Here is a 230,686-nt window from a genome sequence, read left to right as displayed (position 1 = left end):
ACCTATAATTCGAAATGGCTCTTTTTCTTCAATTCGATAGTTCATTTCATTTCCTCCTTGAATAGATAATTGGAAGGTCATTGGTGAATAAGCCTTCAAAGAATGGCTACTATTTCGGGCCTCTGAAGGTGTTATACCGTGCAAGTTTTGAAATGCACGAGTGAATGAATCTGGCGAGTTGTATCCATATTTTATAGCGATATCAATGACTTTTACATTGTTGTTTTTTAGTTCAAAGGCAGCGAGGGTAAGACGTCTACAGCGAATATATTCTGATAGTGATATGCCAGCTAAAAAAGAAAACATTCTCTTGAAATGATATTCGGAGCAGTAAGCTATTTTTGCGACTTCTTTAAAATTAATTTCATGTGTAAGGTTGTTTTCGATATACTGCATTGCAGCATTCATATTTTTAAGTGAATCCATATTATGACCTCCTCTGTACATAGAATAGCAGGAACGAAATAGCTCCATCCGACATTTCGTGCACAACTTTGTAGGTGCATTTTTTACCTTACAAAATTGTAATGTTCCTGTAAGGAGAATGAATGGATGGTATGATATCCCAATGTTATAGTAACAAAGTACTTTAATTCATTACGTTAACTTTTTGATTTCTTTACTTATGTGCCTTACATAACTGTCATGTTTGTGTAAGAAACATCGATAGTGGCAAGAGTAGAGAGTGTATATAGTTGAAAATAGAGAATAGAAGAAATGAGGGATGTCGAGATGAAAACAGTATTAGAAGCAAAAAATATTGAAAAAGTATATGACACGGGTGGTAATAAATTTGCAGCGTTAAAAGGTATTAACTTACAAGTAAAAGAAGGTGAGTTCGTTGGAATTATGGGACCTTCTGGTTCTGGTAAGACAACTTTACTAAATGTTCTTTCTACAATTGATAATGCGACGAACGGTGAAATTTTAATTGATGGAAAAGATATTGTGAAAATGAATGATGATAAGTTAGCGTTATTCCGCCGCGATCATTTAGGTTTCATTTTCCAAGATTATAACTTATTAGATACGTTAACAGTGAAAGAGAATATCGCTTTACCACTTGCGTTATCAAAGGTGAAAGCGAGTGAGATTGATCGCCGCGTTCTTGAAATCTCAAAGAAATTCGGTATTGATCATATTTTAAGTCAGTTCCCATATCAAGTATCTGGTGGGCAGAAGCAGCGCTGTGCAGCATCGCGTGCAATTGTTACGAATCCAAGTATGATTTTCGGAGACGAGCCAACTGGAGCACTTGATTCTAAATCTGCAACAGATTTACTTGAAAGTATGAAGTCGTTAAATGAATATGATAACTCAACAATTTTAATGGTAACGCACGATGCATTTGCAGCAAGTTATTGTAAACGAGTTATTTTCATTAAAGATGGTGAACTATATAAAGAATTGCACCGTGGTGAATCAACGCGTAAACAGTTCTTCCAAAAAGTCGTTGACGTAATGTCTTCTATTTCTGGAGGTATGGCTGATGACCTTATCTAGCATTGCCCTCCGCAACATACAGCGGAACTTTAAAGACTACTTTGTATATTTCGCATCTATGATTTTTAGTATTGTTATTTATTTTACATTTAAAGCACTGCAATATAATTCACAAATGGAAAAAGCAGCAGAAGCTTCAAAAAAAATTAGCGGAGCGTTCCAAGTTTCCAGTGTGATGCTTATCATTTTCGTAGCAGTGTTCATTATATATTCGAACGGATTCTTTACACGTAAACGTAAAAAAGAAGTTGGCTTATATTCGTTATTAGGTATTCGTAAAAGACAAATTGGTAAAATGCTCTTTTATGAAAATATGTTAATGGGATTAATGTCATTAGTAATCGGGATTGCGATCGGTAGTGTCCTTTCGAAATTATTCCTTGAGTTATTAGTAAATATGATGGGATTAAATTTAAACGTTCATTTCGAAGTACCGATGGCTGCCATTATTGATACAGCAATTATTTTCTTTGTGATTATTTTATATACATCACTTCAAGGATATCGTTTAATTTATCGCTTTAAGTTAATTGAACTTTTCCGTGCAGAACGTGAAGGAGAAGCAATGCCAAAAGGATCTGTCATCATGGCATTAATTTCAGTTTTCTTAATCGGTTCAGGTTATTTTTTAGCGCTAATGTACATGAAAGCAGTTATGTATGCAGACTTTATGGTCGTTGCATTATATATTTTATTAGCGACAGTAGCAGGGACTTATTTACTGTTCATGTTCTTCACAGTATTTGTATTGAAACGTGCAAGAAATAATAAGTCAGCATTTTATAATGGTATGAATATGGTAACGACATCGCAGTTACTATATCGTATTAAAGGAAATGCGAAATCATTAGCGACAATCGCTATTTTAAGTGCAGTTACATTAACAGCGGTTGGTACGTCAGTTACGATGTATTACAACACATTTACGCAATCAAAAGTTGCTGCGCCGTATAGTTATTCCTATGAGAAAAAAGATGCAGCATTAGATAAAAAAGTAAATGAAATACTTGCTGGAGAGAAGAATAATCACCCAGTCACATATGAATCAGAAGTTGAAATGATTCCTGTGAAAGGAACATTTAAAGGTGAAAGAGCTGATCAAGTTCTGAACACACACTATAATGTTACGAATCAGTACCAGCTTATTTCTCAATCAAGCTTTAATAAACATGTGAAACATTTAGATGTAGAACCTGTAAATTTAAGTGCGAATGAAGCTTTCGTATATGATAGCTTATATATTGAGAAACTTGATTTTGGTCCTCTTTATACAGGAAATACAGCTGTATTCCCTGTTGGAAATGAGTCAAAAGAATTAAAAATTAAAGGTGTAAATAATAGAAGCCTTACAAATTTAAATGAACTATTTGTAATCGTTCCTGATAAAACATATGAGCAAGTGAAACAAGTAAACGAAACGCGTACTGTAAAAAATATTGATGTAAAAGGTGAGCGAAATAGTAAAGAGTTAACAGCAAAATTAGCAAGCATTATGCCAGCTGGAGAATCAGAAGTTTTAAAACCATTTAACGATTTCTATACAGGATTCCAAATGGGGCTTGAAACGACAGGCTTAATGATGTTTATTGGGTTATTCTTAGGATTAGTATTCCTATTAGCAACAGGCTCAATTATTTACTTTAAACAATTAACAGAAGCAAGTGCTGACCGTGATCGTTACATTGTCCTTCATAAAGTTGGTGTAACGAAGCAAGAAATGAAGAAAGCTATCGCAAAACAAGTGAGCTTTATCTTCGCTATTCCGTTAGTAATCGGTATTTTACACAGCTTATTTGCACTAAAAGGTTTATCAAATATATTACCATTTGAAATTATGATTCCGCTTCTCATTAGTATTGGAGTATACGGTGTCATCTATATTGGATATTACTTCTTAACGGTTCGTTCTTATTATAAGATCGTGAGTGCGAAGTAATAAGGGGCAGCTATTGCTACACGCGATAGCTGTTTTTTTATTCTTCATAAAATCTTAAGAAACTTCCTCAATTTTTATTAAGAAACGATAGTTATACTTAGACACAAGTTAAAAACTATCGAACGAATGAGGAGAGGTTTACATGCAGCTCATTACATTTTTACATGAATTTATAAAGCATCCAAAACATACTGGTGCAATTGCGCCAAGTTCAAAAATATTAGCAAAGAAAATGGTCGATGTAATTGATTTTAATAAAGCGAAATGTATTGTAGAGTTAGGGCCTGGCACAGGGGTTTTTACGAAAGAGATTATGAAGAGAAAAAAGAAGGAAACAATATTTCTTCTTATTGAAATTAATGAAGTATTTTTCAAAGAATTAAAAAGAAAGTTTAAAGATGAGCAGAATGTCATTGTTGTACACGGTTCAGCTGAAAATATAAAGAAGTATATGGAGGAGCTCAATATAGAATGCATTGATTACGTTTTATCAGGGTTGCCTTTCACTTCTTTACCAGAAGAAGTTTCAAAGCGCATTTTAAATAATGCGATGGAAGCGATACATGAGAATGGTGAATTCATTACATTTCAATATTCACTTGTGAAAAAAGGGTTTATACAGCACTTCTTTCCAGAAATTACGCTAGAGAAAGTGTGGCTCAATTTCCCACCAGCGTACATCTTTAGCTGTAAAAAAGAGCTAAGGAGAGCATATGCATAATGGAATTACATGAATTATTATCTTATATTGAACAATACGGTTATTGGGCATTATTTTTCTGTTTATGGTTAGGTATTATCGGTATGCCAATTCCAGACGAAATGATCGTAATGAGTGGTGGCTTTGTATCTTCACTAGGGATATTAAGTGTCATTCCTGCATTTTTATTAACATATTTAGGTGTTGTATCTGGGCTTTCTTTAGGTTATATATTAGGGAAAATATTTGGTACGAAAGTACTTGATAAGCTAATGAAAAAGAAAAAGGCGAAATATCTTTTGAAATCTCAACAAATGGTAGAGAAGTATGGTCATTATGCGTTAGTCACAAGTTACTTCATACCAGTTGTAAGACATATCGTACCGTATTTAGTTGGAATGAATAACATGTCATTTAAGACGTATGCTTTGTATTCTTATACGACAGGATTTGTTTGGACACTCGTTTACTTTGTGCTCGGTGCTTTATTTGGAAAACATATTGAAAGTATTGTAGCGATCGCGATAGAATATGGCGTGTATTTTGGCGTGATTGTTTTTATAGTTACAGGTATTCTTTATTTATATAGACAAAAAAGAATCACGCTGATGAGTAAATAGAAGTAAAGAAAGTTTCTTCCAGTATGAAGGACAAGATAGGATTATAAGTATAAAATTATCTTTATTTAATGGTAAAATATAGGTAAGTAGTTAAGGAAGGAAGAGCGTTGTGCTACTCATTTTTAGCCTTATCTTAATTGGAATTATGTGCAGTATGAAAATAGTATCCTTACACATGATAGAACGACAAAAGGTAGAGGAACGATATGTATATTGTCCAAAATGTGATACGAAAATTAGAAGAGGAAATTCAGCTCCTTTTTGTTCGAAATGTAATTTAATATTTTAAAAATAAAAAGTCCGAAATCACTTTATATAGTTTCGGACTTTTTATTTTTAAGTAAACATTAATCCACCTAGTTCTCTTTCGTTTGTTTATTAGCTAAAATGGATTATGAATAACAATAGTATGTAAACGAAAATAAATATAGATGTACATATGGAGTGCTATATTTGGAGATTTTAATCATAGTAGGATGCCTATTAATAGGAATTATTTTGATTAGTATAAGTAATTATCGATTTATAAAAGAATTAAAAGAAAAAAATTCAAAGAAAGAGAAATGGAAAGTAGTAGCTGGAAATTTGATAGAGTTATTTAGTGATCCATTGCATGGAGTGCCGTTCTATTTTTTAACTGGGGGTCTCTTTTTTGTAATCGGACTGTTGTTATTTCTTTCTATGGGAATGGGTTGGCTTGAAATTGATTAAGGCGTATTAATAAAGATGTTTGATCATGTTAGTGAAGTGGCTTGGAAGTTAAACCATAAAGTGCTGCTGATGAACGATAAAGGAAAAACTGTATGGATGTTAACCTTTTTAGAGAAAGATATCCCATTATTATGAAGTCTTTCGTAGAGATGGATCGAGAAGTTTTGAGGGTTTTATTACCTGATGAAAGAGGGATTCTTCCTACGAGGCCAGAGTGTGATGAATGTTATAAGACTCAATTGGATGATATTGAGGAGAGTTGATAAAAAAAGAGCTTGAAACTATTCAAGCTCTTTTTTTATGACTATTTATGTCCTAAAATATGCTCAATCTCATGCAAACTTAATTTACTTGCCTTAGCAATCGTTTCAAGTGGTATACCAAGATCATACATATTTTTAATCATTTGAATTTTCCCCTGTTGAACTCCTTCTTTTCGACCTTGTTCAATGCCTTGTTCAATGCCCTGTTCAATGCCTTTTTCAAGCCCTTTTTTAATTCCTTGTTCCATTCCTCTTTTTATTCCTTCTGTCTCTGCATGGGCGAATTTTGCTGCTTCATCCATTAAAACTTTCTCCCTTGCGTCATAGGCTTGCCGGAAAGAAGAATCTTGACTCATACGTTCCCATTTATTTATCGCTTTTTGTAAAATAGGATCTTGGTTCATAGCAATATCCTCCAATAGTTTAGTTAAGTGCTCATCCTCATTTGCTGAAAGCAATAAAAGCCAACGAACAAATGGATCTTTCCACGGATTTACTTTTTCTTCATGCCATTGTTCAGTTAACTTTGGAATTTCTATAATGTGGATTTCAATGTCGTCACTCAGGAGTTTTTGTTGTTGTGTATTCCATAATATGCTTGTTGTATGGAAGGCTGGGTGTTCCGAAAACATTACGAAGTTTAGTAAGTTTATGGTGATGGTTTTGTGAAGTGCACTGTAGGGCATCCCTTTTTGTAGTTGAGATGTGTATAGTCTTCCCCAATAATATAAACTGCGTTTAACCATATCGTGATTATTATTGAGTTGTATTTCTACATTGACTTTTGTTCCTGTGTCTAATGTTGCTGAAATGTCTAAAATAGATAACTTATCCTCTTCATATTCCCTGTGTAAATGTGGATCTTCTAGTTGTAGAGAAGCAATGGGCGACTCTAAAGACTCTTGTAACATAGCATTTAAAAATGCAATTAGAATATCTTCGCTACCATTCGTACCAAACAATTGTTTAAATGCAAAATCAATGCGTAAATTAACTAATTGTTGGTTGAACAAAGTTTGTCCTCTCCCTTATATGAAGGTACTTCTTTCCTTCATTGTACATAAAAAGAACTAGAGTATGCAAACAAGCCATTCTTCTATTTTTTAGTAGTTTTATTAGAATGTCACAGGTAAGTATGGTTATGTTATACTCTAGTGAAATTAAAAAAATATTTTTGTTTATATCGGGGTGAAGATGATACATATGCAAAAAGATATTTTAAAACTATTAGATAAAAAGCAAAGTAACTATGAATTTCCTGCCTTTGATAATGAATATATGGATATTTCACAAGTGAAATTCTCTCTTTTCTTTAAAGATGCTAAGGATTGGCTAATGGTGTTTCAAATTGTGGGTGTAGGTTCATTAGGTGTATGTAATGATATTCAAGTATATGGCGATAGAATTACTCATTCAATGGGTGATGATTGCATTTTACAATTAAATAATGGCGATTATGAGTTGTTTGATGATGAAGGTGAATTTATACCGAATATTTATAACGGCAGTTTAAAAATTCGCGAGCATCATTTTGAATATGAATTTACAGAAGAAGATTATATAAATAATGGAATAGAAGTACAAACGACAGAGCATTATCCAACATACTTCATGCGTATGCTTGCTACTAATGAGGAAGCTCAAAAATTATTGTGGTGGGATAAAGGAGAAATTTTAGAAGAGTTCGGTTTAGAAGGCGACTGGGAAGTAGCGTATGAAACGGAAGAATGGAAACATGTTGAAGACGAAAAAGTAAGTGAAAATGAATTCTTCCAATCAGTAGCCTCTGCAATAGAGAAGAAAGATCCAAGTGTTATTGTGAATGAAAATGCTAATACGCATTGGAGAAATTGGGTAGAGTTTGATTGTGACTGAAAAGGATAGGAGAAAGAATAACAAATGAAAAGAAGAAGAAAATCCGGAGAAAAAGTACAAATGCATCGTTTTGCACTACCTCTATGCTACGGAAGTGAAGCGCCATATTATTATTACGAGGTAGCGCCCTATGAAAGAGAGGGACGCTTCCATTTAACATCGGATCTTTGTGTAATGGATGATGAACATTATTTTATTAGAGGATGTTTAGAGATTCCTATCATTGACTACCACGAAAATTTCATATGGACTGTTTGGGTATCACTTAGTAAAGAAAGTTATGATGAAGTATTAGAAAAGTGGGATGAGATAGGCCGAGAAAATAGTGATCCTTATTTTGGTTGGTTATCTGTAGAAATACCATTTTATCCAGAAACATTAAATTTAAAAACAAATGTACATATAAGAGAAGTTGGAACGGCACCGTATGTTGAATTAGAGCCAACCGAGCATCCTTTAGCAATCGAACAAAGAAATGGAATTACTTTAGAGAGAGTTAAAGAAATACAAGAAATGATTCAACGACATAGCTAGATTAGAAGAGAAAAAAACGAGTGCTAGCACTCGTTTTTTTCTTTACACAACCGCAGGATTATAAATCATCGTAAAGTGTCCTGTTAATAATTCAATGTGACAAGGTGTATGAAGCGAACTTTCTCCATCTGTATCTACTTCTTTTTCTTCTTTCGTTTCAATATGAATGGATTTCGCTTTTACGTGGAAGATGTCATTTTCATTTGAATCCTCGAATAGTTTCTTTCCGATGTAATCTTTAAATGCTTGAATACCTGTTGATTTGACTACGAAAATATCAAGTGTTCCGTCATCACATTTAACGTTCGGAATAAAGGATGGAATACCACCAAGATATTCACCATTTCCAACCATGACAAGGACAGCTTCGTCTTCATATACTTGTCCGTCATAAGTAATTTTTACTGGGAATGTTTCAGCATTTTTTACAGTTCGAATTGTGCTTAAATAGTAACCGATTTTACCAAGCTTTGCTTTTTCTTCTGCATCGATATTGTTTGATACTTCAGATACGAGACCAATGCCCCAGAAGTTTAAGAAATGTTGTCCATTTGCTTTTGCAACGTCAACTGGTTTTATATGTTCTTTTGTAATAAGTTTTGCCGCTTCTGCAATGTTTTGCGGAACACCAAGTGTGCGAGAGAAGTCGTTGCAAGTTCCGCCTGGAATGATTGCAAGTGTAGGTCTATTTTCGAGAGGTGCTAAGCCATTTGTGCATTCAAATACTGTTCCATCACCACCAAAGACGATAATTAAATCTACTTTACTAGCAAACTCTTGGCAATATTTTGTTGCATCACCTTGTTTTTTCGTATGAAGGATATGTAGATCAGGAAAAGCTGCGGCAAGAGGTGGTACGATTTTCGTTAAATTTGTATGTAAGTCACCTTGACCAGCTTTCGGATTTACGATAAGGAGTACTTTTTCAAATTTTGTCTTTGTCATTTTTCATCTCTCCCTGTAGTTTGTAATGGCAAGAAAGGAGCTGTTCCCATGTATTTTAGAACAGCTTCTCCCTATTAATTGGATGCTAACATTGTCAGTTATTGTCGGTAAGTCGATATATTTAAAAAATCGCCGATATACATTTTATGTACTATCAATTTTTTAAGTTATACGATTATTCCGTTACAACTGAAGCGATAAATGGTAAGTTACGATATTTCTCAGCACAGTCGATACCGTAGCCAACGATGAATTCGTCTGGAATTTGGAAGCCAACATACTCAGCTGTTAAGTCTACTTTACGGCGTTCTGGCTTATCAAGTAATGTACAGAACTTGAGTGCCTTTGGTTTATGCATAAAGAAGTGGTCTTTTAGGAAATGAAGTGTTAAACCAGAATCGATAATATCTTCTACAACAATTACGTTTTTCCCAGTAATGTTTACGTCGATATCTTTTAGTAGTTTCACTTTTCCTGTTGTTTCTGTTTGATTTCCGTAGCTAGATGCAGAAATAAAGTCAATTGTTACATCATTTTTGATGTGACGAATTAAATCAGCAGCAAATACGAATGAACCTTTTAATACTGCGATAACTACGATTTCTTCTCCTTCAAAGTCACGTTCGATTTGAAGTGCTAATTCTTTAACTTTTGCTTGTAATTGTTCTTCAGAAATTAAAGTGTCTTTTATTTCAATATTCATTGTAATCCTCCTACAGTGTAAAACTTGCGAACATTTCGACTGTAAAGGATAGAATAGAAAAAGTCAAAGGAGATAGTAATTTTTTACAAAGATAACGACAAAATCATCTGATGATATGATATACTAAGTATATTAAGAAAACGCTTCCATAAAGGGTGAATATGATGAAGAAGAAACAGTACACAAGTGTAACATTTATAAAAGCATTACTTTTAACAATTGTTCTTGGCCTGTTGGCTTACGTAATTGATGTACCTGCGATTCGTATTTCATTAATTGGAATGACTTTAGTGTTAGGAGCAATTTCGCACGGTATGATGTCGCAGCTAAAAGAAGCTGGACTTGATGATATGAGAGATCATATAGATAAAAAGTAAGAAACCTTCATTATATAGAGTGAAGGTTTTTTTTGTTTCTTACAAAAATGTAAGGTAGTTGTAAGGCAAATCGATAGTTGCATAATAGTATTTTGGATAAACTATGGGTGTAAGGTAAAAGGCAAGCATATTTTAGGTAAATTAAGTTTTAGGCACTCTATATGTGAAAAAGGAGTAGGAGGGCATGGAGAAACGTTGGACGACCTTTTCTTTTTTAGCGACTAGTAACACCGTAATGCTAGATGGAAAAATGGATTTTTTGCACTTGTTTGATCGTGAAGATGATCATTCTTCTTCTAAATTTACAATGAAATGGAATAAATGGAGCGAAAGTTGTAGGTTTGAAGAAGAGGCCCCTAACGAAGAGCAAAAGATTATTTTAACAAACCCTATTAAAGCGTGGGTTGTTCAACGTCGTAAGTGTAACGTCAAAAATCACTTCAAGAAAACTGAGCCGAGACAATTAGTTATCGCTCCGGCCCGTTCTACTTCCAAATCACGCGAAAGTAACATGTAAATATTGAGACACACACCCGAAAAAACATCGTACATATTGCGATGTTTTTTCTTTTTCTACAATGAAATCTTTAAATGAAATATATTTCATCTGCATCTTATATTTATATCGCTTGCTTATTCTAGTAATACATCCGATGCGAGTTGATGTGAATAAAATATAAGGAGAGAATGAAAATGAAAAAGAGACTATTACCAATTTGTGCAATGGCACTTTTAACAGTAGGATATTCTTCAGTAGCGAGTGCGGATACTGGAACAGTAACAAAGGAAGAAGAAGCGCAAGTGCAACAAGATAAAGCTAAAAAAGAAGAAGCAATTAAGGAACAGCAAAAAAATGAAGTAGAGAAAAAACAAGCGGCCCAAGTACAAGAAAAAAATGATATGGCTAAAAAAGAGGAAGCAATAAAAGCTGAGAAAAAGAGTGAAGAAGAGAAAAAGAGAATAGCGCAAGAACAGTTAAAAAATGATATGGCAAAAAAAGAAGCAGCGATAAAAGTCGAACAAAAGAATGAAGTAGCTAAAAAAGAAGTAGTAAAGCCAGTTGTACAAGGTGAAAAATTACCAAATACAGCATCAAATAATGTAGCAATGATGGGATTAAGTACATGTCTTGTAGCGATAGGTACATTATTTGGTTTGAATCGTCGTAATAAGGTTAAAGCGTAAATAAAATATTTTCCTATAAAGAATGGGATAATTTCATATATTAAAAATGGTAGGTTACTCCTACCATTTTTGGCATGGAGGAATGAAGAATGAAGTTACTCAATTATATCGGTATCATATTGATGGCTATAGGGCTATTCATGGGATCCTATTACGCTGTGGAATGGTATAAAGGAAAAAGCTCTGCCGGGCAATTAACGGCAGAAGAAATAAAGAGCCTTCAAAATATACAAGATACTCAACTTTCTCATGAAACACCTGTAACTTCTCAAGTGCCTTCTTCTCAAACAGAACATAAAGAAGGAGAAAAGGTAGCGATGTTAAACATACCGAAAATAAAGAAGAAGTTTTCTATATATTGGGGAGCGGATGATACGACTTTGAAAAAAGGAGTTGGTATGTTTGTTAGTGATTTAACGACAACCCCATCTGGAGGAGGACATACTGTACTGAGTGGACATCGAGATACTGTATTTGCAGATTTAGGAGAGTTGAAAGAAAAGGATACCCTTGTTTTAGAGTATGATAATAAAACGTACACATATGAAATTCAAAAGACATGGATTACTCATGCGGATGATCGTACTGTTATTATAAAAAAAGAAGAACCGATATTAACACTGACAACTTGTTACCCATTTAATTATATAGGGGATGCACCAGATAGATATATTATCGAGGCGAAGTTAACTGGAAGTTATTCGAAGTGAAATTATAGTTTCTGAAAGCGGGAGGGGGATATAAGTTATGTCAAAAAACATTTTAATTGTTGAAGATGAAGACATATTACGTGAAATATTAAAAGATTATTTTTTAAGTGAGCAATATGTAGTGTTTGAAGCGAGGGACGGGAAAGAGGCTTTAGTTGTATTTGAAGAAGAAGAGGTTGATTTAGTTATTTTAGATATTATGTTGCCAGAACTCGATGGATGGTCTGTTTGCCGAAGAATTCGAAAGACGTCCGAGGTGCCTATTATTATGCTGACGGCGCGCGTAGATGAAGACGATACGTTACTTGGTTTTGAACTTGGGGCAAATGATTATGTGACGAAGCCGTATAGTCCGCCAATTTTATTAGCAAGAGCGAAAAGGTTGTTAGAAAGCAGAAAAGTGACAAAGCAACTTTTAGAGAATGAAGATGATACATTATCAATCCACGATATTCACGTTCATTTTCCGTCGCGCACTGTTACGGTAAATCGAACTGATATTAATTTAACACATACAGAATTTGAAATATTAGCGTATTTCATGAAAAATCAAGGAATCGTTTTAACGCGAGAACAACTCATTTCAAGAATTTGGGGATATGAATTTGCTGGCGATGATCGAACGGTTAATAGTCATATTCGTAATTTAAGAAATAAATTAGGAGAGAAAGCAAAGTACATTACAACTGTAGTACGAACTGGTTATAAATTTGAGGGGAATATATGAGAAAAGGAATTGTACTAAAATTATTTACTCTTACAACAGCATTATGTATGTTGATTTTAGCGACGATATTTATTGGACAAACGATATTTTTTAAACAATATTATGCGAATCGAAAAGTGGAAGATATTAAAGTAAATTTAAATTCCTTTGAGAAGAATTATTTAAACTACACAGGAAACGTAGAAGGAATTCAGAAACTTGAGCAAGACTTTTTAAGAGAAAATAATACGTGGATTACGACATTAGATAAGAACGGGAATTTAAAACACGCAGATGATTTTTATTTTGAAGTAACGATAGATCGTAGGCAACAAAAGAGCTTTGGACAACAAATATTCAAAATTCCCTTAGGTAATCTCGTCAATATAGAGGAAATTGATAATAAATTATCAGAGCAGTTTTTAGGACAAGAAATTTATTTTTCTGGAGTGAGAAAAGAAGATAGTTTTATTCCATTCTCTTTTTCTTTATCTAAGCAGAATTTAAGCGGATCTAATAAACCGTTAGAAAAAGCATTTCAGGAGAAAATAAAATTAGATGAGGAGAAAAAGAGAGCGGCTGGGGAGCAACTTGCTAAGGAAAAGAAACCAGCTGTTCAGGAAGAAGCTGCTCAGGAATTAGGCGTTTACATAGGAGGACGTGTTACAAAAGTACAGTTACCAGATGTAAACGGTCCTGTGAATCCAATTTATAAAAATAGCATATTTTTAGATAATATTAAGGGTTTTCAAACCGATTTATTATTAAAAGAAAGCAATAAAATACGATATACAACACAAACAATGGATTATGAAAAGAATGATATAAAATATAAATTATTAATTAAACCAATAAAAGAAAAAGACGGATCAGTAACATATATTTATGCTATGGCTTCTTTACAGCCTGTAGATGAAGCTGTACAAATGGTGCAAGATTATTACATATACATCATTGCATTTGTAGTCGTTCTTATTTTTTTAGCTTCGTTTTATTATTCAAAACAAATTGCCAAACCGTTATTAAAAATAAATGATACGACGAAGAAAATAGCACAATTAGATTTTACAGAAAAAATACCGATTACTTCAAAAGATGAAATTGGTGATTTATCGAAAAATATTAATATACTTTCTAACAAATTAAATTCTCATATCGGACAGCTTGAACACGATATTGAAAAGGAAAGAAAGTTAGAAAATACACGGAAAGAATTCATTTCTGGTGTTTCACATGAATTAAAAACACCGCTAAGTATTATGAAAAGCTGTATTTTTATTTTAAAAGACGGGGTAGCTGAGCATAAAAAGGATTATTATTTTCAGGCGATGGAGAGAGAAGTAGACAAAATGGATACGTTAATTTTGGATATGCTTGAGTTAGCTAAATTTGAATCTGGTACGTATAAAATGAAAAAGGATTCGTTTTATATTGATACAGTAATTGAAGACATATGTGAACATCTATCTGTGGAAATAGAGAAAAAAGAGCTTCGTGTTCATAAAAATATATGTTCATTTGAAGTGATTGCAAATCAAGGTCGGATTGAACAAGTCATCGTGAATTTCATTACGAATGCCATACGTTATACACCAAATAAAGAAGATATTATTATTTCTACAATAGATGAGAAGGATCGTATAAAAGTGTGCATTGAAAATAAAGGTACTCACATTGAAGAAGAACAATTAGATAAAATTTGGGATCGTTTTTATCGAGTGGATACAGCTCGTCAGCGTTCACAAGGTGGGACGGGGCTTGGGCTTGCCATTTCAAAGAATATTTTAGAACTACATGATACTGAATATGGGGCAGGAAATACAGAAAATGGTGTGTTATTTTATTTCTATTTACCGAAAAAAGCGTAGAAAATATGATCTACGTTTTTTTAAATTATTTTCATATTATCTTTACCTAATCTTTATTTTTAATTAGTATAATTTGTTTAGAATATGAGGTTATGTAAGGAGTCGATGAACCGTGCATAGCAATTGGCTAAGTATAATGGTATTTATTTTCTTTTGCGCATTTATTGTATTTTTAATTAATATTACGATATGAAAAAAGAGCGCTCATTAAGCGCCCTTTTTTTGTGTATTCATTTGATAAGCACTGATGCTTTTGAATAAGCGTGGTGAAGTGATAAATAAAAATATAAGTAAAACGGTACATAGAATATAGGAACCAATCATTGTACTACCGTTAAATATTAAAGAATATAGGAAAGCCGATTGGCCTTTTGGTGCATATTGTCCCCAGAAAATGATACCAGCGATAAAGTGACAGAAGTAACGAGCTAGACTACCGATAAAAGTAGCGACGATAATGTATCCAATTACTTTCTTTCCTTGGTTTGGTTTTGATGAAGGTTTGTCTTTACGGCTACCTAAATTTGATTGTTCTTCGCTATTTTCATTTGACGCTAAAAGCGCCTTTTGAATTGGACGATAGAATAAACCAGCAAATCCAATGAATGCGAAAGCAACAAAGTATTCAATTAATACTTGAATTGGTGTGACGATAATGGCATCGCCTACGACAATTTGTAATAATCCCCAAATTAAGCCTCCTAAGAAAGCCATTTTGAAGCCCCAGCGGTATGCGATAATAAAAATAGGAATCATAGCAAATGAAATGGAACCGCCTGTTGCTGATATTTTTATTGAAAGTGGTAAAATGTCGATGACCAAGGCGAAGGCTGCAAGAATAGCAGATTCGATCATCGCTTGTAAATTGGTGTTACGCATGTTGTCTCCCCCTAAATCCAAGTTGTACAAAAAAGAATAGATATCATAGGAGGATACGAAATACGTAAATAAAAATGAGGTATGTATTTCGGACGTTTGCACAATCCCTGCGTTAGCATTAACTAACAGGTTCGAAGGGTCGGAACGAAGTGTTCCCTCTCAGCGGCATGGCTCCCCCAGTGATAACGAGATTCTTTATTTGCTATTGTTTATTGTAAGCGAAATGGATGAGAATGGCAAACAAATGCTGTATGACAATAATTGAAATAGAATTGTAGCGAAATGTTAATAAATATGAAGCAAAAGGGTATAGTACAAGAGAAATTGGGTGTGGTATAATTTTTTTGAAAATAATTATCATTCTCTTCTGAGGGGGAAGGTTATGAGCTTAGTAGATATTAAAATTGGAGAGAAAGTGTTAGTAAAAAGTATTCAGTCTTTAGATCAGCTATTAAAGCGTAGGCTAGCTGCTTTCGGTCTTGCGGAAGGAAGCGAACTTCGCTTGAAACAGAAAGCGATGTTCAAAGGTCCTTGTACATTGGAGTGTCGTGGACAGTTAATTAGTATTCGTCATTGTGACGCGAAAATGATAAAGGTGGAATTAGCGTGAATAAGGTAGCTTTGCTAGGGAATCCGAATACAGGGAAGACATCATTATTTAATGCACTTACTGGTTCTTATGAATACGTAGGAAACTGGAGCGGTGTAACAGTAGAAAAAAAGGTTGGTAAATTAAAAGATAGACAAGGAACATTAATTGATTTACCAGGTGTGTATGATTTAAATCCAGTTTCACGTGATGAAGGTGTTGTAACAAACTTTCTATTAACAGAAGAATTTAATCATATGTTAAATATCGTAGATTCTTCGCAGTTTGAGAGAAATATGCATTTAACGTTGCAATTACTTGAATTTGGTAAGCCGGTCTCAATTGGTTTAAATATGGTTGATGTGGCGAAGCAAAGAGGAATTGTCATTGATGTAAAACGATTATCAGAACTATTAGGTGTAACAGTCGTTCCTGTCGTTGCAAGAAGTGGAAAAGGTTGTGAAGAACTACTTGCGACTCTTAAAGAAAATGACAAAAAGGAGAAAAAGCCATTCCTTATTTCATATGGTGTACAAATGGATGAAGGAATTGGAGAAGTAATTGCTCTTTTAGAGACAGCGAATTATGAGCATCCGAGATGGTTAGCACTTCAATTTTTAAGCAATAACGAAGTAGTAGAAAAAGAAGTGAAAGCATTACCAATTTATATGGAACTCATAGCCATTCGATCTCGCTTAGAAGGAAAACTTGATTGTACGTTAGAAGAGCACATTTACAAAACTCGTGAAGCGTATATTGAAAAGTTAAAAACAAATGTTATGAAGCATGAGAAGGAAGGGAAAATTCCTTTTTCAGAAAAAATTGATAGATTAATTACACATAAAATTTTAGGACTTCCAATCTTTTTAGCAGTTATGTTTTTTATTTTTCAGGTTACGTTTACGTGGATTGGTACACCTTTATCGGATATGTTAGATGAGTTTTTTGGTGGTCAGCTTACGGATTGGGTGACGGCTGGACTTACAAGTATTGGAGCTTCTCATTTTATTCAAGCACTCGTTACAGAAGGTATTATTGCCGGTGTTGGTGCTGTATTAGTATTCGTACCACAAATCTTTGCACTATTCTTTTTCATTTCATTATTAGAAGACTCAGGATATATGGCGCGAATTGCAGTTGTTATGGATAGAATTATGGAGTTCTTTGGCTTAAACGGTAAAGCTTTTATTCCGATGATTATTGGTTTTGGATGTAACGTTCCAGGTATTATGGCAGCGAGAACCATTGAACAGGAGAAAGAACGTTTACTTACCATTTTAGTAACACCGTTTATGTCTTGTTCAGCACGATTACCTGTATATGCATTATTTGCGGGCGTATTTTTCCCTAATAGTCAGGCGACTGTTGTATTTTCTTTATATGTCGCAGGTATTGTTCTGGCATTACTCGTTACAAAAATTATGTCTCTTACGATTTTGAAAGCAGAAAAATCTATTTTCGTAATTGAACTACCGCCTTATCGTGTGCCACAAGCGAAAACGTTATGGCTGAGCACGTGGGAGAAAGGAAAGGGATTTGTTCGTAAAGCTGGTACATTCATCTTTGGTGGTTCGGTTGTTATTTGGTTATTAAACTATGCAGGTCCATCAGGATTTGGCGTTGATATGGGAGATAGCTACTTAGCGATGATTGGTGGATTTATCGCACCATTATTTGCACCGCTCGGCTTTGGAACGTGGCAAGCTGCGGCATCCCTTTTAACAGGATTTTTAGCGAAAGAAGTTGTCGTTTCTACAATGGCAATTATTTATGCGGTTAAAGAAGATGTGCTTGGAAATGTAATGGGAGCACATTATACAGCATTATCAGCTTATTCATTTATGTTCTTTATTTTATTATATGTTCCGTGTTTAGCGACCGTAGCTGTTATTAAACGTGAAACAGGATCAGCGAAATGGACGATTTTTTCAGTCGTTTATCCACTCGTAGTTGCTTATGTATTAACGCTCATTATATACCAAGTTGGATCCTTACTCGGATTCTAGAAGGAGATGTATTGTGATGATGGTCAATATTATAATTGGAGCTATCATTTTTGGTTATGCAGCATATACGTTAGTTAATTTTGTAAAGAGAAGTAAAAAAGGAAAATGCGCGGCATGTTCTTTAAATAAGTCATGTCAGTCGCAAACTTGTAGCCCGGATATGGAGCAAATTGCTCATAATAAATAGAAAAAAGCTTTGCGAATTTCGCAAAGCTTTTTTGTTTTACTTTTTAATTTTTACAAGTTGAGAAGCTTCTACGCCTTTGTAACCAGGGAATTCTTTACTCGGGTCTTTATCAAATTTTAATACACCTACAGATTTTTCATCACCTTTTACATTGCTGTAAGTTGCGTCATCAACAATCGCATACATATCTGTATATGCACGGCCACTTCCGATAATTGTGTTGCCTTCATATTTTAATTTCGCTCCATCAAGTGTAGCATTTTCTACTTTCTCTTTTGCGAATAATACACCTTGTTCTGTTGTTACAGCTGGTAATTTATCAAGTGGTTTCGTGTTGTCTTTTTCATCAACTTTGCTAAGTAACTCTTTTTTCACTAGTTCTTCACCAGTTTTCTTATCCATTACAAGAACTTTTTTACCATCTAATGTTGTCATTTTCATTTTATAGAAGTCTTTTTCTTTCACTTCTTTTTTGTTTTTATCTGTAATTTGTTGAACTTGTTCTTCTGAGCCGTACAGTACAAAACCGTTCGCTTTCTCTCCTAATAAAGAACAACCTGATAATGCTCCAAATGAAATTGCTGCTGCTAATCCGATTCCTACTAATTTTTTCATGATGATTTCTCCTTTTATATGTTTTATAGTAAATACAATTTTTGTATTAGTGCTTACATGTGAAGAAGCTTGTTTGTTGCTTCTGGTATTAGTGTATAAGAAATATCGGAATGCAACTATCGAGTTAGCTTACAGTAACATTACACTTATGTAATTTAGTGAAATTGCACAAAAGTAAGTTAATTTCAAAGAGGGATAATGAGAATATATTAGAAATGCAATATTGTATATAGAATGTCATATTATAATGGATGTATTTTGGAAATAACATGTAAGGACATATTAGTTTTGTTATAATAAACACATAGGCTGTAAAAATGAATATTCTTTACTGTAAAGGGAGATTTTTCAGTTTTCCAAGTAGTGAATTTGAAATATGAGGTATATCATAGGAGGAATTTAGATGTCTGTATTTAAACGATTAAGAGATTTAACAATGTCGAATGTGTACTCGTTAATTGAAAAAGCGGAAGATCCAGTTAAGATGACGGATCAATATTTACGCGATATGCAAGCCGATGTACAAGAGGCTGAGAAAAGTGTAGCAGCTCAAATCGCACTTGAGAAGAAATTCAAAATATTATTTGAAGAGCAAGAAGCACTTGTGAAAAAACGTGAAGAGCAAGCTCATATGGCTGTTCAAGCTAATAACTTAGATCTTGCGCGTCGTGCATTAGAAGAAAAACAAAATGCAGAGCAAAAAATGAATGAGTATAAAACAAGCTATGAGCAAAATAAAGCTGCTGCTGATAACCTGCGCCTTAAGCTAGAAGAAATGCGCAAGCAATTAAATGAGCTGAAAAATAAACGTGAAACACTTGTAGCACGTGTAAATGCAGCGAAAGCACAGAAGAATATTAATCAGGCGATGTCTGGATTTGATTCAAATTCAGCAAAGGCTGGTTTAAGCCGTATGGAGGAGAAAGCTCTTCAATTAGAGGCTGAAGCGGAAGCAAGCGGTGAAGTTTATAAGAAAGAAAAGTCATTAGATGATGAATTCGCAAGCTTAAACAAAAATTCTGCTGTTGACGATGAATTAGCTCGTATTATGAAGCAGTATGAGAAATAATATAGAATAGAGACAAATGAACCGACATGTCTAAACAAATTCATGTCGGTTTTCTATTATATTTTTGAGGAGGTTTTGCAATGACATGGATGAATGTAGTTGCCATGCTTGTATGGACTGGAGCGAGTGCAGTACTTTTATTTGCAATTATGTGGGTTGATTCGATTTTTACAAAATACAATGATTTAAAAGAAATCAAAAATGGAAATACAGCTGTAACAACTCGTTTTATTATGAAATTATTTGCACAAGGGTACATTTTATCTCAATCGATAACGAAAGCAAATGATTTATGGCAAGCACTTCTTGCATCAGCAGTTTCTTTCGTTATTTTATTAGTGGTAGAAATGTTTATCGAATTCGTATTAAAGAAAATGTCTGGTCTTGATTTAGAAGAAGGTACGAAAGAAGGTAGCGTTGCACATGCGATGTTAGCCGGATCATTACATATTGTTGGTGCACTTATTTTAGGTGCTTGTTTATAAAGAGAAAAGGAGGGGTAGATTATGAGTTTATTTAAACGAATTAAAAATATAATGAAAAGCCCAGAGCCACCGAAGCCGGAAAAGAGTCTTTTAACGTTAGCTCCTGGTGATATGATTGAAGTTTCATTAGTCATGTACGAATTAACTGGGAAAACGAGTATGCATTCTCGCAAGGAAATTGTTTTAACACTGCAAGACGGGAAAGACATTCGTTATTTAAAAATTGAAGATCGTGAAAATACGTATTACAAATTATATACACCAATTGATGGTCGCTTAGATTCAATTGAGGAAATTCCGACGACAATTGAAATGGATGATACAGAGTACCATATGGAAGAACAATATAACGGACGTGTTGTTGTGATGGGGAAAACACCATTCTCAGCTTCAGAGGAACAGTACGTCTGGGAATTCCAATCAGATAATCGAAAATTATTGCGTATTGAATGGCAAAATGGTCGTACAATGATGTATGAGGGAGAAGCAATCATTCCTGCTGATGTACAAATTATAAGAGCAACGTAAGGGGGCGTAATCATGTCAAACCGATTGTTTACCATGATTAAATCGTTTGTGATCCCTATACTTGCTATCGTTACATTACTTGTTGTTGCTGGTTATGCCTTATCAGGTTGTCAAGGCGGGCAGACAAAGTCGATTCAAGACCGTTATCCGCTTGAGTCTGTCGCAAAGGAAGGTAAACAAGAATCTTACGTGTATAGGGCCGCCAATCGGTCAGTTCCTGAAGTCGCGAAGGAACTTATAGCCGAAAGGAAACCGAAACAAGCATCTAAAGAAGACGAAAATCAAATGTTTCTCGTTTATTCGGATAAAATGTATAACCTTCAAAAGGATAAAGAGAAACCATCTGATACGTTAATTGAAGTAAGTAATGAAGAATTTGTCCGTCAAAACTACCAACCGTCCTTCTTGCAAGGATATATTATGGGTAGCATATTAAACGATATATTCGGTTCACGAAAATCATCATATGGTGATTATCGAGGATATAATGACAGACAAAATCATAAACCAGTTATTCCAGAGAGACCACCTACGAAAGAAGAAAAGAAAACCCCACCTCCAATTACGAAGGAAGGGAAAGGGTCTATCATTAAGCGAGGCGATAATGTAGATTCGAAACCATCAGTAGGTGATAAGGGAAGTATTACTGAAAAAGGAAGTAATACGACGCCCCCACCCTCTACTGGAAGTAAGGGTAAAATTACAAAAACACCAGGTGGTTCAAGTGGATCAGATGTGAAGCCGAAATCATCTATTAAAACGCCGCCAAGAAATACATCTCCTCCGAAAACGAGGGTCGGTGGTTCAGGGAAAATTACGAAGAGAAGATAGTAGAGAGACCGAAAAGTGTAAGTTGCTTTTTGGTCTTTTTGTGGAAATTAATTCCTTATAACTGGTACAATTGAAGTATAAGGAGGGGATAGTATGACTACGTATAAAAGATTTAGTGTAATTATGTTCCTTGTATTATTCCTCAGCTTGTTTATTAGCACGACAATGAAATTTCATTTTGTAGTAGGTATTCTATGGATACTGTGTACATGCACTTTATTGTTGTATATCCCGCTGCGTTTTCAACATGAAGTGACGGCTTTTCAAAAGTATGTAGCGTGGATTAAACGTGGGAGTCAGTGGGGCGAGTAAAAATATATATACTTACTGAAAAAAACTGACAACGATAGCAACTTAATAATAAAAAGAGGGTGTGCCAAATTGTTGGCACACCCTCTTTTTCATAACGATTAATGAATATCACGTTTCTTGAAATTACCGCCTTTTACTTCTGCTACATCATAAACGGTAATAAAGGCATTAGGATCGATTTCATTAATAAGTTCTTTCATTTTACTTTCTTCTAAACGGTTAATTACGCAAGAAATTTCTTTGAATTTCTCTCTTGAATAACCACCGTATACTTCGTTATATGTTGCACTTCTGCCTAAACGATCGCGAATGGTTTCTACCATCAATTCAGGCTCTTTTGTGATGATTTTAAATGCTTTCGAACCACTTAAACCAACTTCAACGATATGAATCACTTTCGAAGCGATAAAGTAAGCAATTGCCGAAAGGATAGCTCCTTGAAGACCGAATACCGTTGATACGAAAATAAATACGAACATGTTTAAGAATAAAATAAGGTCACTCGTTCCAAATGGTAACTTACGAGAAAGCAATACAGCAAGCATATCGATTCCATCTAATGCCCCACCGTTACGTAATGCTAGTCCCATACCAAAACCGATGATAATACCACCAACAACTGTAACTAATAATGTATCGCCTTCAATAATAGCTGGTATTCCGTGCATGACAACGGTACCTATTGCTAATGAAGCAATTCCAATAATAGAATAAATCGCAAAGCTTTTACCGATTTGCTTATATCCTAACCAAACGAAAGGAATGTTAATAACTGCGATTAGAGCTCCTAATGGCAATCCAAATAATCTTGAACTAACGATACTTAAACCAGTTACACCACCGTCTGATACGTTATTTGGAATTAATACTGCTTCTAATCCGTACGCTGTGATAAATGCCCCAATAATAATCATCAAAGCTTTCGAAGCAATTTTTAGCTTATTGGGCTTGTTTTTGATAATTTTCTCCATGTAATTTCCTCGTTTCAAACTAGTTTCTTGTTTGTTACATAATTCACACCTAAATTTTATTTTAACATTTAATTTGAAAAATTTCTCCTTTAATGGATGTATGCAGGGAATATTATGACCATATTATTATTTAAAATACAACAGTAGAAGATTAGAGAGTGGTCATAATTTTAATATGAAAAAGTAGAATGAATAGTATGGATATATACATTTGGGGCACTAACCTTAGGGAGGGGATTCTGTGGGATACTGTACGAAATGTGGAAATGAAACGAAAGAAGGCAATAAATTTTGCGGACAGTGCGGGGAGAGTCTTAGCTATAAAACGGTAGAGGGAAGTTTTCCAAATAGCAGTTCTAATAGTAGTATAGAAGTTTTTTCTTTAGTTGGTTTCATCACTGGATTAATATCTTGGTTTATAAACTTATGGGGGCTTATTGGTAGTGTAGCTATCGTATTTTCTATATTGGGTTTAAACAAAAAAGTGACAGGTACGAGTAAAACATTTGCTATTGTTGGATTGGTTTCTGGAATAATTAATGTGTTGTATGCTGTTATGTTACTTATTTAAATCTAATGAACTGAAAGATATAAAAAAGGCCCCCCTTGTATAAAGCATTCAGGGGACCTTTTATTTAATAGCTATTAAGAAACAATAAAACTAAGGGCTGTTAGGAATAAAGCGAAACCTAAAATAGTTCCACATATTTTCATATGGCGCTTACGTCCCATTACGACAATCGCAACATATTCACGGATCATTGCATTAGGCCAGTAATAAAATGCAGTTTTTGATCCAATACCTTGGCTGTTAAGACCAGCTTGTCTTGCATATATACCAGCACGGAAAAGGTGGAAATTATTCGTTGTAAAAATACTTTTATATTTACCTTCTGGTTTTAAAGAATCCATAATTTCTTTAGAGAACAGCATATTTTGATATGTGTTTACAGAGCGATTTTCTTGCACTGTATGTTCAATCGGAATGCCTTTTTCAACAGCGTAATTTTGCATTGCTTCTGCCTCAGGAAGTCCTTCATCTGGACCTTGACCGCCAGAGAAAATAATTGTTGGTGGTGTATTCACAGCAGCTTGTTTCCAATAAAAGTCGATAGCTTTATTAATTCGGCTTGCAAGTAATGGTGGTACTTTATCATTAATTAAGCCGCTACCAAGAACGATAATGAAATCTTGATTACGTCTTGGTCTGTTGAATTGGTATAAAAAATATGCGCTTAAGAAGTTAGATAAGTGTATAAAGAAATAGAAGCTTATAAGAGAAATAGCTGCAAAAATAGGCTCTAAATGCGATGAGACCAAACTTGCTGGGTTTATGATAGGGAGTAACATAAAGAATAACATCCCTAAAGCAGCAAGGAGTGTTAAACAGTTAGTGAACCGTCTTCCTTCTCGCTTCATTAAAATTCTAGCATTAAGAAATAGCCCAAACATTAAAGCAACAATACCGAAAGGAAGCATAATAAGAAGTGCTAAAATAGGTAAAATTATAATATAGCGTAGGACATCACTACTTGAATTTACAGATATAATCACACAAAAAAGAAGGAAAAAACAGACAAAGGAATTAAATAAAAAGCCGTTTATTATTTTTCGCGGATCTTGTAAATAGGAAATAAGAAAAATAATAAATAGTATAAGAGGAATAATTCCGAAATACATCATAAATATAGTACACCTCAATTTGTATAAGAATTTGACATACCTTTTATATTACATGATTTTATAAGTAAAAATGAAAGAAAAAATGATTTTGAATTTTCTCAATAAAATATATAGATACGTATGTTACAATATATTCAAAGCGATATATTAAAAGTAAAATGGTTGAAAAGGCACTCAGTAGAGTGCTTTTTCTTTTTGTATGCAATTGTGCATATTATATTTTTTTTCAAATGAAGAGGATTACAATATAAGTTGTAGACAGACTTTATAAAGCAGAATTTCATACAAACATTTCCCTCTACTTTTTGTATCTAACAATCGTATAACAATAAATAATTCTGTTTTATAGTGTCTGTTTTTGAAAGGTGGCTTCTTTGAAGGCACCTTTTTTTTATTAGTATAGATAGTTTTCACTGTTAGCATAGTGTAAACTATCTATACTAAACATTAGCAATCTTCCGTATAAATATTATCAATTTACTATATATTCCAGTGGTGTTAACCTACATATGAAAGGCTTTCTTTTTCAAAATATTACCCCTAATAAAATTTTGAAGAAGTCAACTGTCTCCAAACTTGTCTTTATGCTTAAAGAAAAAGCACTCAATTTGAGTGCTTTTTCTTATTGAAACATGCTATTTTTCTAGGCGATTTTCATAAAATAAAAGTAAAGAAATGAAAGTGGGTGACAAAATGCCGGCAGTTGTGGAAGGTGTTATTATTGAAAACTGCAATGGAACAATTAATGTAGGTGACAAATATAACGTACAGCCGATTGAAAAGACGAAGGCTTATAATGGATCGGGATCTTCAAATACAGGAATGAAAGTACAAACGTTTAGCGGGATTAGTACAGCTGATGTATGGGATAATGATGCGAATGATCAGGGGATACAGTTTACTTTATAGTACAGTATGTAAAATTGCATAAAATGATGAAGTTGCCCTATGATACAATCTAGCTGTGAGCTGTTAATGATTCTTCTATAGTGTAGTTGTTAGATTAGAAATATAACATCTTATCGAAAATCATACGTACAAAAAAAGACACTTCAAACGAAGTGTCTTTTTTATTTTAGTGATATCCTTTAGCAGAGTCTTTATGAATTTTATTTTTAAAGATACTGTAGCTCCAAAGCTGATATCCAATAACAATTGGTACCATGACCATTGCAACGAAGAACATAATTTTTAAGTTTAATTGACTACCGGCTGCGTTGTATAACGTTGTACTGTATGCATCGTTAATACGAGATGGTAACATTCTTGGGAACATACCTGCAAAGCCAGTTGTCATAAACATTGCGATTGTTAGGCAAACGAATGTGAAGGCAAGGCCAATTTTATGTTTGTACACCATAATAAGTGCGAGTACACTCATTAGCATTGCAAGTACTGGAAGAATGAATAGTACCGGATATTCCGTAAAGTTTTGGAATAAGTTTGTCCGATTAGCAGTTGCTACATAGAAGATAGCTAAAATAATAGCTGCTGCCATTGAAAATGGTCTTGCGATTTTATAAGCACGGTCGGATACTTCACCAGTCGTTTTAATCATGACCCAAAGGGCACCGGATACGACAAATATAGCAGTGAAGAACAACCCTCCTAAAATACCGTAATGGTTTAGTAAGCTAAGTAAATTTCCTTCATAGCCATTTTTTCCGATTTGTAGTCCGTAATAAAGATTAGCGAACGTAACACCGAATAGGAAAGCAATTAAAAAACTGCCAATTGCAAATGCCCATTTACAAGTTTTTTGCCAAATCGGTGAATCATCTTTATGCATGAATTCCAGTCCAGCGGCACGAGCAAACAGTGCAAGTAATACTAAGAATAACGGTGTATATAGATAACTAAACATATTTGCATATGTGACTGGGAAGGCAGCAAATGTTGCGCCACCAGCTGTAATTAACCATACTTCATTACCGCCCCAGAATGGGCCAATTGCTTCTTGTAATTGATTTCGTTCTTGTCGATCTTTCGTAACGAAAGGAAAGATCATTCCGTTACCAAGTGCATACCCGTCAAGAATGAAGTAAACTGTCCAAATCACGCCCCATAAACCAAACCAGATGATTGCAAGCATATCATGAGACATGGGCCACACCTCCCTCAGTAGCAGGTTCTTCTAATGCTGCAGGTCCTTTTTTCGCGAACTTCAGCATTAAGTATACGTCTGCGATTAAAAGTAAAGTGTAGAACAAAATTAAACTAATTAATGAGAACCAAATTTGCGGGACAGATATAGGTGATACAGATTCTGCTGTACGCATTAGTTTATATACTGTCCAAGGTTGGCGACCTACTTCAGCGACAATCCATCCTGCGTTAATCGCGATATAAGGAAGTAAGACAGACCATATTGTAATTTTTAAATAACGTTTTGAGTTTTCTAGTTTTCCTTTTCGGTTTAAATAGAAGCCATACCAAGTTAATGCCATAAAGAACATACCAAGTGCAACCATTAAGCGGAAGCTATAATACACGAGGTTAACATTTGGACGTTCATCTTTCGGAATATCTTTTAAACCAACAATTTCGCCATCAAATGAGTTTGTATAGAAGAAGCTTCCGAGTTTTGGAATCGTAAGGAATTCAAAGTTTTTCTCATTTTTCACATCAGGAATTTGAACAATTGAGAAGCCTTGTCCTTTTCCAGTTTCCCAAACTGCTTCCATCGCAGCTCCTTTTGCTGGTTGATATTTAGCTGCTGATACACCAGATTGATGTCCCATAAACGGTGTAATTGTTGCGGCGAATAAGCCTAACATTAAACCAAACTTAAATGATTTTTTGAAGAATTCCACTTCATTTTTACGTAATAAGTGATAGGCACTAATTGCCATAACGAAGAAAGCACCTACGATATAACAACCAATGACAGTATGGAAGAACATATTCCAAGCATATGGATTTGTAACGAGTGCCCAGAAATCATTTAATTCAGCGCGGCCATTACGTACTACGTAGCCAACAGGGTTTTGCATAAATCCGTTTGCTGTAATAATCCAAAGTGCGGAAATGTTTGTTCCAAGTGCAACCATCCACATACAGAAGGCACGGAACTTTGGTGAAATTTTGTCTTTACCGAATAACCATATTCCCATGAAAGTAGATTCTAAGAAGAAGGCAACGAGTGCTTCGATTGCGAGAGGTGATCCGAAAATATCTCCCATATATTTGGAGTACTCAGACCAGTTCGTTCCAAATTGGAATTCCATCGTAATCCCAGTTATAATCCCCATTACGAAGTTAATTGTAAATAATTTACCCCAGAAATTTGCCATTTTACGGTATGTTGGATTCAATGTGCGGGCGTATTGAGTTTCCATACATGCTACTAAAATGACAAGTCCGATTGTCAAAGGTACAAATAAAAAGTGATAAAAAATAGTAATTGCAAATTGAAAACGACTCAGTAACAGAACGTCGGACATAATAAATATTCACTCCTTTTTTACATTATCTACAATCAGTTTATAGTGAAAAAACGTTTAAAGTATGTGAGACTTGTTACAAAGCTGTGTGTATATTTTGAAAGAATTATGTCGATTATCTGAAAATATCTTATTTTTACTATAAAGCGATATCCTTTTTGAGTTTTTCATATTTTGGTACACTATATAAGTAATGTAAATGAGAGAAAAGAGGGTTTTTTACTATGAAGTCATTAGAAGAGATTTTACAATACAATGAAAAATTTGTTGAAGAGAAAAGATACGAAGAGTATGAAACGGGAAAATTCCCGAATAAAAAAATGGTAATTATCTCTTGTATGGATACTCGTCTTGTTGAATTATTACCAAAAGCAATGAATATGCGTAACGGTGATGTGAAAATTATTAAAGTAGCAGGAGCTGTTATCTCACATCCATTCGGAAGTATTATGCGTAGTATTTTAGTTGCTGTATATGAACTTGGTGCTGATGAAGTTTGTGTAGTTGGTCACCACGATTGCGGTATGGCAAAAATTCAAGCAAGCAGTACAATTGAGAAGATGAAAGAGCGGGGTATAACAAATGAGAAATTAGATACACTCCGTTATTCTGGAATCGATTTAGAAAGATTCCTACAAGGGTTCTCTAGTGTAGAAGAAAGTGTAGAACATAGCGTATCGATACTTCGCAACCATCCATTACTTCCAGAAGAAGTACCTGTTCACGGTCTTGTTATAGATCCTGATACAGGAAAATTAGATTTAGTTGTGAATGGTTACGACAATTAAGAATTTACTTTGTCATCCTTTTTATCTGGGACAGGATCAAATCCTCCCGGGTGGAAAGGGTGACATTTTAATATACGCTTACAAGTAAGCCAAAAGCCTTTGAGGGCACCATGTTTTTGAAACGCCTCTAATCCGTAATGAGAACAAGTCGGATAAAAGCGGCAAGTTGGTGGTGTCATCGGAGAAATGAACTTTTGATAAAAGCGTATAATCCCAATAAAAATCTGTTTCATAATGATCTCCTTTTCAGCATAGTCTTAAAGTATTATAGCACGACTGTACATAATACTTTACTAATGTGCATTTCCGTTATATCATATTGGATATGACGGAATTAAATTAAAAGCGGGAGAGATGTTGTATGCCATCAGTAGAAAGCTTTGAATTAGATCATACGATTGTAAAGGCACCTTATGTAAGACATTGCGGAGTTCACAATGTAGGTAGTGACGGTATTGTAAATAAATTCGATATTCGTTTTTGCCAACCGAATAAACAAGCAATGAAACCAGATGTTATTCATACGTTAGAACATTTATTAGCATTTAATTTACGTAAATATATTGATCGTTATCCGCATTTTGATATTATCGATATTTCACCGATGGGCTGCCAAACAGGATATTATCTTGTAGTAAGCGGAACACCGACAGTACGAGAAATCATTGATTTATTAGAACTAACATTAAAAGATGCGGTTCAAATTACAGAAATTCCAGCTGCAAATGAAACACAATGTGGTCAAGCGAAGCTTCACGACTTAGAAGGAGCACAACGCTTAATGAACTTCTGGTTAAGCCAAGATAAAGATGAACTTGAGAAAGTGTTTGGATAAAATAAAAAACTGCCTGTGAAAGGGCAGTTTTTTATTTTATTAAGAGCGAACATGTTCTTTTTTTATGAAAGTATACTAGACACTCCAACATATAAAACAAAGGCAGAACAGAGAAAATAAACAAATGCTTTCGTTTTTTGCTGCTTCTTTATTTCATCGATTCCAAAAAGGATACACATAATACTTAAAAGGATAAACACGTAAGGTAAAAGAATAGTGAAGTTTGCAAAGAAGCTAAATAGGGCGAGAGAAAGAGCGATAGTGGCGATTATAATTTGAATGTTTTTTAACATGGAATCCCCCTTAAGTAGAAAGAAATAGTTACTGAGAGAAAATAATTATAAATGCTAAATTGGTCAAAATTTCATTCTACATATAACGAAAGTAGTTTGATATTAAAAAGAAGAATATGAGACTGGAAACGAAAAAATACGGGATACTCATTGATTTTCGTCCGGATTTCAATTCATTAATTCCTAGAAGAATAAAGAAACAACTGAGAATAAATTGTACGTATGGGAGAAGTGAAAAATTATCGGTAACATGGATATAAGTGCTTAGAATGAGTAAGAGAAGCATGAGAAATGCTAAAAAACTCCGTAATATAGTTAGAGTTAGCATTGTATAGCCTCCTTTAGACCATTTATCGGAATATTTCTGTGAAACCAATAAATAAAGCAGCGGCTCCTGCTAGTAGAGCGAGCACACTACCTCCTGTTTGCCTTTTTAATATTTCCTCTAAACTTATGGTGAGGGCCATAACTCCTAAAGAGATAAACATATACGGCATTATTTCTCTATTACTAGTAAAAAATCCATAGATTGCTATAGATAAAGCAATAAGTGATAAAGTAATCCGTACTCCTTTTAGCATGCATGTACCTCCTTTTATTTGATATAGCTAATGATGAGAACAATCCAAATGAAAGCACCGGCAATAATACAAATAAATCCAGTTGCTGCCTCCTTTTTCTTTATTTGTTCAAATGCGATGAGAAACATTAAAGCCCCTAATAGAAATTGTGAAAGAGGTAAAAAATTATTTTGACCTGTATATAATCCAATTGCCGACATAACGATCACAGTGAGTGCTACTATGATGCGAAGTATACGAAGCATATTAGGAATTCTCCTTATTCTTTTTTGTATAAGGATTGTCTTCTAGTTTATCGACGGAATGTTTATAAGCATAGCCTTTATTAATTGTCATGATGGAGAGTACGAGGATGATTAGGACGATGATAATACCGATAATTAATATTTTGAACATAAAATCCCTCCTTTTCTTTATTTTACATAATTTTGTAATTAATGAAAACAATAGAAAATAAAAGGATGAAAGAAGGGTGTTACATGGAGACGAAAAAAACATATTATATATCAATAGGAAATGGTCAAATTTCACAAGTGAAGACGGCGGATACGTATAATTTTGAGATTTCCGCAAATGATGAGGAAATTACGGAATTAAGAGAGCACTTTGATCAAGCATATGTAGAAGATTTAGGGTCATTTGTACGCTCCCACGTTCCATTTGTTGAGTATCATCACGATTCAAATAATGAACGATATGATGAACAACTACAAAAAGCATATAAAATGATTTACGATTTAGGAAATCATGAGACGAAAGAATTAGTCGCACAAATGGGAATAATCAATGGATTGTAATTGGATAATATTATGCAGAAAAGCGAGAATATGCTACAATTTGTGGTAGGAAAAACTTGTAACCATCAATAGGGGAGTAATGGCATGTACAAATTTAAAGATTATTACCACAACACTGTACAATTATCGTTTGAACGTTATCCATTTTCTCCTGAGCCAAAGCATGTTTGGGTTGTATGCCGGTACGGGGATCAATGGTTATTAACACATCATTTACGTCGCGGTCTTGAATTTCCAGGTGGTAAAGTAGAAATAGGGGAAACACCGGAAGAAGCGGCAGTTCGAGAGGTTCATGAAGAAACCGGCGGCATAGTTTCTGATTTAACTTACTTAGGACAATACAAAGTATCTGGAAAAGACAAAATAATCATTAAAAACATTTATTTTGCAACAATTAGTGCGGTAGAAGAACATACGCATTACGAAGAAACGAAAGGGTCTGTTTTATTAAAAGACATTCCTGACAACATTAAAACGAATAGAAAATTTAGCTTTATAATGCGCGATGACGTATTAGCGCGTACGATGAAACATATAGAAGAAATCGGCTGTTTTACGAAGTAAAGTGGCCGGTTTCTTTTTTTTGTATGTAAGAATAAATGTAAATATATCTTCACATTATTTTAGGTATATTATACAATTTTGTAAAGATATATTTACATTTTAGGAGGGGGAAGATGGATAAAAGAAAAGAAACGACTGTTACTGTTTCGATGGTTAAATTAAACTTTTCTTTATTTTTTATAATAATTGCTTTGTCGTTTGGAATTGGTTATTTGCATATATTTCTTTCAGGTGGGGTTCAAGTTGAAGTTACATTATTAACGATGTTTCTTTTTATTATCGCAATGATTGTTCTCGTTTGTATTCATGAAGCGATACATTTAATTGGCTTTCGCTATATCGGAGGTGTTCCGTGGAGTGAACTAAAATGGGGCGTTAATTGGAAATTAGGTGTTGCATATGCTCATTCTAAACAGGCGGTTACAGTAAAGCAAATGAAGAAAGTGTTAATGCTTCCGTTTTTACCAACTGGAATTTTGCCAATTGTATTGGGATTAGCTATGAATCTGGAGCCACTCTCATTTTTAGGAATTCTACTAACAGCAGGTTGTATCGGTGACATTGCCGTATATCAAAAAGTTTCAAAGTTTCCAGATGATGCGCTAGTAAAAGATCATCCGAGTAAACCGCAGTTTACAGTGTATGAATAATAAGAGGAGGCGTTTGTGAAAAACGCCTCCTCTTATTATTGTTACTTTTGGTTGGTGAATTGATATATTGTGAAAATCGCTGATATAATTTATTTGTTATTATTGTGTTGATACCTCCACCTCTAAAAACGAAAGCACCCCCAACAAATCATCTACGATACGTGAATGCTTAAAATCACCCCAAAACGAATCTTTTTTCCAAACACCAAGAATCCCTACTTGTTCAGAACCAAGCACATCGTTTTCTGGATGATCTCCAACATAAAGACATTCTTCTGCCTTAACATCTAGTCTTTGCAAAGCACGTTCGAAAATTTCAGGGTGAGGTTTTTTAATTCCTTCAGCTTCTGAAACGAGAATGGTGTTTGTATACGTATGTATATGTAGTGCTCGAAGGTTGCTCATCTGAAATTCAGTAAAACCATTTGTGATAATACCAATTTTAATGTTTCGCTGTTTTAACTGTTGAAGTAGTTCATGCGTGTTTTTGAAAGGAATACAATGATGTTGGAAGTTTGTAATATAGTCGTGTAGCAGTTGCTCTTGCGTTAAAGTAGTAATGTTGTATTCGGAAAGGAGAGTAGCATATACTTTATCCTTCCACGTATAGCCATTATTATCGAGTTCAAGAAATCGAGAACAATACTCCGATTTTTCTATGCCCATCAAATGTGAGGCAAAGCGATTATATTGCTCACAAATAAATCGTTCTAAAGATTGGCGCCGATCTAATAGTGTTCCATCTAAGTCGAATAAGATTGCACGAATCATGGGAAACCCCCTTGCAGTTTTTATAATTAATTATCGCATATTCGTAAAAAAATGATTATGATATTTTGTAGAATGGAATAATGGGGGATTGTATGAAGAAACTGTATGGCAAGTTAGTGTGTTGTATTATAGCAAGCAGTTTAGTTGCAGGATGCGATAGTGCTATCGAGGTTACGAAAGAAAAAGAAATTTGTAAAACAGAAGAAGAGTGCACGCAAATAGGAGATAAAACATTACAAAAAGTATATAAAAAGATAGAGGGACTTTCAGAACTTGAAAAAGTAGAGGATTATGACATAGGAGAGTATGAAAGTATGAATATGAAAGAGGCGGAACAGAAAAAAGAAGAGGATGACAATTATTTCTTTTTAGCTTCTTATTATATCGATGGTGATGGAATTGTAGATCCTTATTTTGAGAAATTGGATCGTAAGAGGTTGAATAAAGCTTTTGCAGATGACGAAGTAGCAAAAGATGATTTGTTAAGCCAACGGCAAGATAGAGAGTATCATGAAACTTTATGGGACATGTATCGCACTCTCATTCCAGTGAAATATCGTGAGAATATAACAGGGTTTGATCTAATAACGGATGGTTATGATGGCGTTGTTGCTCATGTCATGCCAAGTATGGATGACCCGAGAGATTGGTTGCTTAGTTTAGACGTGCTCGATTCTGGGGTGAATATAGATGAAGTGATGAAAACATTAATTCATGAAACGGCTCACGTATTAACGATTGGGCATAAACAAGTACCAGTGGATAGGAAATATTTAGAGGCGTTTGATGAAGAGAAAGACATTTCATCATATCGAAATAAATGTAAAACGGTGTTCTTGAAAAATGGATGTGCGAGAAAAACTTCGTATATTAACCAATTTTATAATGAATTTTGGAAACCAATTGAGCAAGAGTGGACAGAAAAGAAAGTAGAAGAAAGTGAAGAGGCACAAATTAAATTTTATAAAGAAAAGCATGATGAGTTTGTATCGTTGTATGGAACAACAAATGTAACGGAAGATATCGCAGATACATTTACAGCGTTCATTTTACAAGATTCAAAAAAAATGAAAGAAGGAACAGAGTTAAAATATAAGAAAATTGCTTTCTTCTATCAGTTCCCTGAGCTTGTAAAAATGAGAGCGGAAGTGCTGTCAGGATTATATGATGTTTCGAAAACGATAGAACAACAAAGTGGAGACTAATGTGAGTTATGCGTTCGATATAGTTTCGTTAAAGTAAAGCGTGAAGAATTTTTAATTCTTTGCGTTTTTTTATGTTGATAAAATTGAAAATTCTGTATTTTTATTTAAAAGAAGAAGGAACTGGCGGTATAAAATAGAATTAGTATAAAAATGTCACAATTTAGACACAATTATAATGCGCGTGTTGTAGGGACTATAAGTTTACTCTCGAGGAGGTAATGAAACGTATGAAAACGATTCTTGCTGTTGCTGGTCTCATTTGGGTAATGTCTCACGGTTTTCCGATTTTTGAAGGGGAGCAAATTCGTAGTGCTTTGAATGAAAAGTTTAATGATTATCATGTGATAGATCGAAAAGATAATGTCGTTACAGTACGTGTGAAAGACTGTTTCCATACAGTTACGGTTGCGGATGGAAACATTACAAATGAAACGAAAATGTGTGATAAAAGGTAAAAGAAAGAAGCTGACTATAGCGCACTGTTTTGAGTCAGCTTCTTTTTCTTTTTCCAATTAGAATTTTTTCAAATGCCTCAACAAATACATACATAAGAGTTGCAAGAACACATGTGAGTAGTACGCTAAGTAAGACGAGTGTGAAGTTAAAGACTTGGAATCCGTAGCTAATCAAGTAGCCAAGTCCTTGTTTGGAAACGAGAAGTTCTCCGAAAATAACACCGACCCAGGATAAACCAACGTTTACTTTTAACGTTGAGATAATTGCTGGAAAGGATGCAGGGAGAACGACTTGCTTATAACATTGCCATTTATTTGCACCAAATGTGTCCATCACTTTTATATAGTTAGAATCGACTTCTTGAAATGCACTGTAAATAACGAGAATGGTAATGATGATGGAAATGATTACTCCCATTGCGATAGAAGATGAAATGTTTGGACCGAAAATAACGATGATGATTGGACCGAGTGCAACTTTTGGCATTGCATTTAGGACGACGAGATAAGGATCAAGTACGCGGGCTAGAAGTGGCATCCACCAAAGGAACGTGGCAATAATAGCACCAAGTACTGTTCCGAGAATGAAGCCTACTCCTGTTTCCAGTAATGTCGTCCATATGTGGACCCAAAGTGAACCGTCGATCCATTTCGTTAAGAAGAGATCCCAAATACTCGAAGGAGAGCTAAAGAGTAAAGGATCAATCCATTCTTTTTTGCTAGCTATTTCCCATAGTGCAAAGAAAAGAATAAGTAATAAAAGTTGTAGCGAGCGAGCAATCCAAGCGCGTCTGCGTTCGTTCTTTCGAAATTGTTCATGTAGTTGTTTTATATTATCCAAGTCGTTCCAGCTCCTTCCATATATCTTGAAAGAGGGCTGGGAAATCGTAGTGATGGCGTGCTTCTAACGGTGATAAAGAACGGATACTTTCCGGGACGATAAAGGTTTTTGCGATTTTTCCGGGATTCGCTTGCAGTAAATAAATACGATCACTCATCGCAATCGCTTCTTCAATATCGTGAGTAACAAGTAGTGATGTTTTCTTATATTTATTTAGTAAGTTGAAAACGAGTTCTTCTAGTTTTAACTTCGTTTGATAATCGAGTGCGGAGAATGGTTCATCTAGTAATAAAATTTTCGGATCAGTCGCTAATGTTCGAACGAGAGCGGCACGTTGACGCATACCGCCGGATAGTTCACGAGGATATTGTTCTTCTACACCATGCAGACCGACTTGTTTTAAAAGATTTAAAGTATGTTCTTTCATCTGCTCATCATAAATCTTTCGAATATGAAGTCCAAGCATAATATTTTCTTCAATCGTTTTCCAAGGGAATAAGTAATCTTGTTGCAACATATATCCCATAGATGATGTTTTCGTTGTAATCGGTTCACCATCTAAAAAGACGATACCGTCAATTGGATCAAGTAGTCCAGCAATGATTGAGAGGAGCGTTGTTTTACCACAACCACTTGGACCGAGTATAGAAATAAATTCGCCTTCTTCCACTTGTAAGCTCATATCTTCGAGAATAAGTTTGGCATTCTCTTTTGCAAAAAAACAGTGAGAAACGTTACGTATTTGCAAAAAACTCATACACTTCGCCTCTATTTCTTAATAACGCTTTCGGCAATTTTTGTATTGACGAGCGCTTCATGTGGGACTTCTTTTTGTAATTCACCAGCGTCTTTCATAATAGTTTGGAGCTGTTTCCATTCTTCTGCATCTAATAGTGGATTTGTCGCATAAGAATGTTGCTTTTTATACCGTTCAATTACTTTTACTGTAATGTCTTTTGAAGTGTCTTTAAATAGCGGGGAAACAGTATCAGCAATCTCTTCTGGACTATGTGTATCAACCCATTGCTGTGCTTTATAGAGAGCACGTGTGAACTTTTCAGCTGCAGCTTTATCTTTCTTTAAGAAACTTTCTTTTGCCATGAACGTTGTATAAGGAACAGTACCAGATTCATTTCCGAATGAAGCGACGATATAACCTTTACCTTCTTTCTCAAGTATACTTGCAGTCGGTTCAAAGAGCTGTACAAACTCTCCAGTACCAGATGCGAAGGCATTTGCAATATTAGCAAACTCGATATTTTGAATTAAGTTTGTATCTTTATGAGGGTCAATGCCATTTTTCTTTAAAACGTATTCTCCAACCATTTGCGGCATGCCGCCTTTACGCTGTCCTAAAAATGTAACACCTTTTACGTCATTCCAATTAAAAGAGTCTAGTTTTTTACGTGAAACTAAAAATGTCCCATCTGTTTGTGTAAGCTGTGCAAAATTAATGACAGGGTCTTTCGCTCCTTGTTGATGAACGTAAATAGACGTTTCAGAACCGACGAGAGCAATATCAATTCCGCCAGATAATAGGGCGGTCATCGTTTTATCGCCACCAGCTGTTGTTTGTAGGTCAATATTTAGTCCTTCATCTTTAAAAAATCCTTTTTCAATCCCAACATATAATGGGGCATAGAAGAGAGAATGGGTAACTTCGCCGACGCGAATGTTTTGAGTTTGTTCTTTCGTACCTTCTTTTTTACTACTACAAGCAGCAAAAGTAAAAACAGCTAGTAACATGATGCAAAAAATCGCGATTAATTTTTTCACTATATAACACCTCCTAGAAGTCACTCTACAAGCATGATATGTAGGTAATTGCCCATATGTGAGTGTAGATAGCAGGAATTTTTTGGGTGATAAAGAAGTACAAATATAAGGGGTGATAAAATGGAGTACGAATACGATGATAGCGTACATTTACATCTTGATTATTTCGGGACAGAATGTGATATGGAATCGATTGCTTATAAGAGGAAGAATGAAGACGTATGGGATGTGTATTTTAATTTTGGAGTATACGGTATTCAGAAAGACGATGTAGAGTTAGGAAGATTTATGGACGGATATGCTGGTCATTACGTTTTTTCTGTACATGCTCGCGATCTTAGCTGGGAATTTGGAAGTGCCCAGTTTGAAGAGTGGGTTTTGAAAAATCGGATAGTAGAAAAAACGCTACAAAAATAGGAGGAATTTTGTGATTGGATTTCTCATCTTATTATTTATTTTTGTGGCCGGATTTTTAATCATGCAAATGCTTATTTACCGATTTGCAAAGAAAAACATCCATAAATATACAAAAATAAAATGGTTTCATATGTGGCTACATATGAATATGAAAAAAGGTCCGAGATTAGATTTTTTTGATTTTGTAATTATAGTACTCGTATGTATCGTATGGAAAATATGGCTGCTTCCTTTTATATAATACACATGCTAATCATTTTCTCTTTTCGTTATAGTAATAGTTGTAAAAAACTTGCATTTATACGTAAAACAGTGAGTGGTGTTGTGAAAGATATTTTGACAAATACAGACACACATACATACGGAATTAAAGTGTGATTACAGAATGGACAAATTGGCCGTGTGTAAAGTGTGGGGGAATAAGAAAGAGGTCGTCCAACGGTGGACGACCTCTTTCTTATTATGCTTGATTAGTGCGGAAGAATGGAAGCTTCTGCACAATGTGAATTAATCCGTATGCAAGAATTAAGCACATAAGAGGATTAATGAAAAATCCATAGCGATTAATTGCTAAGAATAAGTTTGAGAAGATAATGTAAATAATTGAACTTGCTACTAGCATCATAACGCGTTTATGTTTAAATGAATTTAGCATGAAGCAGAAGCTGCTCAAGAATGTACCGATGATAAACACTCTATGACATAGTTGCATAAAGTTGTGAATACGATATTGGTCTACAGCAGGAGCTGTTTTGAATAATTCAATTGTTTTACCGACAGTGAACCAAGAGAACCAATAAGTGAAGTCCGTCTTAAATCCGTTCTTAATTAATTCTTTTGCGTATGCACCTTTGTCATCTAAGCCTTTAGCTCTCATTTCATTTACTATATTTTCATATCCAATTTTATTAAATGGATCTGCACCGGCAATTAGTGGATCTGCACCTTGGGTTGAGAATAAAATAAATTGGTTGAGTGCTAAGTAGTTACGAACAACCCATGCGCCAATAATAAAGAAAGGTCCGATAAACCATAACAATCCGATTCGAATGGATTCTTTAAATCCATATGTAAATAACACAACAAGAACAGGAATGAGCATCATTGGAGCTGGATTTGGACGGAACATAAGTAAAATTGAAACGACAATTCCAAACCATATATGGAATTTCACTTTATTGTATTTCCATGCGAGAACAAATACATATACACATAACGCCAATAAGAATATGGATGGAACTTCTGTTAGCAATGTACGGAAGTATGTATAGTTACTTGGATAAATAGCATATAAAATACTTGCAACAATTCCATAAATGTTTTTTTCGAACAATTCTTTTCCTATTAAGAATACTAATAGCACTGTGCAAAGGTTCATGATCATGTTAATAACAGTTGCTACGTAATAGTAAGGAATTGATGTAATATCAGAAATAATCATAGCGCCAGCTAATAGTAATGGCTGACCTGGTGTAATATATGCATTTTTCCCTGGAACTTCACTAGGTTCTAAATACACATAACCAAATACACCATGTTTTAATAGTTGTTCAGCTGTTAACGAATAGTTAAAGGCATCATTTGCACCATATGTTACTTTGACTAACTCTCCATCTAATCCTGGCTGTTTTACTAAACAAAAAACGTGCAACAGGAAAGAAAGCGCCAAAATTGCATATACCGCTTTAGGCAAACTCTTAAACTTAGTAAGCAAAAATGAGCAACTCCTTTTTTATTAATTCTTTCGTATTTTTATGTGAAATCTTTAATAGTATTAAGGATTTCCAAAACATAGTTATTATATCATAAAGTGGAATGCTGAAATTAAGTTTTTCAAGAATGAGTAATTTGTATGCCATAATTTAACGGTTGATTAAGGGAATATTAAGACAAAACATTTATGATAGAAGCAAGTATGCAGACGAAATATGTAATATATGTTATTTTAATAGAAATAGTTCTTTCGATGCGGGGGAAATTAAGACATAGAAACGAGGGAATGAATTGAAGTATGGTTCTACACTTTTTCATCTTCCAAAAAGAAATATATTAATTTCTAGCATTATAAGTAGTATGGTGACTTTATTTGTAATAACTATGCTGTTTATGATTTTAAAGGTTTTTAATTTAGACATGATGAAAGATCATTTAAATCAAAAGTTTGTTTTAAGTGTTATGATGATTTTCATATGGGGCATAACGTTTTATATTACGCATTTCAATAAAAAAGAGATGTCTATACTTAGAGCATCCCTGCGAGTGCATTTTATATTACTTTTACTAGCTCATACAGTGGCGTTATTTTATATTGTCATGCAAGTTAATATGATTTTCATAGAGGCAATGAATTGGATTTACTTTTATAATATGCAGTTTATATTAAGTTTTGTAGTAATTTATGCAATATATATTCTTGTATATAATTTAATAGGTAAGGTTTTTCTAAGTATGGTTTTAACGAGCTGTACGTTAGTCATTTTAGGTATTGTGAATTATTTAAAGCTTATTTTCAGAGGCGATCCGCTATATCCTTCTGATTTCACACAAATTACGCATATGCAATCTGTTATACCGATGGTGATGGACTATTTTAGTTGGAGTTATATTTTTATCATTATCGTAAGTATCGTAGCTTGTATTGTAGCAGGGATATATATGAGAAGGTATATTCAAAATGTAAAGATTCATCTAGGAATAAGAGCCTTATTAGTAGTAGGATCTATTTTTGTTCTATATGCGTATGGTAATTTTGCGAATACATTTATGAATAAAGTATTTCAAAAATCAGGTGTAGATTTTGTTTTGTGGAATCAAAATGAGAACTATGCTTCAAATGGTTTTGTACTTGGGTTTATTAGCAATTTAGATACAACAGTTATGGAAAAACCAAAAAATTATTCTAAAGAAAATATGCTTCAAATAGCAAACGATATAAAAAAACAATATAGTGGAAATATAGGGAGCCAAAAGAAAAAAGAGAAACCGAATATTATTTTTGTAATGAGTGAATCGTTTTGGGATCCGACGAAAGTAACTAACCTTTCTTTTAGTGAAGATCCTGTACCAAATTTACATCATTATATAGAAAACTTTCCTGGTGGACAAACTATTTCTCCTACATTTGGGGGAAATACGGCGAACGTTGAATTTGAGGCATTAACAAGTTATTCAATGAGTTTGTTAAAGCCAGGTTCTATACCATATCAGCAGGTTATTACAAATAAGAAAGAAATTCCATCAATCCCTACGGCGTTGAAAAAAGAAGGTTATTATACAAGTGCAATTCATTCATTTGGTCGCACATTCTTTAAACGTGACGATGTATATAAGGTGTTAGGATTTGATAAGTTTAATGCAGAGGACACGATGGAAAATGTGGATATTGATGGAGATTATATTAGTGATTTAGCGATGAGTAAAGAGATAATTGCTGAGTTAGAGGAACAAAAACAGCCAACATTTATTCATGCAGTTACGATGCAAAATCATTTTCCATTTACAGAAGGCCGATTTGGTGAAAACCTAATAGAAATTAGCGGTCTAGAAAATGAAGAATCAAAGGGAGAATTAGAGACGTATACAGAAGGATTAAGACGTTCAGATGAGGCCTTTCAATATTTAATAGAGCAACTAGATAATTTAGATAGACCTACATTATTAGTATTCTTTGGAGATCATCTTCCATCATTAGGAACAAATAAATCTTTTTATAAAGAAAATGGGTATATAACGAATGAAAAAACACCGAGCGAACGTTTAGCGATGGCGCAAACTCCGTTATTAATGTATGCAAACTTTGATATGCCAAATGATAATTTAGGTTTAGTAAGCCCAATTCATTTTTCTAATCTTATTTTTGATTATGCAGGATTAAATAAATCCTTATTTTATCAATTTTTATCGGAACTTTACAAGGAAATACCAGTGCTTAGAGATGAATTAAAAGTTGATAAAAATGGAGAAGTAATCAATGATTTAACAAAGAAACAAAAAGAAATGTTAGAGCAATATAAAATGCTTCAATATGATTTACTCGTTGGAAATCAATATAGTAAAGATATCCTCTTTAAATAAAAGAAACAAAAAGAACTTGTATAACGATACAAGTTCTTTTTTCATAGTATTTAACGGGGTAACCAGACAAGCTGGGTTTAGGGAGTATTACTTGTACATTTAGTATATATGAAAATATAATCGTTTTATTTGTGTATTTGTGAGAAATGTGTGAATTTTATGTTTTATAAAAAACGATTATGTTAACGTTCATTCTTATATTGCAGTTGTTATGTTTGTAAAAATTTTATCAGTTCTTTATTTAATTCATCCGCTTGATCGATTGGTGAACCATGACCACTATTTGTAAGAGCATGTAACTGAGAATTTTTAATTCGTTGTTGCGTAAGCTCAGCACTTTTGTAAGGAATTAGTTGGTCGTGAACGCCGTGGAAGATTTTTGTTGGGACGTTAATTTTATTTAAATCTTTCGTTACATCTTCATTTGCAGCTGCTTGTAAAATTTTGATAAGGGCATAAGAAGCGGACTGCATACCGAGATAAGAAAACCATTCAAGGGTTGCAGCTCCTAAGTTTCTATTGAAAAAGGATAAAGATACATCATTTAAAAATTTTGGTAAATTAGCATACATTTGATTAATGAGAGCATCTGCTTGTTCTTTCGGTACACCGTAAGGGGACTCTTGATTTTTAACGAAAGAGGGAGAGACAGCGTCAATTAATGCGAGCTTAGAAATGCGGCGCCCATTATAGCGAGACATATATCGAATAGAAAGAGCACCACCAACTGAGAAACCGACTAACGTAGCGTTCTCTACTTGGAGTGCTTCTAGAACAATTGCGATATCATCGGCTAATCGATCATACGTGTAACCAGTCCATGGCTTATCAGATTGTCCATTCCCTCGTATATCCATGGCGATACAGCGAAAGCCATGCTCTGGTAAAACATTGAGTTGATATTGATACATTTGATGATTTAAAGGCCATCCGTGAACGAAGAAAACAGTCTTACTACCTGGACCAGGATTAACGTCTTGCACAAAAATATGCACATCTTTCTCGACAGTAATAAACATAAATTTCCCCCTGTTCTATCAATAGGCTCCATTCTAAAAGCTTTGTTTTACTTTTTAGGCCGTCTATATAAAACATCCTCCATAATATACGTATTAATGATCATAGATTTTATGCTCTGTATATAGTCTAAATATATTGCGTTTTTGGTACGATTTTCCTCAAATGTTCGATTTATCTTTGTTTGTCTATGAAAATCATTTATTATAATAAATGGTATTCTTCGAGATATTATTTTGAAGGGGTGTTGAAGTGAAAGAAAGTTTTCTATCATATAAAGAAGAAGAAAAGAATGCAAAAATCCTTTTATGGGTGTTATATGTCATTGTTATTGTATATCAAATTTTCTATGCAATCGTATTAGAAGAGAAATCAATAATGGATAAGGGATACAACATAATATGGCAAGTTATTTGCGGAGTAGCAATACTGTGCGTGAATATATATTTAATGAAAAAAGAGAAGGCAAACCTTGTTAAATATGCATGGATATTTGCATACATAGCGATAGAAATCGCTAATATATTTGCATATGTTTTTTATAATAAAGCGGCGTTTGATGCGACAAATATAATAGAAATTATTCTCATTTTCTTTGTACCTATATTTTTAAATAAAAAATTCTATGTGTTTTTACTTTCCTCTATTGTAGGAAAATATTTAATTTATTTATTTGTATTAGAGGAAGTAAAAGCATTTATGTTCCTTATTATGTGTACGCTTATGTTAATAGCTGCATATATCATTTTAAATCGATTTTTACAATATCTTTCAGCCGTAAAGGAAAGTATTGCGATTGCTAGCGAATCACAGAAATTAGCAGTAATCGGAAAAATGGCAGCGACGGTTGGACATGAAATTAAAAATCCACTCGCTTCATTAAAAGGATTTACGCAATTACAACGAGAGAAGCATGAAGAGGATCCTATTTATAAACGTATGATTTTTGAAATAGAAAATATGAATAATATGATAAGTGAGTTAATGGAAGTTGCTACATGCAAACCTTCTATTTATAAGAAACATGATGTAGGAAAAATTGTATTACAAGTAATAACAAGTCTTCGCGAAAAAATGAATGAATTAAACGTACAGTTTATTTCTAATGTGGAAGAAAAAACAATAGAAGTTGAATGTGATGAACGAAAAATAAGAGGAGTCTTTTTATATACGATAAAAAATGCTTTAGAGGCAATGGAACAAGGTGGCATATTACATTTGCAATTAGAGAATAAAGGGAAAGAATATGTAATAATCAGCGTAATCGATAATGGTTATGGTATTAAGCAAGAAAACTTAACCCGTGTTACAGAGGCCTTTTATACAACGAAACAAGATAAAATTGGTCTGGGACTTACGGTAGCGAATCGAATTGTCGCCGAGCACCTTGGTGAGCTGCATATTTCAAGTGAAAGAGATACTGGAACGAGAATAGACATCATTCTCCCAAGGGAGTGTGGAAATACTGAAATCCAAGTGGAAGAAAAGCTAGGAGTTACCATATGAATAAAGGCTATATATTTAAAAATGAAGAAATAAAGGCGTTGAAAGTATTTTTAAGTTTATTTTTTATTATATTTTTTGTGTATGATCTTGCCTATGAATTTATCGTACCTTTAATCGCGGGAGAGCAAGAAGGCGTAGGAAAGTTTGAAGATGGTTTAGGTTTATGGCTTTACTTTTTGACGGTAGTATTGTTTTGCATTGGAATATACTTTATGAAATGGAAGAATGTTTTTGTGGTAAAGTATATTATTCTAATTGGCTATAATGTATTAGATTGTATCCATAACATTATGATTTATTATGGTAGCGATGCGGAATTTGACGGTGGAAATATAGTAGAAGTATTTTTTATTTTGTTCGCACCAATCTTTGTGAACAAAAGATATTTCTGGTTAGTTCCAGCGATACTTGTCGGGAAGTACGCTCTTACAGGAATCATTATTCAATCTTCTCTCGTTTTAATCCCAATGGCATTATATAGTGTATTTACTATCATATGTTGGATTATATTTTTGAGGGTTCAGTCTTACGTTCGTACGCTTGAGATGATGGACAAAGAAATAAAACAGACAGAAAAACTAGCAGCTGTTGGAAAAATGGCGACGGTTATTGGTTATAAGATTAGAAGACCTTTAGCAAACTTAAAAAAACTTGTGAATAAACAAGCAGACAAGCATCCAGAGGATAAAATTTATAGTGATATTATGAAACAAGAAGTAGATCGGATTCATATAATTGCTACAGAACTTAGTGGATTTGAGAAATCTAAATCACTAGAATCAGAAACTCATAACATACAAGAAATTATCTCTTATGTTATTCGAGTTATGGAAAAGCCTGCTTTAAAACAAGGAGTCTACATACAAGGTATTTACAGTAAAGACTTACCATCAATTACATGTGATGAAAAACGATTAAAACAGGTCTTTTTTAATTTAATTAAAAATGCAATTGAAGCAATGTCAGTTGGCGGAACAATTACGATTAAAGTTACTGTAAAAGATGGAATCATCATTCAAGTGAAAGATGAGGGATGCGGCATTCCGAAAGATAAAATTCCAAAGTTAAATGAAGCCTTTTATACAACGAAAGAAACAGGAACTGGTCTAGGTTTAGTAGTTACAGAAAAAATTATTAAAGACCACAACGGTAAAATGAATTTTGAAAGTGAAGTTGGGGTTGGAACGACGGTTGAGGTTATGTTACCACTGCATTAAATAGAAAAAACATCACTTCCAAATAAGTGATGTTTTTCTATTTTATCTTGCTATTTGTGGATAGTAAAAATTTCATTTTATCGATAAAGAAATGTATGATGTATTTCTAAGATCAAAATGTTTTTTTTAGTTTTTATTATGGATTTTTCGGTGTAAAATTTAGACTATAAAAATTAATTGTTTTTTTCTAAAAAAACTATTTTCTTTTTTGGGTTTTAATGGTATATTCAAAACACGATAAATAAATACTTATTTTTGGCACACTATTCGAAAGGATAGGTCGCAAAGCTAAGAGTCTAAAGTAATGAAAATTACTATGATAGTCTGGTTGCAGTTTGGATTTTCACACATAGTTGTATGTATGAAAATCGAAGAGGCAACCGGATTTTTTATTGTCTCAAAAAGAAAAAATAAATGGGCACACTATTCGAAAGGATAGGTCGCAAAGCTAAGAGTCTAAGGTAATGAAAATTACTATGATAGTCTGGTTGCAGTTTGGATTTTTACACATAGTTGTATGTATGAAAATCGAAGAGGCAACCGGATTTTTTATTGTCTCAAAAAGAAAAAATAAATGGGCACACTGTTCGAAAGGATAGGTCGCAAAGCTAAGAGTCTAAGGTAATGAAAATTACTATGATAGTCTGGTTGCAGTTTGGATTTTCACACATGTTGTGATGTATGAAAATCGAAAAGGCAACCAGGCTTTTTATTTTCTAGGAATACACATTATGATTGTAAATTTAGCTGAATAATAAATTTAATGTTCGAAATATTCTGTTCATAAGAAGTGAGGGAGGGAAGTACATTGCAAAATCAAATAGGTAAATTTGGGCGTATACTTCTCGCTGGAGGAATATTATTTACGCAAGTTGGTGTGCTAGATTACTCTGCAACGAAAGTTTATGCGGTTACAAACGACGAGCAAGGACGTTTTATCGTTCATATGGATAAACAAGAAATAAAAGTTGATGAAAATATAGTATTAAAGATTACAAATACAAATAAACAAGATGCTAATATCGAGCTGAAATTATCTAATGAACAGCTGTTCAATGAAGCAGAAACGAAAAAAATGAACGAAAACAATAAAGCGATTCAAAACATTTCAGTAACAGAAGATCACATTGTAAAAATTGAAAAGAATGAACAAAGTAATTTTATCGGTGACGTATATGTAGTCATTCAAATGAAAAAAGCTGGAGAGTACAAATTTGAACCGATAGTGAAGTTTGAAGGGAATGAAAAGAAAATTGAATCTCCTTCTCTACATGTTGTAGAGAAAAAAGAGGCTTTAAATGTAGCCATTTCTGATGAAAATCCAAAGGCTTCAGAGGAAGTTATGAAAAAAGAAATAAGTGAAAAAGTGAAAGTATCGGAAGAAAATAAAAAACAAGAAATAAATTCTACTAATGCTGAAGTTCCAAAAGAAACGAAGACTTTAGCGAAAGAAAAGGTTAATGAAGAACTCGTACCAAAGGAAAATGAATTAAAAGAGAGCAATAGGATAAACGAAAATAATCAGGAATTACCTGCTATTCAAGCTGAGAAGGTATTAAAGAGCCAATCTCTACTAACTGCTAGTCCTGTTACAAGTATTCTTAAATATCCAAATGTAAAGGTAATAAATAATAGAACAGGTGAAGGGCCTTCTATCTCGGGTAAATATGCTTTTAGATTTGTTTGGAGCCCACAAGTAACATATGAGGTAAAGGGTAGTAGCAATGACAGAACTGGTCAAAGTCAATATACATTTAGAAATTCAAATAGAGAACAGTACGTATTAGTAAAAAAAGCTGGTGAATATCAAGGGAAATGGATTGATGTCCGTATTAATATTCACTCTATGACAGCTTCATCTGTAGATGTTAAAACACCAATAACTAAAGGTGATGCAAAAAACTTTTTACAATTATATGGGAACGGAAGGTCAGGACAAACTTATAATGCTTCCTTTGAATTTTATGAACACGGAACAAGTAAAAAAGTACCATTAACGGCAATGTGGAATTTCAAAAGGATAAATAGTTATAAAAATGTAAAGTTACGTAATGATGGTAGTCATTTAACGAATTTATACGTGTATGATACGAGTTCAATTAGGTATCAAGACAAAGGGAATAATAAAATCGAGTTTTCTGGAACAGCAGGTCCAGTAGCTACTCCAGAAGCAGATATGACAATTACATTTGATAATTTAACAGAATTACCGCTAGAAGTTAGATTAAATGCTTCAGGTGTTAATGTATCATACGACCAATTAGCGATTGCACAAATTGAAATTCCAGCTCCAAGTGTAATAGGAGATATTGTGGAAGATAATTCCCGTCAACTTTCTTATAAGGTATATCAAAATATGCCTGCTCAATCGAAAGAGATTCACTATGCGAAATCTTTTGTATTAGAAAGTGAAGTGAATAAGGATTTTACTGTGAATGATGTTTCCATTCAAGATGTGGAGAGTGGAGATGATGTAAGTAGCTTCTTTGATATTAGCAGGACAAACAATAAAATCACTGCGGTTGCGAAAGTAAATGCGCTAAAAACAGAAGAATTCAACGGGAAAATTTATGAAATGACAATTACAGGTTCTCCTGTAAAAGGTGCTAATGTAATGAAATATTACAAAGATGGTTATCTTGAAATACCGGTGTCAGCTAAAAATTATTTAGATGGCGATAAGAATGGACAAGATAGTAATCGAGATGGAATCGCAAAAATAAGGTATAAAGGTATTCCAACTGGGAAACCAGTCCCACAAAAAGTAGTGCAAGGAACAGATTTAACAAAAATGGATATTTCTAAATTTGTGACAGATTTATCTGTAGATACGAATTTGGATGTAGATAAACCAATATCAGTAGTGAAGTTAATCAATATTCCAGATACCAAAACAATAGGGAATCATACTGTAACGGTTGTAATTGAAACGAAGCAAGGTGTACAAGCGGAGATTCAAGTGCCGGTTACTGTCGTTGATGGGACTTTAAAGTTAGTAGACGTACCAAAAGAAATTACATTTGGAGATTTAACAATTCCATCGAAAACAACGACATACGCACCGAAGACGATTTCAAATCCTTTAAAGGTAACCGATGATCGTGTTAAAAAGCAAAAATGGAGTGTATATGTAAAGGAAATCACACCATTAACTTCAGCGCAAAATGACACATTGACAGGAGCATTGATTTACAAACGAAATGGAAAGGATACACCTTTAAGTACTTCTAGTATAGAAGCATTCTCGTATATTTCTAAAAACGACGAGGAGGTTTCACTAAATTGGAAGGAAAACGAAGGAATTCATTTACAAGTAAAACCAGGGCCGAATGTCAAAGCAAATACTAAATATGCTGGACAGCTAGAATGGACATTAACCGATGCTCCTCTCTAAAAATATATGAAATATATAAATTTTAGAAAGGAGAGAGTAATGAAAAAAATAGTTGGTATTATCGTTTCCACAGTTATATGTGTGCCGTGTCTTATGGCAAATGTAGTAACGGCTACAAGTACGAATTCAAAAGCGGGTATTACATTTTCGAATAGCTATACACCAAATACATCAACTGATCCGACAAAGATAAATACAAAAAAAGAGACAGTTGATAAAAATAAAAATGGAGATAAATATTTACCGAAAACAGGAGGCCAGACACGGGACTTCAAACAATATATAGGATTGTTTTCGATTGTTTTATCTCTATATGTATTCAAAAGAATTAGGGGAAAGCAAGTGTATTCAAAATAAAAAATAGATGAAAACAGAGAAAAGGGGAAGGTACATATGAAACTAGCAAAATTAGCATTAATTGGTGCAGTATCATTAACATCAGTTGCAGCAGTAGGAACTTCAGCATTTGCGGAAGAGAAAGCAAATATGAAATCAAAAACCGATGTAACGTTTATTGAAGATACAAGCACAACAGATCCAAACAATCCAGAAAATCCAAATGAAAAAGTTACACCAGAGAACCCTGGTGACCATGAAAAAGGAACAAAAGGTCCATTAAGTATTAACTACGTTTCTAACTTACACTTCGGCGAGCAAGTTATCTCTGGTAATGATCAAACATACTTTGCAAAATTGGATAAAGTGAAACAAGGGAGCAAAACAGTTGAAGTACCTAACTTCGTATCTGTAACAGATAACCGTGGTACAAATGCAGGATGGAAATTGAAAGTAAAGCAAAATGCACAATTTAAAAGTGGTAATAGTGAGTTAACAAATGCAGCTTTAAGCTTAAGTAACCCAGCTGTAAATTCTGTAACTGATGCACAATATGCACCTACAACATTTAAAAATAAAGTAACGCTAGCTCCAGGTGGAGATGCGGTGGAAATTACTACTGCCGCAAAGAATAAAGGTATGGGTGATTGGACGACTGCATTCGGTAAAGGAACAGAACAAGGTAAACAGAGTGTGAGCTTATTCGTACCAGGTACGACAGCGAAAGAAAAAGGTGCGAAATATTCAGCTGAGTTAACTTGGACTTTAGAAGATACACCAAACTAAGCTTATACAAGATTGAAAATTAAGAATGACTGAATTTTAAAAATGATCATAAAGGGGTATAAAACTATGAAACTAGCAAAAATAGCATTAATTGGAGCGGTAACATTATCATCAGTATCAGTAGGAACGTCTGCATTTGCAGCTGAGAAAGATGGCGGGAAATTAGACTCAAAAGCATTCATTAAATTCGAGAAAAATACAGATAAAATTGATGTTGTTAATCCAGAGAATCCAGATGAAACTGTAGATCCAGTTGATCCAGATAAAAAAGGTACAGATGGTCCACTAAGTATTGATTATGTATCTAACTTCAACTTTAAAACACAAAAAGCATCAGGGAATAACGAAATCTACTTTGCAGAATTAGATAAAGTAAAGAAAAAAGTAGACGGTTCTGTAATTGACGTGCCGAACTACGTTCAAGTAACAGATAATCGTGGTACAAATGCTGGATGGCATTTAACAGTAAAACAAAATGGTCAATTCAAAACTGCAGATGATAAAGCGTTGGATGGTGCGGCATTAACATTAAAAAATTCAGCTTTGAAATCAAATGCAGGTAGCGACGCACCAACAGCAGAACAATCTATCACATTAAATCCAAGTGGTGCAGCATCTGATTTAATCGATGCAAAAGAAAACCAAGGTATAGGTACATGGGTAAATACGTTTGGTAAAGATGCAACAGAAGCGAAACAAAGCGTAGAGTTATCTGTACCAGGTAAAACGAAAAAAGAACAAACACAATACACAACTTCACTAACTTGGGAACTAACAGACGCTCCTATGTAAGTAAGAGGAATTTTAAGATAAAAGAGGAAAATGAGAAGAGATAAGGGAATGGCTTTAACCTTGTCTCTTTCTTGTCTATAAAATGGATATGAAGGGGATTACATAAGAGATGGTAAAAAAACTATTTACTAGCTTACTATTAATTACATTCTTCATGGTAAACGCTTTTTCAGTATATGCAGCTGAAATGAAATTCGCTGTGACAGCAGTTATACCAGAAAATCAAATTGATAAAAATCAAACGTATTTTGATTTGAAAATGCAACCTGGACAAAAGCAAACAATTCAAGTCCAAATGAAAAATGATACGAATAAAGAAGTTGTGGTAGAATCGTTTGCTAATACAGCAATTACGAATAGCAATGGTATTACAGATTATAGTACAGTAGAACCAAAAACGGATTCTACTTTGAAATATCCGTTTTCTAAAATTGCTAAAATGCCAAAAGAAACGAAAGTCCCAGCTAACAGCATAGTGACAGTTGATATAAACCTAGAAATGCCAAGTGAGTCGTTTGATGGTGTTATTTTAGGTGGTTTATACTTTAAAGAAAAAGAAGATGAGAATGCAAAGAAAAAAGATGAAGGTGTGCAAATTGAAAATAAATATGCATACGCAATTGGTGTTGTTTTAAAAGAGACGGATGCTGAAGTAAAACCAGACATGAAATTAAACGAAGTAAAGCCAACACAAATTAACGGGCGTAACGTTGTTACTGCAAATTTACAAAACGTAAAGCCAGCAATGTTAAAAAATTTAAGTGTTGATGCAAAAGTATATAAAGAAAAAGGTAGAGACGTTTTATTTGAAGCGAAAAAAGAAAATTTAAGAATGGCGCCAAACTCAAACTTTGATTATGCTATTAGCTGGGAAAACAAAGCATTTGATCCAGGAACGTACCGAGTAGAAGTGAAAGCCACTGATGGCGATCAAAAATGGGAATGGACGAAGAAATTTACAATTGAAGGAAAGACAGCTGATAAGTTAAATGATACAGCGGTAGAAGCGAAAAAAGACTACACATTATATTACATTATCGGCGGAGTACTACTGTTAATTATATTATTAGTTCTTGTATTCTTCTTAGGTAGACGTTCTAAAAAAGAGGACGATAACGAAAAATAATATATTGATAGTGTAAAAAGAAATTAATGGATGTTTTACTACGAAAAATATATAATGGCTTTGTCTGTTATTTGTTGTAGTTCATTTATATTTCTATTTGTTGACCCGAATCTCGGGTCTTTTTTTATGAAATGAATTGCTATATGTTAGTAATTAGAAAAATAGAATATACAGCACTTGCAGTAATTCCAGGGGTAATATAAAGGGATATAGCATCTCCTCTTGCAACTGGGTTTCCAGTTGTAATGCTAGTCCAAGTTACATTAGCGGGACCTACTGCCGGAGAAGGATTAAATACTTGAATTTGTCCTGCTCCGCTATCCGTTGGTTTAATGGAAAATACCATAGTTCCGGTAATTTTGTCAGTAGTAGTTAAGGTAATAGTAGATAGGATGTAGCTAGAAGAAGGGGTTGTGAGATTTGTTGGGACATTTCTGCAAATATTAATCGTATAAATAGCAGCAGGTAAATTATTTATATTTATAGACGCAGAAAAGCCGACAATACTACCGGCTCCAGCAGTGACATATGGAATAACATTGGAGTCAATTCCAGGAGAACCCGCTATACGTTGAAAACCAGCATTTGTTCCTTGAAAAACAATACTTTTTGCTGAAGCACTATCGGCAGATCCCGTAGGCCCAGTGTTCCCCGTAGGTCCGGTGTTCCCCGTAGGTCCGGTGTTCCCCGTAGGTCCGGTGTTCCCTGTAGGCCCAGTAATGCCGGTAGGCCCAGTGTTCCCCGTAGGCCCAGTAATGCCAGTAGGTCCGGTGTTCCCCGTAGGGCCAGTGATGCCGGAAGGTCCGGTACTACCGGTAGGTCCACTTTCTACTAATACGATATAATCTGGAGATATATTAGGAAACCCTTGAGGTGCATCTTTTTTTACAACATAGCCGCTGCCCGTATAAGTGACAACTTGTCCTTTTTTATAGTTGGGAGCCGCTGCTAGACTGAAGGTGGTAGTACTTTGGAAACCCGCTCCGGAAGGTCCAGCATTCCCCGTAGGTCCGGTGTTCCCCGTGGGTCCGGTGTTCCCCGTGGGTCCGGTGTTCCCCGTGGGCCCAGTGTTTCCGTTAGAACCGCTGTTGCGCCTGCCGTCGCAACTAAAATAATTACGTGGGTACATATATGTTCTCCTTTCTATATTTTCAAAATCTAGTTTTTAAAATAGAACTACTATATATATATTATGAATTCTATAATTTTGTGTGGCAGATCGTATTTTGTGTCTAGATTTCAAAAGATAGCGGGAGGAGAATTAAGTAGTGTTAGAGCCACCATTTCTCCTGCGGAAGCAAAATAACATCCACATCAAAATTCTCTTTAAACCAATCATACATCAATGTCTCTTTTACTAAATATTCAGAGGCAGAGTGTGACACGCCAATTAGAGACATATTCGTTTCTTTTACATAATCCATAATGAGCGAGTATTTATGTCGGCCGTAATCATTGTCGATATGGCAATGGATTTCTCCTGTAATATATGCTTCAGCACCTTTTTCTTCTGCTTCCTTCATTAAAGATACAACATCGCCACATCCAGCGATAATTGCGATTTTTTTGATGGAATCATGTCGTTTACCTTCGAAGTCTGTGTAAGGAATCTGGAAGAGTTGTTTTAGATGTTTTTGGAGTGCTTCTGTTGATGTTTCATCTATTTCACAAATAAGGCCAACTGGTTCTTGTTCTGGACCTCCATATGCAAAGTTGTCCACTACAGTAGCATTTAATGCTTTTGCAATTGAAATACTCGTTCCATGTGTTTGATGAAAATCCATTGGTACGTGACATGTATATATAGAAAGTTGTTTTTCCTTTATTCCTTGCAAATATTTTTCAGGAATTGGTATGAAACCGCGGCCTGATCTTCCAATTGGATCACCGCACTCCATTACAAGGGGATGGTGCATAAAGAGTAAATCACCGGGTGTGGATTGTGAAATGAATGTTTCAAGAACGTCATCTGTAGGGAATACAGCTAAAAATACTTTGTTTACATTTTCAGATCCGTGCATCATAAGGCCGTTAAATAAATCTACAAAATTTGCTTCGAAAAATTGTTGCCAAGGAAATTTGATAGGATCATATACGGCTGGGATAAATCGACTAAAGGCGCTATCTTTTCCGTATTTTTCAATTTGAAATAAGTGATCGAGTGATTGCTCTATTTTTTTTAAGGCTGGCATGTTTGATAATCCTCCTTAAGATGATTCTTGCTTTATGAGTTGTTTGTATTCTTCGTAGCAAAATAAGAAGCGGATAGGAAACAAATAAAACCTAGAATTCAGCCAATAGAAGGAGAATAGGGAAGTACATGCTGTAATAGCATTCCGCTAGAAATGAAGAAACTACTAAATAGACCTAATAACATAGGATATCGTTGTAGTTTGAACACAGATAGTAAACATCCTTTCTCCTGCATGAACTACTCATAAAAGCTCGATTGCTGAAACTTTATCACATACATTGTATATTAGTCTTAATTTTCTGTATATAACTTTTAAGAAAAATGGTGATACAATATATGAATGATAAGAGAAGAGAGGATGAAGATTAACATATGTACGTTACTGTAACAGAAGCAGCATATAAAAAGATTATGGATACGATTCCAAGCGAAGCGAAATATATGAAGTTATTTTATGATAATGAGGGTTGCGGTTGTGTCATGAGCGGAATCATCGATTTAGTAGCTGTAGCAGAAAAAGATGAGCGCGATGTGGATATTGAATCAAGCACAATGAATTTTATCGCTGATCGTACAAAGCTTGTATTTATGGACGATAAGTTAACGGTTGATTGGCATGAAGGTGGAGGAACTTTTCAGTTGAAGAGCCCAAGCCAGTTTTATAATCCAAATATGAAATTACACGTTCGAGTATAGTAAAGGAAATGTGAGTCCAAAATGTATTTTGGACTCACATTTTTTTATTTTATAAGTCGCTATTATTGTCGATATATTGAAAAAATCGCCGATATAAATGGAGTTGCGCTGATATATTTGGGGAATCGCCGGTATAAATGGAGTTGCGCCGATATATTCAGAAAATCGCCGATATAATTTCATTTACCAAAACGTCCCAATAGTAAAAAGATTTTTTCACATAATGAAATGTACATGTGATTGAATTTTCTGTATAATCTTCTTTGCGGAGGGGATACGCATGAGAAGATGGGGAATTGAGTTATTAATTTTAAGTGTTGTTATTATTTGGGGGATTAACTATACGATTGCAAAGTATGGATTTTTAGAATTTACAGCAATTGAATTTACTGCACTTCGTATGATGGCGGCGGCACCGCTCCTGTTACTTCTTACCTTTTTTATTGAAAAGTCGGTTTATATGGAGCGAAAGGATATACCTAGACTAATCATCGTTAGCGTTGTAGGTATTGTACTGTATCAAACGTTATTTATGGAAACTGTCAAATATACATCCGCTACAAATGCCTCTTTACTCATTTCTATTTCACCTATTTTTACAACTGTATTTGCGATTTTTCTGAAACAAGAAAATTTTTCTTCTCGAAAGTTAATCGGTTCTATGATTGCTTTTGTTGGTGCAGCATTAGTTTTAGTAGCAGGACATTCACTTACTAGTTCTTTTTATGGCAATGGAATTGGACTTATTACATCCATATGCTGGGGGCTTTATCCTGTTTTAGCAGGACCATTAATTAAAAAATATTCAGCATTACGTGTTACAGCATGGTCTGCATTAGTGGGTGCGATTCCGCTATTATTGTTAAGTGGTCCGTATGTGTTTGTCAGGCCATTTCACATTACTCACGGAATGACACTATTTGCTTTACTATATTCTATTTTCTTTGTCACAGTATTTGGTCTAGTAATGTGGTATGTTGGTGTTCAAAAAATTGGGGCGTCACATACGATGGTATATATGTATATAACGCCGCTTGTAGCTGTTTTATTTGCAGCTGTCTGGGCAAATGAATATGTATCGTTTCAACAAATCATCGGTGGAATTATCATTTTTGTCGGTCTATGGTTTGTGAAATCGGAGAAAGTAAAAGTTCATTCTATTGCAGGGGAACCTATATCAAAATAGGAAAACAGATCACCTATGATCTGCTTTCCTATTTTTTTATTTTTGGTAAGAAGATGAGAAATAAGATAGCAGTAATAAGTGGAATTAAGTTTAAAAATGGAATACGGAAGAGTGTAATAAGAATAATACCTGGAAGAAGAACACCGAGGACAGCGTAAAAAATGCTATGGTTTTTCGTGTACCAATACAATGAAAGTCCGATAAGTGCAGGGATAATGAGGTGAATGAGAGCCATTAAAAAATAAATCATTAGACGCCCCCTTTATTTGTGTGCTTATTACATCATATCCGTATGTTCATAGATTGATATCATTTTTTTCATAAATGGACGAAAAAAGTTTGAAAAACCGTCACAAAATATGAGAATATAATGTTTGAAATCTTGTATAATATTATTTTCTAAAAACATTTAAACAACATAAACATACTGTTTATGTTGTTTTTAATTTGAGTGAAATGGATGTAAGGAATATGAATTTGAAAGAAATTTTTTGTTGGATAGATAAGAACGAATGAAGAGAGGTACAGCATGATTAGTATGTCACTAAGATCATTTAAAATCCAATCGTATTATATACTAGGTATTTTGTTACTAGGTTGGATGTTAACACCGTTTTCAGCACACTTTTTAGGCGCTGGAATTGGGCTTATTGTAAGTATGTATTGCGTTTGGCTTCTAGGGAGAAGAATTGAGAAGCTTGGAGATAGTATTGTAAAGAAGACGAAAGCACCGACACTCGGTATGTTTAACCGTTTTGCAGCTGCCATTTTGGGTGCTATTATTATGTACGAAATTGAGCACCACATGGTTATGTGGGCATTTGCAGTAGGGATTATGGGTGGTTATTTCTTAATCGTTGTGAATTTAGGATACTATAGCATGAAAGATGAGAAAGAACTAACAAAGAGCTAAAAGAGATAAAAAGATAAAAGACTTCTTTTTAGATGGAATAGATGATCCAGCCACGAATAGAAGCGGTCAGGGCCTTTTTTAACCCCATACGATGTGAAACCCGAGAGATGTAGCGAGTAGGGATATAATGTATATATTCGAAGCTGTAATTTTATAATCTAGATCACAGATGAAGAGATTAGCATTTCACTTTATATAAGATATAGAAAGAAGCTTACGTTTTCACGTAAGCTTCTTTTTTATGTAAGTGTGTGTAACCGTTAAGCCGCATTGGGTTTTGTCGGTGAGTACGCGAAACTTTACGGTTACACGACACTTATTCATATGAGTAAAGGGTTATTCCAACAGAAAGTTTTAATTTAAGCGATTGGACCGCCTAAGTTAATGATATCTTCAGAAACGCTTTCGAACTTTTTGAAGTTCTCTTTGAATTCATTTGCAAGCTCGATTGCTTTTGCTTTGTAAGCAGCTTTATCAGCCCAAGTTTGTTCAGGCATTAACACTTCGTCAGGTACACCTGGTACGTGAAGTGGAACTTCAAGACCGAAGATGTCATGTTTAGCTGTTTCAGTTTTTGCAAGTTCGCCGCTTAATGCTGCTTGAATCATTGCACGAGTATAACCTAAGTTCATACGTTTACCAACTCCGTACTCGCCGCCGGTCCAGCCAGTGTTTACTAGGAATACTTTCGCATCGTGTTTCTCGATTTTTTCACCAAGCATTTCAGCGTAGCGAGATGCATCAAGTGGTAAGAATGGTGAACCGAAGCAAGTTGAGAATGTAGCTTGCGGAGATGTAACGCCGCGCTCTGTTCCTGCTAGTTTACTAGTGTAACCACTTAAGAAATGATACATAGCTTGCTCTTTTGATAACTTACTGATTGGAGGCAATACGCCAGATGCATCAGCAGTTAAGAAAATAATTGTATTTGGGTGTCCAGCAACACTTGGCAGTACGATATTGTCGATCGCATGCATAGGGTATGCAGCACGAGTATTTTCTGTTAAAGTAGTATCGTTGTAGTCGGCGATACGCGTTTGGTCATTAATGATAACGTTTTCTAAAACAGATCCAAATTTGATTGCATCGAAAATTTGTGGTTCTTTCTCGTGAGAAAGGTTTACACATTTTGCATAGCAACCGCCTTCAATATTGAATACACCGTTATCAGACCAACCGTGCTCATCATCACCGATTAATTTACGGTTTGGATCAGCGGATAAAGTTGTTTTACCTGTTCCAGATAAACCGAAGAATAGTGCTACGTCGCCTTCTTCACCTACGTTTGCAGAGCAATGCATAGAAAGGATATCTTGTTCAGGTAATAAGAAGTTCATAATAGAGAAGATTGATTTTTTCATTTCTCCAGCGTATTCTGTACCACCAATTAGTACGATACGTTTTTCGAATGAAACCATAATGAATGCTTCAGAGTTTGTACCGTCAACAGCTGGATCAGCTTTGAAATTCGGTGCAGAAACAATTGTGAACTCTGATTCATGAGTTGTTAATTCTTCTTCAGTTGGACGAATGAATAATTGATGTACAAATAAATTGTGCCATGCATATTCGTTAATAACTTGAATTGGTAGGCGGTAATTGCGGTCAGCGCCTGCAAATCCTTTGAAGACGAATAACTCTTCTTTTTCTTTTAAGTATTCTAAAACTTTAGTATATAATTTATTAAAATGTTCTTCAGAAATCGGTTGGTTCACAGCTCCCCAAGCAATTTTGTCAGCAACCGATGCTTCTTTCACAATAAATTTATCTTTAGGAGAACGTCCTGTATATTTTCCAGTTGAAGCAGAAACGGCACCAGTCGAAGTTAATTTCGCTTCATTTCGCATTAATACTTTTTCCACTAATTGCGGAACACTTAGTTGAATCTGTGCATTGCTTCCGTTCAATAATTCGTGTAAACCAATTTGGACATTCACAGTACTCATATTTATATACCATCCTTTTCATTTAATGAAATATTTCTCGTAATCCCCAACAAGAGTATAACACAATTATATAAATAATGTATACTATTTATTTCTTTTTGTTTGTGTGAATGCATTATTTCCCTATTAATATTTCATTTCAGGCGTATTGAGAAAAACTTTCAGGAAAATGTGAATATTAATTGACAAATGAATATCATTTCTTTAGTATAGGTTGGGACGGATACTCTCTTATCCCGAGCTGGCGGAGGGACAGGCCCGATGAAGCCCAGCAACCTCACTTGTATTGATAAATGCAGGTGAATAGGTGCTAAAACCTGTGCGAGGCTACAGGTCTCGAACGATAAGAGCGAAGGGCAAAAAGCAGTATGCAAGTAGCAAATTAAACCTTTCCTCTATGTAAAGTAGGAAAGGTTTTTCTGTATGCTTGTGTGGGAGAATAAATGTATGTCGCAGTTTGTGGCAAATTAAGGATGAGTTCCGTACAATATATACAATTACTGTAGGGAGGTTTACCACATGACAAAAAAACGTCATCTGTTCACATCTGAGTCTGTAACTGAAGGACATCCAGATAAAATTTGTGACCAAATTTCTGATTCAATTTTAGATGCGATCTTATCAAAAGACGCAAATGCACGTGTAGCTTGTGAAACAACTGTAACAACTGGTTTAGTATTGGTAGCGGGGGAAATTACGACTTCTACTTACGTAGATATTCCAAAAATCGTTCGTGAAACAATTCAAGGCATTGGTTACACACGCGCAAAATACGGATTCGATGCAGAAACTTGTGCTGTTTTAACATCTATCGATGAGCAGTCTGCTGACATCGCTATGGGTGTTGACCAAGCGCTAGAAGCACGCGAAGGTCAAATGACTGACGCTGAGATTGAGGCAATTGGTGCAGGAGACCAAGGTTTAATGTTTGGTTTCGCATGTAATGAAACACAAGAGTTAATGCCACTTCCAATCTCGCTTGCTCACAAATTAGCTCGCCGTTTAACTGAAGTACGTAAAGATGATACATTATCATACTTACGTCCAGATGGAAAAACGCAAGTTACAGTTGAGTATGATGAAAATGGTAAACCAGTACGTGTTGATACTATCGTAATTTCTACACAACATCACCCAGATGTTACATGGGAAGAAATCGATCGCGACTTAAAAGAGCACGTAATTAAAGCTGTAGTACCAGCAGAATTAATGGATGGAGAAACGAAATTCTTCATTAATCCAACTGGCCGCTTCGTAATTGGTGGACCACAAGGTGATGCTGGTTTAACAGGACGTAAAATCATCGTTGATACTTACGGTGGATACGCTCGCCATGGCGGCGGTGCATTCTCTGGTAAAGATGCAACAAAAGTTGACCGTTCTGCAGCATATGCAGCTCGTTATGTTGCGAAAAACATCGTAGCAGCTGGTCTTGCTGACAAAGCAGAAGTACAACTTGCATACGCAATCGGTGTAGCACAACCAGTATCAATTTCAGTTGATACATTCGGCACAGGTAAAGTATCTGAAGACATACTAGTAGAACTAGTTCGTAACAACTTCGATCTTCGCCCAGCTGGTATTATTAAAATGCTAGACTTACGTCGCCCAATTTACAAACAAACAGCAGCTTACGGCCACTTCGGACGTACTGATGTAGATCTTTCATGGGAACGTACAGACAAAGCTGCAGCTTTAAAAGAGCAAGCTGGTCTATAATATATGAAAAAAAGCTTTGCGCGGTGAGCGCAAAGCTTTTTTTATTTCGTTTTACTTACAATTTGAATGCATGATTTGCAATATACTTCGCCTTCTAGCTCAATATACTTTTTCGTATTAGTCATGCCTTTTCATACGTTTGTATTTCCTTTTTACATGATTTACAAAGGATGGGTTTCTTCTGGAACATACGTGATCAACCTTTCATTTGACGTACTTTACCTGCGCAAAAGGCACTACTTAGTAAAAATAGTGTCGCGAATATAATGCTTACTAATGTAGCGTATGGAATTGCACCTTTTAAGGAAAAGCCGACAGTGATGGAAGCGATGAATAAGAGGATGAATGTTGTTGTTAATTTTTTATAAAGTTCCATACTATGTAGACCTCCAATTTATTTTTTAGTACAAGTTTTAAAATTGAATTCTATTATGTAGAAAATATAAAGAGTAACTAAAGATGTGTAGTCTAGGAGTATAAGAAAGTGCACTTTCCTTTTTGTGGGTTAGTATACTTATATTGTATCATGGCGCATGATTGGCTTCATACATAATTGTGTAAAGATATGTATGATAAAATGAAGAAAAGTCTTTAAGAAAGGAAAGATAAAAAATGAGTGTAACTGAACATAAAAAACAAGCTCCAAAAGAAGTGCGTTGCAAGATTGTTACGATTTCCGATACACGTACGGAAGAAACGGATAAGAGCGGACAACTATTACATGAATTGTTAAAAGAAGCGGGCCATACAGTAACCTCTTATGAAATTGTAAAAGATGATAAAGAAAGTATTCAGCAAGCAGTGTTAGCTGGTTATCATAAGGAAGATGTAGATGTTGTATTAACAAATGGCGGTACTGGTATTACGAAGCGTGATGTAACAATTGAAGCAGTGTCAGCTCTATTAGATAAAGAGATTGTCGGGTTTGGTGAGCTGTTCCGCATGATTAGTTATTTAGAAGATATCGGAAGCAGCGCAATGTTAAGTAGAGCAATTGGCGGTACAATTGGACGCAAAGTAGTTTTCTCGATGCCAGGGTCGAGCGGAGCGGTTCGTCTTGCGATGAATAAATTAATTTTACCGGAATTAGGCCATATTACATTTGAGCTGCATCGCCAATGAGTAAGTGGGCTGGAATTGTATTAGCGGGCGGTATGTCGAGTAGATTCGGTGAGCCAAAAGCTTTAGCGAGCTGGAAAAATAGTACTTTTATTGAGCATATTTTGAAAGAGATGACAAGTGCGCTCCAAGAAGTTGTAGTCATCAGTCACTCTGATATAAAAGAGCGAGTAGAGCAATTCGTACAAGTTCCTGTTATAGAAGATATTCCGCACTATAAAGGAAATGGGCCGCTTGCCGGCATTGTATCAGGAATGGAATACATAGAAGCAGATTGGTACGCTATTATGCCTTGCGATGCGCCAAATGTTTCGCATGAATGGTTTACCATTTTACTGGAGCAAACGAGCAATGAATATGATGCGGTTGTACCTATTATTAATGGAAGAAAACAGCCGCTACTTGCAGCGTATCATAACCGAGTGAAAGAAAAGATTTATGCTTTGCTTCAAGATGAAAAAAGAAGTATGGGGCAGCTTTTATCACAATGTAATGTGAAGTATGTTTCTGGAGAAGATGTACAAGCGAATACAGATTGGTTTATAAATGTAAATACAAAAGAAGAATATGTGCAGGCTCAAAAAGACCTTTCAAATGAATGAAAGGTTTTTTGATATACAGAATTGGGGAACAATTGCTGTATAAAGGTATGCGAGTAAGTTGATTTTAAGGGGAATTCTTAAAATCATTATACAGCAAAAACACTGTATAACCATATATTAATTTTTTATGGGTTTTTATTACAAGTCTGTTTAGTTATGTTTATTTTTGCTATAATAAATATGGAAATAAATGATATTTCACCTTATGTATCATTCATTCAACTAAAATTTACAAGTGTGTAATAAACTCCCTTCGTTTTTTGAAAGGAGTTTTTCTGTTCAAGCAAGTAACTCTGATGCGGTATGCTGAAGGACTTCTTCATACTGGTTAAGTAAGCCGCGAAAGATCTCATCCCAGCTATTTGATTTTGCAAAAGATGAAGCTGCTATTCCCATCTGCTCAAGTTTTTCTTTATTTTGCAATAAAGAATAAATGGATGATAGAAATGCATCCTCATTTTTAGGGGGACAAAGAATTCCCGTTTTTCCATCTGTAATAATATTTTTAACCCCGCCACTATTTGCACCAATGACAGGTGTGCCACATGCGAGTGATTCAAGTACGACATTTCCGAATGTTTCAGTAGCTGATGGAAATACCATTATGTTAGAACAAGCATATGCTTCAGCTAAATCTGCACTTTGTAAATAGCCAGTAAAAGTGACATTTGTTTGCGGAACAGCTTCACGCAAATTTGTTGCTAGAGGTCCGTCTCCTGCGATGAGCCAATGAATGTCGTTTCGAGTATGCGATGTTTTAACGATAAGGTTTTGCAACGTATCAATATCTTTTTCAGGAGCAATTCGTCCTACATAGGAAAGAACGTACTTCGCTGTAATATTATATTTTTTTCGGAATAGGTCTGTATTGTAAGCTGGATGAAAGAGTGTGCAATCTACACCACGTCCCCAAATGGAGAGGGCCTGAAAGCCTTTATTTTTTAATTGATGTAATGTTTCAGAGGAGGGAACAAAATTTTTTTGCATATGACTATGAAACCATTTTAAATAGTTCCAAAGCATATTGGAGAGAAATTCAATTTTGTAATAGCGTAAATACGCATCGAAATCAGTATGATAAGAACCGACAACTGGGATGTTTAACTTTTTGGCGTAATACAGTCCACAAAGTCCCATGTTGAAAGGTGTGGCAATGTGAATAATGTCAGGTTTAAAGGAATGAAGTTCCCGTTTAATACGCGGAGTAGGAAAAGAAAAGCGACATTCTGGATATAATATTGTTAACGGGATACTTCTCATCTTGTTCACATTAGCTACGAAATTATCTTCAGCTGTATGCTGAGGGGCGAAAACAGAATAGGCGATCTGTTCTTTCTGAAAGTAACTTGTTAATCGTTCTAACGTTTTCGCAACCCCGTTAACTTGTGGCGTAAAAGTATCGGTAAAAATGGCGACTCTCATCATATCACTCCTTTATGTGAAAAGTGGGATGAATTGATAAAAAGAGATGATGCCAGAGCAAGTGCCAAGGCACATGCCGACGAACACATCTGACGGATAGTGAAGTCCTAAATAAATACGTGAAATACCGACGCATAATGCTAACGGTAATAGGAAAGCAAGTAAGCTTGGATTATAGCAAATAAATGGAATGAAGACAGAGAAAACGGCTGTTGTATGACCAGACGGGAAAGAGTGGTCTTTTAATGGATGGACTGGATATTTCGCATCCTGAATTGTTAAATAAGGACGTTTTCGTGGATACCACCTTTTTAATATTTGTACAGGAATATGGCTAATTGCTAAAGAAATAGCAGTAGCGATTGCTGCTTGGTGTAAAGTCCCTTTTGCAAAAATTAAAAAGAAAATTGTAAGTGCAATGGAGAAAGTAGCACCACCGATATGGGTAATATTGCTGAAAAAGATATTTAATGTTTTTTGATCAAAGTAGCGATTAATTCCTTTAAAAATGTAACATTCTATTTTATATAATCCACTGACCTTCATGAAAATTCTCCTCCCTCGTTTACATATATATGGAGATATTAGCTTTTATTTTAATAAGATTTTGTTGAGGGAGTAATAATGTTTTGTAAAGAAAAAGTTAGTTTTTATATAAAAAAGCTGCCAGTATTATGGCAGCAGTAAAATCATTTTTGTAGTGATTTATAATATTGACCTTTTTCAACATACTGCGTACGAATACGCTCCATATCTTTACGGTCTTCTTCTGTTAATTCACGAATGACTTTCGCGGGACGACCGAAAGCTAACGTGTTTGGTGGAATTTTCTTTCCTTGTGAAACGAGGCTTCCAGCGCCGATAAAAGCTCCTTCACCAATTTCAGCACCATCTAATATAATGGATCCCATTCCAATTAAAGCATCCTTTTTAATATGGCAGCTATGTAAAATAACTTGATGCCCAACTGTAACATCATCTTCTAAAATAAGAGGATATTGAGGGCTTTGGTGGAGTGTACATTGGTCTTGTACATTTACTCGGTCTCCAATTATTGTTGGTGACACATCACCACGGATGACTGTATTAAACCAAATACTTGATTCCTCGCCAACGGAAACGTCGCCTGTAATCGTAACATAGTCAGCGATAAAAGCACTACTCGCAATTTTCGGATTTTTTTCTTTGTAAGGATATATCATGTAAAGTCTTCCTTTCCTAGAGACTAGTTTTAGTGTATCAAATTATGAGAAAGAGTGAAATGGAGGAGGTCCGTATGTGGAATTATGAAGCAGAGGAAGCAAAAGCTGTCATTGTTATCGTGCACGGCGCAATGGAATATCACGGACGTTACGAAGCCGTTGCGGAAATGTGGAATCACATCGGCTACCACGTCGTGATGGGGGATCTTCCATCACATGGAACAACTTCAAGAAATAGAGGACATATTGATTCATTTGATGAATACATAGAGGAAGTTAAATTATGGGTGAAAGAAGCAAGAAAGTATAGGTTACCTATTTTTCTATTCGGTCATAGTATGGGTGGTCTTATCGTCATTCGTATGATGCAAGAAACGAAGAGAGAAGATGTAGAGGGTATTATTTTGAGTTCGCCTTGTTTAGGGGTAGTGACTGGACCCTCTGCTCCGCTTCAATTTGCTTCAAAAATATTAAATGTTGTGGCTCCAAAATTGCAATTTGCAACGAATCTTACGGTGGAAATGTCAACAAGGAATCATGAAGTGAGAGATGCAATGGAGAATGATTCATTGTTCTTGCGCAAAGTATCAGTACGTTGGTATAGTGAATTGATTAAGTCTATCGAAATTGCTCATAAAAAAATAGACGATTTTCCAGACGTTCCGCTCTTGCTAATGCAAGCATGTGAGGATAAACTTGTAGATAAAACACGTGTCCGCATGTGGTTTGATAATGTTAAAATAGGTGATAAGGCATATAAAGAATGGCCGAATTGTTATCACGAGTTATTAAATGAGTATGAGCGTGATGAAATTTTGAATTATATTCAGTCATTTACTGAAATACATGTCAATAATATAGTAAAAACAAACAAATAAATCATTATTTGTACATTTAATAGAGGAGATGAAGGAAGAAGTGAACGTACCGAGTAATCCCATAACGCTCATGGCGAAAGTATACCGTGATGTGTTTCCGGTTGTACACCATGAGCTAGCGATGTGGAAAGAGCGTGCCTACCATATTCCGAATGATGAGCTTCATAGTCAGGCAATCGCAAGTATTGAGCATAAAACGTTTCATTGTGAGGGTGGTGGCATTTTATCGCTGCTAGCAAATGAACACCGAGAGGAATGTATTCGTTTTATCGTAGCGTATCAAACAATCAGTGACTATTTAGATAATTTATGTGATCGCAGTACATCACTTGATCCAAATGATTTTGCCGCGCTACATGAATCAATGTTAATGGCACTATCACCTGAAGTGGAAGGTGGCGGTAATTATTATCGTTACCGTGATGATCAAGATGATGGTGGTTATTTAGATGAACTTGTTGAAACGTGCCAAGATGTTTTAAAGAAAACGAAGCACTATGACAAAATCGCTCCTGTTCTCCATGAACTTGCTTGTTATTATTGTGATTTACAAATTCATAAACACGTGAAGTTAGAAGAGAGAGAACCGCGCCTGAAAACATGGTTTGAAGCACATAAAGAAAACTTACCTGAGATGAGCTGGTTTGAATTTTCAGCATGTGCCGGTTCTACGCTTGGAATTTTCTGCCTTGTAGCATATGCATTTCATGATGAATTACATGATGAAGATATTGCGAAAATTAGACAAGGATACTTTCCTTACGTACAAGGACTTCATATCTTACTTGATTATTTCATCGATCAAGAAGAAGACCGCATAGGCGGAGATTTGAATTTCTGTAGTTATTATGAAAACGAGCAAGCTATATTAGATCGTATGAAACACTTTGTAGAAGAAGCAGAGAAGAGCATTGGTGATTTGCCTCATGCGAAGTTTCATCGTCTTATAAGCCGAGGATTACTTGGTATTTATTTATCAGATCAAAAAGTATCAGCACAAAAGAATATGCACAAAATGGCACGGCGCATTGTAAAGTACGGAGGCCTCACTTCAAGATTCTTCTATTGGAACGGGAAGATGTACCGAAAGAAAATGGCGCAGTGATGAAGAAAACCACTCATGTAGAGTGGTTTTCTTTTTATTATGATCGTATTTTTGAAAATACATATATGAGAAGTTCAATCGCAAAAATAACTAAAACAGATAGTCCGAATAAAGGCATGACAGCGCCTAATATAACCATCATGATAAAGAAAACGAGTACGCTTTTCTTATCTCTTTGCTTTGGAGGTGCTGCTAATTTTCCTTTTGGCTTTCTTGCTAACCACATTTTTACTCCGTAATAAATAAGAAGTAATAGAGATAATGTCGTTAGTAAGCATAATATTTTATTTGGCCATCCGAATAAATGTCCTTCGTGAAGTGGGATACCGTAAGTGAACCATTGTGCAAGTAATCCATAATCACGATAGTCCGTTTTTGAAATGAGTTCCCCGCTATATTGATCAAAGTAAGCTGTTATCTCTTCACTTGGTGCAACATGCATCCCTGTAATACCAGAACCGCTCGATTTCGAAACAGTGAATACACCTTTCGGATCAGCTGGTAGTGAAATAACATATGGCTTCTTTATTTCAATTCCTTTTTGTAATTCATCGACAGAAATTGCTTTCGGTTCATTTGAATTCGATTCAGGAGGAGCTTCTTTTCTTGTTGCCCACGGCAATTCTTTTACCTTTGATTCAGGCGGTGCCATGTACAATTTTGGATATCCGAGTGATTCATTAGAAGATGCAATTTTATAAATTTGGTTCCCCATAAATCCTGACCATGGCAATCCAGATGCGATTAGCAGAAAGAGAGGAATTGTAAATATAATACCGATAATAGAATGACGTCTTTTTGCCTTTTCTCGCTTATTGGATGATGGTGTGTTTTTGAATTGGCGTATACTCATGTACAATCCGGTTACAATTAAAAAGATTGTCCAGCATGCTGCAAGTTCTACAGTATAGTTGACGACAGTGCCACCAACTAAAAGAGAACTATGTAATTCCCTCATTATATTGGCAAACGTTTCACTTGCGTTTTGATCCCCAACAATTTGATTATTACTATCTAAATACACATATTTTTGTTGCCCAGTATACTCATTTGCAATCGTAAGTCTCGTATTATAATCCCCATTAAACTCACTAATTTTCGCCACGCTATAATGTGGATATTTTTTCTCTGTTAAGGAAATAGAATCAGCCATCGAAATAGATTCTGTTTGAGCGCTCTTTCCAAAATATAAATCTTTATAGATGAAATCTTCAACTTCCTCCCGAAATAAATACCCAATTCCGCTCAGTGACAAAGTAATAAGAAGCGGCGTAATAAAAAGTCCAGCATAAAAATGCCAACGCCAAAAAATGTAATGAAGCGAACGATTTTGTTTCATACTTTCAGTTCCCCTAACCTTCCCTATATGAATAACTACTTATTTAATATAGCGAGATTAAGTGTGATTACTTTGAAAGAATTGTGAAGAAAGTTAAAAGTTTTTAGGGTTTTCAACGTTTATAAATGTTTCTTCTTATTTGATAAATACATTTCAACAACCGCTTCAGCAAGATATTGAGAGGAATCAACAAAATCCTCATTCGCCACCACATTCAAATCGGTACACGCGATAATTGCAGTATCTACTTCATCTCTCAGTTGTAAAACGAGCGCATTCCACAATTCGCGAGCTTCTTCAATCTCTCCAGATTTAATGCAAGTAATAATTTGATTAATGCTTTCCTGCCATTTTTCATGATGAATGTATTTTATATTACGCTTTGCAATCCCATCTTGGTAAATCCTAGCTTGAACAGTTGCTTCTGTTGCGAGAAGAGCGACTCTTTTTGTATTTTCAGGAATTGCTTGTAACGTTTCATCGACTATATTTAAAATCGGGATAGAAAGCGAACGCTGTAATTCTTCAAAATAAAGATGCGCCGTATTACACGGCATAGCAATAAAGCTTGCGCCAGTACTTTCAAGTTTTTGTGCTCCGTCAATAATTGCTTTTTTCATCGCTTCGTGATCAATAGGGCGATCCATGTAAAATGGTGTTGGGCACGAGTAAATCATCATATGAGGAAAGTCCATATCATACTTTGCTCCGTATATTGTTTGGCACCTTGCTACAACTGTATCGACGAATGGTCCAGTTGATTTTGGACCCATTCCTGCTAGTATTCCGATCATTGTTTAGTCCCCTTTAATATGTAATTAAAAACGTTTTTTGCGAACGATAAAAAGAAATAAAGTAAGTAATAAAAATGAATATACGATAGCCCAAGCTGTGAGCCATAGCGTGTGAGTAAGTATATTAAATTTATATTGGCCAAGCATTAGAAAGCTTTCGATAGGTGGTAAAAACCATAGTAACTCTTTTTTAAACCGGATGGAGGCAATCGTTATAAGTAATATAAATGTCAGGCTAAGCCAAGCTGTGCTTGCTTTTGGAATAATATTTCTAGTAAATAAAGTTGCAATTGAAATTCCTAGTATAGAGAAAGACATGTGAGCGAGAAATCCGACTAAAAATAAAGAAACAGTCATTTTTTCATTAAACATTTGCAAAATAATTGGATAGATTACTGATATAAAAGATAATACAGTACAAATGAGAAGAGCTGTAATATATTTACCAACGTATAATGCGGAAATATTATTTGTGTGAGAAATAGTAATTTGTTCTTGTACAGGGTCTTCAGTATGAAAAATTGTGACCGTAATCCAGGCAGATAATAAATAAAGCGCGAGAGCTGTTTCTAAATATGTCGGTACAATAGGAGTCGGTTTATATGTATATACAAAAAGCAAGCTCACAAAGTACATCGCAATAGGAGGGACATACTTATACGATTTTGTATAGTCGAGAAAATGGTAACGAATAAGCGCAAACATAATAAACCTTCTTTCGATTTAAAAGTTAGGTTGTAGCAGTGTGATAGATGCTTTTTTATGTAATAAAAACTGAAGTATTTCGTTTGTATATTCTTTTTCGATTTGTAATTGAATAAGATTTTGATTTGCATTGTGTGCAACGTGTATAAAACCGGATTGCTTTTGTAGTTCTATTGCTGAAAATGTGTCGTGAACGATTGCCTCAATATAGACCTGTTCTGCTACTTTTTGTGCAGAGGTATTTTCTGCAATTGTATGATTTGCTAACGTCACAATTCTATCGGCGAAGTTTTCTAATAGTTGTTTTTCGTGACATGTGAAGAGTATAGATATACCTTGTTGTTTTAATGAGAGTAAAATATGTTCTAATTCTTGCTGAGAGTTAGGATCGAGCCCAGAAAGCGGTTCATCTAAAATTAATAAATGGACGTCTGTAAGTAATGCTTGCATAATACTAGTTTTTTGTTTCATACCTTTTGAAAAGTTTCGTACAACAGAATGTCTTGCATGCTGTAAATGAAAAGATTCAAGAAGCATCGGGATTTTATCTTTTAAATATTTGGTTGATAAACCGTGAATGTGGCCGAGATGATATAAATAATCCTCTAATGTAAAACGAATCCCTTCAGGAAAATGTTCAGGTACATAGCCAATTTGTATATATTCTTTTCTTTGAAGTGCCCCTGCCGTAGGTGAAACAAATCCTGCAATTATTTTGAGTAGAGTACTTTTTCCCGTCCCGTTTCCGCCAACAATGGCGAGTGCTTCTCCTTCTGGAAGGGATAAATCAATATTGTCTAGTATAAGTGATTTGCCGTACTTCTTTTGAATTCCCCGTAGTTCTACTAGCAAAGTTCTATCCTTCTTTCTTTAAATAGTCTATATATCCATTATATAGGAGAATAAAAAAAGACGTGCAGTGAATGCACGTCTTTTTTTGTTATGTTTTGTCGAACAATCGATATATCCCGAGTTACGATAGATATAATTGAAAAATCGTTGATATATTATCGCTTCTCAATCGCCACAATAAATGGCGGGTTATTTTGTTGATTAATGAAGCCGTATTGCAGTACGTGTGCTTGTTTTTGGTCTAGTTCTTCGGCAAATTTAAGTACAGCGTCGCGTTCTACTTGTCCTTCTGGATGTCCGTGGTAAATGACAAGGACGATGATACCTTCAGGCGCCATTACTTCTAATAATTGCTCGATCGCCGAGATTGTTGAGTTCGGTTTTGTGACGATATGTTTGTCTCCGCCAGGAAGGTAACCTAAGTTGAAAATTGCACCTGTTATTTTTCCTTGTGCGTCTTCCGGTAATACGGATAGAAGTGTATCGTGACTATCGTGAACTAAAACAGTACGTTCGAAAAGTTTTTTTTCTTTTAGACGAGTTGTTGAGCTTTCAATCGCCTCTTTTTGAATATCAAATCCAAATACTTTTCCGTTATCTCCAACGATTTCAGCTAGGAAGCAAGTGTCATGGCCGTTTCCTAAAGTTGCATCTACAGCGTAATCGCCTTCTTTTACTGCCGTTTGCAGAAGCGAGCGAGCAAACGGTAATACACGTTCTAATTTCATTTTTGTTTCTCCTCATTTGCATATTTTCCTTGCCAGCTTCCGCGGCGTACAAATTCTGCATCGATGGAATTTAATACTTCCCATTTATTTAAGCTCCACATTGGACCGATCATTAAATCAGGCGGACCGTCACCTGTGATGCGGTGCACAATTACGTCTTCTGGAATAATTTCAAGTTGGTCAACAACGAGGCTTACGTAATCCTCAAGAGAAAGGAATTCGAGTTGTCCTTTTTCATATTGCTTCACCATTGGCGTTCCTTTTAATAAATGAAGTAAGTGGATTTTAATTCCTTGTACGTCAAGCTTCGCTACTTCACGTGCTGTTTCCATCATCATGTCGTAATCTTCAAGTGGAAGGCCGTTAATAATATGAGAACAAACTCGAATGCCGTGCTTACGTAATTTATTTACACCTTCCACATAAGACGGATAATCGTGAGCGCGATTAATAAGATTTGCAGTACGTTCATGAACAGTCTGTAGTCCGAGTTCAACCCAAAGGTAAGTGCGTTTATTTAAGTCCGCTAAATATTCAACAACATCGTCCGGTAAACAATCTGGACGAGTCGCAATAGAAAGACCGACAACGTCTTTTTCTGCTAGAAGCGGTTCGAATTTTTCTTTTAACACTTCAAGTGGTGCATGTGTATTTGTGTACGCCTGGAAATAAGCGATACATTTTCCGTCTTTCCACTTTGAGCGCATTTTTTCTTTCATTTCATGATATTGCGTTATAACATCATCGCGGCGATCGCCAGCGAAGTCACCAGATCCAGCAGCACTGCAAAATGTACAACCGCCATAAGCAACTGTACCGTCACGGTTCGGGCAATCGAAGCCAGCATCTAATGAAACTTTAAAGATTTTTTCACCAAATTCATTTCGTAAATGATAATTCCATGTATGATAACGTTTATTGTCGTTTGTATATGGAAAAGGGTTTTGAACCTTCATTACTTTCCCTCCTAAGCCGAGTCAAAATAACACAAAATCCATTATAACATACTCATAAGGTTCATAAGGAAGGGACACACTAAAGGGGAATTGAAGCAAGGAGGGACAATTATGGCAGAGCGTCAATCACTTGAATCGTATATTACACAAGCGGAACAAGCGGTGGAATATGCGAAAGAACAATTAGATCAAGGTATGAGACAAGAGCATTATAATACGATGGAGTATTCGGATGCGCAGTTGCAATTAGAACAAGCATATAACGATTTACAAACGATGCAACAACATGCGAATGATGAGCAACGTGAGCAATTAAATAGAGCACGTATGGCAATTCGCCAATTGCAACATCAAATGATTATTACACCGCACTAATAAGGAGTGAATGTAATGGCGAAACGTTCAGATCAAAATAACCCAGAGCAAAAAACACAAAATGGACATAACGCTGAGTTTTCGAATGAACTTGATCCGATTGTTCAAGTAAAACAGCGTAATAGTAAAAAAGGACAACCTCAAAAGTCGAAACAATCAGAGTAGACCAGGTCGCAATATGACCTGGTTTTATTTTGCTATATGACAATAATGTAAGATTTATGTAAGGTTTGTCGATAGTTGCGAGCAGCTTTCTCCAGTAGAGTAAGGAAGGATTAAGTTTTATACAAGGAGTTGCTTTATGGGGAACAATATTACAAACAAGCGAATTGATGAGTTAGATTACATTCGTGGCTTTGCACTACTGGGAATTATTTTAGTAAATATTCTCGCATTACTTAACATTAAAATTCCAGATCCTAATACAGTGGATGCTAGCTATCAAAGATTTTTATACTTATTTGTAGAAGGTCGTTTCTTCTCAATCTTCTCATTCTTATTTGGAGTGGGATTCTATATCTTTATTTCAAGAGCGATTGCGAAAGGGAAAAATGGCTATGTTTTATTTTTACGTCGCTTAGTAGCATTATTTATTTTTGGTTTAATTCATCAAATGTTTCAGCCTGGAGAAGCACTAGCGTTATACGCAATTTGTGGGTTAATCGTTTTACCGTTTTATAAAGCGAAAAAAGAAGTGAATGTAGTAATTGGTCTTATTCTTACGGTAGCTTTTAGTATTATGGCAGCTAAGGAATTATTACCATTAGGGTTAATTTTATTAGGTCTTGCTGCGGGGCAGTATAAAGTATTTGAAAATCTTTCAGCAAAAATTAAACAAGTCGCTATTTTTACAGGAATTATGTTTGTTTTAAGTGTTGTCGCGTTATGGTATCAATATGGACACGTTCCTGCCGAACCATTTGTAAATATGATGCTCATGAATGAGGATGGAACAGTGGACGCTGCAGGTCAATTCTTAAAAATTGGCATTACAGTTGGACCAATTATTTCAGCTTTCTATGTAGGAGCATTAATTTTATTACTTCAGTTAAAACCAGTTCAAACATTATTAGCACCATTGAAATACTACGGTCGTATGGCTTTAACAAATTATATCGGACAAACTGCAATGATTTTAATCGCAGGAAGTGTATTTAACTTTGCAGGAAATTTAACTTATATGCAGACGTTATATGTATGTATTGCAATTTACGCAATTCAAATTGTATGTAGCGTAATTTGGATGAAAATCTTTAAAATGGGTCCATTAGAATGGATTTGGCGTGTTATTACGTACTGGACGGTAACACCTTTAAAGAAATAAAGAGAGAAGTGGGCTGTTCCTTTTGTGGAGCAGCCCATTTTTTATTTTCAGCTTTTGTAGTTGCGCCGATATATTTGAAAAATCGCCGATATAATTTCATTTACCGATTCAATATGTCACTAATATTTAAAGTAGTAAAAGCCAAACTTACAAGCACACCTTTTTTATATTACAAAAGTGTAAGGTAAATGTAATGTTAACAAATAGCAGTTCACTTCTAAAAAGCGCAAAATAGGTAATGGAAAAACAAGCGTAGGAGGATATATATGACGAAACCAGTTGTAGACGTGAAAAACGTTCAAAAAGTGTACGGTAAAAAAGGTGAGAACCAATCACACGCGTTAAAGGGTGTTTCATTCTCAATTCAAGAGGGTGAGTTTGTTGGAATTATGGGACCATCTGGTTCTGGTAAAACGACATTATTAAATGTAATTTCAACGTTAGATAAGGCAACGGGCGGCGTTGTTGAAATTGCGGGAACGGATATTACGAAAATGAAGCAAGGTGAGCTTTCAGATTTCCGTTCGCAAAAATTAGGATTTATCTTCCAAGATTTTAACTTATTAGAGAACTTATCTATTTATGAAAACATTGCACTTCCACTTTCTCTTCAAGGTGTCGCATCACGTAATATTGGACCGAAAGTAGAAAAAGTAGCGGATATGTTAGGGATTACAGAAATACTTCAAAAGTATCCATCTGAAGTATCTGGTGGACAGAAACAACGTTCAGCAGCAGCGCGTGCACTTGTGCATGAGCCGGCAATTATTTTAGGGGACGAGCCAACAGGAGCGCTTGATTCTAAAAATGCAACGAGTTTACTTGATGCGATGACAAACTTAAATAAAGATCAAGGCGTATCGATTATGATGGTTACGCATGATCCATATAGTGCAAGTTACTGTCAGCGTATTTTATTCATTCAAGATGGTGAGCTATATAAAGAAATTCATCGCGGTGGTATGCGTGAAGAGTTCTACAAAGAAATTTTAGATGTACTTGCAGATTTAGGTACACAAAAGGCGTAAGAAAGGAGGTTCCAGTATGTTATTTAAACTTTCCATGTCGGGGCTGAAAAGTAAGCTGAAAGATTATATCGTCTTACTTGTTGGTCTTGTCATGTCGATTTCAATTTTTTACATGTTCCAAACGTTAGCACTGAATAAAGCGTTTTTAGAATCTAATTCAGTGATTAAATCTATTGGATTCGTATTCCAAGCAGGATCATTTTTATTAGCAATTATAACGTTCTTCTACATTTTATATGCAAACTCTTTCTTATTATCTCTTCGTCAAAAAGAGTTCGGTATGTATATGATGTTAGGTGCGAAAAAACATAAAGTTACATTACTTATGTTTATTGAAACAATCGTATTAGGTGCTGCGTCTCTTGCAATCGGGATTGCAGTTGGAGTAGGACTTGCAGAAGGTATTGGACAGTTATTAATGAAACAGCTTGAATTTGCTGGTGAAGGGTATAAAGCATTTTATCTACCATCTATGACTGTTACTTGCATCTTCTTCTTTGCACTATTTGTATTATCAGCAATTATGAACAGTATTAAATTGTCACGTATTTCTGTATTGCAACTAGTACATGCAGATGCACAAACAGAGCGTGTTGCAGTAAAAGGTAAAAAGACAGTTGTAGTGGCATTCCTTGCTGTGATTTTATTAGGTATAGGTTATGCATCTATGATCTATATGGAAAAACTAAAAGAGATGGGAATCCTTATTGCATTAATTACAACGACAGCTGGTACTTACATGCTATTTGGCTCACTTCTTCCAGTCATTATTAAAAAGTTAAAAAGTAATAAAAAGCGTAGTGAAAAAGGACTTAATGCTTTTACATTTGCACAATTAAACTTCCGAATTAATAGTTTAACGAAAGTACTTGCAACAGTGGCAATGTTAGTTGCACTTGGAGCTGGTGCAATTTCAGGTGGCATGGCATTTAAAAATAACGTTATCAAAATGGTAGATGGTTTAGTAATATATGATTCAGTAGTTCATAATCCAACAGCTGAAGAAAAGAAAATTTTAGATGGTATTACATTTAAAGAGAAAAGCGAATATCGTTATAAAGTTGATGATAAATACGTTTACTATTTAAAAGAAGATTTAGAGAAAAATCGTCCTTTAGTAAAAGATATGGCAAAGATGAAGTCGATGAAGGATTTAGTAAATACTAAGAAGGCTTCACAGGAATTACCAGTAGGCGCAGTTTCTAGAGAAATGAATGAAAAAGATGCGAACGCTAAAGAACTTTCAGTGGAATGGATAGATGCTTTTAGTACAATCCATCCATATTATTTATACAATGATCATGCAATTAAAATTGTAGATCAAAAAATGTATGATGGGATGAATGGTAAAGAAGGTATAGCATTTATCGGAAAAACAGATGATTTTTTAACATATAAAAAAGAATGGAAAAAACTTGATGAGTTGCAGCTAGATAAATATAAAAATGTAAAAGCTGAACAAATGGATAGTAAATATCAAGCTTATAGTGGGTTCTATGGCATTGCGAGTGGAACAGTATTTATGGGATTCTTCCTTGGAATTGCGTTCTTAGCAATGATGGCAAGCTGCCTTATGTTTAAAATTCTTTCTGGTGCATCAAAAGATATTACGCGTTATCAAATGCTTCGTAAAATCGGTGTGCGCCGTGAGTTACTAACGAAATCGATTTATAAAGAGTTATTCTTAGTATTCTTATTCCCAGCAATTGTGGGTATCGCTCACGTATTAGTTGGTATGAATATTTTCGGATTTATTTTAATCGATCCGTACTTCCGTATTTGGGTACCAATTGTAATTTTCGTAGTTATTTATGCGATTTATTACTTCATTACCGTTCAATTGTATAAAGGAATTGTTCTTCCGAAAGAAGACTAATAATAAAAACCGAGCAAAAACGCTCGGTTTTTATTATTTTCAGAAAAAAACACTTTAATGTTACTGAAATGTATAATATAATGTAAGTAAGTAACGTAATATAAAAGTAGAAGTAGCTGTATAAGGAAAGGAGGAATCCAATCTGTAGAAAGAAGCTGAACTTTTATCCCCACATTTTTTTACCGCAACGTATTTATACAATCGTAAGTTTCCACATTGAAAGTTTTCAGAACCACCTGAGTATATTGTGAAAATAATGGATAACACATGGAAATCTCATAGCATGATAAGGTAAAATGGACAACATAATGAGAAAATTACCGTTCATAAGATGAGGAGAATACATGTATGGAAGTTGTAGAGGCATTAAAAGATATAAGCCAAATTGAGGCTATGAAAAAATATTTAAAAGAGCACTCCCAGCGAGATTATCTTTTATTTGTTATTGGAATTAACACAGGATTAAAAATTACAGAACTACTTAGCATGAAATTTGAAGATGTATTAAATGAAGACGGGACTGTTAAAGAGTTTTATGCTCTTCCTGTGAAAGATGAAAAATTTAAACAAGATATTTATTTAAATACAAAAGTAAAAGAAGCGCTTTTAGATTACGTACAATCTATTGGCGTTAAAAGAGAAAATTACGTATTTCAATCTAATAAAACGCCAAATTCAATTACGCGCCAACAAGCGTATCGTGTAATTCATAATGCTGCAGAAGCAGTTGGAGTTGTTGGTAAAATCGGAACGAATTCAATGCGAAAAACGTTCGGATTTCATGCGTACAAAAGAGGGATAGCGATTGCGCTATTGCAAAAACATTTTCATCACGCGACTCCATCAGAGACACTAAAGTATTTAGGTATCTCAAAGGATGAGACCTTTAAAACGGAGATTGATGTCGATTTATAAAAGCCGTAACTAAAAAATTAGGAGGCGGAAAATATGAATATTAGAGAGAGTGAACTGCCGGGTATTGGATGTAAGTTTGAAGTGATTACAAAAGGTAATGAAAAGATGGTTATCGTTATTCATGATGATGGCCGAAGAGAAATGTACCATTTTGATGCTGATCATGAAGAGAGTATTTCAAGTGTCTCTCTTCGTGATTCTGAAGCGAGACAAATTGCAGCTATATTGGGCGGAATGGTATATAGGCCACAAGCTTTAGATACGATTGAAATGGCTTTTGAGGGATTATCAATTGAGTGGTTTAAGGTGGAAAATAATGCACCAGTTGTACAAAAAACAATTGGTAGTTTACATGTTCGAAACACATATAACGTAACGATTATTGCCATTTTGAAAAAGAATATGAAGAAGTTCTTTAATCCAGGCCCAGATTCTATCATTGAAGCTGGCGATATGCTCGTATTATCAGGCGAAAGACATGAAGTAAAAAGAATTATTAATGAGTTGCTTTCAGTAGGAGGGGATTCATAATCGATGGATACTTTAATCTTTGAAGTTGGAACTGCGTTAGTATTAGTCGCTTTTGCAGCTATTCTCGCTGCAAAGTTAAAGTTCTCGATTATTCCGTTTCTCATTATACTCGGTATGCTAGTGGGACCACATGCCCCAGATTTAGGGCTTATCGATTTAAGATTTATTGAAAGTGGAGAAGTTATTTCCTTCCTCGGCCGTGTTGGCGTTATATTCCTCTTATTCTATTTAGGCTTAGAATTCTCAATTAAAAAATTAATTAAATCAGGAAAATCAATTGCTTTTGGGGGAACTGTTCATATATCGCTTAATTTTATATTAGGTTTACTTTACGGATATATAATGGGTTTCCCCTTATTAGAAACATTAATTATTGCTGGGATCATAACAATTTCATCGAGTGCAATTGTTGCGAAAGTAATTGTTGATTTAAGAAGATCTGGTAATAAAGAGACGGAGCTAATTTTAGGAATCATTATGTTTGATGATATCTTTTTAGCGGTATATTTATCAGTCGTTTCAGGATTAGTACTCGGAGGGGCAACGTCATTTGTAGGTGCTCTTACATCTATTTTAATCGCAGTAGGGTATATGCTACTATTCTTTGTAGTTGCTAGAAAAGCTACACGATTCTTAAATAAAATGTTAGATATTTCGTCCAATGAAATTTTTATTATCGTAATATTCGCTATTTTATTCTTTGTAGCAGGATTTTCAGAAACGATTCATGTTGCAGAGGCAATTGGAGCATTATTACTAGGACTCGTTTTTTCTGAAACAGAGCATAGTGATCGAATTGAACAGCTTGTCGTTCCGTTTCGTGATTTCTTTGGAGCTATATTCTTTTTCAGCTTCGGTTTAAGTATAGACCCATTTTCACTTGGCGGAGCAGTGTGGTTGGCATTAGGAGCAGTTTTCATTACTCTTATCGGTAATTTTACTGCTGGAATGGTTGCGGGGCGTAAAGCTGGGTTATCGCATAAGGCTTCTACGAATATCGGTTTAACACTTGTATCACGCGGAGAATTTTCCATTATCGTCGCGAATATTGGAATTGCGGGCGGCTTAATGGCAACGATTAAACCATTCTCAGCTTTGTATGTTTTAATATTAGCATCGTTAGGACCTTTGTTAACAAAAGAATCTGGGAGAATATATTCCTTACTAGATAAAATATTTAAATGGAGCGCTAAAGAAAGTGCGAAGCGAGAAAAAGAAGTTGGATAGTACAAATAAGGGTAGACTGCATGAAAATTTCATGCAGTCTACCCTTTTATATATTGTTACTGTTGTCGTTTTTTGTCGGTAAGTCGATATATTTTAATAATCGCTGATATAATCCAAGAAGTAATCAATATAATTTCATTTACCGCAAAACCATTATCTGAATTTCATCAACTATTAATCAGTTGCCTTCCTATTTAAAAACGACTACAATTTTACTGTTATATATATGAACGAAAAAAATAGAATAGGAGGGGAAACTATGCCAAGGAAAGTATGGCTATTAGTAGCTGGGATGATTATTAATGTCACGGGTGCTTCTTTTTTATGGCCTTTTAATACAATTTATTTGCATGATCACCTAGGCAAATCTTTATCTGTGGCCGGAATTGTATTAATGATCAACTCGCTTACTGGTGTAATCGGAAACTTGCTCGGCGGTGTTTTATTTGATAAATGGGGCGGTTATAAATCAATTTTAGTAGGGATTGTCATTACACTTGTATCGATTTTAGGTCTTGTGTTCTTCCACGGTTGGCCGTTATATGTTGTGTGGCTAGCGTTAATCGGCTTCGGTTCTGGGATGGTCTTCCCATCGATGTACGCGATGGTTGGTACGGTTTGGCCAGAGGGCGGAAGACGAGCGTTTAATGCGATGTACGTTGGACAAAACGTTGGTATTGCGATTGGAACAGCGTGCGGTGGTTTAGTTGCTTCATATCGTTTTGATTATATTTTCTTAGCGAACTTTATTTTATACTTTGTTTTCTTCTTAATTGCTTTTATTGGATTCCGTGGTATGGAAGACAAGAAAGAGCCAGGAGTGCAAAAAGAAGTCGAGACGAAAAAAGGTTGGTCACTTACACCTGGATTCAAAGCACTTCTTATCGTATGTGTAGCATATGCTTTATGCTGGGTTACATACGTACAGTGGCAAGGAGCGATTGCAACACATATGCAAGAATTGAATATTAGCCTTCGCCACTATAGTTTATTATGGACGATAAACGGAGCGATGATCGTTTGTGCGCAGCCGTTAGTTAGTATGTTAATTCGCTGGATGAAGCGTTCTTTAAAGCAACAAATTATGATTGGAATTTTCATTTTTGCGGCGTCATTCATTGTGTTAAGTCAAGCGCAGCAATTTACGATGTTCCTCATTGCGATGGTAACATTAACAATTGGTGAGTTATTTGTATGGCCTGCGGTTCCAACGATTGCAAATATACTTGCACCAAAAGATAAATTAGGGTTTTATCAAGGGGTCGTAAATAGTGCGGCGACTGTAGGGAAAATGTTCGGGCCGGTCGTTGGCGGAGCAATTGTGGATTTATACAATATGGAAGTATTGTTTATAGCAATCATGGTAATGCTTGTAGTAGCGCTTATAGCAACGAGTATTTATGATAAACGAGTAAAAGTAGAAGAAACAGTTGAAGAAAAAATTGCAGTTTAGTTTGACGGAACATGTTCACATGTTTTAGAATATATTTAAATAAAACAACCTTTAGAACAAGGGAGATAGCTCGGCTGTCTTAAGATAAATTCGTTAGTTATTAAGAGTAACGATTAACCGAGAAGTCCTCGCTTTAAGTAAGCTCTTAAGAGATACTAGGTGAAGGATAGTTCACTTAACTTATATGTGTAATAACAGTGAGAAGGAGTAGTAGTAATAGAAGCTGGTTTAGAGAGTTGACGGTCGGTGCAAGTCAATCCACGTTTCGTTATGAACTCGCCTTTGAGTTGCAGTTGTGAAACTAATAGTAGCAATTGCCGTTAATCCACGTTACGGATCTAAGCGAATGTATATTTTTACATTAATTTAGGGTGGTACCGCGGGAATCTATAACCTCTCGTCCCTTTCTAGGGATGAGAGGTTTTTTGTATTTTGGGCGGTGAAAATAAATAGAATTTCAAGGAGGGTATCTCATGAGCTTTAATCATCAAGATATTGAGAAGAAGTGGCAAGGGTACTGGGAAGAGAATAAAACATTCCGTACGCCAGATGAGACAGAAAAACCAAAATTTTATGCACTAGATATGTTCCCATATCCATCAGGTGCAGGCCTACACGTAGGACATCCAGAAGGTTATACAGCGACAGATATTTTATCTCGTATGAAGCGTATGCAAGGGTATAACGTTCTTCATCCAATGGGATGGGATGCATTTGGTCTTCCAGCAGAGCAATATGCACTTGATACTGGAAACAGCCCAGCTGAATTTACAGAGCATAATATTAATACGTTCCGTAACCAAATTAAATCATTAGGTTTCTCTTATGATTGGGACCGTGAAGTAAATACAACAGATCCAAACTACTATAAGTGGACACAATGGATCTTCTTAAAACTATTTGAAAAAGGCTTAGCTTACGTTGATGAAGTACCTGTAAACTGGTGTCCAGCACTTGGTACAGTACTTGCAAACGAAGAAATCATTGACGGTAAGAGTGAGCGTGGTGGACATCCAGTTGAGCGTCGTCCGATGAGACAGTGGATGTTAAAAATTACAGCTTACGGAGATCGTCTATTAGAAGATCTAGATGAGCTTGATTGGCCTGAAAGTTTAAAAGATATGCAACGTAACTGGATCGGTCGTTCTGAAGGTGCAGAAGTACACTTCAACATCGACGGTACAGATGAGAAGTTCACAGTTTTCACAACGCGTCCTGATACACTATTTGGTGCAACATATTGTGTACTTGCTCCGGAACATGCACTTGTTGCAGAAATTACAACAGCAGAACAAAAAGAAGCGGTAGAAGCTTACATTAACGCTGTAAAAATGAAGAGTGACCTAGAGCGTACAGAACTTGCGAAAGAAAAAACTGGTGTATTCACTGGTGCTTACGCAGTTAACCCAGTAAACGGTGAGAAATTACCAATCTGGATTGCTGACTATGTTCTTGCAACTTACGGAACAGGTGCTGTAATGGCAGTTCCAGCTCACGATGAGCGTGATTATGAATTCGCATCAGTATTTAATCTTCCAATGAAGGAAGTTGTAAAAGGCGGAGATATTACGAAAGAAGTGTACACAGGTGATGGTGCACACGTAAACTCAGCATTCCTTGATGGATTAAATAAAGAAGAAGCAATCGCAAAAATGATTGAATGGCTTGAAGTAACGAGCGCAGGAAATCAAAAAGTAACGTACCGTCTACGTGACTGGTTATTCAGCCGTCAACGTTACTGGGGTGAGCCAATTCCAGTAATTCACTGGGAAGATGGTACAATGACAGCTGTGAAAGAAGAGGAATTACCATTAGTTCTTCCGAAAACAGAAAACATCCGTCCTTCAGGTACAGGTGAATCACCACTTGCTAACATTGACGAGTGGGTAAATGTTGTTGATCCTGAGACTGGTAAAAAAGGTCGTCGTGAAACAAATACAATGCCGCAATGGGCTGGTAGCTGTTGGTATTACCTACGTTACATCGATCCAAACAATAGCGAAGCACTTGTAGATCCTGAAAAAGTAAAACAATGGCTTCCAGTTGATATTTATATCGGTGGTGCAGAGCACGCTGTACTTCACTTACTATATGCTCGTTTCTGGCATAAAGTATTATACGATATCGGTGTAGTTCCAACGAAAGAACCGTTCCAACAATTATTCAACCAAGGTATGATTCTAGGTGAAAACAACGAGAAAATGAGTAAATCAAAAGGTAACGTTGTAAACCCTGATGATATCGTAGCAAGCCACGGTGCAGATACACTTCGTCTATACGAAATGTTCATGGGACCATTAGATGCTTCAATTGCTTGGTCTGAAAATGGTCTTGACGGAGCTCGTCGTTTCCTAGACCGCGTATGGCGTCTATTCGTTCAAGATAACGGTGAATTAAGTGAGAAAATTACTGACGCACCAAATAAAGAGCTTGAAAAAGCTTACCATCAAACAGTGAAGAAAGTAACAGAAGACTATGCAGAGCTTCGCTTCAACACAGCGATTTCTCAAATGATGGTATTCATCAACGATGCATACAAAGCTGAAACACTTCCAAGAGAATATGTAGAAGGTTTCGTAAAAATGATTGCACCAGTTGCACCTCATATCGGGGAAGAGCTATGGAGCAAACTTGGATACAATGAAACAATCACATATGCAAGCTGGCCAACATTTGATGAGTCTAAACTTGTAGAAGATGAAGTTGAAATCGTTGTTCAAGTTATGGGTAAAGTTCGCGCAAAACTAACAATGAGTAAAGACGCATCAAAAGAAGAAATGGAACAACTTGCACTTGAAGCAATTCAAGACCAAATTGAAGGGAAAACAGTTCGTAAAGTAATTGTTGTTCCTGGAAAACTTGTTAACGTTGTTGCAAACTAATGTATTCTAAATAAAAGCTCAGAGTATTTATACTCTGAGCTTTTTTGTGTAAAAAATAATCTTTGGATCACTTTTATATAAGTTTTTAATTTATAAAGAAGTTTACTTTAAAGGCGTTTTGCATCTTTTCCTTTAATTTGTTTGTTGAGGAATTCTTATAAAGACAAACACCTATTCTTCACTAGGAAATATGATAAAAAAGGTAGGTAAAATTGAGCAGAAGAGGTGAAAGGAATGAAAGGGATGGACAATAATGCACCACATGGTTTCTTCGGGGGTGGATCGGATAGTTATGAACAAATGATGTTAATGGGAGGAGGACAACAAGGATACGGTGGAATTCCGAGCTGGATGGGTGGAGCAGCAGGAGGATTTCCAACATCGGTAGCTGGCATGCAAACTGGAATGCCTACATTAATGGGAGGATTTTCGACATCAGGGGCTGGAATGCCTACAGTAACAGGAGGATTTCCAACATCAGTAGCTGGCGTACAGACAGGAATTCCAGTAGGGGGACCAACTACATTTCCTTCTTTCGTTGGAGGAGTGCAGACAGGATTCCCTGTACCGGGAGTAGGTGTAGTGGCAGGAGGAGTAGGTGGTTATCCACAGGGTGTTCACGATCATCATGTACATCACCATCACCAAGGCCACCACGGTCATCATGTACATCACCACCACCAAGGCCATCATGGTCATCATCACCATCAAGGCCAACATGGCCACCACGGTCATCATCACCATCAAGGTCACCAAGGCCATCATGGTCATCATCACCATCAAGGTCACCAAGGCCATCATGGTCATCACCAACAACAAGTACATCATCAAGGTCACCACCACATTCATCCGCAAGCTGTTCTTTATCAAACTCACCAAGGCCAACATGGTCACCATGGACATCACCACCAAGGCCAACATCATGGACACCAAGGTCACCACCATCACCAAGGTCATCAAGGCCAACACGGTCATCATGGGCACCAAGGCCAACATCATGGACACCAAGGTCAACAGCACCAACATCATCAACAATATCAGCAATATCAACAACAGCAACAATCTTCTCCTTGGACAGGTGGAATTGGGGCAGGAGCAGCAGGGGCAGCGGCAGGAGCAGCTAGTATTAGTGGAGCAGCAGGACACGCAGGGCACGTGGGTCATTAATGATTGGCAGAAAAAAAGCCATAATAAAAAACTGCTAGGAAATCCTAGCAGTTTTTTTCAGCTTCTTGACGCTGACGTTCAATTTCAGCACGAAGTTGTGGTTCCGGTGCTTGCCAGCCTTCTGGCTTTAGAATCTTACCGTCGCCTTCACGGAATCGAGGCTTCCCATCAGGGAATAGTTTTGCCATGTTGGCGTTGTTTACAATTTCGAATCCTTTATCTGGACGTACGCCCATTTCTGCAAACGTTCCGAATGCAAAGTAAATAAGGTCAATCAGTGCATCGTATTGATCTTCAACAGTCGTTGCCTCTAGAAATTCTTCTAGTTCTTCCTGCATAAAACTTGCACGGATTTTTGCACGCTCTTCTGTTAATTTTGTTGGAGTATTTGTCACAGGATGTCCGAATACTTCATGCATTTTCGCAACAAGTTCGTATCCTTTATCTAAACCTTTTTCGTTTGTCATGTTGTTTCATCCTTTCTTACGTTATGCCGAAGTTTATTGTAACATAAGGTGATTATGAAATGAAAAGAACATCTTATCGAAATAAGATGTTCGCTCGTTATTCTTCTTTTTTTATTAAAATGGATAGAATAAGATCGATGCCAAAAATACCGACGAGTAACATTGGTATAACGACAAGCAAGTAACGTGTGAAGGAAACATTTTTTAAGTATGTATGAGCAAATAAAAAGACGCCGAGAAATAAAATACCATTTAAAATAGGCTTTACTAATTTTTTAGACATAAGCTCCCCCATAAATATCTTCTCTCTCTATTTGATAATAAAAAACTCCTCTCTCCGTTGTATCATGCTGGAGAGAGGAGTTCAATCATTTCTCATTCAATTACACCAGAATTTGTAATGTCTACGGTGTATTTTATAGTAACGGGAACATCTTTGTACATTTTTTTCCACTCTTCTAATTTGAATGGGCGATAATGTTGCTTATATTTAGCTCCTAGCCCGAGAGGGTCGACATCTAAAGATTTAAACTGCTTAATTAATTTCTTACCTTGTGTCTCCAATTGTTTTTGAACAACCTTCTCAATCTTTTTTGTGTTCTTAGCATTCTCTAAGTTAATCTGTTTCGATACTTCTTGAATACGAGCCTCAAGTTTAACATGAATGGAAAAGAAAGGCTTACCATTTTTTATTTTTATATCGTATGTTGGAACAGAACGAATATTATTAATCATTACGTACCCAGGATCTGCTTTAAATTCATGTGAATCTAACTTATGTTTTTCTAAAAGTCCTTTGAATATAAACATATCTTTTTCCGCGATTTTACCAACGTATTTATCCTTTTTAAAAAGACCAATTCCCGTGATTTTTATTTTATCACCATGTTTCTTTAAAATTGGAATATAGTAGTCTTGCCCTTCTTGATAATAACGGAATGCTCCTACATGCAGATTATCTGTTGGTAAAGGACCGGTCTCCATATTATGTTCTAGCATTTTTTTTATATAAATTGCAACGTTGGATGAAGTCGTGTACTTTCCTTTTAAAAGCTCAGTACCATTACCTTCAAGTAAAGCAACATATAAGGCATTTCCGATGTTTACATCACGAATTAATGTATCGAAGGAAGCAACCATTCCTTTCTTAGCAATTCGGGTGGTAAATAGAGCAACCCGCATTTGCCCGCTAGCAAATGGTTGAGAAGACTCTAAAGATGTGTCGGCTTTTACTTGTTTTACCGCATTTGCTGTTCCTTCAAAAACTTGAACTTTGTTCCCTTTTTGCTGAATAGGACAAACAAATGTTACCTTTATTTTATTATCTTTTGCTACATCGAAGACAGTTCCTTGGATAAGGTGTACGTCATCGATAATATTTTTTTGTAAACATCCAGTTAGACTAAAGAGTGTTATACAAGAGATAAGTATTAATTTATTTTTGATTTTTTCCATTTTCTTTTCACCCACACAATAATAAATAGAATTGGGATGTATACATAAATGAGCCAAAAGCTTCCTTTTGATGCATTACTAATAAAATTATTAATATCGTGTCTGTTTGTTAAAAGTTGTGAAACAATGAGAGTGATAAACATAAAAGCGATTAAAACACCTCTTTGTTTTACACGGAATATTTCGTGCGTTGCTCTCGCTGCTGCCCATAAAGGTAGAATAAAACTTGTAATAATAACGAGGGCATAAGCTGAAATTGCGATATATTCTAGCCTTTCTATGAATGGTAATTGAATAACTTGGGTCATAGAAAGTTGGGCCCATATCGTTTTTAATAATTGTTTTTCACTAAAAAACGAAAAGGCTAGAAGGGTGCTAAATAAATATAGAAGGTTTGAAAATAGTGCCCCATATTGAGCAAATTTATGAGATTGTTTAGGGTTTTTCACAAATGGATAAACCATAAGGTAAATCTCAAAACCAGTCATACTGTAGATTGACAGTTGAGCGGATTTTAAAATATCTGAAAAAGAATGTGTGAAGATGGGTAATAAATTCTCCCAATGTGAGTATTTCAAAACGAATAAGCTTAGAAATAAATACCCTAGTGTACCACCGACAGAGATGACGCAAATGCCTGTAATGACACGAAAACCAGAAGAAATGATGTAATAGCTAACTAGGCACAAAAATAGTGTTAACATAAAGGTGGAGGCAGTTGGGAACATCCATACTTGAATAATTTCAACATATGTTCGAATAACCGAAATACTGACGATTAAAAAATAAGTTGCAAAGATGATATTAAAGACGTTCCCTATCCACTTTCCAAAGGTTTGTCGTTGTAAATCAATTAAATTCCCGTTTGTTTCTTTTAATAAAAAATACATCATCCATATAAGAATTTGGATACAGAGTCCTGTGATTAGAACGCCCATCCAGCCGTCATATCCAGCGGCCTTTGCGGTGATTCGAGCAAATCCGAGAACGCCAGCTCCAAACTGTGCACCGTGAATTAAGAAGAAAACAAAGACAGGAGATATTTGATATTTTTCTTGAACTTTACTCATCGAATGCACCTCATTTCTTAATCATCAAAGTCTGATCTATGTTTTGTTGAAATTCCTTTCGCTGCTTTTTTTACATGTTGTGGCCTTGCTTGTACATCTCTTGTATCGATCATTGTTAATGGGAAACGAATCCAAGAATCTTTAACTGATTGTTGCCTTGTCGGGTAAAATAAAGCGTATGGCTTACGTAAGGAAGTAAGTCTAAATAGATGAGTAAATAAAAAGATAAATCCAAGAGAAATACCGAAAAGTCCACCTATTTCTGCAAATATGAGAAACGGGAAGCGTAATAATCGAACAGCGTTACCCATTTTATAAATAGGTGTAATAAAGGAAGCGAGTGCTGATAGTGCAACGATAATTAATAAAATGTTACTCGTTAACCCAGCTTGTACAGATGCTTGCCCGATTACGATACCGCCTACAATACCGAGCGTTTGACCAACTTTCATCGGTAACCTCGCGCCAGCCTCTCTTAATAAATCGATTGCGAGTTCTAAAAAGAGTGCTTCAATTAAAGGTGGGAATGGTACTTGCGCCCTTGATAAAATCAAAGTTTCAAGTAAATCACTTGGAATAAGTTCATAATGATAATTTAAAACTGCAACGTATAACGGTGTAGCACAGATTGAAAATAGAACAGCTATAAGGCGTAAAATGCGTGAAAATGTAGCGTATAACCAAGAGACGTTATAGTCTTCTGGTGAAATGAAAAAATCGAAATAGGATACAGGTGTTAGTAAAACACTTGGAGAACCATCCACAAAAATAGCGATTTTCCCATCAATTAGTGCTTTTGTGACTCTATCAGTACGTTCTGTATTGATATAGAGAGGGAAAATCGATTTTTCACCCATCAATTCTTGTATATAAGCACTATCATTAATTTGATCATATTCAAGAGCGCGTAATGATTCCTCGAGAAAATCTACATTATCTTTTTCAGCGAGGTTGTCTAAATACATCATGACAACTTTTGTTTTGGAAAACTCGCCGATAATCATTTCTTTTGTTTGTAAATCTAAAACAGGAAGACGTTTTCGAACTAAATTAATGTTTGTATCAATATCCTCTACGAAACCTTCTTGCGGACCAATAACAGTTGATTCGTTTAAAGGAGGGGTTGGTGCACGATAATTATCAATTGCAATGTTTGCAAGCATACATTTTTGATCTTGCTGATTCAATTGAATGATCGCATGCCCCTTTAAAACCATATCCTCAATTTTTTGTAAGTCGTTCGTAATTGTAATGCCGCTCATCGGAATATGTTCTTTTAGTTGTTCTAGAGAAGCGCAAGGTTTCTCTAAAAGAGTGGGCATTAAATATTTCTGTAATTTCTCTCCATCAAGTGAAGGGCGATAGTAAGAAATCCAATAAGGCATCGTTTCATCGTCAGATGTATGGTAATTAATAAAATCACTAGACTTTTTGAGTTTCTCTATTAAATCTTGTAGAGAATGAATACGGTCTTTCTCTGGTTTTGTAAAGTCATAAATACTATTACCTCCAGAGCTTTGTTGCTTATTTTGAGAAGGGTCATCTTGCTTAGTGCTTTGTTGTTTACCTTGAGACGAATCACCTTGTTTAGCACTTTGTTGCTTATCCTGAGAGGAATCCTCTTGTTTAGCGTTTTGTTGCTTATCCTGAGAGGAATCCTCTTGTTTAGCGTTTTGCTGCTTATCCTGAGAGGAATCCTCTTGTTTAGCGCTTTGTTGCTTATCCTGAGAGGAATCCTCTTGTTTAGCACTTTGTTGTTTATCTTGAGAGGAATCCTCTTGTTTAGAGTTTTGTTGCTTATCCTGAGAAGTTTCATCTTGTTTAGCGTTTTGTTGTTTATCTTGAGAGGAATCCTCTTGTTTAGTACTTTGGTGCTTACCTTGAGAGGAATCCTCTTGCTTAGCACTTTGTTGTTTCTCTTGAGACGAGTCCTCTTGTTTAGAGCTTTGTTGCTTATCCTGAGAGGAATCTTGTTTCTCGTTATTTTTATCTTTATTATGTTTCATACTTCTAGTCTGTTCTTTGTTATCATCCTCTTGATTGTTAGAATGCTGCTCCCAGTTATCTGTTTCGTTTGCTTCTGGTGTATTTGATTTTTTTTTCTTACGTAACCAATTCCAAATCATATGTACGCCCTCTTTAATCTTGTAATATAGTGCTATTTTGTGGCTAATTTTGTATATTATTCATTTATTTATGAAAAGAAGAAGGAGATTAGTTTGCATAGAAAAAAATCTTTAGTAAGCAGTTCATACTATAACGGGGAGAGGGAGAGTCTGTGCAAATTGTAAAAAAGGAGAAGTTTGTGTTAAAAGAGTTTACGTTTGAAAATGGCAGGGAAATTCCTGTTCAAATGGGATACGAGACATATGGTACGTTGAATAGAGAAAGGTCAAATGTAATTTTGGTTTGTCATTATTTTAGTGCAACAAGTCATGCGGCAGGAAAATATACAGTGCATGATGAGGAGTCTGGTTGGTGGGATGGGCTCATTGGACCTGGGAAAGCAATTGATACAAATAAGTATTTTGTTATATGTACGGATAATCTTTGTAATGTGCAGGCGAGGAATCCATATGTGATTACAACAGGACCGAAATCGATTAATCCAGAAACTGGAGAAGAATATGCTATGGATTTTCCTGTTTTTACATTTCTTGATGTAGCTCGTATGCAATATGAGTTAATAAAAGGTATGGGAATTTCAAGGTTACACGCTGTAATCGGACCGTCGGCGGGGGGAATGATTGCACAACAATGGGCGGTTCACTATCCACATATGGTAGAGCGGATGATTGGCGTTATTACGAACCCACAAAATCCAATTATTACGTCTGTAAACGTAGCACAAAATGCGATTGAGGCAATTCAACTGGATCCAAGTTGGAAAGATGGAAAATACGGAGAAGAGCAGCCGATAAAAGGGCTTCATTTAGCAAATAGAATGATGTTTATGAACGCGTTTGATGAGCATTTTTATGAAATGGCATTTCCTCGTAATAGTATAGAGATAGAACCTTATGAAAATTTTTCTACACTAACATCATTTGAAAAAGAAATAAATAAAGCGACATATAGAAGTATGGAGTTAGTAGATGCAAATTCATGGATGTATACTGCAAAGGCAGTTTTATTGCATGATATTGCACATGGGTTTTCTTCACTAGAAGAATCTCTTTCTAACATAGAAGCGAATGTGCTTATGATTCCGTGTAAACAAGATTTGCTTCAGCCGTCTCGTTATAATTATAAAATGGTAGATATTTTGCAAAAACAAGGAAAATATGCGGAAGTGTATGAGATTGAAAGTATAAATGGGCATATGGCAGGAGCATTTGATATTCATTTATTTGAAAAAAAGGTTTATGAATTTTTGAATCGGAAAGTATCTAGTTTTGTGTAAAAGACAAATGATGGGGAAAAGGTGCAATGTTTGTAGTAGGCACCTTTTTTTACATAATTTGTAGACGGAAAATATATGTAGCGATTGCTATACCGAAAAACGCTATGCTAAGCAATAGAAATAAGAATGACATTTCTTGTGGGGAGTTTATTTTTCTATTATTTTTCATACTAAGAGCAATAATTGCAGCGAGTAAGAACACAATGCCCATAATGAAAAGAAAAAGCGTCATTTTAATCGACTCCTTTCATAAAACAAGTATATTGAGGATACAATGTGCTAGTTATGTTTGTAAAGAATAAATTTTTAGAGAAAATTGAGAAATAGTTTTTCGATTCTTTGCGTTCTTTCTTTTGCGTGCTAAAATTGGTAGAGAATGTTTGTGAAAAAGAAACTAAAGGTTTTATTGTATATAAGGAGGAACTACATATGACAGAAGTTAATACAATTACTACAGAAGAGGTACAAGAGCGTTTAGAAAATGGAGAAACGTTATTCCTAGTAGACGTAAGAGAAGATGAAGAAGTAGCGGCAGGAAAGATTCCAGAAGCTGTACATATTAAAATGGGCGATATCCCACATAAAGTAGATTTCTTTAATAAAGAGAATGAATATATCTTTATTTGTCGTTCGGGAATGCGCAGTGAAAATGTATGTCATTATTTAAATGAGCAAGGGTTTAAAACAGTGAACATGGTTGGCGGTATGCTTCAATATGAAGGTGAAACGAAATAGTTTATAGTTAAAAACTTGAAACGAGTCTGTTTCAAGTTTTTTTCTTTTGCATACAGTATAAAAAAGGAGGAGGGGGAAATGGGAATTAATTTGCGTAAAGTGAAAATTATTAATAATACAGGCGCTGTTAATGTCGGTGACTGTTATGATATCTCGCCTTTAGCTGTGGCAAAAGTATATGCAGGTGCTGGAGGATCGAGTGCGGCTATTTTTTTAAATGGAAAAAGGCAGCCAGAAGCGGTGATTAGAACATCGGTATTTCTTCCGCCTTTGGCAACAAGTACACGTACGTTAGGTTCATAAAGGAAAGGTAGAGTGTAATTATGCCTGCGCATATAAAAGAATTTGTTATTGTTAATAATACTGGAAATATATTTACCGGTGATAATTTGAGTGATACTTCATTTACTGCTTCGAAATCATATAGTGGTTCGATGGGATGTACTTGGATTGATGTTGTTACAGTAATAGGGACGGAGACAAAGCTTTGTTTACAACCAGGAGACTCTGTCACAACAACATATACGAGAGGTACTCCTGCTGGTACTGTAACAGGAGCAAATATGGGGCAAAGTGTAAATGCATCGGGTATAGCGCAAGCTGTCCCTAATACAGATAATATGGATTCAATTGCAGGACTCCCTTAAGAAATTAAGGGAGTTTTTATTATTTAAAATAAAAATAGTCTTGGAAATTATTTTTGTAAATAGATTAAGAAGAGGTTTATTTATTATGAAAAAGAAGGTTTGTAGGTGGTGAAAGTGTGAAGAAACGTGATAATAATGGGAAGCAAAATTCGTTAAGCTCTAATTTTAGAATTCCACCCGAACTTATTGGGCCTACTTTCCCTCCTGTTCCAACTGGATTTACAGGTATAGGGATTACTGGTCCAACCGGTCCACAAGGCCCAACTGGTCCTCAAGGACCGAGAGGATTCCAAGGTCCGATGGGGGAGATGGGCCCAACAGGACCTCAAGGTGTGCAAGGGATACAAGGACCAGTTGGGCCAATAGGTGCAACTGGTCCAGAAGGACAGCAGGGAGCACAAGGATTGAGAGGACCACAAGGAGAAACTGGAGCGACAGGACCTCAAGGTGTGCAAGGGTTTCAAGGTCCGATTGGTCCAACGGGAGCGACTGGGGCACAAGGTATACAAGGGATACAGGGATTACAGGGGCCAATTGGAGCGACAGGACCTGAGGGACCTCAAGGAATTCAAGGTGTCCAAGGGTTACCGGGTGCAACTGGTCCACAAGGAATACAAGGAGCACAAGGGATACAAGGAGCACAAGGACCGAGTGGAAATACAGGTGCAACCGGAGCAACGGGTCAGGGGCTAACAGGTCCGACTGGAATAACAGGCCCAACAGGGATAACTGGACCATCTGGAGGACCTCCTGGTCCAACGGGGCCAACTGGTGCGACAGGACCGGGTGGCGGACCGAGTGGAAGTACAGGTGCGACTGGAGCAACGGGTGATACTGGGGCTACAGGAAGTACAGGGGTAACAGGAGCAACGGGAAGTACAGGTCCGACTGGAAGTACAGGAGCACAGGGCTTGCAAGGAATCCAAGGAATTCAAGGGCCAATTGGACCAACAGGTCCAGAAGGTCCACAGGGTATTCAAGGTATTCCTGGTCCGACGGGAGTAACTGGTGAACAAGGAATCCAAGGAGTTCAGGGTATTCAAGGGGTAACGGGAGCAACAGGGGATCAAGGTCCACAAGGTATACAGGGGGCTATAGGGCCTCAAGGGGTCACAGGAGCAACAGGAGATCAAGGTCCACAAGGAATACAAGGAGTACCAGGGCCATCAGGAGCAACGGGACCACAGGGAGTTCAAGGGATACAAGGTCCGATGGGTGATATAGGACCAACAGGTCCAGAAGGCCCAGAGGGACTTCAGGGCCCGCAAGGAATACAAGGAGTGCCAGGACCAGTTGGAGCAACGGGTCCTGAGGGACCACAGGGGATACAAGGCATTCAAGGACCGGTAGGAGCAACGGGTCCAGAAGGTCCACAAGGAATTCAGGGAATTCAAGGTGTGCAAGGGATAACGGGAGCAACAGGAGCACAAGGAGCAACTGGAATTCAAGGGATACAAGGGGAAATAGGAGCAACAGGTCCAGAGGGTCCCCAAGGAGTGCAAGGTGCTCAAGGGGGGATTGGCCCAACAGGTCCGATGGGTCCCCAAGGAGTGCAAGGAATCCAAGGAATTCAAGGAGCGACGGGTGCACAAGGAGTGCAAGGTGCTCAAGGAATACAAGGAATTCAAGGTCCGACGGGTGCAACAGGAGATACGGGAGCAACTGGGGCGACAGGGGAAGGCACTACAGGCCCAACAGGAGTAACTGGTCCGACAGGGGTAACAGGACCATCTGGAGGACCAGCAGGACCGACCGGCCCAACGGGGCCATCAGGTCCGGCGGGAGTGACTGGTCCATCGGGGGGACCACCTGGCCCGACAGGAGCAACTGGGGCGACAGGAGTAACAGGGGATACCGGGGCGACAGGCTCAACTGGAGTGACAGGAGCGACAGGAGAAACGGGAGCAACCGGAGTGACAGGGTTACAAGGTCCCCAAGGAATCCAAGGTGTGCAAGGAGATATTGGTCCAACTGGTCCGCAAGGGATACAAGGTCCGCAAGGGATACAAGGAGTAACTGGTGCGACAGGAGATCAAGGCCCACAGGGAATCCAAGGCCCGCAAGGCGACATAGGTCCAACTGGTCCCCAAGGAATTCAAGGGTTACAAGGTCCCCAAGGGATTCAAGGAGCAACCGGAGCCACTGGAGCACAAGGTCCACAGGGAATTCAAGGTATTCAAGGAATTCAAGGTCCGACAGGCCCACAAGGCCCAACTGGAATCCAAGGGGTACAAGGAGAGATAGGTCCAACCGGTCCACAAGGTGTGCAAGGATTGCAAGGCCCACAAGGTCCGACAGGGGACACAGGGGCAACGGGAGCACAAGGTCCCCAAGGAGTTCAAGGGATACAAGGCCCAACGGGAGCAACCGGAGCAACCGGATCGACAGGTCCACAAGGAATTCAAGGCCCGCAAGGAATCCAAGGTCCAGCGGGGGCAACTGGAGCAACGGGTTCACAAGGTCCAACTGGAGATACAGGTCCAACCGGCTCACAAGGAATCCAAGGTCCAACTGGTCCAACCGGAGCTGGAGCAACCGGAGCCACAGGAGCGACCGGGGTGACCGGAGTCAGTACAACTGCAACGTATGCGTTTGCGAATAATACATCAGGAAGTGTTATTTCTGTTTTGTTAGGTGGCACGAATATTCCGTTACCAAACAATCAAAATATTGGACCAGGAATAACCGTTAGTGGTGGAAATACTGTATTTACAGTTGCGAATGCAGGAAACTATTATATAGCCTATACAATTAATTTAACGGCAGGATTACTTGTAAGTTCTCGTATAACTGTAAATGGCAGTCCGCTTGCGGGAACGATAAACTCCCCGGCAGTGGCTACTGGTTCATTTAGTGCAACAATAATTGCTAACTTGCCTGCTGGAGCTGCAGTCAGCTTACAATTATTCGGATTAGTTGCATTGGCTACATTATCTACGGCAACGCCAGGGGCTACTCTAACTATTATTAGATTAAGTTAATAAGCAGAAAACCTTGAAACTTTTATGTTTCAAGGTTTTTTTATCCTTGTATCTGGAAGTAAACCTCGTTAACCAGAGGGAGTGGATACCCTCTAATTATTTAAAGTTTCACTTTATTCCCTTGAGGAAAAACATCGCAGTTCGAAAATATATTATAATAGAATGAAAAGAAAGAAATTTGGCAGAAAGGGAGGGTGGCGATGCAGGAGATGGTTAAAGATTTTTTTGGACGCCCACTTCAAGATTTACGTATATCTGTCATTGATCGTTGCAATTTTAGATGTACATACTGTATGCCGGCGGAAATATTTGGGCCAGATTATGCTTTTTTGAAAGATGAGTTTTTACTAACTTTTGATGAAATTGAGCGTTTGGCAAAATTATTTATTAACATCGGTGTAAGAAAAATTAGAATTACTGGCGGTGAGCCACTACTTCGTAAAGATTTAGCAAAACTTATTGCACGTCTTGTGAAAATTGATGGGCTAATAGATATAGGGTTAACGACAAATGCTATTCATTTAACGAAACAAGCGAAGGCATTAAAAGAAGCTGGATTACATAGAGTGAATGTTAGTTTAGATGCGATAGATGATGACATATTTAAGAATATTAATGGTCGAAATATTAATACGAAACCGGTAATTAAGGGAATTATAGCAGCTAAAGAGGCGGGACTGGAAGTAAAGGTAAATATGGTTGTGAAAAAAGGGATGAACGATCATCAAGTACTTCCGATGGCTGCGTATTTTAAAGAGCAAGGAATCACGCTTCGGTTTATTGAGTTTATGGATGTTGGTAGTACAAATGAGTGGAATTTTGATCAAGTCGTTACAAAACGAGAATTAATTGAGATGATTCATAAGGTGTATCCGCTTGAGCCGGCTGAAGCGCATTACTTTGGTGAAGTTGCGAAGCGATATCGGTATGTTGGAACAAATGTTGAAGTTGGTTTTATTACATCTGTCTCTGAGTCATTTTGTGCCTCTTGTACGAGGGCGAGAATTTCGGCAGATGGAAAGTTTTATACGTGCTTATTTGCGACAGAGGGTTTGGATGTAAGAGAACTTCTTAGAGGAAATCTTTCGGATGAGGAGTTATTAAGTGTTATACAAGATGTATGGATGAATAGAAAAGATAGGTATTCGGATGAACGAACAGAAGAAAGTGCAAAAAATCGTCCGAAAATCGAAATGTCTTATATAGGAGGATAAGAAAGGGGGCTATCGCATGCAGGAGCGATATTCAAGACAAATATTATTTTCTGGTGTTGGAGAAGAAGGACAGAGAAAAATAAGAGAGAAGCATGTGCTTATTATTGGTGCTGGTGCTCTCGGTGCGGCAAATGCAGAAGCGATTGTTAGAGCAGGGGTTGGAAAAGTAACGATTGCTGATCGAGATTATGTAGAATGGAGTAATTTACAAAGACAACAACTATATACGGAAGAAGATGCAAAGCAGTATAAACCGAAGGCGATAGCGGCTGCAGAACATTTACAAGCAATTAATTCTGAGGTGGAAATAAATCCTGTTGTGACAGATGTAACGGTGCAAGAAATGGAAGAATTAGTGAATGATGTAGATTTAATATTAGATGCGACAGATAATTTTGAAACGCGTCTTCTCATTAATGATATTTCACAAAAGTATAATATTCCGTGGATATATGGTGGGTGCGTCGGGAGTTACGGAGTAACGTATACAATTTTACCAGGGAAAACACCGTGTTTTCGCTGTTTAATGGAGCATCCGGCGAGCGGAGCAACATGTGACACAGCTGGTATTATACAACCGGCAGTACAATTAGTAGTTGCGCATCAAACTACGGAAGCGCTGAAAATATTAGTAGAAGACTACGGAGCGCTTCGTGAAACGATGTTATCGTTTGATCTTTGGAATAATCAACAGATGGCATTTAAAGTGAATAGGCAGAAAAAAGATACCTGTTTATCTTGCGGAAGGTTACGTACATATCCGAGTTTAACATTTGAAGCACAAACAAAAACAGAAGTGTTATGTGGGCGAAATACAGTACAAATTCGTCCAGGTGTGCGGAAGAATTTTAATTTGGAAGAAATTAAAAAGCGCTTACAAAGAAGTGTAGAGATAAAGGCGACACCTTATTTATTATCATTTCCGGTAGAAGAATATCGTTTTGTCTTATTTACAGATGGCAGGGCGTTTATTCATGGGACGAATGATATGAATGTAGCGAAAAGTTTGTATGCAAGATATATAGGTTGAACCTAAAGGAAATCCTTTAGGTTCAACGGAGAGAGGATTATGAATTTCTCGTATAATCTCCACTTTTTCCACCTGTTTTTTCAAGTAAGTACGTCTCACCGATAATCATACCTTTATCGACAGCTTTACACATATCATACACAGTAAGAGCGGTAGCGGAAGCAGCTGTTAAAGCTTCCATTTCAACACCGGTGCTACCTTCTGTTTTAACTTTTACTTCAATGAGTAAACGATATTGTCCTTCTGATTGTTTCCAATCGAAAGAAACGTCAACACCTTTTAATAATAAAGGATGGCACATTGGGATAATATCAGAAGTACGTTTCGCAGCCATAATGCCTGCAATTTGCGCAACTGCTAATACGTCACCTTTCCCAATTTCATTGTGAGAGATTTTATCGTAAATTTCTTTCGTAACGACAATGCTAGAGCACGCAATTGCTGTTCGAACGGTTGCTTTTTTGTCACTTATATCAACCATTTTTGCGCGTCCTTGGTCATTAAAATGTGTAAATGAAGACATGGAATTCCTCCTTGAAGTAATTTCTATTGAATACATAAAGTTTAATCGAGATAAAAAAAATTGCAAATATGAGGTGAGAAACGATGGTAGAAAAACGAATTCCAATTCAAGTTGCTGAGGCGGTAGAACGGGTAATGAAATATGCGAAGCATGGTGAAGTAGAAGAAATTTCTATTACGGAAAGTTACGGGAGAATTCTCGGGGAAGATGTTGTCTCAGATCATGACGTTCCTCATTTTGATCGTTCCCCTTACGACGGTTTCGCCATTCGAGCAGAAGATACGAAAGGAGCAACCCAAGAGAATCCAATTGAATTTGAAGTAATAGGAGAAATCGGGGCGGGTTCTGTTTTTTTAGAAGAAGTAGGAGCTTTTAAGGCGATTCGCATTATGACAGGAGCAGCTATTCCAGAAGAATGTAATGCAGTCGTAATGCTCGAGCTGACAGAAGGGTTTGAGAAGAACGGGAAAACATATATGAAGTTAAAACGCCCTTTTAATAACGGTGACAATGTGTCGTTTAAAGGAGAAGATATAAAACAAAATCAAGTTCTCGTTAAGAAAGGTGTTGCAATTAATCCAGGTGTTGCGGCCTTACTAGCAACGTTTGGATATAGTACTGTGAAAGTTGTAAAACAGCCTGTTGTCGGTATTGTAACGACAGGAAGTGAATTATTAGAAGTACATGAGCCGTTACAGCCGGGGAAAATTAGGAATAGTAATTCGTATATGATAGCAGCTCAAATTATGAAAGCTGGCGGGAAAGTTCGTTATTATGGTCAACTCGCCGATGAGCTAGATGCATGTTTTACAGCTGTTCAATCAGCGATAGATGAGGTCGACATTTTAATTACAACAGGCGGTGTATCAGTAGGAGATTATGACTACTTACCAGCTATTTATGAAAGGTTACAGGCGAATGTACTCTTTAATAAAATAGCGATGAGACCGGGAAGTGTAACGACAGTAGCTGAAGTTGATGGAAAGTTACTTTTCGGTTTATCAGGAAATCCGTCTGCTTGTTATGTAGGCTTTGAATTATTTGTGCAACCAATTATAAAAACATATTTGTATGCGAAGGAACCTCACGTATATAGAGCGGATGCTATTTTACAAAAGGATTTTTCAAAGCCAAATCCATTTACTCGTTTCGTAAGAGCGAACGTAACAATTGTGGACGGGGCGTTACAAGCGATGCCGGTTGGTTTAGATAAATCGAGTGCGGTATCTTCACTTGCAGATGCGAATGCTTTTATCGTGTTACCTGGAGGAACGAGAGGATTTGAGACTGGGATGAAAGTATCCGTATTATTGTTAGAGCACTCTGAGGGATGTGATTGGCCATGGGCAAAGCCCCTTCAATCTTACAAATAGTAGGATATCAAAATAGCGGAAAAACGACACTTGTAGAGAAAATTGTGCATGTGTTAGCTGAAAGTGAAATGAAAGTTGCTACAATTAAACATCACGGGCACGGAGGTTTTCCAGAAGTAGCGCAAAAAGATAGCGAAAGACACCGTAAAGCTGGTGCTGTCGTAAGTAGTGTAGAAGGTGCTGGATTGCTTTCACTTTCTTCACTAAGAAAGAAATGGTCCTTGCAAGAAATTATTCGCTTATATGAGTTTTTTGAAGTGGATACAATTTTAATAGAGGGCTATAAAAAAGAGAACTACCCGAAAGTAGTGTTACTTCGTTCTGCGGAAGACGTTGAACTTTTACATGAAGTAGAAAATATAGTGGCAATTATTACGTGGTATGATGTCCCGGTAAATATACGAGAAGAATATAAAGTATTTCATATAACAGAAGAAGAGTTGTACATAGACTGGTTTTTACAAATGGTTAGGAGTGCGAAATGATAAATACATATTATGAAGTAATTGATACAGAAATCTCGATTGAAGAGGTAACGAAGAAAGTAATTCGACGTGAATGCGGTGCTGTTACAACATTTATTGGAACGGTTAGAGAGTTTACGAAAGGCCGTCGTACATTATACTTAGAGTATGTTGCTTATAAGACGATGGCAGAAAAGATGCTAGAGAAAATTGGTCTGGAAGTGAAAGAGAAATGGCCAGGTACATATGTTGCGATTACACATCGCATCGGTACGTTGCAAATTTCTGATATAGCGGTTGTTGTTGCTGTTTCAACACCACACCGTAAAGCGGCTTATGAAGCGAACGAATATATTATGGAACGCATAAAACAAATTGTTCCGATTTGGAAAAAGGAGTTTTGGGAAGATGGTGACTCATGGATTGGTGATCAATTAGAAAAAACACCATATCCGGCGGGAGAGCCTGGGAAGGAGCTATAAGTATGATTAGAGTATTGTTATTTGCGCACTTGCAAGAAGAAGCAGGGACAAGTGAATTACAAATAGAGAAAGAAAATATTACAGTTGCACAGTTAAAAGATGTTGTTGCGAAAGAATATAATGTACCAGTTTCAGAGCCAATTATGGTTGCGATTAATGAAGAATACGCAAATGAAGATGACAGGGTACAAGATGGTGATGTGGTTGCACTTATACCACCAGTGAGCGGTGGTTAATATTGGATTCCTTAAAACGACTTTCCTAAGTAGGGAAAGTCGTTTTTTTATGGCGTTTTTGAGAACACTAACTTATAGGATAAGGAGGACGTTATGAAAAAAATATGTGTAATTATTACAGCGATATGTTCTATCTTTTTCTCTTCTCCAAGCGATTCTTTCGCGAAAGAATCAAGAGAACAGCTTTTAGAGAGTGCGTTATTGAATAGGTACTATTCGGTTATTAGACAAGTGACAGAAGATCAATATGAATGTGCTTCAGTCATAAATATAAAGCGTCTTGGCAAGAAAGATGAATTTGTTCCTAGGTATGAAGTGAAGCTACAATTTCTTACATTTCAAGGAGCGCATAATCCCCCGAACGATAAAGTTACGCTTACTTTGGAAGACCATTTAGATCACGTAAAGATAAAGAAAGTGGAGCGAGAAAAGAATGTTTCTGACGCTATTGCAGAAAAAGTTTGTGAACGGGAAAAAGAAAAAATAAAAGCTCACTCTAATGACTTAGAGTGATAACCTATGCATTTAGTAAAGAAAGGTAATGAGTGATGGATATATTTTTAGCAATTTTACCAGCTATATTTTGGGGGAGTATTGTGTTATTTAACGTAAAACTGGGCGGGGGACCGTATAGTCAAACGCTTGGAACAACGTTTGGAGCACTTATTTTCTCAATTGTTGTTTATATTTTTATGAAGCCAGTATTAACACCTACTGTGATTGGGGTTGGAGTTGTGTCAGGTTTATTTTGGGCGCTTGGTCAGGCGAATCAATTGAAAAGTATTGATTTAATGGGCGTTTCGAGGACGATGCCAATTTCAACAGGACTTCAATTAGTTGCGACGACTTTATTTGGCGTTATCGTATTTCATGAATGGTCCACGACAATATCGGTCGTCCTTGGGATTTTAGCGCTCGTTTGTATTATTGTCGGTGTTATTTTAACATCACTTCAAAGTGAAGAAGAAAAGAATGCAGAGCAAGCAGCAAATTTTAAAAGAGGTATCATAATTTTATTAATTTCAACAGTCGGTTATTTAGTTTACGTAGTAGTGATTAGACTATTTAACGTAGATGGTTGGTCAGCTTTATTACCACAAGCAGTTGGTATGGTATTAGGAGGGATTTTGCTTACCTTTAAACATCATCCATTCAATAAATATGCAATCCGAAATATTATTCCAGGATTAATTTGGGCAGCTGGAAATATGTTTTTATTCATTTCGCAGCCGCGTGTTGGAGTCGCAACAAGTTTCTCGCTATCGCAAATGGGGATTATTATTTCCACGCTTGGTGGGATCCTTATATTAGGTGAAAAGAAAACGAAACGCCAATTAACGGGTATCGTTGTCGGTATCGTTTTTATTATTGCAGCCGGAATTATGTTAGGTATAGCAAAAAGTTAAAGGAGGTATTGAAATGTATAGTGATTTAGAAGGAAAAGTGGTCGTTATTACAGGATCAGCAACTGGTCTTGGTAGGGCGATGGGAGTAAGGTTTGCTAAGGAAAAAGCGAAAGTGGTTATTAATTATCGCTCACGAGAATCAGAAGCAAATGATGTGTTAGAAGAAATTAAAAAGGTAGGCGGAGAAGCGATTGCTGTAAAAGGTGATGTAACCGTCGAATCAGATGTTGTGAATCTCATTCAATCTGCTGTGAAAGAATTTGGTACGCTCGACGTTATGATTAATAATGCAGGGATAGAAAATGCAGTACCATCGCATGAAATGCCACTTGAAGATTGGAATAAAGTAATCAATACAAATTTAACAGGTGCTTTCTTAGGAAGTAGAGAAGCGATTAAATATTTTGTAGAACATGACATTAAAGGGTCTGTCATTAATATGTCTAGTGTTCATGAGAAAATTCCGTGGCCACTATTTGTGCACTATGCAGCGAGTAAGGGTGGCATTAAACTGATGACAGAAACGTTAGCGCTAGAATATGCGCCAAAAGGTATTCGAGTAAATAATATAGGACCAGGTGCAATTAATACGCCGATCAATGCAGAAAAATTTGCTGATCCTAAAAAACGTGCTGACGTAGAAAGTATGATACCGATGGGCTACATTGGAAAACCAGAAGAAATTGCAGCAGTAGCAACTTGGCTCGCTTCTTCAGAGGCGAGTTATGTAACGGGCATTACGCTATTTGCAGATGGTGGAATGACGTTATATCCATCGTTTCAAGCTGGGCGTGGGTAATATAAAAGGACGAAGAGATAAAACTCTTCGTCCTTTTTTTACAAAAAAAATAGCGGCCAGCTATTTTAAATTTAGTGATTAATTGTATCTTGAAGAAATTCTGTTGCTTGATGTTCAGTAACATTTTGTACGAGCGCGACTTCGCTGATCATCATTTTTCGTGCATTATCTAGCATTTGTTTTTCGCTCGCATTTAATGTTCTCTCTTTATTACGGCGAAGTAAATCACGAACCACTTCTGCGCTATCTTGTAAATTGCCATTTTTCATTTTTTCCATATTCATTGTATATCTTTGTTTCCATGAGAGTGATGGGTCTGACTCCCCGTTTTGAAATTCAAGAAGTATATCATCTAACGTACCTCGATCAACGATATAACGAATACCCGATTTTTTTAATTGTTCCATCGGAAGCATTACTTGCATATCTTTACTAATGATGCGTATCACACAATATTGACGTGAAGTACCTAATATTTCTTTCTCTTCAATTGCTTCGATAATTCCTGCACCGTGCATTGGATAAACGATTTTATCACCAATTTGAAACAAATCATCCACCTCCATATGTGGTAACCACTTTTAATGATAGCATACGTATGTAAAAATGTCAAATTTTATATAATAACATAATATTTATATTCGAGTCAATAAGATAAAGTGCTTTTTTATGTTTTTTTTGGGACCTTATTTATAGTGATTTTTTTAGAAAAATAGTACAGGTGAAGAAAGAAGGCATATCCACTTATTTTTAAGCATAAAATGTAAAAGCGCTAATACAATATACCTAAATCCGTTCTTTGCAAAGGAGGGAGAGAAGGTGGGGCGCACAATAAAAATTGATATTACAAATAAAGTTGTAGCTAAATTTAGACCAAATTATTTGGAATTATATACGAGTAAATTTATGATAGGTAAGTTTTATGTCTATACTGAAGATAAAGAATATGTGTTAGAAGACGGATATATATATGAGAATGGAAAGTTTTATCGCATCATAGATACGCACCGTGGCAATAATCAAGCGGCGGAGGGCTGCGATCTAGGACGGTGTTAACATGATTCGTGTGAAAGTATTTGATGAAAGTCACGAAAAAGACTTAGAAGACGCTGTAAATGTTTTTTTGAAAAAGATTGATGATAGCAACTTTGTAGATATTAAATATCAAGTTGGTGTTTCCATTAACGACGATGAAAACCAAATTTATTGTTTTTCAGCAATGATCGTTTATAAAGCATAAAAAAGAGCTGGCTCACCCAGCTCTTTTTTATGTTTTATGTTGGGACAACATGTGTCGGTAATACGTTCATAATAGATTGGGGTGTGCCTAATTTCTTTGTCGTTAAAAGAGGCTCCCCTGTTTCATGATTTTGGGCATCTTTACACATACCAAGGTGATAACGATCACCTAAAAATGGATCAATATAAAAACCGTTTTTAAATACTTTATCATTCGGATGTTTTTCATGGTGAATATCAGAGCAGTTAATGCAATAGAACATAGCGTTCAACCCCTTTTTATTTTGTTTGAAAAAAGTGAGTCGGTAGTCATTTCGCTCCTAAGGAAATGTTGAGGAGAAGAGAAATAACTACCTACTCAAATGGTGGGCATATTCCTTCTGATTTGTCATATCTCGCGTATTGTCCCTGAGGGAAGGAGGAGAGACGAAGTACGCATGATATAAGTAAGGCGTTTCTTTCAATATGAATGATGGAGTTTCATGTTGAGAGAAGTTTTTATTTTGTATTGCCTTTGTGAGTATATTATGAGGAAATGCTAAGAGGGTGTTTGTCCTGTTGAAAAAATGTTGAGAATTTCTCAACAGTAAAAGAATTAGCGTTGACATGAAACCAAAAGGTGTTATATTATCGAAGTGAAACCAAAAGGTGTTATGTTATAACGCCGAGTAAAGGAGAATGAAAATGGAACAACAAAATACATTAAATGATATTAAACAAACAATCATTTTTAACGCGTCTCTTCAAAAGGTATGGAGTGTAGTATCAACTGCAGAAGGGATTGCGTCATGGTTTATGCCAAATGATTTTGTATTAGAGGTAGGGCATGAATTTCATGTGCAATCGCCATTTGGGCCATCACCATGTAAAGTGTTAGAAATTGATGAGCCAAACCATTTATCTTTCTCATGGGATACAGATGGCTGGGTTGTTTCATTTAATTTGAAAGACTTAGGAGATAACAAAACGGAATTTACGTTAATTCACGGCGGCTGGAAACATCCTGATGAAATTCTTCCGAAAGCGAATGCGAAGAGCTCTATTATTCGCGATAGAATGAGCGGTGGTTGGGTAGCGATTGTAAATGAAAAACTGAAAAAGGTTGTCGAAGACTAAGTGTCCTCGTCAGCAGCGAAATATGATGTATTTCAAGCAATTGCTGATCCAACCCGCCGAGAAGTAATACGGTTATTAAGTGACAAAGAGTTACCGATTTCCAAAATAACGGATTATTTTCCGATGAGTCGTACTGCGGTTGTAAAGCACCTTCATATTCTTTCGGAAGCGAATTTAGTAAGTGGAAGAAAAAGCGGAAGAGAGAAGATATATCGTTTGCATCCAGAACCATTAGAAGAATTACAACAGTGGCTCTCGTATTATGAACGTTTTTGGGATAATAAATTATCCATGCTGAAACATATTGTGGAGAATGAAGAATAAAAAAAGGATGACCAAAATGGTCATCCTTTTTATTGTTGCTCACTTGTTTGTGTAGCTGGCTTTAATAAAAGCCAAGCAATAATTAATGTAAATACTGCTAATACGAAAGTGCTCATATAAATGACATGTACGCTTGATGCTAATGCGGATTGTGATTCGGTTACTACGTTTGCTGTAGTACCGCCATGTCCACCAGATACAAGATCAAGATTTTTAATACCACGTGCGTGAATCATCGTATTAAAGATTGTACCGAATATTGCAGCACCTAACGTTTGACTAAATGTATTAATAAATGTATTTAAACCAACAGCTGTCCCGCGTGTATGAGCTGGCACGGCTGCTTGAATTGTTACCATGTAAATCGGTGTCACAAGCCCCATTCCTAAGCCGAATAATCCGACTGCTACATAAATAAGGAACGATGGTGAATTTGTTGATAGTGTAAATAATAAGAACGTAGCAACTGATAAGATGCTAGCTCCAAGTAAAATAATTTGTTTCGTTTTTAACTTACCAACTAAGTTACCCGAGAACATAGCCCCAAATGTCCACATAACAGGAATTGGCATTAAAATGAGTCCAGCTTCTGTTGCATTTTTTCCTAAAACACCCTGGCTCCAAATTGGAAGATACACAGTAATACTAATAATCATTGCGCCAGCAATAAGAGTTAATATATTTATCGTAGATAATGTACGGTTAGAGAAAAGTGCTAGCGGAATTAATGGTTCCGGAGATTTTTTCTCGATGAATAAGAAAATAATAAATGAAACGACGGCGAAGATTAATAGGCCGATAATTGTTATGTCTCCCCAGTTTTGCTTACTGCTACCTGTTAATAATGCATATAGTAGAGCGATTGTACTTAATGAGAAGACTGTCGCACCAAGATAGTCGATATGGTGTTTAGCGGGCTTAATAGATTCTTTGTAGTAAATTACAATCATTAAGCAAGCGATAATTCCGAATGGGACGTTTAAGAAGAAAATATAACGCCAAGAAAGGGAATCAACTAAAAATCCACCTACTAACGGTCCGATAACACCGGATACACCCCAAACGGCACTCATCCAACCTTGTGCTTTCGCGCGGTCTTTCGCTTCGCTATATAAGTCTCCAATAATCGTCATTGTGATTGGCATAACAGCACCAGCACCGATACCTTGAAGCGCGCGGAAGAAAATTAATTGTTCCATCGATGTAACGACTCCGCAAAGTGCAGAACCGACTAAAAAGATTGTAGCCCCGATCAGTAAAACCTTTTTACGACCGAATAAATCAGCGAGCTTTCCGTATATTGGAGTCGAAACAGCTGTTGCAAGCATATAAATTGCATATACCCAACTAACAAGTTCGACGCCTGACAAATCACTCGTTATACGAGGGATTGCTGTACTAACAATCGTTCCTTCTACCGCAGAAAGAAACGTCATTAACATTAAAGACATCATGACTTTTTTTCTCATTTGTTTTCCCCTTACCCTTTTTTAAATATTCAACAATATAAAATATAAAGGTACTAAGGTATATAAAGCAACAAAAAAGCAATGGAAAGTTACATGGAGCAGATGTTTGTCGCTTCTTGTCGGTAAGTCGATATATTTGAGAAATCGCCGATAAATTTGGAAAATCGCCGATATAATTACAGAATCGCTGATATATCTGTGGAATCGCCGATAATGATTTCATGGCAATATTAAAAAGAAACAGGAATCCCTGTTTCTTTTTTTAATATTGCATTTTCGCGTTTTCTCCAGCTGTCGTTCCAGCGATTCTACCAGTAACAAGGGCTGATGTAATATTGTAGCCACCAGTATAACCGTGAATATCAAGAACTTCTCCGCAGAAATATAAGCCGTTCGTGAATTTAGAAGACATTTCTTTCGGATTAATTTCTTTCACGGATACACCTCCGCCAGTAACGAATGCTTTTTCAATTGACTGCGTACCATTTACATTCACAGTAAACTCTTTAAAGTCTTTCACAAGTGCACGAATCTTTTCGTGAGAAACTTGTCCAGCTTGTTCACTACCGTCAATTTCATTTTTTTCTAATAAGAATAGGAAGTAACGTTCAGGGACATAACCTTTTAAAACGTTTTTAATTCCTTTTTTCGGATCTTCTTTCATTTGTTTCAGCATGCGCTGAAATAATTGCTCACTATTTTCCTCTGGCAATGCATCAATACTCATTTGTATTGTGTTCGTTTTAAACTTTTTCAGTGCTTTCACGACGAATTGACTACAACGAAGAGCAGCAGGACCAGATAGGCCAAAATGAGTGAAGAGCATGTCCATTTTGTGAGAAATGATAGTTTTTCCTTTCGGGTTTAATACGCTTAAGTTTATATCACGTAAAGCAAGACCTTGTAATGAGCGATCACGTATAAACGGCTCGTTTGAAAGAATAGGTACTTCTGTTGGGAATAATTCTGTAATTGTATGACCTGCTTTTTCAGCCCAAGCGTATCCGTCTCCAGTGGAACCAGTTTGAGGAACGGATTTTCCGCCAACAGCGATAACGACGTGATTTGTTTCTAACACTTCGCCTGTTTGCAGTACAACTGCTTTCGTTTGACCATTTTCATATTCAATCGTTTCAACAGGCGTATTTGTACGGATTTTTACACCTAAGTCTTTTAATCGTGTTAAAAGTGCGTCTACAACAGATTGTGCTTTGTTTGACACAGGGAACATGCGACCGTGGTCTTCTTCTTTCAATTTAACACCAAGATTTTCGAAGAATGTAATAATATCTTCATTATTAAAAATAGAAAAAGCGCTGTATAAGAAGCGACCGTTTCCTGGTATATGTTTAACAATTTCATCAAGTGGTAGACGGTTTGTTACGTTGCAGCGTCCGCCACCAGAAATCGCAAGTTTACGCCCAAGTTTATTTCCTTTATCAAGAAGCAAGACATTTGCGCCTTCTTCTGCAGCACCAATTGCAGCCATTAGACCAGAAGGACCGCCGCCGATGACAATAACATCATAATGCATAATATATCGACCTCATTTTCTACATTTCCTGCCTAAAAGAATAGCATGTTTTCCCTTAAAAGAAAAATAGAGTGAAGTACTGCTTAATGAGAGAATTGTGGTACAATACAAAAGTTAGAGTTCAGCACTATCCTGCTATTTGTAGGCGATAAGACTAAAACCTCAAGATTTAGGAGAAGTAAATAGGGAGTCTGTTAGCCTGTAAATGCTCGAATGGTTCAACTAATAAGGAGTAGGAGAGAAGTCTCCAACTAATTGTAGTTTCACTTTATCCCGCTATTTGTGGGCGGTAAAATTCGGCTGGATCAAAGAATTTAGTAGGAGCCATACTGCCTGTAAACGCTCGATTGGTGAGGGTTAATAATTAGTGGGGATGAACAAAACTCCAACTAATTATAGTTTCACTTTATGTAGATGTAGGAGGATTTTTGTATGTCCGATTCGAAATTTCTGCGCGGAACGCTTATTGTTACGCTAGGGACATTTTTAGTAAAGTTCTTAGGCATGATTTACGTCTTTCCGTTTCATGCATTAGTAGGCACAGAAGGCGGAACGCTCTATACATATGGATACATTCCATATACGATCTTTTTAAGTATCGCAACGGCAGGTGTGCCGCTTGCTGTTTCAAAATTTGTTTCCAAATATAATGCGCTTGGCGATTATAAAACGAGCCGGAGAATGTTCCGCTCGGGAATGGTTATGATGATAGTAACAGGAGTTCTTTCGTTCCTAGTACTGTACATGACGGCGCCATTGTTTGCAGAAGCGATGCTTGGTAAACAAAGTATACACAATAATGTAGGAGAAGTTACGACGATCATTCGTCTTGTAAGTTTCGCACTTATTGTTGTACCAGCAGCGAGTTTAATTCGTGGTTATTTCCAAGGTCACCAGTCTATGGGACCAACTACCGTTTCACAAATTATTGAACAAATTATTCGTATCGTCTTTTTATTAGCTGGTAGTTTTATCGTTATTAAAGTACTTGGCGGTACAGTTGCAACAGCAGTTGGAGTAGCGACGTTTGCTGCGTTCGTTTCAGCGGTTGGAGCACTCGGTGTGTTAATTTGGTACTGGTTAAAACGTAAAAAATATTTGGATCAATATTTAATTGAACAAACTGTACCAGAATCAACAGTAAGTACCGTTCAGTTGTTTAAAGAGTTATTCGCATATGCGATTCCTTACGTTGTAATTGGGTTAACAATTCCTTTATATCAACAAATTGATACATTGACATTTAACTCAATTATGCAGGCGATTGGTCAAGGTGATATCGCAGAGCGAGCGCTTGGTATTTTCACAATGTGGACGCATAAGTTAATTATGATTCCTGTATCACTTGCAACAGCGTTTAGTTTAACGCTTGTACCAGCAATTACAAAATCATTTACTGAAAAACAATACCGCTATTTGAAATTACAAATTACACAAACATTCCAAGCAAATATGTTTTTAACATTGCCAGCAGTTATCGGTATTTCAACACTTGCATATCCAATTTACACTGCTTTCTATGACTCAGATCCATTAGGTGGACAAGTATTAATGTGGTATGCACCAGTTGCATTGTTATTTGCTTTATTTACAGTAACAGCGGCAATTCTTCAAGGGATTAATCAGCAAAAGCATGCGATTGTCGCGCTTATTATGGGTGTTATTTTGAAATTTGTATGTAACGTAATCTTTATTCGTTATTTCGGTACAGTAGGAGCAATTCTAGCGACCGCAGTTGGTTTCTTAGCTTCTGTTTGGTATACAAATCGACAAATTAAAAAATACGCACACTATTCATTCGGTGTTGTATATAAAAGAACATTCCAAATTGCAGTACTGACACTTATAATGGTCGTTGCTGTAAAACTATCACAATGGCTTCTATCCTTCATGATTTCGCCTGATGGCCGTATTGGTGCTCTTATAACAGTTGCGATTTGTGCAGGTATTGGCGGTCTTGTTTACGGATTGTTAGCAATTCGCACAGGAGTACTTGAAAGAGTATTTGGCGGAGAAGCATTAGATAAAATTCAACGTAAACTTGGTAGTAGATTTAAAATAAAGTTGAAATCAAGAGGGGCGTAATTACGTCCCCTTTTCTATGATAAATAAAGAAGGTGAAAAACGTGAGATTAGATAAATTATTAGCGAATATGGGATATGGAAGTAGAAAAGAAGTAAAGAAATTATTGAAAGATGGCGTTGTGAAAATTGATGGAACGCCAGTAAAAGATGCGAAAGTTCATGTAAATGTAGAAGAGCAAGAAGTTATGATTCACGGTGAAGTTGTGGAATACAAAGAGTTTGTTTACTTAATGATGCATAAACCACAAGGTGTTATTTCAGCGACGGAAGATGATAATCATGAAACAGTAATAGATTTATTAGAATTAGAAGATGCAATCTTTGATCCGTTCCCAGTTGGACGACTTGATATCGATACGGAAGGTTTCTTATTGATAACAAATGATGGGAAGTTATCACATCAATTATTATCTCCGAAAAAGCATGTGCCGAAAAAATATTATGCACACGTTGCAGGAGTAGTAACAGAAGAGGATGTAAAAGAGTTTGCTAAAGGTGTTATTTTAGACGATGGCTATGAAACAAAGCCAGGTGCGCTTACAATATTGAAAAGCGATGATATTTCTGAAATTGAGCTTGTGATTACGGAAGGAAAATTCCATCAAGTGAAGCGTATGTTTGAAGCGGTAGGGAAAAAAGTAGTCTACCTAAAAAGAACGGAGATGGGTCCGTTAGTATTAGATGAAGAACTAGAACTTGGACAATACCGAGAGCTAACAGATGAAGAAGTAGAAATGTTAAGAACATATCAAGTAGATACTGAAAAGTAGTACCTTTATAGGTGCAGAAAAAACCCCTTTCTAATAGTTAGAAAGGGGTATGTATTTATTTACATACAATTATTTTTCGTTATGAGGTCATTCTCACTTTCTTTCCTGTTGTTGTCCACTTACCGCGGCAAGGGCTATACACGAGTTCATTAAACTGCAACACATTTAGATCACGTTGTATCGTTCGCGGTGTGATCCCGAACTCATCTACAAGGTCTTTCGTCGTTACCGTTCCGTTTTCATTGATGTACATATAAATTGATTTAATGCGTGTTAGCATACGAGTAGTTGTAGGTTTCAAGAGAAAACCACTCCTCTACTAGTTTTTTTGACCCCATTCAGGAAAGAAGGTCGTTACTACCATTGTACTCTACATGATAAAATTCATGCTTTAATCTACTTAAATTTTACAAAAGTTTAACAAATATTTATATAGAAAAATATTGGTAGTTGACATTGTATATATGGTCAGTCAACTAACACATAAAATTCTACGTAAAACGCCAAATTCCTGCAAATTTTTTTGAAAAAATAAAAGAAAAACTAATAAGAAATGTCTGAAATATTACAATTGTTCGGTATTTAGTTTTCGTGTATGGCATAAGGGATTTCGGTTTGCTATGATGAAAGAGATAATATAGTGAAGGATGGATGCGTGATGTCAGCGATTAATTGGACTGAAGAAGTTGCAAAACGAAAAGATGATTTAATTCGTGATACACAACAATTTTTACAAATTAAAAGTGTATGGGAAGAAGAATCCGCGAAAGAAGGCGCACCATTCGGTGAAGGTGTAGAAAAAGCGCTATCTTTCATGTTACATAAAGGAGAAGCTGAAGGTTTTGCTTCTAAAAATTTAGAAGGATATGCAGGTCATCTTGAAATGGGACAAGGAGAAGAGTTAGTAGGTATTCTTTGTCACGTTGATGTTGTACCAGAAGGAGATGGCTGGACGACTCCTGCGTATAGTGCGGATATTCGCGACGGAAAGATTTTTGCACGTGGTGCAATTGACGATAAAGGCCCAACGATGGCAGCATATTATGCGATGAAAATTGTGAAAGAATTAGGCTTACCTCTTTCAAAACGTGTTCGTATGATTATAGGAACAGATGAGGAAAGCAATTGGAAATGTGTAGATCACTACTTTAAAAACGAAGAAATGCCAACAATCGGTTTTGCACCAGATGCAGACTTTCCAATTATTAATGCAGAAAAAGGAATTTCTGATATACAAGTTGTGCAAAATGATAGTGAAGAGAAAAAAGGTACATATGAACTTGTTTCATTTGATTCAGGGCGCCGTTTAAATATGGTTCCTGATTTTGCAGAAGCGGTTATTACAGGAGAAGATGTAAATGCACTTACAGTAGCATATGAAGAGTATTTACAAACTGCTAAAAAAATAGGGAAATCGACTATAGAAGGCAATACAGTGACGTTGCAAATAGAAGGAATTTCAGCGCACGGATCTACTCCTGAAAAAGGAGAAAATGCAGGTTTATTATTAGCAAACTTCTTAACTACAGTTTCACTTGATGGAAAAGCAACTGCATTTGCGACATTTGCAACAGAAACATTTACTGGTGATATTTTTGGTGAAAAAGCTACTATTGCTTATAAAGATGAAATTAGCGGTCCATTAACAGTGAATGTTGGTCGCCTTTCTTATACGAAAGAGAATGGTGGTAATTTAGGATTAAACGTACGTTACCCAGTTACGACTAACTTTGAAGAAATGATTGCAAAGTTAAAAGAATATGTAGGTACGTATGGATTTGCAGTAGTAGACTATTCTAACTCTCGTCCGCATCACGTTGATAAAGATCACGAGTTAATTCGTACGTTGCAACGTGTATATGAGGAACAAACAGGTGAAAAAGCTGAATTGTTAGCAATCGGCGGAGGTACTTATGCTCGCTCATTAAAAGCTGGTGTGGCATTTGGACCGCTATTCCCTGGAAAAGAAGAACTTGCGCATCAAAAAGATGAGTACATTGAAATTGAAGACTTATTAAAAGCAACAGCAATTTATGCGCAAGCAATTCATGAACTAGCGAAGTAAAGTGAAACTTTAATCGCCGATATATGAATAATGACCGCTCTCTACTTTAGAGGGCGGCTTCTTTTTAATTGAATGAGATAAGAAAGAAAAGAAACAATAGAAAGAAGGAGACGGTGTACATGGATAGGCATTATTTTGTCGCAATTACTTTACCAAATCATATAAAAGAAGTGCTGTCTAACTATAAAGAGGATACGAATGAGGAATTACCATTTCGCTCGTGGGTACATAAGGAAGATTATCATATTACCCTTTCCTTTTTAGGAGGTGCGACAGAAGAACAGTTAAAAGGGATAAAGAATGGATTACAAACACTTACAAAAACAAAAGAACTATCGTTCACGTTACAAGGTTTTTCAACGTTTGGTAGAGAAGATCAGCCCCGTATTTTTTGGGCGAAGGTAAGTGAGAATCACGATTTGTTTCAGTTGCAAAAGCAAGTACATGCCATTTGTGAAGAAAATGGATTTTCTCTAGAAACACGCCCATATCATCCGCATATTACTGTTGCTCGTAAATGGATAGGAGAAGAAAAGTTTCATTTAGAAAGTATAAAAGAAGTCCCTGAAATATCATTTCAAGCAGATACAATTACTTTATACGAATCCCACGTGAAAGAAACCCCGAAGTATAAATCGATTGTTGAAATAAAATTACAAAAATAGAATGGTGAAAACGTTTTTTATGCAGGTGAATATACTATAGAGAAGAATGGAGTTACTGTATAGAGTCTTGTTGATAAGAAAAGCCTTATCATTTGCAGCTCATTTTATCTCGCTCATTAAAGTTTCACTTTATTTTAACTTTGAGAATGATGGTGATTTTTTTATGTTGAAAGTAAAACGTCCATTTGATGCCTATTTAGATGAAATGAATAAAATTACAATTTTGCTCCCACATGCGTATGGAACAAGTCGGACATTTCGTTTGCAAGAAGGAAGTAATGTGAAAGATTTACCGATTGCTCATACGATTGCGCTTCCAGATGCAACGAAGTATGAGTGCTTTATAGAAGAGCCGCTAGATGTGGGAAAGTATTATACAGTACGAGATGAACGGAATGAAGAAACGGATTTACAAATAGGTGCTGTTATTCGAACAACAATTTTCGATGAAAAGTATTATTACGAAGGTACAGATTTAGGTGCTGTGTATCAAAAAGAAGAAACGACATTTAAAGTATGGGCCCCAACTGCAAGGCTTGCGAAAGTAAGAATTTATAAGAGCGATAAAGAATATGCCGATCATGAAATGTACAGGGGAGAAAACGGAGTTTGGATTCAAACATTACAAGGTGATTTAGACGGAGCGCGCTATACATTTCTTGTTTGTATTAATTTAATATGGAACGAAGCTGTAGATCCTTATGCAAAGTCGGTGACGGTAAACGGAAAACACGGTGTTGTTATCGATTTAGAAAAAACGAATGTAACAAGAAGAGAAGGATTACCACCATTACAATCAATGACAGATGCCATATTGTATGAACTGCATATTCGTGATGCGACTATACATCAAAATAGTGGAGTGATTCAAAAGGGAACATATAAAGGATTGATGGAAGAGGGAACAACAGGACGGAACGGGACTTTAACAGGGTTGTCTCATATAAAAGATTTAGGTGTTACACATGTTGAACTATTACCGTTATATTGTTTCGGTGGTGTAGATGAGGCGAATCCTTCATCTGCCTATAATTGGGGGTATAATCCATTATATTACAATGCACCAACAGGATTTTATGCTACAAATCCCTCTGATCCGTATAACAGGATAGTAGAGTGTAAACAGTTGATCGAGACATTTCATGAGCATGGCATTAGGGTAATTATAGATGTTGTATATAATCATGTTTATGAAAGAGAGCTATCATCATTTGAAAAGCTTGTTCCAGGATACTATTTTCGTCATGGTGAAGATGGTATGCCTTCTAATGGGACGGGAGTCGGAAATGATATAGCATCTGAACGGAAAATGATGAGGAAATTCATTGTAGAGTCTATTTTATATTGGCTTACTGAATACAATGTCGATGGATTCCGATTCGACTTAATGGGAATTTTAGATGTTGATACAATGAATATGATAGAAAAAGAAGTGCGAAACATAAAACGAGATGCTTTGTTATTAGGAGAAGGATGGGATTTACAAACACCGCTTCCTCGTGAGGAAAAAGCAACGTTAAATAATGCGAAGAAAATGCCACATATGGCGCAGTTTAATGATCAATTTCGTGATGGGATAAAAGGGAGTACATTTCATATAAATAAGCGTGGTTTTGCATTTGGTGGGCATGTAGACTGTAATCATTTGCAGTATATTGCAGCAGGAAGTCTTTTAAGTATGAAAGAAACAGGGCTGTTTCTAGAGCCGGCACAAAGCATTAACTATGTAGAATGTCATGATAATATGACGATGTGGGATAAACTAGTGCGCAGTAATGAAGAATCAGAAGCGATTTTGAAAAAACGTCACCTGCTAGCGAGCGCAATGGTTATTTTTTCACAAGGTATTCCTTTCTTACATGCAGGACAAGAGTTTTATCGTACGAAGAAAGGAAATGAAAATAGCTATAATGCAAATGATGAGATCAATCAATTAGATTGGGATCAAAAAGAGAAAGAAATAGAGACCGTTAACTATATAAAAGGTTTAATTGCGATTCGTAAAGAGCATGGGGCATTCCGATTACAAAACGCAGACCTTATAAAAAAACATATGACTTTTTTACAAACATCTACAGAAGTACTTGCATATCACCTAGAGCATGCAGAATCGTTTGGGCCGTGGAAAGAGATTGTCGTTTTATTTAATAGCGGTTTAGAAGCTAAAACTGTGCAACTTCCGAAAGAAGAAACGTGGCATGTGATAGTAGACGAAAAGCAAGCGAAAATAGAGCCAATTTCTTCATTTAGAGGAAAGGAACTTAGGCTCGCTCCAATTAGCACGTATATATTGACGATAATGTGACAAATCGCTACTTGACGATGAGAATGTAATAAATGTAGAATTGACAAAGGTGACGATTTTGATAAGTTGTCATTCTATGACAGGTTTTGTAAAATAAAATAGAGAATTTTTGGCTGAGGCTAATTTTTCTTTTCATTTACAGTAAAATATATGAATCCACAACATGTGTAGAAATGTTGCGGTTTTTCTTTTCATAACTATAAAAGATAAGGATTTGTTAACGGGTAATGAATATGGAATGGTTGGAACAATTATTAGGAAAAGAGTGGAGTCTTGTACCGGCTGGTGGAGTAACGGGCGATGCATATATTGCGCAAAACGGACAACAGAAGTTATTTTTAAAGCGGAATACATCGCCCTTTTTAGCGGTATTGTCAGCAGAAGGAATTGTTCCAAAATTACTTTGGACAAGAAGGGTAACGAACGGTGATGTAATTTCTGCTCAAAAATGGCTTCCGGGACAGAAGTTAGAGCCAGAGGATATGAAACTAGAACGTGTTGCGAAACTTTTGAAGAAAATTCACTCCTCTAAAGCGCTTGTACAGATGATTCAAAGACTTGGGAAGCAACCGCTTCACGCACAAGAGTTATTACAACAACTGCAACTCGTTTTAAGAGGAGATATAAGGGATGATGAAACAATTCAGCAAGGCCTTCAATATTTAATGGATTCATTAAAAGCTATTGAATACAATGAATTCGTTGTATGCCATTGTGATGTAAACCATAACAACTGGATATTGTCGGATGAAGATGAGTTGTTTTTAATTGATTGGGATGGAGCTGTAATTGCTGACCCAGCTCTAGACCTTGGTATGTTATTATATTGGTACATTCCGCGCCAGGAGTGGAGTGAGTGGCTCGGTTTTTATGATATTGAAATGGATGAATCGCTGCTTAGGCGCATGAGATGGTATGTGATAGCACAAACGATTTTGTCTATTCAATGGCATACAACAAAAAAACAGCAAGCAGAAGCTGAATATTGGCATCAATATTTACAGCAACTACTTGCTTCAGAATAATACTTAAGAAAAATTGTCCATTCCAGCAATCCACTGAGTAAGTTGTTCTTGATTATTGGAAATATGGTTGTCCAAATTAGAGGAAGATTTACCCGATTGACTATAAGAATATACATCGTTTAGCATTGTTTTAGCGTCACTACTTATATTATCGTTTGCGAGTAACAATTGAATGAGGCGCTCTAATTGCTCGCATTCTGAAACTGTCCCGCAGCAATCACTTTGGTGGTTGACTAAAATATCTTTCATCACTTCTAATTGATGTTGTTGATTAATTGGCATGAACGGATCATCCTTTCGATTGTTTTTCTCTTCAAATGTAAGAGAAAAAGCTGTTTCGTCATGGAATGTTTAATGCTGTATGTAGTTTTTATCAAAATGGTACATCTTATACTTGAAAGAAACGGACCGAGTGCTCGTACGTACTTGGTTTTTTGTTTGGTAGATTGATTAAAAAAAGAAAGAAGGAATTATTCCTTTAAAATAGTTTTGTAAAGAGAGGGAGACATCTATGCGTTTAAGACATAAACCATATGCAATGGATCGAATTAACGAGTATTCACATATCGTAATCGGAAACCCAGAGGAGCGCGCTGGTAACTGGAAAGAAGTATTTGGAAATGAACAACCAATTCATATTGAAGTAGGTACAGGTCGTGGCCGCTTTATGTATGATATGGCAAAAGCGAATCCACATATTAATTATATTGGAATTGAAAAATTCACAAGTGTTGTTGTAGATGCACTTGATAAATTAATTGAAGAAGAAGTGCCGAACTTAAAGTTAATTAATAAAGATGCTGAAGATTTAACAGTTTTCTTTGCAAAAGGTGAGATTGATCGCGTTTATTTAAACTTCTCAGATCCATGGCCAAAGAAGCGTCATACGAAGCGTCGTTTAACGTATAAAACGTTTTTACGCAATTATGAAGAAGTGTTAGTAGAAGGCGGAGAAATTCATTTCAAAACAGATAACCAAGGTTTATTTGAATATTCTCTTATGAGTATGGCTGAGTATGGTATGTTACTAACTTACTTAAGCTTAGATCTTCATAACAGCGACTTTGAAGGTAACATCATGACTGAATACGAAGAGAAATTCTCTAGTAAAGGTCATCGTATTTACCGAGTTGAAGCAAAATATCGTACAGAGCCTATGCAGTAATGCATAGGTTTTTTTACATCTAAAATAATCAGAATTTTATGTTAAGATTAATTGAAAGGGGGATGTGTAATGGAACAGTTACAAATTGGAGATATAAAAGTAACGTGGTTAAAAGGCGGAAATACACATTTAGATGGAGGGGCAATGTTTGGTGTTGTGCCGAAAGTACTTTGGTCACGTAAATATAAACATAATGACACAAATCATATTTACTTACGAACAGATCCGTTACTTTTACAAACGAAAGATGGAAATATGCTCATTGATTCAGGAATAGGAAACGGTAAGTTGGATGAGAAGATGAAACGAAATCAAGGTGTAACAGAAGAATCATCGGTTTATGAATCGTTAGAAAAACAGGGATTAAAGCCTGAAGATATTCAATATGTTTTAATGACACACCTTCATTTTGATCATGCATCTGGCCTAACAAAATGGGATGGGGATCAACTTGTACCAGCGTTTCCAAATGCGAAAGTTTACGTAAGTGAAACAGAGTGGAATGAAATGAGGAACCCAAATATTAGATCCCGTAATACATATTGGAAGGAAAATTGGGAACCGATTGTAGATCAAGTTGTTACATTTCAGCAAGAAATAGAAATTACAGATGAAATCAAGATGGCACATACGGGTGGGCATAGTGATGGACATGCAGTCATCATTTTGGAGAGTCAAGGGGAAACGATGCTACATTTAGCAGATCTCTTGCCGACGCACGCGCATCAAAATGTATTATGGGTAATGGCATACGATGATTATCCGATGACCTCGATTGAAAATAAACAAAAATGGATGAAGTATGGTGCTGAAAAAGAGGCATGGTTTACGTTTTACCATGACGCATATTATCGCGCTGTGAAGTGGAATGAGGAAGGTCATATCGTAGAAAAAATAGAACGGAAAACGAGTATAGAAGCATAAAAATAGGAGGTTGTTCCATCATATTTATTGGAGCAGCTTCTTTTTTATTGTCGGGTTTTGTTGGTAAGTCGATATATTTAAAAAATCGCCGATATAATTTGAGTTACGCTGATATAATTTTAATCAATACCCGCAATTTCAAAAAAATAAGAGGTTCACCTAATGGGAACCCTCCGTTTTATGCTGCTATAACCTCTAAAACAGTACCTGTTTTAGCATCAACTAAAAATTCAAATCGTTCTTGTATATCATCTAACATTGTTGTAAGACCGCCGCGATAAACTTCATATGCGACATCATATTTTTCAAATGTCTCTGGAACCATATGTACCCAAGAGCCAGTAATTTCACCTTTATGACTTAATGCTTGTTTCACCATTTTCAATGCTTTTTCTGAAGAAATATGGGATTGTTCTTGTACTTTGTTTGCAACGAGATAACCAGCTGCGAACCCAACGCCAAGACCTGCTACTAAACCTTTCCAGCTCATATATTCACCTCAATTCTATAAAATAAAAATAGTGTACCAATAATAATTATAAAGCAAATACAGCTAAAAAAGAAGAAACTAGAAACATTTCGAAAATTTCGTTACAATAAAAGAGGTATTCTACTAAGGTTTGAAAGAAGGGGACTTCGTGAATAAAGAGACATTGCAATTATTTCGTACGTTAACAGAATTACAAGGTGCATCAGGTTTTGAACATGATGTACGCCGTTTTATGAAACAAGAATTAAGCAAATATGCGGATGAAATTGTACAAGACGGTTTAGGTAGCGTATTTGGTCTGAAAAAAGGGGACGAAACTGGCCCGCGTGTTCTTGTAGCAGGTCATATGGATGAAGTAGGTTTCATGGTTACGCAAATTACGAAAAACGGAATGCTTCGTTTTCAAACGTTAGGCGGCTGGTGGAGTCAAGTTTTATTAGCGCAGCGTGTACAAGTTATGACGAAGAATGGTCCTGTTATTGGGGTTGTTGGTTCTATTCCTCCTCATTTATTAAGTGACGCGCAACGTGCAAAACCGATGGATATAAAAAATATGTTAATTGATATAGGTGCAGATAGTTATGAAGATGCGATTGAAATTGGTGTAAAACCGGGACAACAAATCGTGCCGATTTGCCCATTCACACCGATGGCAAATGAGAAGAAAATTATGGCGAAAGCTTGGGACAACCGTTACGGATGTGGTCTTGCAATCGAATTGTTAAAAGAATTAAAAGATGAAACATTACCAAACACATTATATTCTGGTGCTACTGTACAAGAAGAAGTAGGCCTTCGCGGAGCGCAAACAGCTGCAAATATGATTCAACCAGACATTTTCTATGCGCTTGATGCAAGTCCAGCAAACGATGCATCTGGTGACAAAACGCAGTTCGGTCAATTAGGAAAAGGTGCCCTTCTTCGTATTTACGATCGCACGATGGTAACACATAGAGGAATGCGCGAATTCATTTTAGATACAGCAGAAACAAACAACATTCCGTACCAATACTTTATTTCACAAGGTGGTACAGATGCGGGCCGTGTACATACAAGTAACTCTGGTATCCCATCAGCAGTAATTGGTGTTTGCGCACGCTACATTCATACACATGCTTCAATTTTACATGTTGATGATTATGCAGCGGCGAAAGAATTAATTACGAAGCTTGTAAGAGCAACGGATAAAACGACGTTAGAGACAATTAAGAATAACGCGTAGAGAAGAAGGGCGAAAAACCCTTCTTTTTTTAGATTGAATAGATGGCCCATCCATGAGTGGGAGCGGTCAGTGCTTATTTGGTGTTCGAATGATGTATGAAGACTCCAAGTAGGAAGTGAGAGGAAGGCTGTTTTTGTTTTCGAAGACGGTAATGTTGCTAGAAAAACCCTTCTTTTTTAGGCTGAATAGATGACTTGGTGATATGTGGTAGTGGTTGATGCTTAGTTCGTATCTGATGCGGATATTAGAATAGAATGATGAATTTTTATAGAGGTGAACGAAATGAAGGTAGTAGTTGGATCGAAGAATAAAACGAAGGTTGGCGCTGTGGAGAAGGTTTGGAAAGATGCTGAAATTACATCTCTTTCTGTTCCTTCAGGAGTAGCAAATCAGCCGTTTTCAGATGAAGAGACGATGCAAGGAGCGATTAATAGAGCGAAGCGAGCGCTAGAGGAAGGAGGAGCTCAAATTGGTATTGGGCTAGAAGGCGGCGTAATGAAAACGGAGTACGGTTTATTTATGTGTAATTGGGGCGCGCTAGCAACAAGTGATGGTAAAATATTTGTTGCCGGCGGGGCACGTATTACGTTACCGGATGATTTTTTAGCACCTCTTGAAGAGGGCAAGGAGTTAAGTGAAGTGATGGAAGAGTTTGTACATAGAAAAGATATTCGTAGTCACGAAGGTGCAATCGGTATTTTTACAGATGATTATGTTGATCGCACGGAATTATTTGTACACGTTGTTAAGTTACTTGTTGGGCAATATAAGTATGACGAAAAGCAAGCATAAACCTTGCACCATGCGTGATGTATGGTAGTATAAAAGAAAGATTATAACATGAAAACATGCACTCGTTAGAGGAGGAAATATAGATGAAGTCATTAGAAAGCATGGAGCAATTCCAACAATTAAAAAATGAAGAGAATGTAGTCTTTATGTTCTCAGCAGAATGGTGCCCAGACTGCCGTTTTGTAGACCCATTTATGCCAGAAGTAGAAGAGAAATATAGTGATTTCTCATTTTACTATGTAGATCGTGATGAGTTTATTGATCTATGTGTAAAATTAGACGTATTTGGCATTCCGAGCTTTGTAGCGTACAATAAGGGTGAAGAAACTGGTCGCTATGTAAACAAAGATCGTAAAACACAAGAACAAATCGAAGAGTTTATTGAAGGTTTAAAATAAGGCAATTTGCCAATTGAATTGTAAAACAACCTCTACCTTCGCGGGGGAGGTTATTTTTTTGGAAGGGAGGAAAAAGAGATGAAGATGACAAGTAAAAAGATGAAAGACGAGTTAATGAAGAAATTATCTCGCCCAGAATGGGACTTTCAGTATGATAGCGAGAAAGAAGTTCTACGTATTGAACAGAAAGACTCTAAAAAAGGTATTAACGTATCGCTTCCAGGAGTTGTGGCAAAATGGGAAGTGAATAAAGAAAAAGCAATTGAAGAGGTTGCTTATTATGTACAAGAAGCGCTAATTGCGATGCATAAAGAAGAAAATAGTGGAGCGAAAATTTTACCTGTTATTCGCTCTACTTCTTTCCCGAAACAAGCAGAAGAAGGAAATCCGTTTATTATGACGGATCATACGGCGGAAACACGTATTTACTATGCGTTAGATTCGAATAAAACGTATCGACTAATCGATGAGCGTCTGTTACAAAAATTAGAACTTACAGAACAGCAAGTACGTGAAATGGCATTATTCAATGCTCGTTCATTAGGTTATGAATTTAAACAAGACACAGTAGCGGGTAATACATTCTACTTTTTAAACACAAATGATGGGTATGACGCGACGCGTATTTTAAACGAATCGTTACTACAATCGATGCGTGAAAAGATTTCTGGTGACATGGTTGTTGCTGTTCCTCACCAAGATGTATTAATTATTGCTGATATCGTTAACGAAATCGGTTATGATATTATTGCACAAATGACAATGAAATTTTTTGCCGAAGGGCATGTTCCGATTACATCACTTTCATTCGTATATGAAGATGGAGAGTTTGAACCAATCTTTATTTTAGCGAAAAATCGGAAGAAGACAGATGGAAAAGAGAAAGGATGAACGAAGTGAACGTTTTTTACAACCTTGAAGGAATTGGTGACACTTTAATTGTTGCCTTACAAGATATTACTTTAGAGAACCGTACTTTTGATCGCAAAGGAGATGTTGCTCGCGTTTATGATCGTGAAAGCAACGTAACGGGAGGATTCAACATCTTTAATGCATCTTCTTATTTAGAAGTAACAGAAACAGGTAACCTTACATTAACGAAAGAGCTTGTTGAGAAAATCAACGAAATTTTAGCGAAGAACGGCTTTGAAGAAACAGTAGAAGCAGATCTTTCTCCGAAATTTGTTGTAGGTTATGTAGCTGAAAAAGAAAAGCATCCAAATGCTGATAAGTTAAACATCTGTAAAGTAGAAATCGGTACAGAAACATTACAAATCGTATGTGGCGCACCAAACGTTGATGCAGGACAAAAAGTTGTCGTTGCAAAAATCGGTGCTGTAATGCCAAGCGGTATGTTAATCAAGCCAGCTGAGCTTCGCGGTGTTCCTTCTTCTGGAATGATCTGCTCTGCACGTGAATTAGAGCTTCCAGACGCTCCACAAGAAAAAGGTATTCTTGTATTAGAAGATAGTTTTGAAGTTGGACAAGAATTTAAATTTTAATTGATATAAGAAAAGAGAGGTTGTCCTTTTGGGCAGCCTCTCTTTTTTGTCATTTTTGTTGGTAAGTCGAAATTTCGTGTTGAATCGTTAATATATTGAGAGTTGTGATAGATATACTCAAAAAATCGTAAATATGGTCAGGGTGTCACCTTTTGTCTTAAAATCTATATTGTATTTTATAAACAAACTAGTTAAAATTTAGAAAAATAGAAGGGGATAGACGTATGAAACAACAACCAAAAATCGCAGAACTTCTAAAACGAATTGAAACTTCAAAACAGCAAGATGTTGAGCTAGGTACTTATGAAATATATGTGTTTAGTGAAAGTGAATTAGAAAAAGGACAAATCGGTTACCGATATGATAAACATAAAAAGTCATTAATAAGTGAAGAAAACGGAAAGTGGCAAGAAGGATGGATTGCAATTGGATATGAAACGGATATGGGCGATCCAGTTTTCGTAAATATAGATGATGACGCTTATCCAGTTTATACTGCAGAACGTGGTACAGAAACATGGCAGCCAGTTTATATTGGAAATATGGATGAGATTATAGGGCAATTATAAGAAAAACTTTGAATCCGGTGCAAAGTGATGGGAGAGAAGTATGAAGTATATAAAAATAATGAGCATGATTGCATTCATTGGAATATATATGGCCGGTTGTTCACAAGAGCAGCCGAAAAAAGAAACTACATCTTCTATACAAGAGAAAAACAAAGATACCAAAGAAGACGCACCGGTAGAAAAGCAGCAAGAACAAGAAAAGAAAGAAGAATCGCAAGTAGAACAGAGGCAAGAGGAAGTATCAGCCGAGGAAAAGAAAGAAGAAACTACAACTGTGCCGCCAATTGAGCAACCAGTGCAAAATAATGAACAAAAAGTAGAGAGTAATGAAAAGCAAGGAAAGTTTCTCGTCGTTATTGATCCAGGGCATCAACAAAAAGCGAATTTAAATTTAGAGCCAATTGGACCAGGGGCAACAACGCAAAAATATAAAGTGACAGACGGTACAACAGGTGTTGTGACGAAAAAGAGAGAGGCTGTACTTGTATTAGAAATGGCTTTTTTATTAAAAGAAAAGCTTGAAGCAAAAGGGATACAAGTATTAATGACGAGAACATCACAAGACGTTGATATAAGTAATAAAGAACGGGCGACATTCGCAAATAATCATAAGGCTAATTTATTTTTACGTCTTCATGCAGATGGTTCTGAAAATCCAAACGAAAGTGGATTTGCTGTATTGACGCCGGCAGAAGGAAGTCCGTATACGAAAGAGATTTATGCGGAAAGTCTTCAAATCTCTCAAACGATAGTAAATAAAATGAGAGAAAATCAGCAAGTGAAAGTAAATGGAATTAAATTTAGGGATGACCTTTCTGGATTCAATTGGTCCAAAGTACCTGGCGTACTATTAGAACTTGGGTTTATGTCAAACTATGAAGAAGATAAAAAATTATCTGACCCGCAGTATGTAAATTCTTTATTGCAAAGTGTAACGGATAGTGTAGATGCATATCGGAAGAGTAAAGCTTAAGCGCAGTCTTATATGAAAGGCTGCGTTTTTCTATATGAAACACTCGTAAATTAGAATATTGTGGATAAATATGACATGCTTAATTTTACCTGCACTTTTTGCCGAATGCTGATACAATAAAGGATGTTACTATTTAGTAGAAAGAGTGGTAAGCATGTTAGATTGGATGAAAAAGCTGTTTAACAAAGAGGAAGAACAAACAGCGATGAATAAAGAAGTACCAAAGCAAATTGAAAGTCAGCCGAAAATTCCTCGTGTAAACCACTACACTGAAGCAAGAGAAGCACAAATGGCAAGTAGGAATGCAGGTAAATGCCGTTTTCCTTTAGTACCGGATAATGGGTTCGATGAAGAGGATGAAAGCGAAGTAAATCGCTTTGAAGAACAACCTGTTCAAGGAGTAGCATATGAAGAACCGACTGCCCAAAGAGGAATAAAGGTGGAAAGAAGCAGACGACCGTATGTGGAAAAGGTAGTTTCTACATATGAAGAGCCGGAAGTGCAATATGAACCGGTGCGGGAGTCTGTCGTTAAAAAGGCATCTGCACCTTCGCAAGAGAGTAACCGTAGACCATTTCGTCCAACAGAAATGATTTCGCCAATTTATGGATATAATCGTCCTTCAGTAGAGAAAAAGGTTGAAAAGCAGGAGGAAGTAAAAGAAAGAGAAGATCTTGAAATATCTGTAGAGGGAAAAGCAGTTGTTGATGCATGGTTAGAGAAAAAAGGATATAAATTATCTGATTTCTCAGAAGGACAAGCAACGTCTTCTGCTCCAGGTGAAGTAGTTGAACAGAAAGGCCAACAGAGTAAAAAAGAAGAAAAATCAGTTGTTGATCAATGGCTAGAGAAAAACGGTTATGAAATTGAAAGCCAAGTGCCTTTAGTAGAAGAAAAAGAAGTGATTAAAGAAATGAGTACACCGCAGGAAGTTTCAGCGGATGAATTACTTCATAAAACAGTAGCTGAGCAGATGGAAAGTGCTAAGCTAGAAAAAGATGTAGTGGTGTTAAACGAAAACAATCTACAAGAAGAATTAGTAGCTTCTAAAGTAGAGCACGAGGATACAATATTATCAGAAGAAATTAAACGTAATACAGAAATAAAACAACCTACTATTGAAGTAGAAAAGCAAGCTCCAGAAGAATCAGTGATTGTCAAAGCAGAAGAAAAACTTGAAGAAACAATCATTGTGGAAATACCAGAAGAGCTAGAAGAAGTGGAAGTAATTACAGAAACAGAAGAGCCAGAAGAAGTAATTGCAGAAACAGAAGAGCCAGAAGAAGTAATTGCAGAAACGGAAGAGTCAGAAGAAGTAGAAGTGATTGCAGAAACGGAAGAGTCAGAAGAAGTAGAAGTGATTGCAGAAACAGAAGAGCTAGAAGAAGTAGAAGTGATTGCAGAAACGGAAGAGTCAGAAGAAGTAGAAGTGATTGCAGAAACAGAAGAGCTAGAAGAAGTAGAAGTAATTGCAGAAACAGAAGAATCAGAAGAAGTGGAAGTAATCGCAGAAACAGAAGAATCAGAAGAAGTAGAAGTGATTGCAGAAACAGAAGAATCAGAAGAAGTGGAAGTAATTGCAGAAACGGAAGAGTCAGAAGAAGTAGAAGTGATTGTAGAAACGGAAGAGTCAGAAGAAGTAGAAGTAATTGTGGAAACGGAAGAGCTAGAAGAAGTGGAAGTAATTGCGGAAACAGAAGAATCAGAAGAAGTGGAAGTAATTGCAGAAACGGAAGAGTCAGAAGAAGTAGAAGTAATCGCAGAAGCAGAAGAGTCAGAAGAAGTGGAAGTAATTGCGGAAACAGAAGAGCTAGAAGAAGTAGAAGTGATTGCGGAAACGGAAGAGCTAGAAGAAGTGGAAGTAATTGCGGAAACAGAAGAGCTAGAAGAAGTAGAAGTAATTGCAGAAACAGAAGAGCTAGAAGAAGTAGAAGTAATTGCGGAAACGGAAGAGCTAGAAGAAGTGGAAGTAATTGCGGAAACAGAAGAGCTAGAAGAAGTAGAAGTGATCGCAGAAACAAAAGCGCCTGTAGTAGAGACATTTGTAGCACTTGAGGAAATTCAGCAAGAAGATGAAGTAATTGAACAAAACAATGAATTCATACATGTAGCTGAGGCTGATGAACAGACAAAGAACGATGTTCAAAGCTTTGCGAATGTTTTAATTGCAGAAACAGAAGAAAATAAACGAGTTGAAGAAGAAGCACCGGTCGTAGAAGAGCAATCAGTTGAAGAAGAAGTGCCGGTCGTAGAAGAACAACCCGTTGTAAAAAAAGAAGAACCAAAACGTGAGAAAAAGCGTCATGTACCATTTAATGTTGTTATGTTGAAACAAGATAGAACACGATTAATGGAAAGACATGCAGCTAGAGCAAATGCAATGCAGCCTTCTGCTAATGTACGAGTAGAGAATAAGCCAGTACAACAAGAGGTAGCAGAATCACAAGTGGAAGAAAGCCCAGTGCAGCAAGTAGTAGCAGAACCACAAGTGGAAGAACAACCAATGCAGCAAGTAGTAGCAGAACCACAAGTGGAAGAAAGCCCAGTGCAGCAAGTAGTAGCAAAGCCACAAGTAGAAGAACAACCAATGCAGCAAGTAGTAGTAGAACCACAAGTGGAAGAAAGCCCAGTGCAGCAAGTAGTAGCAGAACCACAAGTGGAAGAACAACCAATGCAGCAAGTAGTAGCAGAACCACAAGTGGAAGAACAACCAATGCAACAAGTAGTGGTAGAGCAAGTACAAAAGTCAATTTCAAGTACAGAACCAAAAGAGAAAGCATATGTTGTAAATCAAAGAGAGAACGATATGCGAAATGTATTGCATACACCACCGACGTATACTGTTCCGCCATTAGCGTTGTTGTCAATTCCACAGCAATCAGCGCTAGATAATACAGAATGGTTAGATGAGCAAAAAGAATTATTAGATACAACGTTTAATAATTTTCATGTTGGAGCACATGTTATTAATGTATCGCAAGGGCCAGCAGTAACTCGTTTTGAAGTGCAACCAGACCCAGGCGTGAAAGTAAATAAAATTACAAATTTAAGTGATGATATTAAGTTAAGTTTAGCTGCGAAAGATATTCGTATTGAAGCGCCGATTCCAGGGAAGAGTGCAATTGGAATTGAAGTTCCAAATAAAGAAAGTAAGCCAGTATTTCTTCGCGAAATTTTAAGAAGTCCTGTGTTTACAAAGAGTGAATCACCGCTTACTGTTGCGCTTGGACTTGATATTTCAGGGGATCCAATTGTAACGGATATTCGAAAAATGCCGCACGGACTTATTGCGGGTGCAACGGGTTCAGGTAAAAGTGTGTGTATTAACGCGATTTTAACGAGTATTTTATATAAAGCGAAACCACATGAAGTGAAGTTAATGTTAATTGATCCGAAGATGGTTGAGCTTGCACCATACAATTCTGTTCCGCATCTTGTAGCACCTGTTATTACGGATGTAAAAGCAGCGACAGCTGCGTTAAAGTGGGCAGTTGATGAGATGGAGCGTCGTTATGAATTGTTTGCGCATGCTGGTGCTCGTGATTTAACTCGCTATAATACAATTGTAAGTGATCGAGATATTCCAGGAGAGACATTACCTTATATCGTTATCGTTATTGATGAGTTAGCCGATTTAATGATGGTAGCACCAGGTGATGTTGAGGAAGCAATTTGTCGTATTGCGCAAAAAGCACGTGCTTGTGGTATTCATTTATTAGTTGCGACGCAGCGTCCATCTGTAGATGTTATTACAGGTTTAATTAAATCAAATATTCCAACGCGTATTGCGTTTACTGTATCATCTCAAGTTGATTCACGTACGATTATCGATATTGGGGGCGCGGAAAAATTACTTGGCCGTGGTGATATGTTATTTTTAGGGAACGGTACATCTAAGCCAGTTCGTGTACAAGGTGTATATGTATCGGATGATGAGATTGAAAAAACAGTTGATCATGTGAGAAAGCAAATGAAGCCGAATTACTTATTTAAGCAAGAGGATTTATTAGCGAAAACAGAACAGGCTGAGTCGGAAGATGAGCTGTTCTTTGATGCATGTCAATTTGTTGTAGAACAAGGGGGAGCGTCCACATCTTCTGTACAGCGAAAATTCCGTATTGGTTATAATCGCGCAGCACGTCTCATTGAAGAGATGGAATCGCAAGGGATTATTTCTGAAGCGAGAGGAACTAAGCCGAGAGATGTCCTTATTTCTGAGGATGAATTTGCTGCTATGCAGGAAACGAATGTATAGTCCACGGTTTTGCTGTATACTAATAGAAAATGTTGGATAGTAAAGTAGGGAGTAAAGCGACATGAAAGAAATTGAATTAAAATTAAAAGGTGAAATAAATCGACTAACAAATAAAACATTTAAATTTGACGAACGCGTTGGGGAAGGTTGGTTCTCCGCCGTTTACTTTTTAAAAACTAGAGAAATTATTGAAGAATTTCGCCCAAAAAGTGTTGTAACGATGCAATTTTTCCAAAAAGAAAATGCAGTTCTTTGCGGAACAGATGAAGTGATTGCATTGCTGCAAACATTCGCTAAAAATCCTGAGGAACTTGAAATTAACTCTTTAAAAGATGGCGATAAAATTAGTCCATTTGAAACAGTGTTAACAATTCATGGTCCTTATGAGAATTTCGGATTTTTAGAAGGTGTTATTGATGGGATTTTAGCTCGTCGTACATCGGTTGCAACAAACGTATATAATGTTGTCCAAGCTGCACGTAGTGTAGATAAAGAAAAACCAGTTATTTTCATGGGAGATCGTGACGATCATTATACACAACAAGCTGGTGACGGTTATGCAGCATACATCGGAGGTATGAGCGCACAAGCGACGCATGCGATGAATGAATGGTGGGGCAGAAGTGGTATGGGAACAATGCCTCACGCATTAATTCAAATGTTTAATGGTGATGTTGTGGAAGCGGCAAAAGCATATCATAAGAAATTCCCAGAAGATGAATTAGTTGTACTAATTGATTACAATAATGATGTTATTACAGATGCACTTCGTGTAGCGCGTGAGTTTGGATCGACATTAAAAGGTGTGCGTGTAGATACGTCTCGCACAATGATTGATCAATACTTTATTCGCCACCCAGAAGTACTTGGAACATTTGATCCACGTGGTGTAAACCCATCGCTTGTATTTGCACTTCGCAAGGCGCTTGATGAAGAAGGATTCCAGCATGTAGACATCGTTGTAACTGGTGGATTTGATGAAAAACGTATTCGTGAATTTGAAGCTCAAAAGGTACCTGTTGACATATACGGGGTAGGAAGTAGCTTGTTAAAAATGAATATTGGCTTTACTGGTGATAATGTAGAATTAAATGGGAAACCAGAAGCAAAAGCTGGTCGTAAATATCGTCCAAACCCACGTTTAGAGCGTGTTCAATTAGAAAAAAGAGAAGATATGTAAAAGAGAGAAAAACTGATAGGTGATTGACCCTATCAGTTTTTCTGTTATCATAGTATAGCGGCTTCTTTTTTGCTATAATGGACTTGTTATGGACATATAAAGAAGTACGTACGAGTTTATCCTGATAAGTGAAGGGAAAGAATAACTTCACTACATCAAAAATGTATGATGATTACCAAAATAAGAAAAGATTCATATACTGTCTTATAGATAGGCCGTTGTATTAGTTCGAAATGTTGGAGGTTCTTTAAGATGACAGTTTACCATTTTGTAGGAATTAAAGGAACAGGAATGAGTTCATTAGCGCAAATTCTTCATGATATGAAGCATACTGTTCAAGGGTCTGATTATGAAAAGCGTTTCTTTACACAAACAGCGTTGGAAAAGCGTAGTATCTCGATCCTTCCTTTTGATAAGAATAATGTAGAAGAAGGACAAGTGATTATTGCAGGAAATGCATTTCCTGATACGCATGAAGAAATCGTAGCAGCAAAAGAATTAAACATCCCAGTCCATCGTTACCATCACTTCTTAGGTGACCTGATGAGCCAATACACAAGTGTTGCTGTAACTGGTGCACACGGAAAAACATCAACAACAGGTTTGTTAGCCCATGTAATGCAAGGTGCACACCCGACATCTTACCTTATTGGAGATGGAACAGGGCATGGGGTAGAAAATAGTAAGTATTTTGTATTTGAAGCTTGTGAGTATCGTCGTCATTTCTTGTCTTACAATCCAGACTATGCAATTATGACGAATATTGATTTTGATCATCCAGATTATTTTGCAGACATCAATGATGTATTCAGTGCATTCCAAGAGATGGCATTGCAAGTGAAAAAAGGCATTATTGCATGTGGAGATGATGAAGAACTTCAAAAAATTCAAGCGAAAGTACCTGTTATTTTCTATGGATTTGGAGAAGATAATGATTTCCAAGCACGTAACATTCAAAAGAGAACAGATGGCACGATATTCGATGTATTCGTTCGTAATACGTACTATGACACGTTCAAAATTACAGGATACGGCAACCATAGCGTATTAAATGCATTAGCAGTAATCGCGCTTTGTCATTATGAAAACGTTGATGTAGAAGCAGTAAAACATCAATTAACAACTTTTGAAGGCGTAAAACGTCGCTTTAATGAAAAGCCGATGGGAGAGCAAGTAATCATCGATGACTACGCACACCATCCGACAGAAATTAATGCAACGATTGAAGCTGCTCGTCAAAAACATCCAGAGCGTGAAGTTGTCGCTGTATTCCAACCACATACATTCTCACGTACAGAAAAGTTCTTAGATGAGTTCGCAGAAAGCTTAAGCAAAGCTGACCAAGTATACTTATGTGATATTTTCGGATCAGCACGTGAAAACAAAGGTGAATTAACAATCGAAGATCTGCAAAAGCGTATTGACGGTGCAGAATTAATTACAGATACAACAACGGATGTATTAAAGAAACATAAAAACGGCGTTCTAATTTTCATGGGCGCAGGTGACATCCAAAAATTCGAAGCAGCTTACGTAAAAGAAGTTCAAGTTGCAGAGAAATAATAGAAAAGACGCATAGCGGTGGCTGTGCGTCTTTTTTGTTGTGTTCAACTTTTATTTATGTATTGACCTAGAGCTAACTCTAGGTTGTAAGATGAAAATGTAAAAACAAGGGGGAGAGAACATGTATAAAATCGGTGAAGTAGCAGAATTAACAGGGATGGGCATTCACACTTTGCGCTACTATGAGAAATTAGGTTTATTACCACCACCAACGCGATATAGCGGTATTCGTCAATATACAGAAGGCGATGTACGTTTATTAAAATTTTTATATTCATTAAAACAAACTGGGATGTCATTAGAAGAGATGGCTGAGTTTGCAAGTGATGGGTGCATTATAGAGGAAATTAGGCAGAAGAAAGAGGAAGTACCAGCGAAAGTAAAAAAGAGAATTTCCATTTTAACAACGCACTTGGAGCAATTAAAAGAACAGCAGGAACAATTGCAAAAAGTTGTTCAGCTAACGGAGGAGAAGTTAGAAATTTATTACGGTTTTCTAGAAGAAAAAGACTTGGAGGCCGGCAATGAAAAATAAAGTATATACGCAGTTATTAGGTTTTGCGATATTTACTGGTGGGACATTTAATGCTTCGAAATATGCGGTGCAGTATTTCGAAGCAATTCATATAGCAGCATGGCGTTTTGGGATTGCTGCATTTGTGATGTTATGTCTGTTAAAAATACGAAAAGATTTTGATTTGGAAGTATGGATGCAGAATAGGACCTGTTATCTTTTGCTAGGTATTGTTGGTGTATTCGGCTTTAACTTCTTTTTCTTTTTAGGAATGAAATATACAGAAGCTGTTAATGGTGCACTTATTATGGCGACAAATCCTCTCGTTACGACGCTGTTAGCAAGTGTCATTTTACGAGAGAAAATTGTGAAGCGCCAAGCAATTGGAATGTTACTTGCACTAATTGGCGTTGTTTTTGTACTTACACAAGGTTCGTTTACAATACTACAACATTTATCATTTTCAAAAGGGGATTTTTATATTTTATTAGGGAATATTTGCTGGGCGTTATACGGCGTGCTAGGCAGACGGTTTATTAAAACTGGTAATCCAATACAAACGACGACATATACGATGACTATTGGTGCACTTGCCTTTATTATCATATCTTCTACACAAAAAAGTATAGTACCAGTTTTAGAAATTCCTTTGTTGGCATGGGGAGCAATTCTCTTTATGGCAATTGGAATGAGTGTGCTTGGTTACTTATGGTGGAATAATGGAATTGCTCAAATTGGTGCAGCAAGGACATCATTATTTTTTAATCTAGTGCCTGTTGTTACAATACTTATTTCTTTTATTGAAGGAGTCAATATAACATCTGCACAATCTGTAGGAATGATATTAGTTATTACGGGAGTATCGTATTCTTCTGGTTTTATACAAAGAAAATCAAAAGAAAGTGTTAATATTTAACTTTTTACACCTAAAAATGTTAGAATAATAAGAAAACTAAAAAGGGGACTAAAAAGCATGTTCACACTCCGAGTAGATGACGAAATCGAACTACAATTACTAGAAAAACATCATAAAGAGGAATTATATCAATTATTAGATCAAAACCGTAATCATTTACGAAAATGGCTCCCTTGGATAGATGGGACAAAATCTGCTGATGCTTATGATGAGATTTTTCCGATGTGGTTAAAGAAATTTGCAGAGGGAGACGGTTTTGAAAGTGGTATACGTTACAAAGGAAAGCTCGTTGGGATGGTAGGTATTCATCCAGTGAGCTGGGGGAAGAAAGCCGCGAGTCTTGGGTATTACCTTGCAGAAGATACTGGAGGAAAAGGCGTTATGACGCGTAGCGTGAAGGCTGTGCTTCAATATGCATTTGAGAATTTAAAATTAAATAAAATGGAAATCCGATGCGGTGTTGAAAATGTGAAAAGTCGCGCTATTCCAGAGCGTTTAGGGTTTAAGTTAGATGGTATTTTACGAGATGAAGAATGGTTATATGATCATTTCCATGATGTCGCTGTATATAGTTTATTAGCTTCAGAGTGGAAAGAAATTCGATGAACGAGAAAATTCGTATTGTTCCGTATGAAAGTACGTTTCAAGAGGAAGTAGTAGATCTTATCGTTCATATTCAGCAAAAAGAGTATAATGTTCCCATTACGAAAGAAGAGCAATCTGATTTACTTGAAATAGAAACATTCTATCAAAAGGATCACGGAAACTTTTGGGTAGCAATTTATGATGGTAAAGTAGTTGGAACAGTAGCTTTATTAGATATTGAGAATCATCAAGTAGCGCTAAGAAAAATGTTCGTACAAAAAGAGTTTCGCGGAAAAGAATGGGGCGCATCACATATGTTGCTTCAAACAGCAATTTCATGGGCTGAGGATAAAAAATTGAAAGATATTTACTTAGGAACAACAATAAAATTTTTAGCGGCACATCGTTTTTATGAAAAGAATGGTTTTCAAAGTGTGAGTATAGATCAGTTGCCGAAAAATTTTCCAGTGTTACAGGTAGATAAGAAATTTTATAGGTACATTGTGAAAAAGGTCATTTAGAAATGGCCTTTTTCTATGAACTAAAATGGAAATAGTGGTATAATTTGGATTAGGGGGTGTAGGTATGAACTTTCCAATTCAAAGAAGTAAGTCAGTAGTCATTTTTGTTTGTCTTACGTTAGCTTTTATGTGTATATATCCAATTGTCATGCTTTTCACTAATAAAGCGCATTGGATATCGGCGTTGATTGGGATGGGTTTATGCTTCATTGTAAATGTACCACTTGTTTGGGAAGTATTTATTAAAAAACATAAAGTAGAAAATGGCGTATTAAAGTACGGTGTTTTAAATGACGATATTGTATTGAAAGAGATAAGAATAATTCGTCAAGTTGGGAAATCGCTTGAAATTACGACGAATGCATATAAAGTACATATAATTGCGATGCCGCAAAATATGAATGAATTTTTGGCGCTTATTGAGAAAGAAAATCCACATGTGAAAATAGAAATGGTAGGTAAGAAATGAAATATGTAAAACCTTTGTTTTGTTTGGAAATTTTGCTTGTGTTTGCTATCTGCACTAGGGTAAATATGAAATGGAACCTGCCTTTATATGTACCAATATTAATAGGTACTATCGCAGTGGCACTTTTATATTATTTTCATTTTCAGCAAACAAAAAGTAAGAACAGTAGATCGATATAGGGTGAGGATAATAAAAAACGCTCGGATATAATTCCGAGCGTTTTTTATTATTTTAAGTTTTCTGGGTTTAAAGCTTCTAATTCAGGTACAACGAAGCGTCCGTCTTTACGGATTAGTACGTCGTCGAAGTAAATTTCACCGCCGCCGTATTCAGGGCGTTGGATGCATACTAAGTCCCAATGGATGTTTGAGTTGTTACCATTCCATGCATCGTCGTAAGCTTGTCCAGGAGTGAAGTGGAAGCTGCCATCGATTTTTTCATCGAATAGGATGTCTCCCATTGGATGTAAGATGTATGGGTTTACGCCGATTGCGAATTCACCAACGTAGCGTGCGCCTTCGTCTGTATCGAAGATTTTATTAATGCGTTCTGAATCGTTTGCAGTTGCTTCAACGATTTGGCCGTTCTCGAACTTAAGTTGTACATTTTCAAATGTATAACCGTTGTAAGGAGATGGTGTGTTGTAAGAAACTGTACCGTTAACAGAGTCACGAACTGGTGCAGAGTATACTTCACCATCTGGAATGTTTAAATGACCTGAGCATTTAATTGCTGGAATGTCTTTAATAGAGAATGTTAAGTCAGTTCCAGGACCAGTTAAACGAACTTTATCTGTTTTATTCATTAATGTAACAAGGCTATCCATCGCCTTATCCATTTTACCGTAGTCTAAGTTACATACTTCAAAGTAGAAGTCTTCGAAAGCTTCTGTACTCATTTTAGCAAGCTGTGCCATAGAAGCATTTGGGTAGCGAAGAACAACCCAGCGTGTTTTTGGAACGCGAATGTCTCTATGAACTTTTTTGCCAACTGTTTGGCCATGAACTTTCATACGCTCACTTGGAACGTCAGCTTGTTCATTAATATTATCGCCAGAGCGAAGACCGATATAAGCGTCCATGTCTTTCATTACGCTTGCTTCATATGCAGCGATTTGTTCGAAATGTTCTTCAGTAGCACCCATTAATAAAGAGCGATCTACTTGATGATCTTTTAAAGAGACGAATGGGAAACCACCAGCTGCATATGCTTCTTTTACAAGTGCAGTTACAAGTTCTTTTTGTAAGCCAAAGTTTTCAATTAATACTTTTTCACCTTTTTGTAAGCGGATAGAGTAGTTAATTAAATTGTATGCTAACTTTTCAATACGTGGATCTTTCATATGTAAAGCCTCCCTACTAATTATGTATCCTCTCCTATTGTAACCTACTTAGTGGAATTTGTTGAATGATTTATGTTACAGTTAACGAATAAGTATGAAAATTCTAATGATGAGATAGGGATTAGAATGAAACGGAAAATGATTGTATAATAGGGGAAAGTATGAAAAAGATAAAGGAAGTGATGAAATGCAAGTTCTTTTATATGTAAGTGCGGCTATTATCGCGGTTGCTTTCGCAGTATTAGTAGTGTATGTATGCAGAACGTTGTTATCGGTTCAGAAGACGTTAGAAAACGTTGCAAGCACGTTAGAAGGTTTAGAAAAACAAATGCAAGGAATTAGCGTAGAGACAGAGCAATTATTACATAAAACGAATGCGTTAGCTGATGATATTCAACAGAAGTCACAGTCATTAAATAAAGTGGTAGCGGGTGTAGATGGGATTGGAACGACAATCCAATCCTTAAATACGAAGCTTCGTAATGTATCAGACTCTGTAACGGACGAAATTGAAAATAACGCTGATAAAGTAGCGCAAGTTGTACAGTGGAGCAGTGCGGCGATTGAAGTATACAATCATTACCGTGCGTCGAGACAAGAGAAGAAGGTTGAAAAAGAAGAGCGTAAATTAGAAAGAATTGAGAAAAACGCTGAAAAGAAAGAGAAGCGCTCTAGATTTCGTATGAGAGGTGAATCGTGATGAATATGACAAAGCTTGAAACAATTGAAGAGCTTGAAGTCTTAGTAGAAAAGAATGAGCCGTATGTTCTTTTTAAACATAGTACGACATGCCCGATTAGTCACGGTGCATACACAGAATTTCAAGCGTATTGCAGTGAAGAAAGAGAAGTGCCAGCGTATTACTTATACGTACAAGATGCAAGAGATGTGTCAAATCGTGTTGCAGAACAATACAGTATTAGACATGAATCCCCGCAAGTATTATACATAAAAGATGGTATGGTAGTATGGAATACATCTCATTGGAATATTAAAAAAGATGCTTTAGAAGAGAATATAAAGTAAAAAGAAGCAAGCTAAAGGTGCTTGCTTCTTTTTTTTGTTTTTGTTGAAATATATTTAATGGTACACTATTAATAGTTCAAACTAAATAACTAGATTGTTGAAAGTAGGTTTTAAGTAATGAAGAAAATGGCATTATCCTTCGCAGTCGTAAGTTTATTACTGGGAGCTTGTAGTAACAATAGTAATACGATTAGTAAGAAGGATGAAGTTATACAAAAAGATACAAAAGAAAAAAGTATGATTCCGAGAACTGCTGTTTCTAAAGATTATTATAGAACTGTTATTCCTTTAAAAGAACAAAAGGTTATTAATACAGCTAATATAAAAACAAATTCTAAATTAGATTTAGCAGAGTATGAAAATGGTTTAATAAATATTGCAACGCAGCAATTTGATACAGAGAGCCACGTACTGCAATTAAATCAGTATATTCCAGAGAAACTAGTTGATGAGCTAGTTGCGAAAGTAGAAGCGCCAGTTTTGACGAATATTATAGAACAAGACTATTTCGGAAAACAGAATTCAAATGAATTAAGTTTATCTGGTGTTATGATTGGCTTAGCTATGTCTTCAAGTGTATCGAATGAAGAAGCTATGTCTAAAGGGTCTGAAGTTGCTAAACAACTTATTGAAGCTATTAACAAAAATGATAAATATAACAAATCTCCAATTACGTTTGCTATCTTTAAGCAAGAAAGTACAAGTTCTTTAAAAAATGGTACGTATATTGCTAGTGCTACTGTTCAAAAAAATGATACGAACCTTGGAAATTGGAGTACAATTGATGAAAAGTCGTATTCATATCCTTCTGATGAATTTACACAAGCACATGGAGAAGATAATACAAAAATAACTAACTTTGCTAAGGAAATAAAAGGTTTTTCTACTGGAGATTTTATTCCAGTCAACGCAAAAGTTTCTTATAAGAAAGATCAAATGGATACATTAAATATGAATATTGTTATTAAATATAACGGTAAAACAGAATTAATGGCTCTTACCCAATTGGCTGCGCAAGGTATGTTGGACAAATTGCCTAAAGATGCGAAAGTACAATTACAGATCAAGTCCGAGAGTAAAATTGAGGCCGTTATTATAAAAGAGAAAAACAGTGATAAACCGTTTGTTTCCTTCTTGTAAAAAAGACAGTATGTAAACTGTCTTTTTTTTATTTTAAATGAAAATATACAATGTTTTTTGATGATAATTCATTGCTGTATATCGTGTGACAATCGTATATGTATCAACTATAATAAGTTATCTTAAAAAAGTAATATATAGGAATTTGAAAGATGTGGCTTTTTTATGGCATCACAACAATTAGGTCGTTTACGTTCTGAAATTGATTAACTTAATTTACAAATATTAGAGTTATTAAACGAAAGAGGTCGTCTCGTACAAGAAGTTGGTACTTTAAAAGAAGTATAAGGTGTGAAACGTTTTGATCCTGTACGTGAAAAAAATATGCTGGATTTAATTGTAGAGAATAATAATGGTCCATTTGAAACTTCGACTTTACAACATATTTTCAAACAAATTTTTCAAGTTGGCTTAGAGTTACAAGAAGAGGATCATCGTAAAGCACTACTTGTGTCTTGTAAGAAAAAATAGAAGATACGATTGTTGAAATTAATGCGTGGTGGTGCTTTCAAGCCACATACTTCACCGTATGATTTTCAAGGTCTTGGATTAGCAGGATTACAAATTTTACGCCAAGTAGCAGATAAATATGATTTGGCTGTTATTAGTGAAATTTTAAATCCAAATGATATTGAGATGTCATTAGATTACGTTGATGTTATTCAAATTGGCACTCACAATATGCAAAACTTTGATTTGCTAAGGGCAGCTGGTGCTGTAAATAAACCAGTATTATTAAAACGTGGTCTATCAGCAACGATTGAAGAATTCATTAATGCGGCAGAATATATTATGGCAAAGGGAAATGGGAACATTATTTTATGTGAACGAGGTATTCGCACGTATGAAAGAGTGACGCGTAAGACGCTTGATATTTCCGCTGTACCGATTTTAAAGAAAGAAACACATTACCTGTTGTTGTCGATGTAACGCATTCTACAGGGCGACGTGACCTTCTCTTATCAACTGCAAAAGCAGCGATGGCAATTGGTGCAGACGCAATTATGGCTGAAGTACATCCAAATCCCGCTGTAGCTTTATCAGATGAGGCGCAGCAAATGAATATTCCGCAGTTCAATGATTTTATGAATGAATTAAAATCATTTGGAAGTAAATTATAAAAACTTTTAATGAGCTGTTCCAATAAGGTGTTTTGGGGCATCTGTATAGAGACTGTCATTGTCGATTTTTGTTGGTAAGTTGATATATTTAAAAAATCGCTGATATAATTAGAGTTGTGGTAGATATATTTGGAAAATCGCTGATATATTTCGAGTTACGGTTCATATATTCGAAAAATCGTCGATATAAATTTCATTTACTATCGTACCGCTTAAAATAAGATTTCTACTTAGGAAACATCTATTTTTTTACAAAAAATGCTCTTTTTTCATAAAAAATACGAAAATACGAGAAAAGAAGCGAATTTTTTCGAAACTTTTGCGGGAAAATATTGTATGAGCCTGCGTTTTTATCGTATCATTAGTAAAAGGAAGAACTCGGGACGATTGGTGGCATCTGCAAATAGAGTTGATGTCTTTTTTTCATTCAAGTAACCGATACATAAAAATAGATAACAAAAATAGAAGGAGTGTGCGATGAGATGAACGTAACAATCTATGATGTAGCGCGCGAAGCGAACGTTTCAATGGCTACCGTATCACGCGTTGTGAACGGTAACCCAAATGTAAAGCCTACAACAAGAAAGAAAGTATTAGAAGCAATTGATCGTTTAGGGTACCGCCCAAATGCGGTAGCACGTGGACTAGCAAGTAAGAAGACAACTACAGTAGGTGTTATTATTCCTGATATCTCAAATACGTTTTATGCAGAACTTGCACGTGGAATTGAAGATATCGCAACAATGTACAAATATAACATCATTTTAAGTAACTCTGACCAAAACAAAGAGAAAGAGTTCCATTTATTAAATACGATGCTTGGAAAGCAAGTGGACGGAATTGTTTTCATGGGTGAAGATATTACAGACATTCACATTGAAGAATTTAAAAAATCTCCAGTACCAATTGTATTAGCAGCGTCATTCGATGAGCAAAATGAAACGCCATCAGTAAATATTGATTATACACAAGCAGCTTACGATGCAATGAAGCACTTTATTGAGCAAGGACATAAGCGTATCGGTTTCGTCTCTGGTCCATTCATTGATAAAGCGGGAAGCGCGAAAAAGTTACAAGGTTATAAAAAAGCTTTAGAAGAAGAAGGTATTTCATATGATGAAAATCTTGTAATCGATGGAGATTACACATATGACTCAGGTATCGAAGCATTCGAAAAGCTTTGGAGCAATGATGAAAAGCCAACAGCAATCTTCGTATCGTCTGATGAAATGGCACTAGGTGTAATCCACGCAGCACAAGACGCTGGATTAAACGTACCAACTGACGTAGAAGTACTTGGTTTTGATAATACACGCCTTGCATTAATGGTTCGTCCGCAACTTTCAACAGTTGTACAACCGATGTATGATATCGGTGCAGTAGCAATGCGTCTATTAACAAAGTATATGAACAAAGAAAAAGTGGAAGATCACACTGTTATCTTACCTCACCGTATCCAATTTAGAGATTCAACGAAGTAAGTATAAAAAAGCTCACAGCGATTGCTGTGAGCTTTTATTCATATTCAGGATAATATTTTTCAATTACTGTATCTACAGTTTCATTTTTTTTAACGTGTAAAAATCTTGCGTACAATTCTTTTCCAGTTTCAAATGGCGTATCGTCTAATTCAAACACATGTAACACTTTTCGGAACGTCCATGTGATTTGCTCATCATACATATTATCGTATGTGTGCTCCGATTGTATAGCTATCTTTTCACCTAGTTCATGAGCTTCTTCTAAACTGTTTGCCTTAACAAGAATAATACTTTCTTCAAAAAGTGTATCGTGATTCTCTTCATAATGCTCATCAATTTTCGTAGGATCAGGCTCACCAGTATGAACAGACTCAAACAATAATTTTACAGCGTACACATTATGCTGCATGTGTCACTTTATAAATAATACTTGCGACAAGCGAAGCAGGTATTGTAAATACGTTACTTTGATAATGGTAATGTACTTGGGATTCTTCATAAGACATGTTGTCATATAGTTCGTTTTGTGAGACATTCATTTTTTTCTGTTTTTCTTTGAGCATTTTAATGTAGTTGTACTGTATTGGGACGAGAATGATGAAATAAGCTAATACGATTAGTGAAATCCAAATCATTATGAACACTCCCTTACAAAGAATATTTGTATATGGTAATTATATCAATTTATATGAAAAATATCCATATTTTCCTAGTGGTCAATTTCTTTTCCAAAATGCAAAAAGTTCTTCAGCGCTTCGTAAATTATGTTCAAGGCATGTTTGGGCAGTGCGTTTTAAAACTTTGTATTAACTGTTCAAATCTAGAAGGGTCATATTGTTTCACATGGCCAGTAATAATGGTTTCATCTTTGTCTAAGTCAATTGTAATTTAATCGAATCACTCTACTTGTTTAAAATATCCTACAATATCATCTTCCAATTGAAATTCTCCCTAGTTTATAGCTTATTTAGAAGATTTCTCTATAAATTGTATGATTCCTTGTTATATGTCACATAAGTGCAAATTTACCTATTATAGGGCAATGTCATGTATAATAGAAAGAAAAGGCTTGTGAGGGGGGAGAAGAGATGATCGTTCTTTGGATAATTACGCTTTGTATGACTGCTATTTTTGCATATATGACGTTAAAACAAAATGGCTTAAAGCGATTTGTTCCAGGAAGTATTCTTGCAGGAATTGCCCTTATCACGTATGTAATTTCTATTTTTATTGAAAGTGTATCAGTAGATATGAGCACAAGTTTAATGTTTATTGGTATTACACTATTTGCAGGTAGCATTATGGTACTTATGGTTGCTGGTATTATTTTATTTATTCATATGAATTCGGAAACGTTATAGCATATAGAAAAGGCATGTCCCGAGGGACATGCCTTTTTATCCGTTCAATTATGCTCTATCTTTAGAAGAGTTTTGCTGTTTTAGTAAGTCGCGAATTTCGCCAAGAAGTTCTTCTTCTTTTGTTGGTTCTGGAAGTTCTTCCTCTTTTTCTTCTTCTCTTTTAGATGTTAGTTTGTTGAAAACTTTAACAAACATAAAGATAGCAGCTGCAATAATTAAGAAATCAAAAATAGTTTGGATGAAGTTACCATACATAATAGATGATTTACCGAATGTAATTTTTAAATCTGTAAAGTCAACGCCACCTAATACCATACCAAGTAATGGTGTGATGATATCTTTTACTAAAGAACTAACGATTTTACCGAATGCAGCACCGATTACAACCCCGACAGCTAAATCGATTACATTACCTTTGAATGCGAATTTTTTAAACTCGTTCCACATGTGTTAATCCCATCCTTTCCACGATTCATTATGAAATTTATAATTCCTATCAACATATTCTATAGAAATTTACGAGAGAAATAAAGAGGAAATGGGAATGAAAGTAAATTCTGAAAAATGTATCCGTTTTAATTTTTGTTTACATCATCTAGTAAAGATTGTAGCATTTGCTGCGTTTTTAATCCTTCTAATCCATCTACAACAGGCTTTGTATCTCCGTGTACACATTCAATAAAATGATGAACAGCATCTTCAAAACCACGTTGTTTTAACGTTGTATCCCATGATGGGGAACCGCTTTGTGAAACTGAGTTTTCCTGTTCAATTTCAAATGTGTTCATATTTTTTACGCGAATGATTTTCCCTGGCGTTACAAGTTCAATTTGTTCTAAATTTGTACCGGCATGGCGATGCATTGCAGTAGAAAGTAACAGTCCACTTGGAGTTGTATATGTATGATGTCCGTAAAGAAGTTCATTCTTTTCATTGATTTGCATCATATTGTGAACGACGTTAAGGTCATTATTAGCTAACCAGCGAGCTGTATCTACAATGTGTAAATAATCATCTAACATAGTGAAATCGTACGTATATGGCCCGACTTTATTTGTGCGATGCTTTTCAATTCGAATCCATGAAATATCATTAGCCTGTTCTTTGGCAGCGACGTACATAGGAACGAATCTGCGATTAAATCCGACCATTAATTTTCGGTTATATTTCTCGCTCAACTCGACTAGTTGCTCAGCTTGTTCCACTGTAGCTGCTAGCGGCTTATCAACATAAACGTCGATCCCTTTTTTCAGAAGTTCAGAAACGATTTCATAATGTGATGCAGTTGAACTATGCACGAAGATTGCATCGCATTCCGAAGCTAACATTTCAATAGAATGAAAGTCTTGAATCCGGTATTGCTGGCAAACTTGTTTTCTTTTTTCTGCGTTAGGTGTAAACGCCCCTACAAAATTCCAATCAGTTTCTTTTGTAAGTGTTGGAAGATAGGCCTTTTGCGCAATACTTCCAAGTCCAATCATCCCAATTTTAGGTTTGTTCATTTTTATTCCCACCCTATTAATATTAATGTAACGGCTTAAATGTAGCATAGGGTGGGGGAGGAAGGCAAAAATTAGCTTTTTACTTACGTCCTTCTAACAAAATCTTCTCTATCTCTTCAAAGTGATGAGCGCGAGCATGCTCTAACGGGGTAACACCATCATGGTCTGGAATATTTACATCTGCACCGTGCTCAATAAGAAGGCGAATGACTTGTTGCTGTGTTTCGTTTCCGTTACTTAGTACGATGGCTTCCATTAAAGCTGTCCATCCGAGGTTATTTACATGATTTACATCAATAGTTGTTCGAGTGAGGAGTTCTTTTATAACGTCAATATAGCCATGTTCTGAGGCTGGGATAAGAGCTGTTCCGCCGTAACGATTTGTAATCATAGGATCTGCACCAGCATCAATTGTTAGCTTTAAAATGTCTAAGTAACCTTCCGCACCGGCGTATAGAAAGGGATTGTTTTTCATGTCATCTTGGATGTTTACGTCAGCACCAGCTTCGATAAGCATTTTTGCGGTTTTTACATCATTTTTGTATGTTGCAATCATAAGCGGAGTGCGTCCTTGATTATCCGTCGCATTTATATTTGCGCCTTGTTTTAGTAAAGATATAACAGTATTCGTTTCATTTTTTTCAGTAGCTGCTAGTAGTGCAGTCTCTATGTTTGTCATCTCCTTTTTTACTTCTTGTTCTTGCGAGCATCCTTGTAAAAAAATTACGCAACATATCATACTGAATGTTTTTTTGAACATGGAATTTCAACCTCCTAATTTCAACTGTAAAATAGGAACATTAAATTTTTATAAACTGACGCTAAAATTACTATAAAATCGCTTGAGTATTTGAACATATATTTTTATGCTTATGAATATGAAGGATGGGTAAAGTGAGGATGTAAATGATGTCTATTAAAACAAGGTTTTTATTTTCTTATATTGCTGTAATTCTCGTTTCTATTATGCTCATATTAGTCGCGGGATTTTTAATTGTTTTTTCGATAACAGGTGACTTGGAAGCAGTGAAAAATTTCTATAAAAGTTCTTACATTCAAAAGCCGCTTACACCAGAAGAAGAGAATGCCTATCTTGAATTAAAATTAGCGGCAAAGCAACATCAATCTCAATTATTAGATGAATCGTTCGTTTCATTAATTGAAAAAGAAGGCGTGAAAATAATTGTAAGAAAGGGAGAAAACATTTCTTATGCTACAAAGGGTTTTGAAAGTTCGACTTTAACAGAAGCCCTTCCGAAATTTGAAGCAGCAAATATTAATAGTCGTGGTACAACGGAACTAGGTGATACATTTTATCGATATGTAAAATTTGATTTTTATTTTGCAGAGAAAGAAGAAGGGAGTATATTTGTACTAAAAAAGCAAAGTTCATTTGTAGATCTTACACAAAAATTATTTCCAATCTTATTCGTATCGCTTTTACTATTAGCTATTTTACTTATTGGGCTATTAAGTTATCTCGTTTCAAGAAGTGTAATAAAACCAATTTTTGTATTGAAAGGCGCAACAGAGAAAATTAAAGAAGGAAATTTAGATTTTCAAATGCCAGTTACATCGCACGATGAAATAGGTCAATTAAATCAAGGATTTGAGGAAATGAGGAAGAAGTTAAAAGAATCGATTGAAGTACAAACGCAGTATGAAGAAAATCGAAAAGAACTTATTTCAAACATATCGCATGATTTAAAAACACCGATTACATCTATTATCGGATATGTAGAGGGAATAAAGGACGGGGTAGCAAATACGCCAGAAAAAATGGATAAGTATTTAACGACAATTCACACGAAGGCAAAACATATGGACACACTCATTGATGAACTCTTTTTGTTTTCAAAGCTCGATTTGAATCGAGTTCCATTCCAATTTGAGACAGTTGAATTAAATACGTTTATGCAAGAATTAATAGAAGAGATGCAGATGGATTTAAGTGAAGAAGGTATAGAAGTTAACTTACAATTACATTCATCGCCATTATATGTAACGGCTGATTGCGAAAAGATAAATAGAGTTATATCAAATTTAATTCATAATAGTGTGAAGTACATGGATAAAGAAGAGAAGAAAATTACTGTAACAGTATCGAGTGATAACAATAAAGTTATTGTGAAAGTGATGGACAATGGATCAGGTATAGAATCTGATACGCTACCGTATATCTTTGAACGTTTTTATCGTGCAGAACAATCGCGAAATTCTAGCACAGGTGGAAGTGGACTTGGTTTAGCAATAGCGAAGCAAATTGTTGAAGAACATGGCGGGGAAATTTGGGCGGAAAGCGAGCTTGGTAAAGGCACAAGCATTTTGTTCTTATTGGAAAAAGTAGAGGAATGTGGTGAGTAAATTGAAAAGAATTTTACTAATAGAAGATGAAGTAAGTATTGCAGAATTACAGCGAGATTATTTAGAAATTAATGATTTCCAAGTTGATGTAGAGCATTCAGGAGAAACAGGTTTACAAATAGCACTGCAAGAAGAATATGATTTAATTATTTTAGATATTATGCTCCCGAAAATGAACGGATTCGAAATTTGTAAACAAATACGTGCTGTAAAAGATATTCCGATTCTACTTGTTTCAGCAAAAAAAGAAGATATAGATAAAATTCGCGGACTCGGATTAGGAGCGGATGATTATATAACGAAACCGTTTAGTCCAAGCGAATTAGTTGCAAGAGTAAAAGCACATATTGCTCGTTATGAAAGATTATCAGGAAATGTAAGTAAGCAACGTGATACGCTATACATTCACGGAATTTCTATCGATCAACGGGCGAGGAAAGTTTTTATAAACAATGAAGAAGTGGCATTTACAACGAAGGAATTTGATTTATTAACATTCTTTGTAACACATCCAAACCAAGTATTAAATAAAGAACAGTTATTTGAACGCATTTGGGGATTAGATTCCGCTGGTGATTTAGCCACTGTTGTCGTCCACATTAGAAAGCTACGTGAAAAAATTGAAAGAGATCCTGCCCACCCGCAATATATTGAAACAGTATGGGGAGCTGGTTATCGTTTTAATGTGTAGGGAACCTGCCGAGTAATTGGCAGGTTTTTTTGTATGTTATTCGAATGAAAAGGAAGGAATAGGTAATTTATGTTAAAATGTAAAGAGAAACAAAACAGAGGAGAGCATGAGGGGCGTGCTATATGTTGGGGGATATATTAAAAGATAATAAATCAAACAAGGCTTTAAAGATTGGAACTAATATCGTACTTATCTTATTGATTATTGGTGCAATACAAATGTTTTATGATGAAGATTCTACGAATGATCATTTTGGTTGGTTCTTTTTTGTGATCTTTTGGGTAATTAAAAGCATTTCTAGCTCTAAGGTAAGTTTAAAAGATAGAGATAAAAAGTCGGTATTACTTGATGTGGGTTTAGTTGTTATTTCTTGTATTTTTTTAGTTGTTTTTAGTGTGAAATATTTCTTTTGAAAAAAGCTCATAGTCTTATAGAGGCTGTGAGCTTTTTGTCAGTGTTTAGGTTTTCTTAATAATAACGGTACTAACGATTTATAAAATGTTTGAGTAGTAGAAGTAAACTGAGTAGCCTCTTCTAAAAAAGGATAATGGTTGCTGTTTTCAAATGGAATGAAGATAGAATTACGTATCCCATCATGCATCTTGATAGAATACTGAATTGGGCACTGTACATCATATCTTCCGCATATAATAAGTGTCTTTGTTTGGATGGAAGGTAAATACTCTCTTAAATCAAATGAAGGATATTCATTGACGAAAGCATTCATCCGGCTAACGGACATTGTTTTTTTGATTGGTTTACAAAAATAAGAGTTGTAGTTTTCTGGTTTATACAATGATAATTTTGTTCTCTTAGTAGATAGTTCTTTCCGTTCTTCACTTGTAAGGTGAGGGCTTTTTAAGTTTTCGATGAGCTCTTGCATATAATGAAATTGTGAATGTTCGGGATGATAAATGCAAAATGGTGTTTCGGTATAGTTACTTGCTGCAGCTCCTACTACGGCTAATGATTGTAAGGAATTTGGATATGTAATCGTATATAAAAGTCCAAGCATACCACCTGTTGAATGGCCAGCGAAATGCCATGTTGGAAGTTGTAATGCTTCTCGTATGGCTTCCAAGTCGTGGATTGTTTCAATCATGCTTAATTCGTTTTCTGACTGGGCGGTTACAGAGCTACCAGTATCTCGTAAATTAATGAGAAATACACGATGCGTAGCAGTAAAAACATCCGCAAAGTAATCACCAGTTTCATTAAATTGTGAATAGTGATGTGTAATACAAAGCGATTCGCCATCTCCTTTTGTAAAGAGTTCAAATGTGCCACGTTTCGTGTGGATCATTTGTCGTTTCCACATAATATCACGACCTTTTCTCATAAAAGTTGGGCCAGGCTGTTATGAAATGAAAATATATCGGCGCATCTCGAAATATATCAGCGATTATTAAAATATATCGACTTACCGACAGAAACCGACAATAAATAAAAGGAGGCTATTCAAAAACGAGCCTCCTTTTCGTTTAGTACAAAGATTTTGTCATATTATTCCGAATAATTTCAAGGGATTTCGCTACAGTTAATGCGTTTTTTTCTTCAATTTCTGGTTTACGGGGGATAGGTTTATACATGTTGTCTGGATCTTCCCATGTGAGGGGAAGTTCTGTTTCTGCTTGTCCTTTCCAAGCTTCAATCCATTCTGGAGGGAGATAACCTGAGATGTTTTGGATGTTGTTCATTTCGAGCCAAATGAGTGCCCAAGCTCTTGGAACGACGCGCCAATGGTCATAGCCACCACCGCCGACAGCGATCCAGCGACCGTCGCAATATTCATTAGCAATTTCACGAGCGAGTTTCGGTATTTCGCGGTAAATATTCATGGTCGCACAAAGGTGTGTAAGTGGGTCATAATAATGTGCGTCAGCACCATTTTGCGTTAAAATAATATCCGGTTTAAAGTACGCTGCAACTTCTTTTACAACAGTTCGATATGATTCTAAGAACGATTCATCTTCTGTAAAAGCATCGAGTGGAACGTTAAAAGAATAACTATAACCATTACCTTGTCCACGTTCGTTTACAGCGCCAGTTCCAGGGAATAAATAGCGACCAGTTTCATGTAATGAAATGGTGCATACGTTAGGGTCATCATAAAATGACCACTGTACACCATCACCGTGATGAGCGTCTGTATCAATATATAGGACGCGTAAACCGTATTTCTTCTGAATATACTTCATTGCGATAGAACTGTCGTTATAAATACAAAAGCCAGATGCTTTACCACGGAAGCCATGATGTAAGCCGCCTCCTAAGTTAAGCGCGTGTTTTACTTTTCCGGAAAGAACAGCATCGACAGCTGTTAATGTACCACCAACGAGCAATGCGCTTGCTTCGTGCATATTTGGAAACATCGGTGTATCTTCTGTTCCAAGTCCATATGTCATCGCAATTGATTTTTCTAACTTTCCTTCTCCAGCACGTTTTACCGCATTTATGTACTCCTCTGTATGAACGTAGGCAATCTCTTCATCTGTAGCCATCCGTGGTGAGATGATTTGGGAAGAAGAGATGAAACCGCCCTTTTGTAATAAATCATACGTAAGTGTGACGCGCAGTTGGTTAAAAGGATGATCAGGGCTAAATGAATAGCCCCGAAAGTCATCCGAATAAATAAACGCGCTACTCATGCTTGCATCCCCATGATGTTCGGCCATAATACGCGATAGCCTTCTGCTTCAAGTGCATCAATCACTTTTAGAGGATTCATCGTTTGAATGCGGAAAACAAGTACTTTATCATTCTCATCTTTTGCTGGATAGACGAGAACGCTCACGATATTTATTTGTAAATCACTAAAAATAGCAACGACTTTTCCAAGAATACCAGGTTCGTTTTTTACTTGAATTTCAATTTGTGAACTCGGTTGATGTGCCCCTGTTAATTTCACTAACGTGTGCAGTACTGTAGATTCTGAGATGATACCAACTAACTTACCAGCCTTTGTAACAGGAAGGCAGCCAATTTTATTTTCAAAAAATAAAGTAGCAATTTCCTCAACGAAATCGAGAGGGTGGCAAGTCATTACAGGATGTTTCATAATAAGTTCAAGCGGTTGCTGTAGCATATCGAGTGAAACTTGTTCATCTAGAATAGACGGACTTGCATCTCTTACATCCCGATCAGAAATAATGCCTACGACGTGATTATTTTGATCGACAATTGGAATGTGCCGAATGCCTTTCGTGCGAATCGTTCGGATTGCTGTTTCGATTGTATCGTTTGGATGTAGTGTAACTACATTTTGATTCATAATTTCTTCTACAATCATTCCAGTTGCCCCCTTTATTAATACATAAAACGATTGTGAAAACGTAGACGATCAAAAGCTTGAATAGAATCCGTATCAACGCGTTTACCGATGCGGACCATTAAACAGTTGGCGGGATGTGAACAAATTTCAGGATCGTCTGTAGCCATCCATTGTAACCCGCCGGCATTCATCATCTTTTCCATTACTTTTCGGTATTCCCACACATTCAATCCTGTTTGTTTCAAATCCCAGTGCCAATAATATTCAGTCGTCAATATAATGTAATCTTCCATATAATCGTCCATCATAGAAACCTCTAGTAAGTTCTTTCCGACAGAACTCCCGCGGAAGGCTGGGACTACTTCAATTGCCCCGAGCTCAATTAAGTTTTCCATTTTTCCTTCTGACCATCGTTCAAGTGGATCAGGATATAAATATGTAACATATCCAACAATCATTTGGTCATGTCTAGCAATAATGAGTCGAGCTTCTGGTAATTTAGAAATTTCGACAATTGCTTTATATTGCTGTTCAGCAGGACGAAATGCAACTAAATCTGGATGAAATTCATACATTTCAAGATTATGTGTAGAGACAGGACCTTCAATAATTAAAGTGCCTTTCGCTGTTTTTAAGTTTCTAGCATTGTATATTTTTTTATGAATCAATGTATTGCTCACCACCTTGAGGGTTTGTGAATCTATTAATATCGTACTTTATAATATATGCGATGTGAATCGAATTTTGTCATTAAAAATTTGTCTAAAAATCAACAAATATACTGAAAATTTTAAATAATATCATTATAATAGATAATAGAATACATAGGAGGGGGATGTAAAGTATGAAAGTAGAAACGCTTCCTGTCATTAAAGGAGAAAATAATTTGCCGAATTATGATGAGGCATACGCGAATTTTAACTGGGAAGAGGTTAATAAAAACTTTACTTGGAATGAAACAGGCCGAGTAAATATGGCGTATGAGGCAATTGATAAGCATGCGAAATCCGATCGAAAGAATAAAGTAGCTCTTTATTATCAAGATGGATCGCGAAAAGAGAAATATACATTTAAGGAAATGAAGGATTTTTCTAATAAAGCAGGGAATGTCCTGAAAAATTATGGCGATGTAGAAAAAGGCGATCGCGTTTTTATTTTTATGCCACGTTCTCCAGAGTTATATTTCGCACTTTTAGGTGCAGTGAAATTAGGAGCAATTGTTGGACCGTTATTTGAAGCATTTATGGAAGGTGCGGTTCGCGATCGTTTAGAAGATAGTGAAGCGAAGGTGTTAATTACAACGCCTGAGTTATTAGAGCGTGTACCATTAAATGATTTACCTGCTTTAAAAACAGTTTTCCTTGTTGGAGATAATGTAGAAGAAGGCGGTAAAACGGTAGCGTTCAATCCTTTATTTGAACAAGCTTCAAAAGAATTACATATTGAATGGTTAGGCCGTGAAGATGGTTTAATTCTTCACTATACGTCTGGTTCTACTGGTAAGCCAAAGGGTGTGCTTCATGCGCAAAATGCAATGGTTCAGCATTATCAAACGGCGAAATGGGTATTAGATTTAAAAGAAGATGACGTATATTGGTGCACAGCTGACCCGGGCTGGGTAACGGGAACTGCTTACGGTATTTTCGCACCGTGGTTAGTTGGAGCGTCAAATGTTATTTTAGGTGGACGCTTTAGTCCAGAAGCTTGGTATGAAGCACTGCAAGATTACGGTGTGACGGTTTGGTACAGCGCACCAACAGCGTTCCGTATGTTAATGGGAGCTGGACAAGACGCAATTAAAAAATATGACTTATCACAAGTTCGTCACGTATTAAGCGTTGGTGAACCGTTAAATCCAGAAGTAATTCGCTGGGGTATGAATGCATTTGGACTTCGTATTCATGATACGTGGTGGATGACAGAAACAGGTGGACAAGTTATTTGTAACTACCCTTGTATGGAAATCCGTCCAGGTTCAATGGGTAAACCAATTCCAGGTGTAAAAGCAGCGATTGTTGATAATGAAGGAAATGAAGTGCCTCCATACACAATGGGTAACTTAGCGATTGCGAAAGGTTGGCCATCTATGATGCGTGCAATCTGGAATAACCAGCAAAAGTATGAATCTTATTTCATGCCGGGAGATTGGTACGTATCAGGTGACTCTGCATATATGGATGAAGATGGATACTTCTGGTTCCAAGGACGTATTGATGATGTAATTATGACGTCAGGTGAGCGCGTTGGTCCGTTTGAAGTAGAAAGTAAATTAATCGAGCATGCTGCTGTTGCAGAAGCAGGTGTAATTGGTATTCCTGATCCAGTGCGCGGCGAAATTATTAAAGCATTTATCGCACTTCGAGCAGGATACGAACCATCTGATGAATTAAAAGAAGAAATTCGTCAATTTGTAAAGAAAGGTCTAGCAGCTCATGCGGCGCCACGACAAATTGAATTTAGAGATAAATTACCGAAAACGAGAAGTGGTAAAATTATGCGCCGCGTATTAAAAGCGTGGGAATTAAACTTACCAACAGGTGACTTATCAACGATGGAAGATTAAGAGAGAAAGGTCTGAACGAAAAATGTTCAGACCTTTTTTATGTTATTGTTAACTTATATATATAAGTTAAAGGGGGGAGTATGATGAAAACAGAAAAAGAAAAGATGATACTAGGAGAAATGTACATACCGGCTGATCCAGTTTTAGTACAAGAAAGAGAGCAAGCACGTATATTAACGAGAAAATTAAATGATACGCCAGAAGAGCAATTAAAAGAGCGTAGCGAAATCGTAAAAGAATTATTTGGAACGACTGGAGATAACATTCATCTTGAATCTTCTTTTAGATGTGATTACGGCTATAACATTCATGTCGGTGAAAATTTTTACGCGAACTTTGACTGTACGATTTTAGACGTATGCCCGGTAACAATCGGAGTGAACTGTATGTTAGCTCCAGGTGTTCACATTTATACAGCAACGCACCCGCTTGATCCAGTAGAGCGTATAAGCGGATCAGAATACGGAAAACCAGTTACAATTGGCGATAACGTATGGATTGGCGGAAGAGCAATTATTAATCCAGGTGTAACAATTGGAGACAATGCGGTGATCGCATCTGGTGCTGTCGTAACGAAAGATGTGCCTAATAATGTAGTAGTTGGCGGGAATCCCGCAAAGATTATAAAAAAATTAAAATAATATTTGAACGAAGTGTCTTCCTCGTCTGTATACATTTGTGAAAGAATAGATGAGGGAGGCTTTTTTATGTCTAATAAATTACTTCTTGCGACGTTGTAAAGGATTGACAAGAAGAGAAACCGGACCTCTATTTGACACACCTATATAAATGATGGTATAAAGAAAAGTATATGAATAATTGAGCGTGGAAAGGGAGAAGTAGTGATCATTTCCCTGTTTTAGAGAGCTGATGGTCGGTGGAAATCAGCACATAGATGATCGCGAATTACGCCCCTAGAGCATCTTTTTTCGATTGAATTGTATTCAAAAGGGAAAAGACGGTGCTAAGCCGTTATGTAAATAAGGTGGTAGGCTTTTTGGCCTGCAACTAGGGTGGTAACGCGATAATCAAAATCGTCCCTTATTTGAAGGGGCGATTTTTTTATGTTTTCAACCTTCACGCCAGTAATGAACTTAAAGGAGAGTATGTAGGATATGGGTATTTTACAAGATCTTGAATTTCGCGGTCTAATTAATCAGCAAACAGATGCTGAGGGCCTTGAGCAATTATTAGAAAAAGAAAGCGTTAAATTATACTGTGGTTTCGATCCGACAGCAGATAGCTTACACATCGGTCATATGTTACCAGTATTAATGTTACGTCGTTTCCAATTAGCTGGTCACCAACCAATCGCACTTGTTGGTGGTGGTACTGGTATGATTGGTGACCCAAGTGGTAAAAAAGCAGAGCGTACATTAAATACGAAAGATACAGTTGCTTACTACACAGAAAGCATTAAAAACCAACTTTCAAACTTCTTAGAGTTCGAAAACGTGGACAACCCAGCAACAATGGCTAACAACTATGACTGGCTTGGTAACTTAGATGTAATTTCATTCTTACGCGATATCGGTAAAAACTTCGGTTTAAACTATATGTTAGCAAAAGATACAGTAGCATCTCGTTTAGAAACTGGTATTTCATTCACTGAGTTCAGTTACATGATTTTACAATCATACGACTTCTTAAACTTATACCAACACCATAATTGCCGTCTGCAAATCGGTGGTAGTGACCAATGGGGTAACATTACAGCTGGTCTTGAATTAATCCGTAAATCAGAGGAAGATGCGAAAGCATTCGGTTTAACAATTCCACTTGTTACTAAATCTGACGGTACGAAGTTTGGTAAAACAGAAGGTGGCGCAATTTGGTTAGACCCAGAGAAAACAACTCCTTACGAGTTCTACCAATTCTGGATTAACACAGATGACCGCGATGTTGTTAAATACTTAAAATACTTCACATTCTTATCTCATGAAGAAATTCTTGAGCTTGAAAAGCAAGTAGCTGAAGCGCCAGAAAAACGTGCAGCACAAAAAGCATTAGGTTCTGAAATGACAAAACTTGTTCACGGCGAAGAAGCATTAGAGCAAGCAATCAAAATTTCAGCTGCACTATTCAGCGGTTCTGTAGCAGAACTAACTGCAAGCGAAATTGAACAAGGATTCAAAGACGTACCATCTGTAGAACGTACTGCAGAAGATACAGTATTAATCGACTTACTTGTAGAAAGCAAAATCTCTCCATCAAAACGTCAAGCACGTGAAGATGTAACGAACGGCGCAATCTACGTAAACGGTGAGCGTACACAAGCGTTAGACTACGTTGTAACAGAAAACGACCGCATCGAAGGTAAATTTACAATCATTCGCCGCGGTAAGAAGAAATATTTCTTAATTCGTTACTAATAAATAAAAAGCTTTGGGGAAATTCCTCAAAGCTTTTTTGTTTTAATCTCCTTTTCGAGTTCATACGGAAATCACATGTAAGCGGTATGATAAATGTATAACAACTAGAAAGGAGTGGTAAAACAAAATGTCACTAGAAGCGCTCATTATTTTTTCTTTGCTAAATGCGGGTCAGCTTGCAGAGAATTCGAAGGTTGATATACATAAAGAGCAGAAAGATGCTTATGTATATGTTCAAAAAGAGGAAAATAAATAACTTTATTTTATATATAAACTTCAAAAGCCAATCCATTGGATTGGCTTTTTGTCAGGTCGTTGGAAAAAGAGCGTCCATTTTTCTCTTTTAAACATTAGCTAAAATTTGATCATAGCACGAAGTAATAAGTGCTTCCAGATCTTTTAAGTCATTAACGTTATCAATAAAAATTCTACTCACTCCCTGTGATTTTGGGGCTTGTTCAACCACAAAATTAGGGCATAGCTGTTTAGTAGCTTCTAAATCGAGTCTTACAACTAAGGATTTTGCATCGCCATCAAGGAAGAGACGTATAAACCATTTTGTGATTACACGATTCATGATACAAAAATAACTAATGGTATCTTTATATTTGAGGTTACTGATATCTCTTTGATGCTCAGTTAAAATCTCTTTAACAATGTTAAATGCGGTTAGTTCATTTTCTGTAGTGAAAACTCTATCTGTTTTGTCTTCTTTGTTAATGTCTTCAATTATTTCAGTAGAAGCAGCTGCAACTAGGCTTGTTTCTATTTTCTCCGATGTTTTGGTTTCTTTTGGTGTTAAACCATCACTGATTATTTCTAATAGTGTTCGATTAATTGCTTTTTTAACGATTGGTCGGAATCGCTCTAAAACGTTATTTGTAATTCTAGTTGAGCTAAAGTCTCTAATTAGAAAACGAAGGAAGTCATCTGAAGGATTTTTAAATAGTTCTTTAATTGTAGAGTTTAAATTGGTCATATAAATAAGCTCTTCAGCATATTTTACGATTTCTTCAGCTTCAAAATTTTCTTTTGTAAAAGTTTCAATCGTTTCAATATCTAAATTAGTTAAATTATCCATGCTGAATGTGAAGAAAGGTTTTTCATCCATCACATTGTCATTTGTTAAATCAGTATAAAACTTGTATTCTACACCATTAGTTAGTACCCCTACTTTGACATCAGGTAAGGCATTGAAATATCTAGATAGTTGCGCATCGTGTTTAAGGAGATTTTCTGTTACAGATTTTGCCTCGATTAAAATAATTGGAACCCCATTTTTAAAAACCGCATAATCGACTTTTTCTCCCTTCTTAGTTCCGAAGTCTGCAACATACTCAGGTCTAACTTCTAAAGGATTAAAAACGTCATAACCTAGTTTTTGAAGAAAAGGAATAATTAATGATTGCTTGGTCATTTCTTCATTAGTTATGTACTCTGTTCGTTCTAAAATTTGGTTAGCTATTTTGTTTATGTCATTTCTGAATTCCATATCAATGTCTCCTCGTTATAAAGTTTAAAAATCTTTAATATTATTGTTATTCCGTGAAAATTCATAATATAACAGAGTTCTTTATGGAAACAGGGAGGTTATTCTTTTTGTTTTAGATGGGAGTATAGGGTATTGGGATTTTTATGTTATGTAGGATATAAAAATAATGGGGTAATTGAAAAAAGCCAATCCACAGGATTGGCTTTTTGTCATTAACGAGAGTAGAACTCTACGATTAATGCTTCGTTGATTTCAGCTGGTAACTCAGCACGCTCAGCGTGACGAGTGTAAGTAGCTTCTAATTTGTCAGCATCGAAAGTTAAGTATTCTGGTACGAAGTTGTTAACTTCGATCGCTTCTTTAACAACAACAAGGCTGTTAGATTTTTCGCGAACGCTGATAGTTTGACCAGGTTTTACACGGTAAGATGGGATATCTACGCGAGCGCCATCAACCATGATGTGACCGTGGTTTACTAATTGGCGAGCTGCACGACGAGTGCGAGCTAAGCCCATACGGTAAACTAAGTTGTCAAGACGAGCTTCAAGAAGGATCATGAAGTTTTCGCCGTGCTTACCAGGCATTTTACCTGCTTGGTCAAATGTGCGACGGAATTGACGCTCAGTCATGCCGTACATGTGACGAAGTTTTTGTTTCTCTTGTAATTGTAAACCGTATTCTGAAAGTTTCTTACGTTGGTTAGGACCGTGAGGACCTGGTGCGTAAGGGCGTTTTTCTAATTCTTTTCCTGTGCCGCTTAGAGAGATTCCAAGACGACGAGACAGTTTCCAAGCTGGACCTGTATAACGAGCCATAGTTGACTCCTCCTTTAAAAATGTTTTTATTTACGTAAAATAAAAACAGACGTAATCGATATTTACGGGCATTTTGTTTTCATGTACCTTCGCTCCAGCAGCAGGGAGTTACGAGATACACCTCCGTAGAGGAACAAAATACAAACGATAAACTCACATTACAAGGCTGCCTTTTTATTTTACACAAACGCTATTATATCTTTTACCCAGAGTTTCGTCAAGCGAGTACGTTTTTGTTTTATGCATATAAATTTTGGAAATTAATATAAGAAGGAATTTAAAACAATATAAAAGAAGAGATAGAAACACAAATAAAACGCTTACATAAAATGTAGTAAAAACGTTCATCAGTTTTTTACTGGTGAATATGCGGTAATAAAAACATAAAGGGGATGTTTTTATGAAAAAGAAGCATATGGAGACAGCGTTAATTCATCACGGTTATACACCTGAGGAACATAAAGGAAGTTTAACACCACCTTTATTTCAAACCTCTACGTTTACATTTGAGACTGCGCAGCAAGGAGAGGCGAGTTTTGCGGGAGTGGATCCATCTTATATTTACTCAAGGCTTGGAAATCCGACTGTGAAATTATTTGAAGAACGTATGGCGGTGTTAGAAGGAGGAGAAGAAGCACTTGCCTTCGGATCTGGTATGGCAGCTATTTCAGCAACTTTAATCGGTTTTTTAAAGGCTGGAGATCATATTATTTGTTCAAATGGATTATATGGGTGTACGTACGGTTTTTTAGAAGTGTTAGAAGAAAAATTTATGATTACGCATTCGTTTTGTGAGATGGAGACAGAGGTTGATATTGAAAATAAAATTCGTCCAAATACAAAGCTTATTTTCGTTGAAACACCGATTAATCCAACAATGAAATTAATCGATTTAAAACAAGTTATTCAGGTTGCGAAGCAAAATGGTTTACTTGTCATTGTTGATAATACGTTTTGTTCACCTTATTTACAAAGACCGCTTGAGCTTGGCTGTGACGCTGTTGTGCATAGTGCGACAAAATATATTGGTGGCCATGGTGACGTTGTAGCGGGTGTAACAATTTGTAAAACGAAAGCGTTAGCTGAAAAGATTCGCCCGATGCGAAAAGATATCGGCGGCATTATGGCGCCGTTTGATGCGTGGTTATTATTACGCGGGTTAAAGACGTTAGCGGTAAGAATGGATCGTCATTGTGATAATGCAGAAAAAATTGTATCGTTCTTAAGAAAACATGATGCGGTAGAAGGTGTTTGGTATCCACAAGGGGAATTAGCATCTCGTCAAATGAAGCGCGGGGGCGGTGTTATTTCTTTTTCAGTAAAAGGCGGAAAAGAAGAGACGCAAGCATTTATTAATGACCTCCACTTTATTACAATTGCGGTGAGTTTAGGAGATACAGAAACGTTAATTCAGCATCCAGCAACGATGACGCACGCTGCGATTCCAGCTGAACTAAGAAAAGAAATGGGCATTTTCGATAATTTAATACGCTTATCGGTTGGTTTAGAATCTTGGGAGGATATCGTTTCTGATTTAGAGCAAGCATTAAAGAAAATATCTACTGTTAATCAATAAAAAAAGAGTGAGCTATCGGTTTTGTACAGGACGTACTAAATCGATAACTCGCTCTTTTCTTTTTACATATGTTTTAGGAGTGTTTCCACAAACTTTTCTAAATAGCACTGATCTACTTCATCAAAACGATTCTTTTCAGGACTATCAATGTCAAGTACACCAATGACAGCTCCTTCTTTCACAATCGGTACAACGATTTCTGAATTAGAAGCACTATCGCAAGCGATGTGACCTGGGAATTGGTGAACGTCCGCTACAAGCTGCGTTGTTTTCGTTTCAGCTGCTACGCCGCAAACGCCTCGTCCAAATGGAATGCGTACGCAAGCAGGCATTCCTTGGAACGGTCCAAGGACAAGCTGATTTCCTTCTGTTACGTAAAAGCCAACCCAATTAACGCGATCTAAAAATTGGTTTAATAATGCGGACGCATTTGATAAGTTTGCGACTACGTTTGATTCGCCAGTTAATAACGCATCCAGTTGTTTAATTACTGTCTCATATTGCTGCACGCGAGATCCTGCATAACTTTCTTTAGTAAACATGGAAACAGCTCCTTTTTTATCGAGATGTGTAAAATATTAGCAAAATACGATGTATTTCACATGACTTTGTCGATAGAAAATTAAAGGAATTTGTCTTAAAAGTCAAGAAATTTAAACTATAGCTGTTCATTGAGAGGAAGTGAGCGCATGAAGCAGACGAAACAAAAAGTAATTGATGCGGCAATATCGTTGTTTAATACGAAAGGTTATGATGGAACGTCGGTGCGAGACATTGCAAAGCGAGCGGATGTGAATGTAGCGAATATTTCATATTATTTTGCTGGGAAGCAAGGTTTATTAGAACAGCTTATTACTGATTTTTTAGAAGGGTATATTCATGTGATTGAAATTTCGTTTGAACAGAGAGAGTATTTGTCGGCTAAAGATGTGATGGTGCAAATGGTGCGTGGGATGTTACGATATCAATTTGAAAATAGAGAACTAACACGTTTCTTCTACCGAGAGCTTTCGCTTGATACGACATTAATTCGTGAAGTGATGACCGTTTATTTTTCTAAAGAAAGATATTATATAGAGCAAATTATTAGACAAGGACAAATGAAACAAGAATTTCAGAAAGTATCATTTACAATGTTTATGACGCAATTAAAAGGTATGATAAATATGCCGTTTTTATATCCACAATATATATCAGAAGTACTGCATTCTTTCCCGTCTGAGACATTTTTCATAGAAATGTACACGAAAGAGATTGAGCAATGGATGGAACAAGCGTTATGTAAAGCAAATATGTACCATGAATGGCCAAGAGCTGTTCATATGTGAAGAATCCCCACCTAACGAACTGAGGTGGGGATTTTTATGTTTACTTTTCTTTGCCATGAATTGTTACATAATAGCGCGATAATTGTTAATGCAGCTCCAGCGATTTCAATTTTATCGACTGTATAACCTCGAAACATAGAACCGATCAGGGCAAGGATAGGAACTAAATTCATAAATAATATGCCGTTAATAGATGAAATATAGCGATTGCCCATATTCCAGCAAAATACAGCGATAACTCCTGCGATAATCGACATATAAAAGAGCTCAAAACGAACACTCACAACTGTACGCAGTGACGGCATAGTAACTATATTTGTATACGTTAAGAAAGTAACAATAACTATGAGTGAAATGGAGCCAAATAAACAAGTTAATGTCGTATATCGAAGTGGTGACCAAGATTGAAAACGAGCACCCCCGTTTGTATAAATGACCCAGCAAGTAACGCCGCATAGCATCAATATATTTGTCGATAAGTGGCTTGCAGCTCCAAATAATAAGTGAATATTTCCTTTTGAAATGACAAGCATAACACCGAGTAATGCAACGAACATACAAAGGAATGTGTAGTTTTGTGGGCGCTTGTTTTTTGTTATCCATTGTAATGATAAGGCAATTAGTGGCATGAGAGACTGAATCATCGCTGCATGGATTGCTCCAGAAGGCCCGGCAAGTTGTTGTCCGTAGAAAACGAGAAAACCATATCCTGCGAAACCGACTGTCCCGTAAAAGAACAGAGAAAGTGTTCTTTTTTCTAAGCGGAGTGAAGTCTTCCCTTCAGTAATTAATAGCAAAATAAGAAAAATAATAGCTGCTGATCCATAGCGAATCGTTGTGAAGAAGAACGGATCGATAAATTGCAGGGCATTTGCCATTACAGGAAACATAAATCCCCAGGCAGTTACGGCGAGTAAGCATAGAAAGAATCCGAGTAGCATTTGTTTTTTGTTCAAGAGTATCTTTCCCCTTTGCATTTCGTTATAGTAAGTTGATGAAATAAGTATAAAGAGTAATTGTTTATAGGAGGAAATATCGATTTCTTATAACGGTTATAACTTTTTGTTAGAGGTGTGTACGATGGATTTGGAGGCAGTACGATCGTTTATCGAAGTGAAGCATACGCGAAGTTTATCAAAGGCAAGTAAGATTTTACATATATCTCAACCAGCGCTTAGTAAGCAAATTCAAAAGTTAGAAGCGGATTTAGAGGTTACTTTACTTAAGCGTTCTGCGCAAGGAGTGCAGTTAACGGAGGCAGGAGAGTTATTTATAAAAAGAATGCTACCGATTTTGGAACAAATAAATGAAGTGAAAACAGAAATGAGGAGGTATCAAGAGAACCGAAAGTTTTCAATTGGTATACTACCGAGTTTAGCAGAGCATTACATATTAGAGTGTAAAGATGTATTAGGTGATGAGTTCGAAGTAGAGTGGCAAATCGGACATACGGAAGTATTAAGAGATTTATTTAAAGCGCGGGAGATTGACGCGATGTTCATCGATTCGGTAGTAGAAGGTGCTACGTATATAAAAGAAGTGCAACAAGAGAAAATTGTTTGTGTCATTTCAAATAATCATCCGTATAAAGAGAAGAAAGTCATTCAAATAGAAGAGCTGCAAAATGAAAAATTAATTGTATATCCAGAAATATGCGATGTAAGGAAAATGATTATGAACATGTTTCATGAGATAGGTGTAAAACCAACTATAGCTGTGGAAACATCTTACGCAGAACCGATGCTTGCAATGGTAAAAGCTGGCCTTGGCATCACTTTACTTCCAGAAAGGGCAGTAGAGCAGTCTGTAAGGCAGGGAAATGTACATGGAATTTCTGTTGAACCACCACTCATGCGGAAAATTTATTTCGTATCTCATACGAAAGATTGTTTGTTATTACAATCATTTGAGGATAGGTAGTGAGGTAGGCGGAATATTGAGAAAGATTACAATCGCATTGAAAGAAACATGAAATTTTAAAAAAAACTAGGTCAAAAACAAGCCATTACATGGTATGATTAGTACATTGTTAGTTGTTAAATATAGGGGAATTCCCTTTTTATACATAATGCCTTCCATTTCATAAACGGAACGGACAAAAAAAGAGATATAACTAGGAGGCTTTTTTGCATGGATTCTATCCTGACGATCGTTATCATTGTAGTAAGCTCTATTCTAGTGCTGCTCATGATAGAGCTTGTGATAAGAAATCGTTCATATAAAGATATTGAAGCACTGGAGCAGTGGAAACAAGAGATAAAAGATAAACCTGTGGCAGATGAACTAAAACGGGTAAAAGATTTAAACATGACGGGTCAAACAGAAGAACTGTTTGGTAAATGGCGTGAAGAATGGGATGAAATTGTATCAACAACCCTTCCGAAAGCTGACAAAGATTTAGCGCAAGCGCGAAAATTCGCCTCGCAATTCTCCTTCCGAAAAGCAAAGCATGCGATGAACGAATCCATAAGTGGTTTAGATGACGCTGATAATCGTATTACAGGTGTTTTAAATGAATTACAGCAATTGTTAGAAAGCCATGAGAAAAATAGCTCGGAAATTGAAGGGTTACGTGATACATATCGTAGTATGAAAAAGAGTGTTCTTGCTCATAGACATATGTATGGAGCAGCAGAGCAGAAAATCGAAGAGATGCTAGACGCTGAATCTAATAAATTTAAAAGCTTTGAAGAAGCAACAGATAATGGTGACTACTTAAAAGCGAGAGAAATTGTTATTAGTTTAGAAGAAGGTTTAGCAAGTTTAGAAATCATTATTCACCAAATTCCAGATTTATTAGTAGAGTGTCAAGCGACGCTACCAGTTCAACTGGAAGATTTATTACAGGGTCATAATGATATGGTAAGACAAGGTTATGTATTAGAGTATTTGGAAATCCCTAAAGAAGTTCGTGATATGACGACACAACTAAACACATGTTTAATGGATATACAGGAGCTTCATATAACAGAAGCGGCTGAAAAAGTGGAAGACTTAAAAACTCGTTTAGATGGTTTCTATGATCAACTTGAGCAAGAGGTGCATGCGAGACATTATGTGGAGCAAAAAACACTTTCTGTTTATGAAGACTTAGAAGAAATACGTATCGAAACGATTGAAACGAAAACAGAAACACAACTTGTGAAACAAAGCTATCAATTGCAAGATAAGGATATTGAATCTCAAAAAGTAATTGAAAAGCAAATGCACATTTTAACGAAACGTTTTGAAATGCTACAATTACGCGTTGCTGAACAAGATATTGCCTTCTCTATTATTCGTGAGGAACTAGAAGAGGTTTATGAGCAATGTGAAACGTTAAAAGTACTTCATGCAGAATATAAAGAAATGCTGCAAACGATGCGTAAAGAAGAATTTGAAGCGCGTGAGAAGTTACAAGAAATGCGAAATACTATTTTCGAAACGAAACGCTTTATGCAAAAGTCGAATTTGCCAGGTCTTCCAGAGAGTATTATGGAAGATTTAAAAAGAGGGCAAATGGCAATGCAAGCTGTATATGAACAATTAGAAGTGAAGCCGTTAAATATGAACGCTGTAAATAGCAGTTTAGAAGAAGCATACACAACTGTGAACGGTGTAGCTGAAATGACAGAAGAATTAATTGGACAAGCGTATTTAGTTGAAAAATTAATTCAATACGGTAACCGTTACCGCAGTCATGATGAAAGCCTTGCAGAAAGCTTAAATTATGCGGAGAAATTATTCCGTGAATATCAATACGATGCAGCTTTAGAACAAGCCGCTTCTGTACTAGAGCAACTTGAACCTGGTGTTGTTCAAAAAATAGCTGAATATGTAGACAATGAACAAACCCTTTCATAAAAGGGTTTGTTTTTTTGTGTAATTTTGCAGGCGATGTTGCTATAATGAATAGCGGAATACAGTAAGGTTATTCGTTTCAAAATAAAGTGAAACTGTAATCAGTGGGGGTATCTCACTAATTATTATTATTCACTAATCGGGATAAAACGGAACCTTTGCGTAGTCTTAGCGTAATGACACGTATTTATGATATGATTATATGATGTGATAGCGCTGAAAGGGGAAGAACGATGATCTATTTTGATAATAGTGCGACGACGAAGCCATATCCAGAAGCTCTTCAATCGTACGTGACGGTTGCTGGGAAATATTTTGGTAATCCTTCTTCTATTCATTCGCTTGGAGGAGAGGCAGAGCGTCTATTAACACAATCAAGAACGATTGCAGCGCAGCTTCTTCACGTTAAACCTTCTGAAATTATTTTCACATCAGGTGGAACGGAAGGGAACAACCTTGCGATTAAAGGGATAGCGATGAGGAATCGTTCGCGCGGCAAACATATCATTACAACAAATATTGAACACGCGTCTGTGTTTGAGGCATATAAGCAATTAGAAGAACTCGGATTTGATGTAACATATTTACCGGTTAACGAGCACGGTGTCGTATCGGTAGAGGATGTAAAACGAGCACTTCGTGAAGATACGATTCTTGTGTCAATTATTCATGTGAACAACGAAACTGGAGCAATTCAGCCCGTTGCTGAAATTGGAACGTTATTATCGAATCATCCGAAAATAAGATTCCATGTAGATCATGTACAAGGGATAGGAAAAGTACCGCTTGATTTATATGCTTCTCATATTGATCTTTGCTCAATATCTGGACATAAATTCCACAGTGTAAAAGGAACGGGTCTTCTTTATATACGTGATGGCGTAAGATTAGATCCGATTTTATCAGGTGGTCAACAAGAGCTTAAGTATCGCTCTGGTACAGAGAATTTACCTGGCATTGTAGCGATGGTGAAAGCACTTCGCATGACAATGGAACAAGTGAAAGAAAAGATAGCTCATTTGCAAAGTTTACAAGCAGAGCTTGTCAGCTTCTTTAAAGAGATGGAAGATGTGACGATTAATACATCGCTTGCATATGCAGCACCGCACATTTTAAATGTATCATTTGTTGGTTTAAAACCAGAAGTAGTCGTTCATGCTTTAGAAGAGCACGGTGTATATGTATCGACGAAGTCTGCTTGTTCTTCAAAAGCAAATGAAGTGAGCAGAGTGTTAGTGTCAATGGGAGTGCCGCATGCAGCAGCTGCAAGTGCTATTCGTATTAGTTTGGCACCAGACAACACGATGGAAGAAGTAAAACAATTTGAAGGTATTGTAAAAGAGACGATGCCAAAATTATATGAAGTGATGAGGTAAAGAAATATGATGACATATGAATATATTTTAGTGCGTTACGGAGAAATGACGACAAAAGGTAAAAACCGTTCTAAATTTGTAAGCACATTAAAAGATAACGTGAAGTTCAAACTGAAAAAGTTCCCAAATATTAAAATTGATGCAACGCATGACCGTATGTACATCCAGTTAAATGGTGAAGATCATGAAGCAATCTCTGAAAGATTGAAAGACGTATTTGGTATTCATAAGTTTAACTTAGCGATGAAAGTACCATCAGAATTAGAAGATATTAAAAAAGGTGCATTAGCAGCTTTCTTACAAGTAAAAGATGATGTGAAAACATTTAAAATTACAGTGCACCGTTCTGATAAGCGCTTCCCAATGAAGACGATGGAGTTACTTCCAGAAATCGGTGGGCACATTTTAGAAAATACAGAGGATATCACAGTAGACGTCCATAATCCAGATGTGAATGTACGTGTAGAAATTCGCAGTGGTTACAGCTATATTATGTGTGGTGAGCACATGGGAGCTGGCGGTTTACCAGTTGGCGTTGGCGGAAAAGTAATGGTACTTCTTTCTGGTGGTATTGATAGCCCAGTAGCAGCGTACTTAACGATGAAACGCGGCGTATCTGTGGAAGCAGTTCACTTCCATAGCCCACCTTTCACAAGTGAGCGTGCAAAACAAAAAGTAATCGATTTAGCACAAGAGTTAACGAAATACTGTAAACGTGTAACGCTTCACCTTATTCCGTTTACAGAAGTGCAAAAAACGATTAATAAAGAAATCCCATCTAGCTATTCAATGACGGTTATGCGCCGTATGATGATGCGTATTACAGAGCAGATTGCTGAGGAGCGTAACGCACTTGCAATCACAACTGGTGAAAGTCTTGGACAAGTAGCAAGCCAAACATTAGATAGCATGCATACGATTAACGAAGTAACAAACTACCCAGTTATTCGTCCGCTTATTACGATGGATAAATTAGAAATTATTAAAATTGCTGAAGAAATCGGCACGTATGATATTTCAATTCGTCCATACGAAGATTGCTGTACAGTATTCACACCAGCTAGCCCGGCGACGAAGCCGAAGCGTGAAAAAGCAAATCGATTTGAAGCGAAATACGATTTCACACCGTTAATCGAAGAAGCTGTAGCGAACAAAGAAACAATGGTATTACAAACGGTTGAAGTAGTGGCGGAAGAAGAAAAATTTGAAGAACTTTTCTAAAACCATAAATTACCATATTTAAAACGTGTATGAAGTCATGTTATTTATCACACTCTATACTCACAAGGAGGTGATATAACATGTCACGTAGCACAAATAAATTAGCGGTTCCTGGTGCTGAATCAGCATTAGACCAAATGAAATACGAAATCGCTCAAGAGTTTGGTGTTCAACTTGGAGCTGATGCAACAGCTCGCGCTAACGGTTCTGTTGGTGGTGAAATCACTAAACGTCTAGTTTCACTAGCTGAGCAACAATTAGGCGGTTACCAAAAATAATCCCATATGATGGCTTAGAAAGAGCGGGTTCTCCCGCTCTTTCTTTTTGTTGTTCATATTAGTATAAATTCATTTCGACAAAAGCATAAAAAAATTGTCAAAAGAAGAGGGTTCAAAATTTACTGAAAATTCTTTATTATATAAGGGAGGCATAAAGAAAAAGGAGGATGTTTATGAAGAGAGAGGAATTGTTGGCACCACCATCTTATAATTTAGTTTCAGAAATAGAGAAATATACAGACGATAAAGAGAAGCTTGCTTTAATTTGGCAAGATGATAAAGGGAATAGACGAGAAGTTACATATTTTGAATTAATGCAAGGGGCAAATAAAATTGGAAACGCTTTTATAAAAAGTGGCTTACAAAAAGGGGACAAGCTCCTTATTATGATGCCGCGTTTAATTGAAGCGTACATGACGTATATCGCTGCGATTAAAGCGGGATTTGTCGTAATTCCAAGTTCGGAAATGTTGCGTAAAAAAGATATTGAATATCGAATTGGACATGGCGAAGTAAAAGCGATAGTAAGCTATGAGCCGTACATTGGACAGTTTGATGATATAGAAGCAATGGAATCCCTTCAAAAATTCGTCCTGAGCGAGCAGTCAGTAGACGGGTGGATCAATTTAAAAACAGCATTAGAAACAGAAAGTGACATGTTAGAAATGGCGAAAACAGATAAAGAAGATATGGTCTTTTTATCTTACACGTCTGGGACGACAGGAAACCCGAAAGGTGTTGTTCATACGCACGCGTGGGCATACGCTCATTTACGTACAAGCGCCCCGAATTGGCTCGGAATTGAAGAGAATGATGTTGTATGGGCAACGGCTAGTCCAGGGTGGCAAAAATGGATTTGGAGCCCGTTTTTAGCAACTCTCGGTTCAGGGGCAACAGGATTTGTGTACAACGGCAAGTTTGAACCGAAAACGTATTTAAATTTATTAGACGATAATAAGGTGAATGTGCTTTGTTGTACACCGACTGAGTATAGATTAATGGCAAAGGTAGAAGATTTAAGCGAGTACAATTTAGAGGCGTTACATAGCGCTGTATCCGCAGGTGAGCCGTTAAATAGAGAAGTCATTGGAACATTCCAAAAGCACTTTGATATTACAGTAAGAGACGGCTATGGGCAAACGGAAAATACACTACTTGTTGGTGTAATGAAAGGGATGGATATTAGACCAGGATCAATGGGGAAACCAACGCCAGGTAACCACGTCGATATTGTAAATGAGGAAGGTATTCCAGTTAAAGTAGGCGAAGTTGGTGATATTGCAGTTCACATTGAAACGCCGGCCCTCTTTAAACAATATTATAAAGACGATGAACGTACAGCGATGCAATTCCGCGGTGATTATTATATTACAGGTGATAAAGCGAAGAAAGATGAAGACGGCTACTTCTGGTTTGAAGGGCGTGGTGATGATATCATTATTAGCTCTGGTTATACAATCGGGCCGTTTGAAGTAGAGGATGCGCTTGTAAAACATCCTTACGTAAGAGAATGTGCGGTTGTCGCAAGTCCTGATGAAATTCGGGGAAGTGTCGTGAAGGCATTTATCGTATTAAGAGAGAATATAGAAAAGAACGAAGAAACATTAATTCCAACACTCCAACAACACGTCAAAGAACTCACTGCACCATATAAATACCCTCGCAAAATTGAATTTGTAGATGAACTACCAAAAACGATTTCTGGAAAAATTCGCCGTATTGAACTTAGAAAACAAGAGATGGAGATTCCGTCAAAATAATTTTGAAAACAGTGAAGTAAATAGTTGAATGAAATGCAAAACAATGATAATATAAAAACGAACACAAGTTCGATTTTATAAACTTAAAAAAGAGGTGTCCGTATGATTTTAGGTATTAATCCGTACTTAGTTTTAGATGGTAGTGGGCAAGAAGCTGTACAGTTTTATAAAGAGGCTTTAGATGCAAAAGTAGAAGTCATGCAAACTTTTGGTGACATGCCTGAAAATCCAGAATACCCTATTCCAGCTGAAGCGAAAGAGCGCGTTTTACACGCTACTTTAAAAGTTGGTAATACGGATCTTATGATTTCTGATACATTCCCAGGTCAAGGACATGCAATCGGATCTCAAGTAACAATCGCAATTCAAATTAGTAATGCAGAAAAAGCAAAAGAAGTATTCGATAAGTTACAAGAAGGTGGAGAGGTTATGATGCCACTTCAAGAAACATTCTGGAGCCCAGCATACGGACAAGTAAAAGATAAATTTAATATTGAATGGCAAGTTACAACGTCTACTACTGAACAAAAGTAATTTTTAGAAAAGCACCATGTTTTGAAATGGTGCTTTTTTTTATACAATAAAAAATAAAGGAGATGGGATATATGGGAGAAATTTGGTATGGCGGCACCATTTACACAATGAGAGAAGAAAATGAAAAAGTGGACGCTGTTTACGTTGAAAACGGTACGATCGTTGATTTTGGAAGTAAAGAAGAGTTAGAAAACCAATATGCCGCGGTTACATTGCACGATTTAAAAGGCAAAACAATGATCCCAGGCCTCGTTGATAGCCATATGCATCTTATTGGGCATGGAGAGAGATTACTCCGTCTAGATTTATCAAATTGTACATCTTATGGTGAGGTGCTTACTCTTGTTCAGAAGCGAGTGAAAGAAGCTCCAAAGGGCTCTTGGATTATTGGAGAAGGATGGAATGAAAATAACTTTACAGATACGAAAGATGTTCACGCGCGTGATTTAGATGAAATTTCGAAAGAACACCCCATTTTATTAAAGCGAGTTTGTCGTCACGTTACATGGGTGAATTCATACATATTGCAAGAAGCGAACATAACAGAAGCGACGCAAAATCCAAAAGGCGGGAAAATCGGTAGGGATTCATCAAATAAGTTAACAGGACTTTTATATGAACAAGGACAAGAATTAATTAAACATGTTCAGCCTGAAATTGATGAAGCGTATTTACAAAGAGCTTTGCAAACAGCGATTAAAGATTGCTGGAAATACGGACTTGTTGGCGGGCATACGGAAGATTTAAATTACTACGGTGGTTTTAGAAAAACATATAATGCGTTTTCTCACGTTATAAAAGAAATGCCATTTAAAGCCCATTTGCTCGTTCATCATGAAGTAGCACATGAACGAAAAGAATATGAAAATGAACATTATATTGAATTTGGGGCAATGAAAATTTTTTCTGACGGTTCTTTTGGCGGAAGAACAGCATTATTAAGTGAACCGTATGAAGATGCGAAGGAAACGAATGGGGTTGCAATTTTCTCACGTGAAGAACTTGCGGAATTAGTGAAGAAAGCACGAGATTTACATATGCCAGTTGCGATTCATACTATCGGTGATTTATCGCTTGAATATGTCATTGATGCACTCGAATTATATCCACCAGCAAAAGGGTTACGTGACCGCATTATTCATTGTCAGCTTGCTCGTGAAGAGTTGATAGAAAGAATGAAAAACTTGCAAGCCATTATCGATATACAGCCAGTCTTTCTTTCATCAGATTTTCCGTCAGTCATTGAAAAACTGGGAGAACACCGTCTTCGTTATGCGTATGCTTGGAAGACATTACTGGAAGCAGGACTACATTGTAATGGTGGTTCAGATGCTCCTATTGAACAAGTAAATCCGTTTCTAGGCATATATAGCGCTGTTACACGTAGAAGTTTTATTGACGGTGTATGCTATATGCCTGAGGAAAGATTAACGGTATATGAGGCTGTTTCTTTATTTACAACAGGAAGTGCCTATGCAATCGGAAAAGAAGCGAAACGAGGGCAAATTACAAAAGGATATGAAGCAGACTTTACAATATTAGACCACAATATTTTTGAAATTGAGGCAGAAGAAATAAAAGAAGTACAAGCAGAAATGACTGTAATAGATGGCCGAGTTGTCTATAGAAAAGATGTGTAAAAATATATCAGCGATTTTCGGAATATATCGACCGTAACTCGAAATATATCAGCGATTATTAAAATATATCGACTTACCGACAAAAACTGACAAGAATAACGGCCGGATAGTAAGAGATTATTGTTCGCGTCAATCGGGGTAAATAAATAACCGCAGAATTATGGAATTCCATAATTCTGCGGTTATTTTAATCCTATAAAAACGTTCTCTGTACTTTTTCCCAGAACGAATTATTTTTTAATTTAACTGTTTTAATTTGTTTATCGCTTAAGCGTACAACAGCTTTTTCCACTTGTTTAATGCTAAGCGCTTCGTTATCCATGCCAATAACAGGATAATCGTTACCGTCTGGTCTTAGTTTTAAAGTTAATGTACGTTCGTGATTTAAAATGAACGGTGAACCGAGCGTACGGTAAGTGTTGTTGTTTAAAGATGCTAGTTCGCTTACTTGGAAACATGGAATAAGTGGGTCAACAACTGCACCATGCAATGATTTATTGTAAGCAGTACTTCCTGTTGGGGTAGAAACTACTAAACCGTCTCCTCTAAATGTTTCGAAATATAAATCATCAACGTGAACATCTACAACGAATGTTTTAATAATGCTAGAACGTAATGAGAACTCATTTAAACAATAGAAAGATGTACCATGATCTACATCTACCTGAATTGTTGGATATTTTCGCACTTCAATTTCATTTTTTGTAATTTCTTGAAGGGCTGTATCAACGTGATCAATGTGGAAATCGCAGTAGAACGAAGTTTCATCTTTCGTAGAAATCCCTGCGTATAAGCAATCTTCTCTAAAACCAGTTTTACGAACGGCTTGTAAGAAGGTTGCATCATCTCCAACACTGACGATAGCGTTTGCATTTTTTGGATGATCTAATATGGTAAATCCATTCTCTTCTAAAATACGATAGATTGGTTTCATTTTTTCAACGAGCGTTGCTTTGTCATCACCATAAAAGAAAAATAAATTGCGACGATCTGCCATTATGTATCCCTCCACTGCAGTTAAATTTTCTGTTTTTCGTGCTACATATCATTAGAGTCCGTTCCCTGATGATATGTTCAAATAATATATTTCGATACAAATTGTCAAAATACCTTTTTATTTTTAGAAAAATTTTTATATTCAATCTTATGGAACTCTGTTTAATGATGAATAAAGTTGTCGATAATGGGTACGGAGTGAAAGGATGATACGTATGAAGTGGCTCGTAATTGGAATAATAATTCTTCTCCTTTTTATTTTGCTTATACTATTGTCGAAAATATCGCTTAAGGTGACATTTTTATATTCAGAAATGGAAAAGCAATGTTTATTTCAAGTGAAAATATGGATGATTCGATATACATTTGATGTATTGGAAAGAATTGAAAAACAGCAGAAAAAAACAGGACAGAAAATCGAAAAAGCTGAAGAGGACGGCGGACTAGATAATAAAATTATGGCGCAACTTGACAGTATTGGGGAACTGATAAAAAGGCTTCAAAAAGTTCATACTATCGTTAAAGATTTTCTCAAACGAGTGAAAATCAATGGTTGGAAATGGCATACGCAAATTGGAGCAGGCGACGCAGCTAGTACTGGAATTGTCACTGGATATGCATGGGGGACAAAAGGAATGGCTGCTGGAGTTGTCGGACAATATATGCATATTGTCGATGTACCAGAATTTGAAATTACTCCTGTTTTTCAAGGGAAAGGATTTGCATCGAGATGCGAGTTAACAGCATCTTTTCGTATATTTCGTACTATAAAAACAGCGGTGAAATTGCTCATATTTATGAGGCAGCAAAAATCTGGTATGACAGAAAAATCTGTTCAAGCATAGGGGGGATATAGAATGGACCATCCAATTCAAGGTTTAATGACAACCGCAATGCAGCATTTAAAACAAATGACTGATGTAAATACAATTGTTGGTGACCCAATTAAAGCGGCAGATGGAAGTGTAATTCTTACTGTTTCGAAAGTAAGTTTCGGATTTGCTGCTGGTGGAAGTGAATTTGGTAGGGTAGAACATTCAGGCCGTCATCCATTTGGCGGAGGAAGTGGAGGAGGAGTTTCTATTAATCCTGTTGCCTTTCTTGTTATAAATGGAGATGGTGTAAAAGTATTACATTTAGATAAGCAAACGCATGTCATCGATAAAATAATTGAATTAGCGCCACAAGCTGTTGATAAAGTGAAAGAAATGATGGATAAACGAAAAGAAGATGATCCTGAATTTCAAATTTAACGAATAAAGAAGCTAATCAATAGGTTAGCTTCTTTTATTTTTTTGTAAATAAAGCGATTTTATTTGCATTATCGATAGGGACAAACTATCATTTACATTGTACATATTTTGTTTAAATAAGGGAGGATTTTCAAGTGGCAAACGTAACTTTTAAAGGTAATCCAATGACTTTAGTTGGAACAGAAGTTAAAGTTGGCGATCAAGCGCCAAACTTCCAAGTATTAGCAAACGACTTATCTCCAGTAAGTTTAGAAACATACAAAGGCGAAGTAAAATTAATTAGTGTTGTACCTTCAATCGATACAGGTGTGTGTGATGCACAAACACGTCGTTTTAACCAAGATGCAGCAGGTATTGAAAACGCAAAAGTATTAACAATTAGCGCTGATTTACCATTTGCTCAAAAACGCTGGTGTGCAGCAAACGGTTTAGAAAATGTTGTAACACTTTCTGACCACCGTGACCTTTCATTCGGTGAAGCTTACGGCTTAGTAATGAAAGAACTTCGTTTACTTGCTCGTGCAGTATTCGTAGTAGATAGCAACGACAAAGTAGTTTACGTAGAATACGTAGGCGAAGGTACAAGCCATCCAAACTATGAAGCAGCATTAGAAGCAGCTAAATCTGCAAAGTAATGTGAAGGAAATGACCTCTTATAAAGAGGTCGTTTTTTCTCATATATCGCTGCGTAACGGTGCCGATATATGAGAAAAAACGTTATATCATATATAACTTGAGAGGGAGCTCTTTACAGGAGGTCGCTTTTTCTTTTTGGAAAAAATCACTTTGTGGTATGATATAAGTTATGTGTAAAAGAGAGAAGGAGGAATGTACGTGAGTCAGACAGTGGAAACATTATTTTCTATTTTTGATTCTTCTGCGGTAGTTTTACGTAAAGAATTAGATGTGACATATTTAGAGGCGCTTGTAGAAACAGGTGATAACTTGTTTGAGGGAGCGATTTTACAAGAGGAATTATCCGAATCAGCAATTGAAAGGCTGAATCGTGAATATAGTACGTTTAATGAAGAAACATATAAAGGTGAAGAAATTCGTAAAGCATTTCAGTTAGCCATCTTAAAAGGAATGAAAGAAGGCGTACAAGCCAATCATGAAATGACGCCTGATGCAGTTGGGATGTTCATGAGTTACTTATTCCATAAATTTATGCAAGGTCAAAACGAAATTACAGTTTTAGATCCTGCAATTGGAACAGGAAATTTAATGACTACAGTGTTTAATAGCGCCAAAGAAGGACTAACAATGAGTGGATTTGGTGTAGAAGTGGATGAAGTGCTAATTAAACTTGCTTTAGTAAATGCAAATTTACAAAAGCATGCAATCGAATTCTTCCATCAAGATGGACTAGCACCACTTTATATCGATCCAGTTGATGCAGTCGTTTCAGACTTACCGATTGGTTACTATCCAAACGAAATCGGTGCCAGTGAATATAAATTAAAAGCAGATGAAGGAATGTCGTATGCTCATCACTTATTTATTGAACAAAGTGTGAAACATACGAAAGAGGGCGGGTACTTATTCTTCTTAGTACCAAACTTCATTTTTGAAAGTGACCAGGCACCAAAATTACATGCATTTATTAAAGAAACATGCTTTATTCAAGGGTTATTACAGCTTCCTGTTTCCATGTTTAAAAACGAGAAAAATGCAAAAAGTATATTTGTTCTCCAAAAGAAAGGCGCTAATGTAACAATGCCAAAACAGGCGTTATTAGTGGAGTTGCCTAAATTCTCTAACATGAAGGCGATGGAGAACATTATGGATCAATTAAATACTTGGTTTGCAACACATAAATAAAGCTGGGTGTATGTAACAGCATTAGTGATTCATGTAGTACAGTTTTATATAATATGTCATATTTTTAAATATATACTAGATTTAACTGAATTTTTTTGAAATCTGTAATATATATTTTTTCTTGGTGTTACAATTTTTTCACTTGAAATATATGTCGGACGATGTTTAAATTAAAATCGTGAGTATAAAATTTGCTAATGATGAAACGTTTTCATATTTGGTGAATTTGATCAGATAAAATCGAGCGGTTTGTGGAAACATCCACACAACTACCAAGAGAAAAAGGGGCGAAAGACTAGATGTCAAAAATCATCGCGATTAACGCAGGAAGCTCTTCCTTAAAATTCCAATTATTTGAAATGCCAAGTGAAACAGTATTAACAAAAGGTTTAGTAGAACGTATCGGTTTAGAAGATAGTATCTTCACTATTACTGTAGATGGCGAAAAACAAAAAGAAATTACAAACATTCCAGATCACGCAGTAGCAGTTAATATGCTTCTTAAAAAATTAACTGAAAACGGAATCGTTAAATCTCTAGATGAGATTGGCGGTATCGGTCACCGTGTTGTTCACGGCGGCGAAAAATTTGCTGACTCTGTTTTAATTACTGATGAAGTATTAGCTGATATCGAAGAATTAAGCGATTTAGCACCACTTCATAACCCAGCAAACGTTGTTGGTATTAAAGCATTCCAAGAAGTATTACCAAACGTACCAGCAGTAGCAGTATTCGATACAGCATTCCACCAAACAATGCCAGAATCTGCATTCCTATACAGCTTACCATATGAGTACTATGAAAAATTCGGCATCCGTAAATACGGTTTCCACGGAACTTCTCATAAATATGTAACTGAGCGTGCGGCTGAATTATTAGGTCGTCCAATTGAAAGCTTAAGCTTACTTTCTTGTCACTTAGGTAACGGTGCAAGTATCGCAGCAGTAGAAGGCGGTAAATCTATCGATACTTCTATGGGCTTCACTCCACTTGCTGGTGTAACAATGGGTACACGTTCTGGTAACCTTGACCCTGCGTTAATTCCATACATCATGGAAAAAACAGGCCAAACAGTAGAAGAAGTAGTTAACGTATTAAACAAGAAGAGTGGTATGTTAGGTCTTACTGGTTACTCTAGTGACCTACGTGACATCATTGCGAAAGAAGAAGAAGGCGACCACCGTGCGAAAGTAGCACTTGATGTATTCGTAAGCCGTATCCACAAATACATCGGTTCTTACACTGCTCGTATGAAAGGTGTAGACGCAATCATCTTCACAGCTGGTGTAGGTGAGAACAGTGCGATTATTCGTGAGCGCGTATTAGAAGGCCTTGAGTACATGGGCGTATACTTTGATGCAAAACGTAATAACGTATTCGGTGAAGAAGCATTCATCAGCTTCCCACACTCTCCAGTAAAAATTATCGTAATTCCAACTGACGAAGAAGTTATGATTGCTCGTGACGTACTACGTCTTGGAGATATTGGTTAATATATGAAAAGAAAGACGAGATCCTATAGGATTTCGTCTTTTTTCTTTTGGATATATTTTAAAACTCCATCCGGATATAATATTTTTTCTTTCTGAATGAATGCCGTAATAGGAATCCATTTCGCATACGCTACTGTTTCCTCATCTTGTATATTTAATATTTTCATTTCATATAGTGACGTGTCTAATAAACGCAAAGAATATAGTTGAATAATTTCATGACCAATGCCCCCATCTAGATGAAAGACATTTTCTAAACAACCTAAATAATTGATGATTTCTATCTCCGTATGAAGCTCTTTTGTAAACTCCCGAATAACAGTATGTGCTGATTTTTCACCAAGTTCAATGGAACCGCCAAGAGGACGATAATATGTTTCGCCTTCTGTATGATATTCTTGTACGAGAAGGCGATCTTGATGTACAGCAAGACCGAAAGCTTTTGCACGTGGATACATATAGAATCACTCCTTATTTGTTTCGTATAAGGACGATTATAATGTATGGTGTGATAAAAGTATCGTGTATTTAAGTGTGTGGTCTAACTGTAATTCCATCAAATAAGTCTTTCCAAAATGCTTCATTGTATTGGTATACATCCATAATAGGACATTTCATAACGCAAGTACGTTGTAATCCCCAATCTTCTTGGGTGATAGTTGGTATATCGGCAGGAATTAGCAATAGGACAGAGAATGTATGTGTAACGATTTGAGATAAAATTTGTTCTAGGGAACATGCTTCTTCATATGTTCCTCCAGTTCGAATAAACAATATGGATTCTGCCGTTTCAATTGTAGTTAGAAAACGATTAATTCGATGTTCATAGTTTAACTTAATTTCTGTATAAGAAGGCCAATAATTTGGTGTGTTTACATCTGTTTTAAAGTCATGACAGGAGTCAATTTCATAAAGGTTGTCCCTTAATCTTAATTTGGCATCATCATCCCAAAATGAGATGAAGGATAGATTTTCGAAATTTAAAAAACGGTCAAATCGATTTTGTAATAATAAATTTACTTTCGTTAATGAAGGACTTAGCATAAAATCAATAACGCCAAAAAATAGTGATAATTCTAATTGATATAATGCCCAAGCAGGCCAACAGTTTTGTCCTAAGCTGAATACTGCGTTATAGTTTTGTTTTAGATTGGATAGATTCATGTGAAGTATCTCATCCTTTTTGCTATTATTTTATGTCACTCATAAAGGGTATGTGAAAAGAGATATACAAGCATATTTGTAAAGAATAAGCAGAAATATGTTACAATAGAAAAAAATCGAACGAGGTGGTTGTTACGATGCGATCGAAGCGAGAACAAGCCATTTTAGACAATATAAAAGAATGGGAAGCGCAATTAGTTGAGCAAGAAGCGACCGATTTTCAAAAAGTGTTTGATAAATGGTTACATACTACAGTTGCGAAATTACCTGAGAAAAAGCGAAAAGAATTCTTCACGAAAGCAGATGGATGGCTCTTTCATTTGCATGCATTTATTCAAAGTTCACAAGCACAGTTAGACGCACGTAATCGGATTTTAGGAACATCGAGATTATTTGATGAATCGATTGAACAGCTTGAAGATTTGAAAGCATTATCTATTGATCAGTTAACATACATAGCAGAGCAGCAAACAGCACGTCATCGTCTATATTCATTTGTGCAAGGCGGGGCGACAGGTGCTGGAGGTTTATTATTATTAACGGCGGATTTTCCGGTTATGATCGCGTTAAATGTGAAGGCAGTCCAACTTATTGCAACATCATTTGGACATGATGTGAACAAGCCATACGAAATGATGCTTGCGTTAAAGGTGTTTCACGCGTCATTACTACCAGGAAGACTTCAGCAATACGCATGGTACAATTTATTGCAAGAGCTGGAACAAGAAGATTCGTTCTTTTATGAAGGAGACGAAGCAGTGTTACAAACAGCTTCTACTGAAGTTGTGTTAAAACAAATTTTGAAGACATTTTCGATTTATGCTCTTCGTCGTAAATTATTCCAAGGTATTCCGGTAATTGGAATGGCAATTGGATCTACAGTGAATTATCGTTTAACAAGAAACGTTACTGAATTTGCAAATAGATTTTATCAAGTGCGCCATATAGTCGAGAAAGAAAAAAGAGCATAAAAAAAAAGCGAGAGGCCGAAGCCTTTCGCTTTTTTAATTTGTTGCATGTTTTTTGGACATTGGAACAGATACTGGCTGCTTTTCTGCTGTTTTTTCTGTTTTTGGATAATAAATTAAATCCAATGTTTTTGCCTGTACGGCAATCGAAAGAATAGTAAAAGCAATTTCTGTCCAATTTAAATAATATAATGAAAGCGCAAGAACAATCGCGTCAAAGACGAAGAAAATTTGCCCAATTGTAAAACGAGTTCGTTTACTTAATACAATTGTTAAAATATCGTCTCCACCGGTTGCACCGCCAAATCGCAATATAAAACCGAGTCCAATACCAGCTAACGCACCGCCAACTACTGCAGCTATAAATAAGTTATTAGATAAATCTACCGTAAATGGAGAATAATTTTCCATAAAGGAATAAAATACTCCGAATGAAATTGAACCTAAGAATGAATAGCCAACCATTTTTCTACCTAAAAATGAAGCACACAGTAAAATAATTGGGATATCCATTAATACAGTTGAAATAGATGGTGAAATATCATAAAAGTTTTGAATGAATAGTGCAATTCCTACAAAGCCACCTTCTGTTAAGTGGTTTTGGAAGTGAATGTGATATAGCGCTGCTGCTAAAATAAATGAACCGATTAAAACCATAAAAATTTCTTTAATAATTTGCCGACTTTGGATGTTCCTCATCGTTATTCCTTCTTTCCGTAGTTAGTAGTCCTTTTTGTGTTGTAAACTAACTACGAGCTCACATGTAGCTTTCAGTTAGTTTACGAAAAAACTAACTACGCTATATGTCGCTGAAGAAATAACGAATAATCCTCTCGTCCATCAATTCTCCCTACCTTCGTTTTAGTTTAAGTCTTAAAACGACTAAACAAAACGTGGAGTAGGATTCGTCATTTAGCAATCCTGCTCTTCTTTGTTTTGTTTAGTTAGTAACAATTAAGTCCTAAACAAAACGCTATGTGTAAGAAGAGTCTTTTTTTTGCCAAATTATCCTTCGGGCAATCATAATTTCCCCACTCTCGTATTTTTTTCGCTAGACTAAAGTATCTGAGCTAAAAAATACGCTACGTGTATGATTCGTCAATACGATGCCACATGCTCCTTCGAGCGATCATGATATCAAAATCCCTTCCTTCAAGATTTATACTATTATATCATACTTTTAAAAAATGTATGCGGATGGAAACCGACAATAAACGGAGGGAATCTACAAAAAATGTTATGTTTAAATATTTTTGTAGAAAAGCCTAAGTTATTTCGGAGGATTGGACAGTTTGTAACGGTTTGTCCAATAAGTAAGAAAAAAAGGGTTTTATTCAGTTGTATTCTTTTCATCACTTTTATCTTTAAAAAACGCATCCCAACTAATCACACTTAAAAAAGTTAAAGCGATAATAACGAAAGCACGCATAAGCTTTAGACCTCCTTTTGTACATAGTATATGAATCATTCGATTCGGAATGTGTCATTTTTTTACAAGTCTTAACTATTATGAGAGTATATTAATATAGATAGATGAAGGGGAGAGTGAAGATATGTTAAAAGATATGTTCAAAAGAAAAGAATTAATATGCGTTTCATGTCAGAAAAAAATTCAATATGAAGAAGAGCTTGTTGCTTTTGTAAAGTTGCCGAAAGAAAGAAGTATATTAGTTGGTCCATTCGATGTATGTTTGGCGAAAACAGCACAAGAAATATATTGTAAATCATGTTACGACAAAAAAGCATGACCCAAAGTAATTGAGGGGCATGCTTTTTTCATTGGTGTGCTTTCCCCTCAGATACATTTTGAGTGAGGCGATACCAAAGCCAAAGGTCATTAATGATAGAAGCAAGATCGGCAATTTCTGAATTTAGTTTACAAGAAACTTCGAAGTCTTCTTCGTTATTTAAATAATGTTGTTTTGTATTAATATAGTACTCAAGTTCTTTTATACGATCAGGAATTTTCCCGCGAACTTGTTCCCATTTTAGTAAAATAGCATGTTGCATTTTTTCGGGGATTTCTTCCCAGTCTTCTTGTAAATGTGGAATTTCAATTCCTAGATGTTCATCGTATAAGAAATACTTTTCCATAAGTTCACCCCCGTTTTCCTGCTTATATTGTACAGAAAAACAGAAAGAAGTTCGACGAAATTGTTTGAAAAAATTTGAAAATGACTCTTGATACATTTTGTGAAAGGTGGTAAAGTGTGAATTATTATAAAAAAAAATGAATATTTATTCTTTAGGGGGATGCAAAATGGAGAAGAAAAAAGTTGTATTAGCATATTCCGGAGGTCTTGATACTTCCGTTGCAATTAAATGGTTACAAGAGAAGAATTATGATATTATCGCGCTTTGTTTAGACTTAGGGGAAGGGAAAGACTTAGGGTTTGTGAAAGAAAAGGCGCTTTCAGTTGGTGCAATTAAATCATATATGGTGGATGTCCAAGAAGAATTTGCGAATGAATATGCATTGATGGCGATGCAAGCACACACATTATACGAAGGGAAATACCCTCTTGTCTCTGCATTATCTCGTCCGCTTATTGCGAAGAAATTAGTGGAAATCGCAGAACAAGAAGGCGCAACTGCAGTTGCACACGGATGTACAGGGAAAGGAAATGACCAAGTTCGTTTTGAAGTTTCTATCCAAGCATTAAATCCTTACTTAGAAGTGATTGCGCCTGTACGTGAATGGAAATGGTCACGTGAAGAAGAAATTGCATATGCAAAAGAAAACGATGTACCAATTCCGATTAATTTAGATAGCCCGTTTTCAATCGATCAAAACTTATGGGGACGCAGCAACGAATGTGGAATTTTAGAAGATCCATGGGCAGCGCCGCCAGAAGATGCATATGAGATGACATTGGCATTAGAAGATACACCGAATAAACCAGAGTTTGTAGAAATCGGATTTGAAGCAGGCGTACCGACTACTTTAAATGGTACTGCATATTCACTTTCAGAATTAATTAAAACGTTAAATGCGCTTGCTGGAAAACACGGCGTTGGACGTATTGATCACGTAGAAAATCGTCTTGTCGGTATTAAATCTCGTGAAGTATACGAATGCCCAGCAGCAATGACGTTAATCACTGCGCATAAAGAGTTGGAAGATTTAACACACGTAAAAGAAGTAGCGCATTTTAAACCAGTGATTGAACAGAAAATAACAGAACTTATTTATAATGGTTTATGGTTCTCACCTTTAAAACAAGCGCTTCATGCATTTTTACAAGAAACGCAAAAGAATGTAACAGGTACAGTGCGTGTGAAATTATTTAAAGGTCATGCGATTGTAGAAGGACGTAAATCTGAATACTCTTTATACGATGAAAAATTAGCAACATATACTGCTCAAGATGAATTTAATCATGATGCAGCAGTTGGATTCATTTCATTATTCGGTTTACCGACGAAAGTATACAGCCAAGTGAATCAAAAGAAGGTGGAAGCGTGAGCAAACTTTGGGGCGGACGATTTACGGAAGAAGCGGAAGCGTGGGTTGAAGAGTTTGGAGCATCCATCTCCTTCGATCAACAATTAGTAAATCAAGATATAAACGGGAGTATTGCACACGTAACGATGCTAGCAAAGCAAGGCATCGTTACGAAAGAAGAGGCAGAGAAAATAAAGATAGGTCTTCAATATTTATTAGAAGAAGCGAAACAAAATAAATTACATTTTTCGGTTGAAGCTGAAGATATTCATTTAAATATTGAAAAGATGTTAATTGAAAAAATCGGTGAAGTAGGAGGGAAACTTCATACAGGCCGAAGTCGTAACGATCAAGTGGCGACAGATATGCATTTGTATTTAAAAGAAAAGGTAGAACATATTATAAAAGCTACAAAACAATTGCAAACTGTTCTTGTTCATCAAGCAGAAAATAACATTGAGACAATTATGCCTGGCTATACGCATTTACAGCGTGCCCAGCCGATTTCATTTGCTCATCATATTCTTGCTTACTTTTGGATGTTAGAGCGTGATGTGAATCGTTATGAAGATTCATTAAAGCGTATTAATATCTCCCCATTAGGAGCAGGAGCGCTAGCTGGGACGACATTCCCGATCGACCGAGAATATAGTGCGGAACTTCTTAGGTTTAATGGAATCTATGAAAATAGTTTAGATGCAGTAAGTGATCGTGATTTCATACTGGAGTTTTTAAGTAACTCATCTATGCTTATGATGCACTTATCACGCTTTTGTGAAGAACTTATTTTATGGAGTAGCCAAGAGTTTCAATTTATTGAAATGAGCGATCAATACGCGACAGGAAGCAGCATTATGCCGCAAAAGAAAAATCCGGATATGGCGGAACTAATCCGTGGTAAAACAGGCAGAGTATACGGTAATTTATTCAGTTTACTTACAGTAATGAAAGGATTACCACTCGCTTACAATAAAGACTTACAAGAAGATAAAGAAGGAATGTTTGATACAGTCAAAACAGTAGAAGGATGCCTTCATATTATGGCGGGCATGCTTGAAACGATGACTGTAAACAAAGAAAAAATGGGGCAAGCTGTGACGCAAGATTTCTCCAACGCAACAGAAATTGCCGACTACTTAGCAAACAAAGGACTACCATTCCGTCAAGCTCATGAAATTGTTGGGAAGTTAGTGCTACATTGCACACAAAAAGGAATTTATTTATTAGATGTCCCGCTTGAAACATATCAAGAAATGAGCTCTTTATTTGAAGAAGATTTGTATGAAGTTCTTTCACCATATGCGGCTGTAAAGCGTCGTAACAGTGCTGGTGGGACAGGGTTTGAACAAATCAAAAACGCTTTGGAGAAGGCGAAGGGGTTAGTTGGAGAGTTTGTTAGAAGTTGATTGATTTTATAGGGAAGAAGGTACGCTAATCTTGATGGAGAGAAGCTTACCTTCTTTTTTTTATAGCCCAAAATTAATCATACTTATGTCGATCTTCTGTAATTCGAATATACTCAATATCCATCAAATCACGAAGCAATGCACCATTACTTAGTTCAACGCCATGTTTCTCTTTAAAATGAGTGCGAATTGTATCTAGCATTTCAATTTCTTTTCCGTTCACGTCTAAAATAATGCGTTCAGAATCATCCATATAGCATCCTCCTTTTTTACACATATATATTTTGTCCGTCTATTTCTAAAAAATGTATGTTAACGTAATGTTAGGAAATAAGAAAGGGATGAAAAATGAGACGTATTTATTTTATAGGGCTAATCTTGTACACGCTAATTGTATTGCATGTTGCATTCCCAAATATCTTTTCATTTGAGGATTTAGAAACAGTACACGTTGCGATATTTATTTTTGCTCTATTTGTAGTAGATTGCTTTATTTCTATATGGCTTTCGAAAAGAAAAGATATACAAGGCAAAAAAGAAATGGAACGGAAAAAGAGAAAACGTTCATTTTGGATGATGACATACTGTTTGTCTGTAGTGCTTACTGCTGCTTTTTTTAGTGAACATATTCCATTAGAAAGAGTAAATATTGGATTTGGAGCATTCGTATTCGCATACTATTTTTTTATGCACTTTCTTCCTTATATGAAAGAAAAGCGAGGCGAAGGGGAAAATCCGCTTGTAGAAGAAGCGAAAGAACAAGAGCATAAGAGAATAGAAGAAGATATAAAGAAACTTGGAGAACAAAAGTGGTATTTAAAATCAAAAATCATATACGTTCTTTGCTTTATTACGCCACCAATTGGTTATTTGTACGTTTTCTTATTTCGTAAAAAAATGACAGAAGGTGCAAGACGAACGTACTTAACGGTTGCGACGATTATGATGGCATTATGGTCTTTGAAGTTTCTTCCGCCCTATGTGTTGGCAATTACCGTTGTTGTCGTAGCATGTCTTGTGTTTATAGTGAAGTTGATAAAATGAAAAACACCAAGCCTATGTGGACTTGGTGTTTTATCTATAAATTAAAGATCACCTTGCTCCTCATCACCACGAACAACAAGGACATCGCATTTCGCATAGCGAATAATATGTTCAGAGACGCTACCAATTAGGAAACGCTCAACAGCATTTAAACCAGTCGCGCCACACATAATTAAATCTACTTTATGGTTTGGAGCGATTTCTTTTGAAATTTTAGATTTAGGATTACCAAATTCTAATACAGTTTCAATTTTTTCAAGACCAGCTTCAAGAGCAGTTTTTTTGTAGTCTTCTAATAAGTCTTCTGCAAATAGATTTGCACGTTCAGCAATTGCACGGCTATAAGCCTCTACAGCTGAGTACGCTTTTACATCAACGATATGAGCAATTGTTAATGTTGCATTGTTGCGCTTTGCGACTTGGATTGCTTTTTTAAAGGCTTTTTCTGCTTCTTTAGAACCATCCACCGCGATTAAAATATTTGTATATGTATTATTCATAGTAAATTCCTCCCAATCTGTTTTATAACTGTTTACAACTTAATTATAAAACAAATTTTGGTAACGTGCTTGCCAGAAACGTTACAGAATTTTGAAAACTCTGTTTCAATTCATTTTAGTTGTAATTGGAGCGAGAACTTGTTACATATGAAGTATAGCAATTTAAAAGGGGGCAGTTTTGTGAGACATGCGCTCATTACAGCCGGTACGAAAGGTTTAGGAAAGCAAGTAACAGAAAAGTTATTGGCTAAAGGCTATTCAGTAACAGTAACGTATCATAGCGATATCACGGCTATGGAAACGATGAAAGAAACATATAAAGATGTGGAAGAGCGTCTACAATTCGTGCAAGCAGATGTCACGAAAAAGGAAGATTTACATAAAATAGTAGAAGAAGCGATGAGCCGTTTTGGCAAAATTGACTTTTTAATTAATAATGCTGGTCCATATGTATTTGAACGAAAAAAGTTAGTTGATTATGAAGAAAATGAATGGAATGAAATGATTCAGGGAAATTTAACAGCGGTATTTCATTTATTAAAACTTGTTGTTCCGGTCATGAGAAAACAGAACTTTGGCCGTATTATTAATTACGGATTTCAAGGGGCGGATAGTGCACCGGGATGGATTTATCGTTCAGCTTTTGCCGCAGCGAAAGTAGGACTTGTTTCATTAACGAAAACAGTTGCTTATGAAGAAGCGGAGTATGGTATTACTGCGAACATGGTATGTCCTGGTGATATTATTGGCGATATGAAAGAGGCAACTATTCAAGAAGCACGTCAGATGAAAGAGCATAACACACCGATTGGTAGATCTGGAACAGGTGAAGATATTGCAAGAACCATTTCGTTTTTATGTGAGGACGATTCCGATATGATTACCGGTACAATTATTGAAGTGACTGGTGCAGTGGATGTTATTCATAGACATCGATAGAATAAAATAAGATGAAGTTTCGAATAATTGGACAGTTTATCCATTGTGCTGAGAGGTGCGGATAATACTGTCCTTTAATATAAAATTAAATCTATCGGAAAACTTGTATTATTTTTTGTAAAATATTGAGATATTATGTTAAAATATAAGAGCGTAGAAAGCGCTTTAAAAAATGATTCAGGGGTCATTTCATAACTCAAGGGGGGAACTAATCATGCGTATCGGTATTCCAACAGAAATTAAGAACAATGAAAACCGTGTGGCAATGACGCCAGCGGGAGCAGTACATTTAGTACAAAATGGTCACGAAGTTTTTGTTCAAAAAGGAGCAGGTTTAGGATCTGGCTTTACAGATGAAGAATACGTACAAGCTGGTGCGAAACTTGTAGAAACTGCTGAAGAAGCATGGAATCAAGATATGGTTATGAAGGTAAAAGAGCCAGTAGCAAGTGAATACGGCTATTTCCGTGAAGGTTTAATTTTATTCACATACTTACACTTAGCTCCAGAACCAGAATTAACGAAAGCATTAATCGATAACAAAGTTGCATCAATCGCATACGAAACAGTACAATTAGACAATCGTTCTTTACCATTACTTGCACCTATGAGTGAAGTAGCTGGTCGTATGTCTGCACAAATCGGTGCACAATTCCTTGAGAAAAACAAAGGCGGTAAAGGTATTTTACTTGCAGGCGTTCCAGGGGTAAAACGCGGCAAAGTAACAATCATCGGCGGTGGTCAAGCTGGTACAAACGCAGCTAAGATTGCAGTAGGTTTAGGTGCAGATGTAACAATCATTGACTTAAGTGCAGAACGTCTTCGTCAATTAGATGATATTTTCGGTAACCAAGTAAAAACATTAATGTCTAATCCATACAACATTGCAGAAGCTGTTAAAGAATCTGACCTTGTTATTGGAGCAGTATTAATTCCAGGTGCAAAAGCGCCAAAACTTGTAACTGAAGAAATGATTCAATCAATGGAACCAGGTTCTGTCGTTGTAGATATTGCGATTGACCAAGGTGGTATTTTCGAAACAACTGATCGTATTACAACTCATGACAACCCAACTTACGAAAAACATGGCGTTGTTCATTATGCAGTTGCTAATATGCCAGGTGCGGTTCCACGTACGTCAACTCTTGCATTAACAAACGTAACAGTACCATATGCAGTACAAATTGCGAACAAAGGCTATAAAGATGCTTGCCTAGGCAACTCTGCATTATTAAAAGGTATTAACACATTAGATGGATATGTAACATTCGAAGCAGTTGCAGAAGCTCACGGCTTACAATACGCTGATGCGAAAGAGCTACTTGAAAAAGCTCCTGCTTTATCATAATAGAAATACATTTGAGACCTTCCTTTTCATAAGGAGGGTCTTTTTTATATGGGGAAATAACATGTGAATAATTGTTATTTATTGGTGTAAATCGATTTTTATTATGATAATTTAGAATTATATAATAAAAGAGGGGATTCAATGGGGAGTAAAAAAAGGAAGCAAAAGCAAGCTAAAAGACAAAAGTACATAAAGAAAAAACAGGAACAGAACATACCTTTTTCACAAAAAGTAGTCATTATGATAGAAAAAACATTCCGGTATATTTGTATGGCTCTGTATGTAATTTTGTGTATGTATTCATTTGGAGTGTTTTACAGTTTTGGGATAACTCCCAATATTATTGAGAGCATTCTAGAATTTATACTTGTTGTAATAGAATTAGCCTTATTCGTTATACTCTTTGCTACAGTATGGCCTAGTCATGAAAGTAAAAAAGATAGAAAAAGAAGCAAAAGATCTTCATACACTTCAAGCTCATCAAGTGGATTCGGTCACTACAGTAGTAGTGATTGTAGTAGCTCAAGTGATGGTGGAGGAGATTGCGGAGGTGGTGGAGATTAAGTTAATTTTTCAGAAGAACGACTAATGAAAGGATGAGACGAAAGATGGAAACTGTGAACTTAATAGAATTAACAAAGGACATTCAAGATCAACATAAAAACTTCGTCGTTTCAAATATAAACAGTCATTGTTTACGAATCGCTGTATTTACTGGTGAATATGATTGGCACTATCATTCTAATTCGGATGAATTATTTATTGTGCTAGAGGGAGAATTACTTATTGATTTTGAAGATGGAGAAACAGCGGTTTTAAAGCCAAAGGATTCTATTTTAATTCCAGCATGTACGATTCATAGAACGAGAGCATTAAAGAGAACGGTAAATCTTTGTTTTGAACATATAGAGGCTGATACGATTAAAGTGGAGCAATTATGAAAAAATTATCTATAGCCGATTATAGAAAAGTTCTTCCGGTTTTAGAAGGTAATACAAGAACGACGACGTTTGCTTATGCGGTATGTGATCAAATGATAGATGGTGAGGTTTTTATAAACGGGCAATTAACAGCAGGATTAATTATTACAGCTAACGGTATCTATTATTTATTTGGTGATACGGATGATCAAAATTATAACGAAGAGTTATTTTCATATTTAAAAACGGCTATTGAAAAAACAGAGAAGAGATTTACACTGTTCACTTCGAGTGAAGAGTGGGAAATGATGATAGAAGAGCGTTTTAGTAATGTACTTCGGAACATCCCGCGAATGAAATTTCAAAGCGTAACCTTTGAAGAGAGTCAACGAGATTTTAACAAAAATACATATGAAGTGAAGCGTATTAATAGAAGAGATATAGAGCGCAGCAGTGAATTTAAAGAGGAGTACTACAAAGAGTATTGGGGATCAAAAGAAACGTTTTTGAACAGTGGTTTTGGATTTTGTATAGAACAAGATGGGATAATTGTAGCTGAATGTGTCTCAATATTTAGCGGGAATGGTTTTGCTGAAATAGATATTGCAACACATGAAGCGCATCAAGGGAAAGGATTAGCTCAAGCTGTTGCAACAAGGTTCATTGAACATTGCATGCAAAATGACATTATACCGAGCTGGGATTGTTATGTAGACAATATTCCTTCGCGAAAATTAGCTAGTAAATTAAGTTTTTATCATCCAATAGAATATAGTTTGTTTGTACGTAAGAAAACGGGGGAATAAAAATGAATGTAGAATTAACAAGATTTAAAGTTAAGCCTGGTAAGAGTCATCGAGTAGATGAATGGATGCAGCTTCTTAATGACAATTTGAAAGAAGCGCTTTTGACATTAAACGACGAAAAAATGTACGTTGAGACAATTTTCCGGGAAATAAGAGATGGAGAAGAGTACTTATATTGGTATTCTGTGCAAGGAGAAGGTGGTATTTTTGTCGAAAATTCGCATCATGAAATTGATAAAAAGCACTTAGCATTTTGGTATGAATGTATCGATGAAGAAGCACCGTCTATTGATATGAAAACAGAAGTTGTTATGATTCAAGATGTTGTGAAGGAAGCGATGAAATAATAGAATAGTATTTCAGAGAAGCGCATCAAAATGGATGTGCTTTTTATTATGAAACAATTTATAAAAGCTGCATTTGGATGTCTTTAAGTGAAAATAAAGAGGGATACTGAGAATATTTTAGGATAAACTATAAAGTGAAACTTTAATCAGTGTGGGGTTCATCCCCCATCTAACTTCTTGCTTCCGCTGAATTTTGATGTGAGGTCTTACTGCCCGTTAATGCGGGATAAAGAAATAAAAAACACCAAACCAAAAGACTTACCAATATACGGTATAGTCGTAACGGGAAAAACAGAGGATTTACAAAGTTTACAAGGGTCACCGTATATTAAGGCTGCTGTAAGAGGTGTAACAGTTGAGAAATATTGATCACAAGTAATTAATGTGAATAATCAGAAAATTTATGTTATAATATGGGAAAAGGAGGTTTATATGAGGCAAATACATGGAGCAATTTATATTTACATAACAATGTTTTTCGTGGCGATATCCTATGGGTTGGGGCACGTGTATTCGCATCCTATACTAACTTTTTTAAGTGGAGCATGTATGGCGTTTGCGCTTCTTGTCCACCTTTTCTCAGTTTGGATCGTGAAATTTCAATTAAATATTAGTGAAATAGAAGAAGGCACTTTTTGAGTGGCCTTCTTTTTTAATAATATTTAAAGGAAGAAATAGACAATAAATAAGTGCATTTGAATGGAGGGGCATTATGAAGAGAGCATTATTCTTTTTCATTAGTATTTTCTTTTTAGGAAGCTGTTCCATTTCGTATGTTAATTTTTCTAGCGAGAGCAAAAGTTGGACTGGACAATATAAAGGGCATATTAAGGATGACAGTGAAGATGGAATGTTTACGTTTCAATATAAGGGTGGGGATGGAAAGACAGAATTTAAAAACTTAGAGATTGCTATTAATGGAGCCTTTAGTACAATGACACAAACGTCAGAAGTTCATAAAGGAGCAAGGGTTGAAATAAAATCTTCTTGTGTAAGTTGTGCACCTCTATCTAAAGATGAACCGATAGAAGTTGTAATTAAATGGGATGATAAGTATGAGGAGAAGATGGTGTTAAATTTGAAATAGCCTAAAGTAAGGAGTTAAAAATGAATAGGCATGTGAAAATTGTTATGTTTTTAAGTGTATTTCTAGTCATATTATCAGCTTGTACTACAAAACAAGTAGAGCAGGTAACGGTAAAAGAAGTCCCTAAAGAAGGGTATATCATATTAAGAAATGACACGGTATTTTTTGCCGATGATAAAACGTTTGAAACAAAAGTAGAGTTGCAAAATTATATAGAACAACAAATGAATAAAGAGCATCCATCGCATATAGTCTTGAGCTTTAAGGACAAAGACGCATATAAACAGTTAAAAACAGGGGATAAAATAAAAGTATGGTTTTCTCAAATACTTGAAAGCTATCCAGCAAGAATGATTGTAGAGAAATTTGAAATAGTAGAGGAATAAAAAAAGGCAGCATTCACGCTGCCTTTTTATTATTTTACAAATTGTAATTCTTTCGGGAATTTCGTTAAAATTTCTGATCCGTCTTTTGTAATGTAAATATCATCTTCAATACGAACGCCACCTACGTTTGGTACGTAAATACCAGGTTCGATTGTGAAGACCATACCTTCTTTTAATGGAGACTCGTTACCAGCTTTTACATCTGGATATTCGTGTACGCTAATTCCAAGTCCATGACCAAGTCGGTGCGGGAAGAAGTCTCCGTAACCTGCATCTGCGATAACAGAACGAGCAGCGTTATCGATTGCGCCAAGTGTAACACCTGGTTTACATGCTTCAACTGCTTGTAGTTGTCCAGCAAGTACAGTGTTGTAAATGCGAGTTTGCTCTTCAGAAATCTCACCGAATGCTACTGTACGTGTAATATCAGAGCAATAACCTTCAATGATTACACCTAAATCAAATAGTACGAAATCACCGCGCTTCATTTTGTTTGCGCCAGGAATACCGTGTGGAAGAGCAGAGTTTGCACCCGCTAATACCATCGTATCAAATGACATCTTATGTATGCCTTTTGTTTTTAATTCGTGTTCAATAATTGCTAATACTTCTAGCTCGCTACGGTTTTCTTTAATTGCATTTACACCAACTTCAACAGCGTAGTCCGCCATTTTAGCAGCTTCGCGTAAAATAGAAAGTTCTTTTTCATCTTTAATTAAACGAAGTTCGCGAACTTTCTCCTCAGCTGATTTGAAAGCTGCATTTGGGAATAATTTCGTTAATTCTTCGTAGCGCTCTACGTTTAAATGTTCTTTTTCAATTGCAACTTCATTTGCATTGATGCCGCGGTCTTTAATTGCTTTTGCAATCATATCCCATGGTCTGTCAGTATCAGTAAATCCGATAATTTCATGTGCCCAGCCAGCGTTACGTGCTTGACCTTCTTCCATTTTAGGACAAATTAAAATAGGTTCTTTTTCTTGGAATACAAACATACCAAGTAATCTTTCATGCGGTTCACAGTGGAAGTTCGTCATGTAGAAGACGTTCGGTGTAGAAGTTAAGAACGCAGCTTCTATGTTTTTTTCTTTTAGCCATTGCATTAAATTTTCTAATCTAGCATTCATCGATTGGCACCCCCGAGATATTTAATTACAAATATAACTTTAACTCGGAAGAAAGCGTTATGACAAGTAAATAGATGTTAGAAAAGACAGGGAATTGAAAAATCATGTAGAATAAAAAGTGAGAATGTGAACAGGGGAGGAATGTAATAATGAAAGTATCTTATCATGGGCATTCAGTTGTGAAAATTGAGGCGAATGGAAAAGTTATTTTAATTGACCCGTTTTTAACAGGTAATCCGAAAACAGATTTAAAAGCTGAAGATGTAAAAGTGGATGCAATCCTTTTATCGCATGGACACGGTGATCATGTTGGAGATACAGTAGAACTTGCGAAGAAAAATAATGCAGTTGTTGTAGCGCCATTTGAACTAGCAACATTTTTAAGTTGGCAAGGTGTAAATACACATCCGATGCATATTGGTGGTTCACATGAATTTGACTTCGGAAAAGTGAAGTTTACACAAGCATTCCACGGCTCTAGTTATATTGATGAAGCAAATAAGACGATTACATATACAGGTATGCCAGCAGGTATTTTATTTACAGCAGAAGAGAAAACAGTGTACCACGCAGGAGATACTGCACTATTCTCTGATATGAAGTTAATTGGGGAATTAAATAAAGTTGATCTAGCATTTTTACCAATTGGTGATAATTTCACAATGGGACCAGAAGATGCTGTACTAGCGGCAAAATGGATTAATGCGAAAACTGTTGTACCGATGCATTACAATACGTTCCCAGTTATTGAACAAGATCCATATCAATTTGTAGAAAAGCTACAAAATTGTACAGGGAAAGTATTAGAAGCTGGAGAAAGTATTACACTATAGAAAAGAAACCCTTCATTTGAAAAGAAAAGTGAAGGGTTTTTTACGTGTGTAGGACAGCTTTTAATGCTTGTATTTGTTTTGGTGATTCTTTTCTTTTGGTACGTGGTTGTTCAGGTGTTTCATTCAATTCCATTGCAACTTTTTTCCCATCTACGAAAGCTAAAAATACAGCACCTACAACCTCTAAAAATTTTTTCATCATGTGTACGCTCCTTTGTTTTATTTCTTGTCTTCATTGTATAGGGAATCAAGTGGGCGAACTATCGAATGAGATGACAATAGCATTACATTGTTGTAATAGAATGACTGGTGAAATGTAAGAGTCATTTTGTTATAAAAAAAATAGTACAGGTATGCAAAGAGAGAGTGTAACAGTTTTGAAAATATAGTATACTGAAAGTACAACACATGAAGAATTTAGGGAAAAGAAAGTATGGTGAAACCATTTGGCTACCAAGCATAACCAAATTTTAGAACATATTAATAGCCTGCCAGTAGGCCATAAAATTTCTGTAAGACAAATTGCGAAAGATTTGAGTGTAAGTGAAGGGACAGCTTACCGTGCAATTAAAGATGCAGAAAATAAAGGGTATGTTAGTACAATTGAACGTGTCGGAACAATTCGAATTGAACAAAAGAAGAAAGAAAATATCGAAAAACTGACATATGCAGAAGTCGTTAACATTGTCGACGGTCAAGTACTTGGGGGCAGAGAAGGACTACATAAAACATTAAATAAATTCGTAATCGGAGCTATGAAATTAGAAGCGATGATGCGCTATACAGAAGCTGGGAATTTACTCATTATTGGTAACCGTACGAATGCACATCAATTAGCGCTAGAAACTGGAGCCGCTGTATTAATTACGGGTGGATTTGATACGGAAGATCATGTGAAGAAATTAGCAGACGAATTAAAGCTGCCGATTATTTCAAGTAGCTACGATACATTTACGGTCGCAACGTTAATTAACCGTGCAATTTATGATCAACTGATTAAGAAAGAAATTGTACTTGTTGAGGATATTTTAACACCAATTGAAGAAACGTTATATTTAAAGCCACATGATACAGTACAGCAATGGCATGCATATAATGAAGAGACAATGCACGGAAGATATCCAATTGTCGATGAAAATAAAAAAGTGCTAGGAATCGTAACTTCAAAAGACATGATCGGTGTAGCGAAAGAAACACCAATTGATAAAGTAATGACAAAACACCCAATTACAGTGAATGGTAAAATGTCTGTCGCAGCTGCGGCACGTATGATGGTGTGGGAAGGAATTGAATTACTTCCTGTCGTTGAGGAAGGAAATAAACTGCAAGGTATCATTAGCCGTCAAGATGTACTTCAGGCACTGCAAATGATTCAACGTCAGCCACAAGTTGGAGAAACAATTGATGATATTGTAACGAATCAATTTATGACGCCAAAAGAAGCGAAAAATGAGCATCTATATCAATTTTCAGTGACGCCGCAAATGACAAACTCAATCGGAACGTTATCGTACGGTGTATTTGCAACAATTGTGACAGAAGCGACAAATCGCGTCATTCGTGCGCAAAAGAAAAGCGATTTAATTGTTGAAAACTTAACGATTTATTTCGTAAAGCCGGTTCAAATTGATAATGTTGTGTCCGTTCATCCGAAAGTATTAGAAATTGGGCGTAAATTTGGTAAGGTTGATGTAGAGGTGCATCATGAGGGCAATGTCGTTGGAAAAGCATTACTTATGGTTCAGTTAATTGATAAATAAAAAGATGGAACAAATCGTTTTGATTTGTTCCATCTTTTTTGTTGTTTTAAATTTGAAAGGCATGGTTTTAGATGAGAGTTTTAGTGAAATATGTATGGGGTGGAGTGGAAAAGTAACGCAATAAAAGACAGAATAGTAATTTAATTTAGTTGTATATTGTGTTATGATTATATTGTAAGAAAATGGATTTATGAGAGGTGGTATACATTATGTCGTCAGCCGTACTCTTTTTTGGTAGTATCGCACTATTTTACTTTCTTGTAATGATACCGATCCAATATTTATATTTACAAGGTTTACATGAAAAAAAGGAAAAGACAGGATTATCTCAGCGAGAGCTATATGAAAAAATGTCTTTTGGAGAAGAACAATTACATTTTCACGTACAAGGTAACCCATTTAATATACCATCTGCGTTTGTCGCATATATGATTTTAAAAGTTAGAGGACGTAAAAAAGCATCACAATTTTGATGCTTTTTTACGTTGTTTCATAGACTTCTGCTTCTTTAACTGCTAATGGTAAGAAATGTGTGTATTGGCGAAATCCATTAAATACACTTGCACTACCAAATAGAACGAATAAGATACCAACGATAATACGAGCGGTTGAAAGTTCTAAAAAGAATTGGTTTATCCCGAAGAATAAGACGAATGAACCGAGTGCCATTGCGGATTTTCCAGAGAGCCAACCTTTCTCCATTGGGCGGTTTGTACGAAAGTATTTTGTTTTGTAGAAGAGATACAACATAAATGAGATGATAATACAGAAGACTAATACTGGCATAATGAACACTCCCATCGTTTTATGAAAAAAATAGTGGAGAAAAAAGAAATATCTAAACTTTCTAACTTTTATTATAAAGCAATTGTTCGCATGTATGAAATACTTTCCGTTATAATGAGAGATAAAGTGAAGAAGTTGATTAAAAAGGAGATTATACATATGCATGAGCAAATTTTAGGAGCAATTAAAGAGTTTGATACAATTATTATTCATCGCCACGTGCGTCCGGATCCAGATGCATTAGGTTCACAGGGTGGCCTTGGTACAATTCTAAAAGAATCGTTTCCAGAGAAAAATATTTATACGGTTGGGTACAATGAACCGTCGTTAGCATACTTACGAGTAATGGATGATATTGAAGATAGTGTATACGAAAATGCGCTTGTTATTGTTTGTGATACTGCGAATCAAGAACGTGTTGACGATCAACGCTATACAAAAGGGAAGATGTTAATTAAAATTGATCATCATCCAAATGAAGATCCATATGGAGATATTACGTGGGTAGATACGACAGCGAGTTCGACAAGTGAAATGATTTATGAGTTTTATAACTATGGAAAAGATAAAGGATTAAAAATAACAAAAGAAGCAGCCCGCCTTATTTTAGCAGGAATTGTTGGAGATACAGGTCGTTTCTTATTCCCAAATACGACAGCAAAAACACTTCGTTACGTAAGTGAGCTTGTTGACATGGGTGTGAAATTCACAGATTTATACAATGAAATGTATAAGACAAAAGAAAAAATTGCTCGTTTAAACGGTTATATTTTACAAAACTTTACGATGGTAGAAGAAGGAGCAGCTTACATTAAATTAACGAAAGAAGTATTAGAAGAATTTGATGTACTTCCTTCTGAAGCATCTGGTGTTGTTGGAGCGCTTGGCAATATTGATGGATTAAAGGCGTGGGTTCTATTTTTAGAGGAAGACGACGTAATTCGTGTTCGTCTTCGTTCAAAAGGACCAGTTATAAACAAATTGGCAATGCAATATAACGGCGGAGGACATCCGATGGCTTCTGGTGCCAAGGCATCTTCTTGGGAAGAAGCGGATCGTCTTTTTGCTGATTTACGTGAGATTTGTAAATAAGGGACTATATGTTAGAACGAAAAGAAGGAGCGGCGCTAAAGCCCTCCTTCTTTATTTTTCCTTTTCTATAGTAATGCTAATTTCAAGCACTGTATCAAAAGATATTGTATCGACTTTAAAACGGTATAGTCGATCGTAATGTTTGTACGTTTTGTTTTCGATTACCTTTTTGAGTAGGTCTTTATTTTTTGCGATACTTTGAATGTTTTTCGTTAAAAGATGCTGGAGATCATTATGGATAGATGTAGTCATATTTTCGAGTGTAAGATTGTCTAAATCGTATTTTTCTCGATTGATAAGTTTTATTTTAATCTCTTGAATGGTTAAGAGCCGTTTGTTTTCAGTGTTCAATTTTTCTTGATCTTCGAGAAGGACGTGGAGCTTTGCTTCTTGTTTTTCTATAATTTCTCTTTGTTCTGCTATTTTACTAGCTTGTTCTTCTTGAAAAACACCGTATATGTACAAAAAAATAAACCAGCTCAACACGCCTCCAACAGCAGCACCAGCTAATACTAAGTACCATCTTTTTGCTGTATTGGCACTTGGTACTCTCATACATGTTCCTGCGTTAGCCATTTAATAATAATGAGACCTGTTTGCATACCACCAGTTGCGAAAAAAATAAGGAGAATTTGTTTTACGATATCTTTCATATCTCCGCCAAAGAAACTTCTTTCAAAGCTATAAAAGGTATCGAATGTTCCACCAATTGCTGCAACGAGTGCCCAAATTCTTAAATTTTGGGCGAATTGATTAATGTAAGTTAGAGCTGGTTTTCCGATAAGAAACGCACCAAATCCACCAATTAATGAACCGCCAAGTATAACCCCAAAGGCAATAAAATAACTAATAATAAGCAGAGAGAAAAAAGTATGTTCTCTTACATCCATCGTCATTCCCCTTTCTTCTTCATATATATGGACAAAGTATAAGAAGTATGTTTTGATTTCCGCTTTCCTCATCACCTATAATAAAAGTAGTCAAATAGGTAAAGAGAGGGTACAACAGTGAAGTTTGTGCATTTACAATGTCAAACCGTTTTTAGTTTATTAAAAAGTGCTTGTAAAATTGATGAGCTTGTAGTCAGGGCGAAAGAACTTGGTTTTTCATCGCTGGCTATTACGGATGAAAATGTTATGTATGGCGTTATTCCGTTTTATAAAGCATGTAAGAAACATGGTATACAGCCTGTTATTGGATTAACCGCTTCTATTTTTAGTGAAGAAGAAGAAAGGTCTTATCCGCTTGTATTACTTGCTGAGAATGAAATAGGCTACCAAAATTTATTAAAGATTTCTAGCAGTATTATGACAAAATCCAAAGAAGGTATTCCTAAGAAGTGGCTTGCGCATTATGCGAAAGGATTAATTGCTATTTCACCAGGTAAAGATGGCGAAATTGAGCAATTATTACTAGAAGACAATGAGAGTCAGGCTGAAGAAGTAGCTCGCACATATCAAAATATGTTCGGCCATTTTTATATGAGTTTGCAGCATCATGCGATTCAAGATGAGTTGCTTTTACAAGAGAAACTACCTGAATTTATTAGTAGGGTTAATATTCCAGTCGTTGCAACAAACGATGTGCGCTATATCAATCAAAGTGACGCACTTGTTCACGAATGTTTACTATCTGTTGAAAGTGGAACGAAAATGACTGATCCAGATAGGCCGAGGCTGAAAACAGATCAATATTATTTAAAGTCATCGGATGAAATGGAAGCACTATTTTCCCATGCGCCGGAAGCAATCCAAAATACAATGAAAATTGCAGAGCGTTGCCAAGTAGAAATACCGTTCCATGTAAATCAACTTCCGAAGTTTCCTGTTTCGTCTAATGAAACGAGTGATATATACTTGCGTCGTGTTTGTGAAGAAGGTTTGCGGAAACGATATGGTGCGCCGAAAGAAGTGCATATAAAGCGTTTAAATCATGAATTAAATGTTATTTCTCGTATGGGATTTAGTGATTATTTCCTCATCGTATGGGATTTTATGAAGTATGCACATGAAAATCATATTTTAACAGGACCAGGTCGTGGATCGGCAGCTGGTTCACTCGTCTCATACGTATTAGAAATTACAGATATTGATCCGATTGAATACGATCTATTATTTGAAAGGTTTTTAAATCCTGAACGTGTGACGCTTCCCGATATTGATATTGATTTTCCAGACGTAAGACGTGATGAGATGATTCGCTATGTGAAAGATAAATACGGTCAGCTCCGTGTTGCGCAAATTGTAACGTTTGGTACGCTTGCAGCAAAAGCGGCAATTAGAGACATTGCCCGCGTAATGGGGCTTCCGCCGCGAGATATTGATATATTTTCAAAACTTATCCCATCAAAGCTTGGTATAACGTTAAAAGATGCATATGAAGGATCACAATCACTTCGTGAGTTTATACAAGGGAATCTTCTGCATGAGCGTGTGTTTGAAATCGCAAAACGTGTAGAAGGTTTACCACGTCATACGTCTATTCATGCGGCTGGCGTTATTATGAGTCAAGAACCGCTAACAGGCAGTGTAGCAATTCAAGAAGGACATAACGATGTTTATGTTACGCAATATCCAGCCGATGCGCTAGAAGAACTTGGGTTGCTTAAGATGGACTTTTTAGGATTACGTAATTTAACGTTACTTGAAAATATTGTAAAATTTATCACGAACAAAACAGGGAAAGAAATTGATATAAGAAACTTACCTCTTCAAGATGAAAAGACGTTCCAATTATTAGGGAGAGGGGATACAACAGGTGTATTCCAGTTTGAGTCAGGTGGTATGCGAAATGTACTTCGCGGGTTAAAACCGAATGAGTTTGAAGATATCGTAGCTGTTAACTCATTATACAGACCGGGACCGATGGAACAGATACCGACCTTTATTGAATCGAAACATGGAAAAAGAAAAATTGAATATTTACATCCGGATTTAAAGCCAATTTTAGAAAGAACATACGGCGTCATTGTATACCAAGAACAAATTATGCAAATTGCATCGAAGTTAGCAGGGTTTTCGCTTGGTGAAGCAGATTTACTGCGCCGTGCAGTGAGTAAAAAGAATCGTGATATTTTAGATCAGGAACGCAAGCATTTTGTCCAAGGTTGTTTGCAAAATGGTTACGATGAGACGTCTGCTGAGAAAATTTATGATTTAATTGTAAGATTTGCGAATTACGGTTTTAACCGAAGTCACGCTGTAGCTTACAGTATGATCGGATATCAGCTTGCCTACTTAAAAGCGAACTATACGCTGGAATTTATGACGGCACTATTATCAAGTGCAATTGGAAATGAAGATAAAATTGTACAGTATATACGAGAAACGAAGCGAAAGGGTTTTCATGTTTTGCCGCCGTCTCTTCAAAAAAGTGGTTACAACTTCCAAATAGAGGGGAATGCGATACGTTACAGTTTACTTTCGATTCGAAATATTGGAATGGCTACAGTGACGGCATTATTAGAAGAACGAGAGAAAAAAATGTTCGAAGATTTATTTGAATTTTGTCTCCGTATGCCGTCAAAGTTTGTAACAGAGCGCAATTTAGAAGCTTTCGTCTGGTCGGGATGTTTTGATGATTTTGGTGTTTCGAGAACAAATTTATGGAAAAGTCTTAAAGGGGCGTTGGAGTACGCAAATCTCGCGCGTGATTTAGGGGATGCTGTTCCAAAATCAAAATACGTACAAGGAGAAGAGCTATCTTTTATTGAACAACTAAATAAAGAAAAAGAAGCACTTGGCTTTTATTTATCAAGTTATCCGACTGCGCAGTATGTAAAGTTAGCAAAAGAATTAGAAATTCCATCTCTCGCTCAGGCGATGCGACACAAGAAAAAAGTACAAAGAGCTATTGTGTATATAACAAGTGTGAGAGTGATTCGTACGAAAAAGTTTCAAAAGATGGCATTTATTACATTCTGTGATCAAAATGATGAAATGGAAGCGGTCCTCTTCCCGGAAACGTATATACATTTCTCGGATAAGTTACAAGAAGGAGCAATTGTTTTAGTTGACGGTACAATTGAGCTAAGAAATCATAAGCTGCAATGGATTGTAAATGGACTATATCCGCTAGAGGAAATGGATGTTTATGAAGAAAAGAAAGATGCATCTGTTTACGTGAAATTGCCGTCTCAGTATGAGAAAAAGCTTTTAAATCAGGTTACGAAAATATTGTTCGACTATTCAGGTTTTGCGAAAGTACTAATTTATTATGAAAAGGAACATAAAATGGTACAATTATCTCGGAGTTTATCGATTCATCCAAGTGAAGAATGTTTAGGAGCACTTCGTGAAATTGTCGGGGAAGAAAATGTAGTTGTGAAAATATAATGGACAATTTCCCTACACTTCGATTATTATAGTAGTAGTGTTCGTGGTCAGACCACTTGGAGAAATTGATATCAGCAAGAATAATTTGAGGAGAGTGGATAGTTTGTCAACACTTCGTGAAGAAGCACTTCACATGCATAAAGTGCATCAAGGAAAATTAGAAACTGTATCAAAAGTAAAAGTAGAAAATGCAAAAGATTTAAGTCTTGCATATTCTCCAGGGGTTGCAGAACCTTGTAAAGAAATTTATGACGATAAAAGTAAGGTATATGAATATACGATGAAGGGAAATATGGTAGCAGTTGTGACAGACGGAACGGCTGTACTTGGTCTTGGTAACATTGGACCTGAAGCATCTCTTCCAGTAATGGAAGGTAAAGCTGTATTATTCAAGAGCTTTGCTGGTGTAGATGCATTCCCGATTGCCTTAAATACAAACGATGTAGATAAAATTGTTGAAACTGTAAAATTAATGGAGCCAACTTTTGGCGGCGTTAACTTAGAAGATATCGCAGCACCAAACTGCTTCATTATTGAAGAGCGTTTGAAAAAAGAAACAAATATTCCTATCTTCCATGATGATCAACACGGAACAGCTATCGTAACAGTAGCAGGTCTTGTAAATGCACTGAAATTAGTTGGAAAGAAAATGTCTGACATTAAAGTTGTCGCAAATGGCGCAGGTGCAGCAGGTATTGCAATTATTAAACTTTTATATCGCTATGGTGTACGCGACATTATTATGTGTGACCGTAAAGGGGCAATCTATGATGGTCGTCCTACAGGTATGAATCCGGTGAAGGATGAAGTTGCAAAATATACAAATAAGAATCGTATAGAAGGTTCTTTAGCTGATGTTGTACAAGGTGCGGACGTATTTATTGGTGTATCTGCAGAAGGTGCATTAACAGAAGAGATGGTTCGTACAATGAATGACAATGCGATTATTTTTGCAATGGCAAATCCAGTTCCAGAAATTATGCCAGAATTGGCAAAAGCAGCGGGCGCAGCTGTGGTTGGAACAGGTCGTTCTGACTTCCCGAACCAAGTAAATAATGTACTGGCGTTCCCTGGTATTTTCCGCGGTGCACTTGACGTACATGCGACACAAATTAACGAAGAAATGAAGATGGCAGCTGTACAGGCTATTGCTGAGCTTGTAGCAGAAGATGAGTTAAATGCAGACTATATCATTCCAGCACCATTTGACGCGCGTGTAGCGCCTCAAGTAGCGGCTTACGTTGCAAAAGCAGCAATGGAGACAGGAGTAGCTCGCCGTCAAGTAGATCCAAATGAGATCGCTGAAAAAACAAAACAATTAGCGCTGATTGGTAAAGAATAAGCGAGGAATTTCCATTGACATCATCAAATACAAAAGTATATCTCGAAATTGTAAAAAAAATCCGTTCCATTATGGAAGAGGATGGATTGGTAGCGGGGGATCGTTTGCCGTCTGAGCGTGAGTTAAGTTCACGCTTAAACGTAGGACGTTCCTCTGTAAGAGAAGCATTGCGTGCTTTAGAACTGGTAGGATTGATTGAAACGAGACGTGGTGAAGGGACGTTTATTCGAAACTTTTATGATAACGGTCTTGTACAATTAATTGCTCCGTTCTTACTGCAAGATGAGAAAACGATTCGTGATTTATTACAAACAAAACGATTGCTTGAGAAAGATATGATTCGAATTGTATGTAATTTACCGAAAGAAACGTTTTCTAAAGTACTAAGTAGATTACACCAAGTACTTGAAGAAAATGAAAGCTCAATCCCAACGCTTCATCAAACGTTCTTTAAAACACTTATTGAACAAGTTGATAATTATTTACTATATCGCATTTGGATGATCGTAAATGATTACGTAGCAACTCTTTCTTGTAAAGTTTCAAGAGATTCTATCGATATGTATAGAAAGCTTTATGCTACTTTGGAAGAAAAACAAGAAAATGATGCACTAAAAATTTACGATGAATTAGTAGAGAATATACAGTTTCACTCGTAATGTATAAAATTTGTCGAAATGACCATGACACGTTATGACAAACATTCTACCGCGTAGCGGTTAAAGTTAAACGTAAAGAGTGAGGTTATTAGACAGATTGAGAAGATAAGGCTAACATCAAACTTTGGTGTTAGCCCCATTTTCTTCTTACGCTAACCTTAGCTCTCAACGAAGGGGGTCAAATTGTGCTAAGAGATTTATTCGTGAAAAAGAAAAAGTACGCTGCAATACCTTCAGAACAAGTACGAAAAGATGTGCCAGATGGCGTTATGACAAAATGTCCGGAATGTAAAAAAATCATGTATACGAAAGAACTTCTAAAAAATTTAAAAGTATGTGTGAATTGTGGATATCATCATCCTATGAATGCATGGGAACGTCTTGATAGTATATTGGACGAAGGGTCATTCCGTGAGTATGACAAAGAAATGGTTTCATTAAATCCACTCGAGTTTCCAGGTTATGAAGAGAAACTAGAGAGCGATCGTAAGAAGACTGAATTGAACGAAGCGGTTGTAACTGGTGAAGGAACAATTGATGACATGCTTGTTGTTGTTGCAGTAATGGATTCTCGTTTTCGAATGGGGAGCATGGGCTCTGTAGTAGGAGAAAAAATCGCCCGTGCGGTTGAAAAGGCGTACGACTTACAAGTTCCATTTATTATCTTTACTGCTTCGGGTGGTGCCCGTATGCAAGAAGGGATATTAAGTTTAATGCAAATGGCAAAAACAAGCGTAGCTTTGAAAAAGCATAGTAATGCAGGAGGGTTATTTATTTCTGTGATGACTCACCCAACGACGGGCGGGGTTTCAGCGAGTTTCGCTTCACTTGGTGATTATAATCTTGCAGAACCAGGTGCACTTATCGGATTTGCTGGTAGACGTGTAATTGAACAAACGGTGCGTGAGAAACTACCGGAAGATTTCCAAACGGCAGAATTCTTACTAGATCATGGTCAATTAGATGCGGTGGTGCATCGTGATGATATGAGAGAATCGCTTCGCAAGATTTTAGAAGTTCATCAAGGAGGGGAAATGGCTGTATGGCAGAGCTAGAATTTGAAAAACCAGTTGTTGAGCTAAGAAATAAGATTCGTGAACTGAAAGACTATACGAAAAACAGCCAGATGGACTTCAGTGAGGAGATTCGTATTTTGGAAGAAAAGCTAGAAAATTTAGAGGAAGATATATACGGCAATCTAAAAGTATGGGACCGTGTTCAAATTGCTCGTCATGCAGAACGACCGACAACGCTCGATTATATTGAGCACTTATTTACTGATTTTTTCGAATGTCATGGAGATCGTCTATTTGGCGATGATGCAGCGATTGTCGGCGGCATTGCGAAATATAAAGGGATGCCTGTAACTGTAATTGGGCATCAGCGCGGAAAAGATACGAAAGAAAATATTCGCCGTAACTTTGGAATGCCTCATCCAGAAGGATATCGAAAAGCACTGCGTCTCATGAAACAAGCGGAAAAGTTTAATCGTCCTATTATTTGTTTCATCGATACGAAGGGAGCTTATCCTGGTAAAGCAGCTGAAGAACGTGGACAAAGTGAAGCTATTGCCCGCAACCTATTTGAGATGGCAGGTTTAACGGTACCAGTTATTTGTATCGTTATCGGTGAAGGCGGTAGTGGTGGTGCGCTAGGTCTTGGAGTAGGAGATTACATTCATATGCTAGAAAATTCCACTTATTCTGTTATTACACCAGAGGGTGCAGCGGCAATTCTTTGGAAAGATGCAGGAAAAGCAAAGGAAGCTGCAGAGGCAATGAAAATTACAGCAGCAGATTTGAAAGAATTAGGTGTAATTGATGAAATTATTCCAGAGACAAAAGGTGGAGCTCACCGTAATATTTTGAAACAGTCAGAAAATATAGACTTAATGATTAGAAAAACTTTTGAACAATTAAACGGAATTTCGAAAGATGAATTAATCGAAAAACGTTATGAAAAATATATGAAAATTGGGCAAGTTTCGTTTTCAAACGCTTCCATTGGGATAAAATAAGAAAAGCGTGCGTTCCTCTTCGCGAATGCACGTTTTTATTATGAAAAGACACATCTTCTCCATTGTGTTTTTATATTTTTTCGTGTTATTTTATTATAAGGCAAATAATCTTTATGAGGTGAGTACAAATGAAACGTATTGGTGTATTAACAAGTGGTGGAGATTCACCTGGTATGAATGCTGCCATTCGTGCAGTTGTTCGTAAAGCGATTTTCCATGATATTGAAGTATATGGTATTTACCATGGATACGCTGGATTAATTTCTGGTCACATTGAAAAATTAGAACTTGGTTCTGTTGGCGATATTATCCACCGCGGTGGTACGAAATTATATACAGCAAGATGTCCTGAGTTTAAAGACCCAGAAGTACGACTAAAAGGTATCGAGCAATTAAAGAAACATGGTATCGAAGGACTTGTTGTTATTGGTGGAGATGGTTCTTACCAAGGCGCTAAAAAATTAACTGAACAAGGATTCCCATGTGTTGGTGTACCAGGTACAATCGACAATGATATTCCTGGAACAGACTTCACAATTGGTTTCGATACAGCTTTAAACACTGTTATTGATGCAATTGATAAAATCCGTGACACAGCTACATCTCATGAACGTACATATGTTATCGAAGTAATGGGACGTCACGCTGGTGATATCGCATTATGGGCTGGTTTAGCTGATGGTGCAGAAACAATCTTAATTCCAGAAGAAGAGTATGACATGGATGATGTTATCGCTCGTCTGAAGCGTGGTAGTGAACGTGGTAAAAAACACAGTATTATCGTTGTAGCTGAAGGTGTTGGAAGTGCAATTGACATCGGTAAGCACATTGAAGAAGCAACAAACTTTGATACTCGTGTAACTGTATTAGGTCACGTACAACGTGGTGGATCACCAAGTGCACAAGACCGTGTATTAGCAAGTCGTCTTGGCGCAAGAGCAGTTGAATTATTAATTGCTGGTAGAGGTGGACGTTGTGTAGGTATTCAAGATAACAAACTTGTTGATCATGATATTATCGAAGCGTTAGCTCAAAAGCATACAATCGATAAAGATATGTATCAATTATCTAAAGAATTATCCATCTAATCGGCGTAATGTCAGATATTTGGGAACGGTTTCATAATTTTCGGAGGTGCAATATGCGTAAAACTAAAATTGTATGTACTATAGGTCCTGCTAGTGAAAGTATTGAAAAATTAGAGCAATTAATCGAAGCAGGTATGAACGTTGCTCGTTTAAACTTCTCTCATGGTAGCCATGAAGAGCACGGAGCTCGTATTAAAAACATTCGTGAAGCTTCAAAGAAAACTGGTAAAACAGTTGGTATCTTACTTGATACAAAAGGTCCAGAAATCCGTACTCACGACTTCGTAGACGGACAAGCTGAGCTTGTAACAGGTGCAGAAGTAGTTCTTTCTACTGAGCAAGTATTAGGTACTGCAGAGAAGTTCTCTGTATCTTATGCTGGTCTTTATGACGATGTAGACCCAGGTTCTCGCATTCTAATCGATGACGGTCTTATCGAACTAGAAGTAATCGAAAAAGCTGATGGAAACATCCGTACAAAAGTTCTTAACAGCGGAACTGTAAAAAATAAAAAAGGTGTTAACGTACCAAACGTAAGCATTAAGCTTCCTGGTATCACTGAAAAAGACGTAAAAGATATCATCTTCGGTATCGAGCAAAAAGTTGATTTCATCGCAGCTTCATTCGTACGTAAAGCGTCTGACGTATTAGAAATCCGTGAATTATTAGAAGAGCATGGCGCTCAATACATCCAAATCGTACCGAAAATCGAAAACCAAGAAGGTATCGACAACATCGATTCAATCTTAGAAGTTTCTGACGGTTTAATGGTAGCTCGTGGTGATATGGGTGTAGAAATTCCACCAGAAGAAGTACCATTAGTACAAAAACGTCTAATCAAAAAATGTAACGTGTTAGGTAAACCAGTTATTACTGCGACACAAATGTTAGACTCTATGCAACGTAACCCACGTCCAACTCGTGCGGAAGCAAGTGACGTAGCTAACGCAATCTTCGATGGTACAGATGCAATCATGCTTTCAGGTGAAACAGCTGCTGGTCAATATCCGGTAGAAGCAGTAACAATGATGGCTAACATTGCAGTACGTGTTGAAAAATCATTACAATACGAAGATATGTTCAAAAAACGTATTAAAGAGTTCACTCCAACAATTACAGATGCAATTAGCCAATCTGTTGCGCATACAGCACTTGCTCTTGATGTAGCTGCAATCGTAGCTCCAACAGAAAGTGGACATACTGCGAAAATGATCTCTAAATACCGTCCAAAATCTCCAATCGTAGCTGTAACATCTGACGAGCAAGTAGGACGTCGTCTTGCACTAGTTTGGGGTGTACAAGCATTTATGGCTGAGAAGCGCGCAGCTTCAACTGACGAAATGTTAGATACAGCAATTCAAACAGGTATGGATGCAGGTCTAATCGGCCTTGGAGATACTGTAGTAATTACTGCTGGTGTTCCAGTTGCTGAAACTGGTACAACAAACTTAATGAAAATCCACGTTGTTGGTGAAGAAGTTGCTAAAGGACAAGGGATCGGTCGTAAAGCTGCAAAAGGTAAAGTAGTTGTAGCAAAAACAGCTGCTGAAGCTGTAGCGAACGTAAACGAAGGTGATATCCTTGTTACAACAAGCACTGATAAAGATATGATTCCTGCAATCGAAAAAGCTGCTGCTTTAGTTGTAGAAGAAGGTGGCTTAACAAGCCATGCAGCTGTTGTAGGCGTATCAATCGGTATTCCTGTTATCGTTGGTGTAAACGGCGTAACAGCAACTTTAAAAAATGGCCAAGAAGTAACAGTTGATGCAGCACGCGGAATTGTTTATAATGGACATGCGGAAGTGCTATAAGTAATACGGAGAGAAGGATCGGAGTCCTTCTCTTTTTTTTTACACAAAAACGAGATAGAATTAGCTTAAAACGCCTAGAATTGCTTTTAAAAGCTGTTTGTTATGGGTTTTAATATGAAAGGGTATTATATTTCATATGATGTATATAGGCTTTGTGAGGGCGTTAAAAGTGAGTTGTGAGAGAGGTGTAGAACTATGAAGTGGTTACTATTCTTGTTTATTTTAATACCGGCGATTGAGATTACGGTCTTAATCGGATCAAGTCATGTAATAGGTTTATGGTCTACGTTCGCTATGATAGTATTTACAGGTGTAGTAGGTGTGTATTTGGCGAAAAGACAAGGATTTAAAGTGCTTGGAGAGATTCAATCTAAGTTGAATAGAGGGGAAATGCCAGGTGAGGCAGTACTAGATGGTATTTTTGTATTTGTAGGAGGTATTCTCTTAGTGCTTCCTGGTTATGTGACAGATGTGCTAGGGTTTATCTGCGTGATCCCTATTACGAGAGCTTTATTGAAGCCGCTTGTTATGAAGTGGATGGAATGGAAGTTTAGAAAGAACTCTACTATTATCATTCAGAAGTAGCGCTTAGATTATAACGATCTAAGTGCTATTTTTTTGTCTTGTAAGAGGGGAGGAACTTTCTGATTGAAGCTTTGTTTTACCGCGTTATTTGTGGGGTGTGGAATTTCTATCTCAAAGCTGGGATGCTCGTAAGTGTTTGATGTGGGGGGATGAACGAAACGTCCGCTTATTATATTTGCTATATAATTTTCGTTTGAACTCTTGTTGTGCTTCGATTAAACGTGTGATTTTTAGTGCTATTAATTTGGATGAATAAGATGGTGTGAAATGCAGCCAAATTAAAGTTTTGCTTTCGTATATAAAGGAGCGATTGGTGTAAAGAATTAATATAAAAGGTGGGGATTGTTAGTTGAAGCCCTATTTTATGCTATTTTGTATATTTATTCATTTACATAAAAAGTAATAAATGTAAGTAATAATTATAGGTAAAATAGAATAAAAATGTATTTTTAGCTAGAATATGTGTTTTTTTATGCAAAAAAACAAGAGGATTATCCTGTTTCTGGGTAATTCTCTTGTTGCGTGTGAGTAGTGTGGGAAATAGGTAAAAGGAATAATCAGTGGGAATTTCCCACTGATTATAGCTTGATTTTTTGTATGAATTAGAAACTGTTATTTTGAAGGTGAACCTTTAATATATTTCCACAAGTCATGGAAGACATTAGCTTTGTGTAATGTATTAAGTAGTACCAAGGTGACTGGACCGATGATTAATCCTAAAAAGCCAAAAAGCTTAAAGCCGACAAATAGAGCGACGAGTGTTGCTAATGGATCGAGACCGATGTTAGATGAAAGTACTTTCGGCTCCATAATTTGTCTTTGGACAATCACGACGATGTATAAAATGAGAAGGCCAATGGCGAATCCGGTATCGCCAGTGAAAAATACGTATATAACCCACGGAACGAAGACCGCGCCTGTTCCTAAATAGGGTAGTAAATCTACAACTCCTGTAATAATCGCAATAGTAATGGCGTATGGTACGCGTAATATTAAAAGTCCGATCAGTACAATGACGGTTGTCATAGATACGAGTGTAAGTTGTGCTTTCACAAAACCAAACAAAGCTTTTCTTAAATCGACAAAAATAGTTTTTCCGTATCCATGTACACGATTCGGTAGCAAATTTCTTGCTTTCTGAGCAAGACGGTGCCAATCGTAACTAATGAAGAAAGTGGCTAATAAAATGAATACAAGGACAGTTAACGTTGTTGGCAGTGCACTAATGAAATTCGTTAACCCGCTTATAATGGCGGTTAAAAGTTCTTTCATTTGTGTTGTTGCTTCTGTTCCTAAGTTTTGGATGTTTTGTGTAATTGTATAGCGCTGTGGTTCTCCAAGATGATTAAATTTAGAGATTAAATCATCGTAGAGAGGCATAATATGATTAAGTGCAAATTGCTGAGCGAATGTAACGATATCTGGAAACTTTACTGTAACAAGTTGTAGTAAGTATGTTGTGGCAGATATTGCTTCAGTCACAAGATATGTAACAAGTCCGACGATAGCTCCAAATACGAGAATTAAGCTAACGAGTACTGCTAGTGCGCGAGGAAATTGTAGTTTTTGATTAAGGAAATTGACGACAGGATTAATCAAATAAGCAAATGCAAAAGCGATAATAAAAGGATAGATAAGCCCTGACATGTATAGTAATACATAGAACCCAGCTACCGTTGCTACAATGACAAATATGAGTCGCAATATCATATATAGTAAGTTTCGGTTCAAAGATGTATACCTCCCATTCCAATTTGGATTATCCTAATTCGTTCAACTTATAACGAGTGTGCCCCACTGATTAAAGTTTCACTTTATGTTATAGTGGAATGATGGATTTTTCCTGCTTTTTCAGTATGTGAGTGACTGTGAAAGCTTTGTGTTGATGCTTCTACTATATGGTAAAAACTTCATTTTCTCTTCTTTTTATTTTACCTGTTTCTAATTAGAAAAGAAAGAAGAGACGCCCGTTTTTAAAATGTATACATGCTTAAATTTTGATGGTGAAAGTCTCAATTTATCATTTTAAAATACATAAAAAATGAAGTGATTCATGTTGAATAGGCATCGATATATCATGTATAACGATAGGTTTAAAGGTATTTTTGTTTGGAAATGAGTTCATTATTTTCAGAAAGGAAGTGCAAACATGATTAGTCAGTCAACGTTATTTTTATTCATACTACTTATTATAGGACTTATTGCGAAAAACCAATCGCTTACTGTGGCTATTGGTGTGTTATTTTTATTGAAGTTTACGTTTTTAGGAGATAAGGTCTTTCCTTATCTACAAACGAAAGGAATTAACCTAGGTGTAACGGTCATTACAATAGCGGTGCTCGTACCGATTGCGACGGGGGAAATAGGTTTTAAACAACTTGGAGAAGCGGCAAAATCTTATTATGCGTGGATTGCTTTAGCTTCAGGTGTAGCGGTCGCTTTGTTAGCGAAAGGCGGCGTACAATTGTTGACAACGGATCCTCACATTACAACTGCGCTTGTTTTTGGGACAATTATAGCGGTTGCGCTATTTAATGGGGTTGCTGTTGGTCCGTTAATTGGGGCTGGAATTGCCTATGCGGTTATGAGTATTATACAAATGTTTAAATAAGGAATTTTATAGTAATATAAAATTTTTGAATTCTTTCTGTTCACAAAAGTCAGATAATTGTTTATAATAGGATTAGAAACTTTGAAAAGTTACATAACAGCAGAGACTTTACACCAGATAAAATAAAAACAACATAAAACAATTTTATAATGATATTGTTTTATGTTGTTTTTATCATAAAACTCTTCGGAATGTATTTTCCTCACTAACTTGTTGTTTTGAGCGTGAGGATTCGGGGAGACATTCACGCTCATGCTTTCCATGTAAACAATGGACAATAAGAGGGGAACATCGCAACAAATTTGCATGATCGTGCATTTTGCTTGCCTAAAGAGTGAACGGGCGTTCATAATTCATAAGGGGAGCAAATAGATATAAGGAGCAAGGTTGGGAGAATTTTCAGGAAAAGGAGAGAATGTCATGACTGTTATTCGAGGTTTAGAAGGGGTAGTAGCAACAACATCATCTGTGAGCTCTATTATTGATGATACATTAACTTATGTTGGGTATAATATTGATGATTTAGCTGAGAATGCTACGTTTGAAGAAGTAGTGTACTTATTATGGCACCGCAAGCTTCCTAATGAAAAAGAACTAGCGGAATTTAATGAAATTGTATCTGAATACTATAAAGTTCCAGGTGAGATTTTAACATATTTGAAACAAGTAGATTTAAAAATTGCACATCCGATGTCTGTTTTACGAACTGCAATTTCCATGCTATCATTATACGATGAGAGCGCTGAAATTATGGATGAAAAGTCTAATTATTTGAAAGCGGTTAAATTACAGGCTCAAGTGGGAACTTTAGTTGCTGCTTACGCGAGAATCCGTAAAGGTTTAGATATTGTTGAGCCAAGAAAAGATTTATCATTAGCTGCAAACTTCTTGTACATGTTAAATGATCGCGAGCCAAATGAAGTTGAAATTGAAGCTTTTGATAAGGCACTTGTACTTCATGCAGATCATGAGTTAAACGCTTCTACATTTACTGCACGTGTTTGCGTAGCTACACTGTCAGATGTATATTCTGGTATTACAGCAGCAATCGGTGCATTAAAAGGTCCTCTTCACGGTGGGGCAAATGAAAATGTAATGAAGATGTTAACTGAAATTGGCGAAGAAGAAAATGTAGAGTCATATATTCATAATGCTCTTCAAAATAAAGTGAAAATCATGGGCTTTGGCCACCGTGTGTATGAGCAAGGTGATCCACGTGCAAAACACTTACGTGAAATGTCTAAGAGATTATGCGTGCTTTTAGGAGAAGACAAATGGTATAATATGTCTATCAAAATTGAAGACATTGTAACAAAAGAAAAAGGTCTTCCACCAAATGTCGATTTCTATTCAGCTTCTGTATACCATTGTTTAGGAATTGACCATGACTTATTTACACCTATTTTTGCAATTAGCCGTATGTCAGGCTGGTTAGCTCATATTCTAGAACAATATGAAAACAACCGTTTAATCCGTCCGCGTGCTGATTATAATGGACCAACGCATCAAGTGTATGTTCCAATCGCACAAAGATAAGCGAAAAACACTATTTCGATAGTGAAAATACGCTTTCAAAAGTCTGATTTTTTCGGAAAGATGTAATGATTAGAATATTTTAATTTGACTAACGGTTTGAACTGAGGGGTTATTCCCTCAGTTTCATACATATGAAATTTCAAACATGGGGGTTATCACATTGACGACAGGTGAAAAAATTACTGTAACTAATGGTGTTATGAATGTACCAAACAATCCGATTATTCCATTTATTGAAGGAGATGGAATTGGTCCTGATATTTGGGCAGCTGCATCTCGCGTAATAGAAGCAGCAGTTGAAAAAGCTTATGATGGTGAGAAGAAAATCGTTTGGAAAGAAGTGCTTGCAGGGGAAAAAGCATTCAACCAAACAGGCGAGTGGTTACCAGAAGAAACTTTAAATTTAATTCGCGAATATTTAATCGCAATTAAAGGTCCACTTACAACTCCAGTTGGCGGTGGTATTCGTTCTCTAAACGTAGCACTTCGTCAAGAATTAGATCTATATGTATGTCTACGTCCAGTTCGTTATTTTGAAGGTGTTCCTTCACCTGTAAAACGTCCGGAAGATACTGATATGGTTATTTTCCGTGAAAATACAGAAGACATTTATGCTGGAATTGAATATGCACAAGGATCTCCAGAAGCAGAAAAAGTTCTTGCTTTCTTAAAAGAAGCAATGGGTGTTAATAAAATCCGCTTCCCAGAAACATCTGGTATTGGTATTAAACCAATCTCAGAAGAAGGGACAAAGCGTCTTGTTCGTGCTGCAATTCAATATGCAATTAATGAAAAACGCTCTTCTGTTACATTAGTTCATAAAGGAAACATTATGAAATTTACAGAAGGTGCTTTCAAAAACTGGGGTTACGAAGTAGCGGAACAAGAATTCGGCGACAAAGTATTTACTTGGGCTGAATATGATCGCATTGTTGAAAAAGATGGTAAAGATGCAGCAAATAAAGCGATGGCAGACGCTGAAGTGGCTGGAAAAATCATCGTAAAAGATTCTATTGCAGACATCTTCTTACAACAAATTTTAACTCGTCCACGTGAGTTCGATGTTGTTGCAACAATGAACTTAAATGGTGACTATATCTCTGATGCACTTGCTGCACAAGTAGGTGGAATTGGTATTGCACCTGGTGCAAACATTAACTATGTGACTGGACATGCTATCTTTGAAGCTACACACGGTACAGCTCCAAAATATGCAGGTTTAGATAAAGTAAACCCATCTTCAGTTCTTCTTTCAGGTGTATTATTATTAGAACACTTAGGATGGAATGAAGCAGCGAAATTAGTAACAGATTCAGTTGAGAAAACAATTGCATCAAAAGTAGTAACATATGACTTCGCTCGCCTAATGGAAGGCGCAACAGAAGTGAAGTGTTCTGAGTTTGCTAATGAGCTTATTAAAAACATGGATGTAGCGATAATCAAAAACGCATAATTAAAGCGGGGGGTAAATTATGACAATCAAACGCAAGAAGGTTTCAGTCATCGGTGCAGGATTTACAGGAGCAACAACGGCATTCTTATTAGCACAAAAAGAACTTGCAGATGTTGTATTAGTGGACATTCCACAACTGGAAAATCCAACAAAAGGGAAAGCGTTAGATATGTTAGAAGCGAGCCCAGTACAAGGTTTTGATGCTAACATTATTGGAACATCTGATTACGCAGATACTGCTGATTCTGACGTTGTCGTTATTACAGCAGGTATTGCACGTAAGCCTGGTATGAGCCGTGATGACTTAGTAGCAACGAACTCTAAAATTATGAAAAGTATTACGCGCGACATTGCAAAACATTCACCAAATGCAATTATTGTTGTGTTAACAAATCCAGTTGATGCAATGACATATTCTGTATTTAAAGAAGCAGGATTCCCGAAAGAGCGTGTAATCGGCCAATCGGGCGTATTAGATACAGCTCGTTTCCGTACATTCATCGCACAAGAATTAAATCTTTCTGTAAAAGACATTACAGGATTTGTTCTTGGTGGACACGGTGACGACATGGTACCTCTTGTACGTTATTCTTATGCAGGCGGTATTCCGTTAGAAACGTTAATTCCGAAAGAGCGTTTAGAAGCAATCGTAGAACGTACACGTAAAGGTGGCGGTGAGATTGTAGGCTTATTAGGAAACGGTAGTGCATATTACGCACCAGCAGCTTCTTTAGTTGAAATGACAGAAGCAATCTTAAAAGATCAACGCCGTGTATTACCAGCTATTGCGTACCTTGAAGGTGAGTATGGTTATAGTGACCTTTACTTAGGGGTACCAGTAATTCTAGGTGGTAACGGAATTGAAAAAATTATTGAATTAGAACTTCTTGCAGATGAAAAAGAAGCGTTAGATCGCTCTGTAGAATCTGTACGTAACGTAATGAAAGTTCTTGTTTAATAATTGAATAGTAGTGAAAAAGATTCGGGATTCCGAATCTTTTTCTACTATTTACCGAATTGTTTTTTTGAAATAATATGAAAACGCTATCATTTGTAATATCCTATAATGAAACTATAGATTTATACTATATATTGCCCTCATCATAGTAAAGTTCGGATAAGGTATCGCTTTTAGTAGGATAATAAGGTGAAAAAATCGGAGGGGGTTGTAACATGTTAAAGAAAAAAGTTCAAATTGGTCGTAAAATGGATGAAATTACAGTAGGAGAGAAATTATCTATCACTGAAAAAATTGAGGATAAAGATTTGTTATTGTACTTAGGGTTAACGAATGATGCCAATCCATTATATATTCAGCATGATTACGCATCCCAAACTCCGTATGAAAAGCCGATTGTACCAAGCATTATGCTAACGGGAATGATTACAACGGCGGTTACGAAATATTTACCGGGTCCAGGAAGTCATATTACGAGAAAGGACCTTACGTTCGTGAAGCATGTTCACCATTATGAAACGTTACAAATCCACTTTGAAGTTGTGGCTGTTTCTGAGGAGGAACATACAATTGATATGCTTGTATCTGCTCATGATGAAAAAGGAGAAACTGTTGTAAAAGGTTCATTAACAGTCACGCCGCCTTTTAAATCTGTTTCCATTATGGAAAAAGCATTAGATAATTTTTAAAAGATGAAAATATGAATAGCGCTAGCATACCTTGGATAAGGATGCTAGCGCTATTTTTAGTTGAAAAATCCTTCTTTGAACCCTTCAGCAAATTCTGAGCACCCCGTTTTAATCGTATCCCAGCTCGGTACGTTAAAAGTAAGGAAGCATGTTACTACTAAAGTTAAAATAGGTAGTAATAGTCGCATAATAGACCTCGGTATCTATTTTATTTGTATATTTAAATTAATAATATAATCATCGGTAATTGAAGTCAATGAAAGGAGTGGTTTTTTTAGGTGAGGTGGAAAAAAGAAGATGTTATCTTTGAAACAATAAGAGAAGCTGAAGTGTGGGCAGACGGGGTCGCAAATGAAATGTACGGAAGAGTATTGGATGGATATGCAACGCGAGATTATAAAGTCGCGTATGCTCTTTCGTTTTTCCTAGCACAAAATCAAGATTTTATAGTTCATACGGAAGTGAGCTTTAAAGAAGAGAGAGTAATCTATAAAGTTTGGCAAAATCCTGTGTAGTTGCAGGTGAATCGTAATTACTTCTATTTTCTCAATTCTACACAAACGATCTCCATGAATAGACAATTATATTGAGAGGGACCTTGTTTTCTAGTATGATGAGAATAACGGGGAAAATACTAGGATGAAGAAGGTTTCAAGTCTATAACTTGGAGGAAAAGAATGAACAATCGTATTTTAGTAGTTGATGATGAGGAATTTATCTTAACTTTAATCGAATTTAATTTACAACAAGCTGGGTTTGAAGTTATAACAGCGATGGATGGAGAAATGGCGCTTCAAAAAGCGACAACAGAACGCCCAGATTTAATTATATTAGATTTAATGCTTCCGAAAATGGATGGTATGGAAGTGTGTAAAGAATTACGATTGCAGCGCGTTATGACGCCGATTTTAATGTTAACGGCAAAAGATGATGAGTTTGATAAGGTGCTAGGCCTTGAACTTGGGGCAGATGATTATATGACGAAGCCATTTAGTCCAAGGGAAGTTGTTGCTCGTGTGAAGGCGATTTTGCGCCGCACGAAATTACAACAAGAAGAACAAGTTGCAGAAGCGCCAGATGAAGATAGCATCACAATTGCAGAACTTAAAATTTTACCGGAGTTTTATGAGGCTTATTTCCAAGGAAGAAAGCTTGAATTAACACCAAAAGAATTTGAACTACTTGTGTATCTTGCGAAAAATAAAAGTCGCGTGTTGACTCGTGATCAATTATTAAGTGCTGTATGGAATTATGATTTTGCTGGTGATACGCGAATTGTTGATGTTCATATTAGCCATTTGCGCGATAAAATTGAACAAAATACGAAAAAACCGACGTACATTAAAACGATACGTGGTTTAGGATATAAATTAGAGGAGCCAAAAGGGAATGAATAAATTTCGTTCCAGGCTTCTTTTTACATTTGTTTCTCTTATTGTATTTATTTTAGTTGGACTAGGTTTATTGCTAGAAACTGTGTTTGAAAACTACTATATAGATCATGCTAAAGAGAGAATGGTAAAAGAGACAGAGTATGTTGCGGCGTTAGCAGAAGAGCAAGGTTTTGATAATGTCTTAAAAAATCCATACGTATTTGAAAAGTTAGAAGAAAAAATACCAGCTTCTATCGTATTTGTGGATGAAAAAAAGAAAGTTCAATATAGAAAAGGACAAGAATTGGCATTTAGTCCAGAAACGATTAAAGAACTTTCTTCGGAAGTGGCAAAACAACGAAGTAAAGTGATTACGAAAGAGACAGATCGAAAGAATGAATTTTATCATGCGGTGTTCGTTCAAGATGTAGAAGGAAAACAAGGATACGTTTTGGTGAAAAGTACAATCGATCCTTTAAGAGACGTACATCAAAAAACGTGGGGATTATTAATTATCGGATTTGTTATTGCTTGTCTCGTAGTTGTATTTTTAGGTATGAAAATTACAGGGCAATATATTAGGCCGATTGAATCGGTTACAAAAGTTGCAATTGAATTGGCAAAGGGTAATTATAAAGCACGTGCATACGAAAGTCATTCGGATGAAACAGGAATGCTGAGTAAAGCAATTAATATTTTAGCTCGTAACTTACAAGAGATGACACTTGAACAAGAAATGCAGCAAGATCGTCTGCATACGTTAATTGAAAATATGGGAAGCGGAATGATTTTAATTGATAGCCGCGGGTATATAAACCTTGTAAACCGCTCTTATAAGGAAACTTTCCACGTAACAGATGAAGAATATTTAGATCGCTTATATTATGAATCGTTTCATCATACAGAAATTATTGAGCTTGTAGAAGAAATCTTTATGACAGAAGTGAAAGTGCGTAAACAAATGTTATTGCCACTTGGAATTGAGCGGAAGCATTTCGAAGTATATGGAGCGCCGATTATCGGGACAAACCATGAATGGAAAGGGATTGTTCTCGTATTCCATGACATAACAGAGTTAAAGAAATTAGAACAAATGAGAAAAGACTTTTTAGCGAATGTTTCTCATGAATTAAAGACACCGATTACTTCTATTAAAGGTTTTTCAGAAACACTCTTAGACGGAGCGATGGATAATAAAAAATTCTGCGAACATTTCTTGCGCATTATTTTAAAAGAAAGTGAGCGCATGCAAGGATTAATTGAAGATTTATTAGATTTGTCGAAGATCGAACAACAAGGATTTAAATTAAATATGGGAACCGTTGACATGAAGGGGCTGCTTGAAGATATTCATATGGTGCTTGATAATAAAGCAGGAGAAAAAGAAATCTCTTTACAAGTGAATGTATTAAAACGTGCTTCTGTTATTGGAGATCCAAGTCGTTTGAAACAAATCTTTATTAATTTAATAAATAACGCGATCGTATATACACCGGCTGGAGGCGTTGTTTCAGTAGAGTTAGCGGAAGATAAGTATAATGCTTATATAAAAGTATCGGATACTGGAATTGGTATTAGTAAAGAGGAAATTCCGCGTATTTTTGAACGCTTTTACCGAGTGGATAAAGCGAGAAGTAGAAATACTGGTGGTACAGGCCTCGGATTATCAATTGTAAAGCATTTAGTAGAGGCGCATCACGGTACAATTACAGTGGATAGTGAAGTTGGGGAAGGGACAACATTTACAGTTGTTTTACCAAAATCAGCAACTGAAAAATAGGATGAAGGATGTTTACAATATATTAACAATGGCTTAATTAAATATTAATAAAGCTCTGTTAATATAATACATGAAAACCCCTTCATCCAAGGAGTAATTTTGGACGAGAATAGTTAAGCTGTTCTCGTCACTTCCCTTTATGCCAATATAAGTCTGTTTTATATATGAAAGAAAATAACCGTTATTTTTCTTCTCTCTATTAGTCATGTTAATATAGAGAGAGGAAAGGAACGGTTTTTTTCTGTGAAAAAAATCATTTCAAATTTGTATGGGGAGGTTTCAATTTTGGAAAAAAAGGTCGTATTAGTAGATGGTAATAATATCGCGTATCGTGCTTTCTTTGCACTACCGCTTTTAAATAACGACAAAGGTATACATACGAACGCAATTTACGGTTTTACAATGATGTTAATGAGAATATTAGAGGAAGAAAAGCCAACTCATATGTTAGTGGCGTTTGATGCAGGCAAAACAACCTTCCGTCATAAAACGTATAGTGAGTATAAAGGAGGACGTCAAAAGACTCCACCTGAATTATCAGAGCAGTTCCCGTTTATTCGTGAGATGCTGGATGCGTTCAATGTACCGCGTTATGAATTAGAAAATTATGAAGCGGATGATATTATGGGAACGCTAGCAAAAGAAGCGAGTGAACAAGGAGCAAGTGTAAAAGTTATTTCAGGAGATAAAGATTTACTTCAACTTGTTTCTGATAACACGCTTGTATGTATTCCGCGAAAAGGGATTACGGAAGTAGATGAATATACGAAAGAATCTTTATTTGAAAAATATAGCTTATCACCAAAGCAAATTATCGATATGAAAGGTTTAATGGGAGATCAATCAGATAATATTCCGGGTGTACCAGGAGTTGGTGAAAAAACGGCGATTAAATTGTTAACACAGTTTGGAACGGTTGAAGAAGTGTATGAAAATCTAGATCAAGTAAGCGGGAAGAAATTAAAAGAAAAACTGGAAGAAAATAAAGAACAAGCTCTTATGAGTAAAGATCTAGCGACTATTATTACAGATGCGCCGATTACAGTTCATGTGGATGATATGGCGTATAAAGGATATGAAGCAAGTGATGTGATTCCAATGTTCGAGAGTTTAGGATTTACATCTCTTTTAAATAAATTAGGCGTTACGCCAGAAGAAACAGCTCCAGCTGAATTAGATGATATTACATTTGATATTGTGGAAGAAGTTACAGAAGAAATGCTTCAGCAAGATAGTGCACTTATTGTTGAAGTGCAAGAAGATAATTATCATAAGGCGGACATTCAAGGCTTTGGTATTCAAAATGAAAATGGTTGCTACTTTATTCAGAAGGATATTGCTCTTGCATCGGATGCATTTAAAGCATGGCTTGCAAATGGAGAAATGAGAAAGCATACATTTGATGCGAAGCGAGCAATCGTTGCACTGAAATGGAATGGGATAGATATGCAAGGGATTGACTTTGATCTATTAATCGCTGCTTATTTACTTGACCCGGCTGATACAGATAAAGATTTCCGTACTGTAGCGAAAATGAAAGAAACGCATGCTGTGAAATCAGATGAAGAAGTTTACGGAAAAGGTGCGAAGCGTGCTGTTCCAGAGTTAGAAGTAGTAGCGGAGCATGTGGCTCGTAAAGTGCATGTATTATATGATGTAAAGCAAACATTCGTTGAAGAGTTAAAGAAGAATGAGCAATATGAACTGTTTACAGAGTTAGAATTGCCACTTGCGCGTGTATTAGCTGATATGGAAGTAAAAGGTGTAAAAGTTGATACGGAGCGTCTTCGTAATATGGGAGAAGAACTCGCAGGTAGATTAAAGGAAATGGAACAGGAAATTTATAAGCTTGCGGGAACAGAATTTAATATTAATTCACCGAAGCAGCTTGGTGTAATTCTGTTTGAGAACTTAAACTTACCGGTTATTAAAAAGACGAAAACAGGTTATTCTACGTCAGCTGATGTATTAGACAAGCTTATGGATCGCCATGAAATTATTCCAAACATTTTACATTATCGTCAATTAGGGAAGCTAAATTCAACTTATATTGAAGGTTTACTGAAAGTTGTACATGAAGATTCATCTAAAATTCATACTCGCTTTAATCAAGTGTTAACGCAAACAGGTCGATTAAGTTCAACGGATCCGAACTTGCAAAATATCCCGATTCGATTAGAAGAAGGAAGAAAGATTCGTCAGGCATTTGTTCCATCAGAAGAAGGTTGGATTATGTATGCGGCTGATTATTCACAAATCGAATTGCGTGTATTAGCTCATATTGCAAATGATAAAGGGCTAGTTGAAGCATTCCAGCATGACATGGATATTCATACGAAAACAGCTATGGATGTATTTGGCGTTGAAAAAGATGAAGTAACTTCAAATATGAGAAGACAAGCGAAAGCTGTTAACTTCGGAATTGTGTATGGTATTAGTGATTATGGTCTTTCACAAAACTTAGGAATTACAAGAAAAGCAGCAGCGGAATTTATTGAAAAGTATTTAGAAAGTTTCCCTGGTGTACAAGAATACATGGAGGACATCGTAAAAGATGCGAAACAAAAAGGATATGTGGCTACATTATTAAATCGTCGTCGTTATATTCCAGAAATTACGAGTCGTAATTTCAATTTACGTAGCTTTGCTGAGCGTACAGCGATGAATACACCAATTCAAGGTACTGCAGCAGATATTATTAAAAAAGCTATGATTATTATGGCGGATCGTTTAGAAGAAGAAGGATTACAAGCACGTCTTCTTCTGCAAGTACACGATGAATTGATATTTGAAGCGCCAAAAGAAGAAATTGAAAAATTAGAGAAGCTTGTACCTGAAGTAATGGAGCATGCAATTGAACTCGCAGTTCCGCTGAAAGTTGATTATTCTTACGGTCCAACTTGGTACGACGCAAAATAAGGAAGTGATGAAATGCCTGAATTACCAGAGGTTGAAAACGTCAGACGGACACTTGAAAATCTTGTAACAGGAAAAACGATTGAAGATGTTATTGTTACTTATCCAAAAATAGTGAAACGACCAGATGATGCAGAAATCTTTAAAGAAATGCTAAAAGGCGAGAAGATTGAAAATATAAAGCGAAGAGGAAAGTTTTTGCTTCTATATGTAACAAATTATGTTATTGTTTCACATTTGCGTATGGAAGGTAAGTTTTTACTACATCAAGAGGATGAGCCGATTGATAAACATACGCACGTCCGTTTCTTATTTACAGATGGAACTGAATTACATTATAAAGATGTGAGAAAGTTTGGTACGATGCATCTCTTTAAGAAAGGTGAAGAGATGAACCAAATGCCTCTTGCTGACTTAGGTCCGGAGCCGTTTGATGCTGAATTGACACCACGGTATTTACAAGAAAGATTGCAAAAGACAAATCGTAAAATAAAAGTTGTGCTATTGGACCAGCGTCTTTTAGTAGGGCTTGGAAATATATATGTAGATGAAGTTTTATTCCGTTCTCAAATTCATCCGGAACGAGAAGCTTCGTCTTTGACAATAGAAGAAATTGAGCGAATTTATGAGGCTACCGTTACAACGCTAGGCGAAGCAGTGAAGCGTGGCGGAAGTACAATTCGAACGTATATCAACTCACAAGGGCAAATTGGTTCGTTCCAAGAACTCCTAAATGTATACGGAAAAAAAGGAGAACCGTGTGTAACTTGCGGTACGATATTAGAAAAAACAGTTGTTGGCGGAAGAGGAACGCATTACTGCCCAATTTGTCAGCCAAGAATATAGAAAAGAGATAACATCGGATAGGCATTTGTCATATACATACAGCAGAGCTATGTATAAGGGAGGAGCTTACCGATGTACCTTTATTTATCTCTTATTTTATTAGCTTTTACATTAAGCTTAGATAGCTGTAGTGTAGGGCTAACATATGGTTTAAGAAGCGTAAGAATTCCACTAAGATCAATTATAATTATCGGAATGTGTTCAGCGGCTGTTATGCTTGTTTCAATGGGAATTGGACATATGATCGCGAAAGTATTTTCACCTGTTATCGCAACGCGTATCGGTGGGCTTGTTCTTATTGGAATAGGGATTTGGGTATTGTATCAATTTTTTCGAAGTGAGAAAAAAGAAGAACCGAAGCAAGAGGAGAAGGTCTGGAAATTAGAGATTGCCTCGCTAGGGCTAGTGATTCAAATTTTACGGAAACCGACTGTAGCAGATTTTGATAAATCAGGCACCATTTCTGCAGGAGAGGCATTGCTTCTTGGTATCGCTCTTTCTGTAGACTCATTTGGTGCCGGAATTGGTGCATCTTTATTAGGGTATGCACCTGCTATGATGGCGATATTAGTTGCAATTATGAGTTCTTTGTTTTTATTTATTGGAATGAAACTTGGAACGGTTTTATCGAATATGAAGTGGTTACAAAAATTTACATTCCTGCCTGGGGTATTACTCATTATAATTGGAATTTGGAAAATGTAAGTATGGGCGTGGAACATTGGTTTCGCGCCTTTTATTATGAGGAGGATTATTATGACAGTAGTAATTGGATTAACGGGAGGCATTGCAAGCGGAAAAAGTACGGTATCAGAAATGTTTCGTGAGCTAAGTATACCAGTTATTGATGCAGATGTTATTGCAAGAGAAGTTGTAGAACAAGGAAAACCAGCATATAACAAAATAGTAGAAGTGTTTGGAGCGGAAGTGTTACAACAAGATGGGGAACTAGATCGTCCAAGATTGGGAAGCATCGTTTTCTATAATGAAGAAAAACGATTGCAGTTAAATAAAATTGTGCATCCTGCAGTGCGTGAGGAAATGAATAGGCAAAAGGAAATGTACATAAAAGAAGGTGTGCAAGCGGTTGTGTTAGATATTCCTCTCTTATTTGAAAGCAAATTAACAAGTCTCGTTGACCGCATTTTAGTTGTAGCGGTTAAGCCGCATACGCAATTAGAACGTTTAATGAAACGAAATAACTTTTCAGAAGAAGAAGCAACAGCTCGTATTCAATCTCAAATGCCGTTAGAAGAAAAAGTGAAAAATGCAGATGAAGTGATAAATAATGATGGCACAATTATGGGAACGAAAACACAATTGCAGGTAATTTTAAAGAAGTGGAACATTATTGACTAAAAAATTGTGAAATTAATGAAAATGCTTAGTGACATATCTCCTTTTTGTGTTATACTATTATTGGGATTGGAGATAAATAGTATAACGCATTCAAGGGGGATAACATATTATGACTCGTGTGGCAATTAATGGATTTGGACGTATTGGGAGAATGGTATTTCGTCAAGCAATAAAAGAAAGCGCATTCGAAATTGTAGCAATCAATGCAAGCTATCCATCTGAAACGTTAGCACACTTAATTAAATATGATACAGTTCATGGCAAGTTTGACGGAACAGTAGAAGCATTTGAAGATCACTTATTAGTTGATGGAAAAATGATTCGCCTTTTAAACAACCGCGATCCAAAGGAATTGCCTTGGACAGATTTAGGTGTTGAAGTTGTAATTGAAGCAACTGGTAAATTTAATTCAAAAGAAAAAGCAATTCTTCACGTTGAAGCTGGAGCGAAAAAAGTTATTTTAACAGCGCCTGGTAAAAATGAAGATGTAACAATTGTAGTTGGTGTGAACGAAGACCAATTAGATATTACAAAACATACTGTTATTTCAAATGCATCTTGTACAACAAACTGTTTAGCGCCTGTTGTGAAGGTGTTAGATGAGCAGTTTGGAATTGAAAACGGTTTAATGACGACAGTTCACGCTTATACAAATGACCAAAAAAATATTGATAACCCACATAAAGATTTAAGAAGAGCACGTGCTTGCGGACAATCAATCATTCCGACAACGACAGGTGCTGCGAAAGCGCTAGCAAAAGTTCTTCCGCACTTAAACGGAAAACTTCATGGTATGGCACTTCGTGTACCAACACCAAACGTGTCTCTTGTTGACTTAGTAGTAGATGTAAAACGCGATGTGACAGTTGAAGCTATTAATGATGCATTCAAAACTGTTGCAAACGGTGCGTTAAAAGGTATTGTAGAATTCAGCGAAGAGCCTTTAGTATCTATCGACTTTAATACAAATACACATTCAGCTATTATCGATGGTTTATCTACAATGGTAATGGGTGATCGTAAAGTGAAAGTACTTGCTTGGTATGATAACGAGTGGGGCTACTCTCGTCGTGTTGTAGATCTTGTAACGTTAGTTGTTGAAGAGTTAGCGAAACAAGAAAATGTGCAACACATTTAAGTGAATAAGGGAGGAGAGGGCAAGGCAATATTTGCCCTCTTTTTTTATTTTTTTCTGAAAAGGAAAAAAATTATATAAGTATATTTTAAAAAGTGGACATACCACGAAACGTTGTGATTACTGCATTTGTGAATCGTTTATTTTTTTTAGGGAAAAGTAAAGAGGAAAATATGACAGAAAATCGAAAAAACTGTTGTTGCAAAATGAAAATAAACAAAGTATACTAACACTCGTAAACTTAAGAGCTGAGGTACGTAGTCACTACTTAAAGGGTTAGGACCTCTCTGGACTAACTTTCCCCCGTGGTAGTGGAGCAAGCCAAATTGCAAATTAGTTTTCAATTCGAACAGTTAGAATAAATTTACAAGGGGGAACTGTAGAATGGATACTATGGATACGATGGGTCGTCACGTGATCGCTGAACTTTGGGATTGCGATTTCGACAAGCTTAATGACATGCCGTATATTGAACAATTATTTGTGGATGCAGCACTAAGAGCTGGTGCTGAAGTGCGTGAGGTTGCTTTCCATAAATTTGCACCACAAGGTGTAAGTGGAGTAGTAATTATCTCAGAATCACATTTAACAATTCATAGCTTTCCGGAGCACGGTTACGCAAGTATTGATGTTTATACTTGTGGGGATCGTATTGATCCAAATGTTGCTGCAGAATATATTGCAGAAGGTTTAAACGCGAAAACGCGTGAGAGCATCGAGCTTCCTCGAGGCACTGGTAGCTTCGAAATTAAGCAGAGAGAAACAAAAGCTCTTTAAAAAAGAACATAATTGATTTAAAATGTAAAGAGGTGTATAATGCACCTCTTTTTTAGTTTATAAAAAAGGAAAAATATAACGTACTCGTTAGTTGAATACATTGGACTCTTGCAAATGAGGTAGTGCCCTATATACCATCTTATTTTTAAGTATGAGATGATAAAGTGATGCGCTGAAACTTAAAGTGGTAAGAGAGTTAGAATGAGTTATATAATATTGTATATATATTTTAGGTGAATTGAGTAGAGAAAAATAAAGAGTATAGTGTAAAGGAGTGAATGAATTGCGTTGTCCATCCTGTTCTCATAATGGTACAAGAGTGTTAGATTCGCGTCCGGTAGACGAGGGGCGCTCTATTCGAAGAAGAAGAGAGTGTGAAAGTTGTTTAAGTCGCTTTACGACCTTTGAAAGGGTAGAAGAGTCACCTCTTATCGTTGTTAAAAAAGAAGGCACACGAGAAGAGTTTAATAAAGAAAAGATTTTACGCGGTTTAATTAAAGCGTGTGAAAAAAGACCAGTATCTTTAAGACAATTAGAAGAAGTAACACAAAGCGTGGAACGTGAACTGCGTAATTTAGGTATATCAGAAGTGAAAAGTGATATGATTGGTGAAATTGTTATGGAAGAACTTCGCGATATTGATGATGTTGCTTATGTACGTTTTGCTTCTGTATATCGTCAATTTAAAGATTTAAATGTATTTATTGAAGAATTAAAAGATATACTGCAAAAAGAAAGAGAGTAGAAGTTGTATTTTATTCTCTTTACATACCGTAAGTAATAGGATAAGAGAGCTAGAAGCGCAAGCTAATAGCTCTTTTTCACTAAGAATTTATATAATGAAGATAGAAGGAATGAAGTAGAGGATAGATTGGATGAGAGAAAGGAAAAGCAAGAATGGAAAAACAGTCATGGATGGAGCTATTGCCGATTGATCGTTATAAAGTAAGTGCGAAAGGGCTACTGCATAATTACGACCGAAAAGTATTAACGATGTTGTATCAGCCGTTAATAGGTAGTAGAGCTTTTAGCTTATACATGACACTATGGGGGGAGCTAGAGCAAGATCGTGTATTTGGAAAAGAAAATACACATCATTCCCTTATGGTGACTATGCAAATGCAACTTCCTGAAATATATGAGGAACGAGTAAAGTTAGAGGCAATTGGGCTTTTGAAGGTATATATTAAGAAAGAAAAAGATATTCGAATGTTCATATATGAGTTGCAACCACCTTTATCTCCGAAGCAGTTTTTTGATGATATTGTTTTAAGTATCTTTTTATACAATCGATTGAGTCGGACAAAATATAATCAAGTAAAGCAATATTTCTTAGAAGAAGAATTTGATTTTGCTTCTTATGAAAATGTTACGCGCTCTTTCAATGATGTGTTTGGTTCGTTTAATCCAGGACAGCTTGAGCATGCGCAAGAAGACCTTCGTATTCCAAAAACGACAACTATGCCAAGTAACGAGAAGGGAGACGCTCCGAAAGTTTGGAATGATTTCTTTGATTTCTCTTTATTTGTAGATGGATTGTCCGCTCTTGTTCCTAAAAAGGCGATTACAGATCAAGTAAGAGACTGCGTTATAACACTTGCTTACGTGTATGGTGTAGATGTGTTATCGATGCAAAATATCGTTCTTGGTGCGGTGACAGAGATGCAAACAATTGATATGGAAAGGCTTAGAAAAGGAGCGCGCGATTGGTATCAATTTGAAAATGGTCAAGCATTACCGGTACTAAGTGAAAGAGTACAGCCTCATGCTGCACGTACGATGAAAGAGAAAGAGCCTTCATCACAAGAGGAGATGTTAATAAAGCAGCTAGAGGAAATCTCGCCAAAACAACTATTGAAAGAGATTTCTGGTGGTGCAGAGGCAACGAAAGCGGACTTGCAAATCGTTGAAGATGTCATGATTAATCAAAAATTGACACCAGGAGTTGTGAATGTACTTATTTATTACGTTATGCTACGCTCAGATATGAAACTTGCGAAAACGTATGTCGAGAAGATTGCTGGGCATTGGGCACGTAAAAAGGTCGGTACAGTAGCGGACGCGATGGCGTTAGCGAAAGAAGAGAACCGTCAATATCAAGAGTGGGCTGAGACGAAGAAAAAAGGCCGTACGGCGAAGAAAACGGTACGAAAAGAAATGGTGCCAGATTGGCTTAAGGAAGAAGAGCCGAAAGAACAAGAGAAAGAAACGGCGAAGAAAGATGTAAGTGTAGAAAAAGATGCAAGTACGCTAGAAGATGAACGAAAACGATTAGAAGAAGTGTTAAAAAAATATAAGCGTGATTAATAGAAGAGAATGAACGCTCTTTGAGGTGAGAAAATGGAGCATATTCAAAATTCATTTACAAAATTAATGGAAAATGAAAACTTTAAAAATAGATATGAAGTATTAAAGGCAGAAGTAATGGCGCATCCGCGTGTGAAAGAATTTATAGACGAACATAAAGGTGAAGTAACGACTTCTATGATTGAGCGCAGTCTTGTGAAGTTATATGAATATATTGGACAAAGTGTAGGTTGCGTAGATTGCCCGGATTTAGGTGCATGTAAAAATATGCTGCAAGGGTATGAGCCAAAGCTTGTTATTCAAGGGAAAATGATTGATATTCAATACGATCGCTGCGTTAGAAAAGTAGCATATGACGAAAGAAAGAAATATGAAAAACTCGTTCAAAGTGTATATATGCCAACGGATATTTTACAGGCAACTATGGAAAACTTAGACCCTTCTGATTTAAATGCACGTATCGATGCAATTGGCGCAGCGAATGAATTTTTAAGTACATATGAACCAGGTAAAAAAGCACAAGGTTTATATTTGTACGGTAAATTTGGTGTAGGAAAAACGTACCTTTTAGGAGCAATTGCGAACGAGCTTGCTCGAAAGAAAATAAGTTCGATGCTCGTATACTTCCCGGAATTTTTACGTGAAATTAAAAGTTCGATTCAAGATAATTCGATTGGCGAAAAGATTGATGCGGTGAAACGCGTACAAGTTTTAATGTTAGATGATATCGGGGCAGAAGCGATGTCGAGCTTTGTGCGTGACGATGTGCTTGGTGCAATCTTGCAATTCCGTATGTTAGAAAACTTACCGACGTTCTTTACGTCTAATTTTGATTTTAAACAATTGGAACATCATTTAACGTATACACAACGTGGTGAGGCTGAAGAAATGAAGGCAGCACGTATTATGGAACGAATTAAATATTTAGCCAAACCAATTCCAATTGGTGGGAAAAACCGTCGTCATAAGTAAAAGAGCAAGCTGAG

The 230,686-nt window shown here is 36.3% G+C and carries 249 protein-coding genes, 3 pseudogenes, 5 riboswitches and 2 other annotated features (1 of these 259 cut by a window edge); of the genes and pseudogenes, 175 read left to right on the top strand and 77 right to left on the bottom strand.

Annotation, left to right across the window (positions count from 1 at the left end):
* Nucleotides 1–426, bottom strand: partial view of an AraC family transcriptional regulator gene (locus OXT04_RS12205; protein WP_090976794.1) — the start only. 447 nt of this gene lie to the left of the window's left edge; only the first 426 of its 873 coding nucleotides appear in the window; it begins with the start codon at nt 424–426; the stop codon falls past the left edge of the window.
* Nucleotides 427–732: 306 nt separating this feature from the next.
* Between OXT04_RS12205 and OXT04_RS12200 the strand changes: the two genes are divergently transcribed.
* The 6 genes from OXT04_RS12200 (at nt 733) to OXT04_RS12175 (ending at nt 5,470) form a co-directional block, all read left to right on the top strand.
* Nucleotides 733–1,503, top strand: a complete 771-nt coding sequence (locus OXT04_RS12200; protein WP_000859656.1) for an ABC transporter ATP-binding protein — start codon at nt 733–735, stop codon at nt 1,501–1,503.
* Nucleotides 1,490–3,439 (top strand): ABC transporter permease, encoded by a 1,950-nt coding sequence (locus OXT04_RS12195; RefSeq protein ID WP_000176150.1) that lies wholly within the window; start codon nt 1,490–1,492, stop codon nt 3,437–3,439. The genes OXT04_RS12200 and OXT04_RS12195 overlap by 14 nt, the downstream gene beginning before the upstream one ends.
* A gap of 142 nt (nt 3,440–3,581) precedes the next feature.
* Nucleotides 3,582–4,160 carry a class I SAM-dependent methyltransferase gene (locus OXT04_RS12190; RefSeq protein ID WP_098284234.1) on the top strand — a complete coding sequence of 193 codons (579 nt, stop codon included), beginning with the start codon at nt 3,582–3,584 and terminating at the stop codon, nt 4,158–4,160.
* Nucleotides 4,160–4,759 carry a DedA family protein gene (locus OXT04_RS12185; RefSeq protein ID WP_000418924.1) on the top strand — a complete coding sequence of 200 codons (600 nt, stop codon included), beginning with the start codon at nt 4,160–4,162 and terminating at the stop codon, nt 4,757–4,759. Before OXT04_RS12190 ends, OXT04_RS12185 begins: the two co-directional genes overlap by 1 nt.
* Nucleotides 4,760–4,868: 109 nt before the next feature.
* Nucleotides 4,869–5,048 (top strand): hypothetical protein, encoded by a 180-nt coding sequence (locus OXT04_RS29860; protein WP_001986677.1) that lies wholly within the window; start codon nt 4,869–4,871, stop codon nt 5,046–5,048.
* 164 nt (nt 5,049–5,212) lie between these two features.
* Nucleotides 5,213–5,470, top strand: a complete 258-nt coding sequence (locus tag OXT04_RS12175; protein ID WP_000404320.1) for a hypothetical protein — start codon at nt 5,213–5,215, stop codon at nt 5,468–5,470.
* A gap of 304 nt (nt 5,471–5,774) precedes the next feature.
* On the opposite strand, the gene OXT04_RS12170 is transcribed toward OXT04_RS12175, so the two are convergent.
* Nucleotides 5,775–6,746: an Rpn family recombination-promoting nuclease/putative transposase gene (locus OXT04_RS12170; protein WP_078438775.1), complete on the bottom strand. Its 972-nt coding sequence runs from the start codon at nt 6,744–6,746 to the stop codon at nt 5,775–5,777.
* A 190-nt stretch (nt 6,747–6,936) separates the two neighbouring features.
* Between OXT04_RS12170 and OXT04_RS12165 the strand changes: the two genes are divergently transcribed.
* Nucleotides 6,937–7,608 (top strand): DUF7003 family protein, encoded by a 672-nt coding sequence (locus OXT04_RS12165; protein ID WP_001168096.1) that lies wholly within the window; start codon nt 6,937–6,939, stop codon nt 7,606–7,608.
* A 24-nt stretch (nt 7,609–7,632) separates the two neighbouring features.
* Nucleotides 7,633–8,142, top strand: a complete 510-nt coding sequence (locus OXT04_RS12160) for a DUF2199 domain-containing protein (protein ID WP_000830217.1) — start codon at nt 7,633–7,635, stop codon at nt 8,140–8,142.
* Nucleotides 8,143–8,184: 42 nt separating this feature from the next.
* On the opposite strand, the gene OXT04_RS12155 is transcribed toward OXT04_RS12160, so the two are convergent.
* Nucleotides 8,185–9,087, bottom strand: coding sequence for a diacylglycerol/lipid kinase family protein (locus OXT04_RS12155; protein ID WP_000167892.1), 903 nt, complete (start codon nt 9,085–9,087; stop codon nt 8,185–8,187).
* Nucleotides 9,088–9,262: 175 nt separating this feature from the next.
* Complete coding sequence (gene hpt / locus OXT04_RS12150; RefSeq protein ID WP_001019295.1) at nt 9,263–9,790, bottom strand: hypoxanthine phosphoribosyltransferase; 528 nt, start codon at nt 9,788–9,790, stop codon at nt 9,263–9,265.
* Nucleotides 9,791–9,951: 161 nt separating this feature from the next.
* On the opposite strand from hpt, the gene OXT04_RS12145 reads away from it, so the two are divergent.
* The 6 genes from OXT04_RS12145 to OXT04_RS12120 all read left to right on the top strand — a co-directional run bounded on the left by OXT04_RS12145 (nt 9,952) and on the right by OXT04_RS12120 (nt 14,636).
* Entirely contained in the window at nt 9,952–10,167 is a 216-nt protein-coding gene (locus OXT04_RS12145; protein WP_002001286.1) for a hypothetical protein, read from the top strand.
* Between the two features lie 184 nt (nt 10,168–10,351).
* Nucleotides 10,352–10,684, top strand: coding sequence for a hypothetical protein (locus OXT04_RS12140; RefSeq protein WP_000415613.1), 333 nt, complete (start codon nt 10,352–10,354; stop codon nt 10,682–10,684).
* Nucleotides 10,685–10,860: 176 nt separating this feature from the next.
* Entirely contained in the window at nt 10,861–11,352 is a 492-nt protein-coding gene (locus tag OXT04_RS12135) for an LPXTG cell wall anchor domain-containing protein (RefSeq protein ID WP_000746711.1), read from the top strand.
* Between the two features lie 89 nt (nt 11,353–11,441).
* Nucleotides 11,442–12,062 carry a class D sortase gene (locus tag OXT04_RS12130; RefSeq protein ID WP_267414946.1) on the top strand — a complete coding sequence of 207 codons (621 nt, stop codon included), beginning with the start codon at nt 11,442–11,444 and terminating at the stop codon, nt 12,060–12,062.
* Between the two features lie 37 nt (nt 12,063–12,099).
* Nucleotides 12,100–12,789, top strand: coding sequence for a response regulator transcription factor (locus tag OXT04_RS12125; protein WP_000041862.1), 690 nt, complete (start codon nt 12,100–12,102; stop codon nt 12,787–12,789).
* Complete coding sequence (locus OXT04_RS12120; RefSeq protein ID WP_001225359.1) at nt 12,786–14,636, top strand: sensor histidine kinase; 1,851 nt, start codon at nt 12,786–12,788, stop codon at nt 14,634–14,636. The genes OXT04_RS12125 and OXT04_RS12120 overlap by 4 nt, the downstream gene beginning before the upstream one ends.
* Before the next feature lie 207 nt (nt 14,637–14,843).
* On the opposite strand, the gene OXT04_RS12115 is transcribed toward OXT04_RS12120, so the two are convergent.
* Nucleotides 14,844–15,515 carry an energy-coupled thiamine transporter ThiT gene (locus tag OXT04_RS12115; protein WP_001246567.1) on the bottom strand — a complete coding sequence of 224 codons (672 nt, stop codon included), beginning with the start codon at nt 15,513–15,515 and terminating at the stop codon, nt 14,844–14,846.
* A gap of 86 nt (nt 15,516–15,601) precedes the next feature.
* Nucleotides 15,602–15,703: riboswitch (TPP riboswitch) on the bottom strand.
* Between the two features lie 194 nt (nt 15,704–15,897).
* Between OXT04_RS12115 and OXT04_RS12110 the strand changes: the two genes are divergently transcribed.
* From OXT04_RS12110 to OXT04_RS12100, 3 genes are read left to right on the top strand one after another with little or no spacing between them, the layout of a single operon-like run.
* On the top strand, nt 15,898–16,125 hold the full coding sequence (locus tag OXT04_RS12110; protein WP_000060512.1) for a FeoA family protein: 228 nt from the start codon (nt 15,898–15,900) through the stop codon (nt 16,123–16,125).
* Nucleotides 16,122–18,110: a ferrous iron transport protein B gene (feoB, locus tag OXT04_RS12105; protein WP_267414939.1), complete on the top strand. Its 1,989-nt coding sequence runs from the start codon at nt 16,122–16,124 to the stop codon at nt 18,108–18,110. Before OXT04_RS12110 ends, feoB begins: the two co-directional genes overlap by 4 nt.
* A gap of 16 nt (nt 18,111–18,126) precedes the next feature.
* Complete coding sequence (locus OXT04_RS12100) at nt 18,127–18,297, top strand: FeoB-associated Cys-rich membrane protein (protein ID WP_000989598.1); 171 nt, start codon at nt 18,127–18,129, stop codon at nt 18,295–18,297.
* Nucleotides 18,298–18,333: 36 nt separating this feature from the next.
* Here the strand turns inward: OXT04_RS12100 and OXT04_RS12095 are convergent, their stop codons facing one another.
* The gene (locus tag OXT04_RS12095; protein ID WP_048565089.1) at nt 18,334–18,912 is read right to left on the bottom strand and encodes a lipoprotein BA_5634 family protein; all 579 of its coding nucleotides are present in this window, start codon (nt 18,910–18,912) and stop codon (nt 18,334–18,336) included.
* Between the two features lie 403 nt (nt 18,913–19,315).
* On the opposite strand from OXT04_RS12095, the gene OXT04_RS12090 reads away from it, so the two are divergent.
* The 5 genes from OXT04_RS12090 to OXT04_RS12070 all read left to right on the top strand — a co-directional run bounded on the left by OXT04_RS12090 (nt 19,316) and on the right by OXT04_RS12070 (nt 22,137).
* Complete coding sequence (locus OXT04_RS12090) at nt 19,316–19,981, top strand: PspA/IM30 family protein (protein WP_065229476.1); 666 nt, start codon at nt 19,316–19,318, stop codon at nt 19,979–19,981.
* A gap of 80 nt (nt 19,982–20,061) precedes the next feature.
* Nucleotides 20,062–20,466 carry a DUF350 domain-containing protein gene (locus OXT04_RS12085; protein WP_000220087.1) on the top strand — a complete coding sequence of 135 codons (405 nt, stop codon included), beginning with the start codon at nt 20,062–20,064 and terminating at the stop codon, nt 20,464–20,466.
* Nucleotides 20,467–20,487: 21 nt separating this feature from the next.
* Nucleotides 20,488–20,994: a DUF4178 domain-containing protein gene (locus OXT04_RS12080; RefSeq protein ID WP_000051755.1), complete on the top strand. Its 507-nt coding sequence runs from the start codon at nt 20,488–20,490 to the stop codon at nt 20,992–20,994.
* A gap of 12 nt (nt 20,995–21,006) precedes the next feature.
* A complete protein-coding gene (locus tag OXT04_RS12075) occupies nt 21,007–21,825 on the top strand; it encodes a DUF4247 domain-containing protein (protein ID WP_065229475.1) in 819 nt (272 codons plus the stop codon).
* 93 nt (nt 21,826–21,918) lie between these two features.
* Nucleotides 21,919–22,137 carry a hypothetical protein gene (locus tag OXT04_RS12070; RefSeq protein WP_097821649.1) on the top strand — a complete coding sequence of 73 codons (219 nt, stop codon included), beginning with the start codon at nt 21,919–21,921 and terminating at the stop codon, nt 22,135–22,137.
* 98 nt (nt 22,138–22,235) lie between these two features.
* Here OXT04_RS12070 and OXT04_RS12065 read toward each other — a convergent pair whose 3' ends face one another.
* Complete coding sequence (locus OXT04_RS12065; RefSeq protein WP_000411241.1) at nt 22,236–23,108, bottom strand: YitT family protein; 873 nt, start codon at nt 23,106–23,108, stop codon at nt 22,236–22,238.
* A gap of 241 nt (nt 23,109–23,349) precedes the next feature.
* On the opposite strand from OXT04_RS12065, the gene OXT04_RS12060 reads away from it, so the two are divergent.
* Nucleotides 23,350–23,679, top strand: coding sequence for a zinc ribbon domain-containing protein (locus OXT04_RS12060; RefSeq protein WP_053563494.1), 330 nt, complete (start codon nt 23,350–23,352; stop codon nt 23,677–23,679).
* A 74-nt stretch (nt 23,680–23,753) separates the two neighbouring features.
* Here OXT04_RS12060 and OXT04_RS12055 read toward each other — a convergent pair whose 3' ends face one another.
* Nucleotides 23,754–24,791, bottom strand: a complete 1,038-nt coding sequence (locus OXT04_RS12055) for a YdcF family protein (protein ID WP_267414924.1) — start codon at nt 24,789–24,791, stop codon at nt 23,754–23,756.
* Between the two features lie 675 nt (nt 24,792–25,466).
* On the opposite strand from OXT04_RS12055, the gene OXT04_RS12050 reads away from it, so the two are divergent.
* Nucleotides 25,467–25,700: a spore germination protein gene (locus OXT04_RS12050; protein WP_002001299.1), complete on the top strand. Its 234-nt coding sequence runs from the start codon at nt 25,467–25,469 to the stop codon at nt 25,698–25,700.
* Between the two features lie 166 nt (nt 25,701–25,866).
* On the opposite strand, the gene cydB is transcribed toward OXT04_RS12050, so the two are convergent.
* Complete coding sequence (cydB, locus tag OXT04_RS12045; RefSeq protein WP_000017662.1) at nt 25,867–26,895, bottom strand: cytochrome d ubiquinol oxidase subunit II; 1,029 nt, start codon at nt 26,893–26,895, stop codon at nt 25,867–25,869.
* Nucleotides 26,885–28,234, bottom strand: a complete 1,350-nt coding sequence (cydA, locus tag OXT04_RS12040; protein WP_001286166.1) for a cytochrome ubiquinol oxidase subunit I — start codon at nt 28,232–28,234, stop codon at nt 26,885–26,887. The genes cydB and cydA overlap by 11 nt, the downstream gene beginning before the upstream one ends.
* 224 nt (nt 28,235–28,458) lie before the next feature.
* Between cydA and OXT04_RS12035 the strand changes: the two genes are divergently transcribed.
* A complete protein-coding gene (locus OXT04_RS12035; RefSeq protein WP_000838173.1) occupies nt 28,459–29,022 on the top strand; it encodes a beta-class carbonic anhydrase in 564 nt (187 codons plus the stop codon).
* Here the strand turns inward: OXT04_RS12035 and yidD are convergent.
* Nucleotides 29,019–29,255 carry a membrane protein insertion efficiency factor YidD gene (gene yidD / locus OXT04_RS12030; protein ID WP_000809334.1) on the bottom strand — a complete coding sequence of 79 codons (237 nt, stop codon included), beginning with the start codon at nt 29,253–29,255 and terminating at the stop codon, nt 29,019–29,021. The two genes, OXT04_RS12035 and yidD, sit on opposite strands and share 4 nt — an antisense overlap.
* A gap of 128 nt (nt 29,256–29,383) precedes the next feature.
* Between yidD and luxS the strand changes: the two genes are divergently transcribed.
* Complete coding sequence (gene luxS, locus OXT04_RS12025; RefSeq protein ID WP_001141371.1) at nt 29,384–29,857, top strand: S-ribosylhomocysteine lyase LuxS; 474 nt, start codon at nt 29,384–29,386, stop codon at nt 29,855–29,857.
* A gap of 62 nt (nt 29,858–29,919) precedes the next feature.
* Here the strand turns inward: luxS and OXT04_RS12020 are convergent, their stop codons facing one another.
* The 4 genes from OXT04_RS12020 to ytzI form a co-directional block, all read right to left on the bottom strand.
* A complete protein-coding gene (locus tag OXT04_RS12020; RefSeq protein ID WP_048565086.1) occupies nt 29,920–30,150 on the bottom strand; it encodes a YczI family protein in 231 nt (76 codons plus the stop codon).
* Nucleotides 30,151–30,500: 350 nt separating this feature from the next.
* Nucleotides 30,501–30,731 (bottom strand): DUF3953 domain-containing protein, encoded by a 231-nt coding sequence (locus OXT04_RS12015; RefSeq protein WP_000912059.1) that lies wholly within the window; start codon nt 30,729–30,731, stop codon nt 30,501–30,503.
* A 14-nt stretch (nt 30,732–30,745) separates the two neighbouring features.
* Nucleotides 30,746–30,976: a DUF3953 domain-containing protein gene (locus OXT04_RS12010; protein ID WP_000944455.1), complete on the bottom strand. Its 231-nt coding sequence runs from the start codon at nt 30,974–30,976 to the stop codon at nt 30,746–30,748.
* Nucleotide 30,977: 1 nt separating this feature from the next.
* On the bottom strand, nt 30,978–31,127 hold the full coding sequence (ytzI, locus tag OXT04_RS12005; RefSeq protein ID WP_000472791.1) for a YtzI protein: 150 nt from the start codon (nt 31,125–31,127) through the stop codon (nt 30,978–30,980).
* Between the two features lie 83 nt (nt 31,128–31,210).
* Here ytzI and OXT04_RS12000 point away from each other — a divergent pair, with 83 nt between their 5' ends.
* The 3 genes from OXT04_RS12000 (at nt 31,211) to OXT04_RS11990 (ending at nt 32,742) form a co-directional block, all read left to right on the top strand.
* Complete coding sequence (locus tag OXT04_RS12000) at nt 31,211–31,528, top strand: hydrolase (RefSeq protein ID WP_267414907.1); 318 nt, start codon at nt 31,211–31,213, stop codon at nt 31,526–31,528.
* A gap of 84 nt (nt 31,529–31,612) precedes the next feature.
* Nucleotides 31,613–32,092, top strand: a complete 480-nt coding sequence (gene mutTA, locus OXT04_RS11995; protein ID WP_000276382.1) for an antimutator 8-oxo-(dGTP/GTP)ase — start codon at nt 31,613–31,615, stop codon at nt 32,090–32,092.
* Nucleotides 32,093–32,205: 113 nt separating this feature from the next.
* Entirely contained in the window at nt 32,206–32,742 is a 537-nt protein-coding gene (locus OXT04_RS11990) for a DUF3267 domain-containing protein (RefSeq protein ID WP_000361288.1), read from the top strand.
* A gap of 99 nt (nt 32,743–32,841) precedes the next feature.
* On the opposite strand, the gene OXT04_RS11985 is transcribed toward OXT04_RS11990, so the two are convergent.
* Nucleotides 32,842–33,513, bottom strand: coding sequence for an HAD family hydrolase (locus OXT04_RS11985; RefSeq protein ID WP_000617266.1), 672 nt, complete (start codon nt 33,511–33,513; stop codon nt 32,842–32,844).
* Between the two features lie 92 nt (nt 33,514–33,605).
* On the opposite strand from OXT04_RS11985, the gene OXT04_RS11980 reads away from it, so the two are divergent.
* Both OXT04_RS11980 and OXT04_RS11975 read left to right on the top strand, forming a co-directional pair.
* The gene (locus OXT04_RS11980; protein ID WP_000737824.1) at nt 33,606–34,718 is read left to right on the top strand and encodes a hypothetical protein; all 1,113 of its coding nucleotides are present in this window, start codon (nt 33,606–33,608) and stop codon (nt 34,716–34,718) included.
* A gap of 227 nt (nt 34,719–34,945) precedes the next feature.
* Nucleotides 34,946–35,173: a hypothetical protein gene (locus OXT04_RS11975; protein WP_000849112.1), complete on the top strand. Its 228-nt coding sequence runs from the start codon at nt 34,946–34,948 to the stop codon at nt 35,171–35,173.
* Nucleotides 35,174–35,207: 34 nt separating this feature from the next.
* On the opposite strand, the gene OXT04_RS11970 is transcribed toward OXT04_RS11975, so the two are convergent.
* From OXT04_RS11970 to OXT04_RS11960, 3 genes are read right to left on the bottom strand one after another with little or no spacing between them, the layout of a single operon-like run.
* Nucleotides 35,208–36,014 carry an ABC transporter permease gene (locus OXT04_RS11970; protein ID WP_000368798.1) on the bottom strand — a complete coding sequence of 269 codons (807 nt, stop codon included), beginning with the start codon at nt 36,012–36,014 and terminating at the stop codon, nt 35,208–35,210.
* A complete protein-coding gene (locus OXT04_RS11965; protein WP_000009022.1) occupies nt 36,007–36,771 on the bottom strand; it encodes an ABC transporter ATP-binding protein in 765 nt (254 codons plus the stop codon). The genes OXT04_RS11970 and OXT04_RS11965 overlap by 8 nt, the downstream gene beginning before the upstream one ends.
* Before the next feature lie 11 nt (nt 36,772–36,782).
* Nucleotides 36,783–37,790, bottom strand: a complete 1,008-nt coding sequence (locus tag OXT04_RS11960; RefSeq protein WP_053563500.1) for an ABC transporter substrate-binding protein — start codon at nt 37,788–37,790, stop codon at nt 36,783–36,785.
* 120 nt (nt 37,791–37,910) lie between these two features.
* Between OXT04_RS11960 and OXT04_RS11955 the strand changes: the two genes are divergently transcribed.
* The 3 genes and pseudogenes from OXT04_RS11955 to OXT04_RS11945 all read left to right on the top strand — a co-directional run.
* The gene (locus tag OXT04_RS11955) at nt 37,911–38,207 is read left to right on the top strand and encodes a DUF3986 family protein (RefSeq protein WP_267414886.1); all 297 of its coding nucleotides are present in this window, start codon (nt 37,911–37,913) and stop codon (nt 38,205–38,207) included.
* Nucleotides 38,208–38,217: 10 nt separating this feature from the next.
* Nucleotides 38,218–38,448: a hypothetical protein gene (locus OXT04_RS11950; protein ID WP_000578986.1), complete on the top strand. Its 231-nt coding sequence runs from the start codon at nt 38,218–38,220 to the stop codon at nt 38,446–38,448.
* 65 nt (nt 38,449–38,513) lie between these two features.
* Nucleotides 38,514–38,585: pseudogene (locus tag OXT04_RS11945) on the top strand (DUF2196 domain-containing protein); the annotation flags it as partial.
* Nucleotides 38,586–38,667: 82 nt separating this feature from the next.
* Here OXT04_RS11945 and OXT04_RS11940 read toward each other — a convergent pair.
* On the bottom strand, nt 38,668–39,921 hold the full coding sequence (locus OXT04_RS11940; protein ID WP_000956220.1) for a glycosyltransferase family 39 protein: 1,254 nt from the start codon (nt 39,919–39,921) through the stop codon (nt 38,668–38,670).
* Nucleotides 39,922–40,211: 290 nt separating this feature from the next.
* On the opposite strand from OXT04_RS11940, the gene OXT04_RS11935 reads away from it, so the two are divergent.
* The gene (locus OXT04_RS11935) at nt 40,212–42,281 is read left to right on the top strand and encodes an LTA synthase family protein (RefSeq protein WP_097821647.1); all 2,070 of its coding nucleotides are present in this window, start codon (nt 40,212–40,214) and stop codon (nt 42,279–42,281) included.
* Nucleotides 42,282–42,490: 209 nt separating this feature from the next.
* Here the strand turns inward: OXT04_RS11935 and OXT04_RS11930 are convergent, their stop codons facing one another.
* On the bottom strand, nt 42,491–43,300 hold the full coding sequence (locus OXT04_RS11930; RefSeq protein WP_000471062.1) for an alpha/beta fold hydrolase: 810 nt from the start codon (nt 43,298–43,300) through the stop codon (nt 42,491–42,493).
* 250 nt (nt 43,301–43,550) lie between these two features.
* Between OXT04_RS11930 and OXT04_RS11925 the strand changes: the two genes are divergently transcribed.
* From OXT04_RS11925 to OXT04_RS11895, 7 genes are all read left to right on the top strand, one after another.
* Entirely contained in the window at nt 43,551–44,804 is a 1,254-nt protein-coding gene (locus OXT04_RS11925) for an ATP-binding protein (protein ID WP_016512215.1), read from the top strand.
* Nucleotides 44,801–46,021, top strand: a complete 1,221-nt coding sequence (locus OXT04_RS11920) for an ATP-binding protein (protein ID WP_001032635.1) — start codon at nt 44,801–44,803, stop codon at nt 46,019–46,021. The genes OXT04_RS11925 and OXT04_RS11920 overlap by 4 nt, the downstream gene beginning before the upstream one ends.
* 247 nt (nt 46,022–46,268) lie before the next feature.
* A riboswitch (cyclic di-GMP riboswitch) is annotated at nt 46,269–46,357 on the top strand.
* Nucleotides 46,358–46,428: 71 nt separating this feature from the next.
* Nucleotides 46,429–46,517: riboswitch (cyclic di-GMP riboswitch) on the top strand.
* Between the two features lie 71 nt (nt 46,518–46,588).
* A riboswitch (cyclic di-GMP riboswitch) is annotated at nt 46,589–46,677 on the top strand.
* A gap of 152 nt (nt 46,678–46,829) precedes the next feature.
* A complete protein-coding gene (locus tag OXT04_RS11915) occupies nt 46,830–49,415 on the top strand; it encodes a WxL domain-containing protein (protein ID WP_267414866.1) in 2,586 nt (861 codons plus the stop codon).
* A 39-nt stretch (nt 49,416–49,454) separates the two neighbouring features.
* Nucleotides 49,455–49,772: an EF2685/EF0750 family sortase-dependent surface protein gene (locus OXT04_RS11910; RefSeq protein ID WP_267414864.1), complete on the top strand. Its 318-nt coding sequence runs from the start codon at nt 49,455–49,457 to the stop codon at nt 49,770–49,772.
* Nucleotides 49,773–49,808: 36 nt separating this feature from the next.
* Nucleotides 49,809–50,537, top strand: a complete 729-nt coding sequence (locus tag OXT04_RS11905; protein ID WP_071713469.1) for a WxL domain-containing protein — start codon at nt 49,809–49,811, stop codon at nt 50,535–50,537.
* A 66-nt stretch (nt 50,538–50,603) separates the two neighbouring features.
* On the top strand, nt 50,604–51,329 hold the full coding sequence (locus OXT04_RS11900) for a WxL domain-containing protein (protein WP_000761505.1): 726 nt from the start codon (nt 50,604–50,606) through the stop codon (nt 51,327–51,329).
* A gap of 109 nt (nt 51,330–51,438) precedes the next feature.
* Complete coding sequence (locus tag OXT04_RS11895; protein WP_072941209.1) at nt 51,439–52,455, top strand: WxLIP family cell surface protein; 1,017 nt, start codon at nt 51,439–51,441, stop codon at nt 52,453–52,455.
* Between the two features lie 139 nt (nt 52,456–52,594).
* Here the strand turns inward: OXT04_RS11895 and OXT04_RS11890 are convergent, their stop codons facing one another.
* Together OXT04_RS11890 and OXT04_RS11885 are read right to left on the bottom strand one after the other, a co-directional pair.
* Complete coding sequence (locus tag OXT04_RS11890; protein WP_267414854.1) at nt 52,595–53,584, bottom strand: collagen-like domain-containing protein; 990 nt, start codon at nt 53,582–53,584, stop codon at nt 52,595–52,597.
* 142 nt (nt 53,585–53,726) lie between these two features.
* On the bottom strand, nt 53,727–54,647 hold the full coding sequence (locus OXT04_RS11885; protein ID WP_072941217.1) for a Nif3-like dinuclear metal center hexameric protein: 921 nt from the start codon (nt 54,645–54,647) through the stop codon (nt 53,727–53,729).
* Between the two features lie 374 nt (nt 54,648–55,021).
* Between OXT04_RS11885 and OXT04_RS11880 the strand changes: the two genes are divergently transcribed.
* Together OXT04_RS11880 and OXT04_RS11875 are read left to right on the top strand one after the other, a co-directional pair.
* Complete coding sequence (locus OXT04_RS11880; RefSeq protein ID WP_267414845.1) at nt 55,022–55,345, top strand: iron-sulfur cluster biosynthesis family protein; 324 nt, start codon at nt 55,022–55,024, stop codon at nt 55,343–55,345.
* A gap of 280 nt (nt 55,346–55,625) precedes the next feature.
* Nucleotides 55,626–56,531 carry a DMT family transporter gene (locus OXT04_RS11875; RefSeq protein WP_071713463.1) on the top strand — a complete coding sequence of 302 codons (906 nt, stop codon included), beginning with the start codon at nt 55,626–55,628 and terminating at the stop codon, nt 56,529–56,531.
* A 28-nt stretch (nt 56,532–56,559) separates the two neighbouring features.
* On the opposite strand, the gene OXT04_RS11870 is transcribed toward OXT04_RS11875, so the two are convergent.
* Complete coding sequence (locus OXT04_RS11870) at nt 56,560–56,781, bottom strand: hypothetical protein (RefSeq protein ID WP_000639042.1); 222 nt, start codon at nt 56,779–56,781, stop codon at nt 56,560–56,562.
* A 279-nt stretch (nt 56,782–57,060) separates the two neighbouring features.
* On the opposite strand from OXT04_RS11870, the gene OXT04_RS11865 reads away from it, so the two are divergent.
* Nucleotides 57,061–57,444, top strand: coding sequence for an ATP synthase subunit I (locus OXT04_RS11865; protein WP_000624926.1), 384 nt, complete (start codon nt 57,061–57,063; stop codon nt 57,442–57,444).
* Between the two features lie 359 nt (nt 57,445–57,803).
* On the opposite strand, the gene pckA is transcribed toward OXT04_RS11865, so the two are convergent.
* On the bottom strand, nt 57,804–59,390 hold the full coding sequence (gene pckA / locus OXT04_RS11860) for a phosphoenolpyruvate carboxykinase (ATP) (RefSeq protein ID WP_267414828.1): 1,587 nt from the start codon (nt 59,388–59,390) through the stop codon (nt 57,804–57,806).
* Between the two features lie 228 nt (nt 59,391–59,618).
* A riboswitch (SAM riboswitch) is annotated at nt 59,619–59,740 on the top strand.
* Between the two features lie 169 nt (nt 59,741–59,909).
* Between pckA and metK the strand changes: the two genes are divergently transcribed.
* Nucleotides 59,910–61,109 (top strand): methionine adenosyltransferase, encoded by a 1,200-nt coding sequence (gene metK, locus OXT04_RS11855; RefSeq protein ID WP_267414825.1) that lies wholly within the window; start codon nt 59,910–59,912, stop codon nt 61,107–61,109.
* 196 nt (nt 61,110–61,305) lie between these two features.
* Here the strand turns inward: metK and OXT04_RS11850 are convergent, their stop codons facing one another.
* On the bottom strand, nt 61,306–61,485 hold the full coding sequence (locus tag OXT04_RS11850) for a hypothetical protein (RefSeq protein ID WP_000424799.1): 180 nt from the start codon (nt 61,483–61,485) through the stop codon (nt 61,306–61,308).
* A 236-nt stretch (nt 61,486–61,721) separates the two neighbouring features.
* On the opposite strand from OXT04_RS11850, the gene OXT04_RS11845 reads away from it, so the two are divergent.
* Entirely contained in the window at nt 61,722–62,231 is a 510-nt protein-coding gene (locus OXT04_RS11845; RefSeq protein WP_000117130.1) for a MogA/MoaB family molybdenum cofactor biosynthesis protein, read from the top strand.
* Nucleotides 62,228–62,830 carry a molybdenum cofactor guanylyltransferase gene (locus OXT04_RS11840; RefSeq protein ID WP_065229464.1) on the top strand — a complete coding sequence of 201 codons (603 nt, stop codon included), beginning with the start codon at nt 62,228–62,230 and terminating at the stop codon, nt 62,828–62,830. The genes OXT04_RS11845 and OXT04_RS11840 overlap by 4 nt, the downstream gene beginning before the upstream one ends.
* Nucleotides 62,831–63,109: 279 nt before the next feature.
* Here the strand turns inward: OXT04_RS11840 and OXT04_RS11835 are convergent, their stop codons facing one another.
* The 3 genes from OXT04_RS11835 to OXT04_RS11825 all read right to left on the bottom strand — a co-directional run bounded on the left by OXT04_RS11835 (nt 63,110) and on the right by OXT04_RS11825 (nt 65,454).
* Nucleotides 63,110–64,252 carry a glycosyltransferase family 4 protein gene (locus OXT04_RS11835; protein ID WP_065229463.1) on the bottom strand — a complete coding sequence of 381 codons (1,143 nt, stop codon included), beginning with the start codon at nt 64,250–64,252 and terminating at the stop codon, nt 63,110–63,112.
* Between the two features lie 12 nt (nt 64,253–64,264).
* Entirely contained in the window at nt 64,265–64,798 is a 534-nt protein-coding gene (locus tag OXT04_RS11830; RefSeq protein ID WP_267414809.1) for a phosphatase PAP2 family protein, read from the bottom strand.
* A 143-nt stretch (nt 64,799–64,941) separates the two neighbouring features.
* The gene (locus OXT04_RS11825; RefSeq protein WP_000640208.1) at nt 64,942–65,454 is read right to left on the bottom strand and encodes a gamma carbonic anhydrase; all 513 of its coding nucleotides are present in this window, start codon (nt 65,452–65,454) and stop codon (nt 64,942–64,944) included.
* Between the two features lie 74 nt (nt 65,455–65,528).
* On the opposite strand from OXT04_RS11825, the gene OXT04_RS11820 reads away from it, so the two are divergent.
* Both OXT04_RS11820 and OXT04_RS11815 read left to right on the top strand, forming a co-directional pair.
* Nucleotides 65,529–66,332, top strand: coding sequence for an alpha/beta hydrolase (locus OXT04_RS11820; protein ID WP_025118653.1), 804 nt, complete (start codon nt 65,529–65,531; stop codon nt 66,330–66,332).
* Between the two features lie 40 nt (nt 66,333–66,372).
* On the top strand, nt 66,373–67,437 hold the full coding sequence (locus OXT04_RS11815) for a tetraprenyl-beta-curcumene synthase family protein (protein ID WP_001102475.1): 1,065 nt from the start codon (nt 66,373–66,375) through the stop codon (nt 67,435–67,437).
* A gap of 37 nt (nt 67,438–67,474) precedes the next feature.
* Here OXT04_RS11815 and OXT04_RS11810 read toward each other — a convergent pair whose 3' ends face one another.
* The 6 genes from OXT04_RS11810 to mnmL form a co-directional block, all read right to left on the bottom strand.
* Nucleotides 67,475–68,776: a PepSY-associated TM helix domain-containing protein gene (locus OXT04_RS11810; protein WP_025118654.1), complete on the bottom strand. Its 1,302-nt coding sequence runs from the start codon at nt 68,774–68,776 to the stop codon at nt 67,475–67,477.
* 119 nt (nt 68,777–68,895) lie between these two features.
* Complete coding sequence (locus tag OXT04_RS11805; RefSeq protein ID WP_000579349.1) at nt 68,896–69,570, bottom strand: aspartate/glutamate racemase family protein; 675 nt, start codon at nt 69,568–69,570, stop codon at nt 68,896–68,898.
* Nucleotides 69,571–69,594: 24 nt separating this feature from the next.
* Nucleotides 69,595–70,275 carry an ABC transporter permease gene (locus OXT04_RS11800; protein WP_065229462.1) on the bottom strand — a complete coding sequence of 227 codons (681 nt, stop codon included), beginning with the start codon at nt 70,273–70,275 and terminating at the stop codon, nt 69,595–69,597.
* 18 nt (nt 70,276–70,293) lie between these two features.
* On the bottom strand, nt 70,294–71,127 hold the full coding sequence (locus tag OXT04_RS11795; protein ID WP_267414791.1) for an ABC transporter ATP-binding protein: 834 nt from the start codon (nt 71,125–71,127) through the stop codon (nt 70,294–70,296).
* A 155-nt stretch (nt 71,128–71,282) separates the two neighbouring features.
* Nucleotides 71,283–71,855 (bottom strand): tRNA 5-(aminomethyl)-2-thiouridylate-methyltransferase MnmM, encoded by a 573-nt coding sequence (gene mnmM, locus OXT04_RS11790; protein ID WP_090976844.1) that lies wholly within the window; start codon nt 71,853–71,855, stop codon nt 71,283–71,285.
* Nucleotides 71,852–72,811, bottom strand: coding sequence for a tRNA modification radical SAM protein MnmL/YtqA (gene mnmL, locus OXT04_RS11785; protein WP_000868033.1), 960 nt, complete (start codon nt 72,809–72,811; stop codon nt 71,852–71,854). Before mnmL ends, mnmM begins: the two co-directional genes overlap by 4 nt.
* Nucleotides 72,812–72,922: 111 nt before the next feature.
* Here mnmL and OXT04_RS11780 point away from each other — a divergent pair, with 111 nt between their 5' ends.
* The 11 genes from OXT04_RS11780 (at nt 72,923) to OXT04_RS11730 (ending at nt 85,589) form a co-directional block, all read left to right on the top strand.
* On the top strand, nt 72,923–73,186 hold the full coding sequence (locus OXT04_RS11780) for a YtzC family protein (protein ID WP_000840869.1): 264 nt from the start codon (nt 72,923–72,925) through the stop codon (nt 73,184–73,186).
* A gap of 15 nt (nt 73,187–73,201) precedes the next feature.
* Nucleotides 73,202–73,351 carry a hypothetical protein gene (locus OXT04_RS11775; protein ID WP_001129340.1) on the top strand — a complete coding sequence of 50 codons (150 nt, stop codon included), beginning with the start codon at nt 73,202–73,204 and terminating at the stop codon, nt 73,349–73,351.
* A gap of 136 nt (nt 73,352–73,487) precedes the next feature.
* Nucleotides 73,488–74,510 carry a DUF418 domain-containing protein gene (locus OXT04_RS11770; protein WP_090976846.1) on the top strand — a complete coding sequence of 341 codons (1,023 nt, stop codon included), beginning with the start codon at nt 73,488–73,490 and terminating at the stop codon, nt 74,508–74,510.
* 266 nt (nt 74,511–74,776) lie between these two features.
* Nucleotides 74,777–75,538 carry an ABC transporter ATP-binding protein gene (locus tag OXT04_RS11765; protein WP_000165836.1) on the top strand — a complete coding sequence of 254 codons (762 nt, stop codon included), beginning with the start codon at nt 74,777–74,779 and terminating at the stop codon, nt 75,536–75,538.
* Between the two features lie 16 nt (nt 75,539–75,554).
* Nucleotides 75,555–77,414, top strand: coding sequence for an FtsX-like permease family protein (locus OXT04_RS11760; protein ID WP_267414784.1), 1,860 nt, complete (start codon nt 75,555–75,557; stop codon nt 77,412–77,414).
* Between the two features lie 348 nt (nt 77,415–77,762).
* Entirely contained in the window at nt 77,763–78,329 is a 567-nt protein-coding gene (locus OXT04_RS11755) for a tyrosine-type recombinase/integrase (RefSeq protein WP_000454206.1), read from the top strand.
* A 33-nt stretch (nt 78,330–78,362) separates the two neighbouring features.
* The gene (locus OXT04_RS11750; protein WP_001026053.1) at nt 78,363–78,860 is read left to right on the top strand and encodes a cation:proton antiporter regulatory subunit; all 498 of its coding nucleotides are present in this window, start codon (nt 78,363–78,365) and stop codon (nt 78,858–78,860) included.
* A 3-nt stretch (nt 78,861–78,863) separates the two neighbouring features.
* The gene (locus tag OXT04_RS11745; protein WP_000380176.1) at nt 78,864–80,087 is read left to right on the top strand and encodes a cation:proton antiporter; all 1,224 of its coding nucleotides are present in this window, start codon (nt 78,864–78,866) and stop codon (nt 80,085–80,087) included.
* A 259-nt stretch (nt 80,088–80,346) separates the two neighbouring features.
* Entirely contained in the window at nt 80,347–81,540 is a 1,194-nt protein-coding gene (locus OXT04_RS11740) for an MDR family MFS transporter (RefSeq protein ID WP_267414772.1), read from the top strand.
* Between the two features lie 188 nt (nt 81,541–81,728).
* Nucleotides 81,729–81,948: a binding site (T-box leader), on the top strand.
* A 65-nt stretch (nt 81,949–82,013) separates the two neighbouring features.
* Entirely contained in the window at nt 82,014–84,422 is a 2,409-nt protein-coding gene (gene leuS / locus OXT04_RS11735) for a leucine--tRNA ligase (RefSeq protein ID WP_000009442.1), read from the top strand.
* Between the two features lie 234 nt (nt 84,423–84,656).
* A complete protein-coding gene (locus tag OXT04_RS11730) occupies nt 84,657–85,589 on the top strand; it encodes a hypothetical protein (protein ID WP_100910452.1) in 933 nt (310 codons plus the stop codon).
* Nucleotides 85,590–85,633: 44 nt separating this feature from the next.
* Here OXT04_RS11730 and OXT04_RS11725 read toward each other — a convergent pair whose 3' ends face one another.
* From OXT04_RS11725 to OXT04_RS11705, 5 genes are all read right to left on the bottom strand, one after another.
* Nucleotides 85,634–86,056 carry a pyrophosphohydrolase domain-containing protein gene (locus OXT04_RS11725; RefSeq protein ID WP_000180554.1) on the bottom strand — a complete coding sequence of 141 codons (423 nt, stop codon included), beginning with the start codon at nt 86,054–86,056 and terminating at the stop codon, nt 85,634–85,636.
* A gap of 97 nt (nt 86,057–86,153) precedes the next feature.
* Nucleotides 86,154–86,339 carry a hypothetical protein gene (locus tag OXT04_RS11720; protein ID WP_000038779.1) on the bottom strand — a complete coding sequence of 62 codons (186 nt, stop codon included), beginning with the start codon at nt 86,337–86,339 and terminating at the stop codon, nt 86,154–86,156.
* A 92-nt stretch (nt 86,340–86,431) separates the two neighbouring features.
* Nucleotides 86,432–87,511 (bottom strand): Ger(x)C family spore germination protein, encoded by a 1,080-nt coding sequence (locus OXT04_RS11715; RefSeq protein WP_000411350.1) that lies wholly within the window; start codon nt 87,509–87,511, stop codon nt 86,432–86,434.
* Nucleotides 87,487–88,581 (bottom strand): spore germination protein, encoded by a 1,095-nt coding sequence (locus OXT04_RS11710; protein WP_000049088.1) that lies wholly within the window; start codon nt 88,579–88,581, stop codon nt 87,487–87,489. Before OXT04_RS11710 ends, OXT04_RS11715 begins: the two co-directional genes overlap by 25 nt.
* Nucleotides 88,582–88,598: 17 nt before the next feature.
* Nucleotides 88,599–90,707, bottom strand: coding sequence for a spore germination protein (locus OXT04_RS11705; RefSeq protein WP_267414754.1), 2,109 nt, complete (start codon nt 90,705–90,707; stop codon nt 88,599–88,601).
* A 152-nt stretch (nt 90,708–90,859) separates the two neighbouring features.
* Here OXT04_RS11705 and OXT04_RS11700 point away from each other — a divergent pair, with 152 nt between their 5' ends.
* Nucleotides 90,860–91,984, top strand: a complete 1,125-nt coding sequence (locus tag OXT04_RS11700) for a homoserine O-acetyltransferase family protein (protein WP_097821790.1) — start codon at nt 90,860–90,862, stop codon at nt 91,982–91,984.
* 49 nt (nt 91,985–92,033) lie between these two features.
* Here OXT04_RS11700 and OXT04_RS11695 read toward each other — a convergent pair whose 3' ends face one another.
* Nucleotides 92,034–92,216, bottom strand: a complete 183-nt coding sequence (locus OXT04_RS11695; RefSeq protein ID WP_000171889.1) for a hypothetical protein — start codon at nt 92,214–92,216, stop codon at nt 92,034–92,036.
* A 197-nt stretch (nt 92,217–92,413) separates the two neighbouring features.
* Between OXT04_RS11695 and OXT04_RS11690 the strand changes: the two genes are divergently transcribed.
* The 6 genes from OXT04_RS11690 to OXT04_RS11665 all read left to right on the top strand — a co-directional run bounded on the left by OXT04_RS11690 (nt 92,414) and on the right by OXT04_RS11665 (nt 98,591).
* Nucleotides 92,414–92,719 carry a rhodanese-like domain-containing protein gene (locus OXT04_RS11690; RefSeq protein ID WP_000141254.1) on the top strand — a complete coding sequence of 102 codons (306 nt, stop codon included), beginning with the start codon at nt 92,414–92,416 and terminating at the stop codon, nt 92,717–92,719.
* Between the two features lie 78 nt (nt 92,720–92,797).
* Entirely contained in the window at nt 92,798–93,022 is a 225-nt protein-coding gene (locus OXT04_RS11685) for a spore germination protein (RefSeq protein ID WP_000512463.1), read from the top strand.
* A gap of 20 nt (nt 93,023–93,042) precedes the next feature.
* Nucleotides 93,043–93,366 (top strand): hypothetical protein, encoded by a 324-nt coding sequence (locus OXT04_RS11680; protein ID WP_001110849.1) that lies wholly within the window; start codon nt 93,043–93,045, stop codon nt 93,364–93,366.
* A gap of 116 nt (nt 93,367–93,482) precedes the next feature.
* Complete coding sequence (locus tag OXT04_RS11675) at nt 93,483–96,347, top strand: BclA-related collagen-like exosporium protein (protein ID WP_098284223.1); 2,865 nt, start codon at nt 93,483–93,485, stop codon at nt 96,345–96,347.
* A 200-nt stretch (nt 96,348–96,547) separates the two neighbouring features.
* Nucleotides 96,548–97,561 carry a GTP 3',8-cyclase MoaA gene (gene moaA / locus OXT04_RS11670; protein WP_267414741.1) on the top strand — a complete coding sequence of 338 codons (1,014 nt, stop codon included), beginning with the start codon at nt 96,548–96,550 and terminating at the stop codon, nt 97,559–97,561.
* A 16-nt stretch (nt 97,562–97,577) separates the two neighbouring features.
* A complete protein-coding gene (locus OXT04_RS11665) occupies nt 97,578–98,591 on the top strand; it encodes a molybdopterin-synthase adenylyltransferase MoeB (RefSeq protein ID WP_001158101.1) in 1,014 nt (337 codons plus the stop codon).
* Between the two features lie 37 nt (nt 98,592–98,628).
* On the opposite strand, the gene moaC is transcribed toward OXT04_RS11665, so the two are convergent.
* Complete coding sequence (gene moaC, locus OXT04_RS11660; RefSeq protein WP_267414738.1) at nt 98,629–99,114, bottom strand: cyclic pyranopterin monophosphate synthase MoaC; 486 nt, start codon at nt 99,112–99,114, stop codon at nt 98,629–98,631.
* Nucleotides 99,115–99,197: 83 nt separating this feature from the next.
* On the opposite strand from moaC, the gene moeA reads away from it, so the two are divergent.
* The 7 genes from moeA to OXT04_RS11625 all read left to right on the top strand — a co-directional run bounded on the left by moeA (nt 99,198) and on the right by OXT04_RS11625 (nt 103,874).
* Nucleotides 99,198–100,487, top strand: coding sequence for a molybdopterin molybdotransferase MoeA (gene moeA, locus OXT04_RS11655; RefSeq protein WP_000229700.1), 1,290 nt, complete (start codon nt 99,198–99,200; stop codon nt 100,485–100,487).
* A complete protein-coding gene (gene mobB, locus OXT04_RS11650) occupies nt 100,457–100,972 on the top strand; it encodes a molybdopterin-guanine dinucleotide biosynthesis protein B (RefSeq protein WP_098390726.1) in 516 nt (171 codons plus the stop codon). Before moeA ends, mobB begins: the two co-directional genes overlap by 31 nt.
* The gene (moaE, locus tag OXT04_RS11645; RefSeq protein WP_000611226.1) at nt 100,969–101,433 is read left to right on the top strand and encodes a molybdopterin synthase catalytic subunit MoaE; all 465 of its coding nucleotides are present in this window, start codon (nt 100,969–100,971) and stop codon (nt 101,431–101,433) included. Before mobB ends, moaE begins: the two co-directional genes overlap by 4 nt.
* 2 nt (nt 101,434–101,435) lie before the next feature.
* Nucleotides 101,436–101,669 (top strand): molybdopterin converting factor subunit 1, encoded by a 234-nt coding sequence (moaD, locus tag OXT04_RS11640; RefSeq protein ID WP_000621776.1) that lies wholly within the window; start codon nt 101,436–101,438, stop codon nt 101,667–101,669.
* A gap of 93 nt (nt 101,670–101,762) precedes the next feature.
* A complete protein-coding gene (locus tag OXT04_RS11635) occupies nt 101,763–102,182 on the top strand; it encodes a DUF3888 domain-containing protein (protein WP_097821786.1) in 420 nt (139 codons plus the stop codon).
* 35 nt (nt 102,183–102,217) lie between these two features.
* Nucleotides 102,218–103,075 carry a glucose uptake protein GlcU gene (gene glcU / locus OXT04_RS11630; protein ID WP_000350865.1) on the top strand — a complete coding sequence of 286 codons (858 nt, stop codon included), beginning with the start codon at nt 102,218–102,220 and terminating at the stop codon, nt 103,073–103,075.
* A 13-nt stretch (nt 103,076–103,088) separates the two neighbouring features.
* Nucleotides 103,089–103,874, top strand: a complete 786-nt coding sequence (locus OXT04_RS11625; protein ID WP_000286698.1) for a glucose 1-dehydrogenase — start codon at nt 103,089–103,091, stop codon at nt 103,872–103,874.
* A 71-nt stretch (nt 103,875–103,945) separates the two neighbouring features.
* Here the strand turns inward: OXT04_RS11625 and OXT04_RS11620 are convergent, their stop codons facing one another.
* Nucleotides 103,946–104,440: a CarD family transcriptional regulator gene (locus tag OXT04_RS11620; RefSeq protein ID WP_000451446.1), complete on the bottom strand. Its 495-nt coding sequence runs from the start codon at nt 104,438–104,440 to the stop codon at nt 103,946–103,948.
* A 253-nt stretch (nt 104,441–104,693) separates the two neighbouring features.
* Between OXT04_RS11620 and OXT04_RS11615 the strand changes: the two genes are divergently transcribed.
* Both OXT04_RS11615 and OXT04_RS11610 read left to right on the top strand, forming a co-directional pair.
* Nucleotides 104,694–104,930 (top strand): DUF2553 family protein, encoded by a 237-nt coding sequence (locus tag OXT04_RS11615; protein ID WP_000533803.1) that lies wholly within the window; start codon nt 104,694–104,696, stop codon nt 104,928–104,930.
* Between the two features lies 1 nt (nt 104,931).
* Nucleotides 104,932–105,114, top strand: coding sequence for a sporulation protein Cse60 (locus tag OXT04_RS11610; protein WP_000621751.1), 183 nt, complete (start codon nt 104,932–104,934; stop codon nt 105,112–105,114).
* A 34-nt stretch (nt 105,115–105,148) separates the two neighbouring features.
* Here the strand turns inward: OXT04_RS11610 and OXT04_RS11605 are convergent, their stop codons facing one another.
* Nucleotides 105,149–105,376, bottom strand: coding sequence for a DUF3973 domain-containing protein (locus tag OXT04_RS11605; protein WP_000498988.1), 228 nt, complete (start codon nt 105,374–105,376; stop codon nt 105,149–105,151).
* A 421-nt stretch (nt 105,377–105,797) separates the two neighbouring features.
* Here OXT04_RS11605 and OXT04_RS11600 point away from each other — a divergent pair, with 421 nt between their 5' ends.
* Nucleotides 105,798–106,229 carry an SRPBCC family protein gene (locus OXT04_RS11600; protein ID WP_267414726.1) on the top strand — a complete coding sequence of 144 codons (432 nt, stop codon included), beginning with the start codon at nt 105,798–105,800 and terminating at the stop codon, nt 106,227–106,229.
* On the top strand, nt 106,230–106,553 hold the full coding sequence (locus tag OXT04_RS11595; protein ID WP_016512230.1) for an ArsR/SmtB family transcription factor: 324 nt from the start codon (nt 106,230–106,232) through the stop codon (nt 106,551–106,553).
* Nucleotides 106,554–106,582: 29 nt separating this feature from the next.
* Here the strand turns inward: OXT04_RS11595 and OXT04_RS11590 are convergent, their stop codons facing one another.
* Both OXT04_RS11590 and OXT04_RS11585 read right to left on the bottom strand, forming a co-directional pair.
* Nucleotides 106,583–108,022, bottom strand: coding sequence for an MDR family MFS transporter (locus tag OXT04_RS11590; RefSeq protein WP_001228030.1), 1,440 nt, complete (start codon nt 108,020–108,022; stop codon nt 106,583–106,585).
* Nucleotides 108,023–108,284: 262 nt separating this feature from the next.
* Nucleotides 108,285–109,556 carry a BaiN/RdsA family NAD(P)/FAD-dependent oxidoreductase gene (locus OXT04_RS11585; protein WP_098390724.1) on the bottom strand — a complete coding sequence of 424 codons (1,272 nt, stop codon included), beginning with the start codon at nt 109,554–109,556 and terminating at the stop codon, nt 108,285–108,287.
* 432 nt (nt 109,557–109,988) lie between these two features.
* Here OXT04_RS11585 and OXT04_RS11580 point away from each other — a divergent pair, with 432 nt between their 5' ends.
* Together OXT04_RS11580 and OXT04_RS11575 are read left to right on the top strand one after the other, a co-directional pair.
* Complete coding sequence (locus OXT04_RS11580) at nt 109,989–111,641, top strand: putative polysaccharide biosynthesis protein (protein ID WP_001284026.1); 1,653 nt, start codon at nt 109,989–109,991, stop codon at nt 111,639–111,641.
* A 41-nt stretch (nt 111,642–111,682) separates the two neighbouring features.
* On the top strand, nt 111,683–112,411 hold the full coding sequence (locus OXT04_RS11575) for a pseudouridine synthase (RefSeq protein WP_001234948.1): 729 nt from the start codon (nt 111,683–111,685) through the stop codon (nt 112,409–112,411).
* 79 nt (nt 112,412–112,490) lie between these two features.
* Here OXT04_RS11575 and OXT04_RS11570 read toward each other — a convergent pair whose 3' ends face one another.
* A complete protein-coding gene (locus OXT04_RS11570) occupies nt 112,491–112,712 on the bottom strand; it encodes a DeoR family transcriptional regulator (protein ID WP_000805512.1) in 222 nt (73 codons plus the stop codon).
* Nucleotides 112,713–113,069: 357 nt separating this feature from the next.
* Here OXT04_RS11570 and pepV point away from each other — a divergent pair, with 357 nt between their 5' ends.
* From pepV to OXT04_RS11550, 4 genes are all read left to right on the top strand, one after another.
* Nucleotides 113,070–114,476 carry a dipeptidase PepV gene (gene pepV, locus OXT04_RS11565; RefSeq protein WP_001274229.1) on the top strand — a complete coding sequence of 469 codons (1,407 nt, stop codon included), beginning with the start codon at nt 113,070–113,072 and terminating at the stop codon, nt 114,474–114,476.
* A gap of 119 nt (nt 114,477–114,595) precedes the next feature.
* Nucleotides 114,596–115,141 carry an RNA 2',3'-cyclic phosphodiesterase gene (gene thpR / locus OXT04_RS11560; RefSeq protein ID WP_267414711.1) on the top strand — a complete coding sequence of 182 codons (546 nt, stop codon included), beginning with the start codon at nt 114,596–114,598 and terminating at the stop codon, nt 115,139–115,141.
* A gap of 163 nt (nt 115,142–115,304) precedes the next feature.
* Entirely contained in the window at nt 115,305–117,446 is a 2,142-nt protein-coding gene (gene pulA / locus OXT04_RS11555) for a type I pullulanase (RefSeq protein WP_000921759.1), read from the top strand.
* A gap of 227 nt (nt 117,447–117,673) precedes the next feature.
* Nucleotides 117,674–118,471, top strand: a complete 798-nt coding sequence (locus OXT04_RS11550; RefSeq protein ID WP_002094168.1) for a phosphotransferase family protein — start codon at nt 117,674–117,676, stop codon at nt 118,469–118,471.
* 3 nt (nt 118,472–118,474) lie between these two features.
* Here the strand turns inward: OXT04_RS11550 and OXT04_RS11545 are convergent, their stop codons facing one another.
* The gene (locus OXT04_RS11545) at nt 118,475–118,753 is read right to left on the bottom strand and encodes a YtzH-like family protein (protein WP_267414705.1); all 279 of its coding nucleotides are present in this window, start codon (nt 118,751–118,753) and stop codon (nt 118,475–118,477) included.
* 229 nt (nt 118,754–118,982) lie between these two features.
* Between OXT04_RS11545 and trmB the strand changes: the two genes are divergently transcribed.
* Both trmB and OXT04_RS11535 read left to right on the top strand, forming a co-directional pair.
* On the top strand, nt 118,983–119,636 hold the full coding sequence (gene trmB / locus OXT04_RS11540) for a tRNA (guanosine(46)-N7)-methyltransferase TrmB (RefSeq protein ID WP_001239383.1): 654 nt from the start codon (nt 118,983–118,985) through the stop codon (nt 119,634–119,636).
* Nucleotides 119,637–119,705: 69 nt separating this feature from the next.
* On the top strand, nt 119,706–120,560 hold the full coding sequence (locus OXT04_RS11535; protein WP_065229454.1) for a YtnP family quorum-quenching lactonase: 855 nt from the start codon (nt 119,706–119,708) through the stop codon (nt 120,558–120,560).
* 178 nt (nt 120,561–120,738) lie between these two features.
* Here the strand turns inward: OXT04_RS11535 and OXT04_RS11530 are convergent, their stop codons facing one another.
* Complete coding sequence (locus tag OXT04_RS11530; protein ID WP_000118541.1) at nt 120,739–121,050, bottom strand: PepSY domain-containing protein; 312 nt, start codon at nt 121,048–121,050, stop codon at nt 120,739–120,741.
* 148 nt (nt 121,051–121,198) lie between these two features.
* On the opposite strand from OXT04_RS11530, the gene OXT04_RS11525 reads away from it, so the two are divergent.
* The 16 genes from OXT04_RS11525 (at nt 121,199) to OXT04_RS11450 (ending at nt 136,688) form a co-directional block, all read left to right on the top strand.
* Nucleotides 121,199–122,272: a M42 family metallopeptidase gene (locus tag OXT04_RS11525; protein ID WP_001031516.1), complete on the top strand. Its 1,074-nt coding sequence runs from the start codon at nt 121,199–121,201 to the stop codon at nt 122,270–122,272.
* Between the two features lie 282 nt (nt 122,273–122,554).
* Nucleotides 122,555–123,064, top strand: a complete 510-nt coding sequence (locus OXT04_RS11520) for a DUF84 family protein (RefSeq protein WP_000869932.1) — start codon at nt 122,555–122,557, stop codon at nt 123,062–123,064.
* 83 nt (nt 123,065–123,147) lie between these two features.
* The gene (locus tag OXT04_RS11515) at nt 123,148–123,462 is read left to right on the top strand and encodes a thioredoxin family protein (protein ID WP_000838193.1); all 315 of its coding nucleotides are present in this window, start codon (nt 123,148–123,150) and stop codon (nt 123,460–123,462) included.
* A 78-nt stretch (nt 123,463–123,540) separates the two neighbouring features.
* Complete coding sequence (locus OXT04_RS11510) at nt 123,541–124,353, top strand: DUF1444 domain-containing protein (protein ID WP_000784606.1); 813 nt, start codon at nt 123,541–123,543, stop codon at nt 124,351–124,353.
* Nucleotides 124,350–124,964, top strand: coding sequence for a YtpR family tRNA-binding protein (gene ytpR, locus OXT04_RS11505; protein ID WP_001006777.1), 615 nt, complete (start codon nt 124,350–124,352; stop codon nt 124,962–124,964). Before OXT04_RS11510 ends, ytpR begins: the two co-directional genes overlap by 4 nt.
* 224 nt (nt 124,965–125,188) lie before the next feature.
* Entirely contained in the window at nt 125,189–125,533 is a 345-nt protein-coding gene (locus OXT04_RS11500) for a hypothetical protein (protein WP_000813348.1), read from the top strand.
* A gap of 40 nt (nt 125,534–125,573) precedes the next feature.
* Entirely contained in the window at nt 125,574–126,506 is a 933-nt protein-coding gene (locus OXT04_RS11495) for an N-acetylmuramoyl-L-alanine amidase (RefSeq protein WP_267414683.1), read from the top strand.
* A 154-nt stretch (nt 126,507–126,660) separates the two neighbouring features.
* The gene (locus OXT04_RS11490; RefSeq protein WP_267414681.1) at nt 126,661–130,761 is read left to right on the top strand and encodes a DNA translocase FtsK; all 4,101 of its coding nucleotides are present in this window, start codon (nt 126,661–126,663) and stop codon (nt 130,759–130,761) included.
* Nucleotides 130,762–130,822: 61 nt separating this feature from the next.
* On the top strand, nt 130,823–131,941 hold the full coding sequence (locus tag OXT04_RS11485; RefSeq protein ID WP_000658372.1) for a nicotinate phosphoribosyltransferase: 1,119 nt from the start codon (nt 130,823–130,825) through the stop codon (nt 131,939–131,941).
* 252 nt (nt 131,942–132,193) lie between these two features.
* Nucleotides 132,194–133,504, top strand: a complete 1,311-nt coding sequence (gene murC, locus OXT04_RS11480) for a UDP-N-acetylmuramate--L-alanine ligase (protein ID WP_000219469.1) — start codon at nt 132,194–132,196, stop codon at nt 133,502–133,504.
* A gap of 121 nt (nt 133,505–133,625) precedes the next feature.
* The gene (locus OXT04_RS11475) at nt 133,626–134,039 is read left to right on the top strand and encodes a MerR family transcriptional regulator (RefSeq protein ID WP_267414673.1); all 414 of its coding nucleotides are present in this window, start codon (nt 133,626–133,628) and stop codon (nt 134,037–134,039) included.
* Nucleotides 134,029–134,934: a DMT family transporter gene (locus OXT04_RS11470; protein ID WP_097997327.1), complete on the top strand. Its 906-nt coding sequence runs from the start codon at nt 134,029–134,031 to the stop codon at nt 134,932–134,934. Before OXT04_RS11475 ends, OXT04_RS11470 begins: the two co-directional genes overlap by 11 nt.
* 57 nt (nt 134,935–134,991) lie before the next feature.
* The gene (locus OXT04_RS11465) at nt 134,992–135,540 is read left to right on the top strand and encodes a GNAT family N-acetyltransferase (RefSeq protein ID WP_000494676.1); all 549 of its coding nucleotides are present in this window, start codon (nt 134,992–134,994) and stop codon (nt 135,538–135,540) included.
* Nucleotides 135,537–136,040: a GNAT family N-acetyltransferase gene (locus OXT04_RS11460; protein ID WP_097997328.1), complete on the top strand. Its 504-nt coding sequence runs from the start codon at nt 135,537–135,539 to the stop codon at nt 136,038–136,040. The genes OXT04_RS11465 and OXT04_RS11460 overlap by 4 nt, the downstream gene beginning before the upstream one ends.
* 64 nt (nt 136,041–136,104) lie before the next feature.
* The gene (locus OXT04_RS11455; RefSeq protein ID WP_001010620.1) at nt 136,105–136,509 is read left to right on the top strand and encodes a PH domain-containing protein; all 405 of its coding nucleotides are present in this window, start codon (nt 136,105–136,107) and stop codon (nt 136,507–136,509) included.
* Nucleotides 136,506–136,688, top strand: coding sequence for a hypothetical protein (locus OXT04_RS11450; protein WP_090976877.1), 183 nt, complete (start codon nt 136,506–136,508; stop codon nt 136,686–136,688). The genes OXT04_RS11455 and OXT04_RS11450 overlap by 4 nt, the downstream gene beginning before the upstream one ends.
* A 47-nt stretch (nt 136,689–136,735) precedes the next feature.
* On the opposite strand, the gene OXT04_RS11445 is transcribed toward OXT04_RS11450, so the two are convergent.
* Nucleotides 136,736–137,851 (bottom strand): aminopeptidase, encoded by a 1,116-nt coding sequence (locus OXT04_RS11445; protein ID WP_000654729.1) that lies wholly within the window; start codon nt 137,849–137,851, stop codon nt 136,736–136,738.
* Between the two features lie 187 nt (nt 137,852–138,038).
* On the opposite strand from OXT04_RS11445, the gene OXT04_RS11440 reads away from it, so the two are divergent.
* From OXT04_RS11440 to ccpA, 5 genes and pseudogenes are all read left to right on the top strand, one after another.
* Nucleotides 138,039–138,551: a DUF948 domain-containing protein gene (locus OXT04_RS11440; RefSeq protein WP_001197721.1), complete on the top strand. Its 513-nt coding sequence runs from the start codon at nt 138,039–138,041 to the stop codon at nt 138,549–138,551.
* Nucleotides 138,551–138,877 carry a bacillithiol system redox-active protein YtxJ gene (gene ytxJ / locus OXT04_RS11435; protein ID WP_001057469.1) on the top strand — a complete coding sequence of 109 codons (327 nt, stop codon included), beginning with the start codon at nt 138,551–138,553 and terminating at the stop codon, nt 138,875–138,877. The genes OXT04_RS11440 and ytxJ overlap by 1 nt, the downstream gene beginning before the upstream one ends.
* Before the next feature lie 117 nt (nt 138,878–138,994).
* Complete coding sequence (locus OXT04_RS11430; protein WP_000738029.1) at nt 138,995–140,017, top strand: CamS family sex pheromone protein; 1,023 nt, start codon at nt 138,995–138,997, stop codon at nt 140,015–140,017.
* Between the two features lie 222 nt (nt 140,018–140,239).
* Nucleotides 140,240–141,138, top strand: a pseudogene (locus tag OXT04_RS11425) (bifunctional 3-deoxy-7-phosphoheptulonate synthase/chorismate mutase).
* Between the two features lie 482 nt (nt 141,139–141,620).
* A complete protein-coding gene (gene ccpA, locus OXT04_RS11420; protein WP_001103303.1) occupies nt 141,621–142,619 on the top strand; it encodes a catabolite control protein A in 999 nt (332 codons plus the stop codon).
* A 34-nt stretch (nt 142,620–142,653) separates the two neighbouring features.
* Here the strand turns inward: ccpA and OXT04_RS11415 are convergent, their stop codons facing one another.
* Complete coding sequence (locus OXT04_RS11415; RefSeq protein WP_053565471.1) at nt 142,654–143,016, bottom strand: DUF4288 domain-containing protein; 363 nt, start codon at nt 143,014–143,016, stop codon at nt 142,654–142,656.
* A gap of 1 nt (nt 143,017) precedes the next feature.
* Nucleotides 143,018–143,254: a DUF3949 domain-containing protein gene (locus tag OXT04_RS11410; protein ID WP_098284383.1), complete on the bottom strand. Its 237-nt coding sequence runs from the start codon at nt 143,252–143,254 to the stop codon at nt 143,018–143,020.
* A gap of 453 nt (nt 143,255–143,707) precedes the next feature.
* On the opposite strand from OXT04_RS11410, the gene OXT04_RS11405 reads away from it, so the two are divergent.
* Nucleotides 143,708–143,980, top strand: a complete 273-nt coding sequence (locus OXT04_RS11405) for a DUF3917 domain-containing protein (protein WP_000636589.1) — start codon at nt 143,708–143,710, stop codon at nt 143,978–143,980.
* Nucleotides 143,981–144,028: 48 nt separating this feature from the next.
* Here the strand turns inward: OXT04_RS11405 and mscL are convergent, their stop codons facing one another.
* The 3 genes from mscL to OXT04_RS11390 all read right to left on the bottom strand — a co-directional run bounded on the left by mscL (nt 144,029) and on the right by OXT04_RS11390 (nt 146,242).
* Nucleotides 144,029–144,427, bottom strand: coding sequence for a large-conductance mechanosensitive channel protein MscL (mscL, locus tag OXT04_RS11400; protein ID WP_000267003.1), 399 nt, complete (start codon nt 144,425–144,427; stop codon nt 144,029–144,031).
* A gap of 128 nt (nt 144,428–144,555) precedes the next feature.
* Nucleotides 144,556–145,482, bottom strand: coding sequence for a Gfo/Idh/MocA family protein (locus OXT04_RS11395; RefSeq protein ID WP_023523189.1), 927 nt, complete (start codon nt 145,480–145,482; stop codon nt 144,556–144,558).
* Nucleotides 145,483–145,561: 79 nt separating this feature from the next.
* Nucleotides 145,562–146,242, bottom strand: a complete 681-nt coding sequence (locus OXT04_RS11390) for an ankyrin repeat domain-containing protein (protein ID WP_097946389.1) — start codon at nt 146,240–146,242, stop codon at nt 145,562–145,564.
* 149 nt (nt 146,243–146,391) lie between these two features.
* On the opposite strand from OXT04_RS11390, the gene OXT04_RS11385 reads away from it, so the two are divergent.
* From OXT04_RS11385 to OXT04_RS11375, 3 genes are all read left to right on the top strand, one after another.
* Entirely contained in the window at nt 146,392–147,846 is a 1,455-nt protein-coding gene (locus OXT04_RS11385; RefSeq protein WP_098284384.1) for a HAMP domain-containing sensor histidine kinase, read from the top strand.
* 1 nt (nt 147,847) lies between these two features.
* Nucleotides 147,848–148,537 (top strand): response regulator transcription factor, encoded by a 690-nt coding sequence (locus OXT04_RS11380; protein ID WP_003271808.1) that lies wholly within the window; start codon nt 147,848–147,850, stop codon nt 148,535–148,537.
* A 122-nt stretch (nt 148,538–148,659) separates the two neighbouring features.
* The gene (locus OXT04_RS11375; RefSeq protein WP_090976884.1) at nt 148,660–148,950 is read left to right on the top strand and encodes a hypothetical protein; all 291 of its coding nucleotides are present in this window, start codon (nt 148,660–148,662) and stop codon (nt 148,948–148,950) included.
* 38 nt (nt 148,951–148,988) lie between these two features.
* Here the strand turns inward: OXT04_RS11375 and OXT04_RS11370 are convergent, their stop codons facing one another.
* From OXT04_RS11370 to acuA, 4 genes are all read right to left on the bottom strand, one after another.
* Nucleotides 148,989–149,876: an alpha/beta fold hydrolase gene (locus tag OXT04_RS11370; RefSeq protein ID WP_369812828.1), complete on the bottom strand. Its 888-nt coding sequence runs from the start codon at nt 149,874–149,876 to the stop codon at nt 148,989–148,991.
* A gap of 142 nt (nt 149,877–150,018) precedes the next feature.
* A complete protein-coding gene (gene acuC / locus OXT04_RS11365; RefSeq protein WP_082187973.1) occupies nt 150,019–151,185 on the bottom strand; it encodes an acetoin utilization protein AcuC in 1,167 nt (388 codons plus the stop codon).
* Nucleotides 151,182–151,826 carry an acetoin utilization AcuB family protein gene (locus tag OXT04_RS11360; protein ID WP_000634583.1) on the bottom strand — a complete coding sequence of 215 codons (645 nt, stop codon included), beginning with the start codon at nt 151,824–151,826 and terminating at the stop codon, nt 151,182–151,184. The genes acuC and OXT04_RS11360 overlap by 4 nt, the downstream gene beginning before the upstream one ends.
* A 17-nt stretch (nt 151,827–151,843) precedes the next feature.
* Nucleotides 151,844–152,476 (bottom strand): acetoin utilization protein acetyltransferase AcuA, encoded by a 633-nt coding sequence (acuA, locus tag OXT04_RS11355; protein ID WP_000581393.1) that lies wholly within the window; start codon nt 152,474–152,476, stop codon nt 151,844–151,846.
* A gap of 176 nt (nt 152,477–152,652) precedes the next feature.
* Here acuA and acsA point away from each other — a divergent pair, with 176 nt between their 5' ends.
* From acsA to OXT04_RS11335, 4 genes are all read left to right on the top strand, one after another.
* Complete coding sequence (gene acsA / locus OXT04_RS11350; protein ID WP_000862047.1) at nt 152,653–154,371, top strand: acetate--CoA ligase; 1,719 nt, start codon at nt 152,653–152,655, stop codon at nt 154,369–154,371.
* Between the two features lie 80 nt (nt 154,372–154,451).
* Entirely contained in the window at nt 154,452–155,012 is a 561-nt protein-coding gene (locus tag OXT04_RS11345; RefSeq protein ID WP_002026426.1) for a maltose acetyltransferase domain-containing protein, read from the top strand.
* Between the two features lie 176 nt (nt 155,013–155,188).
* Nucleotides 155,189–155,416, top strand: a binding site (T-box leader).
* Nucleotides 155,417–155,486: 70 nt separating this feature from the next.
* Nucleotides 155,487–156,743 carry a tyrosine--tRNA ligase gene (tyrS, locus tag OXT04_RS11340; RefSeq protein ID WP_000512081.1) on the top strand — a complete coding sequence of 419 codons (1,257 nt, stop codon included), beginning with the start codon at nt 155,487–155,489 and terminating at the stop codon, nt 156,741–156,743.
* A gap of 127 nt (nt 156,744–156,870) precedes the next feature.
* Nucleotides 156,871–156,999 (top strand): hypothetical protein, encoded by a 129-nt coding sequence (locus OXT04_RS11335; protein ID WP_000050940.1) that lies wholly within the window; start codon nt 156,871–156,873, stop codon nt 156,997–156,999.
* Nucleotides 157,000–157,086: 87 nt separating this feature from the next.
* Here OXT04_RS11335 and OXT04_RS11330 read toward each other — a convergent pair whose 3' ends face one another.
* Both OXT04_RS11330 and rpsD read right to left on the bottom strand, forming a co-directional pair.
* Complete coding sequence (locus tag OXT04_RS11330; RefSeq protein WP_000395711.1) at nt 157,087–158,235, bottom strand: type I restriction endonuclease; 1,149 nt, start codon at nt 158,233–158,235, stop codon at nt 157,087–157,089.
* A gap of 212 nt (nt 158,236–158,447) precedes the next feature.
* Complete coding sequence (rpsD, locus tag OXT04_RS11325; protein ID WP_000135315.1) at nt 158,448–159,050, bottom strand: 30S ribosomal protein S4; 603 nt, start codon at nt 159,048–159,050, stop codon at nt 158,448–158,450.
* Between the two features lie 400 nt (nt 159,051–159,450).
* On the opposite strand from rpsD, the gene megL reads away from it, so the two are divergent.
* Complete coding sequence (megL, locus tag OXT04_RS11320; protein ID WP_267414585.1) at nt 159,451–160,626, top strand: methionine gamma-lyase; 1,176 nt, start codon at nt 159,451–159,453, stop codon at nt 160,624–160,626.
* Nucleotides 160,627–160,688: 62 nt separating this feature from the next.
* Here megL and OXT04_RS11315 read toward each other — a convergent pair whose 3' ends face one another.
* Nucleotides 160,689–161,168: a GAF domain-containing protein gene (locus tag OXT04_RS11315; RefSeq protein WP_000494338.1), complete on the bottom strand. Its 480-nt coding sequence runs from the start codon at nt 161,166–161,168 to the stop codon at nt 160,689–160,691.
* 147 nt (nt 161,169–161,315) lie between these two features.
* Here OXT04_RS11315 and refZ point away from each other — a divergent pair, with 147 nt between their 5' ends.
* Nucleotides 161,316–161,954: a forespore capture DNA-binding protein RefZ gene (refZ, locus tag OXT04_RS11310; protein ID WP_000814914.1), complete on the top strand. Its 639-nt coding sequence runs from the start codon at nt 161,316–161,318 to the stop codon at nt 161,952–161,954.
* 11 nt (nt 161,955–161,965) lie between these two features.
* Here the strand turns inward: refZ and OXT04_RS11305 are convergent, their stop codons facing one another.
* Entirely contained in the window at nt 161,966–162,910 is a 945-nt protein-coding gene (locus OXT04_RS11305) for a DMT family transporter (RefSeq protein WP_065229437.1), read from the bottom strand.
* 124 nt (nt 162,911–163,034) lie between these two features.
* Between OXT04_RS11305 and OXT04_RS11300 the strand changes: the two genes are divergently transcribed.
* From OXT04_RS11300 to OXT04_RS11265, 8 genes are all read left to right on the top strand, one after another.
* On the top strand, nt 163,035–163,874 hold the full coding sequence (locus OXT04_RS11300; RefSeq protein WP_065229436.1) for a LysR family transcriptional regulator: 840 nt from the start codon (nt 163,035–163,037) through the stop codon (nt 163,872–163,874).
* A 210-nt stretch (nt 163,875–164,084) separates the two neighbouring features.
* Nucleotides 164,085–165,797 carry a septation ring formation regulator EzrA gene (gene ezrA / locus OXT04_RS11295; RefSeq protein WP_000377317.1) on the top strand — a complete coding sequence of 571 codons (1,713 nt, stop codon included), beginning with the start codon at nt 164,085–164,087 and terminating at the stop codon, nt 165,795–165,797.
* 230 nt (nt 165,798–166,027) lie between these two features.
* Nucleotides 166,028–167,170: a cysteine desulfurase family protein gene (locus OXT04_RS11290; protein ID WP_097924984.1), complete on the top strand. Its 1,143-nt coding sequence runs from the start codon at nt 166,028–166,030 to the stop codon at nt 167,168–167,170.
* 6 nt (nt 167,171–167,176) lie between these two features.
* The gene (gene thiI, locus OXT04_RS11285; RefSeq protein ID WP_000989274.1) at nt 167,177–168,391 is read left to right on the top strand and encodes a tRNA uracil 4-sulfurtransferase ThiI; all 1,215 of its coding nucleotides are present in this window, start codon (nt 167,177–167,179) and stop codon (nt 168,389–168,391) included.
* Between the two features lie 80 nt (nt 168,392–168,471).
* Nucleotides 168,472–168,669 (top strand): alpha/beta-type small acid-soluble spore protein, encoded by a 198-nt coding sequence (locus tag OXT04_RS11280; RefSeq protein WP_000091640.1) that lies wholly within the window; start codon nt 168,472–168,474, stop codon nt 168,667–168,669.
* Nucleotides 168,670–168,842: 173 nt separating this feature from the next.
* Nucleotides 168,843–170,429 carry an acyl-CoA synthetase MbcS gene (mbcS, locus tag OXT04_RS11275; protein WP_000817726.1) on the top strand — a complete coding sequence of 529 codons (1,587 nt, stop codon included), beginning with the start codon at nt 168,843–168,845 and terminating at the stop codon, nt 170,427–170,429.
* A gap of 102 nt (nt 170,430–170,531) precedes the next feature.
* A complete protein-coding gene (locus OXT04_RS11270; protein ID WP_000600352.1) occupies nt 170,532–170,963 on the top strand; it encodes a VOC family protein in 432 nt (143 codons plus the stop codon).
* A gap of 71 nt (nt 170,964–171,034) precedes the next feature.
* Nucleotides 171,035–172,603 (top strand): amidohydrolase, encoded by a 1,569-nt coding sequence (locus tag OXT04_RS11265; RefSeq protein ID WP_097821768.1) that lies wholly within the window; start codon nt 171,035–171,037, stop codon nt 172,601–172,603.
* A gap of 193 nt (nt 172,604–172,796) precedes the next feature.
* On the opposite strand, the gene OXT04_RS11260 is transcribed toward OXT04_RS11265, so the two are convergent.
* The gene (locus OXT04_RS11260; protein ID WP_078400670.1) at nt 172,797–173,600 is read right to left on the bottom strand and encodes an NAD kinase; all 804 of its coding nucleotides are present in this window, start codon (nt 173,598–173,600) and stop codon (nt 172,797–172,799) included.
* A gap of 205 nt (nt 173,601–173,805) precedes the next feature.
* Here OXT04_RS11260 and OXT04_RS11255 point away from each other — a divergent pair, with 205 nt between their 5' ends.
* The 5 genes from OXT04_RS11255 to ackA all read left to right on the top strand — a co-directional run bounded on the left by OXT04_RS11255 (nt 173,806) and on the right by ackA (nt 178,166).
* Nucleotides 173,806–174,444 carry a DUF2953 domain-containing protein gene (locus tag OXT04_RS11255; RefSeq protein ID WP_002094156.1) on the top strand — a complete coding sequence of 213 codons (639 nt, stop codon included), beginning with the start codon at nt 173,806–173,808 and terminating at the stop codon, nt 174,442–174,444.
* A 12-nt stretch (nt 174,445–174,456) separates the two neighbouring features.
* Nucleotides 174,457–174,852, top strand: a complete 396-nt coding sequence (gene ytfJ, locus OXT04_RS11250; protein WP_000350007.1) for a GerW family sporulation protein — start codon at nt 174,457–174,459, stop codon at nt 174,850–174,852.
* 134 nt (nt 174,853–174,986) lie between these two features.
* A complete protein-coding gene (gene tpx / locus OXT04_RS11245; RefSeq protein ID WP_000024527.1) occupies nt 174,987–175,487 on the top strand; it encodes a thiol peroxidase in 501 nt (166 codons plus the stop codon).
* A 199-nt stretch (nt 175,488–175,686) separates the two neighbouring features.
* Nucleotides 175,687–176,673 carry a class I SAM-dependent methyltransferase gene (locus OXT04_RS11240; RefSeq protein WP_000084363.1) on the top strand — a complete coding sequence of 329 codons (987 nt, stop codon included), beginning with the start codon at nt 175,687–175,689 and terminating at the stop codon, nt 176,671–176,673.
* Nucleotides 176,674–176,972: 299 nt separating this feature from the next.
* Entirely contained in the window at nt 176,973–178,166 is a 1,194-nt protein-coding gene (ackA, locus tag OXT04_RS11235) for an acetate kinase (RefSeq protein WP_000034575.1), read from the top strand.
* A 23-nt stretch (nt 178,167–178,189) separates the two neighbouring features.
* Here ackA and OXT04_RS11230 read toward each other — a convergent pair whose 3' ends face one another.
* Together OXT04_RS11230 and OXT04_RS11225 are read right to left on the bottom strand one after the other, a co-directional pair.
* Nucleotides 178,190–178,624 carry an NUDIX hydrolase gene (locus OXT04_RS11230; RefSeq protein WP_000283498.1) on the bottom strand — a complete coding sequence of 145 codons (435 nt, stop codon included), beginning with the start codon at nt 178,622–178,624 and terminating at the stop codon, nt 178,190–178,192.
* A gap of 70 nt (nt 178,625–178,694) precedes the next feature.
* The gene (locus OXT04_RS11225; RefSeq protein ID WP_069356295.1) at nt 178,695–179,330 is read right to left on the bottom strand and encodes a DUF1796 family putative cysteine peptidase; all 636 of its coding nucleotides are present in this window, start codon (nt 179,328–179,330) and stop codon (nt 178,695–178,697) included.
* Nucleotides 179,331–179,467: 137 nt separating this feature from the next.
* Between OXT04_RS11225 and OXT04_RS11220 the strand changes: the two genes are divergently transcribed.
* Nucleotides 179,468–180,301, top strand: a complete 834-nt coding sequence (locus tag OXT04_RS11220; protein WP_001256853.1) for an EcsC family protein — start codon at nt 179,468–179,470, stop codon at nt 180,299–180,301.
* 33 nt (nt 180,302–180,334) lie between these two features.
* Here the strand turns inward: OXT04_RS11220 and OXT04_RS11215 are convergent, their stop codons facing one another.
* Nucleotides 180,335–180,997: a YitT family protein gene (locus tag OXT04_RS11215; protein WP_001244515.1), complete on the bottom strand. Its 663-nt coding sequence runs from the start codon at nt 180,995–180,997 to the stop codon at nt 180,335–180,337.
* Between the two features lie 854 nt (nt 180,998–181,851).
* Between OXT04_RS11215 and OXT04_RS11210 the strand changes: the two genes are divergently transcribed.
* Nucleotides 181,852–182,046, top strand: a complete 195-nt coding sequence (locus OXT04_RS11210) for a hypothetical protein (RefSeq protein WP_000910278.1) — start codon at nt 181,852–181,854, stop codon at nt 182,044–182,046.
* 28 nt (nt 182,047–182,074) lie between these two features.
* On the opposite strand, the gene OXT04_RS11205 is transcribed toward OXT04_RS11210, so the two are convergent.
* The gene (locus OXT04_RS11205; RefSeq protein WP_000417220.1) at nt 182,075–182,392 is read right to left on the bottom strand and encodes a hypothetical protein; all 318 of its coding nucleotides are present in this window, start codon (nt 182,390–182,392) and stop codon (nt 182,075–182,077) included.
* A 166-nt stretch (nt 182,393–182,558) separates the two neighbouring features.
* Here OXT04_RS11205 and OXT04_RS11200 point away from each other — a divergent pair, with 166 nt between their 5' ends.
* On the top strand, nt 182,559–183,764 hold the full coding sequence (locus OXT04_RS11200) for an argininosuccinate synthase (RefSeq protein ID WP_000412336.1): 1,206 nt from the start codon (nt 182,559–182,561) through the stop codon (nt 183,762–183,764).
* Entirely contained in the window at nt 183,761–185,149 is a 1,389-nt protein-coding gene (gene argH, locus OXT04_RS11195; RefSeq protein WP_000041261.1) for an argininosuccinate lyase, read from the top strand. Before OXT04_RS11200 ends, argH begins: the two co-directional genes overlap by 4 nt.
* Nucleotides 185,150–185,222: 73 nt before the next feature.
* Here the strand turns inward: argH and OXT04_RS11190 are convergent, their stop codons facing one another.
* Nucleotides 185,223–185,402 (bottom strand): hypothetical protein, encoded by a 180-nt coding sequence (locus OXT04_RS11190; RefSeq protein ID WP_000342760.1) that lies wholly within the window; start codon nt 185,400–185,402, stop codon nt 185,223–185,225.
* A gap of 95 nt (nt 185,403–185,497) precedes the next feature.
* On the opposite strand from OXT04_RS11190, the gene OXT04_RS11185 reads away from it, so the two are divergent.
* Nucleotides 185,498–186,193, top strand: coding sequence for a hypothetical protein (locus OXT04_RS11185; RefSeq protein WP_001252888.1), 696 nt, complete (start codon nt 185,498–185,500; stop codon nt 186,191–186,193).
* 41 nt (nt 186,194–186,234) lie between these two features.
* Here the strand turns inward: OXT04_RS11185 and OXT04_RS11180 are convergent, their stop codons facing one another.
* Nucleotides 186,235–186,693, bottom strand: a complete 459-nt coding sequence (locus OXT04_RS11180; RefSeq protein WP_001066672.1) for a universal stress protein — start codon at nt 186,691–186,693, stop codon at nt 186,235–186,237.
* 147 nt (nt 186,694–186,840) lie between these two features.
* Here OXT04_RS11180 and OXT04_RS11175 point away from each other — a divergent pair, with 147 nt between their 5' ends.
* The 10 genes and pseudogenes from OXT04_RS11175 (at nt 186,841) to OXT04_RS11130 (ending at nt 192,526) form a co-directional block, all read left to right on the top strand.
* Nucleotides 186,841–187,632: an SDR family oxidoreductase gene (locus OXT04_RS11175; RefSeq protein WP_033657532.1), complete on the top strand. Its 792-nt coding sequence runs from the start codon at nt 186,841–186,843 to the stop codon at nt 187,630–187,632.
* 214 nt (nt 187,633–187,846) lie between these two features.
* Nucleotides 187,847–188,980, top strand: a complete 1,134-nt coding sequence (ald, locus tag OXT04_RS11170) for an alanine dehydrogenase (RefSeq protein ID WP_001219401.1) — start codon at nt 187,847–187,849, stop codon at nt 188,978–188,980.
* A gap of 141 nt (nt 188,981–189,121) precedes the next feature.
* Nucleotides 189,122–189,544: a hypothetical protein gene (locus OXT04_RS11165; RefSeq protein WP_097853892.1), complete on the top strand. Its 423-nt coding sequence runs from the start codon at nt 189,122–189,124 to the stop codon at nt 189,542–189,544.
* A gap of 44 nt (nt 189,545–189,588) precedes the next feature.
* A complete protein-coding gene (locus tag OXT04_RS11160) occupies nt 189,589–189,921 on the top strand; it encodes a cupin domain-containing protein (RefSeq protein WP_000450930.1) in 333 nt (110 codons plus the stop codon).
* Entirely contained in the window at nt 189,918–190,706 is a 789-nt protein-coding gene (locus OXT04_RS11155) for a GNAT family N-acetyltransferase (protein WP_097853891.1), read from the top strand. The genes OXT04_RS11160 and OXT04_RS11155 overlap by 4 nt, the downstream gene beginning before the upstream one ends.
* A gap of 2 nt (nt 190,707–190,708) precedes the next feature.
* Nucleotides 190,709–191,053: a DUF6176 family protein gene (locus tag OXT04_RS11150; protein WP_267414519.1), complete on the top strand. Its 345-nt coding sequence runs from the start codon at nt 190,709–190,711 to the stop codon at nt 191,051–191,053.
* A 228-nt stretch (nt 191,054–191,281) separates the two neighbouring features.
* Nucleotides 191,282–191,422: pseudogene (locus OXT04_RS11145) on the top strand (anti sigma factor C-terminal domain-containing protein); the annotation flags it as partial.
* Between the two features lie 63 nt (nt 191,423–191,485).
* Nucleotides 191,486–191,692 carry a hypothetical protein gene (locus tag OXT04_RS11140; protein ID WP_001248905.1) on the top strand — a complete coding sequence of 69 codons (207 nt, stop codon included), beginning with the start codon at nt 191,486–191,488 and terminating at the stop codon, nt 191,690–191,692.
* A 73-nt stretch (nt 191,693–191,765) separates the two neighbouring features.
* Nucleotides 191,766–192,140, top strand: coding sequence for a hypothetical protein (locus OXT04_RS11135; protein ID WP_000816700.1), 375 nt, complete (start codon nt 191,766–191,768; stop codon nt 192,138–192,140).
* Nucleotides 192,141–192,160: 20 nt separating this feature from the next.
* Nucleotides 192,161–192,526: a DUF3221 domain-containing protein gene (locus OXT04_RS11130; RefSeq protein WP_001079430.1), complete on the top strand. Its 366-nt coding sequence runs from the start codon at nt 192,161–192,163 to the stop codon at nt 192,524–192,526.
* A gap of 29 nt (nt 192,527–192,555) precedes the next feature.
* Here OXT04_RS11130 and pepQ read toward each other — a convergent pair whose 3' ends face one another.
* On the bottom strand, nt 192,556–193,653 hold the full coding sequence (gene pepQ / locus OXT04_RS11125) for a Xaa-Pro dipeptidase (RefSeq protein WP_100910439.1): 1,098 nt from the start codon (nt 193,651–193,653) through the stop codon (nt 192,556–192,558).
* A 149-nt stretch (nt 193,654–193,802) separates the two neighbouring features.
* Between pepQ and OXT04_RS11120 the strand changes: the two genes are divergently transcribed.
* Nucleotides 193,803–194,486, top strand: coding sequence for a metal-dependent hydrolase (locus OXT04_RS11120; protein ID WP_000868922.1), 684 nt, complete (start codon nt 193,803–193,805; stop codon nt 194,484–194,486).
* A 40-nt stretch (nt 194,487–194,526) separates the two neighbouring features.
* Here OXT04_RS11120 and OXT04_RS11115 read toward each other — a convergent pair whose 3' ends face one another.
* Nucleotides 194,527–194,688 (bottom strand): hypothetical protein, encoded by a 162-nt coding sequence (locus tag OXT04_RS11115; protein ID WP_000976017.1) that lies wholly within the window; start codon nt 194,686–194,688, stop codon nt 194,527–194,529.
* A gap of 244 nt (nt 194,689–194,932) precedes the next feature.
* Here OXT04_RS11115 and OXT04_RS11110 point away from each other — a divergent pair, with 244 nt between their 5' ends.
* Both OXT04_RS11110 and OXT04_RS11105 read left to right on the top strand, forming a co-directional pair.
* Nucleotides 194,933–196,246 carry a CBS domain-containing protein gene (locus OXT04_RS11110; protein WP_000201579.1) on the top strand — a complete coding sequence of 438 codons (1,314 nt, stop codon included), beginning with the start codon at nt 194,933–194,935 and terminating at the stop codon, nt 196,244–196,246.
* A 209-nt stretch (nt 196,247–196,455) separates the two neighbouring features.
* Nucleotides 196,456–196,719 (top strand): DUF3949 domain-containing protein, encoded by a 264-nt coding sequence (locus OXT04_RS11105; RefSeq protein WP_000093046.1) that lies wholly within the window; start codon nt 196,456–196,458, stop codon nt 196,717–196,719.
* A 7-nt stretch (nt 196,720–196,726) separates the two neighbouring features.
* On the opposite strand, the gene OXT04_RS11100 is transcribed toward OXT04_RS11105, so the two are convergent.
* Entirely contained in the window at nt 196,727–197,032 is a 306-nt protein-coding gene (locus tag OXT04_RS11100; RefSeq protein ID WP_090976923.1) for a YtpI family protein, read from the bottom strand.
* Between the two features lie 159 nt (nt 197,033–197,191).
* Here OXT04_RS11100 and OXT04_RS11095 point away from each other — a divergent pair, with 159 nt between their 5' ends.
* Nucleotides 197,192–198,124, top strand: a complete 933-nt coding sequence (locus OXT04_RS11095; protein WP_000545129.1) for a DHH family phosphoesterase — start codon at nt 197,192–197,194, stop codon at nt 198,122–198,124.
* A 51-nt stretch (nt 198,125–198,175) separates the two neighbouring features.
* On the opposite strand, the gene ytrI is transcribed toward OXT04_RS11095, so the two are convergent.
* Entirely contained in the window at nt 198,176–198,679 is a 504-nt protein-coding gene (ytrI, locus tag OXT04_RS11090; RefSeq protein WP_001265736.1) for a sporulation membrane protein YtrI, read from the bottom strand.
* Entirely contained in the window at nt 198,676–199,089 is a 414-nt protein-coding gene (locus OXT04_RS11085; protein WP_002005839.1) for a YtrH family sporulation protein, read from the bottom strand. The genes ytrI and OXT04_RS11085 overlap by 4 nt, the downstream gene beginning before the upstream one ends.
* A gap of 42 nt (nt 199,090–199,131) precedes the next feature.
* Here OXT04_RS11085 and dnaE point away from each other — a divergent pair, with 42 nt between their 5' ends.
* The 8 genes from dnaE (at nt 199,132) to OXT04_RS11045 (ending at nt 209,960) form a co-directional block, all read left to right on the top strand.
* Nucleotides 199,132–202,458 carry a DNA polymerase III subunit alpha gene (dnaE, locus tag OXT04_RS11080; RefSeq protein ID WP_267414500.1) on the top strand — a complete coding sequence of 1,109 codons (3,327 nt, stop codon included), beginning with the start codon at nt 199,132–199,134 and terminating at the stop codon, nt 202,456–202,458.
* 133 nt (nt 202,459–202,591) lie between these two features.
* A complete protein-coding gene (gene ystJ, locus OXT04_RS11075; protein ID WP_161114790.1) occupies nt 202,592–203,800 on the top strand; it encodes an NADP-dependent malic enzyme in 1,209 nt (402 codons plus the stop codon).
* A gap of 14 nt (nt 203,801–203,814) precedes the next feature.
* Complete coding sequence (locus OXT04_RS11070; protein WP_000204444.1) at nt 203,815–204,459, top strand: FadR/GntR family transcriptional regulator; 645 nt, start codon at nt 203,815–203,817, stop codon at nt 204,457–204,459.
* Nucleotides 204,460–204,644: 185 nt separating this feature from the next.
* Nucleotides 204,645–205,514, top strand: coding sequence for an acetyl-CoA carboxylase, carboxyltransferase subunit beta (accD, locus tag OXT04_RS11065; protein WP_000942856.1), 870 nt, complete (start codon nt 204,645–204,647; stop codon nt 205,512–205,514).
* A complete protein-coding gene (accA, locus tag OXT04_RS11060) occupies nt 205,502–206,476 on the top strand; it encodes an acetyl-CoA carboxylase carboxyl transferase subunit alpha (RefSeq protein WP_061660088.1) in 975 nt (324 codons plus the stop codon). The genes accD and accA overlap by 13 nt, the downstream gene beginning before the upstream one ends.
* A 128-nt stretch (nt 206,477–206,604) precedes the next feature.
* On the top strand, nt 206,605–207,564 hold the full coding sequence (gene pfkA, locus OXT04_RS11055; RefSeq protein ID WP_000821158.1) for a 6-phosphofructokinase: 960 nt from the start codon (nt 206,605–206,607) through the stop codon (nt 207,562–207,564).
* Between the two features lie 53 nt (nt 207,565–207,617).
* Complete coding sequence (pyk, locus tag OXT04_RS11050; protein WP_001232667.1) at nt 207,618–209,375, top strand: pyruvate kinase; 1,758 nt, start codon at nt 207,618–207,620, stop codon at nt 209,373–209,375.
* A 195-nt stretch (nt 209,376–209,570) separates the two neighbouring features.
* Nucleotides 209,571–209,960: an FxsA family protein gene (locus OXT04_RS11045; protein WP_000871631.1), complete on the top strand. Its 390-nt coding sequence runs from the start codon at nt 209,571–209,573 to the stop codon at nt 209,958–209,960.
* Between the two features lie 612 nt (nt 209,961–210,572).
* Here OXT04_RS11045 and ytvI read toward each other — a convergent pair.
* The gene (gene ytvI, locus OXT04_RS11040) at nt 210,573–211,691 is read right to left on the bottom strand and encodes a sporulation integral membrane protein YtvI (RefSeq protein WP_001081389.1); all 1,119 of its coding nucleotides are present in this window, start codon (nt 211,689–211,691) and stop codon (nt 210,573–210,575) included.
* A gap of 418 nt (nt 211,692–212,109) precedes the next feature.
* Between ytvI and OXT04_RS11035 the strand changes: the two genes are divergently transcribed.
* The 5 genes from OXT04_RS11035 to OXT04_RS11015 all read left to right on the top strand — a co-directional run bounded on the left by OXT04_RS11035 (nt 212,110) and on the right by OXT04_RS11015 (nt 217,207).
* The gene (locus OXT04_RS11035) at nt 212,110–212,571 is read left to right on the top strand and encodes a DUF441 domain-containing protein (RefSeq protein ID WP_000625507.1); all 462 of its coding nucleotides are present in this window, start codon (nt 212,110–212,112) and stop codon (nt 212,569–212,571) included.
* Between the two features lie 387 nt (nt 212,572–212,958).
* On the top strand, nt 212,959–214,107 hold the full coding sequence (gene citZ / locus OXT04_RS11030) for a citrate synthase (RefSeq protein WP_000503651.1): 1,149 nt from the start codon (nt 212,959–212,961) through the stop codon (nt 214,105–214,107).
* Between the two features lie 160 nt (nt 214,108–214,267).
* On the top strand, nt 214,268–215,560 hold the full coding sequence (gene icd / locus OXT04_RS11025) for an NADP-dependent isocitrate dehydrogenase (RefSeq protein WP_000206893.1): 1,293 nt from the start codon (nt 214,268–214,270) through the stop codon (nt 215,558–215,560).
* 19 nt (nt 215,561–215,579) lie between these two features.
* Entirely contained in the window at nt 215,580–216,518 is a 939-nt protein-coding gene (mdh, locus tag OXT04_RS11020; protein WP_000153232.1) for a malate dehydrogenase, read from the top strand.
* Between the two features lie 215 nt (nt 216,519–216,733).
* Nucleotides 216,734–217,207, top strand: coding sequence for a MaoC family dehydratase (locus OXT04_RS11015; protein ID WP_000914180.1), 474 nt, complete (start codon nt 216,734–216,736; stop codon nt 217,205–217,207).
* A 56-nt stretch (nt 217,208–217,263) separates the two neighbouring features.
* Here OXT04_RS11015 and OXT04_RS11010 read toward each other — a convergent pair whose 3' ends face one another.
* Complete coding sequence (locus tag OXT04_RS11010) at nt 217,264–217,395, bottom strand: hypothetical protein (protein ID WP_001238014.1); 132 nt, start codon at nt 217,393–217,395, stop codon at nt 217,264–217,266.
* Nucleotides 217,396–217,485: 90 nt separating this feature from the next.
* On the opposite strand from OXT04_RS11010, the gene OXT04_RS11005 reads away from it, so the two are divergent.
* The 12 genes from OXT04_RS11005 to dnaI all read left to right on the top strand — a co-directional run bounded on the left by OXT04_RS11005 (nt 217,486) and on the right by dnaI (nt 230,672).
* Complete coding sequence (locus tag OXT04_RS11005; protein ID WP_001267356.1) at nt 217,486–217,722, top strand: hypothetical protein; 237 nt, start codon at nt 217,486–217,488, stop codon at nt 217,720–217,722.
* Between the two features lie 162 nt (nt 217,723–217,884).
* Nucleotides 217,885–218,604 (top strand): two-component system response regulator PhoP, encoded by a 720-nt coding sequence (gene phoP, locus OXT04_RS11000; RefSeq protein WP_001065220.1) that lies wholly within the window; start codon nt 217,885–217,887, stop codon nt 218,602–218,604.
* Nucleotides 218,597–220,360, top strand: a complete 1,764-nt coding sequence (gene phoR / locus OXT04_RS10995; RefSeq protein ID WP_001032098.1) for a sensory box histidine kinase PhoR — start codon at nt 218,597–218,599, stop codon at nt 220,358–220,360. The genes phoP and phoR overlap by 8 nt, the downstream gene beginning before the upstream one ends.
* Before the next feature lie 285 nt (nt 220,361–220,645).
* Complete coding sequence (gene polA, locus OXT04_RS10990; RefSeq protein ID WP_000412829.1) at nt 220,646–223,279, top strand: DNA polymerase I; 2,634 nt, start codon at nt 220,646–220,648, stop codon at nt 223,277–223,279.
* A gap of 12 nt (nt 223,280–223,291) precedes the next feature.
* Nucleotides 223,292–224,122, top strand: coding sequence for a DNA-formamidopyrimidine glycosylase (gene mutM, locus OXT04_RS10985; RefSeq protein ID WP_001114476.1), 831 nt, complete (start codon nt 223,292–223,294; stop codon nt 224,120–224,122).
* A gap of 72 nt (nt 224,123–224,194) precedes the next feature.
* Nucleotides 224,195–224,827: a sporulation membrane protein YtaF gene (gene ytaF / locus OXT04_RS10980; protein ID WP_000281743.1), complete on the top strand. Its 633-nt coding sequence runs from the start codon at nt 224,195–224,197 to the stop codon at nt 224,825–224,827.
* 51 nt (nt 224,828–224,878) lie between these two features.
* A complete protein-coding gene (coaE, locus tag OXT04_RS10975) occupies nt 224,879–225,481 on the top strand; it encodes a dephospho-CoA kinase (protein WP_000219287.1) in 603 nt (200 codons plus the stop codon).
* A 109-nt stretch (nt 225,482–225,590) separates the two neighbouring features.
* Nucleotides 225,591–226,619 (top strand): glyceraldehyde-3-phosphate dehydrogenase, encoded by a 1,029-nt coding sequence (locus tag OXT04_RS10970; protein ID WP_000198974.1) that lies wholly within the window; start codon nt 225,591–225,593, stop codon nt 226,617–226,619.
* Nucleotides 226,620–227,009: 390 nt separating this feature from the next.
* On the top strand, nt 227,010–227,393 hold the full coding sequence (gene speD / locus OXT04_RS10965) for an adenosylmethionine decarboxylase (RefSeq protein ID WP_002003660.1): 384 nt from the start codon (nt 227,010–227,012) through the stop codon (nt 227,391–227,393).
* Nucleotides 227,394–227,676: 283 nt separating this feature from the next.
* Nucleotides 227,677–228,138 (top strand): transcriptional regulator NrdR, encoded by a 462-nt coding sequence (gene nrdR / locus OXT04_RS10960; protein ID WP_001203687.1) that lies wholly within the window; start codon nt 227,677–227,679, stop codon nt 228,136–228,138.
* 152 nt (nt 228,139–228,290) lie between these two features.
* Nucleotides 228,291–229,700 carry a replication initiation and membrane attachment family protein gene (locus OXT04_RS10955; protein ID WP_000415025.1) on the top strand — a complete coding sequence of 470 codons (1,410 nt, stop codon included), beginning with the start codon at nt 228,291–228,293 and terminating at the stop codon, nt 229,698–229,700.
* A 33-nt stretch (nt 229,701–229,733) separates the two neighbouring features.
* Nucleotides 229,734–230,672, top strand: coding sequence for a primosomal protein DnaI (dnaI, locus tag OXT04_RS10950; RefSeq protein WP_000400120.1), 939 nt, complete (start codon nt 229,734–229,736; stop codon nt 230,670–230,672).
* Nucleotides 230,673–230,686 lie beyond the last annotated feature (14 nt).

The sequence above is a fragment of the Bacillus sp. GC_Bacil_1 genome (genome assembly GCF_026540675.1).
GTDB lineage: Bacteria > Bacillota > Bacilli > Bacillales > Bacillaceae_G > Bacillus_A > Bacillus_A cereus.
The sequence above is the reverse complement of the archived record's forward strand: the minus strand, read 5'-3'. Positions and strand labels throughout refer to the sequence as shown.

Coding starts and splice junctions, on each gene's coding strand:
- OXT04_RS11895 (WP_072941209.1), top strand. CDS start 51,439: ATGGTAAAAAAACTATTTACTAGCTTACTATTAATTACATTCTTCATG.
- OXT04_RS12130 (WP_267414946.1), top strand. CDS start 11,442: ATGAAGTTACTCAATTATATCGGTATCATATTGATGGCTATAGGGCTA.
- tyrS (WP_000512081.1), top strand. CDS start 155,487: ATGGGTATTTTACAAGATCTTGAATTTCGCGGTCTAATTAATCAGCAA.
- OXT04_RS12100 (WP_000989598.1), top strand. CDS start 18,127: ATGATGGTCAATATTATAATTGGAGCTATCATTTTTGGTTATGCAGCA.
- OXT04_RS11225 (WP_069356295.1), bottom strand. CDS start 179,330: ATGAATCTATCCAATCTAAAACAAAACTATAACGCAGTATTCAGCTTA.
- murC (WP_000219469.1), top strand. CDS start 132,194: ATGACAGTTTACCATTTTGTAGGAATTAAAGGAACAGGAATGAGTTCA.
- OXT04_RS11845 (WP_000117130.1), top strand. CDS start 61,722: ATGAGTGTAACTGAACATAAAAAACAAGCTCCAAAAGAAGTGCGTTGC.
- OXT04_RS12020 (WP_048565086.1), bottom strand. CDS start 30,150: ATGTTAAAAAACATTCAAATTATAATCGCCACTATCGCTCTTTCTCTC.
- OXT04_RS12055 (WP_267414924.1), bottom strand. CDS start 24,791: ATGATGTATTTCGGAATTATTCCTCTTATACTATTTATTATTTTTCTT.
- OXT04_RS11605 (WP_000498988.1), bottom strand. CDS start 105,376: ATGTTCTATTGCATTAACTGCTCTGATATTCACCATGAAAAACATCCG.
- OXT04_RS11520 (WP_000869932.1), top strand. CDS start 122,555: ATGAAGGTAGTAGTTGGATCGAAGAATAAAACGAAGGTTGGCGCTGTG.
- OXT04_RS11730 (WP_100910452.1), top strand. CDS start 84,657: ATGAAAGGGATGGACAATAATGCACCACATGGTTTCTTCGGGGGTGGA.
- OXT04_RS11705 (WP_267414754.1), bottom strand. CDS start 90,707: ATGATTTGGAATTGGTTACGTAAGAAAAAAAAATCAAATACACCAGAA.
- OXT04_RS11885 (WP_072941217.1), bottom strand. CDS start 54,647: ATGCCAGCCTTAAAAAAAATAGAGCAATCACTCGATCACTTATTTCAA.
- OXT04_RS11850 (WP_000424799.1), bottom strand. CDS start 61,485: ATGGAACTTTATAAAAAATTAACAACAACATTCATCCTCTTATTCATC.
- glcU (WP_000350865.1), top strand. CDS start 102,218: ATGGATATATTTTTAGCAATTTTACCAGCTATATTTTGGGGGAGTATT.
- OXT04_RS12160 (WP_000830217.1), top strand. CDS start 7,633: ATGAAAAGAAGAAGAAAATCCGGAGAAAAAGTACAAATGCATCGTTTT.
- OXT04_RS11550 (WP_002094168.1), top strand. CDS start 117,674: ATGAATATGGAATGGTTGGAACAATTATTAGGAAAAGAGTGGAGTCTT.
- OXT04_RS11360 (WP_000634583.1), bottom strand. CDS start 151,826: ATGATTGTAGAAGAAATTATGAATCAAAATGTAGTTACACTACATCCA.
- megL (WP_267414585.1), top strand. CDS start 159,451: ATGAAAAAGAAGCATATGGAGACAGCGTTAATTCATCACGGTTATACA.
- OXT04_RS11625 (WP_000286698.1), top strand. CDS start 103,089: ATGTATAGTGATTTAGAAGGAAAAGTGGTCGTTATTACAGGATCAGCA.
- OXT04_RS11370 (WP_369812828.1), bottom strand. CDS start 149,876: ATGAGAAAAGGTCGTGATATTATGTGGAAACGACAAATGATCCACACG.
- ccpA (WP_001103303.1), top strand. CDS start 141,621: ATGAACGTAACAATCTATGATGTAGCGCGCGAAGCGAACGTTTCAATG.
- OXT04_RS11105 (WP_000093046.1), top strand. CDS start 196,456: ATGTCGTCAGCCGTACTCTTTTTTGGTAGTATCGCACTATTTTACTTT.
- OXT04_RS11820 (WP_025118653.1), top strand. CDS start 65,529: ATGTGGAATTATGAAGCAGAGGAAGCAAAAGCTGTCATTGTTATCGTG.
- yidD (WP_000809334.1), bottom strand. CDS start 29,255: ATGAAACAGATTTTTATTGGGATTATACGCTTTTATCAAAAGTTCATT.
- OXT04_RS11830 (WP_267414809.1), bottom strand. CDS start 64,798: ATGAAGGTCAGTGGATTATATAAAATAGAATGTTACATTTTTAAAGGA.
- OXT04_RS11385 (WP_098284384.1), top strand. CDS start 146,392: ATGTCTATTAAAACAAGGTTTTTATTTTCTTATATTGCTGTAATTCTC.
- OXT04_RS12120 (WP_001225359.1), top strand. CDS start 12,786: ATGAGAAAAGGAATTGTACTAAAATTATTTACTCTTACAACAGCATTA.
- OXT04_RS11410 (WP_098284383.1), bottom strand. CDS start 143,254: ATGATTTGGATTTCACTAATCGTATTAGCTTATTTCATCATTCTCGTC.
- OXT04_RS12050 (WP_002001299.1), top strand. CDS start 25,467: ATGAAAGTGGGTGACAAAATGCCGGCAGTTGTGGAAGGTGTTATTATT.
- OXT04_RS11725 (WP_000180554.1), bottom strand. CDS start 86,056: ATGACAAACGAAAAAGGTTTAGATAAAGGATACGAACTTGTTGCGAAA.
- OXT04_RS11745 (WP_000380176.1), top strand. CDS start 78,864: ATGGATACTTTAATCTTTGAAGTTGGAACTGCGTTAGTATTAGTCGCT.
- moaE (WP_000611226.1), top strand. CDS start 100,969: ATGATAAATACATATTATGAAGTAATTGATACAGAAATCTCGATTGAA.
- OXT04_RS11755 (WP_000454206.1), top strand. CDS start 77,763: ATGGAAGTTGTAGAGGCATTAAAAGATATAAGCCAAATTGAGGCTATG.
- OXT04_RS11805 (WP_000579349.1), bottom strand. CDS start 69,570: ATGATCGGAATACTAGCAGGAATGGGTCCAAAATCAACTGGACCATTC.
- ytpR (WP_001006777.1), top strand. CDS start 124,350: ATGAACGAAGTGAACGTTTTTTACAACCTTGAAGGAATTGGTGACACT.
- OXT04_RS12135 (WP_000746711.1), top strand. CDS start 10,861: ATGAAAAAGAGACTATTACCAATTTGTGCAATGGCACTTTTAACAGTA.
- OXT04_RS11150 (WP_267414519.1), top strand. CDS start 190,709: ATGAATGTAGAATTAACAAGATTTAAAGTTAAGCCTGGTAAGAGTCAT.
- speD (WP_002003660.1), top strand. CDS start 227,010: ATGGATACGATGGGTCGTCACGTGATCGCTGAACTTTGGGATTGCGAT.
- OXT04_RS12075 (WP_065229475.1), top strand. CDS start 21,007: ATGTCAAACCGATTGTTTACCATGATTAAATCGTTTGTGATCCCTATA.
- cydA (WP_001286166.1), bottom strand. CDS start 28,234: ATGTCCGACGTTCTGTTACTGAGTCGTTTTCAATTTGCAATTACTATT.
- OXT04_RS11775 (WP_001129340.1), top strand. CDS start 73,202: ATGGCGAAACGTTCAGATCAAAATAACCCAGAGCAAAAAACACAAAAT.
- accA (WP_061660088.1), top strand. CDS start 205,502: ATGGCAGAGCTAGAATTTGAAAAACCAGTTGTTGAGCTAAGAAATAAG.
- OXT04_RS11600 (WP_267414726.1), top strand. CDS start 105,798: ATGGAACAACAAAATACATTAAATGATATTAAACAAACAATCATTTTT.
- OXT04_RS12085 (WP_000220087.1), top strand. CDS start 20,062: ATGACATGGATGAATGTAGTTGCCATGCTTGTATGGACTGGAGCGAGT.
- moaA (WP_267414741.1), top strand. CDS start 96,548: ATGCAGGAGATGGTTAAAGATTTTTTTGGACGCCCACTTCAAGATTTA.
- OXT04_RS12185 (WP_000418924.1), top strand. CDS start 4,160: ATGGAATTACATGAATTATTATCTTATATTGAACAATACGGTTATTGG.
- OXT04_RS12155 (WP_000167892.1), bottom strand. CDS start 9,087: ATGACAAAGACAAAATTTGAAAAAGTACTCCTTATCGTAAATCCGAAA.
- OXT04_RS12015 (WP_000912059.1), bottom strand. CDS start 30,731: ATGCTAAAAGGAGTACGGATTACTTTATCACTTATTGCTTTATCTATA.
- OXT04_RS11300 (WP_065229436.1), top strand. CDS start 163,035: ATGGATTTGGAGGCAGTACGATCGTTTATCGAAGTGAAGCATACGCGA.
- OXT04_RS11810 (WP_025118654.1), bottom strand. CDS start 68,776: ATGAAACAAAATCGTTCGCTTCATTACATTTTTTGGCGTTGGCATTTT.
- ytrI (WP_001265736.1), bottom strand. CDS start 198,679: ATGAGAGTACCAAGTGCCAATACAGCAAAAAGATGGTACTTAGTATTA.
- OXT04_RS11535 (WP_065229454.1), top strand. CDS start 119,706: ATGGAACAGTTACAAATTGGAGATATAAAAGTAACGTGGTTAAAAGGC.
- OXT04_RS12195 (WP_000176150.1), top strand. CDS start 1,490: ATGACCTTATCTAGCATTGCCCTCCGCAACATACAGCGGAACTTTAAA.
- OXT04_RS11175 (WP_033657532.1), top strand. CDS start 186,841: ATGAAGTATAGCAATTTAAAAGGGGGCAGTTTTGTGAGACATGCGCTC.
- OXT04_RS12145 (WP_002001286.1), top strand. CDS start 9,952: ATGATGAAGAAGAAACAGTACACAAGTGTAACATTTATAAAAGCATTA.
- OXT04_RS11290 (WP_097924984.1), top strand. CDS start 166,028: ATGATCTATTTTGATAATAGTGCGACGACGAAGCCATATCCAGAAGCT.
- OXT04_RS11460 (WP_097997328.1), top strand. CDS start 135,537: ATGAACGAGAAAATTCGTATTGTTCCGTATGAAAGTACGTTTCAAGAG.
- OXT04_RS12070 (WP_097821649.1), top strand. CDS start 21,919: ATGACTACGTATAAAAGATTTAGTGTAATTATGTTCCTTGTATTATTC.
- OXT04_RS11120 (WP_000868922.1), top strand. CDS start 193,803: ATGAAAGTATCTTATCATGGGCATTCAGTTGTGAAAATTGAGGCGAAT.
- OXT04_RS12110 (WP_000060512.1), top strand. CDS start 15,898: ATGAGCTTAGTAGATATTAAAATTGGAGAGAAAGTGTTAGTAAAAAGT.
- OXT04_RS11760 (WP_267414784.1), top strand. CDS start 75,555: ATGTTATTTAAACTTTCCATGTCGGGGCTGAAAAGTAAGCTGAAAGAT.
- OXT04_RS11135 (WP_000816700.1), top strand. CDS start 191,766: ATGAAGAGAGCATTATTCTTTTTCATTAGTATTTTCTTTTTAGGAAGC.
- ytzI (WP_000472791.1), bottom strand. CDS start 31,127: ATGTTCAAAATATTAATTATCGGTATTATCATCGTCCTAATCATCCTC.
- OXT04_RS11765 (WP_000165836.1), top strand. CDS start 74,777: ATGACGAAACCAGTTGTAGACGTGAAAAACGTTCAAAAAGTGTACGGT.
- OXT04_RS11185 (WP_001252888.1), top strand. CDS start 185,498: ATGAGACGTATTTATTTTATAGGGCTAATCTTGTACACGCTAATTGTA.
- pckA (WP_267414828.1), bottom strand. CDS start 59,390: ATGAGTACTGTGAATGTCCAAATTGGTTTACACGAATTATTGAACGGA.
- OXT04_RS11695 (WP_000171889.1), bottom strand. CDS start 92,216: ATGACGCTTTTTCTTTTCATTATGGGCATTGTGTTCTTACTCGCTGCA.
- pyk (WP_001232667.1), top strand. CDS start 207,618: ATGCGTAAAACTAAAATTGTATGTACTATAGGTCCTGCTAGTGAAAGT.
- OXT04_RS11095 (WP_000545129.1), top strand. CDS start 197,192: ATGCATGAGCAAATTTTAGGAGCAATTAAAGAGTTTGATACAATTATT.
- OXT04_RS11955 (WP_267414886.1), top strand. CDS start 37,911: ATGGAGTACGAATACGATGATAGCGTACATTTACATCTTGATTATTTC.
- OXT04_RS11450 (WP_090976877.1), top strand. CDS start 136,506: ATGAAATATGTAAAACCTTTGTTTTGTTTGGAAATTTTGCTTGTGTTT.
- pepQ (WP_100910439.1), bottom strand. CDS start 193,653: ATGAATGCTAGATTAGAAAATTTAATGCAATGGCTAAAAGAAAAAAAC.
- OXT04_RS11440 (WP_001197721.1), top strand. CDS start 138,039: ATGCAAGTTCTTTTATATGTAAGTGCGGCTATTATCGCGGTTGCTTTC.
- OXT04_RS11620 (WP_000451446.1), bottom strand. CDS start 104,440: ATGGAGGTGGATGATTTGTTTCAAATTGGTGATAAAATCGTTTATCCA.
- OXT04_RS11430 (WP_000738029.1), top strand. CDS start 138,995: ATGAAGAAAATGGCATTATCCTTCGCAGTCGTAAGTTTATTACTGGGA.
- OXT04_RS11585 (WP_098390724.1), bottom strand. CDS start 109,556: ATGCATTATGATGTTATTGTCATCGGCGGCGGTCCTTCTGGTCTAATG.
- coaE (WP_000219287.1), top strand. CDS start 224,879: ATGACAGTAGTAATTGGATTAACGGGAGGCATTGCAAGCGGAAAAAGT.
- OXT04_RS11180 (WP_001066672.1), bottom strand. CDS start 186,693: ATGAATAATACATATACAAATATTTTAATCGCGGTGGATGGTTCTAAA.
- refZ (WP_000814914.1), top strand. CDS start 161,316: ATGAAGCAGACGAAACAAAAAGTAATTGATGCGGCAATATCGTTGTTT.
- leuS (WP_000009442.1), top strand. CDS start 82,014: ATGAGCTTTAATCATCAAGATATTGAGAAGAAGTGGCAAGGGTACTGG.
- OXT04_RS12125 (WP_000041862.1), top strand. CDS start 12,100: ATGTCAAAAAACATTTTAATTGTTGAAGATGAAGACATATTACGTGAA.
- OXT04_RS11905 (WP_071713469.1), top strand. CDS start 49,809: ATGAAACTAGCAAAATTAGCATTAATTGGTGCAGTATCATTAACATCA.
- OXT04_RS11840 (WP_065229464.1), top strand. CDS start 62,228: ATGAGTAAGTGGGCTGGAATTGTATTAGCGGGCGGTATGTCGAGTAGA.
- OXT04_RS11975 (WP_000849112.1), top strand. CDS start 34,946: ATGAAAACGATTCTTGCTGTTGCTGGTCTCATTTGGGTAATGTCTCAC.
- OXT04_RS11870 (WP_000639042.1), bottom strand. CDS start 56,781: ATGATTTATTTTTTAATGGCTCTCATTCACCTCATTATCCCTGCACTT.
- OXT04_RS11280 (WP_000091640.1), top strand. CDS start 168,472: ATGTCACGTAGCACAAATAAATTAGCGGTTCCTGGTGCTGAATCAGCA.
- OXT04_RS11495 (WP_267414683.1), top strand. CDS start 125,574: ATGAAGTATATAAAAATAATGAGCATGATTGCATTCATTGGAATATAT.
- metK (WP_267414825.1), top strand. CDS start 59,910: ATGACAAAAAAACGTCATCTGTTCACATCTGAGTCTGTAACTGAAGGA.
- OXT04_RS11740 (WP_267414772.1), top strand. CDS start 80,347: ATGCCAAGGAAAGTATGGCTATTAGTAGCTGGGATGATTATTAATGTC.
- ytxJ (WP_001057469.1), top strand. CDS start 138,551: ATGAATATGACAAAGCTTGAAACAATTGAAGAGCTTGAAGTCTTAGTA.
- OXT04_RS11335 (WP_000050940.1), top strand. CDS start 156,871: ATGTCACTAGAAGCGCTCATTATTTTTTCTTTGCTAAATGCGGGTCAG.
- trmB (WP_001239383.1), top strand. CDS start 118,983: ATGCGTTTAAGACATAAACCATATGCAATGGATCGAATTAACGAGTAT.
- OXT04_RS11910 (WP_267414864.1), top strand. CDS start 49,455: ATGAAAAAAATAGTTGGTATTATCGTTTCCACAGTTATATGTGTGCCG.
- OXT04_RS11980 (WP_000737824.1), top strand. CDS start 33,606: ATGAAGAAACTGTATGGCAAGTTAGTGTGTTGTATTATAGCAAGCAGT.
- OXT04_RS11490 (WP_267414681.1), top strand. CDS start 126,661: ATGTTAGATTGGATGAAAAAGCTGTTTAACAAAGAGGAAGAACAAACA.
- thiI (WP_000989274.1), top strand. CDS start 167,177: ATGATGACATATGAATATATTTTAGTGCGTTACGGAGAAATGACGACA.
- OXT04_RS11470 (WP_097997327.1), top strand. CDS start 134,029: ATGAAAAATAAAGTATATACGCAGTTATTAGGTTTTGCGATATTTACT.
- hpt (WP_001019295.1), bottom strand. CDS start 9,790: ATGAATATTGAAATAAAAGACACTTTAATTTCTGAAGAACAATTACAA.
- acuC (WP_082187973.1), bottom strand. CDS start 151,185: ATGAGTAGCGCGTTTATTTATTCGGATGACTTTCGGGGCTATTCATTT.
- OXT04_RS11155 (WP_097853891.1), top strand. CDS start 189,918: ATGAAAAAATTATCTATAGCCGATTATAGAAAAGTTCTTCCGGTTTTA.
- OXT04_RS11875 (WP_071713463.1), top strand. CDS start 55,626: ATGAGAAGATGGGGAATTGAGTTATTAATTTTAAGTGTTGTTATTATT.
- OXT04_RS11445 (WP_000654729.1), bottom strand. CDS start 137,851: ATGAAAGATCCACGTATTGAAAAGTTAGCATACAATTTAATTAACTAC.
- ytaF (WP_000281743.1), top strand. CDS start 224,195: ATGTACCTTTATTTATCTCTTATTTTATTAGCTTTTACATTAAGCTTA.
- OXT04_RS12190 (WP_098284234.1), top strand. CDS start 3,582: ATGCAGCTCATTACATTTTTACATGAATTTATAAAGCATCCAAAACAT.
- OXT04_RS11160 (WP_000450930.1), top strand. CDS start 189,589: ATGGAAACTGTGAACTTAATAGAATTAACAAAGGACATTCAAGATCAA.
- OXT04_RS11465 (WP_000494676.1), top strand. CDS start 134,992: ATGTTCACACTCCGAGTAGATGACGAAATCGAACTACAATTACTAGAA.
- OXT04_RS11035 (WP_000625507.1), top strand. CDS start 212,110: ATGATTAGTCAGTCAACGTTATTTTTATTCATACTACTTATTATAGGA.
- OXT04_RS11715 (WP_000411350.1), bottom strand. CDS start 87,511: ATGGAAAAAATCAAAAATAAATTAATACTTATCTCTTGTATAACACTC.
- OXT04_RS11985 (WP_000617266.1), bottom strand. CDS start 33,513: ATGATTCGTGCAATCTTATTCGACTTAGATGGAACACTATTAGATCGG.
- thpR (WP_267414711.1), top strand. CDS start 114,596: ATGGATAGGCATTATTTTGTCGCAATTACTTTACCAAATCATATAAAA.
- OXT04_RS11190 (WP_000342760.1), bottom strand. CDS start 185,402: ATGGATGATTCTGAACGCATTATTTTAGACGTGAACGGAAAAGAAATT.
- OXT04_RS10955 (WP_000415025.1), top strand. CDS start 228,291: ATGGAAAAACAGTCATGGATGGAGCTATTGCCGATTGATCGTTATAAA.
- OXT04_RS12080 (WP_000051755.1), top strand. CDS start 20,488: ATGAGTTTATTTAAACGAATTAAAAATATAATGAAAAGCCCAGAGCCA.
- OXT04_RS11580 (WP_001284026.1), top strand. CDS start 109,989: ATGTCCGATTCGAAATTTCTGCGCGGAACGCTTATTGTTACGCTAGGG.
- OXT04_RS12140 (WP_000415613.1), top strand. CDS start 10,352: ATGGAGAAACGTTGGACGACCTTTTCTTTTTTAGCGACTAGTAACACC.
- OXT04_RS11750 (WP_001026053.1), top strand. CDS start 78,363: ATGAATATTAGAGAGAGTGAACTGCCGGGTATTGGATGTAAGTTTGAA.
- OXT04_RS11510 (WP_000784606.1), top strand. CDS start 123,541: ATGAAGATGACAAGTAAAAAGATGAAAGACGAGTTAATGAAGAAATTA.
- OXT04_RS11205 (WP_000417220.1), bottom strand. CDS start 182,392: ATGGAAAAGTATTTCTTATACGATGAACATCTAGGAATTGAAATTCCA.
- OXT04_RS11405 (WP_000636589.1), top strand. CDS start 143,708: ATGATCGTTCTTTGGATAATTACGCTTTGTATGACTGCTATTTTTGCA.
- ytfJ (WP_000350007.1), top strand. CDS start 174,457: ATGGACCATCCAATTCAAGGTTTAATGACAACCGCAATGCAGCATTTA.
- OXT04_RS12115 (WP_001246567.1), bottom strand. CDS start 15,515: ATGCGTAACACCAATTTACAAGCGATGATCGAATCTGCTATTCTTGCA.
- cydB (WP_000017662.1), bottom strand. CDS start 26,895: ATGTCTCATGATATGCTTGCAATCATCTGGTTTGGTTTATGGGGCGTG.
- OXT04_RS11720 (WP_000038779.1), bottom strand. CDS start 86,339: ATGTCTAAAAAATTAGTAAAGCCTATTTTAAATGGTATTTTATTTCTC.
- OXT04_RS11545 (WP_267414705.1), bottom strand. CDS start 118,753: ATGCCAATTAATCAACAACATCAATTAGAAGTGATGAAAGATATTTTA.
- OXT04_RS11130 (WP_001079430.1), top strand. CDS start 192,161: ATGAATAGGCATGTGAAAATTGTTATGTTTTTAAGTGTATTTCTAGTC.
- OXT04_RS11530 (WP_000118541.1), bottom strand. CDS start 121,050: ATGAGCTGGAAAGGTTTAGTAGCAGGTCTTGGCGTTGGGTTCGCAGCT.
- OXT04_RS11255 (WP_002094156.1), top strand. CDS start 173,806: ATGATACGTATGAAGTGGCTCGTAATTGGAATAATAATTCTTCTCCTT.
- dnaI (WP_000400120.1), top strand. CDS start 229,734: ATGGAGCATATTCAAAATTCATTTACAAAATTAATGGAAAATGAAAAC.
- OXT04_RS11200 (WP_000412336.1), top strand. CDS start 182,559: ATGGAGAAGAAAAAAGTTGTATTAGCATATTCCGGAGGTCTTGATACT.
- mbcS (WP_000817726.1), top strand. CDS start 168,843: ATGAAGAGAGAGGAATTGTTGGCACCACCATCTTATAATTTAGTTTCA.
- OXT04_RS12065 (WP_000411241.1), bottom strand. CDS start 23,108: ATGGAGAAAATTATCAAAAACAAGCCCAATAAGCTAAAAATTGCTTCG.
- mdh (WP_000153232.1), top strand. CDS start 215,580: ATGACAATCAAACGCAAGAAGGTTTCAGTCATCGGTGCAGGATTTACA.
- moeA (WP_000229700.1), top strand. CDS start 99,198: ATGGTAGAAAAACGAATTCCAATTCAAGTTGCTGAGGCGGTAGAACGG.
- OXT04_RS11500 (WP_000813348.1), top strand. CDS start 125,189: ATGAAACAACAACCAAAAATCGCAGAACTTCTAAAACGAATTGAAACT.
- OXT04_RS12200 (WP_000859656.1), top strand. CDS start 733: ATGAAAACAGTATTAGAAGCAAAAAATATTGAAAAAGTATATGACACG.
- mnmL (WP_000868033.1), bottom strand. CDS start 72,811: ATGAAGGTTCAAAACCCTTTTCCATATACAAACGACAATAAACGTTAT.
- ald (WP_001219401.1), top strand. CDS start 187,847: ATGCGTATCGGTATTCCAACAGAAATTAAGAACAATGAAAACCGTGTG.
- OXT04_RS11900 (WP_000761505.1), top strand. CDS start 50,604: ATGAAACTAGCAAAAATAGCATTAATTGGAGCGGTAACATTATCATCA.
- OXT04_RS11330 (WP_000395711.1), bottom strand. CDS start 158,235: ATGGAATTCAGAAATGACATAAACAAAATAGCTAACCAAATTTTAGAA.
- pulA (WP_000921759.1), top strand. CDS start 115,305: ATGTTGAAAGTAAAACGTCCATTTGATGCCTATTTAGATGAAATGAAT.
- OXT04_RS11825 (WP_000640208.1), bottom strand. CDS start 65,454: ATGATATATCCTTACAAAGAAAAAAATCCGAAAATTGCGAGTAGTGCT.
- OXT04_RS12095 (WP_048565089.1), bottom strand. CDS start 18,912: ATGAAAAAATTAGTAGGAATCGGATTAGCAGCAGCAATTTCATTTGGA.
- OXT04_RS11015 (WP_000914180.1), top strand. CDS start 216,734: ATGTTAAAGAAAAAAGTTCAAATTGGTCGTAAAATGGATGAAATTACA.
- OXT04_RS11455 (WP_001010620.1), top strand. CDS start 136,105: ATGAACTTTCCAATTCAAAGAAGTAAGTCAGTAGTCATTTTTGTTTGT.
- OXT04_RS11265 (WP_097821768.1), top strand. CDS start 171,035: ATGGGAGAAATTTGGTATGGCGGCACCATTTACACAATGAGAGAAGAA.
- OXT04_RS11230 (WP_000283498.1), bottom strand. CDS start 178,624: ATGTATCCACGTGCAAAAGCTTTCGGTCTTGCTGTACATCAAGATCGC.
- OXT04_RS12035 (WP_000838173.1), top strand. CDS start 28,459: ATGAAGTCATTAGAAGAGATTTTACAATACAATGAAAAATTTGTTGAA.
- ezrA (WP_000377317.1), top strand. CDS start 164,085: ATGGATTCTATCCTGACGATCGTTATCATTGTAGTAAGCTCTATTCTA.
- OXT04_RS11635 (WP_097821786.1), top strand. CDS start 101,763: ATGAAAAAAATATGTGTAATTATTACAGCGATATGTTCTATCTTTTTC.
- mobB (WP_098390726.1), top strand. CDS start 100,457: ATGGGCAAAGCCCCTTCAATCTTACAAATAGTAGGATATCAAAATAGC.
- phoP (WP_001065220.1), top strand. CDS start 217,885: ATGAACAATCGTATTTTAGTAGTTGATGATGAGGAATTTATCTTAACT.
- OXT04_RS11835 (WP_065229463.1), bottom strand. CDS start 64,252: ATGAGAGTCGCCATTTTTACCGATACTTTTACGCCACAAGTTAACGGG.
- OXT04_RS11610 (WP_000621751.1), top strand. CDS start 104,932: ATGATTCGTGTGAAAGTATTTGATGAAAGTCACGAAAAAGACTTAGAA.
- OXT04_RS11990 (WP_000361288.1), top strand. CDS start 32,206: ATGGATAAAAGAAAAGAAACGACTGTTACTGTTTCGATGGTTAAATTA.
- OXT04_RS11270 (WP_000600352.1), top strand. CDS start 170,532: ATGATTTTAGGTATTAATCCGTACTTAGTTTTAGATGGTAGTGGGCAA.
- rpsD (WP_000135315.1), bottom strand. CDS start 159,050: ATGGCTCGTTATACAGGTCCAGCTTGGAAACTGTCTCGTCGTCTTGGA.
- OXT04_RS11375 (WP_090976884.1), top strand. CDS start 148,660: ATGTTGGGGGATATATTAAAAGATAATAAATCAAACAAGGCTTTAAAG.
- OXT04_RS11140 (WP_001248905.1), top strand. CDS start 191,486: ATGAGGCAAATACATGGAGCAATTTATATTTACATAACAATGTTTTTC.
- OXT04_RS11680 (WP_001110849.1), top strand. CDS start 93,043: ATGCCTGCGCATATAAAAGAATTTGTTATTGTTAATAATACTGGAAAT.
- OXT04_RS12000 (WP_267414907.1), top strand. CDS start 31,211: ATGGAGACGAAAAAAACATATTATATATCAATAGGAAATGGTCAAATT.
- OXT04_RS11215 (WP_001244515.1), bottom strand. CDS start 180,997: ATGAGGAACATCCAAAGTCGGCAAATTATTAAAGAAATTTTTATGGTT.
- OXT04_RS11345 (WP_002026426.1), top strand. CDS start 154,452: ATGATGAAAACAGAAAAAGAAAAGATGATACTAGGAGAAATGTACATA.
- OXT04_RS11665 (WP_001158101.1), top strand. CDS start 97,578: ATGCAGGAGCGATATTCAAGACAAATATTATTTTCTGGTGTTGGAGAA.
- OXT04_RS11930 (WP_000471062.1), bottom strand. CDS start 43,300: ATGTTTATTACTGTCGAGAAAGATGTGCATATTTTTGTGCAAGACGTT.
- OXT04_RS11115 (WP_000976017.1), bottom strand. CDS start 194,688: ATGATGAAAAAATTTTTAGAGGTTGTAGGTGCTGTATTTTTAGCTTTC.
- mutM (WP_001114476.1), top strand. CDS start 223,292: ATGCCTGAATTACCAGAGGTTGAAAACGTCAGACGGACACTTGAAAAT.
- OXT04_RS11260 (WP_078400670.1), bottom strand. CDS start 173,600: ATGGCAGATCGTCGCAATTTATTTTTCTTTTATGGTGATGACAAAGCA.
- luxS (WP_001141371.1), top strand. CDS start 29,384: ATGCCATCAGTAGAAAGCTTTGAATTAGATCATACGATTGTAAAGGCA.
- OXT04_RS11685 (WP_000512463.1), top strand. CDS start 92,798: ATGGGAATTAATTTGCGTAAAGTGAAAATTATTAATAATACAGGCGCT.
- OXT04_RS11010 (WP_001238014.1), bottom strand. CDS start 217,395: ATGCGACTATTACTACCTATTTTAACTTTAGTAGTAACATGCTTCCTT.
- phoR (WP_001032098.1), top strand. CDS start 218,597: ATGAATAAATTTCGTTCCAGGCTTCTTTTTACATTTGTTTCTCTTATT.
- OXT04_RS11865 (WP_000624926.1), top strand. CDS start 57,061: ATGATTAGTATGTCACTAAGATCATTTAAAATCCAATCGTATTATATA.
- OXT04_RS11690 (WP_000141254.1), top strand. CDS start 92,414: ATGACAGAAGTTAATACAATTACTACAGAAGAGGTACAAGAGCGTTTA.
- OXT04_RS11770 (WP_090976846.1), top strand. CDS start 73,488: ATGGGGAACAATATTACAAACAAGCGAATTGATGAGTTAGATTACATT.
- OXT04_RS11890 (WP_267414854.1), bottom strand. CDS start 53,584: ATGTACCCACGTAATTATTTTAGTTGCGACGGCAGGCGCAACAGCGGT.
- mscL (WP_000267003.1), bottom strand. CDS start 144,427: ATGTGGAACGAGTTTAAAAAATTCGCATTCAAAGGTAATGTAATCGAT.
- OXT04_RS11800 (WP_065229462.1), bottom strand. CDS start 70,275: ATGTTTGCGCTTATTCGTTACCATTTTCTCGACTATACAAAATCGTAT.
- OXT04_RS11475 (WP_267414673.1), top strand. CDS start 133,626: ATGTATAAAATCGGTGAAGTAGCAGAATTAACAGGGATGGGCATTCAC.
- OXT04_RS11045 (WP_000871631.1), top strand. CDS start 209,571: ATGAAGTGGTTACTATTCTTGTTTATTTTAATACCGGCGATTGAGATT.
- OXT04_RS11210 (WP_000910278.1), top strand. CDS start 181,852: ATGTTAAAAGATATGTTCAAAAGAAAAGAATTAATATGCGTTTCATGT.
- OXT04_RS12010 (WP_000944455.1), bottom strand. CDS start 30,976: ATGCTTCGTATACTTCGCATCATAGTAGCACTCACTGTGATCGTTATG.
- ackA (WP_000034575.1), top strand. CDS start 176,973: ATGTCAAAAATCATCGCGATTAACGCAGGAAGCTCTTCCTTAAAATTC.
- OXT04_RS11390 (WP_097946389.1), bottom strand. CDS start 146,242: ATGTTCAAAAAAACATTCAGTATGATATGTTGCGTAATTTTTTTACAA.
- OXT04_RS11780 (WP_000840869.1), top strand. CDS start 72,923: ATGGCAGAGCGTCAATCACTTGAATCGTATATTACACAAGCGGAACAA.
- OXT04_RS11485 (WP_000658372.1), top strand. CDS start 130,823: ATGAAAGAAATTGAATTAAAATTAAAAGGTGAAATAAATCGACTAACA.
- pfkA (WP_000821158.1), top strand. CDS start 206,605: ATGAAACGTATTGGTGTATTAACAAGTGGTGGAGATTCACCTGGTATG.
- mnmM (WP_090976844.1), bottom strand. CDS start 71,855: ATGAAATTAGAACGTGTATTACCGTTTGCTCGCTCGCTTCTGCAAACG.
- OXT04_RS11395 (WP_023523189.1), bottom strand. CDS start 145,482: ATGAACAAACCTAAAATTGGGATGATTGGACTTGGAAGTATTGCGCAA.
- acsA (WP_000862047.1), top strand. CDS start 152,653: ATGAAAGTAGAAACGCTTCCTGTCATTAAAGGAGAAAATAATTTGCCG.
- ystJ (WP_161114790.1), top strand. CDS start 202,592: ATGCATAAAGTGCATCAAGGAAAATTAGAAACTGTATCAAAAGTAAAA.
- OXT04_RS10970 (WP_000198974.1), top strand. CDS start 225,591: ATGACTCGTGTGGCAATTAATGGATTTGGACGTATTGGGAGAATGGTA.
- OXT04_RS11315 (WP_000494338.1), bottom strand. CDS start 161,168: ATGTTTACTAAAGAAAGTTATGCAGGATCTCGCGTGCAGCAATATGAG.
- moaC (WP_267414738.1), bottom strand. CDS start 99,114: ATGTCTTCATTTACACATTTTAATGACCAAGGACGCGCAAAAATGGTT.
- mutTA (WP_000276382.1), top strand. CDS start 31,613: ATGTACAAATTTAAAGATTATTACCACAACACTGTACAATTATCGTTT.
- OXT04_RS11515 (WP_000838193.1), top strand. CDS start 123,148: ATGAAGTCATTAGAAAGCATGGAGCAATTCCAACAATTAAAAAATGAA.
- pepV (WP_001274229.1), top strand. CDS start 113,070: ATGTCAGCGATTAATTGGACTGAAGAAGTTGCAAAACGAAAAGATGAT.
- OXT04_RS11710 (WP_000049088.1), bottom strand. CDS start 88,581: ATGAGTAAAGTTCAAGAAAAATATCAAATATCTCCTGTCTTTGTTTTC.
- OXT04_RS11100 (WP_090976923.1), bottom strand. CDS start 197,032: ATGCCAGTATTAGTCTTCTGTATTATCATCTCATTTATGTTGTATCTC.
- OXT04_RS11590 (WP_001228030.1), bottom strand. CDS start 108,022: ATGAGAAAAAAAGTCATGATGTCTTTAATGTTAATGACGTTTCTTTCT.
- OXT04_RS12165 (WP_001168096.1), top strand. CDS start 6,937: ATGCAAAAAGATATTTTAAAACTATTAGATAAAAAGCAAAGTAACTAT.
- OXT04_RS11920 (WP_001032635.1), top strand. CDS start 44,801: ATGAATAAAGGCTATATATTTAAAAATGAAGAAATAAAGGCGTTGAAA.
- OXT04_RS11965 (WP_000009022.1), bottom strand. CDS start 36,771: ATGAGTTTTTTGCAAATACGTAACGTTTCTCACTGTTTTTTTGCAAAA.
- OXT04_RS11220 (WP_001256853.1), top strand. CDS start 179,468: ATGCGATCGAAGCGAGAACAAGCCATTTTAGACAATATAAAAGAATGG.
- moaD (WP_000621776.1), top strand. CDS start 101,436: ATGATTAGAGTATTGTTATTTGCGCACTTGCAAGAAGAAGCAGGGACA.
- OXT04_RS11165 (WP_097853892.1), top strand. CDS start 189,122: ATGGGGAGTAAAAAAAGGAAGCAAAAGCAAGCTAAAAGACAAAAGTAC.
- OXT04_RS12090 (WP_065229476.1), top strand. CDS start 19,316: ATGTCTGTATTTAAACGATTAAGAGATTTAACAATGTCGAATGTGTAC.
- OXT04_RS11880 (WP_267414845.1), top strand. CDS start 55,022: ATGTACGTTACTGTAACAGAAGCAGCATATAAAAAGATTATGGATACG.